The 230,686-nt window shown below is 37.7% G+C and carries 213 protein-coding genes, 7 pseudogenes and 1 riboswitch (1 of these 221 cut by a window edge); of the genes and pseudogenes, 51 read left to right on the top strand and 169 right to left on the bottom strand.

Going from position 1 to position 230,686, the window contains the following annotated elements; translation table 11 throughout:
- Positions 1-542 carry the 5' portion of an NAD(P)H-dependent flavin oxidoreductase gene (locus tag J580_RS05540; RefSeq protein ID WP_032003376.1) on the bottom strand. 430 nt of this gene lie to the left of the window's left edge, so 542 of the gene's 972 nt are visible here — the first part of the coding sequence; it begins with the start codon at positions 540-542; its stop codon lies off the left edge, out of view.
- A gap of 230 nt (positions 543-772) precedes the next feature.
- Between J580_RS05540 and J580_RS05535 the strand changes: the two genes are divergently transcribed.
- Positions 773-1,582 (top strand): enoyl-CoA hydratase, encoded by an 810-nt coding sequence (locus tag J580_RS05535; RefSeq protein ID WP_017385558.1) that lies wholly within the window; start codon positions 773-775, stop codon positions 1,580-1,582.
- Positions 1,583-1,648: 66 nt separating this feature from the next.
- On the opposite strand, the gene J580_RS05530 is transcribed toward J580_RS05535, so the two are convergent.
- Positions 1,649-2,494, bottom strand: coding sequence for an IclR family transcriptional regulator (locus J580_RS05530; RefSeq protein WP_013198245.1), 846 nt, complete (start codon positions 2,492-2,494; stop codon positions 1,649-1,651).
- 186 nt (positions 2,495-2,680) lie between these two features.
- The gene (locus J580_RS05525; protein ID WP_032003375.1) at positions 2,681-3,898 is read right to left on the bottom strand and encodes a CaiB/BaiF CoA transferase family protein; all 1,218 of its coding nucleotides are present in this window, start codon (positions 3,896-3,898) and stop codon (positions 2,681-2,683) included.
- A gap of 331 nt (positions 3,899-4,229) precedes the next feature.
- Here J580_RS05525 and J580_RS05520 point away from each other — a divergent pair, with 331 nt between their 5' ends.
- Both J580_RS05520 and J580_RS05515 read left to right on the top strand, forming a co-directional pair.
- Positions 4,230-5,381, top strand: a complete 1,152-nt coding sequence (locus J580_RS05520; RefSeq protein ID WP_017385556.1) for an acyl-CoA dehydrogenase family protein — start codon at positions 4,230-4,232, stop codon at positions 5,379-5,381.
- A gap of 61 nt (positions 5,382-5,442) precedes the next feature.
- Complete coding sequence (locus tag J580_RS05515; RefSeq protein ID WP_017385555.1) at positions 5,443-6,693, top strand: MFS transporter; 1,251 nt, start codon at positions 5,443-5,445, stop codon at positions 6,691-6,693.
- A 215-nt stretch (positions 6,694-6,908) separates the two neighbouring features.
- Here J580_RS05515 and phnX read toward each other — a convergent pair whose 3' ends face one another.
- The 7 genes from phnX to J580_RS05480 form a co-directional block, all read right to left on the bottom strand.
- On the bottom strand, positions 6,909-7,724 hold the full coding sequence (gene phnX / locus J580_RS05510) for a phosphonoacetaldehyde hydrolase (protein WP_017385554.1): 816 nt from the start codon (positions 7,722-7,724) through the stop codon (positions 6,909-6,911).
- Positions 7,725-7,759: 35 nt separating this feature from the next.
- A complete protein-coding gene (gene phnW, locus J580_RS05505) occupies positions 7,760-8,947 on the bottom strand; it encodes a 2-aminoethylphosphonate--pyruvate transaminase (protein ID WP_032003374.1) in 1,188 nt (395 codons plus the stop codon).
- 26 nt (positions 8,948-8,973) lie between these two features.
- Positions 8,974-10,128, bottom strand: a complete 1,155-nt coding sequence (locus J580_RS05500; RefSeq protein WP_032003373.1) for a TIGR03364 family FAD-dependent oxidoreductase — start codon at positions 10,126-10,128, stop codon at positions 8,974-8,976.
- A 102-nt stretch (positions 10,129-10,230) separates the two neighbouring features.
- Positions 10,231-11,940, bottom strand: a complete 1,710-nt coding sequence (locus tag J580_RS05495) for a putative 2-aminoethylphosphonate ABC transporter permease subunit (protein ID WP_032003372.1) — start codon at positions 11,938-11,940, stop codon at positions 10,231-10,233.
- Entirely contained in the window at positions 11,934-13,136 is a 1,203-nt protein-coding gene (locus J580_RS05490; RefSeq protein ID WP_032003371.1) for an ABC transporter ATP-binding protein, read from the bottom strand. Before J580_RS05490 ends, J580_RS05495 begins: the two co-directional genes overlap by 7 nt.
- Before the next feature lie 22 nt (positions 13,137-13,158).
- Complete coding sequence (locus J580_RS05485; RefSeq protein WP_032003370.1) at positions 13,159-14,196, bottom strand: putative 2-aminoethylphosphonate ABC transporter substrate-binding protein; 1,038 nt, start codon at positions 14,194-14,196, stop codon at positions 13,159-13,161.
- Between the two features lie 91 nt (positions 14,197-14,287).
- Positions 14,288-15,010: a UTRA domain-containing protein gene (locus J580_RS05480; protein WP_014206422.1), complete on the bottom strand. Its 723-nt coding sequence runs from the start codon at positions 15,008-15,010 to the stop codon at positions 14,288-14,290.
- A gap of 1,240 nt (positions 15,011-16,250) precedes the next feature.
- Here J580_RS05480 and alr point away from each other — a divergent pair.
- On the top strand, positions 16,251-17,543 hold the full coding sequence (gene alr, locus J580_RS05475; RefSeq protein WP_032003369.1) for an alanine racemase: 1,293 nt from the start codon (positions 16,251-16,253) through the stop codon (positions 17,541-17,543).
- A 149-nt stretch (positions 17,544-17,692) separates the two neighbouring features.
- On the opposite strand, the gene pobA is transcribed toward alr, so the two are convergent.
- Positions 17,693-18,907, bottom strand: coding sequence for a 4-hydroxybenzoate 3-monooxygenase (gene pobA / locus J580_RS05470; RefSeq protein ID WP_032003368.1), 1,215 nt, complete (start codon positions 18,905-18,907; stop codon positions 17,693-17,695).
- 141 nt (positions 18,908-19,048) lie between these two features.
- On the opposite strand from pobA, the gene pobR reads away from it, so the two are divergent.
- Positions 19,049-19,864: an IclR family transcriptional regulator PobR gene (pobR, locus tag J580_RS05465; RefSeq protein ID WP_017385546.1), complete on the top strand. Its 816-nt coding sequence runs from the start codon at positions 19,049-19,051 to the stop codon at positions 19,862-19,864.
- Between the two features lie 56 nt (positions 19,865-19,920).
- Here pobR and J580_RS05460 read toward each other — a convergent pair whose 3' ends face one another.
- Positions 19,921-20,517 (bottom strand): FMN-dependent NADH-azoreductase, encoded by a 597-nt coding sequence (locus J580_RS05460; protein WP_032003367.1) that lies wholly within the window; start codon positions 20,515-20,517, stop codon positions 19,921-19,923.
- A 98-nt stretch (positions 20,518-20,615) separates the two neighbouring features.
- Here J580_RS05460 and J580_RS05455 point away from each other — a divergent pair, with 98 nt between their 5' ends.
- Positions 20,616-21,518 (top strand): LysR family transcriptional regulator, encoded by a 903-nt coding sequence (locus tag J580_RS05455; RefSeq protein ID WP_032003366.1) that lies wholly within the window; start codon positions 20,616-20,618, stop codon positions 21,516-21,518.
- 66 nt (positions 21,519-21,584) lie between these two features.
- Here J580_RS05455 and J580_RS05450 read toward each other — a convergent pair whose 3' ends face one another.
- The 10 genes from J580_RS05450 to J580_RS05410 form a co-directional block, all read right to left on the bottom strand.
- Complete coding sequence (locus J580_RS05450) at positions 21,585-21,968, bottom strand: carboxymuconolactone decarboxylase family protein (protein ID WP_000064100.1); 384 nt, start codon at positions 21,966-21,968, stop codon at positions 21,585-21,587.
- A complete protein-coding gene (locus J580_RS05445) occupies positions 21,965-23,422 on the bottom strand; it encodes an NAD-dependent succinate-semialdehyde dehydrogenase (RefSeq protein WP_032003365.1) in 1,458 nt (485 codons plus the stop codon). Before J580_RS05445 ends, J580_RS05450 begins: the two co-directional genes overlap by 4 nt.
- A gap of 138 nt (positions 23,423-23,560) precedes the next feature.
- Positions 23,561-24,730 (bottom strand): hypothetical protein, encoded by a 1,170-nt coding sequence (locus J580_RS05440; protein WP_032003364.1) that lies wholly within the window; start codon positions 24,728-24,730, stop codon positions 23,561-23,563.
- 25 nt (positions 24,731-24,755) lie between these two features.
- Complete coding sequence (locus tag J580_RS05435; RefSeq protein WP_032003363.1) at positions 24,756-26,162, bottom strand: purine-cytosine permease family protein; 1,407 nt, start codon at positions 26,160-26,162, stop codon at positions 24,756-24,758.
- A 38-nt stretch (positions 26,163-26,200) separates the two neighbouring features.
- On the bottom strand, positions 26,201-26,344 hold the full coding sequence (locus J580_RS22865; RefSeq protein ID WP_078220608.1) for a hypothetical protein: 144 nt from the start codon (positions 26,342-26,344) through the stop codon (positions 26,201-26,203).
- A 121-nt stretch (positions 26,345-26,465) separates the two neighbouring features.
- The gene (gene tgnC, locus J580_RS05430) at positions 26,466-27,935 is read right to left on the bottom strand and encodes a (Z)-2-((N-methylformamido)methylene)-5-hydroxybutyrolactone dehydrogenase (RefSeq protein WP_032003362.1); all 1,470 of its coding nucleotides are present in this window, start codon (positions 27,933-27,935) and stop codon (positions 26,466-26,468) included.
- Between the two features lie 11 nt (positions 27,936-27,946).
- The gene (gene tgnB, locus J580_RS05425) at positions 27,947-28,984 is read right to left on the bottom strand and encodes a flavin-dependent trigonelline monooxygenase oxygenase component (RefSeq protein ID WP_001212559.1); all 1,038 of its coding nucleotides are present in this window, start codon (positions 28,982-28,984) and stop codon (positions 27,947-27,949) included.
- Positions 28,985-28,986: 2 nt separating this feature from the next.
- The gene (tgnA, locus tag J580_RS05420; RefSeq protein ID WP_002157209.1) at positions 28,987-29,919 is read right to left on the bottom strand and encodes a flavin-dependent trigonelline monooxygenase reductase component; all 933 of its coding nucleotides are present in this window, start codon (positions 29,917-29,919) and stop codon (positions 28,987-28,989) included.
- Positions 29,920-29,949: 30 nt separating this feature from the next.
- Positions 29,950-30,741, bottom strand: a complete 792-nt coding sequence (locus tag J580_RS05415) for an alpha/beta fold hydrolase (protein WP_032003361.1) — start codon at positions 30,739-30,741, stop codon at positions 29,950-29,952.
- Positions 30,710-31,312: an amino acid synthesis family protein gene (locus tag J580_RS05410; RefSeq protein WP_000420415.1), complete on the bottom strand. Its 603-nt coding sequence runs from the start codon at positions 31,310-31,312 to the stop codon at positions 30,710-30,712. The genes J580_RS05415 and J580_RS05410 overlap by 32 nt, the downstream gene beginning before the upstream one ends.
- A gap of 153 nt (positions 31,313-31,465) precedes the next feature.
- Here J580_RS05410 and J580_RS05405 point away from each other — a divergent pair, with 153 nt between their 5' ends.
- Positions 31,466-32,128, top strand: coding sequence for a GntR family transcriptional regulator (locus tag J580_RS05405; protein ID WP_032003360.1), 663 nt, complete (start codon positions 31,466-31,468; stop codon positions 32,126-32,128).
- Between the two features lie 62 nt (positions 32,129-32,190).
- Positions 32,191-32,475 carry a DUF1330 domain-containing protein gene (locus J580_RS05400; RefSeq protein ID WP_001277472.1) on the top strand — a complete coding sequence of 95 codons (285 nt, stop codon included), beginning with the start codon at positions 32,191-32,193 and terminating at the stop codon, positions 32,473-32,475.
- A gap of 66 nt (positions 32,476-32,541) precedes the next feature.
- Here the strand turns inward: J580_RS05400 and J580_RS05395 are convergent, their stop codons facing one another.
- From J580_RS05395 to paaA, 18 genes are all read right to left on the bottom strand, one after another.
- Positions 32,542-33,186, bottom strand: coding sequence for a glutathione S-transferase family protein (locus tag J580_RS05395; protein ID WP_032003359.1), 645 nt, complete (start codon positions 33,184-33,186; stop codon positions 32,542-32,544).
- 103 nt (positions 33,187-33,289) lie between these two features.
- Entirely contained in the window at positions 33,290-33,847 is a 558-nt protein-coding gene (locus J580_RS05390; RefSeq protein WP_032003358.1) for a TetR/AcrR family transcriptional regulator, read from the bottom strand.
- A 789-nt stretch (positions 33,848-34,636) separates the two neighbouring features.
- Positions 34,637-36,484 carry a DUF3732 domain-containing protein gene (locus tag J580_RS05385; protein WP_032003357.1) on the bottom strand — a complete coding sequence of 616 codons (1,848 nt, stop codon included), beginning with the start codon at positions 36,482-36,484 and terminating at the stop codon, positions 34,637-34,639.
- The gene (locus tag J580_RS0103885; RefSeq protein ID WP_002048330.1) at positions 36,481-36,951 is read right to left on the bottom strand and encodes a three component ABC system middle component; all 471 of its coding nucleotides are present in this window, start codon (positions 36,949-36,951) and stop codon (positions 36,481-36,483) included. The genes J580_RS05385 and J580_RS0103885 overlap by 4 nt, the downstream gene beginning before the upstream one ends.
- Positions 36,951-38,159 carry an ABC-three component system protein gene (locus tag J580_RS05380; RefSeq protein WP_032003356.1) on the bottom strand — a complete coding sequence of 403 codons (1,209 nt, stop codon included), beginning with the start codon at positions 38,157-38,159 and terminating at the stop codon, positions 36,951-36,953. Before J580_RS05380 ends, J580_RS0103885 begins: the two co-directional genes overlap by 1 nt.
- 167 nt (positions 38,160-38,326) lie before the next feature.
- The gene (locus J580_RS05375) at positions 38,327-38,710 is read right to left on the bottom strand and encodes a PaaI family thioesterase (RefSeq protein WP_005135427.1); all 384 of its coding nucleotides are present in this window, start codon (positions 38,708-38,710) and stop codon (positions 38,327-38,329) included.
- 77 nt (positions 38,711-38,787) lie between these two features.
- Complete coding sequence (locus J580_RS05370) at positions 38,788-39,393, bottom strand: DapH/DapD/GlmU-related protein (RefSeq protein WP_032003355.1); 606 nt, start codon at positions 39,391-39,393, stop codon at positions 38,788-38,790.
- On the bottom strand, positions 39,380-40,345 hold the full coding sequence (gene paaX / locus J580_RS05365; protein ID WP_000062822.1) for a phenylacetic acid degradation operon negative regulatory protein PaaX: 966 nt from the start codon (positions 40,343-40,345) through the stop codon (positions 39,380-39,382). Before paaX ends, J580_RS05370 begins: the two co-directional genes overlap by 14 nt.
- 53 nt (positions 40,346-40,398) lie before the next feature.
- Complete coding sequence (gene paaK / locus J580_RS05360) at positions 40,399-41,688, bottom strand: phenylacetate--CoA ligase PaaK (protein ID WP_032003354.1); 1,290 nt, start codon at positions 41,686-41,688, stop codon at positions 40,399-40,401.
- Positions 41,689-41,728: 40 nt separating this feature from the next.
- A complete protein-coding gene (gene pcaF, locus J580_RS05355; RefSeq protein WP_032003353.1) occupies positions 41,729-42,937 on the bottom strand; it encodes a 3-oxoadipyl-CoA thiolase in 1,209 nt (402 codons plus the stop codon).
- 12 nt (positions 42,938-42,949) lie between these two features.
- Positions 42,950-44,488, bottom strand: a complete 1,539-nt coding sequence (locus tag J580_RS05350; RefSeq protein WP_032003352.1) for a 3-hydroxyacyl-CoA dehydrogenase — start codon at positions 44,486-44,488, stop codon at positions 42,950-42,952.
- Positions 44,489-44,490: 2 nt separating this feature from the next.
- Positions 44,491-45,282 (bottom strand): 2-(1,2-epoxy-1,2-dihydrophenyl)acetyl-CoA isomerase PaaG, encoded by a 792-nt coding sequence (gene paaG / locus J580_RS05345; protein WP_000386298.1) that lies wholly within the window; start codon positions 45,280-45,282, stop codon positions 44,491-44,493.
- Positions 45,282-46,055: an enoyl-CoA hydratase-related protein gene (locus J580_RS05340; protein ID WP_032003351.1), complete on the bottom strand. Its 774-nt coding sequence runs from the start codon at positions 46,053-46,055 to the stop codon at positions 45,282-45,284. Before J580_RS05340 ends, paaG begins: the two co-directional genes overlap by 1 nt.
- Before the next feature lie 8 nt (positions 46,056-46,063).
- Positions 46,064-47,125, bottom strand: coding sequence for a 1,2-phenylacetyl-CoA epoxidase subunit PaaE (paaE, locus tag J580_RS05335; RefSeq protein ID WP_032003350.1), 1,062 nt, complete (start codon positions 47,123-47,125; stop codon positions 46,064-46,066).
- 23 nt (positions 47,126-47,148) lie between these two features.
- A complete protein-coding gene (gene paaD / locus J580_RS05330; protein WP_001177938.1) occupies positions 47,149-47,649 on the bottom strand; it encodes a 1,2-phenylacetyl-CoA epoxidase subunit PaaD in 501 nt (166 codons plus the stop codon).
- 16 nt (positions 47,650-47,665) lie between these two features.
- Complete coding sequence (gene paaC, locus J580_RS05325; protein WP_032003349.1) at positions 47,666-48,421, bottom strand: 1,2-phenylacetyl-CoA epoxidase subunit PaaC; 756 nt, start codon at positions 48,419-48,421, stop codon at positions 47,666-47,668.
- Between the two features lie 12 nt (positions 48,422-48,433).
- Positions 48,434-48,724, bottom strand: a complete 291-nt coding sequence (gene paaB / locus J580_RS05320; protein WP_000389648.1) for a 1,2-phenylacetyl-CoA epoxidase subunit PaaB — start codon at positions 48,722-48,724, stop codon at positions 48,434-48,436.
- A 32-nt stretch (positions 48,725-48,756) separates the two neighbouring features.
- Positions 48,757-49,695: a 1,2-phenylacetyl-CoA epoxidase subunit PaaA gene (gene paaA, locus J580_RS05315; protein ID WP_014206395.1), complete on the bottom strand. Its 939-nt coding sequence runs from the start codon at positions 49,693-49,695 to the stop codon at positions 48,757-48,759.
- A gap of 265 nt (positions 49,696-49,960) precedes the next feature.
- Here paaA and paaZ point away from each other — a divergent pair, with 265 nt between their 5' ends.
- Positions 49,961-52,063, top strand: coding sequence for a phenylacetic acid degradation bifunctional protein PaaZ (gene paaZ / locus J580_RS05310; protein WP_032003348.1), 2,103 nt, complete (start codon positions 49,961-49,963; stop codon positions 52,061-52,063).
- A gap of 43 nt (positions 52,064-52,106) precedes the next feature.
- On the opposite strand, the gene J580_RS05305 is transcribed toward paaZ, so the two are convergent.
- Positions 52,107-53,486: an L-serine ammonia-lyase gene (locus J580_RS05305; RefSeq protein WP_032003347.1), complete on the bottom strand. Its 1,380-nt coding sequence runs from the start codon at positions 53,484-53,486 to the stop codon at positions 52,107-52,109.
- 450 nt (positions 53,487-53,936) lie between these two features.
- Between J580_RS05305 and J580_RS05300 the strand changes: the two genes are divergently transcribed.
- The 3 genes from J580_RS05300 to abaF all read left to right on the top strand — a co-directional run bounded on the left by J580_RS05300 (position 53,937) and on the right by abaF (position 58,693).
- Entirely contained in the window at positions 53,937-55,508 is a 1,572-nt protein-coding gene (locus J580_RS05300; RefSeq protein WP_032003346.1) for an APC family permease, read from the top strand.
- Positions 55,509-55,660: 152 nt separating this feature from the next.
- Complete coding sequence (locus J580_RS05295; RefSeq protein ID WP_032003345.1) at positions 55,661-57,241, top strand: aldehyde dehydrogenase (NADP(+)); 1,581 nt, start codon at positions 55,661-55,663, stop codon at positions 57,239-57,241.
- A gap of 162 nt (positions 57,242-57,403) precedes the next feature.
- On the top strand, positions 57,404-58,693 hold the full coding sequence (gene abaF / locus J580_RS05290; protein ID WP_032003344.1) for a fosfomycin efflux MFS transporter AbaF: 1,290 nt from the start codon (positions 57,404-57,406) through the stop codon (positions 58,691-58,693).
- A gap of 65 nt (positions 58,694-58,758) precedes the next feature.
- Here abaF and J580_RS05285 read toward each other — a convergent pair whose 3' ends face one another.
- The 6 genes from J580_RS05285 to J580_RS05260 all read right to left on the bottom strand — a co-directional run bounded on the left by J580_RS05285 (position 58,759) and on the right by J580_RS05260 (position 63,935).
- Entirely contained in the window at positions 58,759-59,511 is a 753-nt protein-coding gene (locus tag J580_RS05285; RefSeq protein ID WP_000177074.1) for an AraC family transcriptional regulator, read from the bottom strand.
- A gap of 44 nt (positions 59,512-59,555) precedes the next feature.
- Positions 59,556-60,818, bottom strand: a complete 1,263-nt coding sequence (locus J580_RS05280; RefSeq protein ID WP_032003343.1) for an FAD-dependent oxidoreductase — start codon at positions 60,816-60,818, stop codon at positions 59,556-59,558.
- The gene (locus J580_RS05275; protein WP_032003342.1) at positions 60,818-61,048 is read right to left on the bottom strand and encodes a 2Fe-2S iron-sulfur cluster-binding protein; all 231 of its coding nucleotides are present in this window, start codon (positions 61,046-61,048) and stop codon (positions 60,818-60,820) included. Before J580_RS05275 ends, J580_RS05280 begins: the two co-directional genes overlap by 1 nt.
- Positions 61,049-62,152, bottom strand: coding sequence for an NAD(P)/FAD-dependent oxidoreductase (locus tag J580_RS05270; protein WP_032003341.1), 1,104 nt, complete (start codon positions 62,150-62,152; stop codon positions 61,049-61,051).
- Positions 62,149-63,081, bottom strand: coding sequence for a 4-hydroxyproline epimerase (locus J580_RS05265; protein WP_032003340.1), 933 nt, complete (start codon positions 63,079-63,081; stop codon positions 62,149-62,151). Before J580_RS05265 ends, J580_RS05270 begins: the two co-directional genes overlap by 4 nt.
- A gap of 170 nt (positions 63,082-63,251) precedes the next feature.
- Positions 63,252-63,935, bottom strand: coding sequence for a GntR family transcriptional regulator (locus J580_RS05260; RefSeq protein ID WP_031958299.1), 684 nt, complete (start codon positions 63,933-63,935; stop codon positions 63,252-63,254).
- A 419-nt stretch (positions 63,936-64,354) separates the two neighbouring features.
- Here J580_RS05260 and J580_RS05255 point away from each other — a divergent pair, with 419 nt between their 5' ends.
- Positions 64,355-65,260, top strand: coding sequence for a DMT family transporter (locus J580_RS05255; RefSeq protein WP_032003339.1), 906 nt, complete (start codon positions 64,355-64,357; stop codon positions 65,258-65,260).
- A gap of 56 nt (positions 65,261-65,316) precedes the next feature.
- On the opposite strand, the gene J580_RS05250 is transcribed toward J580_RS05255, so the two are convergent.
- Complete coding sequence (locus tag J580_RS05250; RefSeq protein ID WP_032003338.1) at positions 65,317-66,252, bottom strand: dihydrodipicolinate synthase family protein; 936 nt, start codon at positions 66,250-66,252, stop codon at positions 65,317-65,319.
- A 532-nt stretch (positions 66,253-66,784) separates the two neighbouring features.
- On the opposite strand from J580_RS05250, the gene J580_RS05245 reads away from it, so the two are divergent.
- The gene (locus tag J580_RS05245; RefSeq protein WP_032003336.1) at positions 66,785-67,408 is read left to right on the top strand and encodes a hypothetical protein; all 624 of its coding nucleotides are present in this window, start codon (positions 66,785-66,787) and stop codon (positions 67,406-67,408) included.
- Between the two features lie 71 nt (positions 67,409-67,479).
- On the opposite strand, the gene J580_RS05240 is transcribed toward J580_RS05245, so the two are convergent.
- The 3 genes from J580_RS05240 to J580_RS0103875 form a co-directional block, all read right to left on the bottom strand.
- Positions 67,480-67,914 (bottom strand): I78 family peptidase inhibitor, encoded by a 435-nt coding sequence (locus J580_RS05240; protein ID WP_032003335.1) that lies wholly within the window; start codon positions 67,912-67,914, stop codon positions 67,480-67,482.
- Between the two features lie 163 nt (positions 67,915-68,077).
- Complete coding sequence (gene soxR / locus J580_RS05235; RefSeq protein ID WP_032003334.1) at positions 68,078-68,542, bottom strand: redox-sensitive transcriptional activator SoxR; 465 nt, start codon at positions 68,540-68,542, stop codon at positions 68,078-68,080.
- 202 nt (positions 68,543-68,744) lie between these two features.
- Positions 68,745-69,038 carry a hypothetical protein gene (locus J580_RS0103875; RefSeq protein WP_005070027.1) on the bottom strand — a complete coding sequence of 98 codons (294 nt, stop codon included), beginning with the start codon at positions 69,036-69,038 and terminating at the stop codon, positions 68,745-68,747.
- A gap of 454 nt (positions 69,039-69,492) precedes the next feature.
- Here J580_RS0103875 and J580_RS05230 point away from each other — a divergent pair, with 454 nt between their 5' ends.
- A complete protein-coding gene (locus J580_RS05230; protein WP_068791266.1) occupies positions 69,493-70,152 on the top strand; it encodes an epoxyqueuosine reductase QueH in 660 nt (219 codons plus the stop codon).
- Positions 70,153-70,426: 274 nt separating this feature from the next.
- Here the strand turns inward: J580_RS05230 and J580_RS05225 are convergent, their stop codons facing one another.
- Entirely contained in the window at positions 70,427-71,902 is a 1,476-nt protein-coding gene (locus J580_RS05225) for a PLP-dependent aminotransferase family protein (RefSeq protein ID WP_032003333.1), read from the bottom strand.
- 112 nt (positions 71,903-72,014) lie between these two features.
- Here J580_RS05225 and J580_RS05220 point away from each other — a divergent pair, with 112 nt between their 5' ends.
- Positions 72,015-72,470 (top strand): GNAT family N-acetyltransferase, encoded by a 456-nt coding sequence (locus J580_RS05220; RefSeq protein WP_032003332.1) that lies wholly within the window; start codon positions 72,015-72,017, stop codon positions 72,468-72,470.
- 38 nt (positions 72,471-72,508) lie between these two features.
- Here J580_RS05220 and J580_RS05215 read toward each other — a convergent pair whose 3' ends face one another.
- The 4 genes from J580_RS05215 to J580_RS05200 form a co-directional block, all read right to left on the bottom strand.
- A complete protein-coding gene (locus J580_RS05215; protein ID WP_032003331.1) occupies positions 72,509-73,666 on the bottom strand; it encodes a winged helix-turn-helix domain-containing protein in 1,158 nt (385 codons plus the stop codon).
- A gap of 128 nt (positions 73,667-73,794) precedes the next feature.
- The gene (locus J580_RS05210; protein WP_032003330.1) at positions 73,795-74,976 is read right to left on the bottom strand and encodes a cyanate transporter; all 1,182 of its coding nucleotides are present in this window, start codon (positions 74,974-74,976) and stop codon (positions 73,795-73,797) included.
- On the bottom strand, positions 74,976-75,458 hold the full coding sequence (locus tag J580_RS05205) for a nucleoside deaminase (protein ID WP_032003329.1): 483 nt from the start codon (positions 75,456-75,458) through the stop codon (positions 74,976-74,978). Before J580_RS05205 ends, J580_RS05210 begins: the two co-directional genes overlap by 1 nt.
- Before the next feature lie 16 nt (positions 75,459-75,474).
- The gene (locus J580_RS05200; protein ID WP_032003328.1) at positions 75,475-76,143 is read right to left on the bottom strand and encodes an ankyrin repeat domain-containing protein; all 669 of its coding nucleotides are present in this window, start codon (positions 76,141-76,143) and stop codon (positions 75,475-75,477) included.
- Between the two features lie 147 nt (positions 76,144-76,290).
- On the opposite strand from J580_RS05200, the gene J580_RS05195 reads away from it, so the two are divergent.
- On the top strand, positions 76,291-77,148 hold the full coding sequence (locus J580_RS05195; protein WP_032003327.1) for a LysR family transcriptional regulator: 858 nt from the start codon (positions 76,291-76,293) through the stop codon (positions 77,146-77,148).
- On the opposite strand, the gene J580_RS05190 is transcribed toward J580_RS05195, so the two are convergent.
- From J580_RS05190 to J580_RS23965, 29 genes and pseudogenes are all read right to left on the bottom strand, one after another.
- Complete coding sequence (locus J580_RS05190) at positions 77,145-78,098, bottom strand: M15 family metallopeptidase (protein WP_032003326.1); 954 nt, start codon at positions 78,096-78,098, stop codon at positions 77,145-77,147. The two genes, J580_RS05195 and J580_RS05190, sit on opposite strands and share 4 nt — an antisense overlap.
- A 7-nt stretch (positions 78,099-78,105) precedes the next feature.
- The gene (locus J580_RS05185) at positions 78,106-78,729 is read right to left on the bottom strand and encodes a hypothetical protein (RefSeq protein WP_032003325.1); all 624 of its coding nucleotides are present in this window, start codon (positions 78,727-78,729) and stop codon (positions 78,106-78,108) included.
- 12 nt (positions 78,730-78,741) lie between these two features.
- Positions 78,742-79,548, bottom strand: coding sequence for a type IVB secretion system protein IcmH/DotU (gene icmH, locus J580_RS05180; RefSeq protein WP_032003324.1), 807 nt, complete (start codon positions 79,546-79,548; stop codon positions 78,742-78,744).
- Between the two features lie 17 nt (positions 79,549-79,565).
- The gene (tssK, locus tag J580_RS05175) at positions 79,566-80,930 is read right to left on the bottom strand and encodes a type VI secretion system baseplate subunit TssK (protein ID WP_032003323.1); all 1,365 of its coding nucleotides are present in this window, start codon (positions 80,928-80,930) and stop codon (positions 79,566-79,568) included.
- A 16-nt stretch (positions 80,931-80,946) separates the two neighbouring features.
- Positions 80,947-82,041, bottom strand: coding sequence for a type VI secretion system protein TssA (gene tssA / locus J580_RS05170; RefSeq protein ID WP_032003322.1), 1,095 nt, complete (start codon positions 82,039-82,041; stop codon positions 80,947-80,949).
- A gap of 22 nt (positions 82,042-82,063) precedes the next feature.
- A complete protein-coding gene (gene tssH, locus J580_RS05165) occupies positions 82,064-84,745 on the bottom strand; it encodes a type VI secretion system ATPase TssH (protein ID WP_081403541.1) in 2,682 nt (893 codons plus the stop codon).
- Positions 84,746-84,893: 148 nt separating this feature from the next.
- On the bottom strand, positions 84,894-85,157 hold the full coding sequence (locus J580_RS05160) for a PAAR domain-containing protein (protein ID WP_004793184.1): 264 nt from the start codon (positions 85,155-85,157) through the stop codon (positions 84,894-84,896).
- Positions 85,158-85,173: 16 nt separating this feature from the next.
- The gene (locus tag J580_RS05155; RefSeq protein WP_032003320.1) at positions 85,174-85,941 is read right to left on the bottom strand and encodes an OmpA family protein; all 768 of its coding nucleotides are present in this window, start codon (positions 85,939-85,941) and stop codon (positions 85,174-85,176) included.
- 2 nt (positions 85,942-85,943) lie between these two features.
- Positions 85,944-86,903, bottom strand: coding sequence for a type VI secretion system-associated protein TagF (gene tagF, locus J580_RS05150; protein WP_014206363.1), 960 nt, complete (start codon positions 86,901-86,903; stop codon positions 85,944-85,946).
- 37 nt (positions 86,904-86,940) lie between these two features.
- Positions 86,941-90,762, bottom strand: a complete 3,822-nt coding sequence (tssM, locus tag J580_RS05145; RefSeq protein WP_032003319.1) for a type VI secretion system membrane subunit TssM — start codon at positions 90,760-90,762, stop codon at positions 86,941-86,943.
- A 30-nt stretch (positions 90,763-90,792) separates the two neighbouring features.
- Positions 90,793-92,202: a hypothetical protein gene (locus tag J580_RS05140; RefSeq protein WP_032003318.1), complete on the bottom strand. Its 1,410-nt coding sequence runs from the start codon at positions 92,200-92,202 to the stop codon at positions 90,793-90,795.
- Positions 92,199-93,197: a type VI secretion system baseplate subunit TssG gene (tssG, locus tag J580_RS05135; protein WP_032003317.1), complete on the bottom strand. Its 999-nt coding sequence runs from the start codon at positions 93,195-93,197 to the stop codon at positions 92,199-92,201. The genes J580_RS05140 and tssG overlap by 4 nt, the downstream gene beginning before the upstream one ends.
- On the bottom strand, positions 93,161-94,972 hold the full coding sequence (tssF, locus tag J580_RS05130) for a type VI secretion system baseplate subunit TssF (protein ID WP_017402888.1): 1,812 nt from the start codon (positions 94,970-94,972) through the stop codon (positions 93,161-93,163). Before tssF ends, tssG begins: the two co-directional genes overlap by 37 nt.
- Positions 94,973-94,988: 16 nt before the next feature.
- Complete coding sequence (tssE, locus tag J580_RS05125; RefSeq protein ID WP_002048404.1) at positions 94,989-95,465, bottom strand: type VI secretion system baseplate subunit TssE; 477 nt, start codon at positions 95,463-95,465, stop codon at positions 94,989-94,991.
- A gap of 78 nt (positions 95,466-95,543) precedes the next feature.
- Positions 95,544-96,047, bottom strand: a complete 504-nt coding sequence (locus J580_RS05120; protein WP_000653195.1) for an Hcp family type VI secretion system effector — start codon at positions 96,045-96,047, stop codon at positions 95,544-95,546.
- Between the two features lie 49 nt (positions 96,048-96,096).
- On the bottom strand, positions 96,097-97,578 hold the full coding sequence (gene tssC, locus J580_RS05115) for a type VI secretion system contractile sheath large subunit (RefSeq protein ID WP_032003316.1): 1,482 nt from the start codon (positions 97,576-97,578) through the stop codon (positions 96,097-96,099).
- Positions 97,571-98,074, bottom strand: a complete 504-nt coding sequence (tssB, locus tag J580_RS05110) for a type VI secretion system contractile sheath small subunit (RefSeq protein WP_005041656.1) — start codon at positions 98,072-98,074, stop codon at positions 97,571-97,573. Before tssB ends, tssC begins: the two co-directional genes overlap by 8 nt.
- Positions 98,075-98,090: 16 nt before the next feature.
- Positions 98,091-98,780: a hypothetical protein gene (locus tag J580_RS05105; protein ID WP_032003314.1), complete on the bottom strand. Its 690-nt coding sequence runs from the start codon at positions 98,778-98,780 to the stop codon at positions 98,091-98,093.
- Between the two features lie 684 nt (positions 98,781-99,464).
- A pseudogene (locus J580_RS0103870) lies at positions 99,465-100,369 on the bottom strand (tetratricopeptide repeat protein).
- A gap of 76 nt (positions 100,370-100,445) precedes the next feature.
- Positions 100,446-100,970 carry a tetratricopeptide repeat protein gene (locus tag J580_RS0103865; RefSeq protein ID WP_228131049.1) on the bottom strand — a complete coding sequence of 175 codons (525 nt, stop codon included), beginning with the start codon at positions 100,968-100,970 and terminating at the stop codon, positions 100,446-100,448.
- Between the two features lie 21 nt (positions 100,971-100,991).
- Positions 100,992-101,174 (bottom strand): hypothetical protein, encoded by a 183-nt coding sequence (locus J580_RS23740; RefSeq protein WP_228131048.1) that lies wholly within the window; start codon positions 101,172-101,174, stop codon positions 100,992-100,994.
- 190 nt (positions 101,175-101,364) lie between these two features.
- Positions 101,365-101,535, bottom strand: coding sequence for a hypothetical protein (locus J580_RS22855; protein ID WP_372539042.1), 171 nt, complete (start codon positions 101,533-101,535; stop codon positions 101,365-101,367).
- A 2-nt stretch (positions 101,536-101,537) separates the two neighbouring features.
- Positions 101,538-102,326: a putative type VI secretion system effector gene (locus J580_RS05100; protein WP_032003313.1), complete on the bottom strand. Its 789-nt coding sequence runs from the start codon at positions 102,324-102,326 to the stop codon at positions 101,538-101,540.
- Between the two features lie 3 nt (positions 102,327-102,329).
- On the bottom strand, positions 102,330-103,121 hold the full coding sequence (locus J580_RS05095) for a putative type VI secretion system effector (protein ID WP_032003311.1): 792 nt from the start codon (positions 103,119-103,121) through the stop codon (positions 102,330-102,332).
- Entirely contained in the window at positions 103,122-105,899 is a 2,778-nt protein-coding gene (locus J580_RS05090) for a T6SS effector BTH_I2691 family protein (protein ID WP_032003310.1), read from the bottom strand. It lies immediately after the preceding gene.
- 4 nt (positions 105,900-105,903) lie between these two features.
- Entirely contained in the window at positions 105,904-106,842 is a 939-nt protein-coding gene (locus tag J580_RS05085; protein ID WP_032003309.1) for a hypothetical protein, read from the bottom strand.
- Positions 106,839-109,469 carry a type VI secretion system Vgr family protein gene (locus J580_RS05080; RefSeq protein WP_032003307.1) on the bottom strand — a complete coding sequence of 877 codons (2,631 nt, stop codon included), beginning with the start codon at positions 109,467-109,469 and terminating at the stop codon, positions 106,839-106,841. The genes J580_RS05085 and J580_RS05080 overlap by 4 nt, the downstream gene beginning before the upstream one ends.
- A gap of 344 nt (positions 109,470-109,813) precedes the next feature.
- A pseudogene (locus J580_RS05075) lies at positions 109,814-110,152 on the bottom strand (hypothetical protein); the annotation flags it as partial.
- Positions 110,153-110,415: 263 nt separating this feature from the next.
- Positions 110,416-110,673, bottom strand: coding sequence for a hypothetical protein (locus J580_RS23965; RefSeq protein ID WP_416202034.1), 258 nt, complete (start codon positions 110,671-110,673; stop codon positions 110,416-110,418).
- A gap of 48 nt (positions 110,674-110,721) precedes the next feature.
- Between J580_RS23965 and J580_RS23960 the strand changes: the two genes are divergently transcribed.
- On the top strand, positions 110,722-110,904 hold the full coding sequence (locus J580_RS23960; protein ID WP_371320372.1) for a hypothetical protein: 183 nt from the start codon (positions 110,722-110,724) through the stop codon (positions 110,902-110,904).
- 192 nt (positions 110,905-111,096) lie between these two features.
- Here the strand turns inward: J580_RS23960 and J580_RS05065 are convergent, their stop codons facing one another.
- Both J580_RS05065 and J580_RS05060 read right to left on the bottom strand, forming a co-directional pair.
- Positions 111,097-115,965, bottom strand: coding sequence for an RHS repeat-associated core domain-containing protein (locus J580_RS05065; protein ID WP_032003301.1), 4,869 nt, complete (start codon positions 115,963-115,965; stop codon positions 111,097-111,099).
- A gap of 12 nt (positions 115,966-115,977) precedes the next feature.
- Complete coding sequence (locus J580_RS05060; RefSeq protein WP_032003300.1) at positions 115,978-119,145, bottom strand: type VI secretion system Vgr family protein; 3,168 nt, start codon at positions 119,143-119,145, stop codon at positions 115,978-115,980.
- A gap of 144 nt (positions 119,146-119,289) precedes the next feature.
- On the opposite strand from J580_RS05060, the gene J580_RS05055 reads away from it, so the two are divergent.
- The 3 genes from J580_RS05055 (at position 119,290) to J580_RS05045 (ending at position 121,609) form a co-directional block, all read left to right on the top strand.
- Positions 119,290-119,688, top strand: a complete 399-nt coding sequence (locus J580_RS05055) for a hypothetical protein (RefSeq protein ID WP_032003299.1) — start codon at positions 119,290-119,292, stop codon at positions 119,686-119,688.
- A gap of 95 nt (positions 119,689-119,783) precedes the next feature.
- Positions 119,784-120,728 (top strand): ABC transporter permease, encoded by a 945-nt coding sequence (locus J580_RS05050; RefSeq protein WP_032003298.1) that lies wholly within the window; start codon positions 119,784-119,786, stop codon positions 120,726-120,728.
- Positions 120,728-121,609, top strand: coding sequence for an ABC transporter ATP-binding protein (locus tag J580_RS05045; RefSeq protein ID WP_032003297.1), 882 nt, complete (start codon positions 120,728-120,730; stop codon positions 121,607-121,609). Before J580_RS05050 ends, J580_RS05045 begins: the two co-directional genes overlap by 1 nt.
- A gap of 51 nt (positions 121,610-121,660) precedes the next feature.
- On the opposite strand, the gene J580_RS05040 is transcribed toward J580_RS05045, so the two are convergent.
- From J580_RS05040 to J580_RS05020, 5 genes are all read right to left on the bottom strand, one after another.
- A complete protein-coding gene (locus tag J580_RS05040) occupies positions 121,661-122,683 on the bottom strand; it encodes an ABC transporter substrate-binding protein (protein ID WP_032003296.1) in 1,023 nt (340 codons plus the stop codon).
- Positions 122,680-124,491, bottom strand: a complete 1,812-nt coding sequence (gene atzF, locus J580_RS05035) for an allophanate hydrolase (protein ID WP_032003295.1) — start codon at positions 124,489-124,491, stop codon at positions 122,680-122,682. Before atzF ends, J580_RS05040 begins: the two co-directional genes overlap by 4 nt.
- Before the next feature lie 12 nt (positions 124,492-124,503).
- Positions 124,504-124,938, bottom strand: coding sequence for a CopG family ribbon-helix-helix protein (locus J580_RS05030; RefSeq protein WP_031966497.1), 435 nt, complete (start codon positions 124,936-124,938; stop codon positions 124,504-124,506).
- 4 nt (positions 124,939-124,942) lie between these two features.
- Positions 124,943-125,068 (bottom strand): hypothetical protein, encoded by a 126-nt coding sequence (locus J580_RS22850; protein WP_004702496.1) that lies wholly within the window; start codon positions 125,066-125,068, stop codon positions 124,943-124,945.
- Positions 125,069-125,259: 191 nt separating this feature from the next.
- A complete protein-coding gene (locus J580_RS05020) occupies positions 125,260-125,613 on the bottom strand; it encodes a winged helix-turn-helix transcriptional regulator (protein WP_032003294.1) in 354 nt (117 codons plus the stop codon).
- Between the two features lie 93 nt (positions 125,614-125,706).
- Here J580_RS05020 and J580_RS05015 point away from each other — a divergent pair, with 93 nt between their 5' ends.
- Positions 125,707-126,243: an NAD(P)H-dependent oxidoreductase gene (locus J580_RS05015; RefSeq protein ID WP_032003293.1), complete on the top strand. Its 537-nt coding sequence runs from the start codon at positions 125,707-125,709 to the stop codon at positions 126,241-126,243.
- 39 nt (positions 126,244-126,282) lie between these two features.
- Here J580_RS05015 and uca read toward each other — a convergent pair whose 3' ends face one another.
- The 5 genes from uca to J580_RS04990 form a co-directional block, all read right to left on the bottom strand.
- Positions 126,283-129,888: an urea carboxylase gene (gene uca / locus J580_RS05010; protein ID WP_032003291.1), complete on the bottom strand. Its 3,606-nt coding sequence runs from the start codon at positions 129,886-129,888 to the stop codon at positions 126,283-126,285.
- Between the two features lie 2 nt (positions 129,889-129,890).
- On the bottom strand, positions 129,891-130,544 hold the full coding sequence (locus J580_RS05005) for an urea amidolyase associated protein UAAP2 (protein ID WP_000217380.1): 654 nt from the start codon (positions 130,542-130,544) through the stop codon (positions 129,891-129,893).
- A 15-nt stretch (positions 130,545-130,559) separates the two neighbouring features.
- Positions 130,560-131,300, bottom strand: a complete 741-nt coding sequence (locus J580_RS05000) for an urea amidolyase associated protein UAAP1 (RefSeq protein ID WP_032003290.1) — start codon at positions 131,298-131,300, stop codon at positions 130,560-130,562.
- A 28-nt stretch (positions 131,301-131,328) separates the two neighbouring features.
- A riboswitch (guanidine-I (ykkC/yxkD leader) is annotated at positions 131,329-131,424 on the bottom strand.
- 186 nt (positions 131,425-131,610) lie between these two features.
- Positions 131,611-132,774, bottom strand: a complete 1,164-nt coding sequence (locus J580_RS04995) for a zinc-dependent alcohol dehydrogenase (protein ID WP_017402877.1) — start codon at positions 132,772-132,774, stop codon at positions 131,611-131,613.
- Positions 132,775-133,012: 238 nt separating this feature from the next.
- The gene (locus J580_RS04990) at positions 133,013-133,963 is read right to left on the bottom strand and encodes a 3-hydroxyacyl-CoA dehydrogenase NAD-binding domain-containing protein (protein ID WP_032003289.1); all 951 of its coding nucleotides are present in this window, start codon (positions 133,961-133,963) and stop codon (positions 133,013-133,015) included.
- Positions 133,964-134,167: 204 nt separating this feature from the next.
- Between J580_RS04990 and yddG the strand changes: the two genes are divergently transcribed.
- Together yddG and J580_RS04980 are read left to right on the top strand one after the other, a co-directional pair.
- Positions 134,168-135,100 (top strand): aromatic amino acid DMT transporter YddG, encoded by a 933-nt coding sequence (yddG, locus tag J580_RS04985; protein ID WP_032003288.1) that lies wholly within the window; start codon positions 134,168-134,170, stop codon positions 135,098-135,100.
- A 130-nt stretch (positions 135,101-135,230) separates the two neighbouring features.
- Entirely contained in the window at positions 135,231-135,662 is a 432-nt protein-coding gene (locus J580_RS04980) for an SRPBCC family protein (protein ID WP_002114206.1), read from the top strand.
- A 59-nt stretch (positions 135,663-135,721) separates the two neighbouring features.
- On the opposite strand, the gene J580_RS04975 is transcribed toward J580_RS04980, so the two are convergent.
- The 14 genes from J580_RS04975 to J580_RS04910 form a co-directional block, all read right to left on the bottom strand.
- On the bottom strand, positions 135,722-136,282 hold the full coding sequence (locus J580_RS04975) for a TetR/AcrR family transcriptional regulator (protein WP_032003287.1): 561 nt from the start codon (positions 136,280-136,282) through the stop codon (positions 135,722-135,724).
- 678 nt (positions 136,283-136,960) lie between these two features.
- On the bottom strand, positions 136,961-137,878 hold the full coding sequence (locus J580_RS04970; RefSeq protein ID WP_032003286.1) for a hypothetical protein: 918 nt from the start codon (positions 137,876-137,878) through the stop codon (positions 136,961-136,963).
- A 224-nt stretch (positions 137,879-138,102) separates the two neighbouring features.
- Positions 138,103-139,323: a chloride channel protein gene (locus J580_RS04965; RefSeq protein ID WP_017400097.1), complete on the bottom strand. Its 1,221-nt coding sequence runs from the start codon at positions 139,321-139,323 to the stop codon at positions 138,103-138,105.
- 303 nt (positions 139,324-139,626) lie between these two features.
- Entirely contained in the window at positions 139,627-141,345 is a 1,719-nt protein-coding gene (locus J580_RS04960; RefSeq protein ID WP_032003285.1) for an acetyl/propionyl/methylcrotonyl-CoA carboxylase subunit alpha, read from the bottom strand.
- Positions 141,342-142,928 carry an urea amidolyase family protein gene (locus tag J580_RS04955; RefSeq protein ID WP_032003284.1) on the bottom strand — a complete coding sequence of 529 codons (1,587 nt, stop codon included), beginning with the start codon at positions 142,926-142,928 and terminating at the stop codon, positions 141,342-141,344. The genes J580_RS04960 and J580_RS04955 overlap by 4 nt, the downstream gene beginning before the upstream one ends.
- Before the next feature lie 32 nt (positions 142,929-142,960).
- Positions 142,961-143,776, bottom strand: coding sequence for a putative hydro-lyase (locus J580_RS04950; RefSeq protein WP_079381143.1), 816 nt, complete (start codon positions 143,774-143,776; stop codon positions 142,961-142,963).
- A gap of 2 nt (positions 143,777-143,778) precedes the next feature.
- Positions 143,779-144,543 (bottom strand): LamB/YcsF family protein, encoded by a 765-nt coding sequence (locus J580_RS04945; protein ID WP_032003283.1) that lies wholly within the window; start codon positions 144,541-144,543, stop codon positions 143,779-143,781.
- Positions 144,544-144,577: 34 nt separating this feature from the next.
- Entirely contained in the window at positions 144,578-145,831 is a 1,254-nt protein-coding gene (locus J580_RS04940; protein ID WP_014206320.1) for an NRAMP family divalent metal transporter, read from the bottom strand.
- Between the two features lie 345 nt (positions 145,832-146,176).
- On the bottom strand, positions 146,177-147,088 hold the full coding sequence (gene mumR, locus J580_RS04935) for a LysR family transcriptional regulator MumR (protein ID WP_014206319.1): 912 nt from the start codon (positions 147,086-147,088) through the stop codon (positions 146,177-146,179).
- A gap of 91 nt (positions 147,089-147,179) precedes the next feature.
- Complete coding sequence (locus tag J580_RS04930) at positions 147,180-147,359, bottom strand: zf-HC2 domain-containing protein (protein WP_017400102.1); 180 nt, start codon at positions 147,357-147,359, stop codon at positions 147,180-147,182.
- Entirely contained in the window at positions 147,353-147,973 is a 621-nt protein-coding gene (locus J580_RS04925) for an RNA polymerase factor sigma-70 (protein WP_032003282.1), read from the bottom strand. Before J580_RS04925 ends, J580_RS04930 begins: the two co-directional genes overlap by 7 nt.
- Complete coding sequence (locus tag J580_RS04920) at positions 147,970-148,731, bottom strand: DNA-binding domain-containing protein (RefSeq protein WP_032003281.1); 762 nt, start codon at positions 148,729-148,731, stop codon at positions 147,970-147,972. The genes J580_RS04925 and J580_RS04920 overlap by 4 nt, the downstream gene beginning before the upstream one ends.
- Entirely contained in the window at positions 148,682-149,545 is an 864-nt protein-coding gene (locus tag J580_RS04915; protein ID WP_032003280.1) for a DUF692 domain-containing protein, read from the bottom strand. The genes J580_RS04920 and J580_RS04915 overlap by 50 nt, the downstream gene beginning before the upstream one ends.
- Before the next feature lie 69 nt (positions 149,546-149,614).
- On the bottom strand, positions 149,615-149,923 hold the full coding sequence (locus J580_RS04910) for a hypothetical protein (RefSeq protein WP_002122109.1): 309 nt from the start codon (positions 149,921-149,923) through the stop codon (positions 149,615-149,617).
- 163 nt (positions 149,924-150,086) lie between these two features.
- Here J580_RS04910 and J580_RS04905 point away from each other — a divergent pair, with 163 nt between their 5' ends.
- Positions 150,087-150,689, top strand: a complete 603-nt coding sequence (locus tag J580_RS04905) for a DoxX family protein (RefSeq protein WP_032003279.1) — start codon at positions 150,087-150,089, stop codon at positions 150,687-150,689.
- Between the two features lie 126 nt (positions 150,690-150,815).
- Here J580_RS04905 and J580_RS04900 read toward each other — a convergent pair whose 3' ends face one another.
- The 11 genes from J580_RS04900 to J580_RS04855 form a co-directional block, all read right to left on the bottom strand.
- Positions 150,816-151,760: a DUF4424 family protein gene (locus J580_RS04900; protein WP_032003278.1), complete on the bottom strand. Its 945-nt coding sequence runs from the start codon at positions 151,758-151,760 to the stop codon at positions 150,816-150,818.
- Positions 151,761-151,881: 121 nt separating this feature from the next.
- The gene (locus tag J580_RS04895) at positions 151,882-152,226 is read right to left on the bottom strand and encodes a hypothetical protein (RefSeq protein WP_032003277.1); all 345 of its coding nucleotides are present in this window, start codon (positions 152,224-152,226) and stop codon (positions 151,882-151,884) included.
- 313 nt (positions 152,227-152,539) lie between these two features.
- Positions 152,540-152,998, bottom strand: coding sequence for a hypothetical protein (locus J580_RS04890; RefSeq protein ID WP_032003276.1), 459 nt, complete (start codon positions 152,996-152,998; stop codon positions 152,540-152,542).
- A 250-nt stretch (positions 152,999-153,248) separates the two neighbouring features.
- On the bottom strand, positions 153,249-153,443 hold the full coding sequence (locus tag J580_RS04885) for a hypothetical protein (protein WP_032003275.1): 195 nt from the start codon (positions 153,441-153,443) through the stop codon (positions 153,249-153,251).
- Positions 153,444-153,618: 175 nt separating this feature from the next.
- Positions 153,619-153,936, bottom strand: a complete 318-nt coding sequence (locus tag J580_RS04880) for a hypothetical protein (RefSeq protein WP_005802557.1) — start codon at positions 153,934-153,936, stop codon at positions 153,619-153,621.
- A gap of 165 nt (positions 153,937-154,101) precedes the next feature.
- Entirely contained in the window at positions 154,102-154,794 is a 693-nt protein-coding gene (locus J580_RS04875) for a hypothetical protein (protein WP_032003274.1), read from the bottom strand.
- Positions 154,795-154,796: 2 nt separating this feature from the next.
- Positions 154,797-155,354, bottom strand: coding sequence for a hypothetical protein (locus J580_RS0103860; RefSeq protein ID WP_032003273.1), 558 nt, complete (start codon positions 155,352-155,354; stop codon positions 154,797-154,799).
- A 176-nt stretch (positions 155,355-155,530) separates the two neighbouring features.
- Positions 155,531-156,235 (bottom strand): hypothetical protein, encoded by a 705-nt coding sequence (locus J580_RS04870; protein WP_032003272.1) that lies wholly within the window; start codon positions 156,233-156,235, stop codon positions 155,531-155,533.
- 285 nt (positions 156,236-156,520) lie between these two features.
- Entirely contained in the window at positions 156,521-157,816 is a 1,296-nt protein-coding gene (locus tag J580_RS04865; protein ID WP_032003271.1) for a serine hydrolase domain-containing protein, read from the bottom strand.
- Positions 157,817-157,828: 12 nt separating this feature from the next.
- Positions 157,829-158,995, bottom strand: coding sequence for a carbohydrate porin (locus J580_RS04860; RefSeq protein ID WP_032003270.1), 1,167 nt, complete (start codon positions 158,993-158,995; stop codon positions 157,829-157,831).
- A gap of 482 nt (positions 158,996-159,477) precedes the next feature.
- On the bottom strand, positions 159,478-160,335 hold the full coding sequence (locus J580_RS04855; protein ID WP_032003269.1) for an SDR family oxidoreductase: 858 nt from the start codon (positions 160,333-160,335) through the stop codon (positions 159,478-159,480).
- Positions 160,336-160,462: 127 nt separating this feature from the next.
- Between J580_RS04855 and J580_RS04850 the strand changes: the two genes are divergently transcribed.
- On the top strand, positions 160,463-160,819 hold the full coding sequence (locus tag J580_RS04850; protein ID WP_032003267.1) for a winged helix-turn-helix transcriptional regulator: 357 nt from the start codon (positions 160,463-160,465) through the stop codon (positions 160,817-160,819).
- Positions 160,820-160,902: 83 nt separating this feature from the next.
- On the opposite strand, the gene J580_RS04845 is transcribed toward J580_RS04850, so the two are convergent.
- Together J580_RS04845 and J580_RS04835 are read right to left on the bottom strand one after the other, a co-directional pair.
- Complete coding sequence (locus J580_RS04845; protein WP_032003266.1) at positions 160,903-161,457, bottom strand: TetR/AcrR family transcriptional regulator; 555 nt, start codon at positions 161,455-161,457, stop codon at positions 160,903-160,905.
- A gap of 718 nt (positions 161,458-162,175) precedes the next feature.
- On the bottom strand, positions 162,176-162,418 hold the full coding sequence (locus J580_RS04835; RefSeq protein ID WP_032003265.1) for a CPCC family cysteine-rich protein: 243 nt from the start codon (positions 162,416-162,418) through the stop codon (positions 162,176-162,178).
- A 218-nt stretch (positions 162,419-162,636) separates the two neighbouring features.
- Here J580_RS04835 and J580_RS04830 point away from each other — a divergent pair, with 218 nt between their 5' ends.
- The gene (locus tag J580_RS04830; protein ID WP_032003264.1) at positions 162,637-163,146 is read left to right on the top strand and encodes a GNAT family N-acetyltransferase; all 510 of its coding nucleotides are present in this window, start codon (positions 162,637-162,639) and stop codon (positions 163,144-163,146) included.
- 112 nt (positions 163,147-163,258) lie between these two features.
- The gene (locus J580_RS04825; protein ID WP_032003263.1) at positions 163,259-164,017 is read left to right on the top strand and encodes an HD domain-containing protein; all 759 of its coding nucleotides are present in this window, start codon (positions 163,259-163,261) and stop codon (positions 164,015-164,017) included.
- A 188-nt stretch (positions 164,018-164,205) separates the two neighbouring features.
- On the opposite strand, the gene J580_RS04820 is transcribed toward J580_RS04825, so the two are convergent.
- Positions 164,206-166,152, bottom strand: coding sequence for an acid phosphatase (locus J580_RS04820; protein ID WP_032003262.1), 1,947 nt, complete (start codon positions 166,150-166,152; stop codon positions 164,206-164,208).
- Between the two features lie 144 nt (positions 166,153-166,296).
- Positions 166,297-167,670, bottom strand: coding sequence for an EAL domain-containing protein (locus J580_RS04815; RefSeq protein ID WP_032003261.1), 1,374 nt, complete (start codon positions 167,668-167,670; stop codon positions 166,297-166,299).
- 322 nt (positions 167,671-167,992) lie between these two features.
- On the opposite strand from J580_RS04815, the gene J580_RS04810 reads away from it, so the two are divergent.
- Entirely contained in the window at positions 167,993-168,691 is a 699-nt protein-coding gene (locus J580_RS04810; protein ID WP_032003260.1) for a DUF1826 domain-containing protein, read from the top strand.
- Positions 168,692-168,905: 214 nt separating this feature from the next.
- Positions 168,906-169,934: a MerR family transcriptional regulator gene (locus tag J580_RS04805; RefSeq protein WP_032003259.1), complete on the top strand. Its 1,029-nt coding sequence runs from the start codon at positions 168,906-168,908 to the stop codon at positions 169,932-169,934.
- Positions 169,935-170,056: 122 nt separating this feature from the next.
- On the opposite strand, the gene J580_RS04800 is transcribed toward J580_RS04805, so the two are convergent.
- A complete protein-coding gene (locus J580_RS04800) occupies positions 170,057-170,527 on the bottom strand; it encodes a spore coat U domain-containing protein (RefSeq protein WP_032003258.1) in 471 nt (156 codons plus the stop codon).
- A gap of 491 nt (positions 170,528-171,018) precedes the next feature.
- Here J580_RS04800 and J580_RS04795 point away from each other — a divergent pair, with 491 nt between their 5' ends.
- Positions 171,019-171,942, top strand: coding sequence for a hypothetical protein (locus tag J580_RS04795; RefSeq protein ID WP_032003257.1), 924 nt, complete (start codon positions 171,019-171,021; stop codon positions 171,940-171,942).
- A 446-nt stretch (positions 171,943-172,388) separates the two neighbouring features.
- Positions 172,389-172,826 carry a DUF2147 domain-containing protein gene (locus tag J580_RS04790; RefSeq protein WP_032003256.1) on the top strand — a complete coding sequence of 146 codons (438 nt, stop codon included), beginning with the start codon at positions 172,389-172,391 and terminating at the stop codon, positions 172,824-172,826.
- Positions 172,827-172,911: 85 nt separating this feature from the next.
- Here J580_RS04790 and J580_RS04785 read toward each other — a convergent pair whose 3' ends face one another.
- From J580_RS04785 to J580_RS04775, 3 genes are all read right to left on the bottom strand, one after another.
- Complete coding sequence (locus J580_RS04785) at positions 172,912-174,216, bottom strand: MFS transporter (protein WP_032003255.1); 1,305 nt, start codon at positions 174,214-174,216, stop codon at positions 172,912-172,914.
- Between the two features lie 348 nt (positions 174,217-174,564).
- Positions 174,565-175,161, bottom strand: a complete 597-nt coding sequence (locus tag J580_RS04780; RefSeq protein ID WP_032003254.1) for a cytochrome b — start codon at positions 175,159-175,161, stop codon at positions 174,565-174,567.
- A 12-nt stretch (positions 175,162-175,173) separates the two neighbouring features.
- Positions 175,174-176,238 carry a catalase family peroxidase gene (locus J580_RS04775; RefSeq protein ID WP_032003253.1) on the bottom strand — a complete coding sequence of 355 codons (1,065 nt, stop codon included), beginning with the start codon at positions 176,236-176,238 and terminating at the stop codon, positions 175,174-175,176.
- A gap of 239 nt (positions 176,239-176,477) precedes the next feature.
- On the opposite strand from J580_RS04775, the gene J580_RS0103850 reads away from it, so the two are divergent.
- Positions 176,478-176,879, top strand: a complete 402-nt coding sequence (locus J580_RS0103850) for a winged helix-turn-helix transcriptional regulator (protein WP_032003252.1) — start codon at positions 176,478-176,480, stop codon at positions 176,877-176,879.
- 158 nt (positions 176,880-177,037) lie between these two features.
- Here the strand turns inward: J580_RS0103850 and J580_RS04770 are convergent, their stop codons facing one another.
- The 5 genes from J580_RS04770 to J580_RS04750 all read right to left on the bottom strand — a co-directional run bounded on the left by J580_RS04770 (position 177,038) and on the right by J580_RS04750 (position 180,030).
- A complete protein-coding gene (locus J580_RS04770; RefSeq protein WP_032003251.1) occupies positions 177,038-177,508 on the bottom strand; it encodes a hypothetical protein in 471 nt (156 codons plus the stop codon).
- A 186-nt stretch (positions 177,509-177,694) separates the two neighbouring features.
- Entirely contained in the window at positions 177,695-178,261 is a 567-nt protein-coding gene (locus J580_RS04765; RefSeq protein WP_032003250.1) for a TetR/AcrR family transcriptional regulator, read from the bottom strand.
- A gap of 649 nt (positions 178,262-178,910) precedes the next feature.
- Positions 178,911-179,099 carry a hypothetical protein gene (locus tag J580_RS04760; protein ID WP_014206277.1) on the bottom strand — a complete coding sequence of 63 codons (189 nt, stop codon included), beginning with the start codon at positions 179,097-179,099 and terminating at the stop codon, positions 178,911-178,913.
- Between the two features lie 170 nt (positions 179,100-179,269).
- Complete coding sequence (locus tag J580_RS04755) at positions 179,270-179,479, bottom strand: cold-shock protein (RefSeq protein WP_014206275.1); 210 nt, start codon at positions 179,477-179,479, stop codon at positions 179,270-179,272.
- A 230-nt stretch (positions 179,480-179,709) separates the two neighbouring features.
- Positions 179,710-180,030, bottom strand: coding sequence for a hypothetical protein (locus tag J580_RS04750; RefSeq protein ID WP_032003248.1), 321 nt, complete (start codon positions 180,028-180,030; stop codon positions 179,710-179,712).
- 384 nt (positions 180,031-180,414) lie between these two features.
- Here J580_RS04750 and J580_RS22825 point away from each other — a divergent pair, with 384 nt between their 5' ends.
- From J580_RS22825 to J580_RS23665, 3 genes are all read left to right on the top strand, one after another.
- Positions 180,415-180,567 carry a hypothetical protein gene (locus tag J580_RS22825; RefSeq protein WP_001279164.1) on the top strand — a complete coding sequence of 51 codons (153 nt, stop codon included), beginning with the start codon at positions 180,415-180,417 and terminating at the stop codon, positions 180,565-180,567.
- A gap of 176 nt (positions 180,568-180,743) precedes the next feature.
- Complete coding sequence (locus J580_RS23500; protein WP_107908818.1) at positions 180,744-180,860, top strand: hypothetical protein; 117 nt, start codon at positions 180,744-180,746, stop codon at positions 180,858-180,860.
- 341 nt (positions 180,861-181,201) lie between these two features.
- Positions 181,202-181,435, top strand: a complete 234-nt coding sequence (locus tag J580_RS23665; protein WP_024436173.1) for a hypothetical protein — start codon at positions 181,202-181,204, stop codon at positions 181,433-181,435.
- A 22-nt stretch (positions 181,436-181,457) separates the two neighbouring features.
- Here the strand turns inward: J580_RS23665 and J580_RS23955 are convergent.
- The 3 genes and pseudogenes from J580_RS23955 to J580_RS04740 form a co-directional block, all read right to left on the bottom strand.
- Positions 181,458-181,556 (bottom strand): annotated as a pseudogene (locus J580_RS23955) (aminotransferase); the annotation flags it as partial.
- A 37-nt stretch (positions 181,557-181,593) separates the two neighbouring features.
- Positions 181,594-182,220, bottom strand: a complete 627-nt coding sequence (locus J580_RS04745; protein ID WP_032003247.1) for a hypothetical protein — start codon at positions 182,218-182,220, stop codon at positions 181,594-181,596.
- Between the two features lie 183 nt (positions 182,221-182,403).
- Entirely contained in the window at positions 182,404-183,279 is an 876-nt protein-coding gene (locus tag J580_RS04740) for an EamA family transporter (RefSeq protein WP_032003246.1), read from the bottom strand.
- Positions 183,280-183,397: 118 nt separating this feature from the next.
- On the opposite strand from J580_RS04740, the gene J580_RS04735 reads away from it, so the two are divergent.
- Positions 183,398-183,865: an Lrp/AsnC family transcriptional regulator gene (locus tag J580_RS04735; RefSeq protein WP_002115807.1), complete on the top strand. Its 468-nt coding sequence runs from the start codon at positions 183,398-183,400 to the stop codon at positions 183,863-183,865.
- A gap of 90 nt (positions 183,866-183,955) precedes the next feature.
- Here J580_RS04735 and eat read toward each other — a convergent pair whose 3' ends face one another.
- Positions 183,956-185,371, bottom strand: a complete 1,416-nt coding sequence (gene eat, locus J580_RS04730) for an ethanolamine permease (RefSeq protein WP_032003245.1) — start codon at positions 185,369-185,371, stop codon at positions 183,956-183,958.
- 181 nt (positions 185,372-185,552) lie between these two features.
- Here eat and J580_RS04725 point away from each other — a divergent pair, with 181 nt between their 5' ends.
- From J580_RS04725 to J580_RS04715, 3 genes are all read left to right on the top strand, one after another.
- Positions 185,553-186,554, top strand: a complete 1,002-nt coding sequence (locus J580_RS04725; RefSeq protein ID WP_032003244.1) for a phosphotransferase enzyme family protein — start codon at positions 185,553-185,555, stop codon at positions 186,552-186,554.
- A 74-nt stretch (positions 186,555-186,628) separates the two neighbouring features.
- Complete coding sequence (locus tag J580_RS04720) at positions 186,629-187,954, top strand: phosphoserine phosphatase (protein ID WP_032003243.1); 1,326 nt, start codon at positions 186,629-186,631, stop codon at positions 187,952-187,954.
- Positions 187,955-188,262: 308 nt separating this feature from the next.
- Positions 188,263-189,297 (top strand): AraC family transcriptional regulator, encoded by a 1,035-nt coding sequence (locus J580_RS04715; protein ID WP_032003242.1) that lies wholly within the window; start codon positions 188,263-188,265, stop codon positions 189,295-189,297.
- Positions 189,298-189,445: 148 nt separating this feature from the next.
- On the opposite strand, the gene J580_RS04710 is transcribed toward J580_RS04715, so the two are convergent.
- Positions 189,446-190,786 carry an aspartate aminotransferase family protein gene (locus J580_RS04710; protein WP_032003241.1) on the bottom strand — a complete coding sequence of 447 codons (1,341 nt, stop codon included), beginning with the start codon at positions 190,784-190,786 and terminating at the stop codon, positions 189,446-189,448.
- A gap of 702 nt (positions 190,787-191,488) precedes the next feature.
- Here J580_RS04710 and J580_RS04705 point away from each other — a divergent pair.
- Both J580_RS04705 and J580_RS04700 read left to right on the top strand, forming a co-directional pair.
- On the top strand, positions 191,489-191,809 hold the full coding sequence (locus J580_RS04705; protein ID WP_032003240.1) for a pyrimidine/purine nucleoside phosphorylase: 321 nt from the start codon (positions 191,489-191,491) through the stop codon (positions 191,807-191,809).
- 251 nt (positions 191,810-192,060) lie between these two features.
- Positions 192,061-193,332: a tyrosine-type recombinase/integrase gene (locus J580_RS04700; protein WP_032003239.1), complete on the top strand. Its 1,272-nt coding sequence runs from the start codon at positions 192,061-192,063 to the stop codon at positions 193,330-193,332.
- Between the two features lie 180 nt (positions 193,333-193,512).
- Here J580_RS04700 and J580_RS04695 read toward each other — a convergent pair whose 3' ends face one another.
- The 4 genes and pseudogenes from J580_RS04695 to J580_RS04685 form a co-directional block, all read right to left on the bottom strand.
- On the bottom strand, positions 193,513-194,628 hold the full coding sequence (locus J580_RS04695) for an NAD(P)-dependent alcohol dehydrogenase (protein ID WP_032003238.1): 1,116 nt from the start codon (positions 194,626-194,628) through the stop codon (positions 193,513-193,515).
- Positions 194,629-194,789: 161 nt separating this feature from the next.
- A complete protein-coding gene (locus J580_RS04690; protein WP_081403538.1) occupies positions 194,790-196,265 on the bottom strand; it encodes an aldehyde dehydrogenase family protein in 1,476 nt (491 codons plus the stop codon).
- Between the two features lie 121 nt (positions 196,266-196,386).
- Positions 196,387-196,653 (bottom strand): annotated as a pseudogene (locus J580_RS22815) (FAD-dependent monooxygenase); the annotation flags it as partial.
- Positions 196,654-197,518: 865 nt separating this feature from the next.
- Positions 197,519-198,406, bottom strand: coding sequence for a helix-turn-helix domain-containing protein (locus J580_RS04685; protein ID WP_050675733.1), 888 nt, complete (start codon positions 198,404-198,406; stop codon positions 197,519-197,521).
- Between the two features lie 185 nt (positions 198,407-198,591).
- Here J580_RS04685 and J580_RS04680 point away from each other — a divergent pair, with 185 nt between their 5' ends.
- Together J580_RS04680 and J580_RS23950 are read left to right on the top strand one after the other, a co-directional pair.
- Positions 198,592-199,365, top strand: coding sequence for a hypothetical protein (locus J580_RS04680; RefSeq protein ID WP_171071967.1), 774 nt, complete (start codon positions 198,592-198,594; stop codon positions 199,363-199,365).
- 513 nt (positions 199,366-199,878) lie between these two features.
- A pseudogene (locus tag J580_RS23950) lies at positions 199,879-200,945 on the top strand (asparaginase).
- A 72-nt stretch (positions 200,946-201,017) separates the two neighbouring features.
- Here J580_RS23950 and J580_RS23625 read toward each other — a convergent pair.
- The 4 genes and pseudogenes from J580_RS23625 to J580_RS04670 form a co-directional block, all read right to left on the bottom strand.
- On the bottom strand, positions 201,018-201,389 hold the full coding sequence (locus J580_RS23625; protein WP_236757814.1) for a LysR substrate-binding domain-containing protein: 372 nt from the start codon (positions 201,387-201,389) through the stop codon (positions 201,018-201,020).
- A gap of 41 nt (positions 201,390-201,430) precedes the next feature.
- A pseudogene (locus J580_RS23620) lies at positions 201,431-202,069 on the bottom strand (molecular chaperone DnaJ); the annotation flags it as partial.
- A gap of 10 nt (positions 202,070-202,079) precedes the next feature.
- A complete protein-coding gene (locus J580_RS23615) occupies positions 202,080-202,229 on the bottom strand; it encodes a hypothetical protein (protein ID WP_002017940.1) in 150 nt (49 codons plus the stop codon).
- Positions 202,230-202,333: 104 nt separating this feature from the next.
- Complete coding sequence (locus J580_RS04670; protein ID WP_017816559.1) at positions 202,334-202,594, bottom strand: hypothetical protein; 261 nt, start codon at positions 202,592-202,594, stop codon at positions 202,334-202,336.
- A 721-nt stretch (positions 202,595-203,315) separates the two neighbouring features.
- Here J580_RS04670 and J580_RS0103810 point away from each other — a divergent pair.
- Positions 203,316-203,645 carry a hypothetical protein gene (locus tag J580_RS0103810; RefSeq protein ID WP_000687784.1) on the top strand — a complete coding sequence of 110 codons (330 nt, stop codon included), beginning with the start codon at positions 203,316-203,318 and terminating at the stop codon, positions 203,643-203,645.
- A gap of 38 nt (positions 203,646-203,683) precedes the next feature.
- The gene (locus J580_RS23730) at positions 203,684-203,899 is read left to right on the top strand and encodes a hypothetical protein (protein ID WP_081403536.1); all 216 of its coding nucleotides are present in this window, start codon (positions 203,684-203,686) and stop codon (positions 203,897-203,899) included.
- 53 nt (positions 203,900-203,952) lie between these two features.
- On the opposite strand, the gene J580_RS04665 is transcribed toward J580_RS23730, so the two are convergent.
- The 15 genes and pseudogenes from J580_RS04665 to ctlX form a co-directional block, all read right to left on the bottom strand.
- On the bottom strand, positions 203,953-204,876 hold the full coding sequence (locus J580_RS04665; protein ID WP_032003233.1) for a hypothetical protein: 924 nt from the start codon (positions 204,874-204,876) through the stop codon (positions 203,953-203,955).
- A gap of 97 nt (positions 204,877-204,973) precedes the next feature.
- Positions 204,974-205,114, bottom strand: a pseudogene (locus J580_RS22795) (helix-turn-helix transcriptional regulator); the annotation flags it as partial.
- Between the two features lie 38 nt (positions 205,115-205,152).
- On the bottom strand, positions 205,153-206,094 hold the full coding sequence (locus J580_RS04660) for a LysR family transcriptional regulator (RefSeq protein ID WP_015451393.1): 942 nt from the start codon (positions 206,092-206,094) through the stop codon (positions 205,153-205,155).
- A 52-nt stretch (positions 206,095-206,146) separates the two neighbouring features.
- On the bottom strand, positions 206,147-207,211 hold the full coding sequence (locus tag J580_RS04655; RefSeq protein WP_032003230.1) for a histone deacetylase family protein: 1,065 nt from the start codon (positions 207,209-207,211) through the stop codon (positions 206,147-206,149).
- A 17-nt stretch (positions 207,212-207,228) separates the two neighbouring features.
- Entirely contained in the window at positions 207,229-208,470 is a 1,242-nt protein-coding gene (locus tag J580_RS04650) for a Zn-dependent hydrolase (protein ID WP_032003229.1), read from the bottom strand.
- A gap of 1 nt (position 208,471) precedes the next feature.
- Positions 208,472-209,395: a 2-hydroxyacid dehydrogenase gene (locus J580_RS04645; RefSeq protein ID WP_000635302.1), complete on the bottom strand. Its 924-nt coding sequence runs from the start codon at positions 209,393-209,395 to the stop codon at positions 208,472-208,474.
- Positions 209,392-210,144, bottom strand: a complete 753-nt coding sequence (locus J580_RS04640; RefSeq protein WP_001072914.1) for a class II aldolase/adducin family protein — start codon at positions 210,142-210,144, stop codon at positions 209,392-209,394. Before J580_RS04640 ends, J580_RS04645 begins: the two co-directional genes overlap by 4 nt.
- Positions 210,145-210,168: 24 nt before the next feature.
- Complete coding sequence (locus J580_RS04635; protein WP_032003228.1) at positions 210,169-211,482, bottom strand: MFS transporter; 1,314 nt, start codon at positions 211,480-211,482, stop codon at positions 210,169-210,171.
- A gap of 381 nt (positions 211,483-211,863) precedes the next feature.
- Entirely contained in the window at positions 211,864-212,835 is a 972-nt protein-coding gene (gene astE, locus J580_RS04630; protein ID WP_032003227.1) for a succinylglutamate desuccinylase, read from the bottom strand.
- A gap of 124 nt (positions 212,836-212,959) precedes the next feature.
- A complete protein-coding gene (astD, locus tag J580_RS04625; RefSeq protein WP_032003226.1) occupies positions 212,960-214,429 on the bottom strand; it encodes a succinylglutamate-semialdehyde dehydrogenase in 1,470 nt (489 codons plus the stop codon).
- The gene (astA, locus tag J580_RS04620) at positions 214,416-215,465 is read right to left on the bottom strand and encodes an arginine N-succinyltransferase (protein ID WP_032003225.1); all 1,050 of its coding nucleotides are present in this window, start codon (positions 215,463-215,465) and stop codon (positions 214,416-214,418) included. The genes astD and astA overlap by 14 nt, the downstream gene beginning before the upstream one ends.
- Positions 215,466-215,479: 14 nt before the next feature.
- Positions 215,480-216,685: an aspartate aminotransferase family protein gene (locus tag J580_RS04615; RefSeq protein WP_032003223.1), complete on the bottom strand. Its 1,206-nt coding sequence runs from the start codon at positions 216,683-216,685 to the stop codon at positions 215,480-215,482.
- Positions 216,686-216,752: 67 nt separating this feature from the next.
- Positions 216,753-218,027: a Glu/Leu/Phe/Val family dehydrogenase gene (locus J580_RS04610; RefSeq protein WP_001281785.1), complete on the bottom strand. Its 1,275-nt coding sequence runs from the start codon at positions 218,025-218,027 to the stop codon at positions 216,753-216,755.
- 57 nt (positions 218,028-218,084) lie between these two features.
- Positions 218,085-219,500 (bottom strand): amino acid permease, encoded by a 1,416-nt coding sequence (locus J580_RS04605; RefSeq protein ID WP_000454135.1) that lies wholly within the window; start codon positions 219,498-219,500, stop codon positions 218,085-218,087.
- A gap of 85 nt (positions 219,501-219,585) precedes the next feature.
- Positions 219,586-220,503, bottom strand: a complete 918-nt coding sequence (ctlX, locus tag J580_RS04600; protein WP_032003222.1) for a citrulline utilization hydrolase CtlX — start codon at positions 220,501-220,503, stop codon at positions 219,586-219,588.
- A 184-nt stretch (positions 220,504-220,687) separates the two neighbouring features.
- Here ctlX and J580_RS04595 point away from each other — a divergent pair, with 184 nt between their 5' ends.
- Positions 220,688-221,110 (top strand): Lrp/AsnC family transcriptional regulator, encoded by a 423-nt coding sequence (locus J580_RS04595; RefSeq protein WP_015451391.1) that lies wholly within the window; start codon positions 220,688-220,690, stop codon positions 221,108-221,110.
- Between the two features lie 371 nt (positions 221,111-221,481).
- On the opposite strand, the gene J580_RS0103800 is transcribed toward J580_RS04595, so the two are convergent.
- A complete protein-coding gene (locus tag J580_RS0103800) occupies positions 221,482-221,682 on the bottom strand; it encodes a hypothetical protein (RefSeq protein ID WP_000775808.1) in 201 nt (66 codons plus the stop codon).
- A 200-nt stretch (positions 221,683-221,882) separates the two neighbouring features.
- Between J580_RS0103800 and J580_RS04590 the strand changes: the two genes are divergently transcribed.
- The 4 genes from J580_RS04590 (at position 221,883) to J580_RS04575 (ending at position 225,899) form a co-directional block, all read left to right on the top strand.
- Positions 221,883-222,257: a DUF6388 family protein gene (locus J580_RS04590; protein ID WP_050675732.1), complete on the top strand. Its 375-nt coding sequence runs from the start codon at positions 221,883-221,885 to the stop codon at positions 222,255-222,257.
- Between the two features lie 125 nt (positions 222,258-222,382).
- On the top strand, positions 222,383-222,874 hold the full coding sequence (locus J580_RS04585; protein ID WP_081403535.1) for a restriction endonuclease: 492 nt from the start codon (positions 222,383-222,385) through the stop codon (positions 222,872-222,874).
- A gap of 578 nt (positions 222,875-223,452) precedes the next feature.
- Positions 223,453-224,484 carry a 1-aminocyclopropane-1-carboxylate deaminase/D-cysteine desulfhydrase gene (locus tag J580_RS04580; RefSeq protein ID WP_032003218.1) on the top strand — a complete coding sequence of 344 codons (1,032 nt, stop codon included), beginning with the start codon at positions 223,453-223,455 and terminating at the stop codon, positions 224,482-224,484.
- Positions 224,485-224,513: 29 nt separating this feature from the next.
- Complete coding sequence (locus J580_RS04575) at positions 224,514-225,899, top strand: amino acid permease (RefSeq protein WP_081403534.1); 1,386 nt, start codon at positions 224,514-224,516, stop codon at positions 225,897-225,899.
- A gap of 73 nt (positions 225,900-225,972) precedes the next feature.
- On the opposite strand, the gene J580_RS04570 is transcribed toward J580_RS04575, so the two are convergent.
- From J580_RS04570 to J580_RS04555, 5 genes are all read right to left on the bottom strand, one after another.
- The gene (locus J580_RS04570; RefSeq protein WP_032003215.1) at positions 225,973-226,737 is read right to left on the bottom strand and encodes an AraC family transcriptional regulator; all 765 of its coding nucleotides are present in this window, start codon (positions 226,735-226,737) and stop codon (positions 225,973-225,975) included.
- 309 nt (positions 226,738-227,046) lie between these two features.
- The gene (locus J580_RS23725) at positions 227,047-227,196 is read right to left on the bottom strand and encodes a VENN motif pre-toxin domain-containing protein (protein ID WP_228131047.1); all 150 of its coding nucleotides are present in this window, start codon (positions 227,194-227,196) and stop codon (positions 227,047-227,049) included.
- 324 nt (positions 227,197-227,520) lie between these two features.
- The gene (locus J580_RS04565) at positions 227,521-229,242 is read right to left on the bottom strand and encodes an esterase/lipase family protein (RefSeq protein ID WP_032003213.1); all 1,722 of its coding nucleotides are present in this window, start codon (positions 229,240-229,242) and stop codon (positions 227,521-227,523) included.
- A 1-nt stretch (position 229,243) separates the two neighbouring features.
- The gene (locus J580_RS04560; protein WP_032003212.1) at positions 229,244-230,302 is read right to left on the bottom strand and encodes a T6SS immunity protein Tli4 family protein; all 1,059 of its coding nucleotides are present in this window, start codon (positions 230,300-230,302) and stop codon (positions 229,244-229,246) included.
- 20 nt (positions 230,303-230,322) lie between these two features.
- Positions 230,323-230,686, bottom strand: a 364-nt coding sequence (locus J580_RS04555) for a DUF2345 domain-containing protein (RefSeq protein ID WP_032003211.1), incomplete at its 5' end; no start/stop codon positions are given.

Genomic DNA, 230,686 nt, shown 5'->3' with positions numbered 1-230,686 from the left:
CCATCTGCCATTCCACCTGAAGCAACAAACGGGATGTCTAATGCATCGGCTGCTAAAGGCAATAAGATCATATTTGGCACGTCATCCTCACCGGGGTGCCCACCACACTCGAAACCATCTACAGAAACCGCATCGCACCCAATTTGCTGTGCTTTTAAGCTATGTCGAACCGAAGTACATTTGTGAATTACTTTAATGCCAGCAGCCTTTAAATACGGCATGACTTGTTCAGGATTACGCCCTGCTGTTTCTACAACCTTGACTCCACCTTTAATAATTGCCTCTACAAAACCCGGATAATCAGGGGTATTCACCGTAGGCAAAAAGGTTAAATTTACCCCAAAAGGCTTATCAGTCATTTCTCGGCAACGTGCAATTTCTTTTGCCAGATTTTCAGGTGTACGCTGAGTTAAGCCAGTAATAATACCTAACCCGCCTGCGTTAGAAACCGCAGCAGCAAGCTCTGCAAAACCAACATAATGCATACCGCCTTGAATAATTGGATGCTCGATTTCAAATAGTTCTGTAATTTTGGTCTTCATATTATTCCCACTCACTGTTCTATAGCTAGCCTCTTATTTCCTTAGCAGAGCTAGATGCTTATTTACACATAAATCTTATCATCATTTAAAGTGACTTAAAGTAAAAATTTCACAATACAAAATTTTATACCACAATATAAAACAAAATAATTGATAACGGAATTATTTTTCGATAGCATTATTTTAATAAGTTTAAATTTTAGACGGAAAGCTATTTAAAGGAATGAATAATGCAGCAGGACAATAAAACCCAAAGCGAGCTTAAAACAGGCACAATTCAACAGCGTTTAGATAAACATATACTAACGCTCACCATGAGCAATCCCACTAAAAAGAATGCAATTAATTACGAAATGTATGCGGCCCTAAGTCAGGCCTTAGATCAAGCTGCAACCAATCAAGACGTTCATGTCGTTGTGCTTACTGGTGAAAACTCCGCATTTACGAGTGGTAATGATGTCAATGCATTTGAAAAACGCGACGCATCAAGTTCCGAACCACCCGCTTCGATTATTTTCTTAAAAAGCTTAGCAACGTTTCCAAAACCGATTATTGCTAAAGTAAATGGTGTAGCAATTGGCATTGGCAGCACTATGCTTCTACATTGCGACCTTGTGTATGCAAGCCAAAATTCTATTTTTCAGTTTCCCTTCGTGAATTTGGGACTTGTACCTGAAGCGGGTTCAAGTTACATCTTGCCAAGATTATTGGGCTTTGCTCGAGCTTCGGAAATTATTTTACTCGGTGAAAAGTTTTCGGCGGAACAAGCAAAAAATTACGGTCTGGTAAATGAAATATTTGAGGCAACTGAGCTGGATCAAGCGGTTGAAGATATGGCCATTAAACTTGCTCACAAACCAAGCCAAGCCTTACAGCTCAGTAAAAAGTTACTAAGAGATATGCCAATTGATGATCTACTCAATCGTATTGACCATGAGTCGACTATTTTCTCGCGTTGTTTACAAGGTTCCGAGTTTAAAGAAGCATTAAGTTCTTTCAAAGAAAAACGGAAACCGAACTTTCACAACCAAACAGCCTAAAGCTTACCCACTAAAAAGCCAGCCTTGAAAAAACAAAGCTGGCTCCTATAAATGAATCAAATAGGTTTAGCTAATCTCAGTGCGAATATTATTCACCATGTGTAAAAGACGTGGTGCAATATCTTCTTCAAGTTTTTCACGATTCATAATGAAACTTGGGCCACCACAGTTGAACACCAGTAAACCATGTTGTTCATGAATCAGTGGAACTGCAACAGAATTGACATCTTTATGCCATTCGCCAATTGAAAAACAATAACCAAAATCTTGGTAATCTTTAAAGGCTTTGTCTAAATCACGGTTAATTTTGATCCAGTCTTCTTTGTGTTTGCTACGGATGGCATCAAGTAAAAATTCTCTTTCGTCTTCAGGCATTGCAGCTAAACATGCACGCCCCATAGAACTTAAATGAATCGGTAAATAGGTTCCAACTTGACGGCGCATGGTCATATTGCCTTTGCCTTGCACCACATCAAGATAAATCATGTTCAATCGATCACGTGTTGCCATGGCTACAGCAGCGCCAGCATAGTCTGCCAAATTTTTCATATATGGATGAGCAATAGAGCGAATCGATACGTTAGACAACATGGAATAACCAAACGCAAGAACCCCTACTGAAAGCTGGAATTTGCTTGAGTTAGGTACTTGTTTGATATAACCCAAACGCGACAAGGTATGTGTAAGGCGAGTAATGGTTGGTTTTGGCAAACCGGTCATCTGAGCAAGCTCTTGGTTACCCAAATGCTGATGTTTAGGCGTAAAACAACGTAATAGCTCTAAACCACGTGCTAATGCAGTAATAAATTGGCGATCATTTTCATCCTGCATGTCTTCAATCGGATGTAATAATTCATGCCTTAAAGGCGCTAATAATTTTTCTGTCGGTTCTGCATCAACTGCATCGTTCATTGTCATACCAATCCATATTTTGTTTCGCACTGCGAAAATTATAATCTATTTTTTCTATAAATAGCAAAAGAGCAAACATCCGAGTCTGCATCTAAAAGATAACTTCATTTAACTCATTAAAGCGAAAGATTAAATATTTTATTTTCTGATTTTAAATATAATTTTAACCTTCCGCTTTTAAGCCACCTACCCAATTACGCCCTTTTCTTTGAGCTCAGCTAGTTTTTCAGGAGAAACTACTCGACCTAAAACCGCCTGCGTATGTTCTCCCAGCAGCGGTGGTGCTGTTTTGTATTCAACAGGTGTTCTAGAAAGTTTGATTGGTGACCCAATTACCTTCAGTTTTTCACGCTGAGGATGGTTCATCTCGACTAACATTTCTCGGGCAATGACTTGCGGTTCTTGAAAAGCTTGTTCTAAGTTATTAATCACACCGACGGGAACTTTAGCGGCATAAATTGCATCTACCCATTCATCTGCTGTTTTTGTTAAAAAGTGAGTTTGTAAAATCCCGATAATTTCATCACGATGCTTGATTCGGTCCGCATTTCGAGCAAAACGTGTATCATTTGGTAAATCGGGTAAACCAATACTTCGACAGAGTTGAATAAACTGAGTGTCATTTCCACACGCGATAATAAAATCACGGTCAGAAGCTTTGAACACTTGATAAGGCACAATATTGGCGTGTGCATTGCCATAACGCTTAGGGATATTACCCGATGAAAGATAGTTCATTCCCTGATTTGCCATTGTGGCAATTTGAACATCAAGTAAAGCCATATCAATGTATTGGCCTAAACCTGTCACATGGCGGTTGAGTAAAGCAGCCTGTATGGCAATCGTAGAATAAAGTCCTGTAGCTAAATCGGAAAATGCGACCCCTACTTTTTGTGGACCACCGCCCGACAAATCATCACGCTCACCTGTAACTGACATGAGTCCCCCCATGCCCTGAATAATAAAGTCATAACCGGGCTCTTCTGCTCTTGGGCCATTTTGACCAAAACCTGTTATCGAGCAATACACCAGTTTAGGGTTAATCGCAGATAAAGACTCATAGTCCAAACCGTACTTTTTTAAAGACCCCGCTTTGTAGTTTTCAATCACGACATCGGTGTCTTGAATGAGGGCTTTAATCAATTCTTGACCATCAGGACTGGCAATGTCGATGGCAACCGATAGTTTATTGCGGTTAGTGGACTGATAATATGCAGCTTCTTGAGTGTCTTGGCCTGAGTCATCTTTCATCCAAGGTGGCCCCCAAGAACGGGTGTCATCACCGACTTCCGGTCGTTCAATCTTGATTACTTCTGCGCCTAAATCGGCAAGAATCTGTCCACACCAAGGTCCAGCCAATACCCGACTTAAGTCAAGCACCCGAATTCCATTTAAAGCACCCATCTTTATCCTACTATATTTTGTGAATCATTTCCTATAGGAAAACTTATCTATTTAAAATTTCGCATAGCGATATATATTTTTAATATACACAGCTCTTTTGAAAAATCAAACTTTAATTTTCCACTAAAAATAATGATTTTTTATAAGAAAATATAGCTTAAATAAATCAATAAATTAGCCAAACATAAATCAACAACAAAGTATCGCATTGCGAAATTAATTTTCAAAATATATTGTTTTGCGTTCATCCTTTGATTACTATCGCTTCAAATATTGGTGATTTTACGAACATCACATTGATGTTTTCTGCATGTAGTAAAAGGACGAGACTATGATTCGAGATCAGGAAACCTTAAATCAACTTGTTGATATGATTCGACAATTTGTTGAAGGTGTATTAATTCCTCATGAGAATGAAGTCGCTGAAACGGATGAAATTCCTCAAGATATCGTTGAGCAAATGAAAGCTCTCGGTTTATTTGGTTTAACCATTCCTGAAGAGTACGAAGGTCTTGGCCTGACGATGGAAGAAGAAGTCTATGTGGCTTTTGAATTAGGTCGTACCTCTCCTGCTTTTCGCTCTCTCATTGGGACCAATAATGGCATTGGCTCAAGTGGCCTGATTATTGATGGGACCGAAGCACAAAAATCATTTTTCTTGCCACGTTTAGCACGTGGTGAAGTGATCAGTTCTTTTTGCTTAACCGAACCGGATGCAGGTTCTGATGCTGCCTCTTTAAAAACCACCGCTGTAAAAGACGGTGACTTTTACATTTTAAATGGTACTAAACGCTTTATCACCAATGCTCCTCACGCTGGTGTATTTACAGTCATGGCACGTACAAACCCTGATATTAAAGGCACTAGTGGTATTTCTGCTTTTATTGTCGATAGCCAAACTCCGGGCATTTTTCTTGGCAAACGCGATAAAAAAATGGGGCAAAAAGGCGCACATACCTGTGATGTGATTTTTGAAAATTGTCGTATTCCTGCTTCGGCACTCATTGGTGGTGTTGAAGGTGTTGGTTTTAAAACTGCTATGAAAGTACTCGATAAAGGCCGTTTGCATATTGCGGCTTTGAGTGTCGGCGCAGCAACACGAATGCTAGACGATTCTTTAAATTACGCCATCGAACGCAAGCAATTTGGACAACCGATTGCCGAATTTCAACTCATTCAAGCCATGCTTGCCGACTCAAAAGCTGAAATTTATGCAGCTAAATGTATGGTCTTAGACGCTGCACGCCTACGCGATGCAGGTCAAAACGTTAGCACCGAAGCCTCATGCGCAAAAATGTTTGCAACAGAAATGTGTGGCCGCGTTGCTGATCGCTGCGTACAAATTCACGGCGGCGCGGGTTACATCAGTGAATACGCCATTGAACGTTTTTATCGAGATGTTCGTTTGTTCCGTCTCTATGAAGGGACCACTCAAATTCAACAAATGATTATTGCCCGAAACATGATTCGCGTTGCGTCTTAATCAAATTTTAAGCGCTTCAAAACGACTTGAAGTGCTTTTTATCAAATGTAGGTAATGGATTATGGCTACAAATTACAAAGAAGGTCTTTCCCGTATACAGCCTCATACGTGGAAAATAGCATTTATTTTTGCATTTCTAGCACTGTTGGTAGATGGGGCAGATTTGATGCTACTGTCTTATAGCTTAAATAGTATTAAGGCAGATTTTGGATTAAGTTCAGTACAAGCAGGTATGCTTGGCAGTTTCACATTGGCAGGCATGGCTGTTGGTGGGATTTTTGGGGGATGGGCGTGCGATAAATTTGGTCGCGTGCGCATTGTGGTTATTTCTATTTTAATTTTCTCACTCCTCACCTGTGGCTTAGGTTTCACCCAAAGCTTTCTTCAGTTTGGTATTTTAAGATTTTTTGCATCACTGGGTTTGGGTTCACTTTATATTGCCTGTAATACCCTCATGGCCGAATATGTCCCAACCCGTTACCGCACCACAGTACTGGGTACCCTACAAGCTGGCTGGACGGTTGGCTATATTGTTGCGACCTTACTTGCAGGCTGGATTATTCCTGATCATGGCTGGCGCATGCTGTTTTATGTTGCGATTATTCCTGTTGTTATTGCTTTCCTCATGCATATTCTTGTACCAGAACCAGAAGCATGGCAAAAGTCTCGACTACAACAACCTGTTGTGGCTCAAAATGCTCTAAAAACCTCGGCATTTAAGCTTATTTTCCAAGATAAACGAAACCGTAATATGTTTATCCTATGGGCGCTAACGGCAGGCTTTTTACAGTTTGGCTACTATGGCGTAAATAACTGGATGCCTTCATACCTTGAAAGTGAACTCGGTATGAAATTTAAGGAAATGACTGCCTATATGGTAGGTACATATACCGCGATGATTTTGGGTAAAGTTCTTGCGGGCATGATGGCCGATAAATTAGGACGTCGTTTTACCTATGCTTTTGGTGCAATCGGCACTGCTATTTTCCTACCTTTAATTGTTTTTTATAACTCTCCAAGCAACATTTTATATTTACTGGTGACCTTTGGTTTCCTCTACGGCATCCCGTATGGCGTAAATGCCACCTATATGACCGAAAGCTTTGCAACAGCAATCCGCGGTACAGCCATTGGTGGTGCTTATAACGTCGGACGTTTAGGTGCTGCTTTAGCCCCTGCAACGATTGGTTTCTTAGCCTCTGGCGGTTCAATTGGTTTAGGTTTTGTCGTGATGGGTGCTGCCTACCTAATTTGTGGCGTGATACCAGCCCTATTTATTAAAGAAAAATTATATGACCCTCAAAAGTCATAAAAAGATCTATCACATAGGTCATATGCCTATCTGATTGATGGTGCTAACAATCGAAACATGTGTTTTAAATCGTTAGCCGGAAATAAGGAATTTACTCCTCAAAGTTACTCCTTATTTCCACATATGTAGAGTGTATCTACTCTTCATTTTAATTTTTTAGGTAAGCTTAGCTCCCAAGGGAGCTAAGCTTAAAAATATATAAACCTAAACTTTGTTTAAGGTCGTTCACCCTGCCCCAAACGGCGTTCAATATCATCGAGTACATTTGGCAAATCAGCGACACTATCAATCACATAGTGAGCACCCGACGCATTCATTTTTTGGTATGCCTTATCTTTTAGCACAATCTGTTCATCAGCCGATAATGCACTCCACTCTTCATAGCTCAAGCCGACTTCATTACCACTAATCGCAAGTCCTACTGTCCAGCACCCTGCGTTTAAACCTTCGTCAATACCCACCACGGTATCATCTACTTTTACAACGGTTTTAATATCGGATACATCGAGTTGAATTAAGTTCTTCCACAACATTTCAGGATATGGACGACCATATTTCACGTCACTTGCCGTAACGATACAGTCCGGTCGATAGCCCTGATCGGCAGCATCTTTGACCAAACGACCAATCATCATGGATGCATATCCTGTATTACTACCAATTTTTGCACCACGCTTTTTAATATTTTCAAACGTTTCTAATGCACCCGGAATTAAAGCAGAACATTTCGGAATAGAATTTAACTGGTACGGAATAAAGTCTTTATATAAACGGTCAATATCTGCTTCAGTTGCCGCCTGACCATATACTTCCTGCCATGCAGTCGCTACACGCGGCATTTTTAAAACTGCTGCAATATGGTCACGTTTTTCTAAACCCATTGGCGCACGCGCCTCTTCGACCGTAATTTCAATTTTATTGTCTTTAAATAAAGCCATAAAAGCCAAAATCGGTGCGCGTGAACCAAAATCTACAGTTGTGCCAGCCCAGTCAAAAACTACAGCCTGAATTTGTGTATTGTTGGTCGTCATGGTGTATTCCCTTTAATTCAAATGTTTAATAAAAATTATGCTGTTACAGCTTGATTTAGATGGTTTTCACAGTAGCTCGCAATCGCAGCAAGAAGCCCTTCAATGTCATGAATATAAACTTCGCCAATATTGCCAATACGGAAGCAGTTGAGATCGGTGACTTTGCCCGGATAGATCACATAGCCTGATTTTTTCAGGGTTTCATAAAATGACTGAAAGCTAAATGACTTGGCTATTGGGTAAAGAAAAGTGGTAATGATGGGTGATTGTGGGCACTCTTCACCGAGTACCAATTCAAAGCCCAGTTGTTGCATACCTTGCGATAAAGTTTGTTGGTTTTGTAAATAACGTTGATAACGTGCAGCAACACCGCCTTCTGCCTCAAGCTCAAGTAATGCTTGATAAAAAGCACGTACCACATGGGTTGGCGAAGTAAAACGCCATTTACCATTATGCTGCTCCATCGTATTCCACTGGTCATACAAATCGAGACTGACCGAACGAGCTAAACCTTTACATGCTGCTAGGCAATCACGCTTTGCCAAAATAAAACCAAAGCCCGGAACACCTTGAATACATTTATTTGCACTTGAAATTAGAAAATCAATTTCAAGCTCAGCAATATCCATAGGCACACCACCGAATGAACTCATGGCATCCACAATCCAGATTTTTCCTGCTGCTTTAACTAAACGGCCTATCTCTTGAATTGGATTTAAAATACCTGTGGTGGTTTCACAGTGCACACAAGCAACATGGCTAATGGTTTTATCTTCTAAAACGCGCTCAATCTCTTGTAAATCTGGTGAATGGGTTTCTAAATAGTTCAGTTCTACAACTTCAATATTTAGGCAACGTGCCATTTGCACCATACGTACACCATATGCGCCATTATTAATGATCAAGATTTTGCCATCACGTGGAATAGCTGAACCAAGCACAGACTCCACAGCAAAACTTCCACTGCCTTGCATTAACACAGCCGTATATTTTTCAGGTTGACTGGTTGCCAAGTTGACCAGTCGATTACGAATATCTTGTACCAGCGAGTTGTATTCTTGGTCCCAAGTACACCAGTCTTTTTGCATGGCACGGCGTACTGTTGCCGATGTTGATAATGGTCCTGGAGTAAGAAGCAAATACTTGTTCTCTAAATCCATATCGAGTTGGGGTTGCATGTTCATAATGTTACTCATTTCTTTCGCGTTCATTTCAATATACACCAATCTGGTTTAAACCAGATTACAAACTAGTAAATATTTTGTTCTAATATTTCTTTCATAAAGCCAGCCCCTGTAGTCATGCCCTTACCCGCAATCGCACTCACCAGAAAGATATTTTTTTCGGCTTCAGTGACACAGGCCAACTCATGTTCATGAGTCAGGTAATAACCATTCCAACGTTTTTGAATTGGAGGTAAAGTCAGCCCTAGTTTTTTGTAGCAGTAAGCTTGAATAAACTCATTAATCTCTTCACGCTGCTCGAACTGAGGCGCTTCATTAATCGGATGGTATTCGTGACTATCGCCCACGATCAGTTCACCAAATTCGTTTTGTTTAATCAGAATATGAATACCGAATTCTTTAATGAAACCTTGTTGTGACGCTTTAACCAACTCAGTATGACTTGGGCAAATTTCAAAAGCTTGATAACGTGAAATAGATAAACCTGAATAAAGAGAAGCATTTAAGTTTTGGTGAAACCGTTGTGTCAGAGCCATTTGTAGGCCACAACGTTTCAGATTTAAACTTTGTAAGAGATCTGGATATAAAACATCGATGATTTCACCGTGACAGATCAAAACTTTATTTGCCCGATATGCCTCGCCACTTGCCAAACGAACCTGACAAATTTCATGTTGATATTGGGTTTGAACGACACAAGCATTGGTATAAATCTTTACGCCTTTTCTTTCGGCATATGCCAATAGTCGCTGCCCAACCACATGCGGTTCGACCGAATAATCTTCTTCAAAAACCAAGCCGCCTTGAAACTGCTGCTCGGGGTTTAAATAAGAAAATTGGGTGATCAGCTCATCATGACTCTGTAAATGCACAGGTATTTGATAGTTACTTGCACGCTCGGCAAACTCATTTAAAACCTGCCATTCAAGTGCAGTGTTTGCCAGATAGACACCTTGGCATTGAGCAAAGGAAATATCGGTTTCAGCTTGAATACGCTGATAAAAAGAACGCGTTTCAAGCGCGTACTTTCGCCACTGTTGCTCTGGATGGGTTAATGTCGAAGTTCCGACCATGCCGAAATTACGACGAGTTGCCCCCACAGGCTTGGCATTTTTCTCGAAGATACAGACTTTTAGGCCTTGTTCTTGTGCCTGTATGGCAGCGGACAAACCTAAAATACCGGCTCCGACAACAATTAAATCAAACTGTGCGTTATTCATAGGACTTCCAATTCGCGAAATTTAGGATGAATAAACCCTTGCCTTGTTGAACAAAGCATTTTCATTTCAGTCGGTTAAATAAAAATTGTGTTTAGCTAAAACTTAGTGAGCGCTTTCACGCCATTGCTGACTTCTTGCCATAATTTTTCTGGTAAATAACCAGTGAATGAGTTTTACAATACATGAGGTGGTTAAAATTAGAATGCTCATGGCAACAGCAGCAACCGTGTCTCCCGCATCATCCATATTTAAAACGGCTACCGCCGCTAAACTAGTGTCTGGTGAATAGAGGAAAATGGCAGCTGACACAGTGGTCATGGCATTCACAAAAACATAGACCGACACATCGCATAGCGCTGGAAAACACATAGGCAAATACACTTTCCAAAAGGTTTTCCACTTTGATGTTCCTAGAGTTTGTGCTGCCTGATCGAGCTGTAGCGGAATCTGTTTAATGGCATTGGTTAAAGTGAGATGTGGCACGGTGTAATAATGCACGATGGTTGAAATCACCAAAATGGTCATGGTTCCATACATCACATTTAACGGGTTACTTTGCTGGTTAAAAAACAAAATGTAGGCAATACCTAGAACCAATCCGGGCACAGCGAGTGGCAGTAAAACCAAAGCTTGTACATAATTTTTAATAAGTGGATGTGCTTTAAAACGTTCGGTTAATAGCGCCACCATAAAAATCAGTGCTGTTCCAAAAACCGTACTAAAGAGTGCCATGCGAACCGAGTTAAAGTACGCTGCCCAACCGCCGCCATCGACATATTCAAAACTGTAATGTGCTAAGGTCAAAGACAAATCATAAGGCCAAGACTGAATGAATGAAGCCAGCACTGCCGTAAAGATAATCAGTAAAATCGCACCTGAAACTAAACCACAAAATAAGCCCAGAACGACTTCAAGTTTTTTATTCGATGCTGAAACATAGGGTTTAGCCTGAAAAGCTTGAAACCGTGCATGGCGTTTGCTTTGAATACGATCGAAAATAAAGACGAACACTGCTGGTAGCAATAACAAGATGGAAATTACCGCACCCATGCTCATATTTTGCTGACCAATAATCTGTTTATAGACATCAAGCGCCATCATGTTAAATGAACCGCCAATGACTTTTGGAATACCAAAATCGGTCAACACATAAATAAAAGCCACCAGACTTGCACTAATAAGCCCATAGCGAATTGCAGGTAGCGTGACGTGGTAATGTGTATTCCAGATATTTTTACCTAGCGACAAAGAGGCTTCAATTAAACGCTGATCGACACTGCGAAAAGACACCATCATCAACATCAACATTGCTGGAAATAGCCAAAAGCAATAACTGATTAAAATACCGATTGGGCCATAAATTTGTATATCGCCCAGTAAAGGTTTAAACACACCTTGCTTACCAAACAAATAAACCAATGCCAAAGAGGGCAAAAGTGACGGCGCTAAAATCGGTAAAAAAGCGACCAGTTTAAAGAAGCCTTTGCCTTTTATATTCACATTGGTGAGTGCAAAAGCATAAATACTGGCAAGAAATACTGTAATGACAGTAGCAGCACAAGCAACCCACACCGAGTTAAATATAGAGCTGAGTAAAGCTGGACTTGCAAAATAATTATAAAAATTTTCAAGGCCAACAAAATTTTGATTTTCATCAAAAAATGCGGTTTCAAACAGCATCATTAAAGGAGCAATAATTGCTAAAGTCAAAGCGATTGCGACGGCAGCTAAAGCAATATTTGATCTTAATGAATATTCAGTTTTTCGACGCGGCTGTGTTTTTAAAACCGCTGAAGCAGCTTCATTTAACATAGTGCGTACCCTTGTTCGTCAAAGACATGAATGAGCTGATTAGGCACTTTTATAAACATGAGTTCTTGCAAAGATGTAAACTTCGTATTTTCAATTTCAATTTGCAACAGGTGTTTTGCCTGCTCAATTCCATCGATATGAATAGCGCAAAACAAACGACGTTTTGCGCCTAAAAATTCAGTGCTTATTACTTTAACTGGCAAATACAACGACTCTTTATCACTACAAAAATCATCAACCAACTCGACAGCTTCGGGTCTAAAACCAATGTTGTAGTTTTGCCCAGCTTTAAGTTTTTGCTGCTCCAAATTTAAAGAAATAAAACCTAAAACTTCGAGCTGATTGGCGACTGAACAAGTGGCTGTCAAAAAGTTCATGGTGCCAATAAACTTTGCAACGAATTGGGTTTGTGGCTTGTAGTAAATATTGTGCGGCGTATCAATTTGCTCAATGACACCATGATTCATCACCACCACACGGTCAGAAATGCTTAATGCTTCTTCTTGATCGTGCGTAACCATGATGGTTGGTAAATTAAGCTTTGATTGAATCGAACGAATCTTTTGTCTTAGGTTTAGACGCACCTGAGCATCAAGTGCAGATAAGGGTTCATCGAGCAGTAAAATATCAGGATTCGGTGCAATTGCCCGAGCAAGCGCAACACGTTGCTGCTGCCCGCCCGACAATTGGTTTGGATATTTTTTTGCGATATCGGGTAATTCAATGAGTTCTAATAACTGTTGAACCCGTTGGCTACGCTGTGCCTTATCCCACTTTTTTTTATCTAAGCCAAAAGCAATATTTTCTTCTACATTTAAGTTTGGAAATAACGCATAGTTCTGAAACACAATGCCACAGTGACGCTTTTCAGCACTCAACAACGTAATGTCTGTGCCTTTTTTTATGACTTTTCCATAATCAGGTTTTTCTAGACCCGCAATTATGCGTAGCAAAGTGGTTTTACCGCACCCTGAAGGTCCCAAAAAGCTCACGAACTCGCCAGCTTTCAGGTCTAAATTAATATGCGTTAGAGCCTGAAAGTGTTGGAACTTTTTTTGGATATCCACCACTTCTAAAACCGAAGGGCCATGTTCAGGATACTTATAGGTCGTTAATGTCGATAATAAATGCCCTGCTAACTCACCCTTTTGGTTTTGACCTAGCAGCGATGATTGCAATGACGAAGGAATTTGCATAATGAGGCCCTTATCCCAAAGATCACTTTTCAAAACGCTTTGACCATTCAGCCAAAATACGTTCACGCTGCTCGGCTGACCAATAAAAATCATTTTTCACGAGCATTTGAGGAAGATTTTTCGGGAAGTCCATGGTGGTATTTTCAATGCCTTTATAGGCCACCATTGAAAAGTTGTGTGCATAGGCTTCATTTGCCGCTTTGCTTACCGACCAATTTATAAATTTCTGTGCACTGCTTAATTTCTTGGTTCCTTTCACAATTGCTGAGGCTTCCATTTCCCAGCCTAAGCCTTCAGTTGGATAAACCACTTCTAAAGGTGCACCCTCTGCTTTTAATTTAAAGGCTGGATAGCCGAAAGAAACACCAATTGGGATTTCGCCCTGTGCTGCCATCTTGCAAGGTTTTGAACCCGAATGAGGATATTGTGAAATGTTTTTATCTAAAGCCTGCATATAGTCCCATGCCTGCTTTTCGCCCCAAATTTGCATCCAAGCCGTGACATCTAAATAGCCTGTGCCACTCGAAGCCGGATTTGGCATCACAATCAGGTTTTTATAAATGGGGTTGGTTAAATCTTTCCAAGTTTTTGGAATTGGTAACTTACGCTTTTCTAATTCGACTTTATTGACACAAATTGCAGATTCCCATGCATCCATACCAGTCCAAGTCGGTACAGTTTTTTGGCTTATAAATTCTGGTTTTAAATTTTCAATGCCTTCAGGTTTAAAAGGCTCAAGCATGTCTTTTTTTTCCATGACCAGCAAACTGGTTAAAGCCACACCAAAAACCACATCTGCTTGTGGGTTTTTCTGCTCTGCCAAAAGTTTAGCGGTGATCACCCCTGTTGAATCACGTACCCATTTTACTTTTAGCTCTGGATAGGCTTTGTGTAATTCTTCTTGGTATTGCTTAAGCTGATCGGCTTCCACTGCCGTATAGACTGTAATTTCTTCTGATTGTTTTGATGTTGCTGATGAACATCCCATTTGAATAGCGACCACTACACCTAAAACTGATGCAGTCCCGAGTTTAATTGTCTGTTGAACATACTGTTTCATCTGCAAACCATCGAATGCAATTATTTGATGATCGTATTTCAACAGCTTTATATGACAGTTTAATTAATCTGGTTTAAACCAGATTGTATTTTTATGCTCGCGCTTCGAAATGTAAATCTAAAACATCATGTAGCCAATATTCTTGGTCAACATCGGTAATCACGCCCTCTTCATTTCTATTGCTACGGCAAATATATAAACCCAGCGCGCCCGTATTTACATGCAATGCTTTAGCCTGTTGGTCGGATAAAGCTGTTGGATAGAGGTTAATGTCAGCTCTGGTGATATGGCAATCATATTGATTTGCCATTAGTAAAGTAATCGATTGCTTGAGATCATGAGTTAAAAACTCAGGAAAAAGTTCGGCATTCACCCGTAAATGCTCAACCAAAACAGGTCGTCCATTAATACAACGACGTCGCCAAACCGAATAAATCGGATGCCCTTTTTCAACTTTTAAATGCTTGGCGTCCCAAGAAGTGGCCGTCGTTAGCTCACTTGAAATCACTTCGGTCGAAGGTTCATAGCCTTGTTCAATCACAAACTGATTAAAGTTTTTTGTCGATTGCGGGTGATAAATAATACGAGGAGAACGAACATACCAACCACGGCGGTCTAAACGATAAATCAAACCATCGGTTTCCAAAGCCAGCAAAGCTTCACGCGCAGCCACACGAGTAGTTTGGAATTGTTCAGAAAGCACTCTTTCCGAAGGGAGTTTTGCGTGGGCTTCTAATACGCCAGATTCAATATCGTGGGCAATTGCATCGCGGATAGGAATATATTTAGGTATGCGAGCTTGGTCCTGTTCCATACAAACTTAGAATTTATAAATAAAGAAATTAATAGCAATATACTGAAAAAATGTGACAAAAGCTTTTATTAATGCTGATCTTTTAAGCAAAATGCGTCCTATTCCCCGATTTTATCCCAATTCATTTTTTCATAAAAATGGTGGGTGTACCAATGGCTTCGAAAAACCTTCCTTAGCTCATTTGTTCATCAAGAAAATCGGCATGGCATAGCCATTACATCATATTTAGTTAGACACTTTTTAAGATAAAAATTCATATTTCTGTACGGACTCTTACACAGGAATTGACGGTTTGCACTAAAAATCAATATCACGCCTCCTATATTACATTCTTGTAGAATTAGAATAACATGATCAAGAAAAACCCAAATCATCCTAAGCAATAAAAAAATACACTCATCATCTTATATTTATAAAGTCTTAATATAAAATTATTCATTTAATAAAAACTAAAATATTAAGAAAATTCCTTAACTTCAAAACAAACATAAAATTTTAATTTAACCAAAACCTTAAACAATAAATCGAATTAAAAAAAGAATATAAGACACACCAGTTCATTTATTACACAAAACCACGCCCACACACCTACGGCTAAATAACACCCAATTATTCAATCAATCTAATTAATATTTTATTTATAAAATTTAAATTAACTTATGAAAAACTATTAAACACGATATTAGATGATTAAAATTGATACGACATAATCCATAACTTCTAAACAGCCTTAACAAACAAAAAAATAAATTTATGAAAAATATAGTTATTTTAATTTTTTGAATTCTATTGAATAAAATCGCGGATATTTATTCCTCCAATTTTTTATATTTTACCAACTGATAAAAAATACAATCAAATGTATTTAAAAAAATAAAAAAATCTTATGTAATAATAAAGTTAATTATTTACCAAATGTTATATTTTAAAAAATTTTATTAAAAACAGCACCAATAAATAGATTAAAAAAATAACATTCAAAAAATTATAATAATTTTTCTTCTTGTTTTTTTATGAATGTATATTTAGATTTAATTAAGATTAATTGAAATTAGATTTGCATTTTTTCAATTCAGTTTAAGCAAAATTAAACTTTACTTAATAGCGACTATAATATTTTAAGGAGAAAGTATTATTAAGACCAAATCGTGTGACATTTTAAATCAATTATATTTTAGTACTTAACCATAAAAATCCACCCAGTATTAAATTATATTTAGCCAGGAAAGATTAAAAACTCATGAAACTTGAAACAAAATTTTCTCATCTCGCTTATAGCTGTGCATTAATATTATTCGGTTCGGTGCAATTTACTCATGCAGCTCCCTTACTTACTCCTCATGTTACAAATGAAGTAAGTCCTGCTCCTACAGCTAATGCATGGATAGAAATTGATACTCAAGCTTTTGAAGATAATATTAAAAGGACAAATCAGTTACTTAATGGCAAAACACAACTTTGTATAGTCATGAAAGCTAACGCATACGGCCATAGTATTGACCTACTTATGCCAAGTGTTATGAAGTTAAACGTATCTTGTATTGGAATTACCAGTAATGCTGAAGCGGCTATGGTGCGCAAGCATGGCTATAAAGGCAAAATTACACGTTTACGTACCGCCACAGATAGTGAAATTATCAACGCACAAGCTTTAAATATTGAAGAGCTTTTAGGTAACTATGACCAAGCTGCCCGTATGTCTAAATGGGCAGAAGCGAACAATACAACTGTTCATTACAGCTTGGCTTTAAATTCGGGTGGTATGGATCGTAATGGTCTTGAAATGTCTACGGCTCTAGGCAAAGAACAAGCTGTTGCGATCACCAAACTTCCACATCTTAAAATTGACGGCATTATGACCCACTATGCCGTAGAAGATGAAAAATTTGTTCGTGAGCGTCTGGCGCAATTTAATGAACAAACCGCATGGTTGATTAAAAAAGCCAAACTGAATCGTAAAGAATTAACATTACATACAGCTAATTCATTTGCTACTGTAAACGTTCCTGAATCACATTTAGATATGGTTCGTGCAGGTGCAATTATATATGGTGATTTTCCTAATCACCCTGAATTTAAAGGCATGATGGCATTTAAAACACAAATTGCTGCAGTGAATAATTACCTTAAAGATTCAACTGTAGGTTATGACCAAACCTATACGTTGAAACGTGACTCTAGACTCGCAAACCTCCCTGTAGGTTATTCGGATGGCTACCGTCGTAGTTTTAGTAATAAAGCTTTTGTATTAATCAATGGACAAAAAGCGCCAGTGGTTGGTCGAGTATCAATGAATACTGTGATGGTTGATGTAACAGATATTCCAGAGGCCAAAGCAGGTGATGAAGTTGTATTATTTGGTCGTCAAGGCAATACAGAAGTTAAAACTAGTGATTTAACCAGCCTTACAGGCCATATTTTGACAGAAGCTTATATCCCGTGGAGTAACTCTAACCCACAAGTGATTAAACCCCTTCAATCTCAGCAACAAGTGATATTAACCAATAATAAAGTTGCGGCAAAGGCCAACTAAATTTTAGGTGAATTGATAGGTAGCCCTATATTTTGAAAAGTATCGGGCTACTTTATAGCCGAATCACATCTTTTAAGCGATTTTATTCCATCCAGTTTTTTACATAAAAAAAGAGCATTTGCATGCCCTTTTTACTTATTACCTAGTCTTTAGCTTGCATGCTTGAAACTATCAATTTGCTTAATCTCATAAGGCAAACCGACATAGTTTTCGGCCAATGTGGTTTTACCTGCGATCGAGCCAAGCACATAACTTAACTCGGCTTGTTTAATCTTATGATCAAACTCACTTTCAGTTTCAAAACGATGCAATAAATGAGTCATCCACCAAGAAAAACGCTCCGCTTTCCATACACGTTGTAGGCATTTTTCAGAGTATTCATTTATACCTTGCTCGGAACCTTCAACATAATATTCAACAAGCGCACTTGATAAATAAGCAATATCGGAAGCCGCGAGATTGAGGCCTTTTGCTCCAGTCGGTGGAACAATATGCGCAGCATCACCTGCTAAAAATAGTTTTCCGAAACGCATTGGCTCGGACACAAAGCTACGTAACGGCGCAATACTTTTTTCAATAGAAGGTCCTGTCACTAACTTTTCACGGCTTTCAGGGTCTAGGCGATTTTTTAACTCATCCCAGAACTTTTCATCCGACCAATCTTCGACGTGATCTGTTAAAGGGACTTGTAAATAATAACGGCTACGTGTTTCTGAACGCATACTACATAAAGCAAATCCACGCTCTGACTGTACGTAAATGAGTTCATCGGCTACAGGTGGCACATCGGCCAACACTCCTAACCAGCCAAACGGATAAACTTTTTCAAAGGTTTTAATTTTATCTTCTGGTACGCTAGCACGGCAGACGCCATGGTAGCCATCACACCCTGCTATAAAATCACATTGAATTTGAAAAGCTTTACCTTGATACTCAAACTCAACTTTTGGTGCAGTGTAAAAATCTTTTACTTGTACATTTTGAGCTTCATAAAATGAAGTGAGCTGCTCTGCTTCACGCGCAGTCATTAAATCTTTGGTGACTTCGGTCTGACCGTATACGGTTACTTGTTTGCCACCCGTGAGTGCTGCCAAATCAACGCGATGCAATTCACCATTGGTTAAGATTTCGATGCCCGAATGCGGTAATCCTTTGTCTTTTAGGTTTTGGTCAACGCCTGCTTGTTTCAGTAAGTCGACCGAAACTTGCTCTAAAATTCCTGCACGAATCCGTGAAGCCACATATTCAGCACTACGCTGCTCAACAATAATATGGTCGATGCCAGCTTTATATAGAAGTTGCCCAAGCAATAAACCTGCTGGTCCAGATCCAATAATTGCAACCTGTGTCTTTAATATATCCATAACTTCATCCTTGTTTCATCCTGACTTTTAAATTACTGGCTTTAAGTTTTGTGCACTATGTATCCAAGACGAAAATTACCGTTTATCATTGAGTTTGTCCGAATAGCGGACAGAAACAACCAAAATAACAGGAATGAAAGGATGCCTTCTCTCGATGCTTTTTTAGAGCACCCGAACTCGCATGAGAAAATTCGTCAAGAAGACTACATTGCAGGGTTAGCAAAAGGCTTGGCTTTGCTGGAAGCTTTTGGAACAGATCGCCAGCGGCTCAATGTCACTCAAGTGGCTGAGCGAACCGGTATTAGCCGTACAGCAGCAAGGCGTTATCTTAAAACTTTAAAATACTTAGGCTATTTAGAAACAGATGAACATTACTTTTGGCTCACGCATCGCGTGCTGCGCTTTTCGAGTTCTTATTTAAGCTCTGCCCATCTGCCTAAAGTTGCTCAGTCATTTTTAAATCTTTTGTGTGCGCAGACGTCTCTGACTTTTTCAATTGTGGTGTTAGACGATAACGAAGTGGTGCCGATTGCCCGTAGTTATTTACCGCAGCAAGATAATTTACGTGTTAGCCCGTATGGGATGCACTTAGGAAACCGACTCCCTGCCCATGCCACTTCCACGGGTAAAGTATTGCTGGCAGCACTCCCTGAAGAAGCTCAACACACATGGGTAAAAAATTATGGTTTAAAGCGTTTAACGCCATTTACCATTGTAGATGAGTCAAAGTTTTTTGAAGTACTTAAGGGTATTTCATTATCGGATTATTGTCTTTCCAAAGAAGAACATGAGCTTGGTGTGATCGCGATTGCAGTACCTGTTTTTAATGCACAAGGTCAAGCAATAGCAGCGCTTAACTGCATGTCTCAAACCAACCGTGTACAAGAAGATTATTTGGTTCAGCAAATTTTGCCATTGCTGCGCAACACAGCAAATGAGCTCAGAAATGTGATTTAAATAGACTTAGAAACTCTTGTGATCAATTAGAGGTACAAGAGTTTCAGTTCATGATTTTAAATGGCGAATCCTTTAACTTGCTGGTTTGCCAGATCTAATGAATTGTTACGATAAGCTTGCATGTCTAAGCCCTCTGCATAGACGAAATCGACGTCATGAATGCCCATTAGCCCTAACACAGCTTTGAGATAAGGCGTGACTGCCTCAGTTTCTTGGCCAACATGGATACCGCCCCGACTACTTACCACCACCGCTTTTACCCCTTCAACCAAGCCTTGAGGGTAAGTTTCGGTGTAGCGGAATGTTTGTCTTGCGCGTGCCACCAAGTCAAACCAGTTTTTGAGTTGAGTCGGGACATTTAAGTTGTACATCGGTGCGCCTATCACCAATAAATCGGCACTTTTTAATTCAGCAATCAATTCATCAGACAAAGCAACAATCTGCTGAATGTCTTGATTTACATTTTCAGCCCCACGAAGCGCCTGAAAGATTTCTAAATCTAATACAGGCAGATTCATTTCAGCTAAATTGTGTATGGTGATGTCATCTTGCAAACCTTGGTCTTTTCGATGTTCAAGCATGATATCAATTAGGCGATTAGTTTGTGAACCCTCACCCATAATGCTGGATTTTAATACCAATATTTTAGCCATGACTGTCTCCATGTTTTTGATGAAGCCATATTAACGCCACAATAAATTCAACAGTGGTGATATTATTTCTTATCATTGGTTCCTTTTAGGCAACAATCATGCAACATGAACTCAGTGCAATATCTATATTTGTGACTGTGGTTGAAGCTGGAAGTTTTGTAAAAGCTGCCGAGCAATTGCATTTAACTCGCTCAGCCATTAGTAAAAATATTGCTCGTCTTGAAGAACAGTTTGGTGTAGTTCTATTTAAAAGAACAACACGTTCACTCAGCATGACTGACGAAGGCGCTTTGTTTTATGAGCATAGCCGCCGAGCGTTAAGTGAAATACAAAATGCAGCAGCTTTATTAGACCAAGGAAAAATAAATGCAACAGGCCGTTTACGAATGTCTGTGCCAGTGCTGTTCGGGCAACTCTTTGCTACCCCACTCATGGTTAAATTTGCTCAGCAGCATGCGGACTTACAGCTAGAAATTTCATTTAATGATCGAAATGTAGACTTGGTCGAAGAAGGTTTTGATTTATGCATCCGAATTGGGGCATTACCTGACACCACTCAGCTCGTTGCCAAACCGATTGGTGAACATCGAATGCTACTTTGTGCCTCACCTGACTATTTAAATGAAGCAGGTCCCCTAGAAAATATTGAAGACTTAGACCACCACGCGACGATTGCCGATCCGCATTTTGGTCAAATGCAAAAATGGCGACTTCAAAAGGAAAATGCAGAACCTTTATTTATAAAACCCAAAGCAAAACTTCTTTTAAATGACTTACAAGCCATTAAAAATGCAGCGCTTGCTGGAGCTGGTATCGCTTGGCTACCCGACTGGCTCATTCAAAATGAATTACAGGAAGGTAAGCTCGTACAAGTGTTAGAAACCATGTCGAGCATTGCTTTTCCGATTCATTTGGTATGGCCTACACTGTCTTTTATGCCACTCAAAACCCGTCTTGCAATTGATTATTTAGCGCAGCATTTACCCCCTGAACTGAACTAATAAGCTTAAAATAAATAAGGCCTCGTCCACTTGAACAAGGCCTTTTTTAATATTCAAAGCCAATGTTTATTGCTCAGATTCAAATTCTTTAATTGCCTCTTTAGCAATTCGAAAGCTATCTACAGCAGCAGGCACGCCACAGTAAATTGCAACCTGCAAAAGCACTTCACGAATTTTCTCTTTAGGTACGCCATTTCGAAGTGCACCTTTAACATGTAGTTTTAATTCATGCGGACGATTTAAAGCTGAGATCATTGCCAAGTTAATTAAACTGCGCTCAGGCTTACTTAACTCTTCACGCCCCCAAACAGCTCCCCAGCAATATTCAGTGACTAGTTCTTGAAGAGGAAGATTAAACTCATCAGCATTGTTGATTGAATTATTTACATATTCTTCACCAAGAACTTGTTTGCGGATTGCTAAACCCTTTTCAAATTTTTCATTACTCATATATTCAATCCTCCAAACAAGGTGTATTTAATTTCCAGATAATCTTCAATACCGTATTTAGAACCTTCACGCCCCAAACCCGACTGTTTAATTCCACCAAAAGGCGCAACTTCATTTGAAATAAGGCCTTTATTCATTCCAACCATGCCATACTCAAGCTGTTCACTCATTCGCCAAGCACGGCCTAAATCTTTGGTATAACAATATGCGGCTAAACCAAATTCAGTTGCATTTGCCATTTCAACTGCTTGTTGCTCGTTTTCAAATTTGAATACAGCTGCTAGCGGACCAAACGTTTCTTGGGTTGCCACATCCATATCAGCGGTAACATCTGCAATCAGTGTTGGTTCAAAAAACAATTCACCCGCTTTATGCTTTTTACCACCAACCACAAGACGACCATTTTTATCTAATGCATCTTGAATATGAGCTTCAACTTTTTTCACCGCATTGGCATTAATTAATGGCCCAATGTCATACCCTGCTTCTAATCCATTACCAATATTAAAGTTTTGAATTTTTTGGCTTAAGGCAGCAATAAATTTTTCATAAATGCCTGCCTGCACTAAAAATCGATTGACGCATACACAGGTTTGCCCTGCATTTCTAAATTTGGCAATGAGTGCTCCCTCAATTGCTGCATCTAAATCGGCATCATCAAATACAATAAATGGCGCATTGCCACCCAACTCTAATGAAACTTTTTTTAAGGTTTTTGCTGAACGCTCAAGCAGCATTTTGCCAACTGGTGTTGAACCGGTAAAAGTAAACTTGCGTACGACATCACTTTCAAAAATCGCATCACCAATATGAACTGCATCACCTGTAATCACACTAAAAATTTCAGCAGGCACGCCAGCTTGCAGAGCTAAGTCCACTAAAGCCAAAGCAGTAAAAGGCGTTTCTGGTGCTGGTTTTACTATACAAGGACAACCTGCCGCCAAGGCTGGAGCAACCTTACGCGTAATCATGGCAGCGGGAAAATTCCACGGCGTAATAGCTGCAACGACGCCAATAGGCTGTTTATTTACAACAATACGAGCATCTGGATATGGACTCGGAATAATATCGCCATACACTCGTTTTGCTTCTTCGGCAAACCATTCAATAAAACTGGCAGCATATAAAATTTCACCCTTGGCCTCAGCTAAGGGCTTTCCTTGCTCACTCGTTAAAATAAAAGCCAATTCATCTGCATTTGAAATGATTAAATCGAACCATTTTTTTAAAATAATTGATCGATCTTTTGCTGTTTTATTTTTCCATAGTGGCCAAGCCTCTTTGGCAGCTTCAATGGCACGCTCGGCTTCAGCCTTGCCCATATTTGGGACAGTACCAATAACTTCTAATGTCGCCGGATTTAAAATTTCGGATGTTTGTTGATGGTCTGCATCGCACCACTTTCCAGCAACAAAGGCTTGCTGACGAAATAAAGCGAGTTCATTAAGCTGCATGATCATTATCCTATTGAGATCTTCTGCATTGATAGTGGAGCGATAGATAAATTAAATAGCTCACCATCAACTTTGTATTATGGCATACCAAAAATTAATTTAAAAAAATTTTCGGTATGCCCGAATGTTTAAATGTCTTTAAAAATAATAAAACAGCGTTAAGTTAAGCAACTTATTCCACTGGTTATCATCCCCTTGTGCCAATGAATCTTGAGTCCCACCAATGAACGGGTCATTTTTACTCATGATGTATTCAGCCACCAACGATAGCTGTTTATGGTCAATAGACACACCAATAATGTTACGGACCGAATCCTTCATATTGTCCTGATCTTTGTCGTACTGACTGTACATAAAGTACGGTGTAATGTTTCCGATCTGCTTAACATTTTTGAAAGAATAACCAACGTCTGCGGTATAGAACGTTCCTTTGTTCGCGACATAATATTCACTGTCGTAAGAGCCCATGAGCGACTGATTAGGATTAAGCTGGTCCTGATTAGTTACATCATTTTTACCGCCAGTAAGGGTCACATTAAAATTGCCATAATTGGCTTTACCAAAAAGTGCCCACGCATGACGGCGGCCATCACTCGAAGCAGTTTTATTTTCAATATCCGATGTCCAATATGAGCCACCGAGCTGTGTGGTTAAACCATTAACTCCAAGATTTATATCTTGAGTCACTCGGCCTACCCACATGTTCTTTTCTTGCAAATCGGTTTTGTTGGGGTCGTCTGAACTCACGTAGTTTGCAGTATAGCGACCTGAATCTTGGGTAGAGCCTGTGTAGTTTCCGCCATCTACCGCAAAATAACCCACATCAAACTTAGTTGCTGTCGGCAATTCAAAGTGATAATTCAAACCAAGATTATGAACATCTTCCAAACCTGCGGTTGTGCTCATACTTCCATATAGGCTATTACCCCAAAAACGTCCCGGCCCAAATGGAATTGGCTGAACCCCTGCCACTACCTGATCTGTTTTATTTAATTTGTACCCTACATAACCATCAATTAAGGTAGAAAAATCACATAGACGGTCATATTGATAACAACGGTATTCCGCATGACCAAATAACGGTCCACGCTCGTAGTCCAGTTTTAACTGCGCAGCATCAAAACGAATTTTTTGATCAGAAGCAGGCTCTCCATAGTGTTTATCTTGATAGTTAGCGCGAACATAGCCTGATAGGGTGAGCTTGCCGTATTCACCATCGCTATTTCCAAAACTTACACCTGCGTAACTTGGATAGATTACGGCCATCAATGCTGTGCTTAGAGCCACTTGTAAATAGCTTTTTTTCATTGTCGGATTCCTTTCACTACAATGCTTATTGAGGTAATTTTGCGTTTAATGCAGGTGCAGAACATTTAATCTTTCCTAGATTAAAGACGTAATACACCACCAGACTCACCACCAATCCAATGACCCAAGAAATATCCGCATCCGGAATTACATCGGCCAATGCACCTGTGAAGAAGGCATTTTTTAAGAACGGAATTTGTACCGCAATCCCAATGAAATAAGCCGTAAGCGCTTTTGCATTAAATTTGCCGTAAATACCACCATCACGTGCAAAGATGGATTGAATGTCATAAGACTTTTTATTCACGACATAGAAATCTAGTAAATTAATAGATACCCATGGGACCAAAATAAATAACAGGGCAAAAATCACATTCAAGAAGAAACTAATAAAGTTACTTGATGCCCAAAGTGCCGTTAAAGTCGCTAGAACTAATACAATGATTGATAACACGACTCGGATATTTCGGCTTGGCATCCACTGCCCTGCAAAAGTCTGAATAGAGGTAATACAGGAAAGAACCGCACCGTAGAGGTTCATGGCATTATGACCAATGATATTGCATAAGAACAAAATCATAAGGACATAACCGAATAACCCAGTGCCTGACTTTACCGCTTCCATGGCATCTGCCGTTGAGCCAATACTGACCGCAATCGTACCAAATGCCATCGCAAAAATAGTTCCTAATGATGCGCCTAAATAGGTAAAGATAAATGGCTTATAAATACCAATCGACTTCGGTAAATATCGTGAATAGTCTGAGGTATAAGGCGAGAAACTAATTTGCCATACAGCACACAAACCAAACATGGCAAACCAGCCTTTCATATTGAAAGAGCCTTTGGCGAGTACATCTGCATTAATATGCGGCACCATAATCATGAGGCCGATGAGCAACGAACCACCCATAAACCAAGTTCCAATTTTATTGAACTTATGAATAAAGTGGTAACCGATCACTCCTATTGTGGTTGCTGCAATTGCACCAATGACAGTCGCGGCTGGCACTGGAATGGCAGGAACAACGGTATGCAGGGGTTTGCCTGACAAAATAATGTTAGAGATGAAAAAACCTAAATAAATAAGGGTTGTAAACAATACAACCAGCAATGCCCCATAACGCCCAAACTGTGCGCGGCTCTGAATCATTTGAGGAATGCCGACCTGCGGACCTTGTGCAGAGGTTAAGGCCAGAATCGCTGCACCAAAAAAATGTCCGCAGCAGATCGCAAGCAATGCACTTACAATATTGAGGTTAAACGTTAAAATTGACATTGCACCCGTAATGACGGCAAGCGGTGCAATATTGGTACAAAACCATAATGTGAATAAATCGCGAACTTTCCCATTACGTTCTGAGGGAGCAACATAATCAATGGAATGACTTTCGATAGCGAAAGCATTATTGCTATTTTCGTTTTGGCTCATATCCTTAATCTCTCTTTGAGGAATTCATTTCCTCAACATCAAAAAATCTGCCCAGCCAAAGTCATGTCGGTATGACTCGACCTCATCTTTTTAATTCCTTTTACAAACAGCTCATTTCTGTGTTTGTGTTGTTTTAGCCAAGAAAAAGGTAAAGCCAGTCCGATCAATACTTGTTTAAGCATCGATACATCTAGTTTTACGTTTTCAACTATTAAAGCTTTAGGTGATTGCTGAGTTTGACTGATTCATTTTTTCATCCTTGAAATTAAAATCCCGATATATTTTCTTACCTCAAGTCATGATTTATCTCATGACAAATGGGTCATCAATTGGCTCATCTGAGGTACGTAACCAAACTGTTTTGGTGGTGGTGTAATCTAAAACAGCATTTGCGCCACCTTCCCGACCATGTCCCGAAAGCCCATGTCCACCAAAAGGTGCAAGTGGAGAAACAGCACGGTAAGTATTGAGCCAAACAATTCCCGACCCAATGACTTTCGTCATGCGGTGAGCACGGCTTAAATTGGTAGTAAAAACGCCTGCCGCCAACCCGTAAGGCGTACTATTGGCTTTTTGCACGGCTTCCGCTTCATCTTTGAAACTATCTACCGATAACACTGGACCAAATAGTTCCGTGGTAATACAATCTGCTTGAGGTGCATCGGTGCAATCTAAAATGGTCGGTGGATAGTAATAACCTGCCCGCTCAAGACTTTTACCACCAGTAAGCAGTTTTGCACCTTGCTGGATTGAACTTGCAACGACTTGCTCGATTTTTTGGCGTTGGCGTAAGGTACAAAGCGGTCCAAACTCGGTTGCCATTTCATGGGGTAAACCAATTTTTATGGTTTGTACGCGCTCAACCAAACGTTGAACAAATTCATCTTTAATGCTTTCTTCAACCAATAAGCGTGAACCTGCCACACAACTTTGCCCAGTAGCAGCAAAAATAGCAGCGACCTGAGCATTTACCGCACTTTGAATATCTGCATCAGCAAATACAATAAATGGTGATTTGCCACCTAATTCGAGTGAAACTTTTGCAAGATTTTCAGCCGAGTTACGCACAATGTGCCGCGCTGTTTCTGGACCACCTGTAAATGCAACATGTGCAACATCTGGATGACTACTCAGCACGGCGCCACATTCAGGGCCGAAACCAGTAATCACATTGACCACTCCAGCCGGAAAACCCGCTTCATGGACCAATTTAGCAAAGGCTAATAATGGTCCAGGGCCGTCTTCAGAGGCTTTTAGCACAACTGTACAACCTGCCGCTAAAGCTGGCCCTACCTTCACTGCCGATAAAAATAACTGACTGTTCCAAGGAACAATTGCAGCAACCACACCCACAGGTTCACGAACAATCCATGCTTGCATGTCTGCCTTATCAATCGGTAGAAAACTACCCTCTAATTTGTCGGCAATACCTGCATAGTAGCGATAATACTCAGCGACATAGGCAATCTGGCTCGATGTTTCGCGAATAATTTTGCCCGTATCACTGGTTTCAATTTGAGCCAGTTGCGGTGCAGCTTTTTCAATTAAATCAGCCAGTTTATAGAGCAATTTACCGCGCTGGGAGGCCGTTAAACCTGCCCAAGCCGATGCTTTTAATGCCTGAGATGCGGCTTGAACTGCTCGATTGACTTCATCGGTTCGAGCTTCTGGCATCTGTGCCCAGACTTCACCTGTTGCAGGATTAATACTTTCAAACGTTGCTGCACCAGATTCAAACTGACCATTAATATAAAGCTGAAAATCTGCTGTCATGATATTCGCCTCTATGCAAATGCCGGCATAACTTCATTGATCATACGTTCTAATGAGGCTTTTTTTCGTTCAAAGCTCATGCCCGTATCAATCCAGAAAGAATATTCGTTATAGCCCATTGCTTCATAGGCTTTTAAGCGATCAATGACTTCTTGGGCTTGACCAATCACGTTATTTTTGCGCATCGCTTCTGGTGTATAAAAAGGATGTGCAGCAATTTCTTCAACACTTAAAGGTGCAATTAAACCTTGGTTAATTTCACGCTCATTTTTAAACCAAGCGCCGAAGTAGTTATAGAAAGTATTGATTTCATCTGCTGCCAGTTGAGCATCTTCCTCACTATCTGCCACATAGGTATGGCGGAGCAACATAATTTCAGGACGTTGAATTTCATTGAACTTTTCACAAGCTGCATTGAAATGCCCCATGAGCTTTTCAACTTCTTCGTCACCTAAATGCAAAGGCGTTACTTGTACATTACAGCCATTTTGCACAGCAAATTCATGGCTATTTGGATCACGAGCAGCAACCCAAATTGGTGGGTGCGGTTGTTGAAGCGGTTGAGGTGCTGAAGTCGTTTTTGGAAACTGCCAAAACTCACCGTTATGCTCATAATCGCCTTTCCAAAGGTTTTTAATCGCAGGAATCATTTCACGTAAACGCTGACCAGCACTCCATGCATCCATGCCCGGAACCATACGTTCATATTCAAACGAATAGGCACCGCGAGCAATACCAATATCTAAACGGCCATTGGTAATAATGTCGGTCATTGCAGCTTCACCTGCAAGTTTAATCGGATGCCAGAATGGCGCTACCACCGTGCCTGTACCTAAACGAACATTTTTGGTTTTATTGGCTAAATCGACCAGATTTAAAAATGGGTTTGGTGCAATGGTAAAGTTCATGGCATGGTGTTCGCCTGTCCAAACCGCATGCATACCGCCACGGTCTGCAATCTGACAAAGCTCAATCATTTCATCATAAAGCTGCTTCTGAGTTTGCTGATCAGAAACACGTTCCATATGCACAAATAATGAAAAACGCATGATTAAACTTCCTCTTTAACGATTTGACGAACTGTACCTGTTGTCTGATTTCCGTAATAAACACCATAAGTTTTCAAATGGTTTTCTTTGCGATAGCGCATCAACATACTTTCTAAAGCGCTGTCTACAAACTCTAGCTTTTCAAGATCATTTAAATCGACAAACTGACCTTTAGTGGCTTGAGCTACGGGTGTGTTGCATAAAAATGAAATATATTGCTGCTGGTTTTCAACGTTTTCATATACAGAGTAAATGAAGTTGGCAGAAGCATCTGGCTGATATTGTGCAAAGATTTTCTCGAGCGCTTTATCTGCACCGTCTTTATCTACCATGACATGTGGAATAGTCCATTTATGATCGGCAGTTTCTTCAAGTAAAATGGTATTTTCATGACCAATAATTGCACTCATCACCACTTTAGGACCAGAGATCACCTCGGCAGAAAGTTTGGCCGGAGTGAAGTATCCACCACGATAATAACCAAGCCCTGCAAAACCTGTCGAAGCAAAATCTTCAACTTTACCAATTAAAATGGCGTGGTCACCTGCATCGACAACTTGGTAGGTTGTACAGTCAAACCATGCACTGACATGATCGATCAGCGGATTTTGGCAAGTGCTTTTTGACCATGAAATATTTGCAAAACGGTCTTCGCTTGGACGAGCAAAAGTATTTGAAACATCCTTTTGCTCTTCTGCCAAAATATTGATTGCAAAATGTGTGGTATTTGCAAAGTTATGATAATTGCTTGATGTCTTGGCAATACTCACTAGAAGTAAAGCTGGGTCCAAAGACACCGAAGCAAAAGAGTTCGCTGTAAAGCCAAGTGGCGTTCCATCTTCTTTACAGGTTGTGACCACGGTAACGCCTGTCATAAATGACCCGAAAGCATCACGAAGTTCACGCATTTTATTAATCGTATCCATTTCACTCATTGTTATATTCCTTCAGCAATGTGTGGCAAATTAAACGCTGGTTTCTAACCACGCTTGCATTGCATTATTCACTTTGTCAGGTGCAGTTAAGTTCACCATATGACGTTCATTTTCAATGACTATTGCAGTGCCATGCTTTGCCTGATTCGCCATTTGCAAAGCCATTTCTGCTGTTGAGTTCGGATCATCCGTTCCGGTCAACACCAAAGCAGGACAAGTGATCTTTGACCAGTCATCTGCATAGGTTTCATCGCCTTGCGCAAAAGCAGAATATGCAGTGGTATAGCCAGACAAGTCGACATTTTCGAGCCAAGTTTTTACTTTGGCTGCTGCTATACGCTCGACTTCACTTTCGCCAAACCAGCGCTGTAGTGGAGTCTCGACATCAATACGGCCTGTTTTCAACTCTTCAGCTCTTTGGATGACTGCATTACGTGCCTGTGTTGTACGTTTATATACTCCATTGAGCACCGCCATACGTTTAACCAAATCAGGTCGGGTAACGCTGACACCTGTCGTAATCAGTGATCCCATTGAATGTCCTGCTAAATTTACAGGTCCTAAATTTAAGGCTGTAATAAATTCGATGGTCCATTCAACAAAATCTTGTAATTTTGCTTCTGCCGGTAATTTGGTGCTTTGACCATGTCCCGGCATATCCACTGAAATTACATGGTAATGTTTAGAAAAATATTCAATTTGTGGATACCATGCCGCAGCTTGCATTCCCACTCCATGGATCAGAACCAGAGGCTCTCCTTCGCCTTGCTCAAAATAGTGAGCAATACGGTTATTTGACAGCTGCAGGGTTTTTGACATCATGACCTAACTCTTCCAAATCTTTATAACGATCACCAATACGATGATGTGGTCGACCACCTGTTGCTGCGCCAATCACAACAACCAGCTCATCGGCAGCAGGTGCATCTGGAATTGCAAATTGCAATGTTAAGTAATGAGAACGACGGCCTTCGTCATTTTTATCCATCATTGGAATTAAAATCGGCGCATTTGCTGGGCCACGGGTATTGTTAAATGCTAAATAAGATTTCGCACCAACAGCGCTACGGTAAGTATTACCAAAATGTAAGGTGTGGATTAAAGCTGATGCATGTTCAAGTTCACCATTTAGGCCAACCACTGCACTTTTACCAAAAGCTTCAACAGCTTCGCCAGAACCGACTTCATCAAGAATAAGCTTGGTTAAATGCTCGCTTAAGATTGGCGCAATGCGGCGAATTTCCGGTGTTAGGTTTTCTACATAACCTTGCCCTGCCCACGGATTTTTAATCACCGCTGCGGCTGCCACCATTTTTAAAGGCTTTGCTGCTTCTTTGCCGCCATCTACATAAGTGGTTTCTACGTGAAGCACTGTTTTACGTATGAGTTCCATTGCTCTTCCTTGCAAGTAAATTATCTTGTCATTCGTATTATGGTATACCATAATACATACTGAAAAAAAAGCAAGAGTTTGCTATGCTAATTTTTATTGAAAAACATGTGATGAAACTCAACATGTTAAAAAAACAGGAAAATTTAATTATTTATGAATCTTAAAATTGAAAACCCGCCCGTAACTTTACGAGAGCTGTGTTTAGATAAAGTGCGTAATGCCATTATTACGGGCTATTTCCCTTCAGGAAAAAGACTGGTTGAAAGAACATTATGTGAAGAACTTGGCGTGAGCCGTTCTGTGGTTCGCGAAGTAATTCGTTACTTAGAAGCAGAAGGTTTAGTTGAGATTTTGCCAAATAAAGGCCCTATCGTTTCGCTACTTAACTGGGACATCGCTTCACAGATTTATGAAATTCGACTTTTGTTAGAGCAAAGTGCTGTAGTCGATTGCACTAAAAACCTAGATAAAAAAACTGCTGACAAATTAAAGCTTCTATTAGAAGATCTTAAAGCTGCATTTGCTGCCGACGACATTAATCTGATTATTGCGACCTCAACTCAGCTTTATCAAACTATCTTCACCACCGCGAATCATCATATTGCTTGGGAAGTGGTGCAACGCTTAAATGGTCGAATTAGTCGTCTTCGTGCCATGACCATGAAATCGACAAAGCGTGAAATTTCAGGTTATCAACGTATTAAAAATATGTGTGAAGCTATTTATCTTCATAAAGATCCTGAAAAGGCAAAACAAGCGGTTGCTGAACATATTGCTGAAGCTGCGGCTGTTGCAAAAAATATTTTAGATGCCTGAAATCACAAGTTTTAGGAAAAGGTAAATAGACCTTTATTGAATGAATTATAGGGAAATACGATATGTCTGCGTACTGGATTGCTCATGTCACCATTCATGATATGGAACAATATAAACAATATATGGCCACTGCTCCGCAAGCTTTTCAAAAGTACGGCGCCAAGTTTCTTGCGCGTGGTGGTGCCTCAGAAGTTTTAGAGGGACAAGAGTTTGAACGTCACGTGGTCATTGAATTTCCAAACATGGAAACTGCACGTGAATGTTATTTTTCACCTGAATATCAACTTGCCAAAAGTAAACGCCAAGGCTGCTGTGATGTCATGGTGAGTTTTGTTGAAGGGATTTAAATTGCTGAATTGATTTCTCAACTTGGGAAATCAATTCTATTTTTAAGTGCTTAAGGCCATTACGTTTTAGACATTGGTCTGTTGATGAATATTTTGTTCAATAGACATGGCTTTTTTCCAACTTTCTAGGTTTTCGAGACCTTGTACATATTGCTCAATATTGAGATATTTTGATTGAATATTTAAAGAATTAATTAGACCATAGACTACGAAACCAATCATAAAATCTGCACCCGTTAAGCAATCCCCTACTAAGAATTTTTTGCCTACTAATTGTTGATCTAAATATGAAAATACTTTATCCAACTCAGTATGCGCATATTGATCCAAGAACTTTAATTGAGTGCCATTTTTTAACTCAATCGAATTAAAAATATTTAATAAATATGGAACCATAGCTGAACTTTCTGAAAAATGAACCCATTGTAAATAATCAAGATAACTGTCTGAATCTTTTGCGGGCATAAGTTGAGGAGCAAACTTTTCAATCAAAATTTCTACAATGGCACCTGATTCAGCAATTACTTTTCCATTAAGTTCAATCACAGGCGATTTTCCTAAGGGATGAATATTTTTTAATTCTTGAGGTGCAAGATTTGTAGTTTTATCACGAAAATAACTTTTTAATTCATAAGGTTGATTAATTTCTTCAAGTAACCACAGAATGCGAAATGAGCGTGAAGCATTTAAATGATGAAGAATAATAGACATTAATTTTCTCTTTTAAACTAGAAGGTCAACAAAGTAAGGCCTCACTATATAGATTAGTAGACGACCGGTCTAATATTTTTTGTTATCAGCCCAGCATTTTACATCACCTACCTAAACTGCATAAAAAACAATCCAACATCTTTTCCCAATCAATTGTCCCATCTGAACTTAAAAGCTGAATAATTGTGCCCTCCACCATATATAAAAATAGTTTTGCGTCCTGAAAAGTCGCATCGGTTTTTAGTTTTATAAGCTGGCTATAGATTTCATTCAGCAGCCATGTGCGATATCTCACTGCGGTGATATAGGCTTTTGGATAGCTCAGTTTTGTTTCAAACATGGCTTTAAATAATAGGTAGTACATTCCCTCTACATCGATATGTAAGAAATAAAGCTGTTTGAGTTTATCGGCCGCGCTTGTGTCTTGGGCGTACTCAACAATTGAGACCACTTTTTCTTTTAAACGTTCTTTTTGTACGATTAGACAGATTTCAATAAACCGCTCTTTTGAATGAAAAAAGTTATAGAAAGTTGCTTTGGTAATTTCGCATTCTTTCACAATTCGATCTACCCCAACGGTATGAAAGCCACGATGGTGAAATAAATCAATCGACTTGTTGATGACTTGTATGGCACGCGAAGAAAGCACTAACTTTGGCATAGTTTTACCGTTATAAAAATTTTTGTTGTATGTAGAGATAAAAAAAGCCTGTGCCCTTTTTGGGAGAAAAAAAGGCACAGCAAAGCCGTAAAGACTGTGCTTGGCACATCTCAAGTTTTGTTGCTAAGTTTTAAGTAAAAATGACTTTAAGCCTGAAAACCTTAAGGCGTTCAAGCTGCTTTAATTTTTAAGCTGTGTCGTTATAGCTTTTGGCACTCGGTGCCAAGAAATTATGGATGTGCAAAGCCAACTCCTTTTTACTGGGAGTTCTGCCGACATTAAAATTATGGTGGCAGAACGAAGGGGGTTCGCGGACTGGCCTTAAGACTCCAGCACACCCAAGGGTGTCCCCCTCCGTTCCACCATAGAGGGGGCACGAGGGTGTACACACTAAAAGTATAAAACCTTTAATGTTCCTAAGGGACGGTCCGCGACGACCGACTGGCAATGTAGGCCAGCAGGCAAAGAATAGTGCCCAACCCTTTTGCAGTCAAGCACGCAAAATGCCATTTGTTTTAAATTAAATCATTAGAAAAGTAAGGCTAAATAATGAGGGAGTTATTGTTAAGTGGAGGTTGTAGAGAGAGAATTTTTAGGCTTATTGCGGTGCTAATTTTAAATGTAAGTGGGAAATTAGAGATTCGTTAACACTTTATTCGTTTTAAATTTTGGTGCTTCTCTAATCTTTTTTCAATAATACAAATTTATTATTAATAAATTCTATCAAAAAAACAACCATATACTTATAAAAAATCATTATAGGTATATGGTTATATCAGCAACTATATTTTATTCCTTATACCAATTTTCTGGAATTAAAGCATTACCGCCTCTAAAAGGATCCAACAAATGAATATTATTCAAACCTTTAAACATAATAGATGGTACATGTTCAAACATTAATATTTGAAATTCATGCTTATAATTAATATTCACAGTATCAATAAAATTATTTAACAGCTGAAAAGCAATTTTTATTTTCTCTTGATCACTATACTTTACATCTTTTGATGCACCATCATCACCCCAATAAGGTCTACTTGGTTGATCTATTATTAAAAAAGAAGGTACAAATTTAGATCCTTTATTAATTGCTACTTCATGCAAAGATAAAAAATGAATTAAATGTAAAAACATATGATTTGAACTACTACCAATATTTTCAATTAGGGTAGACTTCGGCTTTCTTAGTTGAATCTTCTTATCTTTATAATTAAAGCTTGCATACCAATTTGCATAATTATCTAGTGCACCATTTACCTGTTGCATTAATTCAGTAGCAACCTCATCAATCAAACCAATGGTAGCTACTCTTTCATCTTCAACATTTTTAACATTAATTGAATTATATTCATTTTCAATATCATTGATTTCAGGCAAATTATTAGATAACTTATTACTTTCTAGCTGCGTATAAATACTAAGTTTGCCTTTTGCCTCACCAATAAATTCCCATTTATTTTGCAACTCCAAAAATGATTGAGGAGCCTCAGGTAGTACTTGGAGCTCATACATTAACTTTTCTTTCTCAACTTTAAGTCGAATTATCTCAGAATTTATCTGACTTTCTACCGGCTGTTTAGCTTGAATTTCTTTTTTAATATTCGAAAGATCTAATTTTAGAGCACTAATTAATTCATCAAAAACTTCAGATTTAACCACTTCATTTGATCTTTTTACTAAAGCTTCAATCGGCTTTAAACTATCTCTAGAGTTTTTTAAAATTTTCTTATAATTTGAATAATCATCATTAAATTGAGAACATTCTTTTAACTGCTTATTGATAATAAATAATCTTGAATTGATTTCTTCACGTCTTTTTGTTGAAAAATCATAATCAGGAATAGTTTTAGTATTCTCTAATAAACTATACAAATCGATCGGTAATATATTAGTATCAACTTGGGAAATAAGGCCATAAGCAACAGCTTTTGAAGCTATATTTCTAACTTCAAAATCGAAAGAATTTCTACCCTCATTTAAAAGTTTTTCTCTTTTTTCCCATTTAAGAATATCTTTAAGTAAAGAATCTTTTTTCTCTTGGGCCAAAATATTATTTAAATCATCAATACCTAAAGCTAAATCAAAAACTCTTGGTAATGCTTCACGGTATCTTGGGATTTCTTGTTTATCAAAAAAATTTTTACTATTTATAATAATATCATCTGAAATCATATTAAAAAGGAAAAAATATCTAAAAGATACTTTACTACCAGCTCTTAAAGAACTTCCTCCAAAAGGTAATTTTACCCTCTCATCTAATCCAAACTCAGAAGCAATTATTCCTTTTAACACATCTTCTTTTATATTTGTTTTAATAATTTCCGGAATAACACCTAAAGATGAAAAATAATATTCATCTGAAACACCTCTTTCAGATGGACTTTTACGAGCTAGAAAATAATTTTTATTATTAATATAAAACTTAATACCATACCAGCTCACGTTATCATTAATAATATCATGAGGAATATTATGTTCACTAGCTAAAAAACAATAATCAAAAATCTTTAATAAAGTTGATTTGCCAGTTTGGCTTCCCCCAGTTATCACATTAATTTTATTTCTCTTAAAATCTAATTTTCGAAGTTCATTTTTTCTTGACCATAGAACAATCGCATCTAATCCAAAATTCATAATTTTACTCTAAAGTTTAAATAAAGTTCTTCTTCAGATTCTTGTAGCAGCTCTGAAATTTTATTAGCTGCTTTTGAGATCTTAATTGCCCTCTCACCGAATTCTTTATCGATATCCAGAATATTTCTTAGCTCAATATTTTCATTGAATTCTAAGTAATTTAAATTTATTAAAATTTGAATAGAGTTCAACGTAAGTGGTAGAGTGCTAAAATAACGCCTATTAAAATTTGTTAATAATCGTGGATATGTTGAAACAAAGGAAGCTGATCCTTTAAAAGTTGTTCGTTTATGAGATAGTAATTGCAAGGTCGGTTGATGTATTACTAATGGTAAAATTAATAATGATTTGGAAATAGACAAACTTTTTACTTCGTTCATAACCGTAGCTAAAGCTACCGCCCCTATACCAATATTATTATAACCGTCCCAAAAAATTCGATAATTATTATCTTCGGATGTTTTCACTATTTGTTCCAATCTCTATGCCAACCTATTAAGTTTTCATTGGATAAATGATAAAGCTCACCGTTACTTAGCTCTGTATTAAGTTTATTGTTTGCTATCGTAAACTCTATAATACGAAGATTTCGCAATAATTCTCTTGCATTTTTTACAATATCCATGTCATGACAACTTTCACACCAATGTTCAAACTCATTTTCCCATTTATTCGTCACATCACTATGAAAATCATTAATTTCATCATAAATAATTTCTCCATTTTGCAACCATTCATCTAAAAACCTGATTATTTTTAATCTTTGACTAGTATATTTTATAGCTTTTTCCATGTCATTTACTTTCATAGCTTGTATATTTATTAATTGCTTAATAAAGTTCTGTGAAAAAAGATCATCAGGTAACACTGGTTGAAAAGACTTACTTAACTGTAAAGGTGTTCGAGCTGTGCTAAAAATATTTCTATAACGTTTATAAAAATCATCAAAATTAATTTCTACTTTACCCCCATTTTTAATATTTATAAAATTATCAAATCTTATATTTGAGTCTAATCGCTCATAGACTTCCTGAATCCGACTTTCATCAATCATCTTATCTCTTATTGATTCTTTTATTAATATATCTAAATCATCTTGATCAAGCTCTAAATAAATTTTTTCCAAAAAATTAGCTTGTACTTCTTCATCTAATTCAAGTAAAAAATTTATATACTTTTTAATGTTATCATTATCTGTTTTTTCATATAAAACAACAATGTGAGCTCTAAGCTCATGAAAAGTACTTTCTTTCTTCTTATATTTTTCTATAATTTCCAAAAAATAATTTTTTTTACTTTCAGTTTTATTAGTTACTAAATGAAATTCAGTTCTAGATATAAAATCTATCTGTTGACTCTTTTCTGCTCGACCAGCTGTTTTATCTACAATTATATTTGCCCAATTATATAAAGTCTTCCATAAATCAACATCCAATTCCGCTAAGGAAACAGCGTTATCAGAAGCATTTTTTCTGACTGTATGTTTAAGTTGAATAAGTATTTGTTGATTATTTTTAAGTGTTGTATGAACATCATCCCTGACTTCAAGGCCCACAGATTGTCCTTTCTTCAGATTAAGTAACTTATATAAAAAATAGTAATACTGATACTGAAAGCCGATCTCTTTATTATCAGCATTTGTTTTATCAGTAAAAGTTTTTATATCATTCTTCATTTAGTAAACCCATTAATATGAATGGAAATTTTTCATAGAAAAATACAGATAATGTCAGCCATTATCTGTATTTATAAAATTTAAGCAACGTCTTTTTTTATATCTTATAATACATTTATCAATTTAGTTAAGTTCTACTTTAGATATAACAACCTCATAACCGCCTATCATGGCGCAAGCCTATAACACGTAGATGTAAATAAAGCGACTCTATTATTTAAACCGTCTGTTATCACCACTTCATAATGCGCAAATTTTTTACTACTGCCAACCTTGGTTGCTGTTGCAAATAACACCTTATCTTTAGCACCGCTCATATAACGTATGTCAGCCTGTAGGCCAGTATATGGCGCATCCCCTGCATTACAAGCCATCGCAAAAGCAATATCGGCTAAAGAAAATATGACACCACCATGCACGCCGCCCAAGGCATTCATGTGTTCGTCTTTTACATTAAGTTGACAACGTGCTTCATCAAAACTGCGATGCAGCACTTGAACACCCAATAGCTCTGCGAATTGATCAACCGCAGTATTTTCCATTTTTTGCACAAACGTCTCCCTACTCGTGCGAGTATTCCTTAAGTGTTATGAATCTATCTGTATTGAAATCGACTGATTAAAAGCCGTTAAACACTATCTTGTTTAATCTGATAGTTTGAAGAACTAAAGTCCTTATAGGTCAAGCGATCATCCAACTCTGAGCTTAAAGGCTGAACTTCTTGCATTGAATTTAAGCAGCGCTGTGCAAGTTCAATGTACTCTTGCGTGCCTCTGGTTTTCCATTTTTTTTCTTGTTCTGATAAATCACGTGCAACCTTAGCAGGACTACCCATTGCCAATACATTTGCCGGAATAATATCTTTAGTTTTGACCAAACTATTTGCGCCAATAATGGTGTTTTCACCAATTTCGGCATAGTCCAAAATTACGCTGTTCATGCCAACCAAAACATTTTTTCCAATGCGGCAACCATGCAAAATTGCCCCATGCCCAATGTGCCCCATTTCTTCAACTAAAGTCACGCTTTGCGGAAAACCATGTACGGTGCAGCTATCTTGTATATTGGCATTTTGCTTAATATGAATACGACCAAAATCGGCACGCAATGAAGCAAATGGCCCAACATATACACCCGCTTCAATAATCACATCACCAATTAAAACAGCGGTTGGATGTATAAAAGCTTCTGGGCTAACGACGGGAATAACACCGTCAATACTATAACAAGGCATGATTTAACCTCTCATTTGTCGCAACCAAACCTCCGAAACGGCGCCAATAATGTGCTGTGGCATTTGGCATTGGTCCTTCTGCTGTTGCGGCAACAGACAAGAAGTATTCATCCGCAGGTTCAAATACTTTTTTATAAATATTCATTGATAACGTTCGTGCACTAATCGCGGGCCAGTCAGTTGGCAACAACTCAAGCGGTAATGCAGGATCTTTCAACAAAATCCGTCGATAATAATGAATCAGCAAAGTTCGAATTTGAAAGGCCTGAACAGGTTCGAGTTGTTCATTTTCTTGCATCAGCAATACGCCAATTTCTCTAAAAATATCGAGAAACTGTAGATATCTTTGGCGTAATTCATCGATGGGCCAGTTGGTTCTGAGCATACGACCAATGGTATCGACCGAATTATTAAAGAGCTGCAAGGTTTCGGCTTTAAACACCACCACTTGCTCACTCATATTTAAATCAACCAACAAGCGTTGCAGTTCAATACGGTTACAACCCGGATAAGCCATTAAGTTTGTAGAAATATTGGCAAACCCTAACCATTCGAGTTCTTTCTTTAACAACGCTTTATTTTCAGTGTCGAGGCTAGACATCAGAATAAGATCCCAATAATGGTCCCACTCTTTCATCTGGTCGTTATAAATGCGTTGCTCGGCCTGCAAATACGTCGAACGGCTTGAATCGGTAATTCGATAAAAACTGGTTCTGCCGATTTTGTCCGAACATAACCAATCATTTTTAACTAAACGAAAAACAGAGGTTCTTACAGCACGATCATTAAAACCAAATAGCTCTAATAACTGAATCAGGCTTGCAAGACTAATGTTTCCACCCCGATGAAGTACTGAATCTCCAAAAATTGTCGAAATAAGCGAAGTTCCACTTAAGGTTTCATTCTTTACAACAGAATCAATTATTTGCTGTATTTTTGCACTCATACTCATGTCTTGGCGTTTAGTTTCAGGGTATAGATTCTATACCCTGAATGATCTTGATGTTAAGCAATCTGACGCATATCGATTACCCGCTTTGCCTTACCTTCCGAACGAGGTAAGGTCGCTTCTGTCACAACTTCTACAGTAACGCTAATCCCAATCATGGTTTTAATGCGTTTCATCAACTCCTGAGCAAGTTGATTGGCCTGTATAGTACAGTTATGACACATCTCTGTACGAATATGCAAAGTATCCATATGGCCTTTTTTAGTCACCAAAATTTCATAATTTGGAACTAAATGCGGAACTTGCAAAATTTGCTCTTCAATTTGTGTCGGGAAAACATTCACACCGCGAATAATCAGCATGTCGTCGCTACGGCCCACAATTTTATCCATTTTACGCATAGCTAGATTTTCACCCGGTAGTAAGCGGGTCAAATCACGAGTACGGTAACGAATAATCGGTAAGCCTTCTTTGGTAATGGTGGTAAAGACTAGCTCGCCAAGTTCGCCATCTTTACAGACTTCACCTGTTTCAGGGTTAATAATTTCTGGGTAGAAATGATCTTCCCAAATTGTTAGACCTTCGCCCTCACCTAAGCACTGCATCGCAACGCCCGGCCCCATGCCCTCAGACAAGCCATAAATATCAAGTGCTTTAATATTGAGGCGTTCTTCAATCTCACGGCGAAGTTCGTTGGTCCATGGCTCGGCACCAAAAATCCCGACTTTTAAAGACGTATTACGTGCAGTACCAAATTGTTGTTCGAGCTTTTCAATAATGCTTACGCAATACGATGGCGTAACCATAATTGCAGTAGGTTTAAAGTCTTGAATAAGCTGAACTTGCTTTTCAGTTTGCCCACCAGACATTGGAATAACCGTCGCACCTAAACGCTCGGCACCATAATGTGCGCCTAAACCACCTGTAAATAGTCCATAGCCATAAGCCACCTGAACCATATCTTTCGCGGTTAAACCTGCCATGCGTAAGCAACGCGCAACAATATCCGACCAAGTATTAATATCTTTTTGGGTATAACCCACTACGGTCGGTTTACCTGTTGTGCCCGATGATGCATGTAAACGCACAATTTGCTCTTGCGGTACAGCAAACATTCCAAACGGATAGTTATCTCTTAAATCCTGTTTGGTGGTAAATGGAAACTTTGCCAAATCGTCTAAAGTCACGAAGTCATCAGGACGTACACCCACTTCATCGAACTTTTTCTTATAGACCGGACTATTTTCATATACAAAAGTCAGGGTTTGTTTTAACCGTTTAGTTTGCAGCTCTCTAAGCTCTGCAAGTGTTAATTGCTCAACATTATCCATTGTAAGGCTGTCCATCGCCTCTCTCCTCATTATGTAATTTTAAAAACCGTCTAAATTAATTTAAGTTTTCCAAAATCAGTGCGACGCCTTGTCCAACACCTACACACATCGTGCAAAGTGCATAGCGTCCACCGCGTTTTTTTAGCTCACGTGTTGCGGTAATCACTAAACGTGTACCACTCATACCGAGCGGATGTCCGAGTGCAATCGCACCGCCATTTGGGTTCACGCGTTCATCGTCATCTTTTAAACCGAGTTCACGCATACAAGCCAAAGATTGGGCTGCGAATGCTTCATTCAGCTCAATCACATCCATCTGATCTAGCGTTAAACCTGTTTGCTTTAAAATTTTCTGTACAGCTGGAACAGGACCTATACCCATATATTTGGGTTCAACCCCTGCACTTGCAATACCAATCACGCGTGCTAAAGGTTTTAAACCATGTGTATTTGCAAATTCACGGTTGGTAATTAACACACATGCAGCGCCGTCATTTACACCAGAGGCATTTCCGGCAGTCACCGAGCCACCTTCTTTTTTAAATGGGGCTTTTAGCTTAGCGAGTGCTTCAAGTGTCGTTTCACGCGGATGTTCATCGCGATTCACCACATTCACATTTTTCTTACGGTCTACAATCTCGACAGGCAAAATCTCATCGTTAAAGAAACCGTTTTGCTGTGCAGCAGCGGTTTTTTGTTGGCTACGCAATGTAAACGCATCTTGGTCTTCACGACTAATCTGATATTTTTCAGCTACATTTTCGGCAGTTTCAGGCATGCTGTCAGTGCCGTATTGCGCTTTAAGTTGCTTATTTACAAAGCGCCAGCCAATGGTGGTGTCATAAATTTCAGGTGTACGGCTAAACGCTTCGGTTGGTTTAGCTTGTACAAAGGGTGCACGGCTCATCGACTCCACACCACCTGCCAACACAAACTGCGCTTCACCTGCTTTGATTGAGCGTGCCGCAAGTCCTACAGCATCTAGACCAGAAGCACACAAACGGTTGACCGTCATAGCGGGTACAGTATCAGGTAAGCCTGCCAAGAGTATTGCCATACGTGCAACGTTACGGTTGTCTTCACCTGCTTGGTTGGCACATCCTAAAAACACTTCGTCTACTGTATTCCACGGTAAGTTCGGGTGTTTATCTTTTAAATATTTGATGGGCAATGCAGCTAAATCATCTGCACGTACAGCACTTAAGGCACCTGCATATCGTCCAATTGGGGTACGAATAAAATCGCAAATTAAAACGTCTTCCATGTTGACTCCTGATTATGCAAATTCGGTCATATCACGTGAATATTGAGTAGCAATGTTTTGGGTTTTCGCTACATATTGCTTGAGGTAGATACTCGCGCGATATTTTTCCTCTCCATACAGTGCATATAAGTTATTTAAGGTTTGGAGCACATAAGCGCCGCCCATTTGTGTCAACCACTGGTAAGGACCCTTAGGATAATTCACTCCATATTTCATGGCATTATCAATATCTTCCAGACTCGCAACACCATGTAAACTTGCTTCGCAGGCTTCATTAATGAGTAAAGCGATGGTGCGTAAGGTTAACAGTGCCGGATGGTCTTTAATCCACATCACGCTCATGCCAAACTGTGCAAAGTAAGCCTCAACTTTAGCGAGGTCACTTGCTTCACAAAGCTCGTTATGACTGAGTACTAAAGCCTCTGCGTGCTCAAAATCATGGTGCCAATCCATCAAAACCACTTTACGGCTTAAGTAATGAATATTGGCTGACTCACCTTGGCTTAAACGTAAGTCGATATCATCAATTTGAAGGATATTGTCGTCACTCGCAGATCCGCTTTTTAAACCTAAACGCGTTAAAAACGCAGGTAACTGAGACCAAGTCCCTTTGAGCTGAATATGAGCATCAATTGGCTTGGCAACCACAACTTGAGGCTGAAATGTCTCGTACTGATTTTTTTCGTTATAGCGATAAAAGCCTTGTTTTGACTTACGACCCCAAGCACCCGCATCAACTAATTCTTTTTGAATTAGACTTGGGCGGTAGCGTGGTTCGTAAAAGAACTCTTGGTAAACACTTTGGGTTACTGAAAAGTTAACATCTTGCCCAATGAGGTCGGTAAGTTCACACGGCCCCATCGCAAAACCGCCGCATTGCTTTAAGGCATAATCTAGCTGGGCATAGCTGGTGACTTGTTCTTGCAGTGCTCTAAAGCCTTCTGCATAAAACGGACGTGCAATTCGGTTAACAATAAAACCAGGAGTCGACTTGGTGAGTACCGGAATTTTTTTCCAATTCAACATCAAGTTTTTTAAAGCCAAACATAAGCTGTTTGGTGTTTTTAAGCCTTGTACAATTTCAACCAGTTTCATGACTGGCGCAGGGTTAAAAAAGTGTAAACCTACCACGCGCTCAGGATGAGTAATGCCCGCCGAAATTGCAGTCACTGAAATTGAAGATGTATTGCTTGCAAAAATGGTTTGCGCACTACAAATTTCAGCGAGTTGCTTAAATAAAGACTGTTTAACTTCTTTTTTCTCAACGACTGCTTCAATGACCAAGTCAGCATCACGCAGCGCTTCAATTTGATTGACCACTGTTAAACGCGCTAAGGCTTCATCAGCTTGCTGTTGGGTAAGCTTGCTCTTTTCAACCAGCTTTTTAAACGTCTGCCCTAAGCCGTGAGCAGCTTGTTGCGCTTTTTGAGCGTCTAGATCATATAAAACGGTCGTGTGTCCATTAACGATGGCTAACTGGGCAATGCCGATGCCCATGGTGCCAGAACCAATGACGGCAATTCGGGCACGAGATAAATCTAAATCTGTCATGCTTAGCGCCCTTTAAAATTTGGTTCACGTTTATTCATAAAGGCTTGTACCCCTTCACGATAATCTTCAGAACGACCAGCAATGCGTTGTAAGTCACGCTCTAACAGCACTTGCTCATCAAAGGTGTTATTGCTTGATTGATGAATGGCTTTTTTAATAAGAGATAGACCAAATGTAGGCTGTTTCGCTAAACGTTCAGCGAGTTCAGTCACTTTTGTTTTAAGCTCAGCGTCTTCAACCACATCCCAAATCATGCCCCATTCTTTTGCGGTTTCTGCTGGGAGCTTGTCACCTAACAAGGTCAAACCCATCGCACGTGCATGCCCAACGGCACGTGGTAAAAACCATGTACCCGCAGAGTCTGGAACCAAACCTAAGCGGCAAAAGGCTTGTACGAAGTTTGCCGATTTGGCTGCAATCACCAAATCACATGCCAGTGCAATATTTGCCCCTGCACCTGCCGCCACACCATTTACGGCGCAAATGACAGGCTTTGGCATATTTACAATCGTTTTAATCAGCGGGTTATAGTAAGTTTCAATGGAATATCCTAAATCTGGAGCTTCAGCATTTGGGTCTACTACACGATCACCTAAATCTTGCCCTGCACAAAAGCCCCGGCCTTCACCACTAATCACCACACAGCGGACATCCGGATTTTTGGTCCACTGGTTTAAAACCTCAGCCACTTCACGGTGCATATCAACGTTAAAGCTATTCAGTGCTTTTGGGCGGTTAAATGTCAGGTAGCCAACACCATTTTTTTCTTCAGCAATAATATTTTGATAGTCCATCACTCACCTCTAAACACTGGCTTTCTTTTCTCAAAGAAAGCATTAATCCCTTCGTTTCGATCTTTTGTAGCCGCCAGCCAGACAAAGTTTTGACGTTCAAACTTGAGCCCCTGACTTAATGTTGTTTCATGAATACTTTTAATTGATTGTTTAATCACGCGAATCGCTAAAGGCGCTTGTTTGGCAATTTTGGCTGCAAGTTGAACCGCATATTCAACGGTTAATTCTGTCGGAACCACTTGACTGCAAATGCCATGTTGTTCTGCCTGTTTTGCCGAAATCATCTCACCTGTCGTGGCCCAGCGCATAGTGAGTTGTTGTCCAACCAAGCGAGCCAAACGCTGCGTTCCGCCTGCACCCGGTAACATACCAAGGCCAATTTCAGGTAAAGCAAAACGGGCATTTTCACCGCAAACGACCATATCTGAATGCAAAACCAACTCAAACCCAGCGCCTAAGGCATAGCCATTCACTGCTGCAATCAGTGGCTTACTAAATGCATCAATTTTTTGCCAAAGCTTCGGGCGAATATCCAGTTGCAAAGACACGGCATCCATTGCAGCCAGCTCGCTAAGATCAGCCCCAGCCGCAAAACATTGTGAGTTACCCGTTAAAACCACTGCTTTAACTTGAGCATTATGTTCAGCTTCTTCGAGCAACTCGCATAAATACTGCAATGTTGCATTGTTTAAAGCATTTCTTTTTTCTGGACGGTTTAGGGTTAATAACAAAACACCGTCAGCAGCTGTACTGGCTTTGATCAACTCTTGCATGACAGCCTCTACTCATCAAAACTCAAACGTACATTTGGGCCTTTCGGTAAGGTTTGACAGCTAAGTACATAGCCCTTTTCAACTTCATCTTTTTCAAGGCTATAGTTAAGGAACATATCAACTTCACCAGAAACAACTTTACAACGACAAGTCGCACACACCCCACCTTTACAGGCATAGGGTAAGTCGGCACCTGCACGCAACGCTGCATCAAGAATACTTTCATCATCTTGAGCCACAGAAACAATCAGTTCACGGCCATCTAAAATGATGTTTACTTTTTCTTCTTTACGGTTTGCATCTGCTTCAACACTACGTTTACGCGCTTGTCCTGTATGGAAACGTTCAGTGTGAATGCGCTCTTTGGCAATACCAAAGTTCGGTAAAGTATTTTCTACGGCATTCATCATTTCGTCTGGACCGCAGGCAAAAACATGGTCGAAGTTTGTTTCAAGCACTTCAAAATCAAAGAGCTGTTTTAGCTTTTCTACATCAATACGACCGTTCATTAGCTCACTATCGTTAAACTCACGAGAAAAGATATTGATGAGTTGAAAGCGTTCTTTAAACTGATCTTTCAAATCCATAATTTGCTCGGCAAACATGGTTTGTTTCCATGAGCGATTGCCATACAGCAAGGTAAATTTAGCTTCAGGTTGTTCAAACAAAACTTGTTTAACAATGGATAAAATTGGGGTAATACCACTGCCTGCAGCAACACCTAAATAGTTTTGTCCGCCCATCTTGGCTGCTTTTTGAAAAAACACACCTTGTGGTGGCATGACTTCAAGCACATCGCCCACTTTCAAATGGTCATTTGCCCAGTTTGAAAATTGCCCTTGATCAATTTTTTTAACCGCAATACTGATGTCTTCTTTGCCCGCATAGCTACAAATTGAATAACAACGACGGATTTCACCCGCTTCGGTTAAATGGCGAATGGTTAAGTGTTGCCCCGGTTGAAATTGAAATTGTTCTTGTTGTTCAGGTACAACGTCAAATGCAATACAAATTGCCTGATCGGTTTGCGGTGTAATACTTTTTACTTTTAATGGTACAAATTGGCTCATGGCTGATTTCCTTATCTAAAGACTTAAATACATTTGAAGTAATCAAAAGGCTCAAGACAGTCCTGACATTTATAAAGTGCTTTACAGGCGGTGGAACTGAACTCTGTTAACAGTCGGGTATGTCGGCTTTTGCAACGTGGGCACTCGACACCATCATTTAAATGAACGTGAGTTCCACATTGATGCGCCAACCCTTCAGGTGGTGCAATGCCATAGACTTGCAGTTTCTTTTTACCCGCTTCAGACATCCAGTCCGTGGTCCATGCTTCTGATAAATCGACCATGACTTTGACCGGTGTCAAAGCTTCTGCGGTAAATGCCTCAACAATTTGTGCTTTGAGCATATCTGTTGCTGGGCAACCGCTATATGTCGGAGTTAGACGAACAATAATTTCTTGTTGATCGTTAATCTCTACACCGCGGATCATGCCTAAATCGACAACCGATAAAACCGGAATTTCAGGGTCACTGACCGTTTGTAGAACATCCCAACATTGGTCGATGCAATGACGAATCATTTGCATGGCTCACCTCCTTGTCTTACCAGGTCATTCCCGGATAAGTTCTTTGAATACATTGCATTTCAGCCAACAAATAACCTAAATGCTCAGTATGCAATCCTTGTTTCGCACCACGACGATAAGCGCCGTTCACAGCAACATTTAATTCAAAACGCTTAAGCTCATCTGCAATGGTTTGGTTCCATTGTTCTTTTTCATTTGAAAAATCTGGAATCACGCCTTGTGCAACTAATGCTTTTTCGTCTGCACTCAGTTCAAATAATTCAGCGGTAAAGCGCCATAAATTATTTAATCCGTCTTGTACACGTTGATGCGCTTCATCTGTGCTTAAACTTAAACGCTCCATCCAGCTTGTCGAAAAACGAATGTGATACTTCACTTCTTTTAAAGATTTCACGGCAAGCGCACTGACTTCAGGAAGCGAGCTTTGGGTTAACGCCGTAAATAAATGAAGATGATAATGGTCCATCAACCACTGGCGCACAATCGTTTGAGCAAAATCACCATTGGGTTGTTCGCACAACAATAGGTTTAGAAACTCACGTTCTGTACGGAAATACGCAATCTGATCTTCATCACGCTTGGCTTCATCGTATTGACCTGCCAACGTCAGAAAGTTTCTTGCTTGACCTAACAAGTCCAAGCCGATATTTGCTAAGGCAATATCAATTTCTAGCTCAGGTGCATGCCCGCACCATTCAGCCAAACGCTGAGATAAAACCAGTTGGCTGTCGCCAATATGTAATAAGAATTTAGATAAAACTGAATGATTCATTTGCCATTCCCCTTACATGTGCTCAATGCCGTCTGGGATATGGTAAAAAGTCGGATGACGATAAACCTTGTCTAAAGAAGGATCGAAAAATTCAGCTTTTTCATCTGGCTGTGATGACTTAATCAGTTCTGAACGAACCACCCAAATGCTAATTCCTTCATTACGGCGCGTATAAACATCACGAGCATGTTGTAGTGCAATTTCATCATCCGGTGCTCTTAAGCTGCCTACATGACGGTGGCTTAAGCCTTGTTTACTACGTACAAATACTTCGTAGAGCGACCAGTTGTTTTTATCTTCCATTTTGATTTCCTCAAATTTTTCCATAAATCTTGTTAAGCCACTTTGTTCGCTTCAAGCTGCTGTTTTTTCGCGTAGACTACTGCTGCATCACGAACCCATTTACCGTTTTCCCATGCTTTACGACGAGCTTCGATACGCTCGTGATTACATGGTCCACGTCCGGCAATCACTTCATTAAATTCGTGCCAGTCAATCTCACCAAACTCATAGTGGCCTGTTTCTTCATTGAACTTTAAATCTGGGTCCGGTACTTCCAAGCCAAGTTGCAACACTTGCGGTACGGTGTTATCGACAAACTTTTGACGTAATTCATCGTTACTAAAGCGTTTGATTTTCCACGCCATGCTTTGTGCGCTGTTCGGAGAATGCTCATCACTTGGACCAAACATCATCAGTGCTGGCCACCAATAGCGATTTACCGCATCTTGTGCCATCTGTTTTTGTTCTGGCGTACCGTTTGCCAAAGCCATCATCGCTTCAAAACCTTGACGTTGATGGAAACTTTCTTCTTTACAAATACGTACCATCGCACGTGCATATGGCCCATATGAAGTACGGCAAAGCGCAACTTGGTTCACAATGGCTGCCCCATCGACAAGCCATCCAATTGCAGCAACATCTGCCCAAGTCAAAGTTGGATAGTTAAAGATTGATGAGTATTTCATTTTCCCATCAATCAACTTTTCCATCATGTCATCACGGTCAGCGCCTAAAGTTTCTGCTGCGCTATACAAATACAAACCATGGCCTGCTTCATCTTGTACTTTCGCCAATAAGACCGCTTTACGTTTTAAAGTTGGGGCACGCGTAATCCAGTTTCCTTCAGGCAACATACCTACAATTTCAGAATGGCCATGTTGCCCAATTTGACGAATCAATGTTTTGCGATAGGCATCGGGCATTTGATCCTTAGCCTCGATCGTAATTTCATTGGCAATATTTTGTTCAAATTTCTGGTAATTGTTTTCCATTCTTTCATTCCCTGTAGGCATCACCCTTGAATCTATTTTTCGATACACCAAAAACAAAGTCAATCACTTTTTTAGTATCAAATTAAATCCAACCAACAAACAAGGACTAAATATTTGAAATTAATATATATTAATTAAAAACAAAAAATCTTTTTACGTTTACAAATCAAAATAAAGTTGACTTTTAGACAAATTAATCTGAAATTATGAATCATATTTTTGCAATTTTTATAATTGATGTATCAAATAAAAAAGGAGTTTGGTCATGCTTGAACAAGCACACCTAGAAGGAACCTCAACTGACACAGATTTTCAGCAGTCTGAGCATCAACTGCCTCATCTTGCTTCTTATGTCTATGGAACATGGCATTCGACGAGTGAAGAACTGCGCCCTGTTTATCATGCTATTACAGGTGAAGCGATTTATGCTGTAAGTAGTCATGGCATAGATATGAAACGTGTTGTTCAATATGCCAAACAAAATGGTTCAGAACTGGCTAACTGGACGTTTCACCAACGTGCCAATGCATTAAAACAAATTGCCCAATATTTACTTGAGCGCAAAGAAGAGTTCTACAAACTTGCTTATGCAACAGGTGCAACTCGTAAAGATGCATGGATTGATATTGAAGGCGGTATCCAGACCTTATTCGCTTATTCAAGTCTGGTTCGCCGTGAACTCAATGACGAAAAAATTATTACCGAAGACAACTGGATTCAATTATCTAAAAATGGAACTTTCGGTGCTAAGCACATTTTAAGTCCTAAAGCAGGGGTTGCAGTTCACATTAATGCTTTTAACTTTCCAATTTGGGGAATGCTTGAAAAGATTGCACCGACGTTACTTGCTGGTGTGCCATGTATTGTTAAGCCTGCAACCGACGGTGCCCAATTAACTCAAACAGTTGTAAAAACCATTGAAGAAGCGCATGTATTACCAAAAGGTTCGCTGCAACTTATTTGCGGTCAGACTTATGACCTGTTCGACCACTTAGGCCCTCAAGACTGTGTGACCTTTACAGGTTCTGCCTACACAGGACAAAAACTACGGAACCACCCTCACCTCAATAAATATTCAATTCCATTTAGTATGGAAGCCGACTCAGTAAACAGTGCAATTTTAAGCCCTGAGGCAAATGAAGAAACTGTCGATTTATTTGTGCGTGAAGTCTTCCGTGAAATGACCACAAAAGCAGGTCAAAAATGTACTGCGATTCGCCGTGCTTTCGTTCCTGACAACTTGTTAACTACTGTACAAGAGAAGCTAACTGCTAAACTTGCTAAAGTTGTGGTGGGCGACCCTCAAAAAGAAGAAACCACCATGGGGGCTTTAGCGAGCATTAAACAAAAACATGACGTTGTAGAAAAAGTTGCTGAACTCAGCAAAGATGCAAAAATTGTTTTTGGTGGCAACGATAGCTTTACATTTAATGCAGATCATCCTGAAAAAGGCGCTTTTTTCGCTCCAACTTTATTGCTCTGTGAACAACCCTTACAAGCGACGAATGTTCATACCACAGAAGCTTTCGGTCCGGTATGTACACTCATGCCATATCAAGACATTGAAGAGTTGGCTGACCTTGTTTCACGTGGTGAAGGTAGCTTAGTGGCTTCTGTCGTTAAAAATAACGATGAGAATATTGAGCAGATTATTCAAAAAATTGCACCTTGGCATGGGCGTGTGCATGTACTCGATGCAGAATCGGCAAAAGAAAGTACAGGACATGGCTCACCACTTCCGCATTTAGTACACGGCGGTCCTGGTCGTGCAGGTGGTGGTGAAGAGTTAGGTGGTATTCGCGCGGTTAAACACTACATGCAGCGCACTGCAATTCAGGGTTCTCCAAATAGTCTGACACAAATTACCCACTCATGGACTGCTGGCTCAAAAGTTAATGAAGACCGTGTACATCCATTTAAAAAGTCTTTTGATGAGTTAGTGATTGGTGAACGTTTATTAACAGCACGCCGTACAGTCACCGAAGCAGATATTGTCAATTTCGCGTGTTTAAGCGGTGACTACTTCTATGCACATACCGACAAAATCGCCGCGGCCGAGTCTTTCTTTGGTGAACGCGTTGCGCATGGTTACTTCATTGTGTCTGCTGCAGCAGGTCTATTTGTAGATGCAGCACAAGGTCCTGTGATTGCCAACTACGGTATGGACAACTTACGTTTTGTTGAACCGGTTAAAATTGGTGACTCAATCCAAGTTGAACTCACCTGTAAACAGAAAACCCCTAAGCCACAAAAAGACCCGTCTCAGCCTGCGCATGGCGTTGTGGTGTGGGATATTAAAGTCAAAAACCAACGTGGTGAACTTGTCGCAACTTACGATATTTTAACTTTAGTTGCTCGCGAAGCTTAATGGTTAAAATGAGATGGGGTCACCTCGTCCCCATCTCATTTTTTTAGCACTCAATGGCGTTAACAGCAAGGCCACCTTTTGAAGTCTCTTTATATTTCTCAGACATATCTTTGCCAGTTTCTTTCATGGTCTGAATCACTTTATCTAGCGTGACAAAGTGTTCATCGTCATCATGAAGTGCCATTTGGGCTGCATTAATGGCTTTTACAGCGGCAATTGCATTTCGTTCAATACAAGGCACCTGAACCAAACCACCAATCGGGTCACACGTTAAACCCAAATTATGTTCAAGCCCAATTTCAGCCGCATGTTCCACTTGCTCAGGAGACGCTCCTAAAATCTCGGCTAAACCCGCCGAAGCCATCGCACATGCCGAGCCGACTTCACCCTGACACCCTACTTCTGCACCAGAAATAGAAGCATTGAGTTTACATAAAATGCCAACGGCTGCTGCACTTAAAAAGAAACGAACCACTTTATCTTCGGAAAAGTCTTTAGAAAAAGTCACGTAGTAATATAAAACTGCCGGAATAATTCCTGCGGCCCCATTTGTAGGTGCCGTCACTACTCGACCGCCAGCAGCATTTTCTTCATTTACCGCTAAGGCAAATAAATTGACCCATTCCATCGCATGAAAGGTCGTCACAATCAGGTTTGAGTTTTTCTTATTTAATAACTTATCGTGAATTTTTTTAGCCCGACGTTTTACGTTTAATCCGCCCGGTAATATGCCTTCATTAATTAATCCATTGTGAATACATTGCTGCATCACTTTCCAGATTTCCATAATCTTGCTACGAATCTCAGTTTCACTACGCCAGCTTTTTTCATTTTCAAGCATTAACTCGCTCACTGATAAATGATGAGTTTTACATAAACTTAAAAGTTCAGCCGCACTGTGAAATGGATATGGAACCTTAACGTCGTTGGTTTCAGTTTGGGTATGTGTTAATTGTCTTTGGCTAACAATAAAACCGCCACCAACCGAATAGTAAGTTTCTGCATATAAAATTTCTTGAGCCTCGTTATAGGCAATCAACTCCATTGCATTGGGGTGATAAGGCAAAGATTCATCTAGAAAAAGCACATCATGCTTATAATCAAAAGCAATACTCTTTTGCTGATTAAGCTGGATGGCTTTATTTTCAAGAACATCTTCAATCAAGTTTGTACTTACTTGGGTATCGATATGTTCAGGATCAAAGCCCATTAAACCTAACAGAACAGCCTTGTCTGTCGCATGACCGACACCGGTTGCCGACAGCGAACCGTATAACTTTACCTGAACTCTAACCGTTGCTTGTAAATCGTTTTGCTTCAATAAATCATCCACAAAACTATATGCCGCTCGCATTGGTCCAACTGTATGGGAGCTAGATGGGCCGATGCCAATTTTAAAAAGATCAAATACACTAATAAACACGTGGTCCTACCTTCGATTCATTATTATTCGTATGTTCGTCATTATTGTGTCCTTGCGGATAACTCTAAAATTATCATTAAGCCATCTATAAAGCACTGAAAATAAATGGCTCATAGCCTAAAAACAACACAATCAACTTCTAATTCAATATTTTTTTAAAAAATGGAATTTTCCATTAATTTAAATGGTAAATGGCTCAACCAATATTGAAGAATTGTTCTTTTGAGCAAATAAAATCAAAATCCTTTGCCAATTTTTATAAAAAATATTTAGTTTTCAGGTTATTTACTTGAAATTCAACCCATTTAAAATCAAGTAAAAACAAATATTTACGTAAAATTTAAATCATTCATTGTCCATAAATAGAATAAAAATTCCCCTATTTACCAATAACAATATATCGTATACGATATATGAAAGAACAATAGTTCTGTCGTTAAGGAAAACGTAATGACAAGTCAGTTTAAGAAACAGTTATCTCTAATGGATCTTACATTCATTGGCTTAGGCGCCATTTTCGGTTCAGGATGGTTATTTTCAGCAAGTCATGTGGCCTCTCAAGCCGGCCCTGCGGGTATATTGTCATGGATTATTGGCGGCTTTGCCGTTTTAATTCTGGGAATTATTTATTGTGAGTTAGGCGCAGCCTTACCCCGAGCAGGCGGTATTATCCGTTATCCCGTATTTTCACATGGCCCATTACAAGGATATTTATTGGGTTCTGTGACCGTCATTGCCTTTTCAAGTTTAATTGCAATTGAAGTCGTCGCTGCCCGCGAATATGCAGCAGCATGGTTCCCTTCTCTGACCGCCGTCAATGATGGTGTTCGGTCTCCAACGACCATTGGATGGTTGTTTCAGTTTGCACTTTTATGCGTATTTTTTGCATTGAACTATTACAGCGTAAAGACCTTTGCAATCGCTAACAACCTGATCAGTGCATTGAAATTTGCTGTGCCAGTTTTAGTCATGGTCGCACTTCTATACCATTTTAAACCTGCAAACTTTTCAATGACCGAGTTTGCCCCAATGGGCGCTCACGGCGTACAAGGTGCCGTATCTGCTGGCGGTATTATTTTTGCGTACTTAGGTTTAACACCGATTATTTCGGTGGCAAGTGAAGTAAAGCGTCCACAATTTACAATTCCTTTTGCACTCATCTTATCTGTTGTTTTGGCAACGATTATTTATGTAGTGCTTCAAGTTGCTTTCTTGGGTGCAGTACCTACCGATATGTTAGCAAATGGTTGGTCAGGACTTAGTGACAAGTTCCCATTACCTTACCGCGACATTGCCATGTTATTAGGTTTGGGATGGTTAGCGCTATTAGTTGTTTCAGATGCCATTATTTCTCCGTCTGGTTGCGGCAATATCTATATGGCTGCAACTCCACGTGTAATTTACGCATGGTCGAACAGTAATACGTTCTTCCGTATTTTTACGCGTGTAGATCCAAAATCAGGCATTCCACGTTATGCATTATGGTTAACGTTCGCACTTTCAGTATTTTGGACCATGCCATTTCCATCTTGGGATAAATTAATTTCTGTGGTTTCAGCAGCGTTAGTTTTAAGTTATGCCCTAGCTCCTGTCACAGTGGGTGCTTTACGCCGTAATGCTCCTGAGCTTGAACGTCCATTCTATGTAAAAGGCTTTACCATTCTTGGCCCACTGGCTTTTGTGATTGCTTCTTTTATTGTGTATTGGTCTGGCTGGAATGTCATTTCATGGTTATTAGGCGCACAAATCGTATTGTTTGCACTCTACGTCATTTTTAAGCGCTATGTACCAACCCAAGAAGTCAGCCTAGCTCAACAATTAAAGTCATCAATGTGGCTCCTTGTTTACTACATTTTAATGATTCTTGCCTCTTACCTTGGCAGCTTCGGTGACGGTGCAACACACCTATTAGCAGCACCATTTGACACCCTATTAGTGATGGTGATTTCCCTCGGCTGCTATTACTGGGGTATACGCTCAGGTTTACCAAAAGCACTGATTAAAAATGACGATGAAGCTTAGCAATCATTTGCTTAAACACATATAAGTTAAGGTTTTCTTTTGATTAATACCGTATACAAAATACAATATTTTCAAATGTAAAACCTTCGCTTTGATAACTCTCCAACGTCAGAAGAACCACTTTTGACGTTCACTCTCAAGTGAGGTTGATAATGTTAAATATTACTGGTCAAAATTTTATTGCAGGTCAACGTTCAAGTGCAGGCAGTAAGTTTGTATTAAGCTACGATGCTGCAACAGATGAAGCATTACCCTATCAGTTTGCTCAGGCCACTCCTGAAGAAATTGATCAGGCAGCTCAAACAGCCGCATTGGCTTATCCTGCTTTTAGACAAACTACGCCAGAACAACGCGCTGTTTTTCTAGAAACGATTGCCAGTGAAATTGATGCGCTTGATGACCAGTTTATTGCAACAGTCTGCCAAGAAACTGCCTTACCAGAAGCTCGTATTCGCGGTGAACGTGGGCGAACTACAGGTCAATTACGTCTGTTTGCTCAAGTATTACGCCGTGGTGACTATTTAGGTGCTCGTATTGATTTGGCTTTACCTGAGCGTCAACCACTTCCACGTCCAGATTTACGTCAATATAAAATCGGTGTTGGACCAGTTGCTGTATTTGGCGCTAGTAATTTCCCTCTTGCCTTTTCTACTGCTGGTGGTGATACAGCTTCGGCACTTGCGGCTGGATGTCCAGTTATTGTGAAGGCTCATAGCGGTCACATGGCAACCGCCGAATCCATTGCAAATGCCATTTGTACTGCGATTGAGAAATGCGCTATGCCAAAAGGCATCTTTAGCATGATTTATGGTCAAGGTGTCGGTGAGCCACTGGTAAAACATCCAGCAATTAAAGCCGTTGGATTTACAGGTTCACTCAAAGGTGGTCGTGCTCTATGCGATTTAGCTGCCGCACGTCCTGAACCCATTCCTGTTTTTGCCGAAATGTCGAGCATTAACCCAATGATTTTATTACCCGAAGCTCTAAAAGTGCGTGGTGATAAAATTGCGACCGAACTTAGTGGTTCAGTCGTTTTAGGTTGCGGTCAGTTCTGTACCAATCCGGGTTTAATTATTGGAATTAAATCACCTGAATTTAGCCAATTCCTTGACCAGTTCAAGGCTGCAATGGCTCAGCAACCACCACAAACTATGCTTAACAAAGGTACTTTAAGAAGCTACGAGCATGGTCTTAAAGAATTACTCGCACATGACAAAATAGCGCATTTAGCGGGTCAACCACAACAAGGCCAGCAAGCCTATCCTCAGCTCTTTAAAGCCGATGTATCTCTTTTACTCGAGCATGATGAATTACTTCAAGAAGAAGTGTTCGGCCCTACTACGATTGTGATTGAAGTTGAATCGGCAGAGCAGCTCGCTCAAGCTTTAAATGGCCTACGTGGTCAACTTACAGCATCTTTAATTGCCGAACCGCAAGATTTTGAAAACTTCGCGCCCCTTATTCCTTTACTTGAAGAAAAAGCAGGACGTTTACTTCTAAATGGTTACCCAACAGGCGTTGAAGTCTCTGATGCCATGGTACACGGCGGGCCTTATCCTGCAACTTCAGATGCACGTGGCACATCAGTAGGAACCTTGGCAATCGAACGTTATTTACGTCCAGTATGCTACCAAAACTATCCAGATCACTTATTACCACTCGCCCTTCAAAATGCCAATCCGCTTGGTATCACGCGCTTAGTCAATGGTGAAATGAGTAAAGCTACTCTTTAATTTTTTTTTAAAGGAGTTTATCCAAGTGATGAACTCCTTTTTATTTAGATCAAAACCTCACAACGTAACGGCACATTATTCAAATAAAAAAGTGCAAAAAATGAATAGCAAGATGCCAAACAAATCATTGCGTAACATATTTTTAAATAAGGATATTGGTATATGACGACAACACTAAAAAAGGTTGTAGCGGCCTCCATGGTTGGCTCCGTAGCAGAATGGTATGAATTTTTCCTTTATGGCACCGCTTCTGCCCTTGTCTTTGGCGAACTTTTCTTTCAACAAACCGGCAATGCTATAGATGGAATTTTGGCGGCCTTTGCCCTGTATGCTGTTGGCTTTTTAGCAAGACCTATTGGTGGCCTCGTGTTTGGCCATTACGGCGATAAAATTGGTCGCAAGAAATTATTGCAAATTAGCCTCATTATTGTCGGTATCACTACTTTTTTAATGGGCTGTATTCCGACCTTTCATCAAATTGGCTATTGGGCTCCTACACTCCTAGTGATACTACGTTTAATTCAAGGTTTTGCTTTTGGTGGTGAATGGGGCGGCGCAGTTATTTTAGTTTCAGAGCACAGTCCAGATGACCGCAGAGGTTATTGGGCAAGCTGGCCACAAACTGGTGTACCGCTCGGGAATTTAGTAGCCACACTGGTTTTATTATTACTTTCAAAAAACCTTTCGCCCGAACAATTTCTAGATTGGGGATGGCGCTGTGCATTTTGGTTCTCAGCAGTCGTGGTACTAATTGGTTTATGGATTCGAAAAAATGTAGACGATGCCGAAGTATTTAAAGAAGCACAAGCCAAACAACAACTTCTTGAAAAGCAACAACTCGGGATTATTGAGGTTTTAAAATATCATAAGAAATCTGTTATTGCGGGTATTGGTGCCCGATTCGCAGAAAACATTTTGTACTATATGGTGGTTACTTTTTCGATCAGTTATTTAAAGTTAGTCGTCCATAAAGATACTTCGCAGATCTTACTGCTCATGTTCGGCGCTCATCTGATCCATTTCTTTATTATTCCTTTTATGGGACATTTAAGCGATATATTCGGCCGCAAACCTATTTATCTTATTGGGGCTGTACTTACTGCTTTTTGGGGTTTTGTCGGCTTTCCTTTAATGGATACAGGCAATGACTGGCTCATTATGCTAGCAATTGTGCTCGGTTTATTTATTGAGTCCATGACCTACTCGCCTTACTCTGCGTTAATGACCGAGTTATTTCCAACTCACATCCGCTATACGGCGCTTTCATTTTGTTATCAAGTTGCGCCAATTATGGCAGGGTCGCTTGCTCCATTAATTGCCCTAACATTACTCAAAGAATTTAATAGTTCGATTCCGATTTCTTTATATTTGGTTGCCGCAAGCCTGATCTCTATTGTCTCGATTTTGCTAGTGAAAGAAACCAAAGGCCGATCATTGGCTTTTAAAGATTAATCTTTAATATACAAATTCAGCACTTAATAATGATTTGGGTTGTTTTATACAGCCCAATTTTTTATCTAAATATTTTTGATAGAGGCCCGATACAAAGTAGGTGACATGCCTGTATGCAACTTAAACTGACGACAAAAAGCACTATGGTCAGTATAACCACAGCGCAAACCAATTTGAGTAATCGGTAAGTCAGTCGCAAGCAGTTCAGTGGCGACTTGCAGACGAATTTTGCTAATCATTTGCCGAGGCGTTAAATGGTATATTTTTTTGCAATAACGTTCTAACTGAGCCACCGACACACCAGCAATTGCAGTCAAATGCGCCAAAGTAATGGTTTCGGCATAATTCTTTTTAATATATTCCTCAACCTGAACCATTTTATAAAAAGCAGGATGTGTATTTTCAGGCACATTTAAATCATTAGAAATTCCAGCAATTCCTACTAACTTTCCATCCGCATCAAATAAAGGTTCTTTATAAGTTAAACACCAACCCGACTGATTTTTTGCATATAAATGCAGCTCTAATTGCTCTGTTAACTTTTTACCGCGGCGAATAACTTGCAAGTCTTGCGATGTATATATTTTTCCAAGTGAATGAGGAAAAACTTCAGAAGAGGTTTTTCCCAATATTGCAGTTTTATCCTTTAGACCGCAGCGATTTACTAATGTTTGATTGACAAAGACATAGCGTGCTTCGGTATTTTTGATGAAAAAAACCACCGAAGATAAAGCATCAAACAATGGTTCTATACTTTCCAGATTTTTTAAGAAATCTTCCAAAGTGGTAGTTAGTTTCGGAATTTGAACCAAAGTCATGAGCTAGAGCGGACAAAGTAATAACTTGTCTACTCTAGAACATTTCATTTTTGATTTAAAGGAGAAGTAGACATCGCCATGAGGCTTTTTACACGAGTAGGAAGTAATGGTGGTCGAGAGTTAGGCAACTGCCAATCAAATAAGCAAGCTGCTGCTGTTGCACATGTGCTTCCTTGGCACGCTCCCATTCCACAACGTGTATGTAATTTTGCATCAATCCAACTACTACGCTCAGCAACTTTATCAAAAGTCACATCTTCACATCGACAAAAAATAGTTTCTGGGCGTGCAAGCGTTTTTACCTCAGCACGTAACTTGAAGCTTTTCTCAAGGAGATGTGCAAATAAACGATACCGTTGTCTTTGAGCAAATAATTGACTGGCTTTTTCATTTTGACCTATAGCTGCATAACCTGCGATGCTACCTTCAACCATCGCCAGCTCACTTCCGCCAAAACCTGTACACTCACCTGCTGCCCACACCTGTGGTTGTGATGTACGTTGATAGTCATCAACCGTAATCGCATTGTCCTTAATTTGACAACCCATTAACTGCCCTAATTGAGTATTCGGGACTAAGCCAAATCCGCACGCGAGTCGATCACACTCAATTTCAATGATTCCCTTCGGCGTTTGTAGCCTTACTCGTTCAAGACGCTCCTGACCAATCGCCTCAACCACATAACTGTCAGGTTGATATAAACGATGAGGTAAAGATAACGCTTGTATTACTTTCGAAGGCCAACGCCAAAGTTGCAGTGCAAATTTACGAACGGAAGATGAAGCCGCCTGTTCGGCAACATAGAGAACTTGAGCCTCTGCTTTTTTTGCTGTATCCGCACATGCTAAGAGTAATGGTCCAGAGCCCGCAATCACAATGCGTTCATTTTTGACAGGTGTGCCTGCTTTAATTAAGGCTTGCAAACCACCTGCCCCTGTTACACCAGGTAAAGTCCAACCGGGAAAAGGTAAAAATAGTTCTCTTGCACCCGTACACAATATAAGCTGACGATAAGACAAATTTAGGCTGTCATGAGGTCGCTCAACGAGTAATTGGCCTACAAAAGGTGCAGCGACAATTTTCGCAGCAAACATAAATTCAATATTAGAATAGGCCTTGATTTGTTGATATTTCTGCTGCGCCATTTCAGGAACAGGGAAAATCGGTCCAGCCCGCCAGATTTGACCGCCCGCCTGTGGATTATTATCCAATATTAAAATTCGCCCGCCACTTTCGGCGGCTGCAATAGCAGCTGACAACCCTGCAGGCCCAGCACCGACAACCACCACATCGTATTGTTTTTCCATTATTGTGTTTCCACCTTCATGTCTTGCTGGCACTGCGTCTGACAAGCAAGCACTCTGAGTCCATTAATATTGACACGACATTCCTGACACACTCCCATTCCACAAAATGGAGTGCGTTTTTCACCACAAACAGATAGACGACTATAAGACTTCGCTTGTGCTAAAGCAGCAGCAACACTCGTACCTTCAATCACAGAAACAGATTGACCGTTAATAAAAAGCTGAATCATCTATGCAGCTCCTATAAAGCGATGGGGTAAAAAAGGTTCTGGATCTATATCAAAAGTTAATCCACATATGTGTGAGGCAATCAGTTTTGCTGTCCCTGTCGCAGTGGTTACACCTAAACCTTCATGACCTACCGCTAAATAAACCGATTGAAATGCAGGATGTCGTCCAATTACTGGAATACCATCGGGTGTGGCTGCGCGAAAGCCAGTCCATGCCCGAATAACATTAAGATCAGCCAAAGCTGGAAAATAATCCGCAGCCTCTTTAAGTACCCGAGTAAAGACTTCTGGCTCTACAGTCGGATCAACTGTATTAAACTGACGAGATGACCCAATGAATAGCTGACCTGTCGGTCTAGGTTGAATATTACAAGCGACTGAAATTCCACTTGTCGCTTGAGTGCTGGCTGCATAAGCCAAAGCCACTAACGTATGTTTTACATTTAATTCGGGATAACGGTCGGTAATAGCTAAATGACCTTTTTTAGGTTCAATCGGTAACTCTGGAAAAAAATCTGTCGCATGAATGCCGTTTGCTAAAATAATATGTGCTGCTTCGAGCCATGTTCCATCACTTAACTGAACCCGATTTTCTTCAATATGAATAACTTTAGCTTGTTGAACCTGAACCTTATGGGGAATTTTTTTTAATAACCATTCAGCAGCACAAGGTGCATATAAAATTCCATCATCAAAAACTTCTAAACCACCATAAAGACTCTGCTTTAAGTGAGGTTCAAGCTGATGAACTTCATCTGCGTTTCGAAGTTGGCAACGGACGCCTTGTGCAGTGAGACGTTGATATTTTTCCTCAGCAATCTGCATTTCTTCTGCGCTACTTGCCAGCCATAAAGTTGGCGTTTGGCGATAGGCACATTCTTCCGAAAGCTCGTGTCCTAATTCATGCCATAGCTGAACTGACCAATGACTAAGTTTTAATTCGGCTTCCAAGTCATCCATAATGACCAAATGCCCCATGCCTGCGGCTGTTGCACCACCGATACGAGCATCCAAAACTTGCACATTTAACCCTTGCCGAGCTAATTCATAAGCACATGCCGCACCTACAATGCCTGCCCCAATGACGATGGCATCGGTTCTCATAGCTGAATACCCCAAGCAAATGGGTCATTTTCATCCATAAATAAAGTTGCTTCGGCACTCATGTAAGCTTCACCACGAATGGTTGGAATCACATATTCCCCTGCTTGCTCATACGAGGCAATAAACTGGCTACCGATAATGCTGGCTTGTTTCCATAACTTTCCTGGCTCAAGTTTGCCATCTGCAGCTAAGCAAGCAATTTTCGCACTCGTTCCAGTTCCACACGGTGAACGGTCATAGGCCTTGCCTGGACAAAGCACGAAATTTTTACTGTCTGCTTCGGTGTCACTTGCAAATAACTCAATATGGTCAATTTCTTGTCCATCTTTACCGGTTATTCCTTGTGCCGTAAGCGCTTGTCTAACCGTCCACGCATAGTCAGTCAGTTGATCCAAATTATCACTTGCAACACGTTGACCATGATCATTAATCAAGAAGAACCAGTTACCACCCCATGCGATATCACCAGTAACTTTTCCATATTTTTCAACATCAACTTCGACCGCTTTTTTATAACGATATGCCGGTACATTTCGCACGCTAACTGAATGATCTTCATGCAATGTCGCCTCAACATCGCCGACTGGAGTTTCAATTAAGTGTGTACCAACTTGTATTTTTCCCAAGTGCGCTAACGAAGCTACTAAACCAATGGTGCCATGACCACACATGCCGAGGTAGCCTGTGTTATTAAAGAAAATAACGCCCGCGCTCGCTTTGGGATTCACTGGCTTACACAATAATGCGCCAACCAACACATCATTACCGCGCGGCTCTAACATGGTTGCTCTACGGAAATGGTCATATTGTTCTGATAATATTTTTCGGCGGCTTTCCATATCCCCTGTGCCTAAATCAGGAAAACCTTCAAGCACTAATCGTGTTGGTTCACCACCAGTATGAGAGTCCAAAATTTTTACTGTTTTCATAGAAGTATCCTTACATTTTCCTTTAGGATGACTGATCTCAAAACAGCAAGCTTGATCGTTTTCTTATAAATCTATGACGAAATCAGCATAGTGAAAACTTGCTTCAGCTAAAATAAAGACAAAAAAAAATTAGGCCGCTGGCCTAATTGAAATAATAAAGAATGCAGCGCTTAGTTTTTCACATTTTTATGGTGAGGTAAGTGCTCATAAAGTGATTGGCAAACACCATTAATATGCTCTTCAATTAACTTAACCGCCAAATCAACATCCTTGGCTTTACAGGCTTTCACAATTTCTTTGTGCTCATCATTTGCACGCGATTTGCCTTCGGAAACATTCATCTGCAATCTTAAATAGCGCTCAATCTTATCGTAAATAGAACGAATTAATCCGAGCATATAAGGTCGCTGTGCTGGTTCATAAAGGCACGCATGTAACTGCCAATTTAATGTGGTCCAGCTTCCAATATCCATGTTATCAATAAAGGCGTTACAAATTTCATCTGCCTTTTTATAAGTTTCTTCTGTCATATTCGGCACGGCGAGCTGAATCAGCTTCGTTTCTAACATGACTCGGACTTCAAAAATCTGTGCCAACTCTTCTTCAGAAATACGAGTCACAATTGCGCCACGATTTTTTATAAACTCAACCAAGCCTTCGGCTTCAAGTTGCTTTAAAGCTTCACGTACGGGAATTTTGCTAACATTAAAAAGTTTGGCAATTTCATCCTGACGAATCGGTTCGCCTTCAGCAATATGCCCTGCAATAATTGCTTCTCTAATATATTTGACAATAACTTCAGATACCGAAGGCATTGCACCAAGATTTGATACATTAAAAGATGGTAGCGTCACGAATATTCTCTTAACCTCAAAATATGACACAAATAAAAGGATGATAATTTTTATTCATCCGCCATAATGAAATCATTGCTTTTCAAGCATTATTTTCGGCACGGCTTACCTTTATTTAATGCTGCTAAAACTCATTTTCTCTACTTATTAGAGCTAATAATTTTTAACTACATTAATAGCTAAAGTATACTTTATACCATTTAATTCACAAAACTATTATTAGACTATGCTGAAATCGTCATCATTTTATTGTATCTAACCAAGCAAATCATAATAAATAGCAGCATACTATCCTGTTCTCTTGACGGGTTACTGTCAAAAAATTCTTATCGATTGCGCTGAGTTATTGCCTGCAAGATAAAATTTTTGTCTTGTAAAAATTATGCTGCATAAAACTTTTAGAGTCTGAGTCACTTCATATGAGTACGCCAACAGAAGCAAAATTTTCCCTGCATTATTATACGGGTTTCTTATCCGTACTATTTGCTGCTTTTCTATGGGGTACGGCAGGCACAGCAGCATCTTTTGCAAAGGGCATCAGTCCACTTGTGATTGCTACCATTTCTGTGGGCTTTGGTGGTTTAATTCACACATTTTTAAGTTTAAAAGCCATTAAAAAAAATTATCAAAAACTATTTAACTATAAGTCTCAAATCTTTATTGCCGTTGTCGTTTCAATTCTTTGTCCTTTTGCATTTTATTCATCTGTCTCTTTAGCTGGTGTATCGATTGGCACCGTGATTTCGATTGGCTGTGCACCTTTGTTTTCAGTGCTTTTAGAATGGATTTTAGATAAGCGAAAACTTTCTTTAAAATGGCTCATCAGTTTTATTCTCGGTTTTTTAGGAATTATTTTACTCTCTTATGCGGGTGATCATGCGCAGTACCAAATCGTACAATCTGATCGTATTTTAGGGGTATTTTTTGGCTTACTCTCTAGCCTGAGCTATGCAACATATTCTTGGATAATGAGAAACCTAATTCGCCAAGATGTCGACTCAAGAGCTGCCATGGGCGTGATTTTTGGTATCTCTGCAGTGTTGTTACTACCTACATTATTCATTACAGCACAAAACCTTTTTGATTACCCAACTAACATTTGGGTTGCGATCTATATTCCAATTGTTCCTATGTTTTTGGGCTATTTATTTTTTAGCTTTGGTCTTAAACGAATTCCAGCAAGTCAGGCTATGACACTAGCTTTGGTCGAAATTCCTGTTGCAGCATTATTAGCAGTTGTTGTAGTAGGCGAAAGTTTAACAATGCATAGTTATTTAGGTTTAATTCTCATTTTTCTATGCGTTATTGTTTTGACCAAAAAGTAATTTATAGAAATAAAAAAAGAGGCTCAATTATTAGCCTCTTTTTTATAAGTATTTACTTAGACTTCAGCTGACCAGTTACGGTACCACGTACGGAATAACTCATACTGAGTTTCAACATATTTACGTTGTGATTCACTCAATGCATCCGTCTCGTTAAAATGTAAGGTATATTCTTTATCGCCGTTAAGTACCATTAAGTACTTGTAATAAAGGACTAAATCAGTACCTTCATCAAAAGAAGATAAAACTTCTAATGCACTTGATAACTCTTGTGCTAAACGACGAGCTTTGGCATCACCTGCTGCAGCTTTCTTACTGAGGTCAACCAACTGTAGCACTTCTTTAGGCAAAGCATTACCAATCCCTGTAATCGCACCCGTTGCATTGCAGTTCACGAAGCCATGAAAAACTTGAGTGTCTACGCCAGCCATTAAGGTAACTGAATCATCTTGTGAAGTAATGAACTCAGCCGCATAACGCATATCGGCAGCACCACCAAATTCTTTAAAACCAATTAAGTTTGGAAACTCACGGCGTAATTCAAAAAATAAATCTGCACGAGTCGCAAATCCATAATACGGACTATTGTAAATCACCGCTGGTAAGCTTGGAGCTGCTTTTAAAATTGCAGAAAAGTGAGCTTTTTGTGCTGTTGGTGAGGCACCGCGTGATAGTACACGTGGAATAACCATAAGCCCTTGTGCACCGACTTTTTCTGCATGAGCTGCATGAGAAACTGCTTCTTTTGAATTAACCGCACCTGTACCAACAATTGTTGGAATGCCATCAGCAACTAGTCGTGCTACACCTTCTTGGCGTTGAGCTTCGGTTAGCAAAGGCCAATCCCCCATAGAACCACAATACACTACCGCACTCATGCCCGCTTCAATCAGCTCATGCCCTTTTTTCACAAGCGCGTCAAAATCTGGCTCACGGTTAGGAGTACATGGGGTCATTAGCGCCGGGATACATCCTGTGAAGATATTACTCATAATTATTCCTCAGTAATACAAATAAAACTCTGGGTAGTCGTACTTTCGAGTTAATCCATCTCAAAAGTTATGGAATGGGATTAATAGCTGTTTAATCATTCTTTATATATCGTATACGATATACAGCAAAAAGAATAGTCCTATCCCTTAAATTCTTTAACTGAGTAAATATTCATATAAATCAAATATTAATTTTATTAATAGAATTTAAAAATTAAATTTTCCTTATATTTTTTTAAAAATAGAACTTAGAAATTTAAAAATTAGTACTGAGAAGAGAAATTAAATCCGAGCTTATAGGCGCTCAATAAACAACCACAGAACATTAGCCATTAGTCGCACGTCCCTATTTTTATTCATTTTTGCTGGTAAAGTGCATTACATGGTTTGATACAACCTACTTAACTCAGATGCATAATTCACCTGTTCTTGCATCTGATGTTTTTCTGCCTCTAGTCCGCTAGGGGCTTTTTTTATTATTGATTTAAAAGCTGATATATTAAATTTCTAGACATAATTAAAGATAAGAAAAATGAATCGAATTTTAAAATTAAGTGTTTTAAGTTGCCCTATTTTATTATTAAGTGGTTGTATTGGTTGTTATAACCCGACAGGCTGTAACCATGATGATTCGCCTTATTTCTATACAACACAAAGCACTCAAGTCAAAGGTGTAACGGTTCCTGTTGGAACAAAACTGGTTTACAAATCTCAAAAGTCAAAACAGAAAGATGAGCAAACTGCACCACTTAAAGAAGAACATATAACAGGAATAAAGCTACCAAAAGACACCGCTATACTTTGGGGAGGAATGCCTACCAATCATCTCCTTCAGTTTGCTAATCCCGAAATGCAAGGATTTACAGCCTACCGAGCACAAGAAGCTCCACCTGTATATTCCAATCAATTTTTAAAACTCTGGAAAGAATGTGATAGTGATTTAGATATCTTGATCAAGAATAAAAATGACTGGAGCTTTAATCCTGCAAATATGAAAATTATTGGATGCGGAATTAACTATCAAGAAAGAGCTTCATACAATACCAACAATCCAAGCCAAGACAAAGTGGATATTTTTCTCATCAAAATTAATCAGGCTTTACAGAAGCTGCCACAACAAAAAGAGTATCCGGTTGTCCATTATTCCCAAAATTAAAGTAAAAAAGCCTGCATTTTCAGCAGGCTCTTTTCTTTAAAATTTGATTTACCAAACTTTAATTACACACATTAACCACAGGTTGCTTGAGTAATTTTCTTAGAAGCAGGATCAATAGTAACTGTAACTCGGTTTGTACGATAATCCATAGTCATTGGTTGACCTGGAGCCACTTTTCGCACAATTTCTGATTTAGTTTTTTGTTTAATTTGATCATCAGTAAGGCCAGATTGACCCACTAATTTTTGAGCTTCTTCTGCTACACAGTTTGCTTGATTATCACGGAATAATTTCCATTCTTCCACGACTTGGCCGTTTGGTAAATGACAATACCCAACCTGACCATTTGCTTCATTTCTAATTTCTAATTTCCCGCCTTGTTCAACACAATATTGACTAGCTGGGTTTGGTGAACCAATTTTTGGTGGAGTTGGATTTTTATGTTGTACAGATAAAAAAGCCGTTAACGAAACAAGCGCTAAACCAAGAAAGATAATTTTTTTCATAAATTTTTGCTTCTTAATAAAAAAACTAAAGATATCAAAAAAATTCATGTTTCATGTGTCTTGTTTACAATAAAAAACTCACTTGGGAGTTCTATTCACCATTTCTTTAATTGATTGGAATTTAAGATTTTCCTTTCTAAAAATAATTATCAAAATATTGCGATCATGGCCTTTCCAAAATTCGTGCTCCAGATCCCTCTTGCCCCAAAACATCTTCAGGATTTCTTAACGGACATTGCTCTAGTGACAAGCAACCGCAGCCAATACACCAGTCCATTTCATCCCGTAACCTCGTTAATTTTTGAATACGATCATCCAGATCTTTTCGCCAATGGCTTGATAACTCCTTCCACTGTTTAGCTGTTAATTTACTCCCCATAGGATATGCGCTAAGAGCCTCTTTAATTTCATTTAAAGGAATTCCAACTCTTTGAGCAACTTTAATAATCGCAATATATCTTAAAACAATTAAGGGAAAACGGCGTTGATTACCATTGGTTCTTATACTTTTTATCAGCCCTTTCGTCTCATAAAAATGTAGGGTCGAGACAGGAACTCCACTCCTTTTTGCAACTTCCCCCACAGTCAAAACTCGACTAGAGTCAGCTTTTTTATTTTCACTTATCATGATTAACCTCAACTTTACTCGAGGTTTATAAGAGAGCCTATTGTTTTTGTCAAATGAAAATCCAAACACCTTAACTACTAAAAGCCACTTTTATGAGCTTATCGCTCTTAACTTTGCTATAAAAGCTGTGAAAATAAATTTGATACGATTATTAATTCAATTAAATTTATAAAATGAGCTGCCGACATTTAAATTTAAGAAATTAATTTTGTAGGGTACATGGGCACCCGCAAACCCAAAACATGTTGTAAACGAAAGGCATTGGTGCTCCTAATGGATAGACCTTAGCTTGCTCGATCTTATAAGTTTTTTTACGTGACTCAATGTGAAGTATATTATCGTAGCGAGCAACTACAATTCCCTTTTTATATAATTTTTTCCGTTCATTCTTTGCATCAAATTTATATACCAAAAAGTAAACTTTTTCTCCTACACTGATCTTTGAATGATTAACCATAATGTAACCATTACAATACTTACATTGCCAATCTTTCATATCTTAAATAATCACACACTTAAATTTAAAAACTCACCGAATTTTATAGTATAGATTTATTAAAGCTACAAATCTAAAGAAATATTTTAATTGAAAAAATAAGGTTTATTTGTGACACACATCACAATAAAACATAAAAAATTTCAAATTATATCTAGAAACATCAATTACTTACCTAGCTATTTTTTAATATTATTATTTTAAAAAATATTAAATTTATCCATATTTTATATTACTATATAGTATTTCGGTTAATAAATTTAAAAGCGCCTATACAAATAATTTTAATATTTAATAATCTAATTATTTCATTATATTCAACTAAACCACAAATAAATTAATAAATAAATTTTAAGATATTTAAATTAATTTCATGTTTAATTGAAAATAATTCAGTTCACATTATACAAAATAAAAATATATAATCATTAGAATTACAATTTAATTTTTTATTATGTCAACTCAACGTTTAAAATTAGAACTCCCATCTGGACATGGTCAATTATTACTTCATTCTTGTTGTGCTCCTTGTTCAGGAGAAGTTATGGAAGCATTAATTGATTCTGGAATTAAATTTTCGATATTTTTTTATAATCCTAATATTCATCCGGTAAAAGAATATCTCATCCGTAAGGAAGAAAATATTCGTTTCGCAGAAAAGCATAATATTCCATTTATCGATGCAGATTATGACACGGATAATTGGTTTGCTCGAGCTAAAGGTATGGAAGATGAACCAGAACGCGGTATTCGTTGTACCATGTGTTTCGATATGCGTTTCGAGCGAACTGCCCTGTATGCACATGAACACGGCTTTAGTCTCATCAGTAGTTCATTAGGAATTTCTCGTTGGAAAAATATGGCTCAAATTAATGATTGCGGAATTCGGGCAGCATCCAATTATCCAGATATTCAATATTGGGATTATAACTGGCGAAAAAATGGTGGCTCTAGTCGAATGATTGAAATCAGTAAGCGAGAGGAATTTTACCAACAGGAATATTGCGGCTGTGTATATTCTTTACGTGATACCAATCGCTGGCGTATGAGTAATGGTCGAGACCGAATTAAACTAGGTGTTAAGTTTTATAGTAATGCCATGGAAGAAGATTAAATCCTATTCTCCTTAAAAAATTAATTCATTCTAAGCTATATTTATTCCTAATAAAAAAAGGCCACATCTGGAGAATGTGGCCAAAAGGTGTACTGTACTGAGCTTTGATATTATTAGAATAATGAAGTTAGCTTAAAATAAGATTAATAAATCTTTTAAATTTAAATTTTTTAAAATTTCATCAAAATATTAAAATCGAATAAATATTTTGCCCTTCTCATTAAAAATAAAATCACTCTAAAATCCAGATATAATTTTGAAAAGTTTAGCTATTTTACTTTTTGATACTGATGGCTAGTCTCTTAATATTTTCCACCATTTCCTCAGGTTGATGTGCAGCATAGCCCAACAGAACTGCTGCTTTTTTCGACTCAAGTTGACAATATCTTGATAGAGGTTGAATCTCCAAATCCAATGCCGAGCAATGAGAAATAAACTCCTGCTCAGTCCATGATGCTTTTAACCAACATATAAGATGAATGCCTGAATCTGTTGGCTGAACATCGAGTACATCTGAAAGGTATTCATTAATAGCGTTAATCAATACTTGTTGACGCTCATCGCATGCTTTTCGAACTTTACGTACATGTCGAGCATAGTGGCCTTGTTGAATGAATAAAGCTAAAGCGACCTGCTCTAAATATGAACTTCGCACGTCAGTATAGTATTTAGCTGCACTAAAGGTTTCAATCAATGCTTCAGGTACAACCATGAACCCTAAACGAAACTCTGGAAACATCATTTTGGTAAAAGTTCCAGAATAAATGACTCTTTGCTGCTGATCTAAACCTTGTAGTGCTTGGATTGGGTGCGTGCCATAGCGAAACTCACTATTATAATCGTCTTCAAAAATCCATTTTTCTTGTTTGTTTGCCCAATCTAATAAAGCAAAACGGCGAGCTAAACTTAAAGTTCCCCCTAAAGGAAACTGATGTGAAGGTGCTGTATAGACCAGTTTGCTTTTGAAATAATGATCTGTAATTTCAGAAATTTGCATTCCCTCCTCATCACTTTCGATCAAATTTACCTGAGCACCAAAACTTCGAAAAATCTTAAAAGCTGCATCATATCCCGGCTCATCCAAACACACTTCATCATTTGCTTGAAGTAAGGCGTAGGCTGTCAAATGAATAGCCTGCTGCGTTCCGTTTACGATAATAATTTGCTCTTCGTTGCAGTTTAGCCCTCGGGTGGAGCGGACATATTCACAAATTGCCTGACGCAAAGGTAGATAGCCACGCGGGTCGTAAAATTGACCAAGCTGATAATACGACTGCCGCCAAGCTTGTGTTAATAACTTGCACCACAGTTGATGAGGAAATAAATCAATACAGCCTACCCCTACATGAAACATCTTTTTCTTTTTACTTAACCATGATTGCTTGCGCCATGAATCCAATAAAGTTTCAAGATTTGGATTAATATTTAAGGAACGATGAGTATTTTTAGACGTTTCTTTTGAATTTTTTTGAACATGTATTAACTGATCTGGCACAACCTCAGCAACATAGGTACCCGAACTTGGTTTGGTAAATAAATATCCCTCATCCAGTAATCGTTCAAGAGCCGCCAATACAGAATTTCTTGAAATTGACATCATCTCTGCCAAAGCACGACTTGAGGGTAATTTTGTTCCGGCAGTCAGCCTTCCATCTAAAATTGCATCACGCAAAGCCGTATATAGTCCATCTTTAATCTGGCCTTTTGGCAAAATTAAATGTGGAAAAGATGCAGAAATCGACGTTGCCATATCAAAACTGGTACTGTGAAAAATATCAAAAGTGTATCTTATAAAAATACCACTATCAAAACTACACTCTAGTTGTCGATTTTTTATTACTTTAAAACAGAGTGTAATTATTATGCAAAATCAAGATCTTCAAATCGTTCCTGTTCAGCAGCAAGATTATTCACAATGGGAAAAGTATTGGCTTGCTTACCAAAATTTTTATCAAGTGAATTTACTCCATCATGTCACAAAAGTAACATGGGAACGTTTCTTCGATGAGAATGAACCTATGTACTGTGTCGTTGCTAAACAAGGTGAGCAGGTTTTAGGAATTGTGCACTATGTTATTCATCGTTCAACGTGGGCAGAAAATAATTACTGTTATCTAGAAGACCTGTATGTTTCACCTGAAGTTCGTGGACAGCATATTGGTAAGCAACTCATTGAATATGTGCAGAAGCAAGCAATCAAACACAACTGTGACCGTTTATATTGGCATACTCAAGAAACCAATGTAACAGCGCAAAAGCTTTATGACTGGATTGCACAAAAACCAGGAATTATTCAATATCGTATGCCTTTGAACTAAAAAAGTGAAAACACCAAAAGCTGGAGTGCTTTTGGTTTTTAAATTTTAGTACGAATACGCTGAATCACTTTGTCATTAATAGTTGAGCATTGATTAAACACAGCAAAACGCTTGAGCTCTTGTTCTAGTTCGAAGAAGAAGAGCTCCTTATTTTTTACTGTTTTTTCTATATGCAGGCTAATCACTTCTAACTCTTTGATAGAGCGATGTGCTTTACAATCTAGTCGGCCGACTAACTCGTCTTGATATAGAATCGGCAAACAAAAATAACCATATACACGTTTGGCCGCTGGTACATAGCATTCAATCCTATAATCAAATTCAAATAAAGAAGCTAAACGGTCACGATGAATAAGCGAGTTATCAAAAGGCGAAAGTATTTTTAAACCAAAATCAGTACTAACCTTTTGTTCTATTGCAGCAACATCAACATATACAGTTTGACCTTTCTCAAGTTTAATTGCTGATACAACACCTGCGTCAATTTGCTCCTTCAGAACGACACGCATAGTTTCTTTTAAATTATTTTTCTTTAGATGAACTAATTGTTTCCATGTAAATGCACCATGTGCTCGAAGCGTATTATTAAACAAATACTGCGCATATTCATCAAGCGTAGGCATACTTAAATCAATATTTCCAGGCAAGCAGCGCTCGGTCAAATCAAAGACCTTTTCCATTCCGTTACGCTCACAGATCATCAGGTCACCCCGCATATATAACTGCTCAAAAGCACGGCGGCCTGGTCCGGTATTCCACCAGTTTCCCAAACTCTTTTTATTATTCTTATCAATATCACGTAGACGAATTTTTCCTTCAGCACGAACACGGGCCAAAATTTCATTCATAAGGTGTTGATCACCTCTATTGAAATAACGGCTTTCTCCGTTCCTGACAGACATCATGGCAGGCAATGCATAGCGATAATCTTTCATAGGAAGATACGATGCGGCATGATACCAATATTCAAAAATCTGCCGCTCACCAACCAAACTATTGAGATGACTTAGCTCATAATCAGGCACTCGGCTCCACAATATATGGTGATGAGCTCGCTCTACAACCGATATGGTATCAATCTGCACATATCCTAAATGCTCAATAGCCTGTAAAGTTCCATCCATGCCTTTTGAAAATCGACTGGTTTTCCCTAAGCCTTGATTAAATAAAGTGAGCTGTTTCAAAGAAGAAGTCATAGAAATCAAATATTGTTGTATTCATTTAGAAGCGGAAATTTTCAGTTCTATCGTATCACTATTTCCTCATTTGCTTGTGATTATAGGAGCAGCAATTCTTAAAAAAGAATCTTGACTAATTCAACGTTTTACAGACTTACTTTAAAATAACTTTTGGGATTCAATCTAATTACTAAAATAACAACTAATATCACGCTGACTAAATGAAAAAGCCATCCTGCTTTGTAAGCTCCCGTAAGATCATGCAAAATTGCAATAATCCACGGCGGGATTGCTGCCAGTAAAAAACCGCCACCCTGCATCAGTGCAGATAAAGCACCTGCATGAATGGGTTCATCAAAATGGTCTAATGCAACGATAAGCGTTAACGCAAAACATCCTCCCAAACCCACGCCCAAACAAATTGCCCAAAGCATAGAGGCAAAATCAGGGATAAAAGCCATTCCAGAGAACCCGACTAGTTGCATTGCTAACGTAAACCATAACCATGGACGTCGGTCTTTATATTTCCTAGCTAAAACAGGCAAAATGAGCGCTGAAGCTGCTTGGCTCAAGGCCAGCAAAGCGACTAATTTTCCACTTTGTGCTGCACTCCAACCCTGATCTTGAAAAGAAGGTGCTAACCACGCTACCACTGACGAGTAGCCACCATTTACAAGTCCAAAGCACATCATTAATAACCATGTTCGAGGTTGATTTAATAACTTGCGTACAGGCGCATGATGAATGGATGAGCCAACTTTTGTTGGTAAAAAGACAAGCGCCAATATAAATGCAAATAAAGCTGGAACTGCAAAAAAAGCCAGTCCAACAAACCATAAACCCGTTATATTTGAAACTACAGGCGCTAACCATGCTCCTAAGGCACCACCGCCCATAAGCATGGCTGAGTAAAGCCCCATCATCGGACCAATATATTGGCTAAATTCTCTTTTGATCATGCCGGGAAATGCCGCTTGTATCATCGCAACTCCGAATCCAATTACTATTGCACTAAGAATTAATCCTTCGGATGTAGGCAATAAAAATCGGACAGCACATCCTCCACAAATGGCCAGCAATGCACCAAGAATAGCATTTCGTTCACCGATCAAGTTTTGCAATATTGGGCCAACAAATGCAATGAGTCCCATAAGCATCATCGGTAGCAAAGTGAGTAGTGCTACCCCTTGTAAGCTTAAACCAGTGGCTGTTCGAATATTGGCAATCAATGGTCCAATACTTGTGATAAATGGTCTTAAATTAAGCCCAACCAAAGCCACAGTTACAATGAGCATCGACTGAGTCAAAAAAGCTCCAGACTGCTTCATTATTCTGAGCCTGAATGATTGGCTTGATAACTCTTCCAATGCGCATAAAGATCAGTGCGGTTTTCAACTCTGATCGGTATATATTGAATTTTCATTGATTGCTCAGCAAAGGGCTTGGCAAGCTCAATATATATTTCGGCCGTAGACAAACCAAATGGTGTTCCGTCTTCATTAGAATATGCATAGCTCACCGACTTTATACCGGCTAAACGCATTGCAGCCATACACATTGGGCATGGATGACCACTTGCATACACAGAACAACCTTCTAAATTGGCAGTTCCTAAAACTTGGCTGGCTGCACGAATCGCCAGTAATTCGGCATGTGCAGTGGGATCGTTGGTTGTCAGAATCTGATTTACACCTGAAGCAATAATTTCTCCATTCTTTACAACTACTGCTCCAAATGGTCTGCCACCTTTTTCAATATTGTTATAGGCAAGCTCAATCGCCTTACGTAAAAACTGTTCACCTTTTTCCATCACATACTCTCACTTTCTATTTTGCACCAGCTGCAAGAAGTCTTTTTTCAATTTCACGGTATCCTCGTGACCGCGCATGGTGTAAGGGAGTTATGCCGTCTTTATCAGCCAAGTTCGGATCAGCACCTGCCTTTAATAAAAGCTCTACAATGTGTTGATATTTAGGTTCTCCATTTCCCAAAATGATGGCCTCAAGTAATGCCGTCCACCCCAAATTATTGACATGATTAATATCTACCCCAGCCGCAATTAATGTACGAACTGTTTCAACATGGCCTCGTTCCGCTGCAGGAATTAGCGCCGTTCCACCGTAACGGTTAATACTTTTTAAATCGGCACCATGCATGAGTGTCATTCTTAGAATTTTTAAATATCCCTGTGCACCAGCATATAAATATGGACTGTCTTGAATATTGTCTTTTGCATTTACATCGGCACCAGCCTCTATCAGCATATGAGCAGCATGTACATTATTTGCTCTTGTAGCGACCATCAAAGCAGTCGAACCAGTTTCATCTCGCTCATCAATTAAAGCTTTTTGAGATAAAATTTGTTTGATAGATTGTGTGTCATTATTTATCACTGCTTGATGTAAAGGATACTCACCCATTGCATTCGTCATATTTGTAAAACCCAAAGCCCCTACCGCGACGATCAGATTCATCCATATTAGTGACTTACGCATGGTGGTCTCCTAATAAAAACTTATGGCAAAACATTTTGCAATTAGAATAAGCTTCACCAAAAGTATTTGGAAATTAAATTATTTAATCGATAGTATTAAGATTATAAATACTTATCTTATCGGCTTTTGAGTATGGCGGTCCCTAATATGTTTGATCCTCGCCTTTTACGTGCTTTCGTCACTATTTTTGAAACTGGCGGTTTTACCGCAGCTGCCGATCGATTACACCTGACTCAATCAACAGTTAGTCAGCAGTTAGCACGACTTGAAGAATCTGTCGGTCATGCCCTTATAGATCGGACAGCAAGACCTTTCAAATTGACGGCATCTGGAGAATATCTAATTGGTTATGCGCAAAGGATTTTGACTCTCCAACAGGAAGCTGAGGCCCTACTTAAAGATCCGGCAGGAAGTATTCCCATTCGTATTGGTTTACCAGAAGATATGATGAGTCCTGCAATGGCTGAAGTTTTCGGTATATTTGCCAAAGAGCATCGTTCCATTCGTTTAGATGTAACCTCTGGCTTAAGTCGGAACCTAACAGAACGTTATCGGAATGGTGAGTTCGATATTATTATTGTCAAAGAACCTGCTGCTAGTGCTGATCACCACGCTACATTCCCAGAAGAAATGGCATGGTTTGAAAGTTCAAATTCAACAACTGAATGGTCTGATCCCATGAGTTTAGTGACCTTTCCTCAAGGCGGTCTTTATCGGGACGAAATGTTCGCAACCTTAGAGCGCGAACGGCGACGTTGGTATATTGCCTTTACGGGTAGTAGCCTAGAAAGCGTGTTAGTCAGTGTTGAAACAGGATTAGGATTATCTTTATTGCCTGTAGCTACGACCAATGGACGGAGAGTACGTCGATATGATTCATTAGGAGCTGTACCTCCTATGGCCGTTTCAATTTACACATGGGAAAAAGCTGGGATAATTTCCCAGCTTGTAGATAAAATGACGTCTGTTTTACAAGAACGTTTTCAATCCTCAATCAATATTTAACTTATATCATTCGAACTTTCAGCAATCAGTTTTTCTGCCATTTCTTGAGTTTTTCTTAAGCCTGGCATACGGAACTCGGTATGCCCATAATCTTGGATAGATTTCCAACGTCCACCCCAAGTTAAACCAACCGATTCGGCGACTTGACCATATAATCGATAGCCTTGCATTGCCCACGGATCTCGCTCAGAAATAACCACTTTTCCATTTCGCTTAAATGCTACATCAGCTGCTAAACCAAATTGGTGATAGCTTTGATACCCCCTTGCTCTAGTCGTATTTGGATTGCCCGCCAACATGTTCTGACGTGCTGGGCTACGATAGCCTTCTAATAGAACCAACTCATAACCATACTGTTCTTTCATGATTTTAAAGACCATGAGTAAACGCTGTTTATAGCGTGGGTTCATTTTGTCCCATTTACGATCAACTAAATTTGTGTCCAGAATAGCTCGACCATCGAAACTGGCGTTATCAATCGGTGAAGAATTAATAGCTCCACTATTTTGAGACGAATATTGCTGCTCTAACTGCGTCGCCTCAACAATTGCGGCTTCAATTAGGCTTTCATCTACTTCTGGCGGTGGCGATAATATTTCACCATTTAAAAGTGCATAAATTTGAGGATCTGTTTTTTTCAGATATTCAGCTTCAATTCGGGTTGAACTAATCGGACGAGTAAAAGCAAAAACTAATATACTGGCAAACAAGAAAAAGCCTGCAATTACAATCCACCATTGCTGTAAATGCCAATGAGATTGTAATTTTTCAGGAGCAGCTGCCTGATTCATGGTTTGAGCAAATTGTTTAACCTGATTAAGCTGTTTACGCCCTTGGGGCAGTAATGACAAAACAAAATCTTTGCTTCTACTCCTGAGTTCATAAGACATTAAAAACGCTAAGCCAATTGCCAAACATGTAAAGCAAAAGAAAATGAGAAAGATCATCATCAGTTCATTAATTCACGGCAAAAGGACTTCGTGTAATTTTAATATCTACCGATGCCTTAGGTGGCTCAACCTCAGGTTCTGGTTCGGCTGGAGCTTTACTCTCAACTACGGGTTTAGCTTGCACCACTTGTTGCTGCTGCGGCTTACTCACAGGTTTTTGCTGAGTTGGCTGTATTTTAGGTTGAGTCGCTTTAGCTGTACCTGTCTGCAGTTGAGGCACAATCTGAACTTTCTTTTCACCTGTTAGCTGCTCATCAAACGGCGAAACTCGTTGTTCATTCGTAGCAACAGCTTTATGTGGAGCAGGTTTAAAAATATTGCTTAACTCATTATCTTTTGGCTGTTCAAAGCCATCACGGCTCATTGAGTCCGTCTCATTATCTTGACTTACAACAACCTGATTTTGTTCATCTGAAGAATGTACAGCATCTTGATTTAAAATTTGCTCTTCCGTTGATTTACTCTCAATTGCTGCTGAATCTGGCGAATTCGGTTGAGACAAGAACAGGAATAGCGAGATGCTGACAAACACCCCTGCAATCACACCAATCACAATATAAAGTACTGGTGATTTCGGCTTTTTTTTATTCGATTGTAAAACTCGAATAGAAGTTGGTTTTTCCTGAGCCATTTCGTTCCATCATCAAGGTAAATAAATTGTAATATGTGCTTGCTCTTGAGGAGCAGAAATCACATTTTGATAGTTAGATAATGCTTTATCATTTTGATTGTTCAGCATAAATCTTAAACCCGCAAAGGTAAGTAATGCAAAAATCAATAAAAAGATCAAAATCCAAAAGAAAGGTACTTCGCGATGAATAATATTTCGTATTTGATCGGGAATTGCCGAGAATGGCGAAAACGCAACTTTTTTCCCTTTTAAATAGTCAATTTCATCACCCACTCTTGATACTAGGTGGTTGAGACTTTCAATAGATTCAATTCGGTACTTACCCTGAAAACCGAGCAAAAGGCAGTAATGAAATACTTCTAAAGCGGGTAGACGTTCTTTTCCACGACTACGTAATTGTTCCAATATTTCAAAGAAACGGTACCCGGCTAACTGAGAACCAAACAAGCTCAATTGCAATGGGCTAATTAACCAAGCATTTTGCAAATTAAAATAGCTTGGGTCTTGTTGCGTTACGATAGTTTCATCAATCAAAGCACAAAATGCATATTTAGCATCATGAATGTCATCAGCTGAAAATTGTAACTTTTTAGCTTGTTGCTCAAATTGATTGAGTAAATTTAAAATTTTTTCACGAAACTGTTGAGCATCTGCCGGCACATACTGATTTCGAATCAAAAAAACCAAATAAAAGCCATCATGCAATAAATCAATAAGATTGATTGCCTGTAGTTTTGCCTGAGACTGGCTATTATTGTTCCCACCCATTCCAATTTGCCCATCGTCAAATAAAGAAGGAGCACCTGTGGATTGTGACATTTTTCTCTCCTTTACCCTTAAGCGTTCATAACCGCAATCAGTTCAATACTGATATCTTGGAAGCCAGCCGGAACATAAATACAAATCGTCTCTGAATCTAACATGCGTTGGTATAATTCATGATGGGGTTCAACTTCAAAATAGCTCACACCAGAACGTACAGGGATCGCTGTTGGAACCTGAATCAAATGATGTAATGGAATTGCAGGAAATGCAGCAACTACACGTTGCTCTACATCCAAAGTGCTACCAATCTTGAATCGTAAAGGTACGATCTGGATCAACTCATGGGTCTGCATTGCGCTACTTGATACTGCAATATAAAGTCGAGTATCTCGAGTAATCTTATCGGTCTCAAGACTTCCCACCCAATATGAAGGGCGGATTTCTTTAAGTGCAATACTGATGTAACGACTCGAAATAATCGTATCGAGTAAATCACGTAGAATCGTGTCTAACTGCGAAAAACTTTCTTGTAAATTATGGTGTTTATAGGCAGGCAACTGGTCGACATCATACGCCGTCGAGAAGGTTAATAAAGAACCTGCTAAACGTAACAATTCGAAGAACAAACGTTCTGGATGGATTTGTGGATATTGCACAAAATGATTCAGGCCAGCATGAGCTGTGTTTAAGGCATTTACTAACCAGAATGAAACGATATCACCTGAACGGAATTCAATTAACTTCTGTTCATTTTCTCGGTTATTGGTTTGAATCGTCTTAATTTTTGCCTTAATCACATTCAGTGTTCTTTTTAAATTTGAAATGAGTGATTCAGAGGCATCCACGTGTAAAATTGGCGGAATAAACTTCCGATCAATTTCAAAAGCGCCAGAGCTTTGTCGCTTAATCTTTCCAATCGGCAGATATAAGAAACCATCTAGATTGTGGTCTGGATTACTATGTACATCTAATAATTTAAAAACAGCACGTCGGCGTAGCAAACTAATATCTGCTTCTGTAGCATTAGTAAACAAATCATGCGTTTCAACAAGGTGAGATTGATATCTACCCTTTTGCGCTTGGTTTTGATCAATTAGATTTTGCTTATTTGCTTGTAAAAGCGGCAATGCTAAATAGATTAGCATCTCACCACGTAAATTAAGATCGTCTAATAAAATTGGTTCAGGCAATAAATCATATGCCGGTGCCTGATAAATTTCACCGTCTTGCCAGATCATCTCTACAGACTCAAGAGCAAGAATATGCGTGCTCAACTGAGCCTCATCGAAACTCAATTTTTGAATACCATACGAAAAAGGTACAACTGCGCGAACCGTATGATTTAGGCGTTGCTCATGATACGTATCTTGAATTTGGAAATGTTGAGGTCTTAAAAATAAACCTTCGCCCCACAGGACTTTTTCAGCTTTAAACATATGTCTTTACCAATCTTTATTCATATTCATTTTTAGGCTGCACACCTAACATTTCCTGAACCATTTGTAATGGATGCTCATCTTTGATGACTTGCGCTAACCATTCATGTAATGGCATTTGACTCCATTTAATTGTTTTTTGAAGCATATAGCTCACAGGGCTATGAGGTTCATTTGCTTGGAAGTAATCTGCGATTTCTTGCAATACTTTCATTGCTTGCTCACGGTTAGCCAAGTGCGTTTGTGCTTGAGGCTGAAAAGCTGGCTGATCTGAAACAACTTGTACAGGCACTTGATTTTCCATAGATGAATTCGTGATAACAGTAGCTTGTTCTTGGATTGGCGCAAGCCCTGTACCAAAAGCTTCTGCTTTATAAATCTTACGTAATGTGCTGTGAATAGTCTCAAATGCCGAATCAATAGCAGCAAAACTCGGCGAATCTAATCCCATTAAATGATCAAGAGTCTGTTTTAAAACATCCCACTCGGTTAAGACTGAACTAAAATCTTGATAATTAGAGTATTGAAAAGTTTTAGAAGTATTAAAAATGGCTTGGTCGAATTGTTCTAATTCAGATGGTCCTGACTGGCTGTCATACTCTTCAGTTTGTTTACGGCGAACATTTTCGTGATATAGAAAATTATCGTAATCAAGCAAATTATAATAAGGAGCTGTATTGGTTAAAGAAACTTTCTTTAACAACATCGGAAGCTGATTAATTAAACCCTGTAGTAAACCAATGCGTTGATCTAAGTCATCATCTTCAATAACAGGGTGAATTTCCTGCCAGTATTGATTCAGCATGGTATGGCTTAAAGTTAAACCTTTAGCCATACCTTCAAAACCATAAAGATGAGTCCAAGCCTCTAAGAGCCAAGTTAATAGACGAATATCTTTCGTTTTATCTTTTAGCAAAACACTCGTGTTCTTTGCTACAAAGTCCCAATCGGCTTGTTTGCGCTCAGCAACCCAATCACCTTGATCTAGTAATAGATCATCTTGTGTCTTCGCTTTTTTAATTTCATGAAATTCATTAGAAAACGAAAAGTCATCACCACAAGGCAAATTATCACTAATGGGTTCGAGTAGTTCAGAAATATCAATATTCATCTAATTTTAGCTCTATTCAATTTTAAACTTCTGACTTCAATTTTTTACTAGTCCTTTTTTTAGCAGCTTTTACAACTGGGTCTAGTACATATTGAATTTCGTCATCTTTAGCATCAATCATGATAATTTTTGGCAACTTTTGCTCTGCTAAAGCCACCAAAATTTCTGTAGCCAATGCAGGTAACACCGTAGAATTTAAAATATTATCAACATTACGTGCACCACTATCGACTTCTGTACAACGGCTTAAGAGGAGCTCTACCAAATCATCAGAATACTGGACTTGTGTTCCGTATTGTTTCTCAATTCTTGCTGTGATTTTGCCTAACTTATGCTTAATGATTCGTACAAGTAGATCATCATGCAGTGGGAAATAAGGTACAACTCTCATTCGGCCTAAAAATGCAGGCTTAAATTGTTTATATAAACTTGGTTTTAAGTGCTCAATCAACTCTTCAGCTGTAGGCCACTCTTCTACAGGTCTATTTAAGCAAGCCTGCATAATGGCACTTGAACCAGCATTTGAAGTTAACAAAATAGTCGTGTTTTTAAAATCAATTACTCGTCCTTCACCATCTTCTAAAGTACCTTTATCGAATACTTGATAGAACAGTTCTTGAACATCGCTATGAGCTTTTTCAATTTCATCAAGCAACACAACACTATAAGGGTTGCGGCGAACAGCTTCTGTTAAAACACCACCTTGACCATATCCCACATATCCAGGAGGTGCACCTTTAAGCGAAGATACAGTATGTGCTTCTTGATATTCAGACATATTGATGGTGATTAAATGCTGCTCACCGCCATATAATTCATTTGCCAAAGTTAATGCAGTTTCAGTTTTACCAACACCACTTGGGCCCACCAAAAGAAATACACCTTGTGGCTTATTCGGATCTTCAAGTCTTGCTTTTGAAGTTTTAATACCCTGAACTAGTTGTGTAAGTGCATAATCTTGCCCCATTACACGCTCGCCCAATTTATCTTCAAGCGTTAATATCTGTTTAATTTCATCATTAACCATTTTTCCAACAGGAATTCCGGTCCAATCAGAAATAATTTCATTAATAATTTGAGAATTTACTCTTTCAAATACTAATGGTTGCTGGCCTTGAATTTCAGCAAGATCTTTACGCAGTAGATTAATCTGATCATAAGCTTCAGATTCATTAGAATGATTCTGTGCTTCTAATTCCTGAATTTTATGAACAAGTTCTAATTCTTTTTTCCACTGCTCTTCAGTTTCATGAATCTCTTTTTGCAAAGATTCTAAATTAGCTTTTAAAGTTTCTAATCGTTCATGATGAATTGGAATCTGACGATGTTCATTTTCTAAAATTTGCTGTTCAAGCTTTAAGTTATGCTCTTGAGCCATTAACTGATCAAGCTTTACAGGTTGGGCATTTTGGGTCAACGCAACACGTGCTGCTGCCGTATCAAGAACACTAACTGCTTTATCCGGAAGTTGACGACCACTAATATATCGATGTGAAGAGTGAACTGCTGTAACAATCGCCTCATCATCAATTTGTAATTTAAAATGCTGCTGCATGACAGGAATCATCGCACGCAACATATCTACCGCAACTTCTTCGGTTGGCTCTTCTACTTTTACAACCTGAAAACGTCGGCTCAATGCAGCATCTTTTTCAAAATATTGTTTATATTCTGCCCAAGTTGTCGCAGCAATAGTACGCAGCTCACCACGTGCAAGTGCTGGTTTTAAAAGATTTGCAGCATCATTTTGCCCAGCTTGTCCACCTGCACCAATTAAGGTATGCGCTTCATCAATAAATAAGATAATAGGATGAACCGAGGCTTGAACCTCTTGAATCACTTGCTTCAAACGATTTTCAAATTCGCCTTTAACACTTGCACCTGCCTGTAAAAGTCCCATATCTAATACATGTAAATGGACATTCTTAAGGGCATTTGGTACTAAACCTTGAGCAATTTTTAAAGCTAAACCTTCGACCACAGCTGTTTTACCAACCCCTGGCTCTCCAGTTAAGATTGGGTTGTTTTGGCGTCTACGCATTAAAATATCGAGCATTAGGCGAATTTCATATTCACGCCCAATAACTGGATCTATACCGCCTTTTTTCGCTTTTTCAGTGAGATTAATCGTATATTGATCAAGTGCTGGTGTTTTAGCAGTTTTAGTATTTGCTACAGTCGCGTCTGTTGCTTCAGCTTTACCAGAAGGTGTTTTTGTTTCATCTTGTTGTTCAACACTCTTCTCACAAATTTCACGAAACTTATGTTTCATTGAATCAATTGGTAAGAGATCAAATAAACTCGAAGCACGAGTCGCAATTTGATATAAATCAGGTGCAGTTAATAACGCAACTAATAAATGACCACTACGAATAACCGGATTTTGCTCAGCCGAAGCCAATAACCATGCTTGTTCAAACAAACGAACAATAGATTTAGCAAAAATAGGAGTTCGGGTATTACCTTTTGGTAATTGAGAAATTGTTTCTTTTAAATCATCAGCTAAAGCTTCAGATGAAATTTTATATTTTTTTAATAAAATTTTTAAATCATTCTCTAAAGATTGATTAAGTAATTCTAAAAAAAGATGCTCAATTTCAATTTCGTAATTTTGTTGAATAACACAAGCATTAGCCGATTTTTCTAAAGCAGTTCGTGCAACTGTAGAAAGTTTTGTAATTAAAATTTTTAAATTACTCATCATTACTCTCAATATTTTTAAATAATTTAATGCTTAAAATCATAATGCCTGTATATTAACAAAATTCAGCTTTATCAGACAAACTACTCATCATTTCAAGCGTTAATATGTTTTAGTAGATATTTATATCTATATAAAAATATCTCTACCCTTATCCTTGATTAACTAAACTCTGTTTTGGCAATAATTTACAGCCACATGATAATGAATCATTTACACGCGCTGCGGATTTTCCCATGACAAGCATATTGGGGTCTCCCGATACAATCGTAGAAACCGTTTTGTGTAACGGACAAGTAGCCTTATCTCCTACACAGGCAATTGCAATTCCATCAATTAAAAATGTACTGTTTCCTGAAATGACTTGCCCTCCACCAGTTGTTGGGCATCCAATCGTAATGTAAGGGCTAGCCATGTTCTTCTCCTTATATTTATAGAACAGTAAACTCAATCCGACGGTTTTTCTTTCTTCCTTCTGGAGAAGTGTTATCTGCAACTGGCTTAGATGAACCTAAACCTTCTGTAGATAAATGGTCGGCAGGAATACTCTTACTAATCAAATAGTTTTTAACTGCCAATGCTCGGTCTTGACTAAGTTTTAAGTTTTTAGTCGCATCACCAGAACTATCTGTATGTCCTACGATTTTGACTTTCTTGCCGCCAACTTTATTTAAAGCAATAGCCATCTCGTCAAGAATTTTTTGACCCGCATCAGTTAAAACTGCGCTACCAGATTCAAACTCAATAATTCGATTTTTAAGTGCATCATCAATAATTTTCTGCTCAGCCTGATTGACTGATAACTGTGAATACAGTTGGTACGGTGGCTGCACTAATCCTTGAAAAGATTGAATTGTAGGCTGGATATCTGCTGGATTTAGCATTTTTCCACTCAACTCAAAACGTGTACCGTTTACACTCAACTTGCCTTGTGAAACCTTTTTAAGATCAGGAGTAATCACTCGAGTCACCGAATCACTCCATCCATTTGGAGCAGCTACGGGTCTCACTTGTATTTTATCGACAACCTGATCAGCACCATAAACAGATTGCATTTTTAATAAGATGGCCTGTTTACTTGCCTCGTTAGGAACGACTCCTTCTACAACAATCGGCTGAGCTAAAGCATAGTTAGCGATTGCATAGATAAAACAGCCTTTTATGAGCTGTGAAAGTTTAGTTTGATATCGTTGATTCATTATTATTCACCCAAAAAAGTCTGTCTAAATAGTTTTAAACCTTGATTTAAACTTAGTTGGCGTTGGCATAATGATTGTTCTAGAGTAGCTAAACCAGCATTCTGCTCCAAATAAGTATCAATCCACTGAGCTTCTATTAAAGAAACCCAGTGTTTACTATCCATATTCTGAGTAAAAATATCGCTCAGGGCCAAAATATCCGCCCCTTGAAAACCGAAGAATAATACAGGTTGCTCTCGATGTAACAAACCTATCAGCACCTCAGTATTATGCTCTTTTAAAAAGCGACAAATAATACTGACCCAAAATGCTGCTATTTCATAACTGTAAGCAGGATTGTTAATAGGTAAAATTAAAACTTTATTTAACCGACTCGTTCCATTTTGTAAAATGGGCTGAAGTAATAATCCCAGACCAATCATACTTTGAGCTAATTCATAAATACTTAACTTCATTAACTGAGCAAATGAGTGCATCGTATGATTTTCATAGAAACCTACACACTCGCGTTCAGTTAAAACCTGAATTTGATTTTGTAAGTGACCCAATTTTCCAAGTAACAGATCTGAATCTTTAATTCCTTTTAAAGCACGATTGTTTTGAAATAAATCAACGAGTACATGTTTATAGCTATATGGTGCATACAACAAATTATCATACGGTAAATCAATTTCTAACAAATGGCTCAGTACCATTGGAAAAGATCGACCTGAACTATCTTCACTTGCGAGAAGGTTCGCCGCTAAAAACATATTTTCTTTGGGATTCGCAATAAAGAAATCCAGTGAAGGTAATGTGTTATAAGCTTCTTTAAAGCTGCCTGATTGCATTGCATATTCCAATGCTTCAGTAATCCACTGATCAAGCAACTGTATTAGAGCATTCTGACCTTTTGTTTTTAAAAAGTCGCCTCGTGCAGGACTTTTGCCGTAATACAAAGGAGTTGTTTTTAATGTTTGCATTATTGCTCCTCCTTTCGCATAGAGGTTATTTTCCATGTCATGGTTTAACTCCCGCAGAAGGCTGAGCAAGTGCAGAAACAGGATTTTCAGTTCTTGCTGGAGCAGCTTGAGCTGGTGCTTGCTGAGCAGATACCACACGAGCAGCTTTATCGGCAGTCACTTTATCAACCAGTTGCATACCTGCATAACCACGGCTTGAACCGATACTGCCTGAATTACTGCTAATTAGACGGAAATTCATTTTTACAAATAATGATGGATCAGTTTTACTACGCCAAAGCATTTCAAATCCGCCATTTTGTTCCTTACGTTGAGCACTATCAATTAAACGGTTAATACCGTACTCACCTGGCTCATCAAAAATTGTATGTGTTTGGCCTTGTAAATCTACAGCGGTAATACGAGCACCTGGAATACTGCCTTGGTTTGGCCAAATGAAGTTAACCCACTGCTGAACACCGTTTTCATAAGTCATACGCTGACCATCAATATCAACGGTATATGAAAGCAATTGTGGGTTTGGAATTGGGTAGAACTGGAAGTTAGATTGGTTAGTCGCTGGAGCAGCTGGAGCTTGAGCATTCAACTCACCAGTTGCCATACCATTGGCTGGTGCAACATATCTTTGGAAATTCATAACGAATTGAGGATTTAAACTAATGCCTAAATCTTTCCAAGTTTTAGACGTTAACGTATACCCACGACGAATCACAAATGGATCAAGACTTTCTTTGACAAAGCGAGAAATACTACCGTTCTCACCCAAGATTTGACCAATTTCACTACTTGTTGCCTGTAAAGAAGCTGATGAGTTAAATGGATATTTCTTAGCAAGATTTGCTGTAAATGGTTGATAGGCTTGCATTACCCATAATTTATTAATTTCGTCTTGTGTCGGTGTAATTAAGCTCTCAAAGGCCTGCGTAAGTGGGCTAACTACTAATTTTTGCAGTAAACGCTGATCAATTTCATTGAAACCAACCGCCATCTTTTCATCTACAATTTTTTGAGTTTGGTTAAATACAGACGTTTGCTCATTTAGGGTCTGTTTGACTAATGTCATTGCATTAGGCCCAATTTCGCCCGCATTTTTAAGCTCATTAAACTTACTACGAACAAGTGCTAAATTTGTCATATATTCATCAAGCAATGACTTACCTTGTTGATCATCACGTTTGCGAACCAACTGGTAGAACATTTGGTATTCTTGAGAAATAGCGCCTTGGGCATTGTTTGCCACTTGATTAGCAACTTGCTTGTCATCATGATTTAAAACTTTACGTTTGAACCAAGCAATAAATCCTTTTTGTGGAGCTGCAAGCTCAGCTTGAACAACCGGATTATCCCAGTTTGTTTCGACTGCAACTCTTTCAATTAATGTTCTAATTGGAGAGTTTTGCGGTTCACCTAAAACATCAATATTTTTTACTTGCTGAGCAAATTGGCCAGCTTTAGCATAATGAATACCACTTAAGAATTTTCTCCATTCCGCAATGTATTCTTGCTTATAGAGCGCTGTTAGCTGCTTTCTAATTTGCTCTGGACTGCCTGAGAAAGTTAAATCATCAGATTGACGACTATTTAATACCCAGTCTTTACTGTCTGTTGGCTTATCTGCAGCCTCCTCAATTGCTTTTTCTACATAGTCATTCCAAGCTTTTTGGGTAAATACGCCTGGTAATGCATAACTACCCAATACAATATTTTTATTTGCCTCACCCACAATCTGACTTACAGTCAGCGCTGGGAAACGTACCGCAGCACGCATTTTTATTTCGTTATAAACACGATCACGCGCTGGCATCCCACGAACAACAGAGAGCAATACTTGACGTGTTTGATCAACAATTTGCGAATCTGCTTCTAAAACTGGGAATTGTTTATCATTTGCTAAGGTCATTGCATACGACAAGATCTGTTCAGCTTCTTGAATCATATCTGCACGCGGCATTTGACCTTTATTTGCATCTAACCAAGAGCGCCAGAAACGCGTAACCTGATCGCTTAGATGACTAGCATCCATATATTGCGGATTGCTCATCATTAAATAAGCTTTTAATGCATTATAAGCATCTTGAGGATTGGTATCTGAAGGTTCCAGATATTGTTGAGATTGAGCAGTTTGCTTGATCTCAACATTCGTATGGTTTGCTTTTAATGTTGCTTCATTATTTTTTACGCGTTGCAAATATTGAGCAATATTTTGCTGTGTTGGTGTTAACACAATCTGCTTAACACCTTTTAAATATTCAGCTTTTAACTTTTCACGAAGCTCATTGCCCTGATATAAACCAAAACTAAACTTAAGTGGTCTATTTTCATCAAACTCATCTAACTGCTGTAAACGTCTTTGAAGAATCAATAAAGCTTCTAATTGAGTAGATAGTTGCTGACCAGAGGCTCTTTCTAATTGAACGACTTTATTTAAATCTGCTTGAACTTCACCAATTAATTGCTGGTTATTACGATAAGACCAAACCCATACACCCAAAATAATTGAAACACCCGCTAAAGCACCAATAAATGCAATGTAACGTTGACGTTTTCTGCCCGTATTTACATGCTGCTTAACGAGATCTTTATCTTTTAAAATAACATCTGAGAATAGACCATTTAAGAAATAGCCATGGTTAGGAGTAATTTTTGAATGGTCTTTTAAATCATTTTGAGCAATTTGTGTAAGTTGGAATTCTTGTGCAATTTGTTCAGTCATTGGACTTTCAATTACACCTTCCTGCAAAGCACTAGTGAAGTAAAACCCACGGAAAACAGGTTGAAATTGATATGGGTTATCTTCAAAAAGTGTACCAATAAAGCTCTTTAAAGCTGGTTTTAATGTTTTAAACTCTAATGGGAAAGTCATTACACTTGGTGAGATATTTTGCGAATGACGGCGACTTAAATGAGTCGAACTTACCCCTTTTAGACCATCGTAAAGAATGGTGTAATGTTTTTCGAACAAATCTACTGCGTTATGAGAAGAATTTTGCTCATATGGAAGCGTTGCTCCCCAAGCTTGGTTATATTCTTGAGCTTCATAAAATTCAAAAAACTCAGTAAAACCTGCAATCAAATCCATTTTTGAAAAGACCAAATAAACAGGTACAACCACTTCTAGACGTTCGGTTAGGTCTTGAATACGAGCACGTAAATTTTTAGCAAGCTTTAATGAGTTTTCAGGACTTTGACTAATTAGCTCAGCAATACTAACAATTAGAATCAGACCATTAACTGGTGCTTTAGAACGGTTCTTTTTTAAAATATTTAAGAAACCTAACCACTCAGAATGATCTTCGCTATAAACAGAATAACGACCCGCTGTATCGAGCAAAATACCTTCTGTAGAGAAGAACCAGTCACAATTTCGAGTACCACTTAAGCCAGCTGATACCATTTTCTGATGCGTTTCTTCAAAAGGAAACTTTAAACCAGAGTTATAAATAGCTGAACTTTTACCTGCCGCTGGGTTACCAATAACCATATACCAAGGAAGTTCATATAATGCAGCATTCCCTTTTTTATCACCCAACTTAGATTTACGAATCAGTTGAATTGATTCTTTCATTTGTTGACTAACCAGCTGAAGCTCTTCTTTATCTTTATTTTTGCCATATTCAGCTTGGTTATCTTTTTCGATCGCCTCAGCTAACTCTTCACCTTGGGCAGCATGCTTTCTTCGTTGAATAAGCCAATAGATACCATAAACAATAAGACCCAAAGCATAGGCAGTTGCTAAAGCCCAGAATATATGACGAGGAATTGAAGTATATGAAGACATCAATGCCACGAACAATGACAAGGCGATAATTGCTTTAGGATTCGTGATGTACTGCCACAAGTAGCCTAAAATTGTATGCATTCTATTCTCGTTCTAAGTCCAAAGTTTAAATTAGTTATCCAACACCATCGCATCATCTTCTGAGTTTTCAGTGATACTCTGCACAAACGTATGTGCTGACACCGTATTTTCTCCAAAGACAAAAGGAATGATATGTTCAGGGAAATGCATGCTCAGCATAAAGCCGTAAATATCAGCTAAATGTTGGGTATGCCCTAATGAAGATTTCACATAAATATAGTGATGCGGTTCTACAGGCGTTTGAAGAAAGTGTTGCTGCAATTTCTTCGAAACTTTTATATCGGTCTGATCTGACAAAATCAGTACATAAGGCTCATCACCTTCATGCTGAGGTAAATCATTAAATTCAAAATTATTAAAAAGCTTCGCTGTATCTTGTTGACCCACTACCACTTTCAGTGCTTTAGTCGGTTCTAATTCTTGAATTTTAACTAAAGGATCTGCGAGCAAACAGCTTGCTGCAAATTCAGCAGGAATATAATCTTTAATCATCCAAGATTTTTCATCAATTAGATCTTGATCAATTTCCGAATCAGCCACAACCAAAAAGAACATCTCATGCTCTCTTTTATGGATACCCTTTAATAAATGCATTAACTCTTGGTAAGCCAGTTGCTCTCCAAAAAAATGATATTCAATATGAAGCTTTTGAGCAGGAATACCAATTTCAGTAAAAAATTCTAAAATTAATTCATTACTGTGGTCATCATTCCAGATATGTAATAAATCCTCCGAAAGAAGGATGTGTAGATTTAAGCGATTTAAGCGATAAACTTCTACGATCGGCATTTCTACATCGTCATATTCAGACTCAGGATTTACCCATGCCGGATGCATATGATATTCAAGGGCTTGCTGCGACTCATAAAATAAAGTTGAACGCTTTAAATGCTCAGCTAGAAGATATAGATTTTCTATATTTTGTTCGAGTTGCTGTCTTATTAATGACATCATACGAACTTGTCGTGGAGATGAGTAATCACTCTCCTCATGATTCTCTTCATCAAAATCTTTAATACGGTAAGATAAAAGAGGTAATCCGTAAGAATTTAACAATTGATTATCCAGCTCTGGACTTTTAAAGTTTTGTAGCTGCTCAATAATGCTTTCGTTCTCACCAAAAGCATGTAAAGCAAAAGCAGAATAAATATTGAAATCTAGCTGTTCTAATGGTTGATCAGTTACCGCAGTTTGTTTTGAGTTAACGTCATCTTTATCTTGATTTATTGCTTGCTCTTTTTTGTCTTTATACGTTGTATAAGCGCTATAAATTAACCACGGTGATAAAATCACCAATGTAATTATTGCTGGTAAAACTAAGAAATAAAGGAAAAAATCTCCTTTATCAGGATTATATTGAACATCACGCCAGTAGAAAATAATAATTCCACTAACTACTGAAAAAATAGCAATGAATGAGAGTAATATTTTTTTAATCATATTGTCTCTCCAATAAGGCTATAGCAGGTTTCATGACTATGTACTTTAGGTTGTCGTGATATGAGAAAAGAACCCTGGCCTAACCCACTCTGATTCTTATGAGTGAGACAAATAGGTTGTATTTCTGATTCATCCAAGATAAGCCGTAAATCTATTGATAAAGTTGGACTACACCACGTTTCTACAAGTTTTTTAAGCTTTAAGCTTAACTCTTGATTTGGTAAGAAACTGAGATATTGCTGACGTTTTAATGGTCCAATTTGAATTTCAATTTTTCCATCAATTTGCTGAATGGTTTCCCCACAAAAAGTATTAACACCAAGTAGACTCGGCTGACTTCCACCTAAAGTTGTTAACTGATCACTCGCTAACTTAAAGGATTCTTGTACAAATTCTTTAATCGTAATTTCATGTTTAAAAATACATGACAGCATCGTTTTTAATGCATGAACTGTATTATTTTGCCCCTGCATTAATCCTGAGAATTCTGCAAAATATTCATCAAGATCAGCTTGTTGATGCTGCGAACGCACATAACCATTCAAAGCATGCAGAATATCTAAATAGTCATTTTTATGTTCTATCTCATATCTAATCGGCAGATTATAAGTAATACTAGAATCTACATATTGAGCGGTAAGCTTATGATTAAATAAACTTAGAAACTCTTTAGTTTCAGCTCGTTGCTGACGCGGAGCTTGCTTAATCTTATTCGTATACGTATAAGGTAAAGCACCTTGTATGCCCGTAAGACCAACAATTAAATTCGTGATATAGATCCGCTCGTCCGTTAATTCTAAATTTTCAATCTCTGTAGCAGGAAAATTTAAATTAAAGGATGTTTCAAACTTAAAATGATCACTCCAGGATGAACTAACTGTACGACTTGAATCGTGCCTTAATAGCCGTGTTGCTTGGATAAACTCAAAAGACTTTGGCTTTGTAAAGAGCTCAGCTGTTACAGAAGAGTCTTGCCACCAACGTTCTGACTGCATTGGTATAACTCCTGCTGAGATGAATAATCCTTAACAACCAAATCAACAAAACTATTAATTTGAACCTTTAAATTAAAAACACGACTTAATAACTGACTAAAAATGTATAGGCTATGACCTCTAAATACGGATGAATCAATTTGTAACTCTGCCTTTACTCCTCTTACAAACATTGGAAATGGCTTTCCATCTACAAGTTTGTGAGTAAGTGAAAATTCCAGATGTTTGATTGATTCAATAATTAGATAATTTTCTTTTGATAAAGGTAAGTTATATAAAGCAAGTAATTCTTTAATATGAGATACCGCATCACCTTTCATTAAAGCTAAACTATTTAATGAAAGGTGTGAAATAACACGCCACTGCTCACTCTGACTTTGACCAAATTGATAAGGTTTTGTAGGTCTTTTTAAAACAATAGCGCGGCGAGCCAGACTACTATCATTAAGGTTTAATATATTATTAGATTGTCCTAATGCTTCATGCGGCAAGTCACGATTTGAGCATAATAGTTTTGTACTAATAAAATCCGAACGTGTTGACGAAGGATTTAAATTTTTAGAAATAATTGAATACCCCATTTCGACAAAATTGGGCTGCAGCTTTTGATAGTTCACTGCATAGAAAAAGCGTGCTGTGTCAGCATGATAATGACTCATGGCAAAAAAAGGCAGTACCGGAACATAGCTTTCTTCTTGACTCGTTTTTTCACGAACCATATTCATTTCAGTAATTGAATACACCTGATAAAACTCAGGATGATGAGCATCTGTAATCAGCGGATATTCTAATTGCTTATGTACAATTTTTTGTGGTTCAGCGTATTTTTCAAATAAATTAATAACTGGTGTAGTAAACAATTTAAAATTAGCGACATTTAATTCAGAATAATTTCGCACTACAGCTTGATCATTTAAATTTAATTTAAAATGTATAAGCAGTTCAAAATTACTATCTTCTAGGGATAAGCGCTTTAAAAAACCTAAATCAAGTTTTAGATAATTAAATTTTTCAGGAAAACAAAAATACTCCATCAGCAAACGATAAGCATGATGAGTATGCTGATCGAGTGGTAATAGACTTTCTTGCTCAGAAAAACCTGTTAACTCAAATGGATTTTTATCCAGTTCAACAATTTTCTGTCCTATTTTAATGGCAAAAGTTGTTCCCTTCTTAAAAATACTGTCTAGTACTTGAAGTGGAAAATTAGAAATTGCATCTAAATAAATAGGTAGTTTTTCATTTATTAAACATACATGAGCATGATTAAAAATTTCAAACTTAAAAGTTAAAGTCGCATTTTGGCTTAAATGCATGTGTGCACTAGGTGTGCTTTTAAACTCTAGCGCTTGTAAATTTATAGGGAGTAATTTGACTTCTTGCGTAGTATTAAACTCACACTGGACCCCTTTAAAACTGCGTGACTTCAAGACCGTGTGAGCAGGAACAATATGTGCCTCTGTGAGCTGCTTTATTTTATTTATATCTTCAAAACTTATTACTGAACAAGCCGGAAAATGACGTAAATATTGAGGGAACATCACCTCAAATAAAGAACGGGTAAATACGTCATAACTATCAGCAAGCTTCTTATCAATACGAGCAGAAATTAATGAAAATGCTTGTATAAGACGTTCGATATGCGGGTCATCAATCTGCTCTTGATTTAAAGATAAACGCTGAGCAATTTTCGGATATTTTTGAGCAAATTCACGAGATTGCTGACCAAATTCCTGTAGTTGTTTTTCGTAAAAAGGTAAAAGCTCTTCTATCACAACACACCCACTATACCTAGGTTCTCGCTGAAATTACATATTGCTGCGTTGTCGGTTTTAACAATGCATCAAAAACGACAGGTTCATACAGTGGATGAATATTTAGATACGCCTGAATGCTTAAACACAGTGCCCCCATATTGTGCCCATCCAACAACATCTCTACCCGTATTTGTCTTAAACGAGGTTCATGAGCTGCAATTGACTGTTCAATAGATTGGCAAATCTTGTCACGATCTAGCGGATTGGCTGTAGAAAGCCCCACAAAATCAATAATACCGAACTGAAGTATAGATTTTTTAACTAGCGGGTAATCATCAACTACATGATCCAATTTAGCGACTCGACTGTTAAGTAAGTCTTCTAAATCTTTTGCTACCGATTCTCTTAATTGCTGAATAGAAAGACCTTTTGCATAATCTTCACTTTCAGGAATTAAGCGGTCAAACAAAGTTGAACGAAATCCATATGGATAAAGCCGATCTAAATTCATTCGAGTTCACAACAAGCATGCTTAAAGACAGCAGAGGCTAACTTTAAGTCAGCCTCCACCAAATATTCACTTAAACAATTACGCTGCGTAAGAAGCAGTATTGTTAGAAAGTGACCATTTCTTAGTAACAGCACCTTTAGCAGTACCGTTAATATCTTGTTGATTGTAAGTCCATTCAACAGCTGCGTATTTCAAACCAAACGCTTCTGTTGGAACACCTTCTTCATTAACTGTTGGAGTTACACTAGAAACTAGAACATGCTTCAATTTGATTTGTAAGTACTTGATGCGCTTATCACCATTTGCACGGTAGAAGTCAATTTGTACTTCATCAAATGTATAACCAGCTGAACATGCTTCCCATAATTTCGGGCTAGTTGCATCTAGATCTTTAACAAAAACCATGTCTGAATGTTCAACACGTTCAGCAGTATGACCACCAACACTACTTGAAGTAGCAGATTTAGGTTGACGAATGTTATGAGACCAAGAGTTAACTTCTAACCAGCCTTTGTGCTCAGAGTCACGAGACTCTCCATCAACTTTGTATTTACCGCGAAACTCAACGTATATATCTTTCATTTAGAACTTTCCTATTTTTAATTTAAAGTTATTCTTTCGCTGACCTTTATTAATTTGAGGACTGAGGTAACTCAGTGACAAGTCGTAAAGAAACTGACAACTCGTCCAGCTGGAAGTGTGGTCGCAAGAAAACCACAGATTTGTAGTGACCTGGTTGAGCAGGATCTTCTACAACTTTTACAGACGCTTCACGTAGAGGGTATTGAGCTTTTGCTTCTTGAGAAGCACCATCATCAAGTAAGACATACTGTGACAACCACTCATTTAAGAATGCTTCAACATTTCCAGCAGAAGCAAAGCTACCCACTTTATCTCTCATCATTGCTTTTAAATAATGAGCAATGCGTGAAACGGCCATGATGTACTGAATTTGACTCGATAAAGCAGAGTTAGCATTTGCTGTATCATTGTCATATTTTTTAGGTTTTTGAGTTGATTGCGCGCCAAAGAAAGCAGCGTAATCAGTATTTTTACAATGAACTAAAGGAATAAAGCCTAAATCGCTTAATTCTTTTTCACGACGATCAGTGATTGCAATTTCGGTTGGGCATTTGAATACCACTTCACCATCTTGTGTTTTAAAAGTGTGTACAGGCAAGCCTTCAACTAAACCACCACCCTCAACACCACGAATTGCAGCACACCAACCATGCATATCAAATGCATTTGTTAAACGAGTACCAAAAGCATAAGCAGCGTTCATCCACAAATATTCATTGTGATTTGCGCCCGAAACATCTTCAGCAAAGTTGAAGCCTTCAGTAGCTGTTCCTTCCTTTGGATGATAAGGAAGACGACCAAGCACATGTGGCAATGTTAAAGCAACATAACGAGCATCTTCACTGTCACGGAATGAACGCCATTGAACATATTCAGCTGTTTCAAAGATTTTTGAAACATCTCTAGGACGGTCAATATCAGTAAATGACTCTAGACCAAGAATGCTTGGGCTAGCGGCCGAAATAAATGGCGCATGTGCTGCTGCAGCAACATGAGAGATTTGCTCAAGCAAATACATGTCAGAAGGCGTACGGTCAAATTCAAAATCACCAATGAGCGCTGAATATGGTGCACCACCAAAGGATCCGTATTCTTCCTCATAGATTTTTTTGAATAAGGTGCTTTGATCGAAGTCTGTAGCACCTTGGAAATCTTTTACCAACTCTTTCTTAGTCGTATTTAACATACGAATTTTAATAAGAGGGTTAGATGGTGTCTCTTGACAGAAATAATAGAGACCACGCCAAGTTGACTCAATTTTTTGGAATTGTTCATTGTGCATGATCTGACTTAATTGACTTGAAATCAGCGCATCAATTTCTGCAATACGCTTATCAATTGATAAAGTCATATTTTCAGAAACGGTAATTGTTCCTGCCATTACTTCTTTAGCAAGCTCACCGATTAAGCTTTTTGCACGTGAATGTTCTTCTTCATTTCGGGCAATACGGCTTTCTTCAACAATCGAGTCTAAGAGATTAACCTGTTCATTTTCAACAAGAGGCATTGCTGCAGATTGAGTATTATTCATGATCAGCCTCCGCACTTAATTTACGAATCTGATCTGTATTTTTAAGAACTTCATCAAGTAAGTCTTCTAAACGTTCACTGTTAGAAATTTTGTTTCTTAAGTCAGTTAAACGCTCACGAGCTTCCACAAGTTTCTTTAATGGATCAACCTGTTGAACCACATTTTCTGGACGAAAATCTTCCATTGACTTAAATGTTAAATCAACAGCGATCTTACCACCCTCTTCTGTCAAGGTATTGTCTACTTGGAAAGCAGCTCTTGGAGATAATGACTCCATAACTTCATCAATATTATCTAAATCAACATTAATGAATTTTTTATCTTTTAATTTTGTACGTTCAAGCTCAGATGCAGCCGAAAAATCACCCATCACACCCACAACGAATGGTAGTTCTTTCGCTTCTTTTGCATCGCCAATTTCGACATCATATGTAAGCTGAACACGTGGAGGTCGAATTCGCTGAAGCTTCTTTTGTACGCTCTCTCTCTTAGCCATAAGATTCTATTCCGGATTATTTAATTAAAGGGTCAAAAGGCGAACTTTTTGATTTATTAACAGTGGCTGCAGGTGCAGTTTTAGGTTTTACTGTAGTCGTCTTTGCTGGGCTTGATACTCGTTTATTTGACGTTCTAGAAGTACTCGTCTTATTACGCGTTACATACTGTTTTTTATAACTTCTTTTTTCGTTATCATCTGAGCTACTTTCTGAACTCGCTTTAAAGCTCGATGGATCAGGAGCAGGCATGGCAGTATGAATATTTTCAATTAACTGCTTTGCAGGAGGATAAGTTACATCATTGCTTAAATATCTCAGTTCCTGAGTACGCATTTGCTGTAAAGAGTTATTTGCAATGCTCACACCGGATAAAAACAAGACATCTGTTATTAATGAACCGCGTATATTTTGACTTTGCAATTGACTTGCTAAATTCAATGCTTTAACTGGTTGATTGGTTTGATAAAACCGCATAGCAGCTTTAGCTAATAAATCATTTTTTTGAGTTGTATTATCGCTATCACAAACTTGTTTAAAAATATTCAATAGCTCAGGATCATTTTGACCTTCTGCTAGAGGGTTCTTCTTAATACAACTTTTTTTAAGTTTTACAGGCTCTAGTTCTGCTGCTTGAGCATATGATAGACCGATAATGTTTCCAGTCAGAAAAAGTATCAAAATACTTCGTTTCAACACAACTTTCATTCCTCTGTTTTCTTATTTATTCAAGGCTTTACTGAAAAGTTAATATTCTTAAAACATTAAAAAATCAGTCTAAAAACCTTATATTCAAAAAATTTAGGCACAGTTTATCATATAAACAAACATATTTTATATAAAAATCATATCAACTTAAACCAAAAGTAAATAGTTAAGATGCTTATAAAATATGGCTTAATAAAGTTATTCTTATAAAAATATAATATTGTTATTTTTTGTAATTAAAAATAAGTTATTGAATTTCAACAATTAAATAAAAATTAAAACTAAACTAAAAATTATCATAAATATCACTTAGTTAAGATTTACGAAACATTTTCTTAAAAAGATTTTAGTTGATTTAAAAGATAAACAAATTAAATGATTGTAAAAGATACATTTCAAATTCATGAAAGTGGAAACTCAAAATAAATAAAAACAAAATTGTCAAGACTAATCGGTCTATTTAGTATATTTTTCATTTCACTTTGTGAGAGCAAGTAGAACCAATAAAGCCCATAGATTTGTAAATAACCATCTTTGCTTTAGGGTCAAGCTCTTGCATAACCCAAAACCATATTCGATATCAAGAAAATTAAAATATTTGACTTTATATTTTTTAAGGATATTGCGATTTTTAAGTTTGGAAAGGCTCTTCTATTCAAAAGAGCCTTTTATTTAAGTATAAATTTAGATTTTAGACTTCCAATAATTAGCTTTCTCAGGATTATATTTAGGGTTTCTATCATTTGAATAGATATCAACCAACAATTGTATGGCAGCTTTATTCTGTGCATTAGCTGCTTTTTCTGCATACTCAATTGATTTTGAAAAATTCTGCTCTACACCATTACCGTCAAAATACTTAAGAGCAAGGTTATATTGCCCTAATACAGACCCATTATTAGCTGCTTTTTCAAACCATTTTTTTGCAAGCACAGGGTCTTTTGCAACCCCATCTCCATTTTCATAAGCTAAACCGATATTGTTTTGTGACTCAACATCCCCCTGATTGGCTGCCTTTAATGCCCACTCAAAAGCCTTTTTGTGGTCTTTAGTTACACCTTCACCGTTGTATAAAAGACCCGCAACTATTACCTGTGATTGTAATAAGCCCAATTCTGCAGATTGACTAAAATACTTAAAAGCTTTCGCTTTATCTTTTGTTATACCTAATCCTTTATAATATGAAACGCCTAAATTATGTATAGCTGAAGGATTACCTTTCTTAGCCCCCTCTTCAAACCACTTTAATGCTTTTAAATCATCTTTTTTTATTAAATCATTACCATTCCGATAAATTAATCCTAATTGTAACATGGCATTAGAAGAACCGAGTTTTGCAGATTTTTCAAATAATTCGAATGCCTTCTTCTGGCTAAATTCAACACCTTCACCTGTTGCATACATAGAACCCAACACAAACAATGCTTCAGGATCATTCGCCTTCGCCGCACTCTCAAATCTTCCTTAGACTTATAATCGGAAACTTTTCTGTAGTCTTTGGTTAGAGTCGCTTGTGTACTATTTTGACTACCTTCACTACATGCAGATGTCAAGATAATCGATATTGAAATTAAAATAATATTTTTCATAACTTATATTATTAAAAAATAAGACTTATTAGCTTAAAGTACAAATAAGTCTTATAAACTTTATGAATTGTAAAAATTAGAGCTTAGCTCGCCAATAGTTTGCTTTCTCTGTATTATATTTTGGATTTTTTATATCAGAATAGATATTAATTAATAGTTGAATCGCTGCTTGATTCTGTACTTTTGCTGCTTTTTCAGCATATTCAATTGATTTATCAAAATCTTGATCAGTACCATTTCCAGCAAAATATTTTAACGCAACATTATATTGAGCCTCAGGGTTACCATTGTTCGCTGATTTTAGAAACCAATTCATTGCTTGGATTGGATCTTTTTCAACACCCTCACCTTTTTCATAATTAAGTGCCACATTATTCTGTGACTTAATATCACCTTGTTGAGCTGCTTTAAGAGACCAATAAAAAGATTCTTTTAAATCTTTCTTTACTCCTGTACCAGTATATAGCTGATAGGCAATAATTTTTTGTGATTGTAAAAAGCCGAGTTTCGCTGCCTTAACAAAATATTCATAAGCCTGTTTTTTATCTAATTTAGTTCCTATACCCTCATAATAAGCTACTCCAACATTGTGTAAGGCCATAGGATTATTCTTTTTAGCTGCTTACTTATACCAACTTAATGCTTTTTGGTCATCAATATTTATATAACTCGATCCCTCTTGATAAATTAAGCCAAGTTGCAACATAGCTTCATCATTCCCGAGCTTTGCCGATTGTTCAAATAATTCAAAAGCTTTTTTTTGATCTTCAACATCTGTACTGTTTGTTGCATAAGTAGAAGCCAAAGTATATAAAGCTTTAGGATCTTTTTTTTGTGCAGCTTTATTGAGCTCATCTTGAGAACTATAAACTGTTTTTTTAGGTGTGTATCGGACACAGTATGATTATTTCCACCTTCGCTACAAGCAAGATTCAAAAGAGTACAGAATAACAGCAATATAAAATTTTCTTTCTTCATAATTTATAATAAATTAGTTAAAGATAGGCATGTTCATTGAGTAAGGAACTACTTCCATCAAGTACACCTGCAAAAGCGGTACCTGCTGCGATGCCGCCCACTTCCTGATTTACTGGAATTTTAGACTTAGCCTTTTCTAAAGAATGGATCAGACCTTCAACCAACTTAAGGTTTAATTTAAGTTCCACTACTATTCGCTTGTTGTATTCTTACTAAAATAATCTTCTGGGTATGGATCTGAGCCTTTTAAACTTTTTCTATATTCCATTACACTGATATTAATTCCATCATTAATTAAATAGTCATTATAAAAATCTTGTTCTCTAGGGTTTTCAAAACCTATTTTTTCAAATATTTGTTCAGACAAATTACCAAAATTCTCGTATGATTTCCGATAAGCAAAATAATTAATAAAACCCATAAATAAAAAAGCTAGAATTAAAAATAGGAGAACCCAAGATATCAAATCAAAAAAGGAACCCCACGAGTAATTAGCATCAAATATATAAAGGACTAAAAGAATTATAGAAAGCCCCCCCCAACAAATTAGAGCAAAATAATAGGTCTGCATAAAAATAGCTTTATAACCTTTTTTTACTGAACGCCCCATCTCATAAATCATATACAATAAGCCTGATTTAGGGTCGATAATTGCATAGACCTGATAACGTCCATCTACAGGTTTTTCGCTAATTACAGCAATCAACTCATCATTTTCTTCAAAACGTGCTGTCGTAAATTGACCTACTAATGGATACTTATCTATTTCACCTATAAAAGTTATACCATCCTTAGCTTTAGCGGCCATTACTAATATAGGTGCACTGGTAAGCAGCGAACTACTTTCCGCGAGTACACCTGCAAAAGCAGTACCAGCCGCAATTCCACCAATATTCTGTTTAACTGGAATTTTAGACTTTGCTTTTTCTAAAGAATGTATTGGACCTTTAACTAACTTAAGGTTTAATTTATATTCCACTACTTATTCGCTTGTTGTATTCTTACTAAAATAATCTTCTGGGTATGGATCTAGGCCTTTTAAATTTTTTCGATACTTCATTACACTAATCTGAACACCATCATCAGTTAAAAAATCATTATAGAAATCCTGTTCTTTAGGATTTTCAAAACCCAATTTTTCAAATATTTGCTCTGATAACATTCCAAAATTTTCATAACTTTTACGATAACCAAAGTAATTCACAAAAGCCATCATTCCTATGCACATGAGTAAGCTTATAAAGATCCAAGATAATAAAGAGAAAAAAGAATTCCAAGAGTAATTGAAATCAAAAATATAGAAAAGCAAGAACATTATTGACACCCCACCTCCACAAATAATAGTAAAATAATAGGTTTGCATAATAATAGCTTTATAGCCTTTTTTTACCGATCGCCCCATTTGATAAATCATATACAATAGACCTGATTTGGGATCGACTATTGCATAAACTTGGTAGCGTCCATCCACGGGACTATTATTAATTACAGCTATCAATTCGTCATTTTCTTTAAAACGAACCGTCGTAAATTGTCCTAATAAAGAATGTTTCTCTATTTCCCCCGTAAAGGTGATGCCATCTTTAGCTTTACCTGCTATTACTAGTATAGGAGCACTGGTCAGCAACGAACTACTTTCAGCTAGCACACCTGCAAAAGCAGTCCCAGCTGCAATTCCATCAATACTCTGATTTACGGGAATTTTAGACTTTGCTTTTTCTAAAGAATGTATCGGACCTTTAACCAACTTAAGATTTAATTTTAAATTTTCCATTTAGACACTCACCACAGCATTATTAAACTCTTTTTCTTCTTCTTTAACATCTTTAAAAGCATCTTCACCATTTTCCTTTTTTAGCTTGAATGCACATTTTTGACACCAATCTTGCATGGCATTATCTAAGACATAATTCTTTAAATAAATCTCTAAGGCGACAAGTGCTATCCCCAATACACTTAGGGTTGCAGCAGCTTCTATCGCCCTAATACCTAATAATGCACGGCCAATTACATATTTTTCAACATTATAATACAGTGATGTGTTTTTCATGAGTGGAAGATTCAAGAAAGCACTAATTCCTACAACTAAAGTCGCAAAAGAGTTAATTGTTTTGGCAGTATTCAGTGCTCTTGCATATGGATTACTTTCATTCCACGACTTATAGGCACTTTTCCCATCAATTATTAAAGAAAATATAGCACCCGCGATCGCGAAATATGCCCCACACTTAGCAATATACGCGGCACGCTCTGCAAAAGAAAACTTTTCCATTGAGCTACTGCCCACTTCTAAAATAGCAGCTGTTGTTGCCATCATGCCTGACATATATGACAAAGTATTATCTACGGATGGATCAATATTAAACTTAGAAATCTGTGTTCCTAAGTTAATCAGTTCAAATATTGCAACCACACCAGATACACGCAAACCTGCACTTGGTGAACTATTTGCAATAATCCGATCAATTTGTTTGGCTGCTTTACTTGGGTTGGTTGCGGATGAAGAATACTTTTTCCAGTTGTTCTGCACCATTTCAGGTGTCAACTTAATCCGACCCGTTAAAGTTTGAACTGGAATAAGATAATATAGAGAGTTTTTTGCAACATGCTCAACCAATGCCCCACTATGAGCAAAAGTATAAAACGTTAAGCGTCCAAGTTTTTTTGCAAATTCTGAACTTGGCGTATATTTCATACTCCACTTCACTGCAGTTTGGGTCAGTTCAGACATCCAGTAAAACGTTTTTAATAGGCTAAATTTTTGCCCATGTAACATATAACCGTTATTGGTTTTATCTGCTGCCCATTCTTGCCAAGCTTTATCTGCCGCAACAAATGCTGCAATCGCAGTTTTAGCTGCATTTTGTCCATCATCCCAAGAAATATCGATAATACTTGGTGCCGCTGCATTATATTTATTTTTTAAACTTTCTTGGTTATAACAAATTGCCCTCATATAAATATTTTCTTTGGCAATTTTTTCTACGCCTAACCAAGTTTCAAGTAATGCTTGTCCACTTGGCACTCCACTCATACCATTAATCATATCCATTGCATGAACATAAAAAATATTTCCAAATGGAACTTGCACTTGATCATCATAAGCATGAAGGGCATTGATTACAGCCTTAGACAATAACCATTTAATATGATCATCTCCTATAGCTCTTGCTCCAGCTAAACATTCTTGAATTAAAGCGTTAATTTTTTTATCAAAATTTGATTTAGCCACCATATCCAAATTTGGCTTATATTTTTTAACCCAAATCTGTTCTCCTTCTCCTCTACTTAATTTCCCCATATCTTCAGTATAAATACCTTTATTTGCTCTTTGTTTCTCTTGAGCCTCCTTTAATAGTCTCTCTTGTTCTGCTTTTGACTTTCTTTTATATATTTTTTCTAGCTCATAATTAATATCATCAGCATCTGTTAAGTTTTTTGGTAACTCATTCCATAGCCCCATTAATACTATACTTTTAGTTGCCTGTGCACTAAATTGGCTGCGTTCATTTAACAATTTATTTTCTAAACAGATTTTAATACTATCAATACATTGAGAACTATGTAAACGGTGCTCGTTTGTAAAATCCCCATCTTTTTTTGCTAAAAAATCCATTACTTTTTTAAATTCTGAATTACGCAATGTATTTAATTTTCTTGTAATTCCTACAGGATCATATAATGCCATACAGGCAAGTGATTTAGGCTCATCTTTGAATTTATTTAATGTCGCATCGATACGGTTTTTACCAAAACTGTTTAGATTATAAACCGTAGTTTTAAATTGGCTTACAGCAATACAATGTTCTTGCGCACTTCCACCATTAATTAAAATTTTCTGCCACTTTCCTTCTGTTACAAACTTATCGGCATTTTTTTCATATTCAGATATTTTGGCCTTACTCATAGGCACATGCGTATGAATAATATATGCAATCTTCGCCTCATCTTTAGGGTTACTTTCTACAGCTATCACAGATGAATTAAAACTATGACCTGCTCCTTTACATGCGAACTCTGGAACACTTTTAGGTGCTTCTTTACCCACAGGAAAATAAGACAAATGTCCATTTGGAGTAACTTTATATCCAGCCCACTCCAAAGCTCCAGATGTTCTTTTTACTAAGCGATAGATATAACCAGTATCAATCATCTCAACTGCATATTTGAGATGGCTTAACTGAATATCTTTGACATTTTTACCCAAGGTTGCAGGTAAAGCAGGTGGATTATCTTTAACAACGGTGTATCGTAAAGGTAAAATATTGAAGCCTTTTTTACGACAAAAATTTGAACACTCTTTCTGGGCCTGCCCCGCACTACTATTTTGCATGTTTGCAGCAGTTGACTGTTTCGCTGATTTTGCAATTTCACTTTCTTCAATCTTCTTATTAATATTTTTAGCAACTGTTGGGTTGCGCATATCGCCCACTGCTTTGGTTTTTCCTATAACAGGAATTTGACTCTGCTTCTGTTTTTGCTGAGCAATAATCTCATTCAATAAATTATTTGATTTTGACTTACCCAATATCATTTTTTGATTTTCTGACATCTTTTTATCCATTTAATTCTTTAGCTATTTGTTCATATAAGTCTTTCGTTACATAATTCATAGCGTCCGTAAAAGACATTTTATTCATTACACAATGGTCGTAGAGCACATTGGTTACCATGGGATGCTCTATAAAATTTTTATGTATAATTTGGCTGTAAAGACCATATGTAACTAAATCTAAATGATTTTGAATACCAAAATCGTAGTAAGCCTCTTTAAGATTTTGATGGATTTCAACTGGATGAATTTTTATTAGATCAACTTGTTCAAATTCATTTAATTGTTGAAATACATTATTAGCAATTTCAATTAAATCCAATTCTATAGATTGCTCAAGGTTCACTTTTGTTAGATTCAAGATTGATTGCGACTCATCGTAAGACTTAAAGCTAAATAGACCTTTTGGATGCAAAAAATGCCATTCTTTAAAGCCATTTAATAAGCCACCTATATATTCTGTTTTAAAAATCTCATCCAAGTAGATCATGACTCTAGGATCATACCAACGGAAAAGAATTTTTTTACCTTGATCAGAAATCACTAATTTAGTTTTTATCTGATCTCGCAATTCCTCAAGTGAGCGTGTCTTCGCCACGCCATACCCATGAACAAAATAGCAATCATTCGTAATATTTTTGTTTCTCGATAGATTTTGCAATAAATCTTCTTTGACTCGCTCAAATACTTTTTTATCATCAATACAAATAAAAAAGAGGTTGGACTTTGCAATTTCTTTTTTATGCGCTAAAGGAATATATGCAATATTTTTGTTTGATAAATTATCTATTACACCGTTAAAAATAGAATCATTCAGTGTAGTATCTAATAAAAAAATGATCTTGCCATATTCATTCAGAATTTGGATGCACTGCTCTTCAACTTTAGAAGTTATATCTTTTAAATCATTATATTGAGTTGTATTAAAAATTGACAAACTCATGATAAATCTACCTTAGCCGAACCATTTTGAGCAGCTTGAGTTTGCTTAGCCGAACAGTCTGGTAAATCTAATGCAGGTGGATTTATTGATGAGCCTCCCATAAACAAGTGCTGCCCAGCCTTCACCTCAAGCTTACCACCCGTGACAGGGAAAATGCCTGAATCATTCAGCTTAACTTGAGATCCGTTTGCTGTCAGATTAATCTCAGTTGGGCTAGTAATAAAGACCGTGTCTTCAGTTGAAGTAATCTGTACACCTTTTCGAGCAATCACATCTAAAGCATCACCTTGCGCCTGAATTTCTACTTTGCCTTGGCCAGCAAAAAGTCGAGCACCCTCCTGAGCAGCAAATAGACTAATCTTTTGGCTCGCATGACTTACTATATTCTTTTGTGTACTAATATTAATACTATCTCCGGCACTTTGAGTGAGCTGACCATTTGCACTGAGGTGTATATCTTCATTACTACTTACAGCAATACTTTTTGGAGATGCCAACAGCATCACTGCTGATTGAAATTCAGCAGCCTTTTTAGGGTCTTCTTGTTTGAGAACTTCTAAGAAAGTCTGAATGTTCTCAAGCATATCCAACGGGTCAGTTTGCTGATTTTTAGCAACTTCGCTGAGTGACTTGGCATTGTTGAGGCCGCCTTCGATTTGGTGCTTGGCCTCAGCTGCCTCTAGGTGTACACCTTGAGCTTGATCCTGTTTGTGGGTACTCATGAGTAAGCCACTACCAGCTCGAACCACACCCCACTGATCTGTTCGTAGCTCAAAACCTTCACCTCGGCCTTCACTTTCCGCCTTGTCTTTTGGATGGCTTAAGTTACCCAAGTTTAGTTGGCTTGCGGCATGGCTGCTTTGCAGCTGGGTACTGATTTGCCCTGTAGTGTCATCAAAACGTAGCTGGTTAAAACCCTTACCATCGACTTCTTCTGAACGAATGCCGCTGAGCTTTTTAGTGTCGGGGAGCTGACCTTTCTGGTCGAACTGGGTTGGATGGCGTTCAGCTTCGTGAATACGCCCAACCACAAATGGACGGTCAATGTTGCCGTCAAAGAAGTCGATGACCACGATCTCGCCCACGCGAGGCAAGAAGCGTGCACCATAACCTGCACCTGCCCATGGGGTGAGTACATCTACCCAAGCGGAGTCGGTGTCGTTGTCATTACTGCCTGCTCCACCGTCATGGCTATGGTCGTCAGTTCGGGTAAACAGGAAGCGGACTTTTATGCGTCCCCACTGGTCAACATGAATACTTTCACCCTCCAATCCAACCACTCTAGCGCGCTGCGGGTAAGCGGCTGGTCGATGTTCAAACGGGTTATACTCAGGAACAGTTTTTATATTTCTACGCGATAAGATGAGCTCATTACCCTGACGCTCGGTTTGATCATTTAACTCGGATTGATCTTTTTGCCATTGGCTTTGGCTAAAAAGTTGATTGATTTGCTGTTGCAAATCTTTAGGCAAATTATTTTGTAAATAGAAGCTTTTACCAATAATCAGAAATTCTTTGTCCGATCCGCTATGCGTATCTATTTCAGGATGTTCATTCAATTCAAACCAATAGCCAACTTGTGTATCACGTACCGTAGTTTGTGCACGGAAATATTTTGATTGAGACGCATAATAATCAGATAGATTATTGTTGAGTTTTTCTAGCTGCTGGTGACCCGATGCGGTGGCTTGATCTTCACCTTTTAAATCTTGCATCCAAGCAGGGCTGACATGCCATGCATGTTCTAGACTTAAACTCGCATTATCCTGATTAGCACTATGACTATGCTTTGACTGAACACTGCCCATGCCTTCTTCTTGACTTAAAGCATCAGCCTGCCAGCGTTGTACATGCACGGCTGTAGATTGCAAGCTTCGAGTTGGCACAAGACTCGTCATACTGTCTTGTTGTTCAACTGCGCTACTGCGGTGATAACGGATATTTCTTCTTCGGTCTAATGCTAAATATGATTCATTATTATCAATTAAACGTAATTTTTGCGGTTGAATTTCATTCGAGCTATCAGCGACCCAAAGCTGAGCTTCATCAACCAACCAGTTAATGCCTTCACTACGCCAAAGTCGAGTTAAAAACTCATAATCCGTTTCGTTACTTTGCATGATAAAAGGTCGAACATCGTAGTCTTGGCTTAGGTTTTTTAAATCCAAAGTTAAGGCAGAAGCAAACAACGGGCTTTTGTTCTGCCACTCAGTAAATAGAATTTCAGTAATGTCCCGTACACTTTTATTCATAAATACACGGCTATTTCGGCGTTTATGCCATAGCGCGGTCGGGTCTTGTAATCCCAACTTATACAATGTTAATGAACCATCACTCTGCCCCTGACTGGCTTCTGTAATAATTCCTGTAGTTCTAAATAATTGCCCCTGATCAGTGACTTGATCGACTGCAACCTGACAACCAATAAATTGTTTTAATGAAATTTGGGCATTGGTAGAAAGACAAAATAAATCGGCAGTCAGTCCTTTATTTAGCTGATGCTGCCCTTCAATACTTTGTAAAAAGACTTGAGTATTCAACGATGGATTAGAAAACTGAACATGAAGCACGCGTTTTTGCGAGCTGATACCCAAATCTTCTAGGATTCTATGTATATGAGATAACATCTTTTTTATGAAAACTTTGTCAGGATTGGCATTATTTTATAAAATACAGAAACATCTGTCTATTTTGTAAAGAAAAACTTAACCATATGAATACAAGAGTGAATGAAGATAATAAACGTAATAAAGATACAAAGTGAATTAAAAACTTACGCTATTAATTCAATTTTAAAATTGTTAATATTTTAGTATTCTAAGAAATTCATTTTTAATTTAAATTTATTAATAATATCCACAATTTTTTGACTTACTACATAGATATAAGGTTTATCCGTATCTCTAGCAATAAAAAAGTTATCTATTGCAAGATCTTTTTTTATGAAGTTATCTTCATCTAATAAATTGTTTTTTCTTTTAATATACATAGCATAAATATGTGCATCTTCATTCCTCGCATAGCACTTGTAGAAATCACATTCATCTTCAAGGATTTCCTTTATTTCATTAAAAAATCTTTTTGAAAACAATAAAATTCCAGAAGATGAATAATAAAAATCAGTTTCTAACATCTCATTTAATCGATCAGAAAAAATATTATCACAATCTAAACTTATTCTAGGATTTTTTAAAAACTTATCACTTAAATCAAATTTAAAATAATCAACAATAATTTCTTGCTTCCCTTTCAAGTCAAAAGAAAAATCTCTATCAATATACTCAGACGGATAAATTGTATAAAAATTCATAAACCCACCTTTAAAAACACCTTATTTTAAAGTAGTACTTCTAAATAAATATATAGAAGTACTACTTATTCTTTGAATAGCACTTGCACTTTAACTGTGGATTTTATAGCCTTACTGGTTGGTGTTCATGTACTAAATTATAGGCCAAACCAACTCATTTATTTCTTCATTACTCAAGTACAAAGAATTAAAGAAATCATCTGGATCACGCCATTTTTCTATATCTAACAAATATTAGTTTTTATATGAGAGAGATATATCTGCTAAATTGGCCACACAAATTTATTCACCTCATCTTCACTCAAAAACATAAAACTAAAATCATCAGAATCTCTCCATTGAGCCAAACTAAGATCAAAAATATTTATACCTTGATATTTATTTTTTTCAATTTCTTCTTTAACAAGCTCACTGATAAAAAAAGTATCTTGAGCAGAATCCACATTATCAATTTTCAATATATCAATATCTAAATTATTTAAAAAATCTGCCTTTTCTAAAACTAAAAAATCATTATCCAATCTATAAGTTGACTTATTTAAATCTAAGACATTTTTAAAATCAAAAATTTGATTAAATCTAAAAATATAATAATTTTTGTTATTTATTCTTTCCAAACTCTCACTCAACACTTCAACCCTTATAAAATCAGAATTAATATATTTTCCAAAAATATTTTTAAAAACTTCATCAACAACATATATATTTTCATTTATATTTCTAATACTTATTTCTATTTTTTTACTTTTTAAGATAAGTACACCTTCGATAGGTAAATCACAGTTTTTGCTAGTTTTATAACTATACCATGGTAAAGATCCACATTCGATATTTTGGCTAGCTTGCTCTTTATTCATATATAGAACAGCATCATCCACAAGTGAAATTGGACAAAGACTACTTTGCGTCGCACTTAAAACAAAATACTTCATATTTATTTAATCCTAACTTAATCTGATTGGCTTTGTACCAGGTGTTATTAAAACAAGTCTCATACTTGACTGTAAATTTGCCACTTTATCTCTAGCTTGAGAAGCGGTTATTTTCTTACTTTCAAATTCTCTCTGTATTTGTCCTAACTTTTGATTAATACCTGCAGAATAAATTGGATGTGATCCACAATGATATAATTGGCGCTTCATTTGTTTTGCCTTAGCTTCACTGTCAGGCATTAAAACGCCATTTTCTGCTTTATCTCTATTTCCGCCAATACCAATATCATCTAAAAAATCTTTGCGCTTGGCCCAAATTTCTTCAGGAATAATATGATGAGCTTGTAAATGATCACCTTTTACTCCTCCTAAGTTTCTGTTTAAGGTGGTACTACATAATCCCTTACTATCTATCCATGTAATCGGGTTCTTAGCATATACATAAACATTATTACCACCCAACAATCCAATTGGATCTTTACTGACAAACCTACCTACATACGGTGAATAATAGCGATAGCGATTGTAATGTAATCCTGTCTCTTCATCAAAATACTGGCCTTGAAAACGGATATTATTTGAAATAATTTCACTGTTTTCGAAGAAATTCGACTTAGCTTTTTCAGCTTTACACTCCCCCCAAGCTTTATATTCGGCTTTCCAAATAATTGCACCTGTATGGTCGGTCATTTCTTGCGGTGTACCTAAGTGGTCACAGTGATAGAACCATACATCATCAAACTCTTTACCCTGTTTTTCAGTTTTCCAAAGCGGGTCACGGTGTATGTTATAAGGTCTATCTGACCAATCTGGAGTTTGGTGGAGTTCTATTGGACTTAAATAAACAGCTTGTAGCATCGGTACAAAACTGTCTTTTTCATAGATGTAATGCTTAGTCAGCTCCTCTGTGGACTCATAAGCAAGCGTATCGCCATCCCACCCATAAATGATGTTATGTTCTTGACCTGTATGGTGATGTTTACTCCACTTTTGAATACGTCGGCCTAAAGCATCATAGCGATATTCTGCCGTGTAGTGACTATTACGGCTCTTTATCATACGGCCATAGACATCCCACTCAAGGTTTAAATCACCTTGGCTCGTTTTCTGTCTTACGAGTTGTCCATAAACATCATATTGGTATTGTTGGTCTAAATATTCTTTAACTATGTTATTAACTAAATGGTTATAACCATAGTCTTTTTCTTCCACACTTTGTGAATGGCTTTGAGCCTTCTGACTATGATACGAATCTATAATATTACTGGCAGGGTCAAAGTTAAACGTTTCTTTTCCAAGTTTACTGCTCGCTTCAAGTAAACGCCCTACAGGATCGTACTTATAGGCAATATTGCCACGGCGTGTATCTCTAATAGCCGTTAGCTCACCTGTTTTATCATATTGGTAAAGTCGCTGTACCAGTTGACTGGTCTGTTCTAATGCATTGTTGTGCGGCTTATATTGGTTTTGATAGCCATTTTCATGTTCACTTAACATCATTTGGCTTTTCAAACGACCTGCCAAGTCATATTGCTGTTCTTGACTCAATCCGTTGGCATAGTGGCGTGCAATTTCTCGGTGTAAGTCATCACGCTCAAAGCTAACAAGGTCTTGACCATTTACGATTAAACTTTGTACATGACCGCTACCATAGGTCAACCAGTCAATAATCTGCCCATCTGGACGAGTCGTTTTGATTCGATCATTAATTTCGTCATATTGGTGTTTCCACACCGCGGTTTTATTGATTTTATAATCTTGCTGGTGTTCCCGTACTAAATTGCCAGCCGCATCATAAAACCATTGTAAATTGCTTTGAGTATTTTTAGCTTGAATGATTCGCCCCATATAATCATAGGCAAATTCTTCAGACTGCTTTTCTTCCAGTTCTAAACCATAGTGACCATAGCCCGCAGTACGCTGTTCTAAACGCCCCATACTGTCAAAAATAAATTGTTGAATTCGGTCTTTCGGTGCAGCCCGGTCTTTGAGGTCTTGTCCATAAGCAGATGCAACTTCAATACTGGTTGTAAGTTGGCCCGAGTTTTCATCATAGTGGTATACCGTTTCCTTACCATCAAAGTCGATTTCTTTAATTAAACGCCCACCAAGGTCATAAAAAAATTGATAACTTGCACCATTTTCATTAATGAGTCGGGTTAGACGTCCCAATCGATCCCATTTATATTTTAATTTGTGGTTTAAAGCATCTGTACGAGACAGAATTAAACCCGCCTCATCATATTCATAGCGAGTGATGTTCTGTTTAGGATCTATATGTGCCAGTAAACGCCCTTCAGCATCATGAATGAAGTGTTCTTCTGTGCCATCAGCATGTTTGATCTTTTCAAGTTGACCAAAAGCATTCAGAGGTAAACCCTTTATAATTGGTTCTCGATTTTCTAAGGTAAGTTCAGTATAAAAATACTCAACTTTTTGCTTTAATGCATTTTCAATGCTGATTACACGACCACGCTCATCATATTGCCATTTGGTCTCTTTACCTGAACAATCTGTATAACTGATTAAATTCCCTTGATCATCATATTTGAGTGACTTACTTCCACCTTTAGCATCTGTAATGGAAGTTACTAAGCCCATAGCATTGTATGCATAAGCCGTTTCATGCTTAAGTGGATCAATTTCTTTGATTAGATTACCAGAACCATCATATTGCTTAAACCAACGTCCCTGTTCGGCATCAACCATACCAGTGAGTTGATTTTTTTCATCGTATTCAAAATAACTTGTCGCACCATCATCTTGAGTTGTTGTCAAGACATTACCGCGCTCATCATAAGTATAAGAAGTTTTCGAACCATCTCTAGCAATATGGAGCGTTATATTTTTCGCATCATCTCGAAAGAACCACTCTTCGAAATTATCAGGATAAACAATACGGTAGGTATAGCCATCTATATCATAGTAATGTTCAGTGCTATTCCCTTCAACATCTAACACTGTCGTTTTTCGGATATCTTTATCCCACTCAAGTTTCGAAGCGCGACTAGCGTTATCTGCCCACTCTTCAATCGCTTTTGAAGTAGGTAAAATACCATCCCATTTTAAGTTCATGCCACGATGAGTAAGATCTGTATAACGTGTAATTAAATGATGGGTATATTGATAATAATAAGAAGCTGCAAATTCATTTGTTGCCTGAATCAAGTCACCTTGTTGATCATAATCATAACTTGCCAACACACGATCTAATTGGCCATTTTTGATTATCCAAATATCGGAAACCAGACCTTGTGGATTTAATTGCAAAGCTAAATGAGCCAGCAAATTATCGTCCTGTTTAAATAAAATGTCCGATAAAATTGTTTTATTATCGATAGAAACATGGTCATAACGTAAAGCGACTTTGAAACCATTTTTACGCTCTATATAGGATAGACGATAGTCCTCGCCGTACTTTTCATAATAGCGTTTCTCGTCTTCACCGTAGGCAATTAAATGAAGCTGATCTGATAAAACTGTATAAGTGTATTGCTCAATAGGATCATAAATACTTTGACCCTTCTTTAGGTCAGGCAGATTGATAGCTCGGCCATCTAAACGAATGTATTCAAGCCCGTTTAAATAGTCTTTGTGGTCTTTTTTCTTTGGACTATATTTAAATTTACGAGAAATTTTTGTAGTAAATGGAGTAACCCAACGTGCTCCAAATATAGAGTCATCCATCTGGTAAAGGTTTGAAACATAAGTACGGCCAATACTGTCCTGAATTACTCCGCCAAGTTGTGCATCGACATGGGTAAAAAACTCTGTACCCATTGCAAAGGTAATTGAGTCATCTGTACCACCCATACAGTTTTTACACTGATTGGCATTGTTCTTTGCATGAGCTTGTGTATTTGATTTATCAGTCGCAGTTGATGAATGAGTTGCATTAGCTTTGGTCGTTTCTTTGGCCTTAATTTGGGCTCTCTTTTGCCGATGTTTTGCTGCAACCATTCCCATAATGCTAAATAGCCAACCAATAGTCCATAAAGTATTAGGATCACTTAAACCATTTACTTTTCCTTGAGCAACTTGTCCTATAGATCTTATTTTTGCGCCTAAAGCTAAAACTTTAACTCGTGCTTCATCAGAGACTACTAAGTTGGCTAGGTTGACATACCCTTTACCCACAGTCTTTGTAACGTTTTCGGCAGCATATTTTGCATTATTGACTATACGAGTTCCATCAAGTTCAAATATTCCTTTTATAACTCCTAAAGACTGCTGGCCCGCTCGCTTGAGGTTTGGAAGTCCATTTAAAGAGCCGCTTACTAATTTCTTAAAGCCGTCATCAATAGTTTTTGTTAATAAGACAATCCAGTTACCAACTTCTTTTAGTACCTGATTAAGTAAACTCTGTCCCTTCTTAGCAAAGTTTTCTAAAGTACCCGCTACTTTTTCAGCAATAATAGTCGTTAAAAATACACTTGCGCTGTCTTTAAACCCTGTACTTAAAGCTTTTTTCACTTCCTGAGAAGTTAATGTTTTTTTTCCTAATTTCTTTGCTTGTGCTTTTATAATTTTTTCGGATTCATTCTTTACATAAAATAATGCTGGCCGGGCTGCACCACGCACCGAAGGTCCAACCGGTCCCATTGGGACCAATCCAATGACATCAATTCCCAAATTCAACCAATCAAAGATCTCAACTTTATCAATACCTTTATTAATCATACTTATAATATCAATAATGATATCACCAACAGCAAAGGCACTACCTAAAACAGGTACACTTCTACAAATTGTCTCTAGTCGGTCAACAGTAATAATATTATTCGTATATTCTCTAAACCATTTATCAACTTCTGATTTTTTTGCAGTTAAATCTTCGGGACTAAAAGTATTTAAAGGAGCAACGACTGAATTTTGTGACATGTTCTTCTCAAATTATACAAACGTTTCAAAAGGTGATTGGATTTTTGTTATTGCTGTTTTGTCAGAGCTTGCTTGAGTCAACATTCGGAGTGGATTACTCTGCTGACTTGAAGGCATAAAGCTATTTTGACTAACAAATGATTGACTTAACTTAGATCCATCACTCCCCCCTAAAACCTGTTCAATCGCCATTGGTAGTAATGCTTGAGCACCTTGATCTTTAATTTTTTTAACCGATTCAATCTTCTGCTGTACAGATTTCACATTGTCTGCAAGTTGACTCAACTTTTTAAAGTCATTTTTCAATGTTTCGGTTAACCCTTTATTGCCAGATGCAATACCAACGCTTCCTTCTGCATCATTTTGATTTGGCCACTCTACCTTGCGTTTAAAATCACTTGCCTCATCCCAAGGATTACGAGGATCTGGATCAAATAGAACCTTCACTGAACCCGTTGCCAAACCAGAAACACGAGCAAATCCTTTATCGTCTAGCTTTCCATTAACGACTTTGCCCAAATTATCAGTTACGGTATAACCAGCCCCTTTAACAAATGCTCCATGTGAATAGTCATGCAAAAGCTCAAGTACACCTTGCCCACGTTTTGGTGGAGGCGGTAGTGAAGAACTAAAATTCGCACTTCCTCCCCCCATAAACAAATGCTGCCCAGCTTTTACCTCAAACTTGCCACCAGTGACAGGGAAAATTCCCGAGCCATTAATCTTGATTTGAGAGCCACCCGCCGTGATAACGATTTCTTTAGAAGCACTAATTTCAATTTTGTCTTCTGTTGAAATAATCTGAACAGCTTTACGGGCAATTAAATCTGCTCCATCACCTTGTGCTTGTATCTCGACCTTACCTTTGCCTGCATAAAGTCTTGCACCTTCTTGAGCTGCAAAAAGGCTAATTTTATTTTGGGCATGTGCAATCAGGTTCTTTTGAGTGGTCAGGTTAATGCTATCACCAGCAGTTTGACTTAACTGAGCATCTGCACTGAGGTGAATGTCTTCATTACTGGCTAGAGCAATACTGTTAGGTGCGGTTAATATCATCAAGGCTTGCTTAAAAGCGGCAGCTTTATCTTGATCTTTTTCTTCAATTTGTTCTATAAACGTTTTTAAGTTCTCAAGAACTTCCAATGGATCAGTTTGCTGATTTTTAGCAACTTCACTGAGTGCCTTGGCATTGTTGAGGCCACCTTCGATTTGTTGTTTAGCCTCATTTGCATCTAGGTGTACACCTTGAGCTTGGTCTTGTTTATGGGTACTAACGAGTAAGCCACTGCCAGCTCTTACCGCCCCCCACTGGTCTGTTCGTAGCTCAAAACCTTCACCTCGGCCTTCACTTTCAGCCTTGTCTTTTGGATGGCTTAAGTTACCGAGGTTTAGTTGGCTGGCCGCATGACTACTTTGTAGCTGGGCACTGATCTGGCCTGTCGTGTCATCAAAACGGAGTTGGTTAAAGCCCTTACCGTCGAATTCTTCTGAGCGGATGCCGCTGAGTTTTTTAGTATCAGGTAATTGACCTTTCTGGTCGAACTGCGTTGGGTGGCATTCAGCTTCGTGAATGCGCCCGACTACAAATGGACGATCAATGTCGCCGTCAAAAAAGTCAATGACAACAATCTCACCAACACGTGGCAAGAAGCGTGCGCCATAACCTGCACCTGCCCACGGAGTCAGCACATCGACCCAAGCCGAGTCAGTGTCATTGTCGTTACTTCCCGCTCCACCGTCATGGCTATGGTCGTCAGTTCTGGTAAACAGGAAGCGGACCTTAATACGTCCCCACTGGTCGACATGAATGCTTTCTCCTTCCAGCCCCACCACTCTAGCGCGCTGCGGGTGAGCTGCTGGTCGGTGCTCTAGTGGGTTATATTCAGGCACAGCTTTAATGTTGCGACGAACGACATTCAGTTCAGCAAAGTGGCGTTGCTCAGGATTTTGGCTGTCGAGTTCGGCTGCCTTGAGCTTGTCTTTTGGCAACAGACGCTCAAGTTGCTGCTGTAATTCTTTCGGTAAATTATTCTGGTTATAGTAGTGCTTGCTTAAGATTAAAAACTCTTTGTCGACACTGTCATGTTGGTCGAGTTCTGGATGGTCATTCAGCTCAAACCAGTAACCTACCTGTGCATCACGGACGTTACCTGAAACGGTAAATTGTTTAGAGCTCAGGTGATGATAAGCATTTATGTGCTGGTTAAGCTGTTCAATCTGGCTATTGCCTGAAGCTGTGGCTTGATCTTCGCCTTTTGGGTCCTGCATCCACGCTGGGCTAACGTGCCATGCATCTTCAAGATTCAGGCTAGCATTATCATAGTTTTCGCTGTGCTTTTGCGTGCCTTGTACGCTGCCACTGCCTTCTTCTTGTTGTAGGGCATCGGCTTGCCAGCGTTGCACATGAACCGAAGTCGGTTGTAAGCGGCGCTCTGCCTTGACTTGGGTAATGGTATCGAACTGTTCTGTCGCACTGCTGCGTTGGTAACGTAGGCTACGGCGCTCAAGCGCCTGATAGTTTTGGTTATCATCAATTAAACGTAACACTTGTGGCTGAATGGAAGCCTTCGGGTCAGCGACAAAAAGCTGTGATTCATCGATTAACCAGTTAATGCCTTCACTACGCCACAAACGGGTTAAAAAGTCATAATCGCTTTCGTTTGACTGCATCACAAACGGACGCACATCATAATCTTTGGTTAAGCCTGCTGTATCAAAGGTTAAGCTTGAGGCAAATAACGGACTTTTGCCTTGCCATTCTTTAAACAGAATTTCGCTAATATCGCGCACGCTTTTATTCATAAACACGCGGCTATTGCGGCGTTTATGCCAGAGTGCAGTTGGGTCTTTTAAGGTAAGGTTATAAATGGTGAGTGAGCCGTCACTTTGCCCTTGGCTCGCTTCGGTAATAATGCCTGTAGTTCTAAAAAACTGGCCTGTGTCCGTCACCTGATCGACAGCAACCTGACAGCCAATAAATTGTTTTAATGCAATATGCGCGTTTGTCGACAGACACAGTAACTCAGCAACGCTACCTTGGTTGAGGGTATGTTCGCCCTCAATGCGTTGCAAGAAGACTTGATTGTTTAATGATGCGTTGGAAAATTGCACATGAAGAACGCGGTTCTGTGCGACCAACCCTAAACTATTTAAAATTTGAAATATTTTATGGGACATCATTATTATAAAAACTGAGTCATAATCATCGATATTTTATAAAAAACAGACAGAATTGTCTATTTATATAAAATAGCTTATCTTCCCTTAACTTACATACTTTTTAGTTTATCTAAAACAAAGGTAAGGTTTTAAAGGAGAAAACCCATGTCTAAACAAATGGATCAAGCCATTCAAAGTGTCATTGACCTACATGTTTTAATAGAAAATGTATTTACAGGAAAAAATGCAGAACAAAGCCTGAGCCCACTTTTAGATAACTTTGATCAAAATTTTAAGATGGTTACGGTTCAAGGTCAGAGTATTGGTTTAGCCGAAGTTAAAAGCTTATTTAGTCAAAATATGGGAAAGAAACCCTCTTTAAAAATCGACATTATTAAGAGTACAGCTTTATACGAATTTGAAAATTATTGTTGGGTGCAATATCAGGAACATCAGCAAACTGATGAAACCGAGACAGTACGTACCTCTACGGCCTGCATTAGAGTAGAAGATAAAAAATGTTCTTGGGTGTATTTACATGAAACTTTAGTTCCCTCGTCTTAAGTCATCTAGAGCACCTTAAAGATGGCACTTATTTTGCTTAACAATATTACGTTTTATGAAAATCGTAATACTGATCAAAATGGGGAGCTCTCGATATGGGTTATGTTGCAAAGGAATTTACGCGAAAGAACAAGCTGATTCTCAGTATTTGTTCTTTCGTTATTCCAATATGTCTTTGGTGCGCAATCAGTTACTTACCTTTTGTTTGGCATCCTCAAGTACAAATCACGAGTTCGGGAAGTGTTGCTTACTTACAAGTAGGAAGTCGCATTGATAAAAATGTGTTCTATCTCGAAGCACAAAATGCAGTCAATCGAAATTCTGCACCACCACAAGGTATTTTGGTCAATCCGATTTATTTACCCGCTCCCCATGAAGTCGCTAGGGCTTTGGTCACCGCATTTACCACGCCACCTGAACAACCTGATTCGCCGTGGTTTCATCAAAGTTTATGGCACAGTATTAAACTGGTATTTTCAGCTTTTTTTATCTCTTCATTGATTGGAATTCCACTGGGTATTTTGTGTGGTTTTTCTAAGCGGATATCCCTGTTAACAGAACCGTTTGTTGAGTTTTTCCGTTACTTACCCGCTCCCGCCTTTGGTGCACTTGCAGTAGCAATTTTAGGGATTAATGATGCGCCTAAAATTGCCATTATTGTGATTGGTACACTTTTTCAGCAAATTCTCATTATTGCCAATACCACACGAATGGTAGATCGAAGCTTAATTGAAGCTGGCTATACGCTTGGTACCAATAAGCTCAAAAGTTTATTTCATGTGGTGATTCCTGCGGCCTTACCTGATATTTACCGTGATTTACGCGTGCTATTAGGTTGGGCATGGACCTATTTAATTGTTTCGGAGTTGATTGGTACGACCTCGGGTATTACATGGTTTATTACCCAACAGGCGCGCTATCAAAACTTTGACAATGTCTATGCAGCTATTTTGATTATTGGGGTGATTGGCCTGATCTGTGATTGGCTATTAATGAAGTTAGGTGAGCGGATGTTCACTTGGAAAGTAGGAGCAAAATAATGAACGATTCAACATTTAACGTGCATGAATACTTTCAAAAAATTTATGAACGTCCTGTTATTTTAGAAGCTAAACAACTGAGCCAAGTGTTTAAGCATGGTCACAGCGAACGCACTGTGTTAAATAAACTCGATTTAAAAATTCATAAAAGAGAATTTATTTGTGTAATTGGTCCTTCGGGCTGCGGCAAATCGACACTAAGCCGTGTTATCGCAGGTTTAGACCCGTACCATAGTGGAGAAGTTTTAGTAGACGGCGAATGCATTACGGGTCCATGCCCTGAACGCGGCATGGTGTTTCAGGGCTATACCCTTTTTCCGTGGAAAACTGTAAAAGAAAACGTAATGTTTGGTCCGCAAATGCGCGGCGCTAGTCAAATGACAGCCGAAGCTCAAGCACGCGAATGGATCAATATTATTGGTTTAGAAAAATATGAAAATCAGTATCCACACCAACTTTCTGGTGGCATGAAACAGCGCGTTGCGATTGCTAGAGCTTTAGTTAATCAACCTAAAATTTTACTTATGGATGAACCTTTTGGTGCGCTCGACCCACATACTCGCCAAAAAATGCAAAAGCACTTAATGGATTTATGGCAAAACATTGATATCACGATTATTTTTGTGACCCATGACATGGATGAAGCCATTTTACTGGCAGACCGAATTGTGGCACTCAAAGCCAATCCCGGTGAAATTAAGGAAATTATTGAAGTTAATTTGCCGCGTCCACGCTCACTCGACTTAATGAGTACCCCTGAGTTTAAACAGCTCCGTTTACGGGTAGATTATTTAGTTCACGCTGAAGAAGATGAGCTTGACCCAGCTTTACAAGACTTACCAAAAATTCCGCGTATGACTCAGGTCAGTACAGAAAAATAAGAAACACATTAAAAAGCCCAAGTTCATCTTGGGCTTTTTTATTTACTAGGCTTATTTGAGCTGTTCTATGAGTGCTGGATAAATCAGCCCATCTACATTTTGTTCGGTTTTATAAATCCCGTTTTCAACGTTAAATTTATTAACGTGATAGGTCGAGCCATAAATCGAGCCGAAACCATCTGATTTAGCAAATACCTTTTTATTGGCATTGATATCTAATAGATGTGTACCACTGACCATTAATTCATATTGTTTTGGGTCGACCCCTGAACGGTTTGCCATGATTTTAACTGCATCGGCATGAGTTGCAGGGTCATTAATATATTTAACTGTTTTGTCCCACACCTGAATGATTTTTTTCCATTCTTCTTGATGAGCTGTTAAATGGCTCATGTTGACGGTCAGTGTGTCATAAATTAAACCCGGCTTGTCTTTAGAGGTATAGATAATTTTAGAACCAGCTACGGCTTTTAATGCCTGACCCGCAACAGGTTGCCAAACAGCAATCGCGGAAATATCTGGGCTATTAAACACTTGAGGTAATTGGTTCGTCGCTGAATTTACCAGCTTCACCTCATTCGCTTTAATGTTATGATCGGACAAAGCAGTTGCCAATAAAAGATGGTCAACCAAGCCTTTTTCGACACCGATTGATTTTTCTTTTAAGTCTTGAATGGTATTAATGCCTTCTTTTGCAATAATGACATCATTGCCCGCGGAATAATCCGTTGCCATGATCATCATGCCTTGCGTACCACCCGAAGCTGTTACCAAGTTATCGCCATTGGTGACCAACACAGCGTCGAGCTGATTTGCCGAAAAAGCCGAAAGCGATGCGGAATAATCAAACCATTTAAACTCTACATTTAGCCCTGCTTCTTTTAACCAGCCTTTTTCAATAGCCACTTGCCAAGCCACCCAGCCCGGCCAATCGCTATAGCCAATAGTGATTGGTTTTGTATTTGTGGATGCCTGAGCGTCTTGTTTAGCCTCAGGCACTTTAGCTGTATTGTCACACCCACCCAATACAACTGCCGATAAAATAGATACGGATAACAACGCTTTTTTAATCATATAGAAACTTCCCCAACATTTTTACTAACAACACTTTGAGCGGTTTGATTGAGTGACTGTATATAAGCTCGCCAGCCTCCAAAATGGCTAATATCGGTTGCATCATGAATGGCGTAAGCTTCGCAAATAAAGCCTTTGACCCATGTTCCATCTTTTAGTTTCAAGTTCCCAATACCAAGTGGTGCAGGTACTTCAGCCACAATGGCTCCAAAATTTGCTAAAGGAACATCCCACACTTCCACTTCAATTGATGTCCCTGCTGCATCACATTGCAGCCCCGGCTTTGGCGGCGTGGTATTTTTTAAGGCAAAGAGCTTATAAGTCTCTGCGGTCTGGGTTTTCTTAAGCAAAGTTGCATTGCGGCTAGTCAGCTGAAAATTAAGGGGCATGCCTGTTAAATGCGCTCCTACCACCGCAAGCTGTACTGAATGATTCGATTGGATCTCTATACTTTGTTGATAATGTTGAGTTGATTTACCTAAATTCAGCGATGTTTCGGCTTGCCAAAGCTGCGCAAAATTGGCCAGTGCCTGATCGTGCCAAGCTGGTGCAATAAAGGTTACGCCGTTTGGTAGGCCGTCTTCACGGAGTACATTTGGTAAAGCTAAAGCCGAAAGATCGGCAAAATTGACAAAGTTGGTATAGGCCCCCATGTGCGCATTTTTAGTCAATGGGTCGGCTTCAACTTCGGCAATGGTGTAAATGGTTGGTGCTGTCGGAACCATCAATCCATCAAAAGGTTGTAATGCCAAATTAATTTTTCGAGCCAAAACGGCACGGTTATATTCGGCTTGAAGCGCATCTGTTGCCTTGAATTTATCTGCCTGCGCAATAATTTGAGCAATAACAGGATGAGCCTTTTCACGTGTTGTCATGCGTTCAACGGCGACTGTTCTTTCTGCCACCCAAGCATCGTTATACAGTGCGGCAGCAAGCTCATTAAACGCGCTGAAATCAATACTCTCAACTTCATAGCCCAGTTTTTTAACGCGCTCAATTGCCACCAAAAAGGCTTTTTCAGATGCAAGATCACCATAAAACTCAAGCTGTGCAGGAATGGCAATTTTTTGTTTAGAAAATTGAGTTGGTACATTGGCTGGATGTACTCGTGAATATTCATCCGTTTCATCGTAGCCCTGCATTAAATTGGCAACTGTCCAAGCATCATCAATATGCAGCGCAAAAATAGAAATGACATCAATGGTGCGACATGCAGGAATTAAACCTGTGGTAGAAAACCAGCCCTTTGTCGGCTTAAGACCCACAATATTGTTATGGCCCGCAGGAACACGACCTGAACCCGCCGTATCAGTCCCCAAACTAAAAGGCACAATGCCGTTGGCAACCACCACTGAAGAACCAGAGCTTGACCCACCGCTAATATATTCAGGGTTAAAACTATTTTTTACTGCACCGTATGGAGAGCGAACACCAACCAGCCCCGTTGCAAACTGATCGAGGTTGGTTTTTCCAACCACAATCGCCCCTGCTTTTTTTAGCTTGGCAACTACGGCAGCGTCTTGCTTAGCTAAATATTGAATCTCTTTACAGGCAGCAGTCGTGTGAAAGCCAGCGACATCAATGTTGTCTTTAACTGCAAATGGCACACCATATAAAGGTAAGTCAGCAATATTCTGGTCTTTTAAAATATCAATTTGCGATTGAATCTGCTCGTTCGATGCAATTTCAATCCACGCACTATCATCATTTTTAATTTCTGCAACATAGCCAATCAGATCTGCAAGATAGATTTGCCCGTTTTGATATGCTGTTTTCCAGTCTTGAATTGTCCATAAATTTTTCAACACGCTACTCCTCATTTAGTCATTTTGCTGTATAGGCGGCATGACGGCATCCATCAGTTCTAAATGCCCTTTAATCACTCCTTTCAACACAATAAATTGCTGGCTAATTTGTCTAAGCTCAGAACTTGCGCCCTGCATTAACATGACTTGCAATATCTTTTGTTGGTCGAGCTGGATATGAAGTGAACTAATCACCTGTGCTAAAAACTGTTGTTGTAAATCGACCAATTGATTACGCAAGGTCATTTGGCTAGCGTCATAAAGCAGCGTCAACGTGCCTACCATGACTTCATTGGCCTGTGCTTGCTCTGCAATCAGGTGTTTATTAATCATGTCGACTATGGCTTTCGAGCGACTTTCATAGTTCTGCTCGACAATTTTTTGATCGAGTGCGTTAAGTGTCGTTTCAGGCACGGTAATACTGATTCGAGCAAGCTTTTGTTTTGCCACAGTCTTATCCTTTTGTTTTAGGCAGCTGATTGTTTTGCTTGATATATACGCCTGCGCGTACGCTGAGCAATTCGACTAAAAAGGCTTTTAAAGTTGGCTTTGGTTGAACCACAGGTTTTACATCGTTCATATCGCACCTCTAGCTTGGTATTACCAAATTCAGTTTTTGTATTACTGATATGAGATGCAGAAAATGTGCCAGTTTTTAAACATGGTTTTGATAGGCTTGACAGAAATTTATGAGTGATTTTTGGGCAAAAAAAAGCCCCATGCACAGGGATAGGGCTAATATTTATATTTTTAAAAAGTTAATTTTTCATCTTATGACTGATTAATCATTGTATGCGCCCATACTGATAAAGACTCTAAAACAGGCTTAAAAGACTGGCCTAATTCGGTCATTTCATAAACCACTTTAATCGGTGCTTTTTCACCATAAACGGTTCGAGATATTAAGCCACTTTGCTCTAATTGTTTAAGTTGAAGGCTTAAGGTCATTTCTGTGATGGTTGGCATTAATTGATTGATTTCATTAAAACGTTTTGGCCCATCTTTTAGATAATACAAAATAACGCCTTTCCATTTTCCACCCACCAAATCCATAGCCATACTGATATGACATGGATAGGTTTTTCCATTCATGGTGATTTCACATTTATTTCCAGTATTTGCCATTTTTAAACGCCACCTATCAACTTTGATAGTTATTGTACACCCATACTATAAAAATTATAGTGACTATGATTTTTATAGCTACAAGGCATTATTATGGCTTTACTTATTTTGGCCCATCCCTACTACGCTCAATCAATTGCAAATAAAACGATAGTGAATGAACTTATAAAAACCTATCCGGACCTTGAAGTCCGAGATATTTTTCAGCTTTATCCAGACTACCAAATTGACGTGAGTGCTGAACAAGAAGCGTTGCTACGCCATGACACCATCATTCTGCAATATCCAATGTTCTGGTTTAATATGCCGGCAATTTTGAAGTTATGGTTTGATGAAGTTTTTACTTATCAGTTTGCTTATGGCTCTCAAGGCGATAAATTAAAAGATAAAAAAGTCATTATTAGTATGACAGTCGGGCAAAAAGAAGCCGATATGGTGAATGACCGAGAAAACTTAGCGGATAGTTTTTTAAAAGCGGTTCAATATTCAATTCAATATACACAAATGCAGTTAAGCGCCACTTACTTGCTTTATGACGTTTCGCCTTTATCAGGTAACCCAGAGTCGAAAATTAAATTAGAAGCTGTTGAACATAGTCATAAAGTATTAAAGCATTTGACCGAAGCATAATAAAAAAAGAGAGCATCAATATCGATGCTCTCTTTTAGTTTAAGCGACAGGTGCTAAGGTAAATAGCACTTGTCCTGTTTTTACGGTTTGCCCTTTTTCAATGGTAATGGTTTCGACCTTCATACGTTCGGGCGCAATAATTGGAATTTCAATTTTCATTGCCTCAATTACCGCAAGGGTTGCACCTTCTTCAACAATATCACCCGATGCACATTCAATTTTCCAGATTGACCCCGGCATGTGTGATTCGACTGTACAGCCTCCTTCAGGAATAACCACTGTTTCGCCTTCATCAACAGCATCTAGGCTTTCAGAAATATATTCTTGCAAGCCCGCTTCGTGCCAACGGCGGCGTTCAGCCTCAAAGTTAGCTTGCTGTGTATCTTTAAAGGCTTGAATTCTGTCTTGATGTGTTTTTAAAAACTCGTTGTATTCTTTTAAGTTAAGCACACCATCTTCAATACGAAGTTGTAGACGACCTGCCTTAAAGTCTTCTCGCATTTGCAGAAGTTCAGCCTCAGAAACTTCATAAAACTTAACTTGGTCAAAAAAGCGTAATAACCACGGTTTGCCATCTTCGAAGTCGGCATTTTTACGATAACGACTCCACATTTGAGTGGTACGACCAACAAACTGGTAACCACCCGGCCCTTCCATACCGTACACACACATATACGCACCGCCAATGCCGACCGCATTTTCAGGTGTCCAAGTTCGCGCAGGGTTATATTTTGTGGTGACTAAACGTTGGCGTGGATCGAGCGGCGTCGCAACGGGTGCACCTAAATACACATCGCCTAAACCCATCACCAAATAGTTTGCGCTATAGACCACATCTTTAACCGCTTGCTTAGAAGCTAAGCCATTAATACGGCGAATAAACTCGACGTTATCTGGGCACCACGGCGCATCTGGTCGAACAATTTGTGTGTAGCGCTCGGTGGCAAGTTGAGTTTGTGAATCTTCCCAAGCTAAAGGTAAATAGACAGTTCGTGAAGGCACCTGCATATTTTGAATATCGGGTAACTCGGCTTCTGCTTGTTGAAGTTTCTGTAAAAGCTCAAGTTGATCGAGCTGGATTGAATCAAAATGAATTTGTAGTGAACGAATACCCGGTGTTAAGTCGATAATACCCTGAATGTTTTGATCTTTGACCCATTGCATGAGTGCATGAATACGGAAGCGTAAATTTAGGTCAAGTACTAACTCACCATATTCCACCAACAAATAGCTATTTCCTGCTGGTCGATAGGTCACGCTTGGTAAGTCAGCTTCACCTTCTAAAGTTGCCAGAACGGCATCTTTTAAAGTGTCGGGTTCTGCTTGAATAGCTGGATTAAAATTGATTAGCGTTGTATCAGTTGTGGTTAAGCTTTGATGATATTTTTGATCGAGTGCTTTCGCTTGTGTATAACTCACAGGTACAAATTTGACCTTATCGCCTGCTTTAAGCTGCCCGATTTTCCAAAGCTCGGAATGAATCACTACCGCAGGACAGACAAAACCACCTAGGCTCGGACCATCTGGCCCCAAAATAATTGGCATATCGCCGGTAAAATCAATTGCCCCAATCGCATAAGCGTTGTCGTGAATATTGGAAGGATGTAAGCCTGCCTCACCGCCATCTTCACGCGCCCACTCAGGTTTTGGTCCAATTAAGCGAATGCCTGTGCGGCTTGAGTTATAGTGAATTTCAAACTCATTGGAAAAGAAGGTATCAATATCTTGTTTGGTGAAAAAATCTGGTGCGCCATGTGGCCCATACATGACTGCAATTTCCCAGTTTTGGGTAAAGCTAGGAATTTGCGCTTGAGCTAAAGCTGTAGTCGATTGAGCGGAATATTCAGTAATCGGCAGCATATCGCCAATCAATAAATTACGACCTGCATATCCACCAAACTGCCCTAAAGTGAAAGTCGCCTGTGACCCTAAATAGTCAGGAACATCAAAACCACCTTTCACACCTATATAGCTACGGCAACCTGAACGGATAAGCCCACATTTTAAAACTTGGCCTTTTTTTACATTGACGGTTTGCCACATCGGCACAAGTTCACCATCAAGTTTTGAAGGCATATCACCGCCCGTAATGACAATTTGGCTATCGCAGTGAAACTTTAAAGTTGGCCCTTGCAAGGTACATTCAAGCCCTGCCGTATTTGGTTCATTGGCCAAAAGCTGGTTTGCCACCGTTAAACTGAGTGGATCAATAGCACCTGATGGCGGTACACCGACATCCCAATAACCTAATCGACCTGTTACGTCTTGAATTGCGGTTTGAATACCAGACTGCAATACTTCAATTTTTTGAGTTTTCCATTCAAACGTATTTAAAAATCGGGTGGTTTGAGTACCCAAAGCAAAGACATCGCAAGCAATAATGTTTTGCAAATATTCCAGATTGGTTTCGATGCCTGCGACTTGCGTATTTGCAAGACTAGCATTCATTGCCTCTATGGCTTGGTCCCGTGTTGCAGCAGTCACAATGATTTTGGCAATCATTGGATCATAAAAAGATGACACCGTTGAACCTGTTTCTACCCATGTTTCGACTCGCGCTTGCGGGTCAAATTTAACATGTGTGAGTAAGCCTGCACTCGGCTGGAACTGTTTAATTGGGTCTTCGGCATAAAGACGAACCTGAATGGAATGTCCTGTTGGCTCTAACTTTTCAGTCGGTGCTGACCAGTCACCGCTTGCCAAGGTAACCATCCACTCGACCAAGTCCACACCAAACACTTGCTCAGTCACGCCGTGCTCGACTTGCAAACGCGTGTTGACTTCTAAGAAATAAAATTCTTGGGTTTCGGTGTCCATGACAAACTCAACTGTGCCCGCCGAGCGATAGTTCACCGACTGCATGAGTTGAATCGCAACTTTTTGAAGATAGTCGCGTTGCTGTTCATTTAAATGTGGTGCGGGTGTTTCTTCAATCACCTTCTGATTACGGCGTTGTACCGAACAATCACGCTCACCCAACGCTAAAACTTGCCCTTGCCCATCACCAAAAATTTGTACTTCGATATGGCGTGCATGTTGTACAAATTTCTCTAAATACAAACCCGCATCTTTAAAATTGACCTGCGCTAAATAAGATACGGTTTGGTAGGCATCTTTTAATTCAGTTTCATTCCAGACCAGACGCATACCAATACCACCACCGCCCGCGGTACTTTTCAGCATGACCGGATAGCCAATACGTGCTGCTTCGGTTAAGGCCTCGGCTTCATCGGCAAGTAGTGAACTGCCCGGAAGTAAAGGTACATTGCTTTTAATAGCGAGTTCACGCGCAGTATGTTTTAAACCAAAGTCGAACATTTGGCTTGAAGTTGGACCAATAAAAGCGATACCTTGGCTTTCACACAAATCACAAAACTCGGCATTTTCAGACAAAAAACCATAACCCGGATGAATGGCTTCTGCTCCCGACTGTTTTGCAACCTCAAGGATTTTTTCAATATTTAAATAGCTTTGATGCGCAGGTGCAGGACCAATCAAGAAAGCTTCATCGGCCAAAGTCACGTGTAGAGAATCACGGTCGGCCTCGGAGTAAACTGCAACCGAAGCGATCCCGAGTTTTTTAAGGGTGCGAATGACGCGACAGGCAATTGCACCACGGTTGGCAATTAGAACTTTTTTAAACATGCCTACACCCCTTCCGCTTCACGGACAACCAGTTGAATTTTGGTTGGGTTATAGGCATTACATGGGTTATTGAGCTGAGGACAATTGGAAATTAAAACTATTAAATCCATTTCTGCCCGAACTTCTACATATTTACCCGGTCCTGAAATTCCGTCATCAAATTTAAGCTGACCGTCTGGTGTCACAGGCACATTCATAAAAAAGTTAATGTTTGGGCCGATGTGACGTACATTTAAGCCATGCTTTTTTGCAATCGGATGTTTTGCCAAGGCATACATAAAGTTGTTACGGCAACTATGCATAGGATACGTTTCATGTGCATAGCGAACTGTATTACTTTCACATGAACAGGCACCGCCAATGGTGTCATGGCGCCCGCAGTTATCATCATGAATAACGGCAATTGGACGGCCAAAGTTACTATAGAGCTTGGTGCCCTTTTCTAAATAGATTTGTTGGTTGATGGCCAAAGTGTCCATTGCGCTATAACGCTCAGTTGGATTTTCGGCACTCATAAACAAAGTATCGACCGCTTGGTTTCCTTCCAGGTCAATAATTCGAAAATATTGGCCCTTTTTAACCTCGCACATCCACGCTTCACCCGCAGGACAAACTTCATTTAAAACTGCTTTTTCAAATGATTGTAAAACTGTCATGATGCTTCTCCTGATTTAAATATTGCTAAGCGCGTAGTAGCGGGCTGTGTTTTGAAACGCACGCTGATTTTGCGAACACGCATCACGACAAATATCGCTGTCTGTTAGTAAATTGGCTTTAAATAAACTGAGTTGAATATCGGCAGGTTGATAGCATGAACTGGTGTCTAAACCATGCGGCGCGGCAGATAAAAATAGCAGACAGTCCATTTCAAAACGCAATTCAATGGTTTGATCGGTGTTATCAGAACTGACATATGACAAAGCGCCATTTTTATCTGCCGCAACTTTAGAAAATAAATTAACGGCGGCACTGAGGTCTTGGCTGGCAAGTCCGTATTTGCACATTTCAATGAGTAAACTGTCTAAGCCGTTTTGGTACATATCATTGCGGGCATCTTGAAATGTGCGCGCACCAAATTGCTTTTCAATTTGCTCAGGTCGGCTCGGGCCACAAAGCGCATCATTCCAACCATGATCGTCATGAACAATGGAAGCCATGACACGACCAAGGTCTGAATAGAGTACATTGGATGCTTTTAAATAGGCTGTGTGTTGCCCTTTTAAACTGTCAGGCATGTTAAAACGTTCAAGCACATCGGCAGCATTTACACAAAACAAAGAAACGTTTGCTTGCGCGCCAAGTGATTTAAATCTAAGAATGGTTCCCTTTTGAATACGGCCCGACCAGTGATGTCCTCCGGGTAAAAGTTCGGTCCAAATCGCCTGATTGTTGTGATAATTTGCAGTGTTCATAGCTACTCCTGTCGGATAGTTTTAGACTTCCTCCCGGGCTTTTATCCCTCCGTGTAGTTCGCTAGGAACCGTGAACTCTCGGTCCAGTCATACATGAAGTATCGGAACCCTAGATCACTTTTGATTGTTTATAACTATGCAAAGGACATGCCAGCTTAGTATTACGTTTTTGATTAAAAGTAATACTAAATTTGAGCAATTTGGGTGCGGTTTAAAATAAAAAGTAAAAAGCTGCACTAAAAGTTGTGCATTTCAAAATAAAAAAGCCCCTTTCACTAAGAGGCTTAAGACTAAATTATAAGAGAGCGTATTAAGGAAGCAGAATCACCTTACGACAGTCCTCTTCTCTTTCATTAAAAATGCGGTAACCCTCTGCGGCATCTTCTAATTTCATTCGATGGGTAATAATCGTTTCAGGTGTTAATTCGCCACGCTCAATCAATTCTAAGAGTTGCGGCAAATATTGATGCACATGGGTTTGTCCCATTTTAAAAGTCAGGCCTTTATCAAAAGCATCACCAAATAAGAAACCATGAATCGGGCCTGCATATACACCCGGTACACTAACCACCCCACCACGGCGAACCGCAGCAATGCATTGACGCAGTGCTGCACCACTTGAACCTTCTAGTTTTAAATTGGTTAGGACTGTTTCAATCACACTGCCTTTAGCCTCGAAACCAATTGCATCAATCACAGCATCAACACCGCGATAATTGTCAGTATGTTGAATAATAAATTCGGCAGCATCGACTTCGTCAAAATTCACTGGAATGGCACCGTATGTTGCCGCTGCATAATTCAATCGATAGTCATTGTGATCGACCATAAATATCTTTTCAGCACCGAGCATCTTGGCACAAGCAGCACTTAACAGTCCGACTGGACCAGCACCATAAATTGCAACGGTCGAGCCACGCTTCACTTGGGCATTGGTCACTGCCTGCCAAGCCGTCGGTAAAATATCAGTCAAGAAAAGTACTTTTTCATCTGATAATGAAGTGGGTACTTTAAAAGGGCCTTTATTGGCTTTTGGCACGCGCACATATTCCGCTTGCCCGCCCGGTACACCGCCGTAAAGATGACTATAGCCAAATAAAGCCGCACCTGGTGGAATCTGCTTTTTATTAATAATTGCACCGCGCCCTGTATTCGTAGTTTCGCAAGCAGCGGTCAGGTCTAGTTGGCAAAAGAAACATTCGCCACAGGCAATTACAAAAGGAACAATGACACGATCCCCCTTTTTCACTGCGGTGACGGCTGGGCCGACTTCTTCAACCACACCCATAAATTCGTGCCCAAAGATATCGCCCTGTTCGGTTCTAGGGATTTTGCCTCGGTATAAATGTAAATCAGAGCCACATATCGCTGTGGCAGTCACGCGTAAAATAATGTCATCTGGTTCTTGAATAATAGGGTCTGCTACTGTTTCTACTCGAACATCTTCGGCACCGTGGTAAGTTAGAGCGCGCATATTGTTATTCCTCTATTTTCTATCATGTCCTTTGATTATGAGGAGGCTTTCTTTACGGTTTGCAACGATTCTTACTTTTCACGTAAGGCATATAGTTCAAATGCAACGCGATAGGAATTTCAGTAACATTTAATGAATATAGGATTGTTTCTGCTAGGGATGTTTTTGTTATTTACCCCAACAAAAAAAGCCAATCATCTCTGCAATAAAATGACTGGCTTTGTCTTCAAAATTTGACTCAATCTAACTTAAGTTGTTGTCTGAGCTTTAAGATATCGACCAGGCCTTTATCTCTGGTTTGATATAAATCGATATCTTTATATTGTGTTAATAACTGGTTAGTTTCTGCTTCCAATAATTCTGTTGTCTCGTCTGAATGTTGAAATGCATGCATATCGTTCCACCATTCTGTCATTGGTGGGCCTAAATGATGAATTGCTTCTTTAAAGCCCTTTTGGTTGGCAAGCTGCATATTAATGTAAGGACCAAAGAGCGCCCATCTTAAACCCGGCCCACTGGTAATCGCGACATCGACATCTTCGGCAGAGCACACGCCTTGTTCAACCAATGAAAAAGCTTCTCGCCATAGCGCAGCCTGCAAACGGTTTGCGACATGCCCTTTTACTTCTTTATTTAAAACGATTGGATTCTTGCCCAGCTGTTTATAGAACTCAGAAGCCTGTTTTAAAATTTGAGGATCAGTCAAATTACCGCCAACGATCTCGACCAAAGGTAAAAGATGAGGTGGATTAAAAGGATGACCTAATAAAATACGTTCAGGATGTTGCGCCTCTTTTTGAAAATCAGACACTTTTAAGCCCGATGAACTTGAAGCAATAATGGTATGTTCAGGGCAATATGCTGTGATTTCTTGATACAGCTGTTGTTTCACATCCAGACGTTCAGGGGCATTTTCTTGAATAAAATCTACATCTGAAACTGCATCTTTTAAATTATTAAAAATTTCCAGATGAAGCAGTACATCTTGCTGAGAATAACTTGGTTCAGCGTTTTGGTCTAAAGCCAATAAATCATTTAAATTTGCAGATATTCTTTTTTTAAAGACCGCTTCATCTATAGGATACGGGTCGTAAACATTAACTTTAAATCCTTTATATAAAAATAAGGCCGTCCAACTTGCACCTATTACACCCGCTCCAACAACACCAACCGTTTTAATGACTTCCATATTTTCCTCGTACAAATGTTGTTTTATTCGAAATTTCTTAACTCATATGAATGCTAAATAAACATAGCAGATTCAACCAATCAATAAATTTAATTGTTTATATTTTATATAATTTGTCCTATATTCCTTAGCTTGAAAATTGTTTCCTTTCATTAGTACAACTTAATCTTTTACCATTTTTTTAACCGTTATTTACTGAATTTTATGTCAAAAAATCTAGCAACATTGATTGGTTTAAGCGCCATTCTCATGTGGGCATCTCTGGTCGGTCTGATGAAACAAGTCAGTGCCGCCATTGGACCTGAGCTAGGTGTTACCTTTATTTATTCTTTAAGTGCGCTACTGTTGCTTGCCATTTTCAAAGTTCCAGACTTTAAGCAGATCTCTAAAAAATACTTAATATTTGGCACAATCCTGTTCGTGGCTTATGAGGTGTGCTTTTCATTTGCGATTGCTTATTCTCAGACAGCACGGCAAGCAATTGAAATTAGTATTGTTAACTATCTGTGGCCGAGTTTAACTGTTTTAGCTTTTGTTATTTTTAAGGAATTAAAGTTTAATTTCCTTATTATTTTAGGTCTAATGCTTTCAATTTTCGGCATTATTTTTATTCAAACTGGTAGCGGTGATTTTAGTCTAAATAGTCTTGTCGATAATTTTCATAGCAACCCACTCAGCTATATTTTGGCATTTGCAGGCGCCATCATTTGGGCTTTTTACTGTGTACTCACCAAAAAATTAAGTAATGGGCAAAATCCAATTTCCATTTTCTTTGTTGGTGTCGCGCTCACTCTATGGTTCAAGCTGCTTGTGTCGGGGCACTTTGCCATCCCTTCAATGGATATTCCAGCTCTCCTCACCCTTTTAGTTGCTTCTGCTGCCATGGGTTTTGGTTATGCCGCGTGGAATATTGGCATCATTCATGGAAACATTACCGTGCTTGTGATGGCCTCTTATTTCACCCCGATTATCTCGTCTATTTTGGCGATGTTTGTTTTACAAACTCAACTTTCAATGAGCTTTTGGCAAGGAACAGCAATGGTGACGGCTGGTTCCTTTATTTGCTGGGTTTCAACCAACTGGTCTGTGATTCAGCCTTTCTTTAAAAAATTAAGAAAAGGCCAAAAAGCATTGTAGATATATCGCGATGCTTTTTTTTCAGACTCATAATAACTCCGACGAAGAAGAATTCCCCCATTACCCAAAGCGTGTTAACATCCAAATTCTGACAATCACCAATGTCAAAATAATTTCTAGAGGGAATAAGATGTTAAAAACTCAAAAAATCAACATCGTACAAGAATTTGATGCACCCGTAGATAAGGTCTTTGCGACTTTAAGTGAGCATGAAAACTTAAGTAAACTTTTTGCTCCTGCTAAAGTGACTCGCATTAGCAACGGAAAAGACGCTCGTAATGGGGTTGGCTCTGCACGCAAAATGTCTATTCCATTGACCCCTTCATTTGTAGAAACCAATTTAGTCTACAAAGAAAATGAACTGATTGAATATGCAATTACGAGCGGCATTAGCCCAATTAAAGGTCACCGTGGTGTCATGAAATTTACTGACTTGGGAAATAATCGTACGCGTTTAGATTACACCATTAGCTTTAAAGGTCGCGTTCCTTTTATTGGCCCTATTATTAAAGCCGCTCTACAAAATGGTGTGAGTCGCGGACTTAAAAAACTTAAGTTTTAATCGCCACGCCAAAAATAAAAAGCCCAATCACGGGCTTTTTGTTTTGATGACTATTGGGGCTATCTCTTAGACATCATTAATAAAAAATACTCTACTAACTTGTCTTGCTCACTTGTCTGGTTTTTACTTAAAAGCTGAATCATTCCCCCATCCACTATAAACAAAAACATCCGTGCATCGTCAACTGAAGCCTCAGTTTTGACTGTTAAAAGCAGTTTATAAATTTCATTTACAAGCCAAGTTCTATATTCAATCGCAATGCGATAAGCCATTGGATAGAGCGTTTTAATTTCAAATATTGCCTTAAATAGCAAATAATAAAGGCCATTTAAATTGGTATGTAGAAGGTAAATCTGCTTAAGTTTATCGAGCACCATAAGTTCATTGTAAGAATAGAGAATCGAAATTACCTTGTCTTTGAGGGCATCTTTTTGAAAAATGAGGCACCTCTCAATGAGTCTTTCTTTTGAGTGAAAAGCATTATAAAAAGTGGCTTTGGAGGTTTGAGCTTCTGCAATAATTCGGTCAACCCCCACCGTGTTAAATCCATCTTGAGTAAATAAATCTTTTGCTGTGTGCAGCACTCTGAGTGCTCTAAATGAAGATTCTAAATTTTTCATATATACCGCTTAAAATAATTTTTTGTTGTATGTGAAAGAGATAGAAGTGCCGTCACTCTTAAATTGAGTGCTAAAAACAGGCATGCAAAAGCGGCACTAAAGGTGTGCTCGCCTATCTCGGGTTTATTGTTGCTATGTTTTAGTCGTAACGATGTTTAGGCGTAAAAACCTAGAGTCGATTAAGCCGATTTACAAATTGTTTAAACGATATGAATAGAGAGATTTTGGCAAAGGCCAAAAATTGAGAAGAATTAGTACGCATAGTGGACTCCTAGATGAAATAGAAGTTCTACCAGATCACTGCTAAATGATTATGGTGGCAGAACGAAGAAGGGTTAGCAGACCAGTCATCTAGGAACTGGCACGCCCGAAGGCGTCCCTCCTCCGTCCTACCGCTACGAAGGGGGACGAACGAGTTCATCACCAAAAAATTACTTTTTTGATGTTCTAGATGAAAACGGTCTGCTAAAACCGACTGGCAATGTAGGCCAGCCCGCAAAGGATAGTATTCGCTATTGTTGGCGTCAAGCGTGTGAAATGACATTTGTATTAAAGTAGAGCGGTTGAAGGAAATAAAAAAATAGGTAAGTCAATCATCATTGAAATTCAACTTACCCTAATCCTATTAATTTTAGATAAATGTTCTATAAAGTTTTTTGACTATATAAAATTAAATTTTTATGGTTCAACCATTTCACCACTATAAAAAACTCTATTGTAATTATTCGTTAAACTTAAAGTCATTATTAAGTGATCTTGATCCAATTCATTAAACTTAGAAACCTCTATTGTTCTTCCATTATCACACTCATATAAAGCATATATTGACAACTCCTTATCTATAAGCTTGGAGTATCTAGTTTCTCCTTCTAAGTGATTTTTAGTATAAGTACAAGTTCCAGAAGTATTTAATTCAGGTCTATTAGCATTTTTAAAATCCATATTAAAAGAGATTCCTTTTTCATCAATGAAATGGATATCTAATTTTAAGTGTGAGGGTCCTAAAGTAGTTAAATTAGGTGAGCTAAGATTTGTCGAAGTACTTTCATTTAACTCCTCCTCTAATACTTTAGGTTGCTCTTCTTGAGATGAAATATCAATATCCTTGGTATAGGAAGCACTACTCTCAGTTTGATAATCAATATTATTTATAGGATTGTTAAATTTATTCTCATCTTGATATACGCTATCAGTTTCACTATAGGCTGGTTGCTCAACATAGCTTTTCGGTGAATTCAATAAATAAATTATAATTCCTATACATACAAAAATAATTAAAATTAAAAAATAAATAAGTGATTTACCTTTTCTTCTTTCAGGTTCTGTATAAACAGTTTTTAAATTTTTCTCATAGGAATTCGATTTTGAAAATTTATTCTTTAGCGTATCAAAACTTAGACCAATTGTTCCTAGAACTGTTATAGCTGCCATAACAATTAAAGGAGCAATAACTGAGCCTAAAATAAAAACACCTACTGTCCCCATAAAACTATGAGGTTCTATAATTGAATAAGCAACATAGTAAGGCAATAACAAAGCTAGAATATAAATACACCAAACAAAAAAATATCCGAATATTAGTAATAATGCCTGCACAAATAAGCTCCACCCAAGAATTTATCCCAGTGTAATATATTGAGCTGTTATTTGTTACTATTAAGGCTATTTAAATAATCAATCTTGTATATAACTAAATATACTCAACCTTATTTTTTCTACTTAATATTAAAAATACTTTAAGCTTTTTTGAGATTATTTTCAGCTGTAATCTTCAAATTAATTTTAGCTAGAGTTAACGAAGCAAGAACCAAGTAACCCACCTAATCCATCAACTTTTTACGGCGATACAATCCACAGTTCCCAGAAAATAGTGCTGCCAACAAACAAGTAATAATTGCATAAGTGGCAACATTCATTCCAAATAGCTCAACAGCTAAAATAATAGATGTTAACGGTGCCTTACTCGCCCCTGAAAACAGACTGACCAAACCTAAGCCAGCAAGCAATGAAATTGGCAGATTTAAAACCGCTCCTAAAGCATTACCTAATGTCGCACCTACATAAAAGAGTGGCGTAATTTCACCACCTTTAAAGCCTGAACCTAAAGTGATGGCAGTAAAAATGGTCTTGTTAAAAAAGTCGTAAAACTCAATCGGTACATAAAAAGATGAAATGATTTTATCTGTACCCAAACCGTTGTATTGCTGATGCGCAGTGAACAACGTAAGTAGCATAATGACAATACCACCCGCCATCGTTCTTAATGGCAAATACCGAACGTATTTATAAAAGACGTCACTCGCAAAATGAATGGCTGCAATAAAGAAACGTGCGACTAAACCAAAGATCAGCCCTGCCACAATTAAGTTCATAAGCGTGCCAAAATGAATGGCTGGAAACTCACTAATCACATAAAAAATATGCGGATGAACAATATCAAATAGCTCAGGTATGGCCGATGCAATCAGCGCCGAAACAAAACATGGAAAAATAGCTGAATATCTTAAATTACCTAAAGCGGTAATTTCTAACCCATAGATTGCACCCGCTAGAGGCAAACCAAACACCCCTGCAAAGCCTGCACCGATACTGGCGATTAAACAAATTTTTCGGTTATCTTCCGAGACTTTTAATATATGACTCAAGTGGTCAATTAAGGCACCTGAAAGCTGAACCGCAGGCGCTTCACGCCCTGCCGAACCACCAAATAACTGCGTTAAAATTGAAGTAATAAAAATGATAGGGCTCATTCGTTTTGGAATAAACGACTTAGGCTGGTGAATTTCATCAATCAGTAAATGGGTTCCCCGCTCAATCGGTGATCCATATTTTTTAATGAGATAACCAATACCAAAACCCACAAAAGGCAAAAAGTAGATGAGCCAGTGATGCAGGCTTCGGACTTTGTTTGAAATATCAAAAGCCACAAAAATTAAAGTCGATGCCAACCCCGCGACGACTCCAATCACGATCGAGATGACGAGCCAATAGACACTGTATTTTAGAATTTGATCATATTCAGATGAAGGTAGAATTTTCATTCGCTTTCTTCAATTCGCCTTTGAGTGAGTGCCAAATTCTCAAATTGTTTTTATGCTGCCAGCTCATTAAGTGAGAAATGCTTAAACTGGGCTAAAAATTAAAGCCCGCATAAGCGAGCTTTCAATACAGTGATTAATTTTCATATCACTAAACTGTGATAAATATCTCACAATTAGGGCTGATTTTCAAGCTGAAAATGGTTAACGAGTACTGCGAAAAATAACGAACTAAGTGAATAAATAAGCATTCGATTTGACCCAATCAAACTAATGCCTAATCGGGTCAAATTATTTAATGAAGTCTTAATTAATACTCGCAATCACAGTTTCCGCATGACAGGTCGCGCCCTTCTCTGCGCCAATCTGAATAACGCCACTGCGGTGCGCCAGTACCTGTACTTCCATTTTCATGGCTTCCATAATGGCAACCACTTGACCTTCGGTGACTTGCTCGCCATTTTCGACTTTCCAAGCGCTAATCACACCATTAATTGGAGCAAGTAAATGCTCGGCACTCACTTCTGGCTCAGCGGTTTGTGCTTGAACTGCGGTTGCTGGACCTTGTGCAAACATGCCTGCTGGTAAACCTAGACGGTGTAACTTGCCATCAATTTCAATGTAGCTGAGTAGCATTGGTTGTTGATGGTTTGGAATGCCACGTTTGGTTGGCTTTAATTCTTGTTTAAAGTCATTTTCAATCCAGCGTGTATGTACATTAAATTCATCTGTAAAGTCAGGTTCATTAAGTACCGCGCGGTGAAAATCTAAAACCGAAGCTACGCCTTCAATTTTAAATTGTTTTAAAGCACGTTTAGCGCGAGCAATTGCAACTTCGCGGGTTGGACCAGTCACAATTAGCTTTGCCATGAGTGAGTCAAAATGGCTAGACACTAATGACCCAGTGCGAACACCTGTGTCTACTCGTACACCGTTACCAAACGGCGCTTCAAATAAACTCAATACACCAAACGCTGGAATAAAACCACGTGCTGGGTCTTCGGCATTGATACGAAACTCAATGGCATGGCCTTGTGCTTTCGGTGTTTCTTTAATAGAAAGCTCATGGCCCTGTGCCACGCGAATTTGCTCAACCACCAAATCAACTTTGGAAGTTTCTTCAGTCACTGGATGCTCAACTTGCAAACGAGTATTTACTTCTAAAAATGAAAGCTTGCCGTCACGGCTCAGTAAATATTCAACTGTGCCCGCACCCACATAGTTTGCAGCCTGACAAATGTTTTTTGCCGAGGTTAAAATTTGCTGATAAATCTCATCGCTAATAAATGGCGCTGGTGCTTCTTCGACTAACTTTTGGTTGCGGCGTTGCAATGAACAATCACGTGTGCCAAGCACCACAATGTTTCCATGTTGGTCTGCTATCACCTGCGCTTCTACATGGCGCGGTTTATCAAGATATTGCTCGACAAAACATTCACCACGACCAAAAGCAGCTTTTGCCTCTCGCACTGCCGACTCATAAAGCTCTTTGACTTCTTCGAGTTTCCACGCGACTTTTAAGCCACGCCCACCGCCACCGAATGCGGCTTTAATGGCAATTGGTAAACCATATTGTTTGGCAAACTCTAAAGCTTCATCTGCATTATTAAGTGGGTCTTGCGTACCCTGAACCAAGGGCGCACCAACGGAAGCAGCAATTTTACGTGCTTCGATTTTATCGCCTAGTTTTTCAATGGCACTTGGTGATGGCCCTCCCCATTTTAAGCCCGCATCAATCACGGCTTGGGCAAATTCAGCACGTTCGGATAAAAAGCCATAACCCGGATGCACCATGGTCGCTTTCGATTTTTTTGCAACTTCGATAATGGCAGGAATATTTAGGTAAGTCTCGCTAGCAGTTGCACCAGCCAAACCCCATGCTTCATCTGCAAGTTCGACATGCATGCTGCCAATGTCATCATCTGCATATAACGCGACTGAAGAAATTCCCATGTCACGGCAAGCATGAATAATACGAACGGCAATTTCACCACGGTTAGCAATCAATAATTTTTCTGTATTCATCTTTCATTCTCAAAATCTGTAAATTCGGCAATTTTTTTAAATTTGATGCGGCAACCTGCCGGAATCTGTGCCACCAAATCCCAATGGTGTTTAGCAACTGAAGCAATGACCGGATATCCGCCCGTTAAAGGGTGATCATTCATAAACAAAACGGGTTGGCCACTCGGTGGAATCTGCAAAGCGCCAATACATGTGCCTTCACTTTCCAACTCGTAGGTAATTTTGCGAGTTAAAGCCTGCTCCCCTGAAAGTCTTAGCCCGACGCGGTTGCTTTCATTGGTTACCAGCCATTCTTGTTCACAGAGCAGTTCAATACTGTCTCGTTCAAACCAGTCAGTGCGTGGCCCCATCACAATATCTAGCTCAACGACTTGGCCAGCTCGCGGTAAGTCGGTTTTACCTACTTCATTTACGCTAATGTTGGCTGCCTTTACCTGCCCTTGATAAATGGTATCTCCAAGTTTTAAAGGCTCTGGCCCCAACACTGCCAAGCTGTCAAACGAAGCACTATTGAGCACTGGTTCAACGTCTATACCACCACGAACTGCTAAATAATTTCTTAAACCTGCTGTTGGTGGCTGAATTTGAAATTCATCGCCTTTGTCCAAATCAATCGGTTGATAGCTTGCAAAGTCTGCGGTTTGTCCGTCAGCAAATTTCACACGAATGTTTGAAATAGCCCCAGCCACCGCAATAACGCCTGCATGCTGCATTTTGGCTTTTAAACCACCATTTAAAACTTCAATGACTGGTGTATCGGTTGGATTACCGACAATACGGTTAGCACTGTGCATGGCAGATAAATCCATTGCACCAGCAAGCCCAACACCAATATTGGTCTGATTTAAGCGTCCTTCATCTTGAATGAGCATCTGTAAACTTGGCGCAGTGATCTTAAACAGTGACACAGATTGTTTAGGCTCAACCGTACGCGTGATTTGCTGCGGTACAGTCACAGTTGTCGGGCTATGCGTCACATCTTCAAAATGTAAGGTCATGCCCGGTAATAGCAATGCAGGATTTTTACGCTCTAAATCCCACATTTTTTCTAATGTTGTCCCAATAAGCTGCCAGCCACCCGGACTGTCTTTTGGGTAAATACCAGAGTATTTTCCAGCCAAGCCCAAAGAACCTGACGGTATTTTTTTACGCGGAACCGTTAAACGTGGAATATCGGTAAAAGGCTTATCGGGACTGCTCATATACGCAAAGCCCGGCGCAAAACCAATAAAAGCCACATTCCACACACTTTGGTGATGTTTTCTAATCACATCTGCCACAGACAAACCTTGTAGCTCGGCAACTTGAGCAAGGTCTTCACCGTCGTAACGAATCGGCACAATCACTTCTTGGCTACTACGCTCAAATCCAGAATCAATTTTGAGACTCTGAATTAAAGCAACCAGCGTTTTAAAGTTGGTTTCGATCTCATTAAAGAAAACCAAAATTGTTTTTGCAGCAGGGACTAAGTCTTTAATTCCATTCAATTGCGTATTTTGCAATTTATTGTACAACGCCAAAGTTTCTTCTAGGCTCGCAAGCTCAATCAGAAAACAATCAGCGTTTACCGATAAAAAACGCATTTGCTTATCCTTTTAATTCTTCTTTAGTCCAATTAGCCAATCCAAGCACGGTCAGGAATGTCGGTAATAAACATGTAACCCGGCGCATGACTAATCGCAAAAGGAATTTTCGAGTTCATGACGGCAGCTTGCGGCGTTACTCCACACGCCCAAAACACTGGAATTTCACCCGCTTCAATACGAGAAGCATCGCCAAAGTCTGGCTTATTTACATCCAAAATTCCTAAGCTTTCAGGGTGCCCAATATGTACAGGTGCACCATGCACGCTCGGCATACGTGCTGTAATTTGTACCGCTTCACTAATTTGATGCGATGGAATTGGTCGCATGGAAACCACCATATTTCCTGAAATACGGCCTGCTGGTTCACACTGAATATTGCTCAAATACATCGGTACATTGGTGTCGTCATGAATATGACGAACTTCAATGCCCGCTTCTTGCAAAGCTGTTTCAAACGAAAAACTGCAACCAATTAAGAATGTCACCAAATCAGGATGAGCATTATAAATCTCTCTGGCATCGGTCACTTCATCGACCATTTGGCCATCTTTCCAAATGCGATAACGTGGGAAGTCAGTGCGGATGTCTGAGTCTGCTGCAAGCTTAGTTGCATAGATGCCTTCTTCGAGCACATCAAGCACTGGGCAGCTTTGCGGATTACGGTGTGCATAGAGTAGAAAGTCATACGCCCACTCTTTTGGCACCGAAATCATGTTGACCTGCGTCATGCCCGCAGCCATGCCTGCTGTCGGTTTATCAAAGCCAGCACGGATTTTTAAACGCGCATCTAATGCGGCTTCAAGCTGAGCTGGGTCGACTTTAATATCCTTATACATGGTGCTCATCCTTATGCTTTATTTACAAATGGGCGGATTTCAATATTGTTTTTTACAAGCTCGGCCTTAATAGCAGCCGACATCTCTAGCGCACCATCGGTGTCGCCGTGTAAGCAAATGGTATCGGCTTGAATTGGGGGAAATACACCGTCAATTGACTCTACCCCACCATTTTTAAGCATAGACACCACACGGCTCGCAACAAATGCCGAGTCGTGTAAAACCGCACCTTCTAGACGGCGAGACACCAGTGAACCATCGCTGTTATAAGCGCGGTCTGCAAAAGCTTCAGACACAACTTTTAAACCAGCCACACGTGCCTGCTCGACTAAGTTAGAACCTGCCAAAGCCACTAAGACCAGTTCAGGGTTATACATTTTAATGGCATCAATTACTGCGGCTGCCTGAGCTTGGTCATGTGCAATGGTGTTGTAGAGCGCGCCATGTGGTTTAAAATATTGCACTTTTGAGCCTGCTACTTTCGCCAAGCCATCGAGTGCAGAAATTTGGTACAGCACATCGGCAATCAGTTCGTCACGCGACAAATCCATATTACGGCGGCCAAACCCAACAAGGTCTGGGTAAGACACGTGAGCACCAATAGTCACGCCAAGCTCAACGGCTTTACGAACCGTTTTTAAAATGCCGAGTGGGTCGCCCGCATGGAAGCCACAAGCAATATTGGCACTGGTCACGACAGGTAAAATCTGGTCATCATTACCCATTTTCCATGAGCCAAAGCTTTCACCCAAATCACTATTTAAATCTACAAACATGGCATTATTCCTTTATCACTTCACGCAGTCTGGCTTAAAGCTTGGTCAAATAGTTAAACACAGTCGTAAACGACATGTAGCCCATCCACCACGTTAACAGACATGTTAATCCACCCAAAATAAGCAACCATTTTGGATAGTTATAATTACCCATCAAATCTTTACGGCACGCGGCAACATACACAAAAATTGTAAGACCAATTGGCAACACCAATCCGTTAAAACCACCGACAAAAATGAGTAGACCTGCCGGAGTTGCACCCAATAACACATAGAGCAATAAAGCCAATGCGATAAAGGTAATGGTCGTATAGTTGGTTTGTTTTGGTGTTAAGTTCTTTTTAAAGGCAGTAAAGAATGACACTGAAGTATATGCTGCGCCAATGGTGCTACTAATCCCTGCTGCCCAGAAAATTAAACCAAATAATTTAAAACCAAATGTACCCGCTGCATATTGAAATGCTTGAGCTGCCGGATTGGCGTCATGGCTGGCTAAATCAATGGTTGCACCGCTCACCACCACACCTAAAAAAGCCAAGAACAACACATAGCGCATGATGCCGACCACAACAATGCCCTTGGTCGCCGCTTTAGCAACTTCATCAATATTTTCAGGGCCAACAGCGCCTTTATCGAGTAAACGATGGGCACCCGCGTAACAGATATAGCCACCAACCGTACCGCCAACAATGGTGGTAATAATGGCAAAGTCGATCTGATCTGGAGCAAAGGTTTGATGTACAGCTTGCCCAACAGGAGGCATCACAATGACAGCAACAATAATAATCAGGAGGATTTTAAGCAATCCCAACACGATCATGCTTTTATCCATGGCAAGCGTTGCTTTTCTTGAAGCAAAAATCAAAATGGCTAAAGCACCACTTAAAATACCGCCCCACTTTGTGTCGAGGCCAAAAAGCGCATTTAAACCTAAAGCTGCACCGGCAATGTTACCGACACTAAAGAAAAACCCGCCCAAAATCACCAGAAACGCCAGTAAATAACCACTACCCGGCAATGCTTTATTGGCAATGTCTGATGCACGCATTTGAGTAAGTGTGACCACTCGCCAAATATTTTGTTGAACCACATAATCAATCAAAATGGAAACTAAAATGGCAAAGCCAAATGCCGCGCCTAACTTGACTGTAAATACAGCAGTTTGGGTTAAAAATCCGGGCCCCATTGCAGAGGTCGCCATCATAAAGATCGAGGCCACAATGGCCCATTGGCGATCTGATAAAAAAGAAGATTTCAGTAAAGACATATTAATGCGTTCCTCATCCATTTGAGCTTAACAACGCTATTTTCAAGTTGAACCAAGAACACCATTTTTCGTCCCAAACGATATTCTTTAATCCTTTAAAATGACAAAGATTCCCTGTTCCCCAATTAACACAATCGGTGATCAAATCTTGTGTCTAAAATAAAAACATAGCTAATCCCTACGGACAATAAGACTTTTTACATAAAATAAAAATTTCAAGTGATTGATTTTTAATAATTTATAAATTATTGGAAAATCAGGATAAGCTTTACTTATTGAAGTTAATAAGCTGCTTTTATGGTTTCACATACAAAACAGCTTTTTTTAAATGAGAAACAATAGGGATAAAAGACACTCAAAAACAGCTTATTTTTTAATTTGCTCATTGAGTCTTTTCATAGCGCATTCAGAGACCTTAACCGCAACTTCGGTTAATTTCTCTTTTAAGGCAACATCGTTTCCTTGAATGTAGATCGAGGTGAAATGAAACGTCTTTAACTGAATAGGCGTATTTAATATTTCTAATCGCCCATCAGTAATTTCTTTTAGTGCTGTTAAGGTCGGCACCACAGCAATACCCAAGCCCTGCTCGGCTAAACGCAACAGCGTTGCCAATGAATAACTAGTAATTGAAAGTGGTTCATCAATCCCTTGCTCTTTCATTCGTGCTTTCAATTCTTTATAGGGATAGGTAATTTTTGGATAAGTTAAAATGGTATGTGACATTAAAGTTTTAAAAGACATTTGAGCAACTCCACCTTTAAACGACGGTGAAGCCAAGAAACTTAGTTCAAAGTCACACAAGGCTTGTTCAATACACTCAAAAGCTAAAGTAGGCCCAAGTAAAAAAGCCATGTCTAAGTCACCTGTCCGAACACCTTCTTGTAAGTTAGGCGTAAGGTCTACCACAATTTCTACTGAAATTTTTGGGAACTCTTGCTGAACCTTTTCGATATATTCAACCAACCATGTATAAACAATAGTTTCGGAAACGCCCAAACGAATGGTGCCAGTCAGGTGCTGATTTTCAGTCAGTTCAGCCACCAGATCGGTCTCTAGTCGCATAAATTTTTCGGCGTACTTAAATAAAGTTAAGCCTTTGTGTGTTGGTTTAAGCTGCCGATAACTTCGATCTAAAACTTTAAAGCCTAATTCATTTTCAAGAGATGTGATTTTTTGAGAGACCGCAGGCTGGGTGGTTTGTAATTTAGTCGCGGCCTTATTGAAGCTCTTTAAAGTCACAACCCAATAAAATGCTTCAAGATTCTTTAAATTCACGTTTCATCCTGTCTTAAAAAACTCCTTTACTTTTATAGTATGGGAGTTGTTAGCGTGATTAGGCTAGCAATAAATAAATTTTTAAATAAAATTAGCCATCCAAATTTTTAAATGCTTTAGAAAGCTGACTAATTGTTTTGATCTGTTTTGAATAACGGCGGCATGAGCGGCACGCCAATAAATGCAGTTGTAAACCACTTTGCTCACGTAATAACAATGGTCTATCTTGCTTTTCAGACAACAGTTGAGTGGCTTGTCGACATGTCAGCATGAACAATCCTCCTTCAATAACCATTTATTTTCTAAACATTCACGTAGTCGGGTACGACTCCGATACATCAACACATTAAAGTTTGAGATAGACAATTCCAACTTGCTACAAATCTCATTAGAACTCAGCTCTATCACCTCTCTCATCATAAAAACTTGAGCATATTTGGCAGGTAAATGATTTAAACAAGCTTCAAAAATTATCCAGAAATCTGCCTGCTCCATCATTTCTTCAGGGCTTTGCCATGCTTGAGGCGCTTCATATTTATGCCAATGTCCAGAAGCATCAAACAGTGCATCAATACTCAGTTCACTTTCCTCATCTTTAAATAATTCAGTCATTGCGACCAAACGCGATTTTTGCCGAATCACATCAATAATTTTATTTTTTAAAATGGCAAACACCCATGTTTTAAACGCAGCACGCCCTTTAAATGAATCTAAATGCTGGAAAGCACTCGTTAATGCCTCTTGCACCACATCTTCAGCTTGAGGAAGAGAAGAAAGCTGTAAAAAAGCAAATTTTATCATTTGCTGTCTTAAGTCTTGTAAAAAGGCTGGATTATGCAGCTGATTCCCTATTTCTTCATGATCTGATGCCACGGCTGAAGTCATCCCTCTACCTCTTTAAAATTATGCGAAGCTTGAATTAATCGCATTCGAGTTAACAGTGCTTTTAGCTCTTGAATTTGCAGATAAATATCATGTTCAGATAAATCAGTGAGTACAGATTGAATGAGTGTATGAATATCTTGGTCAGTTAACTTTACATTTTGAGTCAACTGTTCAATCGCCATAGCAAACAAAGGTGAAAGCTCTTCAATACATACTTTGTCTTGTTCATCTCGCCAAACCATAATTGCTCCAGGCATAGGCTCAGCCTGTTCTGGAGTCATTAAAGTTGTCCACGTATAAACGGGATATTGATAAACCAATACCCATACCTTTGTAGTTAACTGCCAATCACAGTTTTCCTGCAAGACTACTTTTTCAATTTCAACAGTGTCTAAATACAACTCAAGCCATTCAAACTGCAACAACTCAGCCAACCAAGGATATTCTTGCAATATCGGGTGCTGCTGATTTGATAAATATTCTCTAAACTCCAGAGAAATATCATTATACAAAGGTGAGCAACACTGGGCTTTTTGAAAAAACTCCGAGAGTAATTGTTGCCACTTTAACTCTGGCAACATCGCGCGAGCCACGGGATAAACTAAATCAATAAATGAACAGACATTATTAAAAAGTAAGTCTCGATAAATATGCATTCGTTCGGCAGGAAGAGCTTGAGGTAATTCCACATTAGGATCTCTAATCCAGTCACAAAACTGTTGTTGCATGGTTTGGAAGGATATTTGATTTTCCTTCATAGCCACTCTCCTGTTGTTGAATTATTTTGATTTTGGCTAGCTCCCTTTCTAATTCTTGCCATGATGGAATATTAAAGTCGCGCTCAAGTAAAGTTGCTTTCACACCACACACTTGATAGGTATATCTCAATAGTTCCCATACACGATCACAAACTTCTGCGCCATGCGTATCAATTAATAAATTTTTTTGAACTTGTTCATGTCCAGCAATATGTAAATAACGGATTCTCTCTTTTGGCATGTCCCGAATAAACCCAAATGCATCACTGCCATGATTAATGCTGTTGACATAGACATTATTTACATCCAGAAGCAAATCACAGTCTGCATATTGAAGAACCTCACGGATAAACTCCGCTTCACTCATTTCAGCATTCGGCATTAAATAAGTAGAAACATTCTCTATGACTAACCGTCTTCCTAAAATATCTTGAACACGTAAAATACGTTCAGCGACATATTGAACAGCCGCTTCAGTCATGGGGATTGGCAACAAATCGTATAAATAGCCGCCATCATTTGTATAACTTAAATGTTCAGAATAAATAGAGACATCATATTGTTCTAAAAAGCTTTTTATTTTTTTGATAAATTCAATATTCAGTGGATGAGGGCCGCCAATAGACAATGATAAGCCGTGACAAATTAGTGGGGCTTTTTCAACACACTCTGCAAGTAATTTCGCATGTCGACCACCAAAGCCTAGCCAGTTTTCAGGAGCAACTTCGATAAAATCGGGATATGTTTTTGCATCTAAAAACGAATCTATAAAATCACGCCTTAAACCCAGCCCTACGCCTGACAAATCCATCATGGTAATTTCTCCTTTTGGAAACGATGCCGACACTTACCAGAAGGTCGACATCATCCATGATCAGATTGTTTACTTAGCGCCGCACTTACCGTCAGCGACTTTTTTATCTGCACCGCACTTGCCGTCCGCTGCTTTTTTGGTTGCTCCACATTTACCATCTGCTGCTTTTTTATCTGCACCACATTTTGCTTCGGCAGACTTTTCATGGTTTTTCATTTTGTTAGCACCGCATTTTGCTTCACCGCATTTTCCATCTGCTGCTTTGGTTGCATGTGCTTCGGTTGTTGTATGGGTTGCTGCTACCGCCACTTGTGTAGCGCCAGCAACTGATAGTGCTAATAATGCCGCCACTGAAGTCATTGAATTGAGCTTATTCATGTTAGTATTCCTTTAAAGATAAATTCTCGGTTTGTACATTTGTACGTATAGTTAGACGGACCAAATCCTTTTTTATTACACCGTAAATAAAATTTTTTTTATGTAAGAAATACAGTTTTTATCCGACTAATTAATATTCAATCGCATCGGATGTGAAATTATCATGAAGAATTTTATTTATGGCTTATCTCAATATTATCAAAAACTGGGTAAAACTCTACAACATGCGGACGGCATCGCAGCTCTGGCTCTTCGATTGTATTTAGTTCCTATATTTTGGATGGCTGGCACAAATAAATTAATGCACTTTAATGACATTGTAGAATGGTTTGGCAACTCAGATGGAGGTTTAGGGCTTCCCTTTCCGTATTTAATGGCATTACTTGCAACAACGGCTGAGCTAGCAGGTGCAATACTATTAGCATTTGGCCTTTTTACTCGCTTAATTAGTATTCCACTCATGATTACCATGTTGGTTGCCATACTTACGGTCCATCTACCGAATGGATGGCAAGCCATTGCTGATCCGAATGCGCCCTTTGCAAACATGCAGGTCTTGGCCTCGGCTGAAAAGTTAGAAAAGGCTCGCGAAATATTACAAACCTACGGCAATTATGACTGGCTTACTTCCAGTGGCTCGTTTGTAATTTTAAATAATGGAATTGAGTTTGCCGCTACGTATTTGGTCATGCTACTCGCACTGCTTGTTCTTGGAGGCGGCCGTTATTTCAGTTTAGATTATTGGATTAAAAAGAAACTGCTCTAATTAATCATTACGCCAACAATCCTTCTGACAGCCATATAGAGCATCTTTTTCTTATTGTGTCATGTTACCCTCATGACACACAATTGATAGTGAGCCAATTTGGTCAAACCAGAAGCTGGTATCAAATTATCGAACTCTCACAAAAATAATATCTAGGTCTTTTTTAGGTACAAACTTGGTTTTAGTCATTTGAAATTGAGTTGGACTAATCTTTTTAACTGGCCCATCCCAACAAAATGAAACCAGTTCATCCTTATCACGCTCAATAGTTAACTTAAAGTTTTCAATTGGCTTTGCCCAATTTGCCCCCGTCGTCAAAATATAACCCAAAGCACTAAACGGCGAATTTTCTGCACTGGCTTTTTTTAAGCCCTGCTTAAATTTTTTATCCATACAAAATTGCTGGTTATATTCATCTGGATAGAGAGCTACAGAGCCACCTACCAAAGGTTTATATTCATGGTGAATTTTAGTCAAACTATTGGCTTTGAAAGTCTGCTTCCAACTATAAACCACTTGAGATGACCACGGAATAACATCATCTTTTTTAAAATTAGCTAAAATTTTCTGTATTTGCGGTTTATTACATTGTTTTAGCTTGTCTACATAATATTCATAATCATAGTTAGTACGAGTCCACGGATTTAGCATGTCTTTTTCACTAAAACCGCATTGCTTAAACTCATCCGTAGCATCAATCAGGGGAGATTTTTCATCTTTTTGAATAAAAGTTCTGACATGCATCTCAGGTTTTATATTTTTACCATCCACCACAATTTTAAAACTTTTTAAAAGCTGTTCGGTGTGAGCAAAATCAGACTCAAAAAAATTATCAATGCGTGGTAACGGAAATAAGATGGTTTCCGTTACGTCTTTATTACTTAAGTTTTTATAAAGATAGTCGACCTTAATCAGTTTTTTACTGATGAATAGATCTTCACTTTGCATGGCAATCTGTGAGTTTTTGAGATATTGAATCCCACCTGTACCCACGTAACCCGTAGAGTCATTGGCTAGACTAAAGGTAGATAGTGAAGCTAAAACAGCAAAGGTTAATACAAACGTTTTCATTTTAAAGCGCTCTGTCATTTTCTAATTATGAAATATCGATCTGTAATAAAGCATAACTGTTTAAGCACAGAGGCGGTTAGTTTTTTAGTAATGACTTATATCGCTTTAAATCTAAAAAAATTTAAAGAAAACTTAGCTTTTGTCTCGTCATCTTTTTAGGTACACTAATTTTTCCAATAAAGTTGGTTAGCCATAAAATGCATTCATCACGATGTTCAAAGTGAGGCATCAAACTAAGGTCAATTTTTATATCTCTATCGGCCAAAGGCAAACTCAAGCAATATTCAAAGTCAATCGACTTATATTTTAACTTTAGGTCTTTTTCTTGGGCCTGTTTTTTGATTTCCGCCATGATGCGGTTAAGGTTAACAATCAAATTATTTGAAACTTGATTATTCTCATAGACACGTTCATAGACGTTTTCAGCAACGTCAATGTATTTTATAAGCTCTGCATTTTCATTCATATCGTTCACTTTCTCTTTTTTTAAAGATTATGAACTGCTAAATGTTTAATTGCGTTACTTGGTACATTAGTAATGTGAAAAATGTATTTTTTACTTTACCGACAAATATAATTAAGCAATTGATATTTATTAAAAACATTTTTTATTTTCATATTTATATACATTTAAGACTTTTGTTGAAGTTAAATTTTTCTAGTTATCACAATTAAGTAATGATCAATTTTAAGTCAAAAAAAAACCGCCCCAGAAGGCGGTCGCTGAGTTTAAACCAGCAGTATATAGAAGCAAGGTGGACGTTCGCTTCTATATTCTTTTATGAAGGAGTTTTATTGGTTTTCATAAAATCCTCAGATTTAAAATAATTGATAATCATGTCTGCATGCTCTTCTTTTGGAGGAGCAACAGTTACAGGAAACGAATCTTTCGACATTTTAAAACCTGGTGGTAAAAAGTGCGAAATTGGTGGCAATTTAGGCTTTCCCCCTTCTGTGATTCGCTCAATAAATCCAGCTAACCAAAGAAGATATTCACCTTCATTTACGAACTTTGGCATAACGCTCAGATCAATTTGAACTTTGCATTCACTTAACGGTTTCGTTAAGTTTTCTTCAAAGTCGATATAGTTGAACTTGAGCTTAAACTCAGTTCCTTTGATGGCTTTTCGAATCTGACTAATTAAACAGTTAAGGTTCTGAGTAATGTCATCAGTGAATAAGCTATCTTTTTTTATATTTTTATAAACCTTTTCGGCTACAGCTAGATACTTTGGCATTAACCTCTCTCCGTACTATTGTTATAAAGTTCTGATCTATGAATGTTTTCTGTCTTTGATTATGCTTAAAGTAGTGTAATTAAAGGTATCCTTATTAGAGTGGTTTGTAAGTAGTTAGTGCTTTATGTAAATTGCACCATAAAAACTCTTAAAAAAATTAAGGTTTTGATAACTCATCCGCAAAAATGCATGGTTGAATAGAGATAATTAGAAACATTTATTTTCATATCATTTTTACCACTTGGTAAAATTAATATGTTTTCATTTGCTTATCTCGTCTTACCAGCCCTAAAACAGCTCGACGCACTCGTATTTCTTCTTCAGAAAAAGGTAAATGTTCGATGAGCTCGTAAATTGAGAGAGAATTATTTTCGATCAAGAAGCAGTCTTGCTCTGTTGTCCAATTAGTCGTAGCCGATTCAGTTTGTTTTAAATAGCGTTTCATATTTCCTAGCAGACTTAATTACACATATTAAAAGCCTGCCTTTAGGCAAGCTTATATTTCAGATTTTGAATTGATCATTATTATAGCAGTCTATAAATGGTATGTTCAGTTAATATTGTAGCTGCCCTAATTAAACATTATAAAAAAAGCCCACTCACTGTGGGCTTCTTAATGGTTATTGTGCGGCATTTACCCCAACAATAAACTGACTACAATTAGAACCTTCAGATGCATTACCTAATTGCTTTTCAGAGAATTTAAATTTAGAGGCAACTGACTCGTAATCTTTTTTAAGGGTTTGGCCAGTTAACTCTCCAAGCTCTTTGACTTGTTCTGGTTGTAAGATGCCATGTTCAACTGCTTGATTTACCATGACACAGGCTGTGGTCATCGCGTCATAACGCGCAGCAGTTTTAGAGTAACCTAGAGCACCGATTACACCACCAATAATTAAGCCAATAATCACCGCTAAAGTTACGTGCATTTTATTCATTTTTTAAATACCTAAAAAATCTAACTAAACTAAAAAGGAACACTTCAAAAGATTGTGTTCAAGCCCAATTAGGATAGTCGCGTTTATAGGTTATAAAAAGTTAGATTCTGTCACATTTTTTGATAGGTTAAGTGAAATGTGTTTTATCAATTCAAAAGAAAAATATCAGACCTTCCTAGTTCTCTTTCGTTTTTTGCTTGATACCTCTAAAGGAATAGCCACCTTACCTGTACCTAACCCGCGAAAAAAATAATTAATGATGTATAAGAATAAAAGACCAAAATAAAAAATAGGAAAAATGCTAAAGGCAGTACTTATGATTTCCCAAAACATAACCCCGACTCTATAGTTATAACAGAATGATATGAGTCCACCTCTACGTCTAGGCCTTTGCTGAGTAATATCATCCTCAATAAAGTGAAAAATTCCCATGACAAAACACCCAGCAAATGTACTTGAGACTAAAGTCTTTTTAATTAGAGGCTTTTCTAGCCAAGGGTATTTTTTTGAAGATTCAAATTCGGCTTTGAAAAAGAATTTATAAATTTCTTCTTGATAAGCTTTATTAACCCCATATTTTTTAATAAAAAAATAGCAGATAACACAACCAACAAAGAACATGACTATAGTTATGTAAAGGCTATAAAGAATCGTAAAAAACGGTAATGGGCCTTTCGTACCAACAGTCACATGCATAGTTTGTGTGATGTATTGATATAGCTCGTACTGCCATTCGTTTTTAGGATGAGTAGGAAATACAAATAAAGGAATAATAAAAAGAATAGAGCATAAGGCTATATTTCCTCTATTTTCTTTACTTTTCCGTGCAAGCGTAGAAAGAAAATTTTTAGAAGCCATATCTATATTTTACAATTTGGAATCATGTGTTTAGCTTTATAAAACTCATCAAAAGCCTTCATATCATTTAACCATGGAGAGATAGTTTCCAGATTACGTTTATTAATATTTTTTGATGCTAATAGCCTTGGTGAAGAATAATTTTTCTGCTGAATTTTTTGATTATATTGTTGTACAAACATAAGCTTTAAGCATAATCCTCGAATGCCCTTATTACCAAAATATGAATACTCAGAATATTTATTTAAGACATCTTTCATTTCTTTATGTTCACCATTCCAAACATAAAATGAGCTTAATCCATTCAAATCGTTAATATATATCTCATCATTAATAGGGTTTAACTCTAGCCCTTCTTTTAAAATAATACTGTTTATTTCCACTTCATCAGATAAGTCCATCCAAAAAAAAGAAGCCATGACTTCTTCTGAAAATCTTATTCTGGCTTGCTCTGTATCCTTAGGATATACAATAAAAAAATAATACAATCCTAGAAAAATAATAAAACCTAATATAATAGAAAGTAATCTCCAAAAATTAGTACCTTTTATAATATTCATAACAAGCCATTCATTTTATTTAATATCTTGTGAACGAACTTTACTCTATGTTTTAGATGAAATCAAAAGAAGAGAGAAAGTTTCGTTATATGAAATATATACTTATTTTTACTGTGCTCTTTTATGTTTAAAAGAGCACTTTTTTGAAAGTACTTTATTAAGATATTCCTAAACCATCAAGGTAAAAACGGCTTTGTTAAAAATACAAACCCGACAGAGAAAAAAGCATTATCGTGATGAGACATTTGGTTGCCATAACCTGCGTTTAATTGAACCAAGTCTTTATAGACCATGTATCGAATACCTGTTTGGTAAAAGGCATCATTTCGATCATTGCCATATACTTCGGCAGTGAATGTTAATGGGTTAGCAAGTTGTGTTTCGGTTCCAATACCCCACGTGGTTTGGCTTTTATGTGAGGTATTTTCACGTAACCATCCCATATTGGCATGGATTAAAAACTTATCATCCAAAGTAGAAAGACTTAAAGGAACATTAACCGTCCAATCTTTCTTTGAAGAATCCTTAGTATTGATTTGAGTGCCAAAAGAAAAGCCGATTCCCCAATCATTAGTTTCTAAAGGCTTTAATAAGGTCTTACCTTGTAGAGTTGCATAACTGACATGCTCAGTATCATCATTTACTCTCCCCATCCCTACAGCAAATTCAAAATTGCCACCAAAATTACAGGCTGGTGTTGCCCAATATTCTTTGCTGTCAGAGTTATGCTGTGCCCATGTTTCTAGCTGACAAGTTTTTGGAGAAACAAGAGCGGCATCGTCAACAACCATAGGTCGTCCACTATGGCTCGCGATAGATAACGTGAATAAACAGAAACCAGAAATAAGTGAGCGTTTCTTTAAAGTAAATAACACTGGCATCACTCCCATAAGTCATGGAGCACATGCAAGTACTGCAACCTAACATGATTAGATCATGGGTTAATAATAGGAATGAAAAGATGAAAATAAAAAAACCTCTTCTTGCATCCACAAAAAGAGGTCTGTCAGGACTTCAGTGGATACTTAGACTATTACCGATCGACTACTGTCACTCGAACAAGTACTCACATTGAAGCTCCTAAAAATTAGTTGGGCGGATTCTAAAATTCCCGTTGTTAAATATCAAGTTAAAATTTCATGACAATCTAAGCCATAGAAAACTGCTTATTTTTGCTCGGTAAGATGCTGAGTTACCGCATTAAAAAATAAACTTTTTTCATTATCAAGCTCAGCAGATGGTATTGCCGTTTCCCATGTACTCCACTGCATCATAACAATCTTGTCTTTAGGGTTAATGGCTAACATCTGCCCAAAAATACCCAGTCCCCAGAAAGTTTCATCAGAATTTTGTGTGCTTAATGGAGAACCTTTTTTGGCATGTGAATTCCACCATTGAAAACCATATATGCCTTTTGGGTAGTTTTCTGAGACAGAGCCTTTCGCTTGATTCCATTTGGTCGCTTGTACTGTCCAGCCATCAGGTAACATCTTGTCACCATTAGAAACACGCCCTTCATTCAATATAAATTGTCCGAAACGCGCATAATCACGTAGAGTTGCATTAAACCCATGTCCACCCATGTCAACTTGATTACGGGTATAAGATTGCCAAACACCTTCTCGCTCCATACCTACCCGTTTCCAGACGTTATCTTCTAGGTATTTAGCAATATTTTCATGTGTAGCAGCTTCTAACACTTTACCCACCAGATATGCCCCACCTGTGCTGTATGACCATACCGTTCCTGGCTCATATTTCGCTTTCAGGTTTTTCACATTTTTATAGACACAAGCATCTGGATTGTTAGCTGCCTCACAATAGGTCATTTTTGCAAAATCTGAATTTGGATCTTTATAGTTTTCATTCCACTCAACACCCGAAGTGTGTTGCAAAAGCTGTTTTAAGGATACTTTTTCCCAAGCAGTTCCTTTCAAATCTGGTAAGTATTGAATGATTGGATCATCTACCGATTTGATTTTACCTTGTTGAATAGCGACACCTATGAGCGTTGCCACAATAGACTTTGCCACTGAACGAGAAGTCCATAGAGTCGTTTCATTGTTGCCTTGTCCGTAATATTCATAAGCAATTTTGCCGTCTTTTAATACAATCAGACCTGCAACACTTTGATTTTTCAAGTAATCATTTAAATTATAATTTTTGCCATCTACTGAGTAATGGATATCCTTATTTTTAATGCTGTTCTTTAGTTTTGGAAGTGCCAGTATATTTTTCTTATTGGGGTGAAAAACACTGCCATCATAACTACGGAATGTATTTCGAAAGCCCACCACCCTTTGTTGTTGTGTCCATGTCAACATATCATGTGGGTCAGGTAATTTCTTATCCACGATCGTTGGACAATCCTTTAGTTCCAACTGCTGACAGCTATATTCAGCACAAGCGACACTACTGACGAATAGACCAGTGAACAGTAAGCTAATTTTTGTAATCTTCATCTCTTTTTTCCCTTAGTAGAGCTTAATTTGAGTGACTAAACCGACAATCACATTGCTATTGAAGGCTTTTCCTGTAGAGCGGTAGTAGTTATCTAGATTCCAGATGTATTGTACGAATGGGCTTAGAGTTAGGCGTTTGTAATTAATATCGGTATCTAAAGAAAGAAAAGAGGTTGTTTTATTATTATTACCATTAATTTTCTCTGTCATTAAAACATAATCATCATTGAGTTGAGACTGACCGAACTTCACGCCTAAATGATTCTTACCTTGATTGATTTTGTAGCTTAACCCGAGTTCCCAATAATTTTTATAAGGCTGATTTTTCTCATCAATATATGAGTAAGCACCAAATACAGTTGGAATATTCTGATTATTAAAATCATGGTTAAACCTAAAATTCAAACCATCTGTGCCATCATATTTTTCTTGAGTATATGCATTACGATATTCAGAATTATTATAAAAATATAATAGCTCTGCTTTAGTATTTTTATCTTTATATCCCATACCATATACTTGGGTGTAACCTAGTTGGTGATGAAAGGAAAAATCTAGTCCTTTTTTCTTATAGACATAATCATCTGTGTTGACCTCAAAAACCCCTGCATGCATATAGATATGGTCTGATAAATTATATTTGGCATAACCGCCCCAATACGCATAGTTAGTCGGAAATGAACCCATTGCGCCTTTAATTGGGTCAGTACACAACAGGATATTTTGACAATTGTTATAGAGGAAATATCGTCTTAGATTGGTACGCCCAACGGACGTATAGAGTTTTTTATCATTCCAATACTTATCCCAAGTCAGCAAACTGAGTTGGGATGAAGCCAAATCATTGGCAGCAATTGCTCCACCGACATAACTTCCTACTCCTCCAAACCAATTGTTTGAAGTATTTAGCTGTGCATCATCATTTAAACCATTAAACACATATTGTGCTTTTAAAACCCCAAAGTCATGGCTTTCATTCGCTAATTTAATTTCAGTATTTAAAAACAAACCTGCTGAATTAGTAAAATTGTCATCTACAGCACTTTCTTGGCTATACATCGCTAAATCAATAAAATTAGCTGTGAACTTGAAATTGTCTTTTAGGCTCACTTCTGCATTTGCACTCATACTATATAAAAGCATGAGTGTACCTATACATCCTTGTTTAGATATATACATAGAATCCTTTCCTTTAAATATGACCAACTATTTTCCAAGTCTTCGATTTTCTAATTAATGACTTGGAAAAATAATTATTTTCACTCAATTTAATATTTATTAATTCTGATATCTTTTGAATATCCTCCACCACAAATTAATAAATTATATTTAATAAATATCGATAATTTTTGGCTTACTTATTTATTTCAGCCCCATTTGATAAATCTGATTTCAACATATTTATATTGGTTTGACTTGTGTGCGAATGACATCAATCTTGTCTAAAAATGACATACTATTTTTTAATACTTAGGCTATTAGATAATCGAATAAGCTTCTTATTAATTTTTAAATATCAAAAACTTAAACTACAATGATTATAGTTATATCTTTTAATTCAAATAAATAAAGGCTTGAATCAGATCAATTCAAGCCTCTTTGGTTTCAGACAAGTGATAAATATATTGTTAACTTAAAAGATCTTTCTAAAAAGCTTCTACTTATTTTAAAAACTCTTTCACAGTTTCTTGCATACTTGTCGTTGCACGGCCAATGAGCTGATGCAGATCTTTGCTATCACTATATAAACCGTCTTTAGATACGCCTTCATCCGAATCTGCCAATATATGAGCAAACCCTTCTGGTACACCAACCTGTACTAAAAGTGCTTTATATTCTGCTTCAGGTAAATCTTGATAAGTTATATCTTTTTTAGTGATTTCGCTTGTCCATTTTGCAACATCATCAAGCGTATAACTTGTATCACCTGCCAGTTCATAAATCTTATTTTCATGCCCGTCTTGCGTTAATACCACAGCGGCCGCAGTTGCATAATCTAGACGTGAAGCAGAAGAAATTTTACCGTGATGAGTTGCCCCAAAAATTTTGCCATGCTCTACCGCTTGTTTAAGACCCATTGCATAATTTTCGTTGTACCAGTTATTACGTAATAACGTGTAGGGAATATTTGATGCTTTTAAATATTGTTCAGTTTCAACATGTTCTTGTGCAAGTAAAAGTGGTGTTACATCTGCTTTTAATAAACTTGTGTAAGCAATAAATTTTACATGTGCGAGTTTTGCTGCATTAATAATATTTTGGTGTTGTACCGTACGTTGACCAATTTCATTTGATGAAATTAATAAAAGCTTATCAATACCTTGTAGTTGCTCTGAAAGTTTTTCTAAGTCATGAACATAATCAAAAGGACGAACTTCTACCCCTTTTGAACTTAAATCTATAGCTTTTTCTGGATTACGGACTAATGCCACAATATTTTTTGCTTCGGTCCGTTCAAGTAATTGAGAAATAACGAATTGACCAAGTTGACCTGTTGCACCAGTAACTGCAATACGCATGGTGATCTCCATCTGATGTAGTTGAAATATTTCAATCATCGTAGTATCTTCACTTACTAAAAGTAAGTACTTACCTAAAAGTAAGTTCAGCATTAAATGTAAACTTTTGTAATGCAGGTAATGAGCAATGAAAGGTCAGGTTTTTGCAGCAGATTGTCCATCTAGAAAAATTTTATTGACACTAACAAGCCGTTGGAGTGTTTTAATTTTAGTTGCACTACGTGATCAACGTTTACGCTTTAATGAATTAAAAAAAATAATTGATGGCATTAGTGAAAAAATGCTGGCACAAACCTTAAAGTCACTTGAGCAAGATGGTTTTATTTATCGTCAGGATTATGCCGAAGTGCCCCCTCGAGTAGATTATCAATTAACGGACTTTGGTCGAGAAGCTTCCGAACGCCTTTTTGATTTAACTGATTGGCTTGAAAATAATATATCTCGGTTATTAGAAAAGCAGCCTCGTTCAGACTTAGTTTTATAAGCAAATTTCAGCATATTTAAACTCGCTTCACGACTGATATATCTTCATCTAACTTTGATCAGCAAACGTAGAGTCCGACTCTATCATATAAACCCCAACAAAAAACACTCAAGCACTCTCTCCCGCTCGATTGCCACATCCGAGCTTAAAAGCTGAATAATTGCACCGTCAATCATATATAAAAATAGCTTAGCGTCTTGAAAGGTAGCATCGGTTTTGAGTTTTATAAGCTGGCTATAAATTTCATTAAGCAGCCATGTTCTATATCTCACTGCCGTTATATAGGCTTTTGGATAGGCCAGTTTAGTTTCAAAAATTGCTTTAAATAATAGGTAATACATCCCCTCTAAATCGATGTGTAGGTAATAAAGTTTCTTGAGTTTATCCTTCACGTTTGTACCTTGGTCGTACTGAGCAATTGAAACTACTTTTTCTTTCAAACGTTCCTTTTGTACGATCAAACAGATTTCAACAAATCGCTCTTTAGAGTGAAAATAATTATAAAAAGTGGCTTTCGGAATTTTTGACTCTTTCACGATTCTATCTACCCCAACGGTATGAAAGCCACGATGGTGAAATAAATGAATCGACTTATTAATAACTTGTATGGCACGAGTTGAGAGAACTAACTTTGGCATAGTTTTACCGTTATAAATTCTTGTTGTTACTAAATGAGATACTTTTTTGGGAGAAAAAAGGCACAGCAAAGCCCACAAAGACTGTGTTTGGCACATCTCAAGTTTTATTGTTGATTAAGTTTTAAGACGAAGTAATTTAAAGCCTGAAAACCTTACGGCGATCAAACTGTTTTAAATGTTTAAGTTGTGTCGTTATAGCTTTTGGCAAAGACTGCCAAGAAATAATGGATGTGCAAAGCCAACTCCTTTTTATTGGGAGTTCTGCCAAAACATTAGAATTATGGTGGCAGAACGGAAGAGGGTTCGCGGACTGGTTTCGACTCCAGCACACCCGAGGGTGTCCCTCTCCCGTCCTACCGCTACGGGAGGGAACGAGATGCACACAAGACTATTCCTCAGAAGAAATAATCCTGATGTGGTCGAAAAAAGCGGTCCGCGACGACCGACTGGCAATGTGGCCAGCAGGCGAAGAATAATATTCAGACCTCTTTCAGTCAAGCACACAAAATGACATTTGTTTTAAAATAGATCATTAAAAAGTAAGGATAAATAATGAAGAAGTTATTGTTAAAGTTTGGTTTATAAAATACTAAAATAAAGACAAATGGCTATTTTTTTTTTATTCTTTAAGAATTTCCCATAAATTGATAAAACCTTATTACAAAAGATGTAAATATGTAATTTTATTCCATCCCATTCATACAGGTATATTTATTTATCAAGGTATTTCCTTTTCAAGAGGTTTCCGGACATACGGTATCAATTCTTTTTTTATTGCTCCAAATAATTGAAAATTTTGTTTAGCCATATTTAAGCTAATGCCATTTGCCCCACCCATATAATCAGGATCTTCATTTTGAACATTATCATCTTCCCAAAAACAAATTGGACAGATTTCAAACGAATCATAGGCTAAGTCATCAAATGTAAGATAACCACAACATAGACATGCGTAAGACACTATTTTCTCCCATCTTTGTCTATTCCAATAAAGTATACCATCAATATGTTTAAACACATTTTATGGATAGTTCATGAATGTGTTCCTCTATTTTTAACATTCAAAACTAAAATTTTTTTATAGCTATTATTAGTGATAGTTTATTATTTATTTTAATCCTACTATGAATAATATATTTTTAATACAATTAAACTTAAGTAATTTATATAAGAAAGATTATGGATTTACATGAAGTGAGTATCTCTACTGAAAGACTCAATCTAACTCCTTTTACGGCAGAAGATGCCGATGAGACATATAACTGTATTACGCCTACTCTGACACGCTATATGGCGTGGGACCCTCAACCAAGACATGAGTTTGATCAAACTTGGAATGCTTGGTTAAAAAACTTCGAAACTGGATCTGAAATTATATTTGTTATAAGAGATGTACATACTCAAATATTTATAGGCCTTGTTGGCCTCCATCGTATGCAAACTCCTCATCCAGAGTTAGGCATATGGATAAGCGAAGATTATCATTATCATGGTTATGGAAGAGAAGCTGTATCAGCAGTCGCTAAGTGGGCAATAGACTTTGTTAAACCAGACTATTTTATTTATCCAGTTGCTGAAGCTAACGCTCCAAGTCGAAAAATTGCAGAATCTCTAGGAGGGAAAGTAGTTTCAAAATCTACAGGCCCAAAATACGAATTTGTAACTTATGAGATTCCTGTTAGTTGTTAATACTAAAAAAAACATAAAAATCAAAAGACTAATGATGTCTTAAAAGAGAAAACTTGCAAAAAATTATCTATGATAATATTTTAGAGTAATTACTCTAAAATGAGACCTAATAATGAAAAATATAAAAATTGGTTCGTATCACTGGATGCAAGCTACAAATGGCCAGCTCAGCTTCAAAGAAAAAATTATGTTAATTCAAAAAATTATGCTGCCTAGTATTAAAGCCTCTATAAAAATAAATTACTTTCGATTCAAAACTTCTCATGATTTTGATATCGATCAGATCGTAATACCAGATACTCAAATGGTTAAAGTCGCGCTTGATGAGCTCGAAGCTAAAGCAAGTATAGCGATCTACAATCATTCATGGCGAACCTATTTCTGGGGAGCTGCCCTAGGCCATATACAAAAACAGCAATTTGATGATGAATCACTTTTAATAGCCTCACTTTTTCATGATATTGGCTTAACTGAGCAACATATTCATAGTAAAGGTTGTAACTGTTTTACCTATGAGAGTGCTAAACAATTTGAGCTAAAGGCTAAAGAACAAAGCTTTGATGAGAAGAAAAGTGAAGTCATTAAAGATGCTATCTGCTTACATATGAACGGCTATATAGATCATTCTGACCCTGTAGAAATTGCGCTATTACAACAAGGCGCATCCTGTGATGTGATTAGCGATGGTCTATATAGACTCCCTCTATCTTTTCAAAAGGAAATTTTAGAAAAGTATCCTAGAAAACAGTTTAATAAAGAATTTATTGAGCTTATTGATTTAGAAAGCAAGAATGTACCAAATTCTCGAACTAGCTTATTAAGTAGTCTTGGTTTACCACTCATGATTAAGTCAAATTTATTTAAAGAGTAGAAATATTAATATTTATAAAGTGCTTACACCAAGTATTGGAACATCCTGAGTTGGATTCATTGTGACAAAGACAGATCCCTTAGATTTAGAGTTCTGCCACTACATTAAAGTTATAGTGGCAGAACCAAAGAGTCTTAGCAGACTAACCCTATAGGTCAATATGCAAAGAATAAGCTTCAATACTCAACTTATGACACCGTAAACTTAACACTATTATTTTGATAGATTGGCGTAATATCCTTGCCGTTGAGTGTCACTTTTTTGTAGGTGCCTTGGACTTTTTTAGCTGATAACACCGTATAAGTTCCTGCTGCTAAATTATCTTTTGTGACGAGCTGCAATGTTCCATTTAAAGTAAGGGTATTTGCCACCTGAACTGCTGGAAGTACATTCGATTTAAAAGTGATGTTAAATGTGGTCCCTGCAAGCTGAGTTAAATTACCCGCAATGATAACTGTTTTAGCTGAGTTGGTTTTTAATAAGCTATTTTCATGCATGTAAATATCGCCTTGACCACCACCATGCTCAGACAATATTTCTAAACCACCCTGTTTTAAATCAATACCACCAGTAAATGAGTTATTTCCTGTCAGTGCTAAAGTTCCTGTACCTGATTTGGTCAGTTTACCCGCACCCGTAATATCATTACTCCATTGGTCATATTGATTAAAGCCACCTAAATTGGCATCCATAGCCAGATTTACATCACCATCAAAACTGCCATACCCTGCACCCGCTCTAAACAGGTTTAAGCGACCATAACCTTCGACGTCATCCATGACTGGATAACCTGACGCAAGCGCAGTCGATTTCAAAACTACACGGCGCTGATCGGCAGTTAAATAAGGAAGTCGAGTTTCCAATAAAACTTCAGCTCCCTTAGGCACCGTCGCTATTTTTGTTTTATCGCCAATTTGATTAAAACCATAAGTCATCCAGTGGCTAACCTGCTGTTTTAATTTTTCAAGATCGGCGAAACGGTCTTTCGCGTCATAAGGTGTTTTAGCCAAACTATAAAACGATTCAAATGTTGAGCTGTTGGTTTCTTTCATGAGCTGTGTTTGAGCTTGTAGATAAGCTTCTTTTCGTTGCTCAACAGTCATCGCATTTAAGTTTGCAACATCTGCAGCAATCGACTGAAGTCGTCCGCCAATCACGTCCATCGCTGAATGCATTCCCGCGATAATACGTGAATCACCCAAGTCTAGACCACGCGCAACGAGTTCCTGATAGCGTTGAGGCACTAAATAGGCCATCGCAATTGCATTTCGGCCAGCTTCGGCAGTATGTCCGCTTGGGAAACCACCGTCAGTTGTAGGTGAACTACTTTTTGCCGATTCTAAACTAGGTACAACAATGACTTCTGAACTCCAGCGCCACGGACGAGCATATTTATAAAAACGTTTTGCTGGCTCTGTCGATGAGTTATTTCCCATCGCTTGCACAAATTCAACGACTTTACCAAAATTGGCATTTCCATCGGCCGTAGTCAGCCCACTATTATTTCCTTTGTCATCATATTTTACTTGTGCAGCGTCGGCTGGCACTGAATTGATTGTGGTGGTCTGCCCTGTGAGTTTTCTCCAAGGATCGGTTAATGCTCCCATTCCTGTCGTTACGCTATAACTTTTTCCACGTCTATCATCTAAATAGGCTCGAATAGCTTCTTCATCTGTACGTTTATGCGTAGTTTGAATTGAATAGTTAATGTTGTAATTCAATACATCTGCATTCTTTTTTATACCGTCCGTACTGTCGCCCGGTAAACCTGTCCAGTTTGATTCGACTACAGCCGGAAAACCATCTCTTGCCTCAGCAGATTGGCCTGCATCTACAAATAAACTTGAAGGCGTCCATACATCTAAAAACCCGCTCAGCACACGTACGCCAGCATTTGTTTCAACCGTGGCATATCGTGCATCACCACGTTGATTGGTCGTCCACGAATCTACAATGGTGGTGATATTTGATGGAACTGGAGCAGTATCTTCAAAGCCAACACCCTTTGGCACTGCTGGTATTTCTTGGTTTGCTGCCGAATTATCATCTGAGCTATTGCTATCATTACACCCCGTAAAAAAGACTGAACAAGAGATAAGAGAAAGTAGAAGTGTATTTATTTTAAAGCTTGACATGATGTGATCCGTTTAATAAATATCCGTATCTTTCACCATAAATGTTTAGCTGGTATTACATATTTAAAATTAATTTAAATTTTTCTAAACAATATTAACTCTCTTTTTACTTTCTATACTTAACTGCTGAAATACCTGTTTTGCCTATTTTTTGAAATGGGATAACAGTTTTAAAAAGTCATTTAAAGGCATCGGACAGCCCCACAAATAGCCTTGAAACTCAGTACATCCATTACTTTTAAAAGCACTAAATTGTTCATGAGTTTCAATGCCTTCTACTAACACGCGAAGGTTTAAATCCAGTCCAATTTTAATAATACCAGTGACGAGTTTATTACTACGTTTATCATCCAATGCTGCCTGTACAAAGCTACGATCAATTTTGATTTGACTGATGGGCATTTTTTGTAGATAGCTTAAAGATGAATAACCTGTACCAAAATCATCAAGAGAAAGCTGAACTCCTTGTTTAGATAAGAACTGCATTTTTTCGATCATACTTACACAATTCGTTAAAGCAATATTTTCAGTAATTTCTAATATGAGCCGAGATGGATTTATGCCGTATTGTAAAACCAAATCAATCAAAGTTTGCTCAAAGGTGGGCTGCATAAAATGATCAGCACTAATATTGATTGAAAGCGTAAGATCTTTAGTCTCGGCTTTGCGACTCCAATCTTGTAAAATTTTGCAGGCTTGAGCCAATACCCATTCCCCGATCTCTGGCATTAAGCCAAAACTTTGTGCCGATGGAATAAAATCTTTTGTAGGAATATATCCTGAAACAGGATGATGCCATCTTAATAAGGCTTCCGCGCCTATCAGTGTTTCAGAGGCATTGACTTGTGGTTGATAAAAAAGCTCAAACTGTTGTTTAGCAAGCGCTAAGCGTAAGTCTTTTACCATGCTGTTTTCTATTTGTATCTCTAATTGCATGGTATAAATTGAAATGCAAATCATGAGTGTCGCAACACAAGTTGCTATCCATCCGCCATGATCACGAATATCTTCAGATAGCGGTATAGCACTCTCAAGATTAAACGAGCTGCCACTAAAAAATATAAAACACCCAATCGACAATAAAATTAAAATGAATTGTAAATAACTTGGGTCTCTGCGGTAATTTAAATACCCCAATATCGCCCCAGCGGGTAAAAACAAATGAGCTACCTGTGGACGATCAACGGTAGCTATATCAAAAAATAGGCAAAAAACGACTGGAAAAACAAGAAGAACCGATTGTGAGAGGAGAATACCCGCTGAAATGCGGTTTATATAAATGAGAAAAAGGCTAAATATGGAGATCAGTGTAAAAAAGATGTCCATATAAACAATTAACCACATTTGTGAAAATGCGAAATATATAGTCCAAAACAAACAAAAAATAATACAGATAAAGATATTTGCTTTTGCTGCGATTGTAAGCTGCTGATCTTTTACGGTACGGTAATTTTTCTTGCGTTTTTTAAAGTAAGACGAAGCTATCATAAATACATCAACCGTAAAATATTTCTTCATAAACCCCAAGCTTAATCAGTGATATACCCTGTCAATTTTCACCAATAAAACGTCATGTTTTATTTACTGTTCTAGGACTCATCTTGAGATCGATATTGTTTTAATTGTGGTGGCGCAGTCTAGTGCTTGAATTGAACAAACTTGCTTTTCAAACACTCTATTATTTTAAAATATTGTTCCCTAACGATACATGCCTCTACTGGGCTAAACAAGGTTTGAATATTAATAGCAGTTAACTTATTTAATGAGAAATATCATTTAGCCACTATAGATAGCTCAGTGTATATTATGCGACTCAGCTTCTGGTTTATTTAACTCTCCTATGAAGAACGCATTTTCTGACAGCAACCAAATTAGAAAAGTGTCTAGTTTCCCTGAACTTGTAAATACAAAGTTTCAAGGAGAGACAAATGCGATTTGCTGGCACAGAAATTTGGTAGGCGACTTTAAAGAAATTGTGAATAAACTTCAGTTAAAAGAAAACATTACAGAAGTTTCCATTGAAGACTTGTTAGACCTACAACTTTCAGAAAAAGGTAATCTAGCAAGGACAACTATTTTAGAAGATATCGAGCTATTAACTGATTTTGGTGCATCACCTATACTTAATTTGCTTAAGAACTATGAACGCGATGAAGAACTAGATTTCATTTCAACCGATGTATATTCATTCCATGTTGATCGCTCCCCCATTGAAACCGATACATTCTTATGTACCTATCACGGCGCTGCCAGTGATATTGTGCCCAATGATCAGGTTGAACAAAAAGTTTTAATTCCAGAAATTAGAGAAAAGCTCAAAGAATTATATGACGGCTCTGATGCTGAATTTGAAGCTTTTTTGGCAGAGCATTTTTTTGATTTGCATTATCAGCCTAAACCCGATGCTCAACCTGTAAATTTAGGCACGGGACATATTTGGCGTTTAGCAGTAGATCATCCAACTCAAAAGGTTTTACCTTGTGTTCACCGAGCACCTGTTGAAAAAGATGGCGAGTATCGATTGCTGTTGATTTGTTAAATATATTGCCACTCCATGACGGGAATGGCTTGAAATCATTTTTATCCAAGAAAAACTGGCTTAACTAATCTCTTAAGATATTCCGAAAACGGATCAAATAAATTCGGATATCTACCAAAGCAAAAATAATGAAAAATATGATTTAAAGTAGTTGACCCTCACGTAACGTAAGCCCCTAGCATAAAACACGCCTAAGGAAGAAGGAGCTAAAAAGATGCTGTTAAAAGTTGGTGAATTAGCTAAGCAAACAGGACTTACTGTCCGTGCTCTTCATCACTATGACGATATCGGTTTACTTCAGCCTTCGGTCCGTTCCGATGCTGGTTATCGACTATACACCCGTAAAGACATTACTCGTTTGAATCAGATTCAAGCATTACGAGGACTGGGAATGTCGTTAGCCGAAATCCATACGGTTCTTCAAGACCCCAATCTTGCGCTTTTACCGATTATTGATCAGCAGATTCAAGCAATTGATCAAAGGCTGACAGAGCAAAAGAAATTGCGAAATCAGCTCAGCAAACTTAAATCTCAGATCATAAGTGGTGAAGAGCTTGGTTTGGAGGATTGGCTAAAAACACTGGAGCTTATAGCGATGTTTGAAAAATACTTTACAAAAGAAGAGCTTGAAAAACTGACTTTCTTACAAGCAGGCACTAAAAGCCACCAAGAATGGCAAGAGTTAACTCAAGCAGCAAATGCACTATTTAATGCTGGTGAACCATCTAACAGTGAAGCAGCTCAAGACCTAGCTCGAAAGTGGATGAAAACTCTTGAGCACAATACGCGAGCTAACCCAGAATGGTTAGTTAAACTAAATGCCATAAACTCAGCCGCACCTGAATTTCAGGAAAAATTAGGCGTAACGCCAGAAGTTGTTGAGTTTTTACTTAAAGCTTTTTCTGAGAGTAAGCTGAGTATTTTTGCCCGTTATTTATCTGACGATGAGTTTACTTTTCTAAAAGGAAATTACATTCGTGAGATGAAAAAATGGCCTCAATTATTGGTCGATATTGAAAAATTGATTGATGCTGAGATCACACCAGATAGTGATGGAGCAAAGCGTTTGGCACAACAATGGCTCTCTATGCTACAAGGCTATGCTGGCAAAAATCCAAGTACTCAAGAGAAAATCCGTACAGCAATGCAAAGTGAACCAAGCCTTGCTGACGGTACTTGGCTCAAACCAGTGACCCTACAATTTCTAGAAAAAGCAGTAGCAGCACTAATGCGTGGTGCTTAGTTCTATCAAAGCAGTTGGCTACACCATAATTTGGTGTAGCTTTTTAAAATACTCTATCCACCCCTAAAAACAGTTTTTTGATAAATTAGTTTTGATATTTATGATTATTTTTGTTTTCAAAATTAATATATAACATTCACACGAACCCAATCTTCATATTTGGTTGCCTGAACATTCGTAGTTGATATGATCGCTCCATGAATAGGAATATTTTCTTTCATTCCTGTCGCGATTCGTGAAGGTATTTTACCTGCCGCCCCTCCCCAAATTTGAGTATGGCCCGCATCTTGATACAGTACATATGCAACAGATGCTGGGCTGTCAGCAGATTTAAGTTCAAAGTTATTGTCTGAAGTTACTGCCAATTGATAAGGTGTATTCTTGCTGCATTGCACAGTTACATCCGTTCTTGCAGTAGAAACTGGCTGAGCACGTTCAACCGAACCAAAATCTAAGTTTCCTTGTGTGGAAACTTCACAAGTTTCTAGAATGGTTAAACTGACCCTTAACGATGTAGATGCATTTCCAGCATCTGCACTATTTATTGTCAACATTCCCATCAGAGAAAATAAAGCATGTCTAATGACTTTCATTTCTTCTCTCCTTAACTTTTTGTTCTAATGTCTATTCATCTTTATATTGTGTTTTTTCTGTTCCTATTAAAGAAACAGCTTTCAGGATTGTTTAGTTATAAGACTTAATATTGCACAGTGTCAATCTATACTAATCACATGATTTGCATATTATTTTTATTATTTGTGATGAGTTACACGTAATCTAACTAATTTAAAAAGTAGTGGATGTTTTTTATTTCGCTTAAGCATAATTAATAAATTATCTAACAACTGATAAAACTGTTGAATGCCTCAATTCAATCATGATGTAACTATTAAAAAGAAATATGCTCGGGTTACGTTCTACTTAGTAATAGTTGTACGTTATTTGACAAGTCTTAATTTAATACATATGATTAATTTTTAAACAAAATCGCGTCATAAATTGTCGCCAACCAAATCTACTATTATTTCATATAATAAAAAAATTAATTATTTTATTCTTTTCCTAATCTAATATATGGATTAACATGAACCTATCAAATCTTTTTAATAATGACACAAAAATAGAAACTATTTCAAAATTTCTATCTCTTATATTTAAGTTAAGCACACTAATTGGTGCTTTATGTTTTGCATTATATTGTCATAAATTGAACTATTTTCCAACAGGAATAACAACTGGAGATAGCTTGTTATTCATTCTATTTGCGATTAGTTTCGGTATTATTTATGGCTTTTTTGTAATCAGTCTTTTATCTTTAGGCTTATGGATTACTTACTTGCTTGTTCGTCCAATATTATGGATCAGCATTATAATTTATAAAAAATTTAGTAATAATCCTCCACGACAAACAATTAAATTTATTAAACCAGATTTCATTCATGCTGTATTTGCTCTACTTGGTGTGCTATTCATTTTTGTTCTAGCAAGCCTAGATAAAATGGTTTTGATGAGTTTACCCTTAATTGCAATTTTACTTTCATTTCTATGGGCAACATACAAACAGAAAGAAAGTGATTTTTACAGTTTAGTGGAGGCCAATGAAGTTAATAATGCAGAAACGGAAGAAAAACAAAAAAGCCTTCTTCAAAAGCAAAATAATATAAATAATATCAAGTATATGGTTTTTGCTTTTATTATTTTTATACCTCTATTCATGGGGGGTATATCTGAAATGATGGTAGAAGCTGGAATGAAGTTTTCTAATGCAAAAAAAGGAACATCATATGTACTTATTCAGCCACCATATGATAGCTTTATTCCACCAAAATATATTATTACTGATTCTCCATATAATGCCTCTGGATATAAGACGTTCAAAGAAATGACAGTAATGTTAACTGGTATTGGAACTAAAACTATTATTCAACTACCAGCAGAAGCCGGTAAAAAGCCACAGACACTTGAAATTCCTAATGAGAAAATTATCATTATCCCTATAGTGAATTAAAAAAAATAGTAATATTAAAGGCAGGACATCTATCGATGTCTTGCCTTTAAATATTCTAAAATTTATCAATATAAATAACAAATATTCATCATACTGAATTCAATATCTAGAAAATTCATTATTCAATAAATTTTAGAAACGAATATTTAGTCTCACTCTCACATACTAGCCAATATACTTATAGCTTTAAGCCTACACGAGCACTCACATTATTTATAATTAATAAATTACCTCACACCAACAATAATCTCCTAAAAATTGAACCATTCTGTCCATTCTCGCAATTGCATAAAAAAACTGATCAAAATAATATCCAAACATATAGATTATAACTTTACATATTGTTTAGCTTATAGATTCAATACTAAGAAAATTGTGAAGTTAAATTTAAAATGAATAATTCTGTCCTTTAAAACCATTTATTTTTAATTCGAGAAACCTTTGATATGAAAAAATATTTATTATTAATTTTATTCAGCTTTTATTCGGTTCATTCATTTGCATCGGACAAATTACATGGCAGTGTTTGGAAAACCATTGATGACGCAACCAATCAACCTAGAGCGCTGGTAAGATTTAGCCAAGATAAAAATGGCAACCTCTCTGCAAACATCGAAAAAATACTTGTTCCAAGTGAAGCCAACAAATGTACGATGTGTGAAGGTACTTATAAAAACAAATCTTTGATTGGCTTAACCATCGTCAAAAATTTAAAAAATGTCGGTCAAAATAAATATGACAAAGGTTCTATCCTCGACCCACAGTCTGATAAAACCTATCGCTTTAGCTTAACAGTATCCCCAGATGGCGAAAAACTTACTGCACGTGGATACATTGGTATCTCTGCGATTGGCCGAAATCAAACGTGGTATCGAGTTAAATAGCTCATGAACTAGCATTAACCAACTCTTTATAGCTACTTACCGATCATAATTACAATCAATATGTGCATGATGCATATAATAGTTTTTATGATCGGTACTTAGCTTGAATCATCAGCATGATAATGACGAGTAGCGAAGGTATTGCAGCAATCACGAATAAATGGGTAATGACCAGAAATTGGGAAAGGTAGCCACCAAATAGCGGCCCAATGACCGAACCCAAACGGGCAATTCCGATACTCCAGCCCACCCCTGTAGTACGAAGCGAAACTGGGTAATAACTGGCAGACAGTGCATTAATGGCAGGTTGCCCGCCAACAATTGCAAAGCCAGCAATAAAAATGATAATAAATAATAAAACAATATGGCTAACCGCATAGCCAATTAAAGCAACACTCATCACTGCAACCAAAAAAACAGGAATTAATACTTTATAAAATCCTGTCTTATCGATTTTAAGGCCCATCACCACACTACCAACCGTACCGCCTAATTGTAGAGTGGAACCGATCATCAATGCCTGATTTAATGAAAGTCCTGACTCTTTGGCCAAAGTCGGTAACCAGTTTGCCAGAAAATATAGACTGATCATGTTTAAAATACTGATGATCCAGATGGAATAGGTAAAAAACGCGCGCTGATTTTTAAACAACTCAAGCGGTGACTTTTTAACCTCAACCTCAGTGTTATTAATAATTTTTATTTCTGAATTAAATGTTAATGCGGGATAAAACTTCTTTAACCAAAATAGAATCTTAGGATTATTTTTATTATCTTCACTCAAAAAATATAAAGATTCTGGCAACTTAAAGTATGTGATAAAGAAAATAATTAAAGGAACAATACCGCCAAAATAGAAAATCGCCTGCCAGCCTCCCCAAGGAACTAATAAGGCGGATATACCGCCCCCTAACATTGCCCCTACCGTATAGCCACAAGAAATGACCATCATGGTGAAAATACGAGATTTGAATGGAACAATTTCGGAGCTATAAGCCATGACATTTGGCATGATACCTCCTAAAAAAATTCCTGTAACAAAGCGGATTGCAGTCAATTGCTCAATATTGCCTACATGTGGTGTGACTAGCATCAGAACCGAGAACATAAAGGTTGAGATCAGTAAGATGGGACGGCGGCCAAAACGATCAGAGAGTGAACTTAATAAAAATGATCCGACAAACAAACCAAATAAGCTGGCGCTAAACACAATGCCTAGCATGGATTTTTGAACGCCCCATTCTTCTATAATCATTGGGGCCGCGTAAGCCATAGACTGGATGTCATAGCCATCCATAATCATCAGTAATAAACAGGTGATCAGAATAAATTTTTGATAACGTCCAACTTTCTGCTGATTGATCAAATCACTTAATGCAACTTCTTTCATGGTATTCCCTTCTCCATGACATGCTTTAAATTAATTCATTTTAATTATGCAATACGTAATCAATTTACGAGTAACGTAAAATAAAATAGCAATAATATGCCAATAAAGTCAAAATATTATTTTTTTACAATATAAACAAAAAGTTAGATCGGATGATTTGATTCTATCGGAGTAATGATCTCAACTTATTGCACAGGGGCTATGGCCTGCTCATCTAACAAAAAACAAGCAAACCATACATTCTATTATTTAAATTATTTTTATATTCAAACAGATGATTAAAAAAACAATCGAAAATCTTTTCCCTCTCGTCCGCCTGATCTGAGCTTAAGAACTAAATCACTCCCCTCAATCAACATTCTCCTTTTCAGCAGAAGATCCATTACTTGATGGTTTAGAAGAGCCCAAAGCCATACTTGAGAATACGCCATCGCGATAAATCCATGCATGTAATAACGCAGCAGACAGATGACCAATAACCACAGCAAATAATAGCCAAGCCAAAACTCCGTGTAGAGTACGGAACCAAGCGTAAAGCGTAGAGTTAGTAGGTGCTATAGGTGGAAGGCCCCAACCCGGAAATAGAGTTACAGGCCAATTCCCTGCCGATAGCGTAGCCCATCCGAGCAATGGCAAACTAAACATCAAAAGATAAAGCAGCCAATGTGATGCATGGGCCATAAATGCCTGCCAGCGCGGTACAGTCGGTGGCAAAGGTGGAATTGGAAAATAGAGTCGATTTATTAATCTAATGATGACCAATAATAAGATTGCGATTCCTAAAGGACGATGGATATCGATTAACCACGGACGCCAAGTGATTGAGGTTGTCATTCCCACACCAATAAATAGCATGGCCAAAATCGCTACTGCCATAAGCCAATGTAGAATTCGAGCAGTCAAATTAAAATGGCGTGGAGCATTATTGTTAGATTTGTTTTGCATGGCTGATCTCTCCTATTTGCCCACGGCATCCGTTGCTTTGCCAAATCCAATTTCACGTAAGCGAGCATTGTAAGACTGTGAATAGATGCTTGCTCGAGCGGCAAGTACCGGATCATCTGATAACTCAATTCCGGGTGGAACTAGTGTTGGATCAAAGTTAATGTCACGGCAAACGCCATTTACCTGTTCAGTTACATTTTTGACTTCCAATGTTCCTGCTATCACTTCTTTGCGTTCTTTTGGCCAAGGTTGAGACGGGTCATTCACTGCGTCTCCCGGCTCAGCAAGTTGCAAAACTAAATCCCAATATAGCGGCCCTTCAGCCAAACGTTTTTTGATGTCTTTAAATAAGAAATCATGGCCAGCTTGATCACGTTGTTCTTTGGTCAGACTAATAAATTTTGAATGAGGACGCATAGACCAACGGACTGGTTGTTCTTGTCCATTGGCGGCTCGCAATATAAAAGCATTTACGACATAAAATTCTGCACCGCTGAAACTACCAGTTAATGGCATCTTTGCCTTTTGCTCAATAGACTTACGTGCTTCTGGATATTCTTTTAAGAAAGCCTCAACAAGGGCTGGATCGGGTTTGCCAGTAGCTGGAACTGGTTTAAATGCTTTTTGCTGCGCCAAAAAACCTTCAGCATTTCGTGTAGGGAAATAGGGAAAGTTGTTTAATTTCATGCGCCATTGTGAATGATCAGCTGCGGAAAGTAATAAAGCCATACTTACTGTTGCTGTCGAATTATCTGCCGCATGCGGGTTACCACTTCCAATAGAAAAACGGCCAATCGCTGGTATATCAGACTTGGCAAATACAGTGGCTTTAGAGAGTGCCGCCGCCGCACCATTACTGTGGTAAGTGCCATCAAAACAAATACCCTTACCGTGTGCACGTCGATATCCGGGATCAAAGTTATTTAATGAGTCTCCCAAAAAGGTTTTGCTTGTGGTGCGATGTCCAAATAGACCGGCGACCCAAGCAAATGCCAATACTAAAGAGCTTGCGATTACTGCAATACCCACGAATCGCAGCCAATACTTCTTTAGACTTTTAAAATTCAAATTATTCATTCTTAATCCTGTGTAAATTGTATGGCTGCATCTATAAAGAAGAGTTTGATCATGTAAAAAGAGTATTACTTACATTGATGGAACCAAATTCAAAATTAGCTGAGTAAATAAAATCCCGAAATTTCTGGATCCAATATAGCGATAAGCCTTAATATAATATTTATTTCTGGGCCATATAAGGTACGCACCTCGGGGTTAGTATCAAGCTTAGTTTCATTGTAAGTGGAGATAAAGAAAGTATGGGAACGAAAAACCTAAAAGTCCCCACATTGACCGAAAGAGTCCGAAGAGGTGATCTTTTTACTGGCGAAAATAATTGTCAATCCCGTGAAGTATTTGCTCATGTAACGAGTCTCTGGGGAGTGATATGTCTGATTGCTTTGCGTGATGGCACACATCGTTATAGTGAGTTACGCCGTAAAGCAAATGGAGTCAGCGAAAAAATGCTTACTCAGACTCTCCAGCATTTAGAAAAAGATGGTTTTATACGCAGAACTTCTTATCCAGTTGCCCCGCCCCATGTCGAATATGATTTAACGTTATTAGGTGAAGAAGTCGCTAAACATGTTGCAGCACTTGCGGATTGGCTAGAGGTTAATCTTAGCGATATTAAAGCAACTTCTTTAACAACTGATGATTGATAGCCTAGTTTCTAACTTACAAAATCTCTTACACTTACGGGTCCTCATCATCTTTTACGGCTGATAATCATTTTTAGATTTTTTACATAAACAAGCAACTGTCCCTATAAACAGTTGCTTGAGATTTTTCATTTATAAATAATAATTAGCGCTTCTCATCATGAAGTAGCCAAACCTTTTTCATTTTTTTTATAATCGTCAGAATCAAAATAGCTCCTAATCATATTGGCACTTTCTTCTGACTTTCTTTTTTCTTCTTCTAAATCAACTTTAACTTCTTGTCTGGCTTCATATTCAGCAGGAACCAAGCTAGTGAGTGGTGGAAGCTTAGGTCTGCCTCCAACTGTAATTCTTTCTATAAAGCTGGCTAACCACATAATGTATTCAAGCTTATTTTTATATTTGGGCATTAAACTGATATCTAACTTAACTAAGCACTGATCGGGCGGTTTGTTTAAACACGCTTCGAAATCAAAGTAATTACTTTTTAGTTTACATGAAGAACCATTGAGCTCTTTTCTTATCGCACTCACTAAGTTATTGAGCTGCTCAATAGTGCTTTCAGAAAATAAATTTTTTTTCTCGAATTCTTCGTAAACCTTTTCAGCGATAGCTATAAATTTTGTCATCCCTATTTCCCTTTTATTATAGGCATTCTTATATCTTTTGCCTTTTAAGGAATTATGATGAATTAATCATTACAAAATGTAAGGGATTTGGGTTATTAAGTAATTAATAGAAGCCTTTTGCAATCTATTGCCCAAACCGTCCGCAGGGATAAAAATTAATGATGAATAGATCACAAAAAATAAAGATTAATTCGTCTCTGTTAGACATAAATTATATAAAAAATCTATCACCTTTTCCCGATCGATTCCCCCATCTGAACTTAAAAGCTGAATAATTATGCCTTCAATCATATATAGAAATAGCTTGGCGTCCTGAAAAGTCGCATCCCTTTTGAGTCCTCTAAGCTGGCTATAGATTTCATTAATGAGCCATGTTCTATATCTCAACGCGGTTTGATAGGCTTTTGGATGGGTCAGTTTTATTTCAAACATGGCCTTAAACAATAAATAGTACAGTCCCTCTAAATCGGTATGTAAAAGATAAAGTTTCTGAAGTTTTTCCTTCACGTTTGAACCTTGGTCGTATTCAACAATTGAAACCACTTTTTCTTTTAGACGTTCTTTTTGTACGAACAGGCAGATTTCAATAAACCGCTCTTTTGAATGAAAAAAGTTATAAAAGGTCGCTTTGGTAATTTTTGACTCTTTCACAATTCTGTCGACCCCAACCGTATGAAAGCCGTGATGCTGAAATAAATCAATCGACGTATTAATAACTTGAATAGCGCGTGTTGAGAGAACTAACTTTGGCATAGTTTTACCGTTATAAAAATTCTTGTTGTATATAAATGAGATAAAAAACCTGTGCCCTTTCTGGGAGAAAAAAAGGCATAGCAAAGCCGTAAAGACTGTGTGCAGCACATCTCAAGTTTTGTTGTTCAAATAAGTTTTTTGAGCCGTAACGACTTAAAGCCTGAAAACCTTAGGGTGATCAAGCTCCTTTAAATTTTAGGCTGTGTCGTTATAGCTTTTGGCATTGAAAGCCAAGAAATAATGGATGTGCAAAGCCAACTCCTTTTTATTTGGAGTTCTGCCGACATGAATAGAAATTATGGTGGCAGAACGAAAGAGGGTTGACAGACTGATGAAAGATATAACCAGCACACCCGAAGGTGTCCCTCTCCCGTCCTACCGCTACGGGAGGAGACTAGGAGTTTACACATAAGAGTATCCCTCAGATGGAATAACTCTGATGCGATCTTTCATTCAGCCTGTCAAAGCCGGCTGGCAATGTGGCCAGCAGGCAAAGGATAGTGCTCTGTCCTATTACAGTCAAGCACGCAAAATGACATTTGTTTTAAAATAGATCATTAAAAAGTAAGGATAAATAATGAATAAGTTATTGTTAAATTGGGGTTTATAAAGAAGTGTTTTAGTTACTTAAATTAGAGGTTGGAATTCACTAACGACTATATAGCGGATCTTCCTCAACAAAAAATACCTCACCCGAGGAAGGTAAAACCCATTGATAAGTTCCTTCTATTTTCTGCATTTTTTCTTTAAACGTATTATATATTGCTACAAGGTTATGTTTTTCATCATATTCCCCTATATAGCCACGCTCCTTTTCTTCATGAAAATCTCTAAACATTTTATGTAATTTTACGGCTCTAAGTTCCATCTCATTTGTCCTTTTTATTATTAATATAATTATTATGATCTCTTTTTTTACTTTAAATATCAGAAAAATGTACCAAATTATATCCTATTGATATATCAAACAAAAAAAGCACCTAAGATGCTTTTTTTATTTTTAAAATATTATTGGGCAATAATATTAGTAGCTGTAAGACCTTTTTGTCCTTGAGCTATATTAAAACTAACACGTTGACCTTCATATAAGGTTTTAAATCCAGAGCTACTGATTTCTTTAAAATGTGCAAAAACGTCTGGGCCTGTATCTTGTTGAATAAAACCAAAACCTTTAGTTTCATTAAACCATTTCACTGTACCGATTGCTGTATTAGACATAATATATCCTTTGATTTTTAATAATATAAAGCCATATTTCATGACTCATTAAACTTTGAAAAAATAATAACGAATTGAGTTTAAGATCTTAAAAAAACGAAGGATTATGAATAAAACTACGATACTAAAAGAGGATTTACTAATAAGTCTTTTTTTCTAGTTAAATCCAGTATACGACAAATAAATATTTATACAACACATTTAAAAAATATTTATTTTCGTACCGTTATTTAAAAATAATAACTCCTAGATACAGAAATACTTTTCACAAAACCCGCCAACCAAAGAATAAATTCATGTTCATTATCAAAATTAGGGAGAAGACTTAAATCAATTTTAACAATACGCTCTTTCATTGGCCTATTTAAACAACTTTCAAAATCAATAATAGGATATTTTAATCGTAAATTGTTTATAGCTGCTTCTTTTTTAATTTCAATTAACAGTCTATTTAGACAGTCAATCAAATCCTTAGATGACTGATTTTTAAAGTGAATATTATTATAAACACTTTCAGCCACATCAAAATATTTTTTCATTTCAGCATCCATATTTCCCTCATTTTTTTAGTTAATTTGACTGAGTATGCATGTAAAACTGTATTTTTATGTTGTATAAATATATTTATAGACCTGTCCCCTTAATTTAATAAAATATTATTTTCAATTAAGCATGTTAAATAATATGTTTAAGTAAGACATAGTTATTAAAAAACTTTTAAAAACAATAGATATTCCGTTATATGTTAACTCTTGTATTTAGTTAAAATACCTTTCTATTTATATATCAACAGCCTATTTGGTTCAAAGAAACATTATGTCGAGAATTAAACACTTTTAGGCACATATCTCTACATAGAGTTCCCACAATTACTGCAATGTAAGCGAATTAAAGGCCTACGATAAAGCTTCCTTACTATTATTAAGAAGTTTAAAATGTCTGATTTCAAAGAATTTTCAAAAAAAACCACACAAAACCAAAATGATTCTAATGCGCAACCTGATGAGGATAAAACTGAAAAACCTGTACAATCGCCTGAAGAAGAAAATAATCCTACAGAAAATAATAATGAAGAAAAAAAGGAATAAAATAATTGATAGCTCAAAAGCTCTATATTAAATAGAGCTTTTGTTTAACATTATATTAATTAAAACGTTTTATTCAAAATTTTTCTATATTGAATTTAAAAACACACTACCACATATATTTATTTTAATTTAAACAAGTTCCAATCTTTTATTTAAAATTAATTCAACTCTTCTTTGTGCATCGCAAAAATCAATCTCTTCACTTATCCAAAATGTATGAAGCTGCCCATGTAGATGAAAATGCTCTTTATTATATTCAGAGCCATGATCAGAATAATGACTATCTACTCTGAAATGATTTTGATCGTCTTTTCTTTTTTTCCCATCAAGTATACCGCCAATACAGATATCCATTTTAATGCCAATAATTAATCGAAATTGACTATAACACATAGTGCACTGTGGCTTTAAAAAGAGTTGTTACTATTATATTTACAGCACCATCAAAAAATTTATGTTTGCAGCATATCTCCTTAAATTTAAAGAGAATAAATATATATTTTGCATATCTAAAATACTTTGATATGTAATATGAATATTGATTTAACTAAAATTTATAACATTTTCAAAATAATTCTTCTTACCGTAGATAAATCACTATATGCTGCATGTACCTCTTATAGAAATTTTTCTAATGTCACAGCAGACTCTGCTACAAGAACTGAACTCCAGAATCGACTATTACTCTACAAGAACAGACTATCCACTACGAAGAATTTTGATAGGTTACCGAGCATACGCAAAATTGATGTTATGTTCAGCTTTTTCAGATGAAGTTATAAATTCAGCAATTGACCCTAATAAACGAAAATATAAGAAGTTAAAAATTAAAGTCACCAAAGATGACGACCAACTCGACCTTGAATGAATCAATCTAAGTAACAAATGAATATTTCCTTGTGCTTATTTAGCGCTTCAATGACCGCAAAATGACAATGACCAATGCCGGCAATATCGTTGTAAACATCTAGATAGTGATGCCCTACTGCTGCCGCTTTGAACCCAGAAAATAATTTGTTCTTAAACTTATTTTTTCACAGGAAGTAGTAAAACAGGGTCTTCAATATCGTAACCAGTTTCTTCTGGAACCCCCAGATATTTAACGACAACCAACCTCTTATTGTGTTTAGGCACGCTATAATTTTGGGAAATTTTTATTGCTTTGGTGTAATGAACCGCAACATGGGGCTTACTTTGTAAAGACGGCGATTTTACAACATATTCTGTTTTATATTGCGTGATCTTTCCTGAACGATCAAACCAAGACGATACTTGATTCTGATGAGTTTTTATTGTTTGAATTTTTACGGCCCTGCTATTACTTACGACTAATGGGGTTAAATTCCTTTTAATTTTATTTAGAGCTTTATCAAATGCTCTACTATCTTGATCATAATCAATCTTATGTGTTTTCGGATTGATATAGAGAGATTTAACTTCAATTAGTTTATCAGGCGATTTACTATTTAATAGATAATAATAGAGTTGTGGTAGACGTCCTCGACCATCTTCATAGTGTCTTAATACATAAAGTTTCTTCTCTTTTTGCTGATAGCCCAACACTTCAATTTTTTGTCCACCGCCCACTGTCGCATAACTATGTGCGGATAAAGTAAGAATGGTGCTAAAAGTTAGAAATTTTAGAAATTTCATTAGTTCATATCCTTGTGATCTGGCAACTATATTGTATAAATATCAATCAGATTAAAATGATACTTGAGTAAGTGTTACTTACTGTTTTTATATTCTTTTTGTACAGAGGCAGCCTTTTTAAGGGGGCTCTATTTATTATTTATCCCCCTTCAAAACGACTCATCCAGCTTTAGATATAAGCCATCATAGATGAGCAGGCTTTGCAGTATTACGTTTATAAGAAAAATAAGAACATCCCGCACACGATGCCATAATAATTATTATTCCAATGATCTGAAAATGATTTAATCGTTCATCTAAAATCAGCCATCCAGCCAAAGCACTCACCGCGGGTGATGCACTCAATAAAATTCCAAAAACACGTGGATGCAGTTTTTTCATCGCAATCATATCTAATATGAAGGGAATCGCACTTGCTAGCATCGCCATGAGTAAACATGTCAAAAGAATCGTATAACTATCAAAAATATGGACAATGTGAGATGCCCCTAAAGGCGTTGCAAACAAAGCTGCTAAGAACATTCCAGTCGCAACAGAACTTCCACCACCTTTTGCAACTTTAGAGCCGTAAATAATATATAGACCCCAACCTACTGCCGCCACAAGCGCATACGTCATACCAATAAAGCTAAAGTTATGATTTGAATTGCCCATAGGCAAAAGAAGCAAACCAATCATAGATAATGCTCCCCAAAAATAATCTAATTTATTTTTAGACATTAAAATAGCAACCGTAAGCGGTCCCAACACTTCAATGGAAATCGCGATCCCAACAGACATATAAGAAAATGCTTTATAAATTAAAGTATTCATTAAAGTGAGGATGGCCCCATAAATAATGAGATTTTTCCAATTGGTCTGCCTGTTCCAGTCTCTCCAAGGTTTATAAACAATCCACAAGAAACATGCTGCTAAAGCAAGTCGAGTTAAGGTCACTCCTTCTGCACTCAGAACTGGAAAAAGGGCTTTTCCTATTGATGCACCTATTTGCACAGAAACTAAAGATAGAAATGCTGCGGCAAATGCCATGCCTTGCTTGGAGTTTGTCTCAATCATCATATTTACCGCTCTGGGAATGATTGAAATTTTAATTCTATATAATCAATATATTTCTTCTATTTACCTCAATAAAACGATTAAATAACTCTATATTTAAAGCTTAACGAGAGATTTACTCATGTCAGATATTTCTTTAGATAATTTTGACTACGCAATCTTAAGAATACTGCAAAAAGACAATAAGACTTCGCATCGAGAAATTTCTGAAAAAATTGGTCTATCCTCCGCTTCCGTTCAAAGACGTATATCTCGTATGGAAGAAAAAGAAATTATTTTAAAAAATTGCGCTATTTTAAATCCTCTTAAATTTGGAGAAAAAATTACGTCTATTATTGAGGTCCGCCTTAGCGAAGACCGCTCTGTAGTGATGGACAGAGCGAAGCAATACTTTGCTTCTGTTGAAGAAATTCAACAGTGTTACTTTGTGAATGGAGGCGTCTCTTTTATCATTATCATGCTGAGCAATAACTTATCTCATTTTGAAAGTTTGGTTAGAAAACATTTTGCTGATAATGAAGATGTAAAAACATATCGAACCTTAATTGTTTTAGACCGCGTGAAAGTAAACTTTGAGTTAAATATTTAAACTTTTCAATTTTGGCTTCTAAACGTTTTAATAGTCTTATAAAGCTTAAAAAAAGAGGCCGAAGCCTCTTTATTTTTATCTCACTCAAAATCAGTCATCAATCATGGCGAACTCTTGTTCAGGCGTACCTTTCACCAAATGGTGACGGCTGTATAACAAGTAGTAGAGTATAAATCCGACATAAATCAGCGCGGCCAATAACCAAACTTTTGGATTCACCATTAACCCTGCAACGACAGCAACAGCAGCAAGGATCAAGGCAATACAAGACGTCCACATTCCACCAGGCGTTTTATACGGACGTGGTAATTCAGGGCGAGACAAACGCAACTTGATATGTGAGAGCATCATTAACACATAAGAGATTGTTGCGCCGAATACTGCCATTAAAATGAGTAAATCACCCTCACCTGTTAAAGAAAGTAAGAAGCCAATAATACCCGGAATGATAATGGCCCAATACGGCGCTTTATTTTCATTGGTGAGCGATAAATTTTTTGGCAAATATCCCGCACGTGACAATGCAAAAATCTGACGCGAATATGCATAAATAATTGAGAAGAAACTTGCGACAAGCCCAGCAAGACCTACAAAGTTAACAAAGCTTGCCAACCATGTGTGCTGACCATATACCGCAATGAGTGCATCAACTAAAGGCGCTCCTGAATTTTTTAAAGCATTTGAACCCGCAGCGCCTGCACCTAAAAATAAAATTAAAAGTGCAAACGATGCCAATATCAACATTGAACCAATCAAACCTCGTGGCAATGAACGTACTGGATCTTTTGCTTCTTCGGCTGCTAGTGGCACCCCTTCAACTGCAAGAAAAAACCAGATGGCATAAGGTACTGCGGCCCATATCCCCATATAGCCAAACGGTAAAAAGTGACTTGCTCCTGCATGAGTGCTGACTGGAATATCAAATAAACGTGCACTGTCAAAATGTGGAAGCATCGCGACAATAAATACGACCAGTGCAATACAAGCAACGGCGGTAATTCCAAACATGATTTTAAGTGCTTCACCTGCACCTTTGAGATGAATACCCATAAAAACCAAATAGCAAATTAAATAAACGGCCCAGCCGCCAACTCCAAAGAGAGATTGGCAATATGAACCGATAAATACGGCAATGGCAGCAGGTGCAATTGCATATTCAATTAAAATCGCAGTCCCTGTGAGGTAGCCTCCAAAAGGACCAAATGCAACGCGGGCAAAACTATAACCACCGCCAGCAGTGGGCAACATTGTTGACATCTCAGACATTACAAAGCTCATGCAGAGATACATAAACGCGACGATGACTGTTGCAATAAAGAGTCCTCCCCAGCCACCTTGTGCCAGTCCAAAATTCCAACCCGCAAAGTCACCCGAAATGACGTAAGAGACGCCTAGCCCCACTAAAAGTAACCAACCTACTGCCCCCTTTTTCAACTGACGTTTTGCAAAATACTCTGCGTCCTGTTGTAGAGCACCTACATCTACGCTTAATTCAGACTCTTTCATTGTCGTATTGCCTTATCGACTAAATTTACACCACCAATAGTTGCGCAAAAGATATTCATAAAACTTGACAGCAAAACATCTCCCCGACCACTTGAAGTCAAGTTGATTCATTTTTTCTTTTATAAGATCGACGGCATCTCAACACAGAACGTGTTTAAAAATTAAATTGAGGAGATGGGTTATGTCTGTAGAACAAAATGAATTTTTAAGCCAAGTTCAATTACAAATACTGGCAGAACAAGCAATTAAGCAATATCCATCAGACTATCAAGGACAGGTCAAACTGCTATGTCAGTCTGAAAATGCAACCTTTCAGATTTCGACCGGATCTGCTCGATATGCACTTCGAATTCACCGTCCCAACTACCACAGCAAATTGGATATACAAAGTGAGCTTGAATGGTTAGATGCCTTAAATGCGAGTGGTATTCAAGTTCCTGTTGCAATTGCAGATCAATCTGGTGAGCGCGTCATCACTTTAAAACTATCGAATGATATTTATCGTTATGCGGTACTTTTCAACTGGGTTGAGGGCGATATGCCAACTGTTGAAGTTGACCCCACTGCATTTGAGCAACTAGGACAAATTACCGCAAAGCTGCACCTACATAGTAAGACATGGCAAGCGCCTGAAAACTTTCAACGTATTGTGTGGAACCATGAAACCATGATCGGTGCGGATGGACACTGGGGAAACTGGAAAAATGCACCTCATTTAAGACCTCAAGATCACGGCGTAATTGAAGAAGCGATTGCACAGATTTCGAAAGATTTAAATTTCTTTGGTAAAACCCAAGAACGCTATGGCCTGATTCATGCCGATTTGCGTTTAACCAATTTATTACTACAACAAGAACGTATCGGTGTGATCGATTTTGATGACTGCGGCATGAGCTGGTTTATGCATGATCTCGCCGCTGCAATTAGCTTCAATGAACATTATGCAAATGCGCCTCATTGGGTTGATTACTGGTTAAAAGGCTACGAGCGCGTAGGTCATATTCAGTCTGAAGAATATGAAATGATCCCAACTTTTATCATGCAACGCCGCATTCAAATGATGGCTTGGAATGGTTCTCACGCACAAACAGAAATGGCTCAAAGTCTTGGAGACCAGTGGTCCAATGAAACTGTACGTCTCTGTAAAAAATATTTAAACGGTCAAATGCCTGTCGGAATTTGAAAAGTGATTTAGATCGCTTTTCTTCATTTTCAATTTTTAGTTTTTAAATTTTATAGAATTTAAAGGAAGGGTTTATGCAAGCTACCCATCAACTGAGCAAAGTTGCCAAAGCACTATTACTCACCAGTAGTCTGGCAAGTATGATTGCTCTAAGCGCATGTAACTACACCCCTCTACAAAGTACATCTCCCGCAGTCGCTATTCCCAAAAAGGAATATATACAAAAAGGTCAATGGGACACTTTTAACTTTGACCAACTTAATCAATTAATTGCTAGCTATGGAAAAGATAGCTCAAACTATAATCCTGACAAGCGCCCGTATATTGTCACTGACTTTGACAATACCTCGGTATTTTTAGACATCGAAGAAGCAACTTTAATTTATCAGCTTGAACACTTAGCGTTTAATGTCACGCCAGAGCAGCTTAATCAGATTATTCGTAAAGGAATTAGCTCGCAAAATTTTGAAGCGGCCTACAATAACCAGCAAGGCCAAGCCGTCAATATTGATAAAATCGCCCCAGATATTATTGCCAGCTACTCATGGCTTTATCACCACTATAGCGGTCTAAAAGGTAAGCAAAGTCTCGATCAAATTAAACAAGATCCTCATTATCTCGATTTCATTACTAAAATGAGATATCTATATGCGGCAATTGGAGACACGTTTGATCATGAAGTTGCATATCCGTGGGTCACTTATTTATTTACTGGGCTTACCGAACAACAAGTCCGTAATTTGGTGAAAGCAACGGTGGCTTGGCAAATGCAGCAACCGATTGGACCCGTGACATGGACCTCTCCCGCTGCACTTTCGGGTCAAGCAGGCGTTGTGAAAACCACTTGGGAAAATGGTTTAAGACCATACCGTGAAATGCAAAATCTATTTAAGGCCTTTCAGGATAATGGCATTGATGTCTATGTCTGTTCGGCATCTTTTATTGATGTGATTAAGGAAATTATTTCTAATCCAGAGATTGGCTATAACATTAATGAAAAAAATGCCTACGCCATGGAGTTAGAACGAGATGCACAAAATCGAATTTTACCCGAGTTTCGTCATGGCTATGCGCAAACTCAAGGTAAAGGCAAAACTGCAACCATCCAGCGTTTTTTAGTCTCTAAATATGGTTACGGACCAATTTTTATCGCAGGTGACAGTGAAGGCGATCAAAATATGATGCAAGATTTTGCAACGACTCAGAAGGTTCTGATTATCAACCGATTGCGCAGCCCAAGCTCTGATATCGGCAAGTTTTCTCAGCAGGCTGTGCAAGGCTATGGTCAAGCCAATACTAAGTTCTTACTACAAGGTCGCGATGCCAATACAGGTCAATTTAGACCTTCAATGGCCAGTTTAAGTTATGGTGCGCAAACGGCAAAAACTACAAAAAATTAGTATTTCACTTATTTTCTCATGCCTACAATACATGTTGTATGCATGAGAAGCCTCCTAATTTCTTGTTTTAGTTCTGCCCTTTTTGCCTATCTCTAATGCATTTTCTGCCTTCTTTTAGTTCACTACCCAACCTTAAATACAATGATTGATGTCTTCTTAAAGAGTCAAATCTGAAACTTAAAACAGCAGCACATAAACCATTATTTTATAAATAGTTTTAACCAAACAAAATCATGGACGTAAGCAAAAACTGGTATGGCTTTTGCTTAATATAATAATAGTTAGGAATAAATATCATGAGACTTGACATGTTACATCTCAATCCAGCTCATCTTGTCGATTCAAATATGTGTAATCAAGGTGTATTGTCTGCAGCCGCCTCTGGATTAAGCGAGTTTATTAATCAAAAAGGTGCAGATGTTGATCGTGTTTTAGGAATTAGTGGTATTAATCCTGAACTTCTCATCAGTCCAACTTTGAGCTTACAACTACCCAATTATTGCAAGGTGTTAGAACAGGCGGCATTGGTTTCAGGTTGTGATAATTTTGGTCTGCATTATGGTCAACAGTTTCAACCCAAATCATTAGGACTCATTGGTTACATCGGTCTTTGCTCAAACACCTTAGAATCTGCACTCATGAACATGACCAATAACTTTTATTTGCATCAGAAAGATACCCTCAATCGGATGGTCGATTTAGGAGATAGCTGGCGCATAGATTATCAAGTCCAACACGGCGCGATTTTAACTCGCCGCCAAGATGCAGAACTCACCATGGGCATGTTTATGAATGTGATCCGTGAAGTAATGGGCCCTCATTATTCACCACGCGCGATTCACTTTGAACATACTCGACCTGAATTCTGGCAAGAACATAGCAAATTATTTAACGCGCCTGTTTATTTTGATCAACCATTTAACTCCATCATCATTTCAAAAAAAGACGTCCAGCATACTATGCCGGGGCGTGATTCTATTTTATTAACAGTGATTCTAGATACGTTGCACCTACTCAATCGCGCTTCACCAAGTCAATGTCTTGCTGATCAAGTTCGCTCTCACATCCAACTTGAACTCAGTGAAGGTGAACCAAATCTTGAAAAAATCGCTCATGATATTGGTTTAACCAGTTGCACCCTTCCCCGCCGTTTAAAAAATGAAGGATTGACCTTTACCCATTTAGTCGATCAGGTCCGTTGTGAGTTGGCCGAACATTATATTAAACAGAAAAATATTCCAATTTCAGAAATGGCATTCTTATTAGGTTACTCAGAAGTAAGTGCTTTATCTCGTGCATTTAAACGTTGGTTTGGTGTTACGCCACGTCAATTAAGACACTAAAACATTCCAAATACAGGCCTTGAATAAAGGCCTTTTTATTATTTAAGCAAATCGAGATAACTTCTAACGACACATAAGATATGAACAATAAAATACCCTTCAAATTAGATTTAACATCCAACTTGAAGGGTATTTTTTATAGAAGGTCTTACTTTAATTTTGTTAAGGCTTGATCTAAAGCACCGACTAACCAATCGATATCTTTTGTTTGGAAAGCCAAAGGTGGGCGCAGTTTTAATACGTTGCCATAAGGACCTGCAACTGAGGTTAAAACTCGATGAGTATTTCTGAGCTCTTCAATAAGGTTCAAAGCTAATGCTTTATTCGGCTCTTTAGTGGTTCTGTCTTTAACCAGTTCAAACCCTATAAATAAACCAGCGCCACGTACATCACCAACCACTTCATGTTTATCCATAAGTTTAGTGAGTTCTTTGAGAAGTAGCCCTCCCACATATTTACTATGGGTTTGCAATTCTTCTTCTTGAATCACTTTAAGTACAGCCTGTGCCGCCGCCATAGAAACAGGATTACCGCCAAAGGTATTAAAATATGGAATTTTATCGCTGAAAGCAGCAAGAACTTCACTCTTGGCTAAAAGCCCTGATACAGGAACACCGTTACCCATTGGTTTACCAGTGGTAATGACATCAGGCACAACGTTGTGACGGCCAAAACCCCAGAAAGAATCGCCAGTGCGCGCGAACCCCGGTTGTACTTCATCAGCAATAAAGATACCGCCATTGGCATGCACAACATCAACCGCTTTTTGTAAGAACCCAACAGGATTAGGCATGACCCCATCAGAAGAAAATATTGAGTCCGCTAAAAAACCTGCAAACTTAATACCTTTTGCGTTCATATCGTCAATTTGCTGTTGAATCTGCTGTGCGAACCATTCACCTAAATCATCAGTTTGAATCCGATAATAATCAGGTGCTGGAACTAAGCGAGTTGTATCATCTAAAGGTTGTTCAGTTCCCAGTGCTGGAGAGCATCCTGAGGTTAAACTACTGGTCCCATGATAGGCTTCTTGAGACACAATAATTCCTGTACCGCCGCTATATTCACGTGCGATACGAATCGCTAAATCATTGGCTTCCGAACCTGTACACATATACATGGCACGGTCAATTTCATCGGGAGTGGTTTGTAAGAGTTCTTCGGTATAATCCAAAATATTTTCATGTAAATAGCGGGTATGGGTATTAAGCATTTTCATTTGCTCATTTACCGCTTCAATCACCGCAGGATGACAATGACCAATGCTGGCAACATTGTTGTAAACATCCAGATATTGATGACCTGCTGCATCCCATAAATATTGCCCCTGTCCTTTCACCAGATGCACGGGATTACGATAAAACAAGCGATAGGATTCACCTAAAATTTTATTTCTTTTATCGGTCAGTTTGCGGGTAGCATGGTCCAGCTCAGCAGCATGTTCTGGACGAAAGCTATTGGTATCCATAATGGTTGAACGCGTACCCATGAATGACTCCTCTATTTATATTCAGCATACTTTTGTGCGAGACGATGACTGACGTAGGCAACTCATACGCTGATTCGAAATATTTCAGTATTTGATTGAAGTTACGCAAACCATATTGCTTAAGTATCTTGAAAAAAACTTGACCTCAGACCACTTAAGCCACAATTTGAAGTCAACTTATTGGTCTTATATTTCAGAGCTTCACTACTCTTTTTTTCAATAACTCAAATTTGTTACCATTACACATCTGGAGTGACTCCAATTCGCTTTATACTATGGATGCCAATTTTCAAAGTTCATCCAGTTGTGTTCTTTTCTTGAATGACATTCATTTTTAAAAGACTTGAAATTGGTTAGATGACCAAACGTAAAATATTACTGATTTTTTAAGGGTTTAATACGCATGAATAGCGCTGAAATCATGGCTGACTTATCTTCTCACACACCTATGATGCATCAGTCTTTTATAATTGTTTTACAATAATTTTTATTAAAAATAAATATAAAGGTACACTACTAGGTATACTTAATCTAATTTATCATTTTTTAACCACTTGAGTGAGATTTAAAATTTTAGTTAAAGGCTTACTTGAGGAATACTTAATTTTATCTTTTAAGACCGAATATAATTTTATAACTTGATGGTACTGATATTCTTTTATTATTATTTTAAAGTACTCGAGCCAATAAAATGGACAACATATGTCAAACCAATTTGATTCTGTCTCTATAACAAAAAAAGCAAATGTTCACTATGAAGGGCATTCTATTAGCCATGTCATTAAGCTTGATGACGGAACAAAAAAGACTCTTGGTGTAATTCTTCCAACAGATAAATATTTAACCTTCAAGACACATGTGCCGGAACGTATTGAGATAATTTCAGGAAAATGTCATGTTCAGATTGGCGATGAACCAGAAGCTAAAATTTATTCAAGTGGTGAGTCTTTTTATGTTCCTGAAAATAGCCACTTTAGAATTATAACAGATGAAGTAATTGATTATATCTGTCATTTGGGTTAACTAAATTAAAAATAAGTTACTTGCATAATAAAATATAATTTTCTAAGAATTCTAGATATATTTCAGTAAAAACTTGTCTAGTGAGTTCGACGGAAGCGGTGTCCGTCTAACATCAATCTTATACCATCCAAAACAATATTAAATAAATTTATTATTCAATAACTTAAAAACATAAAATTCCAACACAGTCTTGCTAAATCTAGCTCTTTCCAATATTCTTTGAGGGGTAGGTTGTGGGGTAGAACATATAGATGCCAAAGAAATCTAAAGAGCTTTCAGCACTCAGTGTATCAAAAATTAAAAAGACTGGGCGACATTCTGTAGGGGGTGTTGACGGCTTGTGCCTGAATGTCGAAGGCAATTCACGTGTCTGGATTTTACGTGCAGTAGTTGGTAAACGTCTTGATAAGGATGGGAAACTAAAACCTCATCGCCGTGATATTGGTCTTGGTCCCTATCCTGAAGTTTCTTTAGCTGAAGCACGAGCAAGAGCGACTGAATTAAGATTGCAAATACGAAATGGGATTGATCCTATCCGACACAAACAGGAACAACGCGAGGCTTTACTTCTTCAACAACAGCGTGAGAAGACTTTTCTTGAATGTGCAAAGATTGTAATTCAGAAGAAGACTCTAGAACTTAAAAATGAGAAACATATTGCACAATGGGCATCTACCTTAGAAACCTATATCTACCCTGTTATAGGTGATCGTGTAATCGGGTCTATCACTAAAGCAGATATTGTTACTGCACTTGAGCCCATATGGGTAGAAAGACATGAAACAGCAAAACGGGTTCGTGGTCGAATAGAAACCATTTTCGATTATGCTAAAGCTATGGAATATTTTGTCGGAGATAATCCCGCAGCATGGAAAGGTAACTTAGAGCCTATTCTTGGAAACTTAAAGAAAGAATCCAAACCTCATCCATCATTGCCATATATAGAAGTTGCTGGTTTCATTCATGACTTAAGACAAAAATCTGGAATTTCTCCCAAAGCATTAGAATTTGCAATATTAACAGCTTGTCGTTCAGGTGAAGTATTTGGTGCTTTATGGAAAGAAATCGACTTTAAAAATAAGATCTGGATTATTCCAAAAGAACGAATGAAAGCGGATAAAGAACATCGTGTTCCTTTATCTGGAGCAGCAATTAGATTACTTGAGCAACTTTATCAAGAAACTCATACTCAACCAGATGACTTTATTTTCCCTGCTCCACGTGGTGGTATGCTGTCAGATATGTCATTAACCACTTTAATTAAACGGATGCATGATAAAAAATTAAAAGAAGATGGTATTGGCTATATTGATCCTAAGCAAAATCGAGTGATCACAACACATGGATTCCGATCAACTTTCCGTGACTGGTCAGCTGATAGAACAGATTATCCTCGCGAAGTTTGTGAGCATGTATTAGCTCACAAGCTACCAGATGAAGTGGAAGCGGCTTATTTACGTGGAGCTTATCTTGAAAAGCGTAAGGGATTAATGGAAGATTGGGCTAATTTCTGTGATGCTTAACAGATTAAATAACATAATTTAAGACCTCTACCTAAGGAGGTAGAAGCCTGTTAGCATTAGGCGATAACCAATTTTAAAGCACTATTCAAATAGTGATATTCCATTTAAGAAAATTGATTATGGTTTAGTTAATAGAAATTTAAAAAGGACATATCAAATAAATGCTATGACCTTTGAAATTTAACCAATCTTTAAAATTGGTTTGAGTGTTATACCTTGCTGGCTATCGATTGCTGCTTGATTAATATCTTTAAAATCATAGAACTTGATCAGTTTATCAAATGGAAATTTACCCTGCTGATATAACGCAACCAGTTCTGGAATAAAGCGTTTAGCAACACTATTTCCTTCTACAACTCCCATGATTGATTTACCTCCAATCAATAAGTCATTTACATCAAAAGCTGCCGTTACCCCTAATGGTGGTGCACCAACAATTGCAATTTTGCCGAGAATACCAAGTGCATCAATGCCCTGTTTTACGATTTCGGGACGACCTGTAGACTCTAGTGCAAATTGAACACCACCTTGCGTAATTTCCTTAATTGCTTCAATGGGGTCTTGAACTTTACTATTAATAACATGTGTTGCCCCTAGTTCTTTTGCAAGAGTTAAACGGGACTCCACAATATCGATAGCAATGATCGTAGTTGCTCCACATACTTTTGCAGCAAGCAATGCACTTAATCCAACGGCACCTGCACCCCATGTCACAAAGCTGCTGGCAGCCCTAACACCTAATGCATTTATGACTGCACCTGCGCCTGTCTGTATTCCACAGCCCAATGGACCCAATAATTCTAGAGGCACATCTTGAGTGACTTTTACTGCATTATTTTCACGGCTGATCGCATAGGTTGCAAATGAAGATTGTCCAAAAAAATGGTCATGTACTTTATGATGATCGTGTGTACAAATTGCAGAATTCCCTTCGGGATCAGTGCCACCAAAGTTACGACCAAAAAAGTCCTGACAATATGCAGGATTCCCACTGCCACATTGCTCACAAATCCCACAATATCCATAACTAAGAACTACATGATCACCGATTGCTAAATCTTTCACATTTGGACCAATCGCTTCTACAATTCCCGACCCTTCATGTCCTAATACCGCTGGCAAAGGAACAGGATAATATTGATCTCTAACAATTAAATCGGTATGACACATACCTGTTGCTACGATTTTTACCAATACCTCATCATCTTGAGGTTCACGAATCTGAAGTTGCCTGAGTTCAAAATCTGCACCTTTGTTTTGGGTCACAGCTGCAGTAATCTCAGTAAAATTTGTCATATCCCAACATCCTGTATCAGATTATATTTTTATAAAACAAGCGTCTTATTCAAATTTCCTTTCGTTTGAACCAACAGCACCCTAGAAATAGGATGCTATAGATTCCAAATGAAATAACATCTAAAAACAAAATGTATCTAAGCTTAGCCAGATACCAAGTTTTATTTTTGCGCCGTAACCCAATGGGTGGTCGTATATTCTTCAACGATCCAGTGATCATTGAAACGGCCTAAACCTGAGTTTTTTTCACCGCCAAATGGGGCGTTAGGATGATCGGCAACCGAAATCTCATTAATATGAGACATACCTGCTTCAATCCCTAATGCAAATTTCACTCCACGTTCATGATTTGAAGTACACACCGCACTCGATAAACCAAATTCAGTGTCATTGGCAAGTTCAAGTGCATGAGCTTCATCACGTGCTTTTAAAATTGGCAGAACTGGACCAAAACTTTCTTCTTTCGCCACAGCAAAATCTGGTTCGACATTAACGAACACATGAGGTCCAATCAAATTGCCCTCAATTCCACCGTCAAAGAATAACGATGCGCCTTCATTTTGTGCCTGCTGAATAATACGGCGGATATTGTCAGTTTGCTGATTGTTAATAATTGGCCCAACTAGAGTCTCTTCATTGGCTGGATCACCAACTTTAATGTTTGCCAAAGCAGGACGTAATTTTTCTAGGTATTGATCATAAATCGTTTCATCAATGATGACGCGATTGGTACTCATACAAATTTGTCCTTGATGCAAAAAGCGTCCCATTACCGTTAAATTCACTGCAAGGTCTAAATCAGCATCGTCCAAAATTACTAATGGCGCATTGCCTCCAAGTTCTAAGCCAACACGTTTAATCCGTCTGGCAGACATAGCTTTTTCAGCTACTCGCTTGCCGATCTGTGTTGAACCAGTAAATGAAATAAACTTGCTTGTATCATGCTCAACCACATAGTCGCCAATTTCACTGCCTGCCCCGACAATTACATTCAACACACCCGCAGGTGCATTTGCCAATTCAAAAATTTTGGCAATAATCAACCCACCTGTCACAGGCGTATCACTTGCTGGTTTAAGAACAATAGTATTACCCAAAGCAATTGCAGGAATCACCGAGCGCATGCTCAAATGGAAAGGGAAATTCCAAGGACTTATGACTGTAATTACACCTAAAGCTTTATGGAATACTTGACTAACTTGTCCCTCATGGGCAGGTTTTAAATCAATTACCTCATTTACAGCATTCGCATATTTTAAAGATGCTTGAGAAATTTTAAGTGCCGCATCTACTTCAATATTCGCTTTGAGTCTTGAGCTTCCAGCTTCATTTATTAACCAATCTACAAGAGATTCACGATGTTGTGTAACCACCGCAATAATACGTTTAATCAATGCTTGACGTTCACTCACAGTGGATTTTTGCCATGATTTAAACGCTGATTGCGCAGCTTGATATGCTGCATCAACATCTTGTTGGCTTGCTCCTTGAATATCATCAATATGCTGATGAGTATAAGGATTGGTATTCGTTACAATTTTATTCGATGAACCTTTAATCCATTGCCCATTGATAAATTGTTGGTTAAAACTCTGCACTAAACTCATGATATATCCCTTTTTAAAGAAGCAATCCATCTACTTCATTGTTTAATTTCGTCTCATCTTATTTTTTAGTAAGAAATAAGATCAACTATGCTCTTTTATTACAATATTTTCTTCATATTTAGGTATAGCTTTATCCTAGTAAGGTAAACCTACATATTTCAGAATACTCATCGATTCCTTGTGTCGAATTACTTTGGAAGAACTTAAGTAAAATACTCGATAAATAGACGATATTAGATGTAGCTAGATTTAAACCTTTTGCACCTGTAGGCGATACGATATGTGTCACCTCTCCTGCCAGAAATGGTTTTCCATAACATTTTCTCCAAGCCATGGTCCATAAATTATTTTTTTTTATCGCCTTTAGATATAGTAAAACTACAGTAAAAACCGGTTCATGACATAAATGTCCGGATATCGGACAAAATAATTATTATATATTGGATATGGAAGGAGTAATAATCCAATAAATTTTACTTTGTCATGGAGTACCTAAATAGAAAAAGGACAGTGTTAGAAGAATAGAAAAATTATATACATAGACATTACAACTTCTAACTTTCAAAATGTTACTAAAATAAAGGCAATAGAGATTAAGAGAACACCACGACTATGTTTTGGATAAGTTTTGCTACTGCTGAGAACCAGTTTCACATTGTCATAGGGTTTATAAAGAAGGATAAAGGAAATCTACATATGGCCAGACACTCATTGATGAAACTAAACTATTGTAACTCGCCCAAGCTTAAAACTGCAGTCACTGAACATCTGTTTTTTGGTGATAATAAGCATGGGAATATATTGTTAAGAACATATCCCACCGCTTACAAATTTTGCCATGTATAACACGGCTAAACTTATCTCTTTATACCAACGTAACATTTGCAATCAAAGACGAAGTCAATAATATAATTTCATGTACTTATGTAGTTGAAATTTTTTAAAACTGAGGGAGGGGTATACGCATCTATAGCCCTCGTGAGCATCCCTAGCTAACCTATGTAATAACACTGAAGGAGGAAATCATTATTTAAGGTTTAGCATTACAAGTACATGTAGGATAAACTCACTTCCTTTATGTTTAATAATTTTTTTTAAAATTGACAAGCTCTAATGAGTTCTATTCATAGGACATTCCTCGAAATTTAATCATATAGAAGAAGCTTTTATAATCAGGACATAAAGCTCTTTTAAGTATTTAATTGTAAAAATAATTTTTATCCAAATAACTCCTATATTTAAAAAATATTTTCATATTATTAATAAATTTCAATAAATAGTTATCAATTAATATATATTTTACGGAATGAAAGTGGTGTACATCCTTCTTTTCTTTTAAAAAATTTCACAAAGTTAGTGGGTTCAGAAAAGCCAAGCTGATATCCAACTTGGGCAATACTTTTGGAGCTGTGTACAAGTAAACGCTTGGCTTCTAATACTAGACGATCATCTATTACTTGTTTTGCCGTGCGCCCTACAGTAAGAATACATGCTTTCGATATTGTACTTTCAGAAAAACCAAGTCGATTTGCATAGTCATTCACTTTCATACGTGCTGAAAAAAACTCATTAATTGATTTATTAAATATATGATAAATCTCTGTTTCACGTGCAGTTACGTGACTTCTATAAGGCTTCTTATGCCATTCATTGACCAATCGTAGAAGTAATGTCATAAGCTCATGTTGAATAATTGCAATTTCAATCTGGTTACTATTAAACTGAAATAAATCAATGTCAATTCTTAAAATATCTTGGATTATCACCTCAAAAAGGGTTTGATCAAGTTTAACCACTAGAGGCCATTCTAAACTTTCAAGGAATCGTACATCTCTTTCAATACTTGCAAGCGCAAAAGTTAATACCTCGCTTGAAATAAGAACTAATAATCCTTGAATATCCTCTAGCATATACCATTGTTGTATTTGCCCAGGTTTAATAAGTAATACGACCCCGGAATGAAGATTAAATTCAGTAAAGTCAACCAGATACTTGCTTGACCCTTGCTGAATGCATAGTATTTGATAAAAATCTAATCTTTGAGGCGTTGATAAAAACTCTGTAGTTACGCTAGTCCGAAGTTCATCTAAAGCTTTAACCTCTATTCCTACTTTAGCTAACTTAGGATTATAAAAATTAATTTCTCTTATAGGTAACTTTGTTCTAGCCATAAATATCCTCTGAAAAGTAACTTAACTATAAATCCTAAATATGACCATTATTAAAGTTAAAATCACCTTTTTTATTATTGTTAATAAATTCATAATTTTTATATGAAATTTACTATATAACTGGTTTATTTTTGTAAATTATCCATTGACTAACTACGAAACCCCATAAGTTTAAGGAATGCATCATGACACAAAAAACACCATATAAACAATATGTTGTGAATTTACTAAAATCAATTGAGACAGGTGATCCAACCTCTATAGCGATTATTAATCCTAATAAGTATATTCAACATAACTTAGCTGCAGCTGATGGTCTATTAGGTTTTAGTGCACTTTTAAAACAACTCCCCCAAGGGTCTGCCAAAGTTAATACAGTTCGAGTATTCCAAGATGGTGACTATGTTTTTACTCATTCTGAGTATAACTTCTTTGGTCCCAAAATCGGTTTTGACATTTTTCGATTTGAAAACGATCAAATAGTAGAGCACTGGGATAACTTACAAGAGAAACCAACCACATTAAATCCTAGTGGGCATACAATGTTGGATGGTCCTGTAATTTCTTCCGAACTCGATAAAACTGAAAGTAACAAACAACTTGTTTCTTCATTTGTTGACAATATTCTGATTAATGGTCGTATGGAGCAACTCACCAATTATTTTAATGGCGATCATTATATCCAGCATAATCCCAAAATTGCTGATGGCCTATCTGGTTTAGGGAACGCAATTGCAGCGATGGCTAAAGTTGGTGTCTCAATGAGATACGATCGCATACATAAAGTACTTGGTGAAGGTAACTTTATACTTGTAGTAAGTGAAGGTGATCTAGGAGGAGAGCATGTTTCTTTTTATGATCTATTCCGCGTAGAGCACAATAACATTGTTGAACACTGGGATACTATTGAGGTTATCCCTACTATTGATAACTGGAAAAATAATAACGGGAAATTTTAAATCTAAAATTTGCTTTAGGTTAGACCATTCTGTTATATTCTGAATGGTCTTTTATCTTTTCATATATAAATAAACACTAGAAATACAGTAAAATAATTTACATTTATTTGTAAATGTGAAGAATAAAATTTTTATAGTTTAAAATAACAAATGTAAATCAAAATAAATGAATGACTCTATTAATACAATATTCTTAATGCCCAGTTCCACCCTATTTTGTTTAATCCTGACCCCCTAACTATGCTGAGTTCAATCAATGATCTCACTGCCTAAATTATTATGAAGTAAAAAGTAAATATATATTTACAAATAGTTCTAATTCATTATTGTTAAATCCTATCAACTTCATAAAATTTTGGTACGTAAAAACCCTTACTTTATCAATAGAAATTTGCGTTGAGCGCAAAACAGCTTTTCAATTAATACTACTGACAATCCTTTATCAGATTTTTAAACTGCTTTAAATAATCGATCAAGATTATAAGTTTAGATACTGATGAGGATATAAATTAAATGGATCATAATGCTATAGCCGTAACCACTTATCGTGGAAATACAATTGAAAATACCCATATTGCAAACATTGTTGTAGTTGATGCTGAAAATGGAAGATTACTTTATAGTTTTGGTCATCCTTATCGCCATACTCTTGCACGCTCCGCTGCAAAACCCATTCAAGCTTTAGCAATAATGGAAACTGGAGCATTTGAAAAATTTGGTTTTGATAATGCAGACTTAGCACTTATATGCGCATCTCATAGCAGTGAAGATATACACATTAATCAAACGAAAGCAATGTTATCAAAAATACAGTGCCAAGAATCAGATATGTGTTGCGGTGGACATATTCCCTTATCGGAAGATGTTTATAAAAAATGGATTAAAAGTGATTTCATAGCTGGCCCGATTTGTAATAACTGTTCAGGTAAACATGTTGGTATGATAGGAGGAGCGTTGGCTTTAAATGCGCCTGTTAAAGATTATGATTGCTTGAGGCACCCAATGCAAATACATGTTAAACGTGTTATGGAAGAACTTATTAATTTACCTGCTAAAGATTTGGATTGGGCAATTGATGGATGTAACCTGCCTACACCAGCTTTCCTTTAGATCGCTTGGCATACATATATGCTCAATTAGCAGAATCAGCAGATATTTCAGAATCCTTTAAAAATAAATTAGAGCCACGACAAAAAGCACTTGCCCAAATTTATTTTGCCATGACAAACTTTCCTAAATTGGTTGCTGGTGAGGGGCGCTACTGTACCATTCTTATGGAAGCCTTTGAAGGACAAATCGTTGGGAAGCTAGGTGCCGATGCTTGTTATGGGATCGGTGTTAGAGCTTCTGAACAAACTAAAAAACTTGGAGCTAAAGGAGCAATCGGTATCTCAGTCAAGGTAGAGGATGGAAATTTAGATGTTTTATACATGATTGTTAGTGAAATTCTACAAGAACTTGATTTAGGATCAATAGATCAACGTAAGAAATTACATAGTTTTCATTATCCTTTAATGCTAAATACAAGAAATATTGAAATAGGCCGACCTGTTTTTTCTTTTAAGCTAAAAAAGCATTAAGATAAAGATATATTTAATAAAATGAATTTTATAAAGAATATGACTATAAATTCATAGTCATATTCTTTTGAATTAATACTGCGATGTCCTTATTTTCTTAATTTCATTCTCAGAAAGTTCACCTATATGACGCAAATTTTCTGCCAAAAAATTTATTAATACTCTTAATTTTGCAGAACTACGTCGATTAGCTAAATAAGCCATATAAATAAAATTTCCATTTAATTTATTTTCAATATGATACATAGGTAATACGGGTTCAAGTCGACCACTTATCAATAAATCTCTTACCAACCAGATTTCAAATTCACCGATCCCCAACCCTGAACAAGTCGCTTCTAATAATAACTCGGCATGATCAGACATTAGATTTCCTATAGGTAGAATACTGTGTTTTTGATCATCTTTTACTAAATGCCAACGCGGATCACCTTCAGGATGTATATATCTTAAACAATTATGTTTTACTAAATCATTAGGATGTACAGGCCTGCCAGACGATATAATAAGCCTTCATAATCAAAGCGCGTCTGTTCATTCAGCAGCTTCTCGACATACTGATGCACTGCCTTATCATTCAGTTTAGTGAAATGATCTGATACCGCTTCTTTCGATCGGGCATTCCATTGGCCTGCACTAAAGGTAATAAAATAGGCAAACAGATCAATCATGATCTGCATCTCAGCATCAATATTTACATTCGTTTGCTTGGTTGCTTGTTTACCCTGACAACGTTCATTTAAGAATGCCGCTAAAGCACGAATCGCAGCTTTATCGAGTTGACTAAAATTCAGCTCATCATGACCATTAATTAAAATGGAACTGGTGAGTATTCCAATATCAGCCTCAACTTGTTGAATGTGCTCAAACAGATAAGCCTGTTCATCTTCAAAGCTGGCTTTGTAGAATATTCCCTTTGCCGTGAGGCACATCCCAACCTTGGCACTACCAAATACCGTATCGTCAATCAGCATCAATACATCTTTGGGGCTCACACCATGAGGTAGATAAGTCATAGCACCTTGCAGTTTTTTATTGGGAATGGCTGGTGCAAAATAAATATTGTCACTAGCTTGCAGTAAGAGCGCCCACTGACTTTGCACGATTCGATCTGATATGCTCATCATCATGCCCCTAGAAGAACCAGCGTATAAATATAAAAGGCCAGACCAGCGCACGACCAAGTAAATAAGCACCAGAGTAATGTCCCGGATACTCCCAAATGCAATACAGCCAGTAGCCAATTACAATTGTGAAATAGAATGTAAAAAACGGATGTTTCATGATCAAAACTCCTAAATTGAGTTGCATAAGCCCTTCCCGTTGCCCAAACAGGCAACAGGAAATGAGTGCTTTAATGATTTGCTTAAGGCTTTAAATATCTAGTGTTAGAGTTTGTCTATGCATTGTTGACCTGACTGATACATCACACTGTCTAGGTCATTTGGGAGATAGCTCATACGCTCAATCTGGCGCATAACCTTGCGACCATAGTGTTCTTCAACCTTGTCATAGACACACGAACAATAGCTACGACTGCCACCCATGTTATAACAGCCCTGCTTGACGCCCTTTTCAAATTGGGAAGAACAACCATTTAGAATCAGAACACTGACTCCCACCACACCCATCAAAATTTTATTTTTCATCGTTATATCCAGTGATATGGTCATGCAACTTAGGCTTTTTTAGGCAACACGAAGCCTTGCCACGGTATAGCTCACATGACATTTTTATTAAGTTAAATTTTTAGACGAAAAAAGCTAAAGCTTGATAAACCAGAAGTTCATCAAACCCTATTAAAACTAGTCGGAAGGTGTAAAAAGAATATGCATAGCCAACTCCTTTATATTGAGAGTTCTGCCAAAGCATTAATTTAGAATTATGGTGGCAGAACGAGAAAGGGTTGACAGACTGGGTAAGACTCCAGCACACCATAGGTGTCCCTCTCCCGTCCTACCGCAACGGGAGGGAACGAGAGGTACACATAAAATTACTCCTCAGAAGGAATAATCTGATGCGGTCTTACACGATGGTCTGTCAAAACCATACTGGCAATGTGGCCAGCAGGCAAAGGATAATGTGCAATATTTAAGGTGTCAATCATCTATCGATTAAGTAATGCAAGGATTATTATTGTTTTTCATGAGATTAGTTATCTTTAAAAGCTATGCAGTACAAGCTATCCAATAAGTATTATTGGTATATCATTGTAATTGTTAATAAACAGACTCTTTATCAATAGTCAGCAAGTACTGATAAATACTAGGATTTATTGAAATGTCACTTATACTTGCAACATCTTTCTCATCTTGTGTAACTACATCAGAAAGAATTCAATTAGGTAATCGACATTAAAAGTGGTAATTCATGAAAATAGAGAATGATTCACCGAGCCCATCACCAGAACAACGCAAACCAGTTGGTCTTATCATCTGTTATCTTTTACTGGGTTTACCTGCTAGCCTGACTATCGGTAGTTTGATCGCTCAAGTTCTGACAATCAATGTATCCAATTTTGAAGGTGGTCGCGGTTATGCGTGGGTTTGGATACTGATGATTATCTCCCCTCTAACCTATCTCGCTTGTTTGATTGCTTTACCAATTCTTATAAAGAAATATATTAATGCTCTTTCTACTGTTGTAATCGTGTTTGGTATCTTAAGTCTCTTTAGCTTAAGTTTTTTAGCATCACTATAATATCATTACATGATTTTTTTTTATTTAAGGAAAAATGTGTGCTTCGGTTAAAATGTATAGGTGGACCACTATACGGACAGGTTTATTCACATCCCTACAACGAGTTTACTTTTAGAGATAAACAAACTGGTAGGCAAACAATTTACCGAAAACAAACTTTAGATTTCACTCCACCCCAAGATTTCTTTGTAGCAGAATCAATCTCTCCTACCTCAGCTTACTATCTTGCATTGCGGTTGATAAAATTATCATAATCAATTAGTAGTTTAGGGCTGATACCAGCCCTCCTTAACTTCTGATTTTAATCTTAGTAAGATTGACGTAATCCCTTTCCATGGAAACGTCTGAAACCATTTGGCCAGATTCTGACATTCATCGAGTCTGCATCTACATTAAAAAAGTCCTGTTGTACGAGCCGCTCAAAATCACTCACATCATTAAATGCTGCAAACATCTCAGTAAACGGATGGCTGTGCTCTGTAATCGCTTCATTCAAGTTCACCACCATCCCTCGGTACTTCGTTACAAAATTCCATAAGCGGGCAATTTGCAGCAATAACGCGGAATTGTCCTGATAAATATAGCCATTTAACGTTAATGAGAAGAGCATCCCGTACTCCCCGTTTTCAGCAAGCTGAACAACGCGCTGATACTGGAAGAGGTACTCAAAGGGGAAATAGCCATATTGACCCAACAATAGTTCAAACTGGCGTATATCTTTGGCAACATTAAAAATAGAGGTTACAGAGGTATAACCCGGCAAGTACCCTAGAAACAGATTAATCTTGTTTAATGCATGATAATGCTTCGTCGCTTGTTGGTATGCCTTTTGGTAATGCTCCACTCTCTTGGCATGTTTTACATTTTTATCTTCGATCATTTCCAGAAAGGACGGTGCAGAAAATATTTTTCGTAATTTAACTAAAATCAGATCGATTAACTGTTCAGCTTCTTGCTGACTAAGAGTGAGATTTAAACCAACCAGATTTAGCTCTCGTTGGCTCGCGTGGAAGCACATTCGAAAATAATTTAACCAGTGTCCACATTCTATTGTAGGCATCAGGCAAATCTGTGACCAGTCTAAGAAGTACTCAAATAAATGAGAGCGCCAGAACTGGGCATCATACTCACCACCGCGTTTAAAGCAGATACTCAAATAGAGTTTATAGATATCCTGTTCCAAACGCGGAGCAACCTGATGTTCATAGTGAGTTAGACTAATTGGGTGCATGTTTTGACTTCCTGTATTTAAGTTCATAGGAAGTACTGATCAATATTTTTTTATTGTGCTTATCTTTAAATCACTGCAAAACTAATCTTCTGGTCCTTTAACGTTGGGCCAGTTTAGACTCAATCCATTCATTTATTTCAAAGGCTGACCAACCAACACGGTTAGTGGTTAGGCGTACCTGTTTAGGGAAAGTAGAATCATAGTATTCTGATTTAGGGTCTAACAAATTGTAAATCGAGAGATTTATATTTATCAGAAACATATTATTTTAATAGGTTAAGATAATTTATTTCCTAAATTACCACAAAAGACACTTCTTAAATCATTAATAAAATATTGTTCTAATAATGATAATTCTCTATCTTTGTGCCATGCAAGTAATACAGGAATAATTGAAACATAAGGAAATGGAGGGAGCTGTTTAAATAAGTTTGAATTGTGCCTTTTCTCAATCATATGTCTTGGTAGTAAACCAAATCCTATCCCACTTTGAATAAAACGGATTACTTCATCAATATTATTAGTAGTTACCAGTAGTTTGTTATTTTTTAAAATTTTCTCTCTAAGTTCACTTAACGTTGATAAAGGATTATTTAATTGCTCACTTTGAAATGAAATAAATCCGTGCCCCTTAATCTCTTCAATTAGTTGAATATTTTCATAAAAGAGTGGATGTTTATCACTACAAAACAAAGCATATTTCTGATTTATTAATGTATGATAATTTAATTTAGGATGGTAATTATGTGTTATCCCAATACCAAGAGCTGGAATCTTCTGTAATAATAATTGTTGAATTTCTTTACTTTTTAAAACATCCACCTGAAAATCAACTAACGGATATTTTTGATGAAAATCATGTAGTAATTGATCATAATGATTTGATTCTACACGACTTAAAACTAAAAGCTTAATTGTTCCCGATAAACTATTTTTTTCTGTATTTAATTTTTCCTCATAATCCATAAGTTGATTATAAATCATCAAACTTGCTTCAAATACAATTTCTCCTATTGGTGTTAGATAAAACTTACCTCCAGTTCGAATAATAAGGACTTCTCCTATTTGTTCTTCTAGTTTTTTTAAACTTTGACTAATTGCTGACTGAGTCAAAAATAATTTGATTGCAGCTTTATTCAAGCTTCCTTCTTGAACTATCACACGAAAGATACGGAGCAAGGACCAATTACACTTTTCCAGCAATATACTTGATCTCATGCTTTCATACCTCTTCTGTGATTCCGTGTGTTTAATTTAAATATTTCTATAGTTATATAATGCCAACTTCTTGTTTTTCTCCTCTAGTATAAGAAGATTGAATATCAAATCCTTTTAAAAAACTTTCAAAGTTTTCATCCAATTTTTCGATACAGTATCCCCCTTCAATTAAACTAATAGTTGGTACACCAATCGATTTAATTTTTTCAGCAATATTTTGAAAGCCAGACGTACTTACTGCACATTTCGCTTGTGGATCATCAACAAAAACATCAAAGCCCATTACATGAATGACTACTTCAGGTTGAAAAATCTTAACAAAGTCGACAGCTTTATCTAAAAATTTAAAGAAAGTATTTTCACTACTTCCATGAGGCATTGGGTAGTTTTTATTGTACCCATAACCCTCACCTACGCCATATTCATCAGCGAACCCAGTCACTACTGGATAAAAGTTTGTTGGATCGCCGTGTACTGAAACATATAGGACATCTGAACGATCATAGAAAATTTCTTGAATACCTTGCCCATGATGCATATCGGTATCAACAATCGCAATACGTGAATAGTATTTTTTAAGATACTGAGCAATTACAGCAGCATTATTAACATAACAGAAACCACCTGCACCATCTTTTCTTGCATGATGGCCTGCTGGTCTAGTTAATCCAATAGCTAATTGTTCGCCTTCTTTAGCTATAGCGTCAGCACATGATAATGCCGTTTGAGCAGACCAATAAACTGATATCCAAGTATCTTTTCCTATTGGAGCACTACCATCAGCTAAATATTTTGCAGCTTTAGCGAGAATACCTATTTCACGATTGTTTTCACGTATAAAGATATTAGAAAGTACCTCATCTCCCCAATCTTCTGGTAAAGCAGTCCATTCTTTATAAGCATTCTGTAGAAAATCCAAATATCCCATTGTATGAACTTCTAGTAATGGTTTCGTTCCAAAATCTTTCGCAGTAAATATAGGTAAATTTAAGCGTTCAACCGTTTTTAAAAGTTCATACATACGTTCAGGTTTTTCCTGAGGTTGACGCATTTTTCCTCTAGAATAATAACTTGCAGGACGATGTTTTAATTGTTCTGAATGAAAAAATAATTTCATAAATTTACTCCTAACTCTTAACTGACTTGCGCCAGTCTTAAGCCCTGATCAAATTTCAAAATACTATTCAGTAATACAGTAGCCCCTTGTTCAGCTTGTAAGGGAGTTATATTCTCTGCTTCGTTATGACTTAATCCTTCTTCACAAGGAATAAAAATCATTGTAGTTGGACAGTGTGTTGCTAAATTAATTGCATCATGTCCAGCCCCACTTACAATTTCTTGATAACTAAAGTCAAGTGATTGAACTGACTCAAGAACAGTTTGTATACACTTTTTGTCAAACTGTATAGCTGGGCTATGCCAATGTAATTTGATATCTACTTGTAACTTTCGATCGACTGCTAAAACTCCTAAAATATGTAAAACTTCTTCTTTCATTTTTTTCATTTCAGCATCAATAGGGTGTCGTAAATCTATCGACCACTGAATACTTGCCGGAATAGTATTTCTTGAAGAATTTGGAATAAAAACTTCACCAAATGTAATTAAACCTTCAGGAAATTTATGAAGCACCATCTTCTCCAGATCTCTTATCATTTCAGCAGTACCAATCATGGCATCTTGACGTAACAACATAGGAGTTGTACCTGCATGAGCAGCTTTACCTTTAGTCTCAATATCAAGCCAGATAATAGCTTGACCACCTGTTACTACACCTATTTGTTTAACATTACTTTCTAAAATAGGCCCTTGCTCAATATGTAGTTCATAATAGGCTGCAAAAGCTCGTTGTAAATCCAAATCACCTTGTTGTTTAGTTCGTATTAATTCGTCTCCAACACAAATACCTTGCTTATCTTTAGATTGAAGGGTTTCTTCAAGAGAAAACTTACCTGTAAATACAGCTGATCCCATCATTGCGGGCGTAAATCTAGCGCCTTCTTCATTCATCCAGACTGCGACCTCAATAGGATGATAAGTTTGGGTCTCTGTTTCACATAACCATCGAAGTACTTCAAACCCAGCTAATACACCATATATACCATCAAAGCGTCCTCCTTTAGGTTGAGTATCTAAATGGCTCCCCATCACTATAGGTTGCAGAGATTGATCAATTCCGCTTTTTTGCACAAACATATTGCCAATAGCATCATATTTCACAACTAAATTTAATTCGTTTGCCCATTCGATAAGTAAATTTCGTCCAGCCACATCCTGATCAGTTAATGCTAGTCGAGTATTACCTCCATTTTCAGTGGCTCCAACTTTCGCCATCTCCATTAAAGAATTCCATAATCTCTTTCCATTTACTTTCACTTTAATATCCTCTTTTTATATCTACACAATTCAATAATGGTAGACCTTGTCTAATTCGCTGATCGTTTTCCACTATTTGTTTGACTACATTTTCTAAATGAGCATGTGAAGCAATATGTGGAGTAATAACTATTTCTGGGATTTTCCATAATGGGCTTGCATAATCTAAAGGTTCATGTTCAAACACATCAAGGATAGCTCCACGAATATGCTTCGACTTAATTGAATCGATTAGATCTTGAATATGAAGATGTGCTCCCCGCCCACTATTTATAATCACAGCACCTTTAGGCAGTTTTACAAAATTTTCCTTGGATAAAATTCCAAAAGTCTCTTTTGTGAGTGGCAATAGATTAATAAGTAGCTGACTTTGTTTTAAGAAACTATCGAACTCATCCAGACCAGAAAAACACTGAACTTCACTCAATATTTTCTTTGATCTTGACCATCCTGAAACCTGATATCCTTCATTTGCTAATTTCTCAGCAACAAATGCCCCTAATTCTCCAAGCCCCATGACTCCAATTTGGATATCGGATTCGGTTAATTGAGGAAATTGTTTCCAAATACATTTTCTTTGTTGTTGTAAATATTGATCGAAATAACGTTGATAATATAAGACTCCCCATTTGAGATAATTAAACATTCCCAATTTGTGATCTTTATCTACAATGCGACATACCTGATGAGAAGGTTGAATTTTATTAAGATCAAGATGCTCAATGCCAGCGCCCATTGAATGAATTAATTTTAAATGAGGTAACTGATTTAATTTATCAAAATCAGGAAACCAACATGCAGCTGTGGTCGCATCCTTGGCCTGCTCATCTCCAACTAGGCAATAACTCCCAACTGCAGCATATTGCTGAAAAGCATCAATCAACATTTTTTTGGCATAAGGTTTAGTTGAGGCTATAACTATCATGAACAATACTCAGCTTTTTGTTGCTCAATTAAAGATAGTGCTGCGTGCCAAGCATCTAAAATAATTTGTTCTGCTTCTTCCCGATTAAACTGTTGTGCAGTATGTTCACAAACTTGAGGTTCAACATAATTTAACTGAGTACTTGAAAGTGCTTTGACTTGAATTTGACAAGCACGCTCTAAAAAATAAATTTCATGAAAAGCTCTTGGAATAGTATTACCTGTGGACAATAAGCCATGATTTCTCAATATCATGCATCTGTACTGTCCTAGATCTTCAACTAAACGTTTTTGTTCATCTAGAGATAAGGCAATTCCTTCATAATTGTGATAACCAATGCGTTTATAAAATTTCAAAGCATGTTGTGATAGCGGTAACAATCCATGTTTTTGGGCTGAAACAGCAACACCATCTGCAGTGTGCGTATGAATTACGCAATTAATATCTGGTGAGGCTCGGTGTATCGCTGAATGAATTACGAATCCTGCTGCATTTACTCGTTTACCTTGATCATAAGTCTCAACAATATTGCCATCATGATCTATTTTTACTAAATGCGATGCGGTCATTTTTTCAAATGGAATCCCATACTGATTTATTAAGAAATGATTAGGTTCATGAGCTAAACGATAACTGATATGTGTATCAATCAAATCAGTCATTTTATAAAAAGCAATTAATCGATATAAAGCGGCTAATTCACAACGTGCTGCCCACTCAGTTGAATTAATGGTACTCATCTGATTCATTCTAAAACTTCCATTCATTTTAATTTAAATTGATTTTTCAACTACAATAGAATCTTCATGAATCATTTTTGCTAGGCTTTTACTCATAATTTTTTTAACTCCCATTACACCAACAAATGATAGAAATGATAGAAAGCTAAAGAAAATTGCCAATGGCATCCATTGCCCCGCATAGTGACTAGCTAACATAGTGCCAATAAGCGGTGTTGTTCCGGCAGCAATAGCAGCAATAAATTGATACGAAATTGAAATACCAGAATATCGAACTTGCGTAGGAAAAATATTAGCCATAAAGCCTGCTGCCACTGCATATAATGCAGATAGAGTTACTACAGCTAAACTAATACCACAGGTAATTAAAATAATATTTTTCGTTTCTACTAACATAAACATAGGATAAGGGACGAAAATACACAAAATAGCAGCAATGGTTAAAAAACGTTGTGCACCAACTTTATCAGCAATCCAAGCAGCTACAGGCATTGTCAAAAATTGAATTACTGTAACCAAAAATAAGGCATCTAAAATTGTTTGCTTACTTATTCCTAAATATTGAGTGACATATGTAATCATAAAAGTATTTGTGAAAAAGAAACCCGCTGTACCAATCGTGATTGTGAGGCCTGCAAAAACAACATGAGGCAAATAATTCGACAATAATTCTTTAACAGGTTGCTTTAAAGTCTGTGCTTTTTCTTTACTTTCAGTAAATTCAGGCGATTCCTCAATACCAAAGCGAATAACAAAACCCACTGCCATTAAAAGAAAACTTAATAAGAATGGAACTCTCCATCCCCAACTTGCAAATTCTTGTTCGTCTAAGGTACTTACTGCTCTAAATACCAGTAAACATAAAATCAAACCTGCAGGACTACCTAGTTGTGCAAAAGAGGCAAAAAAAGTTTTCTTATGTTTTGGAGCATGCTCACTTGCCATAAGTACCGCTCCCCCCCATTCACCACCAACAGAAATTCCTTGTAAGAATCTAAAGAAAATAAGGAGAATAGGTGCCCAAATACCTATACTTTGGTAACTCGGAATTAAACCAATACAAGTGGTAGCTAATCCCATAAGTACCATAGTGAATAACAGCATCTTTTTTCGACCTAATCGATCACCTAAGTGACCAAAAACTACACCAGCCATTGGTCTTGCAATGAAACCCACTGCAAGTGTCGCGAATGATGCTAACGTCCCTGTTACTGGATCGGTTTCAGGAAAAAATATAGTTCCTAGAATCAGTGCTGCTGCAGTGGCATATACATAGAAATCATAAAATTCTATTGTAGTACCCATAAATGCAGCTGCTGCTGCACGCTTTGATTGATCTTTCTTCATTCTTTTCATCCTTAATTAATTGAAGACAGATTAATAATTTGAAATTCACTACTGTATTTTCTACAAGCAATACTTCGCTATTCAAATAATTAACGATAGCCTTATTACCTAATCAAGATATAGGAAGCTAAAAACTAGTAGCAAGCTAGTTTTTTTTAATCGAGACATTAGAAAAACTTATATGATAAAATTTGATGCAAAATATTGTTAAATAATGTTTTTTTAAATTCATTTTAGGGCATGTTTTATAAATTTAAATACTTTCAGCACAAAAAAAGCGCATAAACAGTTTTTTTCTCCCCCTAAGTATTAACTTTTTCTAAATCAAAGAATAAATTATTTATTTGTTTGTTTGTTTATTTAGAATATAAAATATAAATTTTAAAATTTTTCTAATATTAAACCTGCTCTAAGTCCAACTTTTACATTTGAATTTACAAAAATTACATAAACATTTTTATCTAAATATTGATATTTAACCTTATTATCAAAGGCAATAATTGTACCTTTTTCAATAAGTGAAAAGTTTGGAATATCACCATCAATATTAAGCTCAAAAGACTCATCCTTTTTAATGATAGTATCTATAACTTTGAAACGACTAATAGGTGATTTTTTTCTATCCAGATTATCTTTATTACTAATAATATTTCTTATAACTAGATCTATAGGGGAAAAACTTATTAAATCATTTTTTCCGAATGGATTAGCTTTTCCCAATTCTAAAGTTGCACTAGCTGAATTAAAATTTTCACTAGTAAAATTTGTAAATGTTTTACCTTTAGTTGTATGAAAAACTAAACCATCAACTTCAGCTGCCTCTAAATTTTTCAATAATATTGCACTATAACTTTCTATCTTATGGGGTAACAATGCAAAAGTTGGTACGAATGATTTTTTGATAGCAGTGTGTAAGTCATAGTGATATCTATATATATCAGATTTCTTATTATCAAAAAAATCTGTTATAAGCATTTCAATTTCTTTAGCACGTTTAGCTTCTTGCGAATCAGCTAAATGACTCCATTCTCCACAAAACATGCGATTTAGATCATAATCAATATATCTTTTACCTTTTCTTATTGCTTCAGGGTTACCTAAAATAAATAATACATGCTCATTTAATATTATTTTTTCAGAAAATAAATCACTGATAATTTTATCTACAATTTCTATTGGAGCGGTTTCATTTCCGTGTATTCCTGCAGATATTACTATGGAGTTTTTATACGAATTATGAGGAATGCATTCTAATACTCCTTCAGCTAGGTATTCCCAACTAAAACTCTTGGTAACGCCTCGCTTATTTTGATATCCATTTTTTTTAATAACATTTTTTAAGAAATCAATCATGATTAAAGCCTTTTGATCTTATTGATTAAGTTTGATCTATTGCTGAAAATTCCAATATGAAAGATTGTATTAATACAACTTTTCATATTGGACTTATAGATATAAGAAAATTCTTCTCTAAGAATTAAAAAATAATCCCTGGCGATAATTTTTCTGGTAAGGTTAAACTGTCACTTTCAAGTGAAGCCATTGGCCAAGCACAATAATCAGCTGCATAAAAGGCACTTGCGCGGTGGTTACCAGATGCTCCGACACCACCAAATGGTGCAGCACTTGAAGCACCAGTTAATGGCTTATTCCAATTCACAATACCGGCACGCGCTTCAATAAGTACTTGATCAAACAGTTCACGCTTTGGAGAAACCAAACCAACTGACAAGCCAAAACGAGTTGCGTTAGCAATTTTTAATGCTTCATCAAAGTTGTTATAACGCTGAATAGTAGTAAGCGGGCCAAAATATTCCTCATCTGGAATATCTTTCACGCCTGTAACATCAACAATACCCGGAGTAAGTAGCGAGCTGTCTTCTTGAGGACGTGTCATGGCTAATAAACTTTTTGCACCCAGCTCAAGTAACTTTTGCTGAGCATGCATCATGTTTGTTGCAGCAACCGACGAGATAACGCCACCCATAAATGGTTGTTGTTCGTCGTTCCAACGGCCAACTTTTAGGTTTTTAGCAACTTCAACAAAACGTTGAATAAATGCATCACCTTCTGTACCATTTTTTACTAAGATGCGGCGCGCGCATGTACAACGCTGACCTGCCGAAACAAAAGCAGACTGAATAGCAAGATTAACTACTGCATCGACATCAATAATTTCATCAATAATCAACGCATTATTGCCGCCCATTTCAAGCGCAAGAATTTTTTCAGGTGCACCTGCCATTTGCTTATGCAAGTGATAACCTGTGTTCGCACTTCCGGTAAACAATAAACCATCAATTTCATGTGAGGCAGCCAAGGCTTCACCAGTGGTACGACCACCTTGCACCAAGTTCATAACACCATTTGGCAAACCAGCTTGCTGCCAAAGTTTTACAGTTTCTTCAGCAGTCCAAGGCGTTAATTCACTTGGTTTAAATACAACTGTGTTGCCAGCAAGCAATGCAGGAACAATATGCCCATTTGGTAGATGGCCCGGGAAGTTATATGGACCGAAAACTGCAAGCACACCATGCGGACGGTGACGTAAAGATGCTACGCCATCGGCCATTTCAGTTGAACTTTCGCCTGTACGCTGGTGGTAAGCGCGAATCGAAATCGCAACTTTGCCAATCATTGATTGAACTTCAGTTAACGTTTCCCAAAATGGCTTACTGGTTTCTTGGCTAATGACTTCTGCTAAATGCTTTTTATTTTCTTCAAGCAAAACGGCAAATTTTTCAACAGTCGCTACACGCTCTGCAAGTGGTAAACGCGCCCAAGCTGGAAACGCAGTACGCGCTGCCTGACAAGCTTGCTCTACATCAGTAGCAGTAGCCTCGGCACCAGACCATACAGTTTGGTTATCAACAGGATTTGTTTTTTCAAATGTTGTGCCGCTGCCTTGTAACCAGACACCGTTTATAAATAAGTTAGCTTTGAACATGGCTAGCCTCCTTAATTTTAATATTAAGCATTCGAGCTAACGAATTATTTTGAATATTAAGTTGCTTAGCCTGCTCTGGCGTAATTAATAATTGGTTCTGGTCAGGTCTGCTATATACAAGAATGGCGCGATAATTTTCATAATCATCATTAGCCACGATATAAGGCTCATCCTCGAGAACAATATTTTCGGGCTGTTCAATCTGTACGGTGACTGACTGACTTTCTTTAATGGCCCGTAAATTTTCGATATCGGCCTGTAAAGTTGCTCCACCATCAAAAATATCAACATAACCTTTATAACGAAGCCCCTCTTCAAGCAAAAGGTTATATGCTGGTTGTGTATTAGGATGAACAAGTCCAATCACTGTTTTGGCAGCTTCTGGCAACATATCAACATAGAGTGGATGTCTTGGCATCAGCTCAGCAATGAAAGCCTTTTGCCCCACTCCACTCAAATAATCGGCTTTGGTAAATTCAATATTAAAAAACTTATGCCCTACAGCATCCCAAAATGGAGAACACCCATTTTCGTCTGAGAATCCACGCATTTCAGCAACAATCGTTTCTTCAAAAAATTGACGGAATGCTGAGAGAAATAAGAAACGGACTTTAGATAGAAATTTACCATTTTTATTTAAGCGATAGTCTGGATCTAAGAATAAAGTACAAAGCTCACTACAGTTGGTATGGTCATTACTCAAATATAAAGTGGGTAAGGCTTTATAAACACTTAGAGGCTCTGATGCATGAACTTGTGTGCCTACATGAAAGTTGTACCAAGGCTCTTTTAAACCTAATGCGACTTCAATACCACAAACTCCAACAACTTTGTTGAGTTCAGTATCTTCTAAAACAAACAAATAAACCTGATCTGCTTTATCTAACTTACCAGCAACTGTATCGCACGCTCTCTGAATACGCGCATTCAGTTTTTCTATGTTTGGTTGTAATGAGGTTAAACCAAAGCCAGCTTTTTGGGCTAAAAGGTAAAGATCGTTAACATCTTTAGGCTCGATGTAGCGAATAATCATCATACTTAGTTTTCCTTTTATTTAGCCAACTTTGCCAACGCTCTTTTTAAACGATCAATCCCTTCATCAATATCTTGTTCAGGAATGATAAGCGACGGAGTAAAACGAACTACGTTTGGTCCCGCGATTAAAGCAAGCAAACCTTTTTCGCCCGCCCAAGTCGTAATGTCTTTCGCTTTCCCTGCATATTCAGCTTTTAATACACAACCAATGAGTAAGCCTTGACCACGAATTTCTTCAAAAATCTGATGTTCAGCGTTTAATGCATTTAGTGCATCGAGGAAATATTGATGACGATGTTTCACACCTTCAAGTACTTCAGGCGTATTAATAAATTCGAATACTGCCCCTGCAACCGCACTTGCTAAAGGGTTACCGCCATAAGTCGTACCATGTGTACCCACTGAAAAATGCGGAGCAAACTTATCTGTTGTTAACATTGCACCCACCGGGAAACCACCGCCTAATGCTTTGGCAGTCGTTAACACATCTGGAATAACACCAGAGTTCATGTAAGCATACAGTGCACCTGTACGGCCTACACCAGTTTGTACTTCATCAAAAATAAGTAAGGCACCGAACTCATCACACAGTGCTCTTAAGCCTTTTAAAAATTCGATGTCAGCAGGAATAACACCGCCTTCACCTTGGATTGGCTCAACAATCACGGCACAAGTTTGTTCATTAATGACCGCTTTTGCAGCTTCTAAATCATTAAAGGCAACATGGTTGATACCATTTGGAAGTGGTGCAAAGTCTTGTGAATATTTAGGTTGACCACCTGCTGAAACGGTAAATAAAGTACGGCCATGGAAAGCATTATTAAATGCCACAATGCCACTTTTGCCAGCAACGCCGCTGTCTAAACCAACTTTACGAGCCAATTTTAATGCGGCTTCGTTCGCTTCTGCACCTGAGTTACAGAAGAAAACCTTATCTGCAAATGTATTTTCGGTGAGTTGTTTTGCAAGGCGTAGAACGGGTTCATTTGTATAACCATTGCCTACATGCCAAAGTTTTGTTGCTTGTTCTGTTAAAGCATTTACTGCCACTGGATGCGCATGACCTAATGCGTTTACTGCAATCCCGCCTGCAAAATCGATATATTCTTTATTTTCTTGATCCCAAATACGTGAACCTTCGCCACGTACCGGAATGAAATTTGCCGGTGCAAAAACTGGAACCATATATTGATTAAAATCTTTACGTGTAATATTAGCCATCTCAACCTCTAATTTTTTAGATGAGAGAATTTTTTCAAGTTTCTCTCATCTAAAATTCAATCTATGTTTATCCAGGGAAAATACCGCGCTCTTTACGAGCTTTTAAAATACGCTCACATGCCAAGATGTAAGCTGCTGTACGTAAAGTACAAGCGTTGCTGTTCGCTGTATTCCAAACGTCATCCATAGCCTGAACCATCAATTTATCTAAACGTTCATTGATTTCTTCTTCAGTCCAGAAGTAGCTCGCCATGTCTTGAACCCATTCGAAGTAACTTACAGTTACACCGCCGGCGTTACATACAACGTCAGGTACCACAACAATGCCACGCTCAACTAATATGTCTTCAGCTTTAGGATAAGTCGGGCCGTTTGCGCCTTCTAGAATCAACTTAGCTTTAAGTTTTTGAGCACGCTCAACAGTGATTTGACCTTCCAATGCAGCAGGAACAATGATGTCAACTTCTGCTGTCCAGAAATCTTCATCAGCAATTGATTGCGCGCCAGTGAAGCCGCCAATACCACCTTGATTTGCATTTACGTGATCACGTAACGCTTCAAGATCAATACCATCAGCATTGAAAATAGTGCCTGTATGGTCTTGAACGTGTGTAACTTTCGCTTTCGATTCAACAAATAAGAAAGCTGCTTCACTACCTACGTTACCAAAACCTTGAATAGCGATTTTCGCACCTTCAATTGGTAAGTTGATTTTTGCAGCTACTTCACGACCTGTAACGAAAACACCACGACCAGTCGCTTTTACACGACCTAAAGAACCACCTAAGTGAACTGGCTTACCAGTTACAACACCAGTTACTGTGTAACCTTGGCTTGTAGAATAAGTATCCATCATCCAACCCATGATATTGGCATTTGTACCAACGTCTGGAGCAGGGATATCTTTTTGAGGCCCGATAATGTGACCGATTTCAGTCGTATAACGACGAGTTAAACGCTCTAATTCACGATTAGATAATTTACGTGGATCAACACGGATACCACCTTTTGCACCGCCAAATGGCAAGTTCAAAACAGCAGTTTTAATTGTCATCCATGCAGACAATGCCATAACTTCGTTCAAATCAACATTCGGATGGTAACGAACACCACCTTTACCTGGACCACGAGACAAGTTGTGTTGTACACGGTAACCTTCAAAGTGCTGGATCGAACCGTCATCCATCACGATTGGCACGTCAACAATAAGCGCACGCTTAGGACGTTTTAAAGTATCGATATAATCAGCTAAGTGTTCTAAATATGGCGCTACACGGTCAATTTGTGCCAAGTAAGTTTGCCATGCATCGCTGTGTTCGTTTACGTATGAAAGATCTGACATCTTTTTTCCTTTAAACAAAAACTATTTATAATGTCCCTTCTATTAAGTACATTAATATTATTTACTAGAAAAAATAGAGTTAATTTGATCTCTATATTGATATGCAATAGCAAGCCAAACAAACCAAAATGGTGCTAAATACAACCCAATACGCGTATCCTCTTTTAAAAAAATTGCTATTAATACAAAACCAAAGAATAAAAGACAACCATATGACATTAAAATACCTGCTGGCATTTTATAAATAGATTTTTGATGTAGATCTGGACGTTTTTTACGATAAAAAATATAAGCCAAAACAATTAGTGACCAAATAAATATTAGTAAAATTGCAGATAATGTGGACAACATAGTAAATAATGTCATGACATCAGGAATAAAAATTAAAAGTGCGGCCCCTGCGAACATACAAAACCCAGAAATCAATAATCCACGTAACGGAATATTAGTTTTAGACAGTATTTTTAGCTGGTTTGGTGCCTGTTTTTTCGTTGCCAAACCAAATAACATACGACTAGTAGAAAATACGCCACTATTGGCTGAAGAAAATGCAGATGTTAATACCACAAAATTAATAATTGCAGCAGCAGCAGGCAATCCAGCAAGTGAAAATAGCTCTACAAAGGGGCTTTTATCTGGTGAAATATAATAATATGACGTTACAGATATAATACAAATTAGTGATAATACATAAAACAACATAATTCGAATAGGAATAGAGTTAATTGCTCGCGGCAAGTTACGCTCAGGGTCTTTTGTTTCAGCGGCAGTCACACCAACTAGTTCAATACCAATAAATGAAAAAATAGCAATCTGAAAGCCAGAGATAAAACCTAAGGCTCCATGAGGAAATATAACTGTTGGATCAATTACATTCTGTAAAGAAGCTTGCACTCCATTTGGTGAGACAAATCCTGTCATGATCATCCACAATCCAACTAGCAACAGTAAAACAATGGCACAAACTTTAATAATCGAAAACCAAAACTCCGCTTCTCCAAAAGCCTTTACAGACATTGCATTCAAAGCTATCAATAATACCAATGCTCCAAATGCAGGAATCCACAATGGAATATCCTGAAACCAGAAACGGAAATATCCCCCTATAACTACAACATCACCAATACAAGCAATTACCCAACTTAACCAATATGTCCAACCAATAAAAAATCCAGTCCAACTACCTAAATATTCTCCAGTGAAATCTGCAAAAGAATGATACTTAGCGTTTGAAAGTAACAGCTCTCCTAATGCTCGCATCACCAAAAACATAAAAAAACCAACAATCATGTAAGTTAAAATAATTGACGATCCAGATAAATGAATACTCTTACCTGCCCCCATAAATAAACCAGTTCCAATCGCTCCACCAATAGCAATGAGTTGGATATGACGATTTTCCAATTTCTTCTGTAAATAATTTTCACCCTTAATTTCTTGGGAGTTCAAACCTTCTGTTTTTGTTACTTCCATATATACTCCAATATTTAAAAAAATATGAAATAGGCAAATATTGAATAATCAACAATTCTGATATTTTCATTCTCAGTTTTGTTTCTTATTCACGTGGAGCTAAAAAAATTTCAGCCAACATGCAACGTGCACCACCTCCCCCCAAATCTTCAATTACATCTATTGGGGCTAAAACAAGAGAGGCATAATCTGCTATCATTTTTTGCTGTTCAGGATTAAATGAACTCCAAGCACGAGTAGACATTGCATAGACTGGTTTTTGGCTTACATTTTTTAACTCTAAAATATTGCATGCAAAACTTTCCATTTGTTCATGACTCACTGCAATAATTGACTTACCACACTGCTCTAATAAAGCAATCAATTGCTTACGTTCAGTCTGGTCATGAATAGCATCCAGGCAAACAATGGCAAAGCGAGTTCCTATACTCATCATTACGTTAGTATGATAAATAGCCTTACCAAAGCGATCTGTCGCACTAAACCAAAATAATTCATAATCTGATAACTTGGCATATTCTCTGCCAACTACTTCAGCACTCCGAGTTGAACGACAAATAAACGCTTTTTTATAATCATGATCTAGAATCATGACCCCAGTTCCTTCAAAGAAAAAACCTTGTTGCTCAAAAGGCGAAAAATCTATGTGCTTATTGACAACAAACTCTTGACAAATACGACTTACGATCTCTGGTCGTCGCTCACGACGACGGTTTAAAGCCTCCATAGGATAAGTAAAAATTGTTGAATCAGCAGTTGTACTAATCCAATTATTTGGGAAAATCGAATCTGGAGTCTCATTAATCAAACTATCTTCAATTACGATCACATCAACACCAACTTCACGCAAAGCTAGCACATATTTGTCAAAAGCAAGCTGTGCCTGAAAGGTAGAATCAGTTGTATGTTCATAATACTTTTGAAAAGAGTTAGTTTGTAAAGTTTGGGGATTTGCGTAAAAAGCCGCAGGTCTTACCATTAATACTTTATTTGTTGTTTGCATAAATTACTCAACATTCAATAACTGCCAAATCAAAATTGAACAGATCGATGCACCCCATGACTGGTCACATTTCTACTGTTTCACTTGTAGGACAACATTATTGACAATCGAATTGAATTAAATAAGTTGCAAAAAAACATAAAAAAAACTATTTTTTATCAAATTCTCATCCGAAAATATCAAAATGTATTCAACAGACCTGAAAATTTTAAATTTATTACGCGAAAATGCGAGAATGTCGATTACCGATATTGCTAATTTACTACATGTTTCAAGAGCTACAGTACAAAAGCGTATAGAACAAATGGAAAATAGTGGGCTCATTACTGGTTACACTGTAAAAATTAAACCAAACTTTGAGTCCAATTATATTCGTGCATGGATGAATATCATGATTGAAGGTACAAAAATGCAAAATATTATTAAAGAATTACGTTTACAGCCTGTAATCAAAAGCCTACATACTACTAATGGGAAATGGGATTTACTGGTCGAGCTCCAAGCCAAAGATCTAGAAGAGTTTGATCAAGCTCTAGGTCATATTCGTACTATTCAAGGAGTATACAATACTGAAACTAGTATCTTACTTTCCACCTATAAAACCTAAATCGATTTAGCATGAGGAAATGAGAGGTTATTTTTTTCTTTTAGCTTCCTTACATTTCTTTTTCGAACTGGGCATTTAAGTCGAATGCCTGATAGGGATGGGGCTTTTATTTAAATAAGCTCTACTATTTCCTCAATACTCGCCAATAAGATAGTAAGGTTGCTTCTCAATTTCTACCACCATATTAGATTCATATTTATTTGGATCGAATATGAGCTTTGTAGCAAAATCCAATACAAAGTTACCATGTTCATCTGTGTAATATATCTTTGAAGACCCCTTACTTTCTTGGTGGATATGTTCTACTAGCTTAATCTTCTTTCGAAAATTCGGATTATAGGCTATAAATTTCATGTTCATTTACAACCACCCTATTGGCTCTTTTCTAACTTTAATGGCTGTACTGAATGATTAGCAAGATCTATAGAGTTATGAGCCTTAGCAATAGAGCTGTTTGCTTCTCTCAGCAATTTGGCTGTTTTTGTTTCTCTTGGTCCTTCAGCTCTTAAAGAAAAATAGTAGATTACTCCACCAATGAGGCAGGCTATAACAATTGCTATTTGTAACTTCATCTAATGACACCATTTATTCTATCATGCTGTATAGTAACGTTATTATTGTGATAAATAATGAATTTTTAATGGATTTTGAGCATTAATACTAAAATTATTTAGATAACGCTTAACGAATCATCCCATTATATTTTTTTCTTCAAACATTGCATCTATGATGCGTTTAATTAAAAAGAAAACTCATTTAGTGAGCGTCTAATATGAAAGACTATTCAGAATATTTTCGTGAAGCTGTTGCTTCTTTTCTTACACACACCCCTACCCTACAAAAAGAGCTTGCAAGCATCACGGTTAATGAAGCAGAAAACATAGGAACTGCGGTAGAAATACTTCGTACACAAATCACGCATGAAAGATTTGTTGAGCATACAGCTCAACTAGGCATAGATACAGTTAATTTGGTACTGCAATTCATTGATGTACACAAAGATGACAAGAATCAGATTCTAAAAAACTATCACCAGAAGTTTGCTAATTCTCTCAATATTGATGGATTGGATAGAATAAAATTAAATAATATTTTTTATCAAACACTTAATAAGAAAAATAAAAATCATGGTGTAAGTTTGGTGTAGTAATCACATAAATACTTTATCCGATTAGAAGTTTGTATCTATTTTTCCCAAATTTGACCCAGCATTCAAACCAACCAGCTGATAAAATAAGAATAATTATATTGCTAATTAACACTAAATAAGAAATGCCAGTTCTCAATTTTAAAGAAATTCCAGAAGCTCACAAGGCAACAGGCCTCCAAGACACTTTTGAACTTTTTGCTCGTGATTTTCTTTCATTCCTAGGTTACAAAATCATTTCAGCTCCTAACAGAGGGGCTGATGGTGGCGCAGATTTAATTATCGAAGAAAAAAGAACTGGAATTGGTGGAGAGACTAATATTCGTTGGCTTGTCAGTTGTAAACATAAAGCTCATAGTGGCAATTCTGTGGCCCCCAAAGATGATGAAAATATTATCGATAGGGTTGCAGCCAATAAATGCCAAGGATTTATTGGATTCTATTCAACGTTACCTAGCAGTGGTCTTACTGGAATATTAGAAGGAGTCAAAGATCGTATTGAATACCAAATTTATGATCGAGAAAGAATTGAAAAAGAACTACTGCATTCAGCTCGTGGACTAGAAATCTGTGAGCGTTTCTTTCCCATATCGATAGCCTTTTTTTATTTATTTTGATAGTAGTTGTGACAATTAGCATTGTCAAATTTTATTTAATCTTAATTTAAAATTTCAGATGAATTTAATTACCCTCAATAACTTTAAAATATATAAATCAAGAATATAAACCAAAAATAATCATGGTTAAAAATAGTTTAAAACACACTTTTTCAACATAGATTTTATTAAACCTATCAAGTTAATTCTTAAAAAATTTTTTAAATCTCTAATAGTAACCGATTCTTTTAACTACCCTACTCTAAAGTATCTTTATAATTTTATGTTTTTATTTAATAATTTATCAATCTATTTTACTCCATCTAATATTAAAATTTATTTCAAATTAACTTTATATTCCATAATTTTATAATTACTTAACATTCCAATTTCAATATCTATAGAAATTAGTACTGTATTCAAAAAATCTATTAATGTGCCCTTCTAAATTTACCTGAATTATCAAAAAATTTTACCTGTAAGTTTTTTAGCAAAAATAGGTCAAATCATTTTGTCAGAAATGCAATATTTTTTGTCAGGACATCATTATCTCCTAAGCAGCAGAATATCAGTTCTTCGTCTGTCACAAAGTGGTTATCATGAATAATTTGGAAGCTCTTGAAAACATACCTCGCCTCGACCTGCGCGGATTTACCTCTCCCGTACAGCATTTAAAAAAGTTCAGTGAAGCAATTGGTGTAGAAGTTTGGTGTAAACGTGATGATATCGGTTCTGTAGGATTAGCGGGAAATAAAGTCCGCAAACTTGAAGTAGAACTTGCATACGCGATCTCTGCCGGTGCAACACATTTGGTTGCTGAAGGATCCCGGCTTTCAAATGCAACTAGAGCTGTGGCTGCCGCCAGTGCATTACTTGGATTAAAATGTACACTCATTCTTTCTCATGAAGAGCCTCATGAACCTGTTGGCAATTTAATGCTAGATGGCTTATTTGGTGCAAATCTCGAGTTTGTTGGAGACGTTAGTTGGCAACAGCTTAGTATGCATGCAGAAGCTGTAGTCAACAAACTCAAAGAAGCTGGTGAAAAAGTATATCGTCTACCTATTGGTTGTGCATCTGAGCGCAGTTGTTTAGGTTTCACATTGGCTTATGCCGAACTTCAACAGCAAATGAAACAACATAACCGCATTGCTGAAACTATCATACATGCGTCCTCTTCAGGAGGAACACATGCTGGACTCATTCTAGGGAATGCACTTTCTGGTTTTAAAACTAATATTAAAGGTATTGTTGTTGCAGAAAATGTTTATCCAGATATAGAAAAAACTTATCTATCTTATGCACAAGGTGCAGCAAAAATTATAAATGCCAATGTTGAGCTTTCTCATCAGCACATTAATATCACTCAAGATTACTTGGGAGAGGGTTACGGATTATTTTCTGAAGGTATATATGAAGCCATTGACCTTCTTGCTACCAAAGAAGGCTTACTTGTAGATCCTGTATATAGTGGTAAGGCAGTCGCTGCAATTATTGATCTAGCCTCAAAAAGAGAAATTAAGGGACCAGTAGTTTTTTGGCATACAGGTGGTTATCACGCATTGTTTGACCCAACCTACGCAAAACGTATTTGGGGATCAATTAACCGTCTATCCAAGATAAACCTCTGAAGCTATTAAACTATTAAGGTCATATGGAAATGAGTGAAAATAACAATCTTCAGCGGGGCCTAAACACTAGGCATATTCGCTTCATTGCTCTCGGATCAGCTATCGGTACAGGGCTCTTTTACGGATCAGCTTCAGCTATAAAACTAGCCGGCCCCTCAGTGTTACTAGCTTATCTGTTAGGTGGAGCTGCAATTTATATAATGATGCGTGCCCTAGGTGAAATGGCTGTGCATAATCCAGTTTCAGGATCTTTCGGCCATTACGCTACTAAATACCTAGGGCCTTATTTAGGATTTTTAACAGGCTGGAGTTATGCATTTTCCATGCTAGTAGTATGTCTAGCCGATGTAACAGCCTTTGGTGTTTATATGGGACTATGGTTCCCTGATACTCCTCGATGGATCTGGGTATTAGGAATAGTCTTCTTTATTGGAGCATTAAACCTATGTAGTGTAAAAGTCTTTGGAGAAATAGAGTTCTGGCTTTCACTTTTCAAAGTCATTGCAATTGTAGCGATGATCATCGCAGGTGGTTTAATATTAATATTTGGCATACAACTAAATAACAGTAGTAATAGCATCACTGGTCTTTCCAATCTGTGGTCTTATGGAGGGTTTTTCCCAAATGGAATTAGTGGAATGGTAGCCTCTTTCGCTATTGTCATGTTCGCATTTGGTGGGGTCGAAATGATTGGAATAACAGCAGGTGAAGCGAAGGATCCCAAAAGCATGCTACCAAAAGCAATCAATTCAGTTCCCCTACGTATCTTAATTTTTTATGTATTAACACTATTTGTGCTGATGTCTATCTATCCTTGGATCAATATTGGTAATGGAGGTAGCCCATTTGTACAGATTTTCAGTGGTTTAGGTATAAGTTCAGCTGCAACACTACTAAATATCGTTGTCATTTCTGCAGCCATTTCAGCTATCAACAGTGATATATTCAGCGCAGGACGAATGATGTATGGTATGGCCCAAAATAAACAAGCTCCAGCAGGCTTCGCGAAGCTGTCTCATTTAGGGGTGCCGTGGATGACGGTGAGTGTGATGGGAGGAGCATTATTCTTAGGCGTTGCGCTAAATTATCTAGTTCCAGAAAATTTATTCCTTATCCTTGCTTCAATTGTGACCTTTTCTATTGTATGGGTCTGGTTAATGATCCTACTTTCACAATTTTTTATGCGTCTTAATTTAAATAAAGAGGAAATTAAAGAACTAGAATTTCCTGTACCAGCTTGGCCGTATGGTCCGCTTGCAGCCATTGCATTTATGCTTTTCATTTTTGGAGTATTAGGCTGGGTACCTGAAACGCGTACATCATTGTATGTGGGTTTAGCATGGTTAGCTCTACTTTCAGTCGCTTATTTTATATGGATAAGAAAGCCTCTTAGTAAAAACTCTAAGAACTCTTGATCTCCAAAAGTCTATATGGTGTGCGGCAATAATGCCGCACTCTGCCCTCTAATTAAATCTGATAGCAAATAATTTAATTATTACGAAAAGTATTTGGTGTTGAACCCATTGCTCTTTGAAACATAGCGATAAATGCCGAAGTCGTACTATAACCAAGTTTCCTTGCCACTACCTGCACAGACAAACCGTTTGATAGCATAACAACGGCCCTTGATAGTCGTAACCTCTGCCGCCATTGCATAAAACTCATCCCAAGATCTCGCTTACAACGCCTTGCGAGTGTACGCTCTGTAGTATTGACATAGTTTGCCCATTGCGAAAGAGAACGATTATCTGCAGGATTATTTATAAGCTCTTCCAGAACACGTTGCAGTAATGGATCTTTTGACATCGGAAGTAAATTTTCTCTACGACCACCTGCTCTGAGCTGATCAATCAATACATACACTAAACGTATGTCTTCTTCGGTTTCTGGATGTTCTATATTACGAGCACTCAAATCAAGTAAAATAGATTTAGTTATAGCTCCTACTGATAAAATACTTGCTGTATCTGGTAAACCTTTGCACATACCAGCATCTATATTTAAAAGAAAATATATTGTTTCATTATCACCCCATGCTAAATGCTCAGTTTCAGGTGGCAACCATATCCCAAACTCAGGAGGGGCCATATAACATTTATTTTTTATAGTCAGTTCTATTATTCCCTTCATCGAATATACAAATTGTCCCCATGTATGCCGTTCCATTGGAAAAACAGTTGTCTTTTCGATCTTTACAACACCCACAGCAATAGTGCTAAGAATTTCTTGATTATGAACCTCATTGCCTGTCATATTTTTCCCCAGTGATAAAAATCTTATTCTTCTTTAAAAGAGAAGAAAAACGATATATATCATTTATCCTATTAAAAAATATTTTTCTATTAAAACTCACATCCAATAGCTTTTAATCCTTTAGCTAATTGAAATTACCAAGCTCTGCTCTATCCATTTCTGTCCACCCCACAATATAAGCACTTGGAATTTCTAGTACAGTAGTTTTTAATGCACAAACCCAATCCTACCCGAATTTGCCGATAAAATAATCCAATTCCCAAATTACATTCAATGCTTAGCTCGTGGACTATAATTACTAACATCACCTTAGGCAAAATTAGTGTTTTCATAAGGTAAGGAAAATTCATTATTCTCCACCGCATTCTGCCCAATCATACCAGCTAACTGTGCATCCGATGCCGAATCTCCTACCGTACCTCCAACAACTGCACCATCTTCGCCGTTTAAATCCAACATCCATATCAGGCTAACTTAAAGACTTAAGCTTTAATTTTCATAGAGGTAGCACTAGAAGTTATTGAATTATGGAATTAAAATTATCCAGTATATGAATATAGTAATCCCACACAACCAATCAATATCATTGTTGCAATTATTATATCCTGTATGCTGGATTTGCTTTTTCTTCTATATCGAAGAAGAATTAAAATAGTTGCGATAACCAAAAAAATAATACTTACTAGCCAAATTAAAGCTAGCGTTATCCCATGTTCAATATTTGCTGAACTTAACATAGTATTTCAAACCTAAAACCACTGAAGTCCATATATCTCTTTTACTTTATCTATATTTCGGCTGAATATTATTTTCCTTAATAATTTTGACTATAGAATAAAGTACAGAACGCCTAACCAGAGTATTGTTATAACTACCTTGATGATCAAAACCTTTCATTTTGAATACTTGTTTAACTCCAGGCTGCTTTAGTGGAGCAGAACCAGACTGGTGCGGTACGGTACCATCTCCATCTGCGTTTTGATTGGAGATTGAAAAGACACCCAGATTACCACTTACTAACGAAATATAGCGGATACCATTATTCTCAAGCGCTAAGTCACGATTGTTAGCATCGGCACCTTTACCTTCTTTAATTTTTACCATTTGTTCTTGAACAATTTTTTGACGATATGTACCTATTTGCTTTGCTGTTGCTCCTGGTAACCTTTTCATTTGCTCGGCCGTTAAACCTCTCAATGGTCGATCTAATGTCCATGTGAGTGTTCCAAAACTTAAATGTTTAGAGTCATGTCCATAATTAACATAAGTACAGGGATGATATTTATTGGTAATTTTTGAATGAAATTTTTTAACAAAATCAATTTTGATATTATAGTTCGTTTTCGCTGACAATTTTGGATTTAACTTTTTTGCAGGATCAATCAACTCTCCTTTAACCATTTCCCACCAAACCCCATCCGCTTTATAAATCTCTTCATAAGGGTCACTTTTCGGGAGGGGAACAACATTGGTGTGTAGGTCTTTACCATTCATTAACCCTGAACCATTTAAAAACAACCATGGCTTGCCATTGTTATAAGCTTTACTTGGTAACAGTTCTAAACCACCCGGAGCATTTGCAAGCACAGCAGTAACATGTTCTGTATTTTTACCAAGCACATAAGCAGGTAAAGCACCGACATCGCCAGAGCCTGCCACAATACGGCGATAAGCCGCTGCTGCTCCTTCAGCTGGCATCACCCCATGCACCACACCTGCAATATCGGCACTACGTAATTGAACTAATCTACGTGTTAAAAGACCACCCATAGAGTGAGTAACAATAATAAATTTATGAAACCGTGCACCATATTCTTGCTTTATTTTATCTAGTTTTTGGGCAACAATCGCTGCACCATTTTCACTCGACTGTAACCAGTTATAACCCATCGCATAGACAGGAAAATGGAATTTCTTAAGATGCTCTATCTCTTGTTGATTAACTGGCACAAATGATTCTTGAGGGAACCAATTTGAGGGCTCAGCCTGATTTAATAAACTTTTCCACTCATAAACTGACTCTTGCTGTTTCATTTGTTGAACGGCAGCATATCCTCCTCCCAAGCCTGTTGCATAAATCGGTTTTTCATTTAAATCAACGTTATTCAATACCATTTGTAAATATGTTAGAATTCCACCATAACTATCCCAATGTACAGTTCCCCAATAACGTTCCCGCAGTGTTTTTTCGGTAAGCTTTAGTCGTCGGTCAACTACGATATCACCGCTTGTATCCACTCTTGTGTTTAAAGGGTCTAACTCTGTCTGTAATACAGCAGGGCTTTTCCCCATCTGTTTGGTCAATGTCAATACTTGACCAGAAATACCATTACCGACCATCCATACTGGTTTACCCAAAGCCGTATTAAAAATATTTGAACCCATAATGCCGGGCACAAAAATAATTGGAATTGTGTCCTGTAAAGGCACCTCTACATAAGTTCCCGACTTATTGGTAGTTGGACTTGTTGCCGACCCTGTTTGTGCAATAGTTTTGTTCGCCATGTTATTTCTCTTTTTTATTATTTGGTGTAATTTGGATACTATTTAAAATAAAATCATTCAGTTGAAGAGCTTCTTTCTGGCTTATTGTTGAATTGAGTGGGTCATCAGGTCTTACCATGTCTGCACTATCAAAGCTAAACTGAATATAAGGGTCATTATGATTATCTAGTGTGCCTAGATACTGCCATTCTCCTACCTCATAGCCTCTTTCAAAATGTCCACGTCGAGACATATGATTCAGCACTTCTTCACCCGCCAAACCATTTATTATCTTTTTATGTTCTCTGAGATTCTCAATGCTCATCAAGGTTTTCACAATGGCAGGTAACTCTTGCTGGTTCTTTTTCATCAGTTCAATTAAGTGTAAATCCGAGTCATAGGTTACACGGTGTTCGACATCTGCCCGAACTTGCGGATAACTAGGGAATTTAAAATGTAAATATCCACCACCAAATGGAATATTTTTACTCATATCATCTAAAATAAAGAAATCTTTCCAACATAAACCAGCTTGTTCTTCGCCTTTAGTCGATCTAATTTTTATATTTTTTAATGTTTGTTTTATATCTTCAATAGCTTCATTCAATAAATCATTATCTGCACCACTTTTTAGAACAAGCAATCTTCCAGGACTTAAATAAAGATAGCCATAAATTTCATATCCCTCGACTGTATATTCTGTTGGCCTATAAACAATAACATGGCTAACTGAACGTCCAGCTTGGTTTACAGGACCTTGCATTTCTTGTTTTAATAAAACACCTTCTGTTTCATGAGGTTCATGCTTTAAATATTGAATCTTGTCATTAATCAGTTTCTGATATGCTTCGTATGTTTTTATACTTTCATCGACTTCTATGTTACTGCCGTTGTAGTTAAAGTTACTGTATTCAACTTGGGTCTCTTTCGGGACCGTTAATTCAATTCGGCCAAAACATACTTTCTTAGGATTACTATAATCAATCACTTTAATTCCTTCTTGTTCTTTCTCAACATTCGAACATGCACTAAAAGAAACTGTTGTTAATAAGCAAAGGGTTAAGCGCTTTAATAAATTCATTATTAACTTTCCTTAGGCCTTTATTCAGGAGAAAAAACTTCTATATTTAATGCTGTCATCGCATCTTTGGTAAAAACTGTAGTTTTCCCATCTTCGCCAGATACCCCTTCAAAAACCTGACCATCTTCAGCCGTAATTCGGTATTTCAGATTCTTGGCAGGTTCACCGTCTGGATAATGCAAAATAAAATGCTCGTCATATTGTGATTTTAGTTCTGGCATTGCTGGTAATTGGCTCGAAAGTGAAGCACCGCTTTTTGTCTGGATTTGACCAGCTTTAAGTTCGATTAAACCAGGACATGCAATTTCTATATTTCCATCCTGAATTTTGATATATCCGCCCCCAGCAGTAATCAAAATTCCTTTTCCACTTTCGATTCGGACA

Source organism: Acinetobacter sp. 1542444 (assembly GCF_000581835.1).
GTDB lineage: Bacteria > Pseudomonadota > Gammaproteobacteria > Pseudomonadales > Moraxellaceae > Acinetobacter > Acinetobacter pittii.
Note: the sequence above shows the minus strand (reverse complement) of the source record. Positions and strands in the feature narration are given on the sequence as shown.

What these genes read in the sequence shown, in the direction of transcription:
- J580_RS05535 (WP_017385558.1), top strand. Translation starts at nt 773, where the DNA reads ATGCAGCAGGACAATAAAACCCAAAGCGAGCTTAAAACAGGCACAATT.
- J580_RS05530 (WP_013198245.1), bottom strand. Translation starts at nt 2,494, where the DNA reads ATGAACGATGCAGTTGATGCAGAACCGACAGAAAAATTATTAGCGCCT.
- J580_RS05525 (WP_032003375.1), bottom strand. Translation starts at nt 3,898, where the DNA reads ATGGGTGCTTTAAATGGAATTCGGGTGCTTGACTTAAGTCGGGTATTG.
- J580_RS05520 (WP_017385556.1), top strand. Translation starts at nt 4,230, where the DNA reads ATGATTCGAGATCAGGAAACCTTAAATCAACTTGTTGATATGATTCGA.
- J580_RS05515 (WP_017385555.1), top strand. Translation starts at nt 5,443, where the DNA reads ATGGCTACAAATTACAAAGAAGGTCTTTCCCGTATACAGCCTCATACG.
- phnX (WP_017385554.1), bottom strand. Translation starts at nt 7,724, where the DNA reads ATGACGACCAACAATACACAAATTCAGGCTGTAGTTTTTGACTGGGCT.
- J580_RS05500 (WP_032003373.1), bottom strand. Translation starts at nt 10,128, where the DNA reads ATGAATAACGCACAGTTTGATTTAATTGTTGTCGGAGCCGGTATTTTA.
- J580_RS05495 (WP_032003372.1), bottom strand. Translation starts at nt 11,940, where the DNA reads ATGTTAAATGAAGCTGCTTCAGCGGTTTTAAAAACACAGCCGCGTCGA.
- J580_RS05490 (WP_032003371.1), bottom strand. Translation starts at nt 13,136, where the DNA reads ATGCAAATTCCTTCGTCATTGCAATCATCGCTGCTAGGTCAAAACCAA.
- J580_RS05485 (WP_032003370.1), bottom strand. Translation starts at nt 14,196, where the DNA reads ATGAAACAGTATGTTCAACAGACAATTAAACTCGGGACTGCATCAGTT.
- J580_RS05480 (WP_014206422.1), bottom strand. Translation starts at nt 15,010, where the DNA reads ATGGAACAGGACCAAGCTCGCATACCTAAATATATTCCTATCCGCGAT.
- alr (WP_032003369.1), top strand. Translation starts at nt 16,251, where the DNA reads ATGAAACTTGAAACAAAATTTTCTCATCTCGCTTATAGCTGTGCATTA.
- pobA (WP_032003368.1), bottom strand. Translation starts at nt 18,907, where the DNA reads ATGGATATATTAAAGACACAGGTTGCAATTATTGGATCTGGACCAGCA.
- pobR (WP_017385546.1), top strand. Translation starts at nt 19,049, where the DNA reads ATGCCTTCTCTCGATGCTTTTTTAGAGCACCCGAACTCGCATGAGAAA.
- J580_RS05460 (WP_032003367.1), bottom strand. Translation starts at nt 20,517, where the DNA reads ATGGCTAAAATATTGGTATTAAAATCCAGCATTATGGGTGAGGGTTCA.
- J580_RS05455 (WP_032003366.1), top strand. Translation starts at nt 20,616, where the DNA reads ATGCAACATGAACTCAGTGCAATATCTATATTTGTGACTGTGGTTGAA.
- J580_RS05450 (WP_000064100.1), bottom strand. Translation starts at nt 21,968, where the DNA reads ATGAGTAATGAAAAATTTGAAAAGGGTTTAGCAATCCGCAAACAAGTT.
- J580_RS05445 (WP_032003365.1), bottom strand. Translation starts at nt 23,422, where the DNA reads ATGCAGCTTAATGAACTCGCTTTATTTCGTCAGCAAGCCTTTGTTGCT.
- J580_RS05440 (WP_032003364.1), bottom strand. Translation starts at nt 24,730, where the DNA reads ATGAAAAAAAGCTATTTACAAGTGGCTCTAAGCACAGCATTGATGGCC.
- J580_RS05435 (WP_032003363.1), bottom strand. Translation starts at nt 26,162, where the DNA reads ATGAGCCAAAACGAAAATAGCAATAATGCTTTCGCTATCGAAAGTCAT.
- J580_RS22865 (WP_078220608.1), bottom strand. Translation starts at nt 26,344, where the DNA reads ATGCTTAAACAAGTATTGATCGGACTGGCTTTACCTTTTTCTTGGCTA.
- tgnC (WP_032003362.1), bottom strand. Translation starts at nt 27,935, where the DNA reads ATGACAGCAGATTTTCAGCTTTATATTAATGGTCAGTTTGAATCTGGT.
- tgnB (WP_001212559.1), bottom strand. Translation starts at nt 28,984, where the DNA reads ATGCGTTTTTCATTATTTGTGCATATGGAACGTGTTTCTGATCAGCAA.
- tgnA (WP_002157209.1), bottom strand. Translation starts at nt 29,919, where the DNA reads ATGAGTGAAATGGATACGATTAATAAAATGCGTGAACTTCGTGATGCT.
- J580_RS05415 (WP_032003361.1), bottom strand. Translation starts at nt 30,741, where the DNA reads ATGATGTCAAAAACCCTGCAGCTGTCAAATAACCGTATTGCTCACTAT.
- J580_RS05410 (WP_000420415.1), bottom strand. Translation starts at nt 31,312, where the DNA reads ATGGAACTCATACGTAAAACAGTGCTTCACGTAGAAACCACTTATGTA.
- J580_RS05405 (WP_032003360.1), top strand. Translation starts at nt 31,466, where the DNA reads ATGAATCTTAAAATTGAAAACCCGCCCGTAACTTTACGAGAGCTGTGT.
- J580_RS05400 (WP_001277472.1), top strand. Translation starts at nt 32,191, where the DNA reads ATGTCTGCGTACTGGATTGCTCATGTCACCATTCATGATATGGAACAA.
- J580_RS05395 (WP_032003359.1), bottom strand. Translation starts at nt 33,186, where the DNA reads ATGTCTATTATTCTTCATCATTTAAATGCTTCACGCTCATTTCGCATT.
- J580_RS05390 (WP_032003358.1), bottom strand. Translation starts at nt 33,847, where the DNA reads ATGCCAAAGTTAGTGCTTTCTTCGCGTGCCATACAAGTCATCAACAAG.
- J580_RS05385 (WP_032003357.1), bottom strand. Translation starts at nt 36,484, where the DNA reads ATGAATTTTGGATTAGATGCGATTGTTCTATGGTCAAGAAAAAATGAA.
- J580_RS05380 (WP_032003356.1), bottom strand. Translation starts at nt 38,159, where the DNA reads ATGAAGAATGATATAAAAACTTTTACTGATAAAACAAATGCTGATAAT.
- J580_RS05370 (WP_032003355.1), bottom strand. Translation starts at nt 39,393, where the DNA reads ATGCCTTGTTATAGTATTGACGGTGTTATTCCCGTCGTTAGCCCAGAA.
- paaX (WP_000062822.1), bottom strand. Translation starts at nt 40,345, where the DNA reads ATGAGTATGAGTGCAAAAATACAGCAAATAATTGATTCTGTTGTAAAG.
- paaK (WP_032003354.1), bottom strand. Translation starts at nt 41,688, where the DNA reads ATGGACAGCCTTACAATGGATAATGTTGAGCAATTAACACTTGCAGAG.
- pcaF (WP_032003353.1), bottom strand. Translation starts at nt 42,937, where the DNA reads ATGGAAGACGTTTTAATTTGCGATTTTATTCGTACCCCAATTGGACGA.
- J580_RS05350 (WP_032003352.1), bottom strand. Translation starts at nt 44,488, where the DNA reads ATGACAGATTTAGATTTATCTCGTGCCCGAATTGCCGTCATTGGTTCT.
- paaG (WP_000386298.1), bottom strand. Translation starts at nt 45,282, where the DNA reads ATGGACTATCAAAATATTATTGCTGAAGAAAAAAATGGTGTTGGCTAC.
- J580_RS05340 (WP_032003351.1), bottom strand. Translation starts at nt 46,055, where the DNA reads ATGCAAGAGTTGATCAAAGCCAGTACAGCTGCTGACGGTGTTTTGTTA.
- paaE (WP_032003350.1), bottom strand. Translation starts at nt 47,125, where the DNA reads ATGAGCCAATTTGTACCATTAAAAGTAAAAAGTATTACACCGCAAACC.
- paaD (WP_001177938.1), bottom strand. Translation starts at nt 47,649, where the DNA reads ATGCAAATGATTCGTCATTGCATCGACCAATGTTGGGATGTTCTACAA.
- paaC (WP_032003349.1), bottom strand. Translation starts at nt 48,421, where the DNA reads ATGAATCATTCAGTTTTATCTAAATTCTTATTACATATTGGCGACAGC.
- paaB (WP_000389648.1), bottom strand. Translation starts at nt 48,724, where the DNA reads ATGGAAGATAAAAACAACTGGTCGCTCTACGAAGTATTTGTACGTAGT.
- paaA (WP_014206395.1), bottom strand. Translation starts at nt 49,695, where the DNA reads ATGGAAAACAATTACCAGAAATTTGAACAAAATATTGCCAATGAAATT.
- paaZ (WP_032003348.1), top strand. Translation starts at nt 49,961, where the DNA reads ATGCTTGAACAAGCACACCTAGAAGGAACCTCAACTGACACAGATTTT.
- J580_RS05300 (WP_032003346.1), top strand. Translation starts at nt 53,937, where the DNA reads ATGACAAGTCAGTTTAAGAAACAGTTATCTCTAATGGATCTTACATTC.
- J580_RS05295 (WP_032003345.1), top strand. Translation starts at nt 55,661, where the DNA reads ATGTTAAATATTACTGGTCAAAATTTTATTGCAGGTCAACGTTCAAGT.
- abaF (WP_032003344.1), top strand. Translation starts at nt 57,404, where the DNA reads ATGACGACAACACTAAAAAAGGTTGTAGCGGCCTCCATGGTTGGCTCC.
- J580_RS05285 (WP_000177074.1), bottom strand. Translation starts at nt 59,511, where the DNA reads ATGACTTTGGTTCAAATTCCGAAACTAACTACCACTTTGGAAGATTTC.
- J580_RS05280 (WP_032003343.1), bottom strand. Translation starts at nt 60,818, where the DNA reads ATGGAAAAACAATACGATGTGGTGGTTGTCGGTGCTGGGCCTGCAGGG.
- J580_RS05275 (WP_032003342.1), bottom strand. Translation starts at nt 61,048, where the DNA reads ATGATTCAGCTTTTTATTAACGGTCAATCTGTTTCTGTGATTGAAGGT.
- J580_RS05270 (WP_032003341.1), bottom strand. Translation starts at nt 62,152, where the DNA reads ATGAGAACCGATGCCATCGTCATTGGGGCAGGCATTGTAGGTGCGGCA.
- J580_RS05265 (WP_032003340.1), bottom strand. Translation starts at nt 63,081, where the DNA reads ATGAAAACAGTAAAAATTTTGGACTCTCATACTGGTGGTGAACCAACA.
- J580_RS05255 (WP_032003339.1), top strand. Translation starts at nt 64,355, where the DNA reads ATGAGTACGCCAACAGAAGCAAAATTTTCCCTGCATTATTATACGGGT.
- J580_RS05250 (WP_032003338.1), bottom strand. Translation starts at nt 66,252, where the DNA reads ATGAGTAATATCTTCACAGGATGTATCCCGGCGCTAATGACCCCATGT.
- J580_RS05245 (WP_032003336.1), top strand. Translation starts at nt 66,785, where the DNA reads ATGAATCGAATTTTAAAATTAAGTGTTTTAAGTTGCCCTATTTTATTA.
- J580_RS05240 (WP_032003335.1), bottom strand. Translation starts at nt 67,914, where the DNA reads ATGAAAAAAATTATCTTTCTTGGTTTAGCGCTTGTTTCGTTAACGGCT.
- soxR (WP_032003334.1), bottom strand. Translation starts at nt 68,542, where the DNA reads ATGATAAGTGAAAATAAAAAAGCTGACTCTAGTCGAGTTTTGACTGTG.
- J580_RS0103875 (WP_005070027.1), bottom strand. Translation starts at nt 69,038, where the DNA reads ATGAAAGATTGGCAATGTAAGTATTGTAATGGTTACATTATGGTTAAT.
- J580_RS05230 (WP_068791266.1), top strand. Translation starts at nt 69,493, where the DNA reads ATGTCAACTCAACGTTTAAAATTAGAACTCCCATCTGGACATGGTCAA.
- J580_RS05225 (WP_032003333.1), bottom strand. Translation starts at nt 71,902, where the DNA reads ATGGCAACGTCGATTTCTGCATCTTTTCCACATTTAATTTTGCCAAAA.
- J580_RS05220 (WP_032003332.1), top strand. Translation starts at nt 72,015, where the DNA reads ATGCAAAATCAAGATCTTCAAATCGTTCCTGTTCAGCAGCAAGATTAT.
- J580_RS05215 (WP_032003331.1), bottom strand. Translation starts at nt 73,666, where the DNA reads ATGACTTCTTCTTTGAAACAGCTCACTTTATTTAATCAAGGCTTAGGG.
- J580_RS05210 (WP_032003330.1), bottom strand. Translation starts at nt 74,976, where the DNA reads ATGAAGCAGTCTGGAGCTTTTTTGACTCAGTCGATGCTCATTGTAACT.
- J580_RS05205 (WP_032003329.1), bottom strand. Translation starts at nt 75,458, where the DNA reads ATGGAAAAAGGTGAACAGTTTTTACGTAAGGCGATTGAGCTTGCCTAT.
- J580_RS05200 (WP_032003328.1), bottom strand. Translation starts at nt 76,143, where the DNA reads ATGCGTAAGTCACTAATATGGATGAATCTGATCGTCGCGGTAGGGGCT.
- J580_RS05195 (WP_032003327.1), top strand. Translation starts at nt 76,291, where the DNA reads ATGTTTGATCCTCGCCTTTTACGTGCTTTCGTCACTATTTTTGAAACT.
- J580_RS05190 (WP_032003326.1), bottom strand. Translation starts at nt 78,098, where the DNA reads ATGATGATCTTTCTCATTTTCTTTTGCTTTACATGTTTGGCAATTGGC.
- J580_RS05185 (WP_032003325.1), bottom strand. Translation starts at nt 78,729, where the DNA reads ATGGCTCAGGAAAAACCAACTTCTATTCGAGTTTTACAATCGAATAAA.
- icmH (WP_032003324.1), bottom strand. Translation starts at nt 79,548, where the DNA reads ATGTCACAATCCACAGGTGCTCCTTCTTTATTTGACGATGGGCAAATT.
- tssK (WP_032003323.1), bottom strand. Translation starts at nt 80,930, where the DNA reads ATGTTTAAAGCTGAAAAAGTCCTGTGGGGCGAAGGTTTATTTTTAAGA.
- tssA (WP_032003322.1), bottom strand. Translation starts at nt 82,041, where the DNA reads ATGAATATTGATATTTCTGAACTACTCGAACCCATTAGTGATAATTTG.
- tssH (WP_081403541.1), bottom strand. Translation starts at nt 84,745, where the DNA reads ATGATGAGTAATTTAAAAATTTTAATTACAAAACTTTCTACAGTTGCA.
- J580_RS05160 (WP_004793184.1), bottom strand. Translation starts at nt 85,157, where the DNA reads ATGGCTAGCCCTTACATTACGATTGGATGCCCAACAACTGGTGGAGGG.
- J580_RS05155 (WP_032003320.1), bottom strand. Translation starts at nt 85,941, where the DNA reads ATGAATCAACGATATCAAACTAAACTTTCACAGCTCATAAAAGGCTGT.
- tagF (WP_014206363.1), bottom strand. Translation starts at nt 86,903, where the DNA reads ATGCAAACATTAAAAACAACTCCTTTGTATTACGGCAAAAGTCCTGCA.
- tssM (WP_032003319.1), bottom strand. Translation starts at nt 90,762, where the DNA reads ATGCATACAATTTTAGGCTACTTGTGGCAGTACATCACGAATCCTAAA.
- J580_RS05140 (WP_032003318.1), bottom strand. Translation starts at nt 92,202, where the DNA reads ATGATTAAAAAAATATTACTCTCATTCATTGCTATTTTTTCAGTAGTT.
- tssG (WP_032003317.1), bottom strand. Translation starts at nt 93,197, where the DNA reads ATGCAGTCAGAACGTTGGTGGCAAGACTCTTCTGTAACAGCTGAGCTC.
- tssE (WP_002048404.1), bottom strand. Translation starts at nt 95,465, where the DNA reads ATGAATTTAGATCGGCTTTATCCATATGGATTTCGTTCAACTTTGTTT.
- J580_RS05120 (WP_000653195.1), bottom strand. Translation starts at nt 96,047, where the DNA reads ATGAAAGATATATACGTTGAGTTTCGCGGTAAATACAAAGTTGATGGA.
- tssC (WP_032003316.1), bottom strand. Translation starts at nt 97,578, where the DNA reads ATGAATAATACTCAATCTGCAGCAATGCCTCTTGTTGAAAATGAACAG.
- tssB (WP_005041656.1), bottom strand. Translation starts at nt 98,074, where the DNA reads ATGGCTAAGAGAGAGAGCGTACAAAAGAAGCTTCAGCGAATTCGACCT.
- J580_RS05105 (WP_032003314.1), bottom strand. Translation starts at nt 98,780, where the DNA reads ATGAAAGTTGTGTTGAAACGAAGTATTTTGATACTTTTTCTGACTGGA.
- J580_RS0103865 (WP_228131049.1), bottom strand. Translation starts at nt 100,970, where the DNA reads ATGGCCTTACACAATGTTGGAGTAGCTTATTATGAGGGTATAGGAACT.
- J580_RS05095 (WP_032003311.1), bottom strand. Translation starts at nt 103,121, where the DNA reads ATGGAAAATTTAAAATTAAATCTTAAGTTGGTTAAAGGTCCGATACAT.
- J580_RS05090 (WP_032003310.1), bottom strand. Translation starts at nt 105,899, where the DNA reads ATGTCAGAAAATCAAAAAATGATATTGGGTAAGTCAAAATCAAATAAT.
- J580_RS05085 (WP_032003309.1), bottom strand. Translation starts at nt 106,842, where the DNA reads ATGAGTTTGTCAATTTTTAATACAACTCAATATAATGATTTAAAAGAT.
- J580_RS05080 (WP_032003307.1), bottom strand. Translation starts at nt 109,469, where the DNA reads ATGTTATCTCATATACATAGAATCCTAGAAGATTTGGGTATCAGCTCG.
- J580_RS05065 (WP_032003301.1), bottom strand. Translation starts at nt 115,965, where the DNA reads ATGTCACAAAATTCAGTCGTTGCTCCTTTAAATACTTTTAGTCCCGAA.
- J580_RS05060 (WP_032003300.1), bottom strand. Translation starts at nt 119,145, where the DNA reads ATGATGTCCCATAAAATATTTCAAATTTTAAATAGTTTAGGGTTGGTC.
- J580_RS05055 (WP_032003299.1), top strand. Translation starts at nt 119,290, where the DNA reads ATGTCTAAACAAATGGATCAAGCCATTCAAAGTGTCATTGACCTACAT.
- J580_RS05050 (WP_032003298.1), top strand. Translation starts at nt 119,784, where the DNA reads ATGGGTTATGTTGCAAAGGAATTTACGCGAAAGAACAAGCTGATTCTC.
- J580_RS05045 (WP_032003297.1), top strand. Translation starts at nt 120,728, where the DNA reads ATGAACGATTCAACATTTAACGTGCATGAATACTTTCAAAAAATTTAT.
- J580_RS05040 (WP_032003296.1), bottom strand. Translation starts at nt 122,683, where the DNA reads ATGATTAAAAAAGCGTTGTTATCCGTATCTATTTTATCGGCAGTTGTA.
- J580_RS22850 (WP_004702496.1), bottom strand. Translation starts at nt 125,068, where the DNA reads ATGAACGATGTAAAACCTGTGGTTCAACCAAAGCCAACTTTAAAAGCC.
- J580_RS05020 (WP_032003294.1), bottom strand. Translation starts at nt 125,613, where the DNA reads ATGGCAAATACTGGAAATAAATGTGAAATCACCATGAATGGAAAAACC.
- J580_RS05015 (WP_032003293.1), top strand. Translation starts at nt 125,707, where the DNA reads ATGGCTTTACTTATTTTGGCCCATCCCTACTACGCTCAATCAATTGCA.
- uca (WP_032003291.1), bottom strand. Translation starts at nt 129,888, where the DNA reads ATGTTTAAAAAAGTTCTAATTGCCAACCGTGGTGCAATTGCCTGTCGC.
- J580_RS05005 (WP_000217380.1), bottom strand. Translation starts at nt 130,544, where the DNA reads ATGACAGTTTTACAATCATTTGAAAAAGCAGTTTTAAATGAAGTTTGT.
- J580_RS05000 (WP_032003290.1), bottom strand. Translation starts at nt 131,300, where the DNA reads ATGAACACTGCAAATTATCACAACAATCAGGCGATTTGGACCGAACTT.
- J580_RS04995 (WP_017402877.1), bottom strand. Translation starts at nt 132,774, where the DNA reads ATGCGCGCTCTAACTTACCACGGTGCCGAAGATGTTCGAGTAGAAACA.
- J580_RS04990 (WP_032003289.1), bottom strand. Translation starts at nt 133,963, where the DNA reads ATGGAAGTCATTAAAACGGTTGGTGTTGTTGGAGCGGGTGTAATAGGT.
- yddG (WP_032003288.1), top strand. Translation starts at nt 134,168, where the DNA reads ATGTCAAAAAATCTAGCAACATTGATTGGTTTAAGCGCCATTCTCATG.
- J580_RS04980 (WP_002114206.1), top strand. Translation starts at nt 135,231, where the DNA reads ATGTTAAAAACTCAAAAAATCAACATCGTACAAGAATTTGATGCACCC.
- J580_RS04975 (WP_032003287.1), bottom strand. Translation starts at nt 136,282, where the DNA reads ATGAAAAATTTAGAATCTTCATTTAGAGCACTCAGAGTGCTGCACACA.
- J580_RS04965 (WP_017400097.1), bottom strand. Translation starts at nt 139,323, where the DNA reads ATGAAAATTCTACCTTCATCTGAATATGATCAAATTCTAAAATACAGT.
- J580_RS04960 (WP_032003285.1), bottom strand. Translation starts at nt 141,345, where the DNA reads ATGAATACAGAAAAATTATTGATTGCTAACCGTGGTGAAATTGCCGTT.
- J580_RS04955 (WP_032003284.1), bottom strand. Translation starts at nt 142,928, where the DNA reads ATGCGTTTTTTATCGGTAAACGCTGATTGTTTTCTGATTGAGCTTGCG.
- J580_RS04950 (WP_079381143.1), bottom strand. Translation starts at nt 143,776, where the DNA reads ATGAGCACCATGTATAAGGATATTAAAGTCGACCCAGCTCAGCTTGAA.
- J580_RS04945 (WP_032003283.1), bottom strand. Translation starts at nt 144,543, where the DNA reads ATGTTTGTAGATTTAAATAGTGATTTGGGTGAAAGCTTTGGCTCATGG.
- J580_RS04940 (WP_014206320.1), bottom strand. Translation starts at nt 145,831, where the DNA reads ATGGATGAGGAACGCATTAATATGTCTTTACTGAAATCTTCTTTTTTA.
- J580_RS04930 (WP_017400102.1), bottom strand. Translation starts at nt 147,359, where the DNA reads ATGCTGACATGTCGACAAGCCACTCAACTGTTGTCTGAAAAGCAAGAT.
- J580_RS04925 (WP_032003282.1), bottom strand. Translation starts at nt 147,973, where the DNA reads ATGACTTCAGCCGTGGCATCAGATCATGAAGAAATAGGGAATCAGCTG.
- J580_RS04920 (WP_032003281.1), bottom strand. Translation starts at nt 148,731, where the DNA reads ATGAAGGAAAATCAAATATCCTTCCAAACCATGCAACAACAGTTTTGT.
- J580_RS04915 (WP_032003280.1), bottom strand. Translation starts at nt 149,545, where the DNA reads ATGATGGATTTGTCAGGCGTAGGGCTGGGTTTAAGGCGTGATTTTATA.
- J580_RS04910 (WP_002122109.1), bottom strand. Translation starts at nt 149,923, where the DNA reads ATGAATAAGCTCAATTCAATGACTTCAGTGGCGGCATTATTAGCACTA.
- J580_RS04905 (WP_032003279.1), top strand. Translation starts at nt 150,087, where the DNA reads ATGAAGAATTTTATTTATGGCTTATCTCAATATTATCAAAAACTGGGT.
- J580_RS04900 (WP_032003278.1), bottom strand. Translation starts at nt 151,760, where the DNA reads ATGAAAACGTTTGTATTAACCTTTGCTGTTTTAGCTTCACTATCTACC.
- J580_RS04895 (WP_032003277.1), bottom strand. Translation starts at nt 152,226, where the DNA reads ATGAATGAAAATGCAGAGCTTATAAAATACATTGACGTTGCTGAAAAC.
- J580_RS04890 (WP_032003276.1), bottom strand. Translation starts at nt 152,998, where the DNA reads ATGCCAAAGTATCTAGCTGTAGCCGAAAAGGTTTATAAAAATATAAAA.
- J580_RS04885 (WP_032003275.1), bottom strand. Translation starts at nt 153,443, where the DNA reads ATGAAACGCTATTTAAAACAAACTGAATCGGCTACGACTAATTGGACA.
- J580_RS04880 (WP_005802557.1), bottom strand. Translation starts at nt 153,936, where the DNA reads ATGAATAAAATGCACGTAACTTTAGCGGTGATTATTGGCTTAATTATT.
- J580_RS04875 (WP_032003274.1), bottom strand. Translation starts at nt 154,794, where the DNA reads ATGGCTTCTAAAAATTTTCTTTCTACGCTTGCACGGAAAAGTAAAGAA.
- J580_RS0103860 (WP_032003273.1), bottom strand. Translation starts at nt 155,354, where the DNA reads ATGAATATTATAAAAGGTACTAATTTTTGGAGATTACTTTCTATTATA.
- J580_RS04870 (WP_032003272.1), bottom strand. Translation starts at nt 156,235, where the DNA reads ATGCCAGTGTTATTTACTTTAAAGAAACGCTCACTTATTTCTGGTTTC.
- J580_RS04865 (WP_032003271.1), bottom strand. Translation starts at nt 157,816, where the DNA reads ATGAAGATTACAAAAATTAGCTTACTGTTCACTGGTCTATTCGTCAGT.
- J580_RS04860 (WP_032003270.1), bottom strand. Translation starts at nt 158,995, where the DNA reads ATGTATATATCTAAACAAGGATGTATAGGTACACTCATGCTTTTATAT.
- J580_RS04855 (WP_032003269.1), bottom strand. Translation starts at nt 160,335, where the DNA reads ATGCGTATTGCAGTTACTGGTGCAACAGGTCAACTTGGTCAATTCGTT.
- J580_RS04850 (WP_032003267.1), top strand. Translation starts at nt 160,463, where the DNA reads ATGAAAGGTCAGGTTTTTGCAGCAGATTGTCCATCTAGAAAAATTTTA.
- J580_RS04845 (WP_032003266.1), bottom strand. Translation starts at nt 161,457, where the DNA reads ATGCCAAAGTTAGTTCTCTCAACTCGTGCCATACAAGTTATTAATAAG.
- J580_RS04830 (WP_032003264.1), top strand. Translation starts at nt 162,637, where the DNA reads ATGGATTTACATGAAGTGAGTATCTCTACTGAAAGACTCAATCTAACT.
- J580_RS04825 (WP_032003263.1), top strand. Translation starts at nt 163,259, where the DNA reads ATGAAAAATATAAAAATTGGTTCGTATCACTGGATGCAAGCTACAAAT.
- J580_RS04820 (WP_032003262.1), bottom strand. Translation starts at nt 166,152, where the DNA reads ATGTCAAGCTTTAAAATAAATACACTTCTACTTTCTCTTATCTCTTGT.
- J580_RS04815 (WP_032003261.1), bottom strand. Translation starts at nt 167,670, where the DNA reads ATGAAGAAATATTTTACGGTTGATGTATTTATGATAGCTTCGTCTTAC.
- J580_RS04810 (WP_032003260.1), top strand. Translation starts at nt 167,993, where the DNA reads ATGAAGAACGCATTTTCTGACAGCAACCAAATTAGAAAAGTGTCTAGT.
- J580_RS04805 (WP_032003259.1), top strand. Translation starts at nt 168,906, where the DNA reads ATGCTGTTAAAAGTTGGTGAATTAGCTAAGCAAACAGGACTTACTGTC.
- J580_RS04800 (WP_032003258.1), bottom strand. Translation starts at nt 170,527, where the DNA reads ATGAAAGTCATTAGACATGCTTTATTTTCTCTGATGGGAATGTTGACA.
- J580_RS04795 (WP_032003257.1), top strand. Translation starts at nt 171,019, where the DNA reads ATGAACCTATCAAATCTTTTTAATAATGACACAAAAATAGAAACTATT.
- J580_RS04790 (WP_032003256.1), top strand. Translation starts at nt 172,389, where the DNA reads ATGAAAAAATATTTATTATTAATTTTATTCAGCTTTTATTCGGTTCAT.
- J580_RS04785 (WP_032003255.1), bottom strand. Translation starts at nt 174,216, where the DNA reads ATGAAAGAAGTTGCATTAAGTGATTTGATCAATCAGCAGAAAGTTGGA.
- J580_RS04780 (WP_032003254.1), bottom strand. Translation starts at nt 175,161, where the DNA reads ATGCAAAACAAATCTAACAATAATGCTCCACGCCATTTTAATTTGACT.
- J580_RS04775 (WP_032003253.1), bottom strand. Translation starts at nt 176,238, where the DNA reads ATGAATAATTTGAATTTTAAAAGTCTAAAGAAGTATTGGCTGCGATTC.
- J580_RS0103850 (WP_032003252.1), top strand. Translation starts at nt 176,478, where the DNA reads ATGGGAACGAAAAACCTAAAAGTCCCCACATTGACCGAAAGAGTCCGA.
- J580_RS04770 (WP_032003251.1), bottom strand. Translation starts at nt 177,508, where the DNA reads ATGACAAAATTTATAGCTATCGCTGAAAAGGTTTACGAAGAATTCGAG.
- J580_RS04765 (WP_032003250.1), bottom strand. Translation starts at nt 178,261, where the DNA reads ATGCCAAAGTTAGTTCTCTCAACACGCGCTATTCAAGTTATTAATACG.
- J580_RS04760 (WP_014206277.1), bottom strand. Translation starts at nt 179,099, where the DNA reads ATGTTTAGAGATTTTCATGAAGAAAAGGAGCGTGGCTATATAGGGGAA.
- J580_RS04755 (WP_014206275.1), bottom strand. Translation starts at nt 179,479, where the DNA reads ATGTCTAATACAGCAATCGGTACAGTGAAATGGTTTAATGAAACTAAA.
- J580_RS04750 (WP_032003248.1), bottom strand. Translation starts at nt 180,030, where the DNA reads ATGGATGCTGAAATGAAAAAATATTTTGATGTGGCTGAAAGTGTTTAT.
- J580_RS22825 (WP_001279164.1), top strand. Translation starts at nt 180,415, where the DNA reads ATGTCTGATTTCAAAGAATTTTCAAAAAAAACCACACAAAACCAAAAT.
- J580_RS23665 (WP_024436173.1), top strand. Translation starts at nt 181,202, where the DNA reads ATGTCACAGCAGACTCTGCTACAAGAACTGAACTCCAGAATCGACTAT.
- J580_RS04745 (WP_032003247.1), bottom strand. Translation starts at nt 182,220, where the DNA reads ATGAAATTTCTAAAATTTCTAACTTTTAGCACCATTCTTACTTTATCC.
- J580_RS04740 (WP_032003246.1), bottom strand. Translation starts at nt 183,279, where the DNA reads ATGATGATTGAGACAAACTCCAAGCAAGGCATGGCATTTGCCGCAGCA.
- J580_RS04735 (WP_002115807.1), top strand. Translation starts at nt 183,398, where the DNA reads ATGTCAGATATTTCTTTAGATAATTTTGACTACGCAATCTTAAGAATA.
- eat (WP_032003245.1), bottom strand. Translation starts at nt 185,371, where the DNA reads ATGAAAGAGTCTGAATTAAGCGTAGATGTAGGTGCTCTACAACAGGAC.
- J580_RS04725 (WP_032003244.1), top strand. Translation starts at nt 185,553, where the DNA reads ATGTCTGTAGAACAAAATGAATTTTTAAGCCAAGTTCAATTACAAATA.
- J580_RS04720 (WP_032003243.1), top strand. Translation starts at nt 186,629, where the DNA reads ATGCAAGCTACCCATCAACTGAGCAAAGTTGCCAAAGCACTATTACTC.
- J580_RS04715 (WP_032003242.1), top strand. Translation starts at nt 188,263, where the DNA reads ATGTTACATCTCAATCCAGCTCATCTTGTCGATTCAAATATGTGTAAT.
- J580_RS04710 (WP_032003241.1), bottom strand. Translation starts at nt 190,786, where the DNA reads ATGGGTACGCGTTCAACCATTATGGATACCAATAGCTTTCGTCCAGAA.
- J580_RS04705 (WP_032003240.1), top strand. Translation starts at nt 191,489, where the DNA reads ATGTCAAACCAATTTGATTCTGTCTCTATAACAAAAAAAGCAAATGTT.
- J580_RS04700 (WP_032003239.1), top strand. Translation starts at nt 192,061, where the DNA reads ATGCCAAAGAAATCTAAAGAGCTTTCAGCACTCAGTGTATCAAAAATT.
- J580_RS04695 (WP_032003238.1), bottom strand. Translation starts at nt 194,628, where the DNA reads ATGACAAATTTTACTGAGATTACTGCAGCTGTGACCCAAAACAAAGGT.
- J580_RS04690 (WP_081403538.1), bottom strand. Translation starts at nt 196,265, where the DNA reads ATGGATTGCTTCTTTAAAAAGGGATATATCATGAGTTTAGTGCAGAGT.
- J580_RS04685 (WP_050675733.1), bottom strand. Translation starts at nt 198,406, where the DNA reads ATGGCTAGAACAAAGTTACCTATAAGAGAAATTAATTTTTATAATCCT.
- J580_RS04680 (WP_171071967.1), top strand. Translation starts at nt 198,592, where the DNA reads ATGACACAAAAAACACCATATAAACAATATGTTGTGAATTTACTAAAA.
- J580_RS23615 (WP_002017940.1), bottom strand. Translation starts at nt 202,229, where the DNA reads ATGAAACATCCGTTTTTTACATTCTATTTCACAATTGTAATTGGCTAC.
- J580_RS04670 (WP_017816559.1), bottom strand. Translation starts at nt 202,594, where the DNA reads ATGAAAAATAAAATTTTGATGGGTGTGGTGGGAGTCAGTGTTCTGATT.
- J580_RS0103810 (WP_000687784.1), top strand. Translation starts at nt 203,316, where the DNA reads ATGAAAATAGAGAATGATTCACCGAGCCCATCACCAGAACAACGCAAA.
- J580_RS04665 (WP_032003233.1), bottom strand. Translation starts at nt 204,876, where the DNA reads ATGCACCCAATTAGTCTAACTCACTATGAACATCAGGTTGCTCCGCGT.
- J580_RS04660 (WP_015451393.1), bottom strand. Translation starts at nt 206,094, where the DNA reads ATGAGATCAAGTATATTGCTGGAAAAGTGTAATTGGTCCTTGCTCCGT.
- J580_RS04655 (WP_032003230.1), bottom strand. Translation starts at nt 207,211, where the DNA reads ATGAAATTATTTTTTCATTCAGAACAATTAAAACATCGTCCTGCAAGT.
- J580_RS04645 (WP_000635302.1), bottom strand. Translation starts at nt 209,395, where the DNA reads ATGATAGTTATAGCCTCAACTAAACCTTATGCCAAAAAAATGTTGATT.
- J580_RS04640 (WP_001072914.1), bottom strand. Translation starts at nt 210,144, where the DNA reads ATGAATCAGATGAGTACCATTAATTCAACTGAGTGGGCAGCACGTTGT.
- J580_RS04635 (WP_032003228.1), bottom strand. Translation starts at nt 211,482, where the DNA reads ATGAAGAAAGATCAATCAAAGCGTGCAGCAGCAGCTGCATTTATGGGT.
- astE (WP_032003227.1), bottom strand. Translation starts at nt 212,835, where the DNA reads ATGATTGATTTCTTAAAAAATGTTATTAAAAAAAATGGATATCAAAAT.
- astD (WP_032003226.1), bottom strand. Translation starts at nt 214,429, where the DNA reads ATGTTCAAAGCTAACTTATTTATAAACGGTGTCTGGTTACAAGGCAGC.
- astA (WP_032003225.1), bottom strand. Translation starts at nt 215,465, where the DNA reads ATGATGATTATTCGCTACATCGAGCCTAAAGATGTTAACGATCTTTAC.
- J580_RS04615 (WP_032003223.1), bottom strand. Translation starts at nt 216,685, where the DNA reads ATGGCTAATATTACACGTAAAGATTTTAATCAATATATGGTTCCAGTT.
- J580_RS04610 (WP_001281785.1), bottom strand. Translation starts at nt 218,027, where the DNA reads ATGTCAGATCTTTCATACGTAAACGAACACAGCGATGCATGGCAAACT.
- J580_RS04605 (WP_000454135.1), bottom strand. Translation starts at nt 219,500, where the DNA reads ATGGAAGTAACAAAAACAGAAGGTTTGAACTCCCAAGAAATTAAGGGT.
- ctlX (WP_032003222.1), bottom strand. Translation starts at nt 220,503, where the DNA reads ATGCAAACAACAAATAAAGTATTAATGGTAAGACCTGCGGCTTTTTAC.
- J580_RS04595 (WP_015451391.1), top strand. Translation starts at nt 220,688, where the DNA reads ATGTATTCAACAGACCTGAAAATTTTAAATTTATTACGCGAAAATGCG.
- J580_RS0103800 (WP_000775808.1), bottom strand. Translation starts at nt 221,682, where the DNA reads ATGAAGTTACAAATAGCAATTGTTATAGCCTGCCTCATTGGTGGAGTA.
- J580_RS04590 (WP_050675732.1), top strand. Translation starts at nt 221,883, where the DNA reads ATGAAAGACTATTCAGAATATTTTCGTGAAGCTGTTGCTTCTTTTCTT.
- J580_RS04585 (WP_081403535.1), top strand. Translation starts at nt 222,383, where the DNA reads ATGCCAGTTCTCAATTTTAAAGAAATTCCAGAAGCTCACAAGGCAACA.
- J580_RS04580 (WP_032003218.1), top strand. Translation starts at nt 223,453, where the DNA reads ATGAATAATTTGGAAGCTCTTGAAAACATACCTCGCCTCGACCTGCGC.
- J580_RS04575 (WP_081403534.1), top strand. Translation starts at nt 224,514, where the DNA reads ATGAGTGAAAATAACAATCTTCAGCGGGGCCTAAACACTAGGCATATT.
- J580_RS04570 (WP_032003215.1), bottom strand. Translation starts at nt 226,737, where the DNA reads ATGACAGGCAATGAGGTTCATAATCAAGAAATTCTTAGCACTATTGCT.
- J580_RS23725 (WP_228131047.1), bottom strand. Translation starts at nt 227,196, where the DNA reads ATGTTGGATTTAAACGGCGAAGATGGTGCAGTTGTTGGAGGTACGGTA.
- J580_RS04565 (WP_032003213.1), bottom strand. Translation starts at nt 229,242, where the DNA reads ATGGCGAACAAAACTATTGCACAAACAGGGTCGGCAACAAGTCCAACT.
- J580_RS04560 (WP_032003212.1), bottom strand. Translation starts at nt 230,302, where the DNA reads ATGAATTTATTAAAGCGCTTAACCCTTTGCTTATTAACAACAGTTTCT.